This is a genomic window from Colwellia piezophila ATCC BAA-637 (assembly GCF_000378625.1).
Taxonomy (GTDB): Bacteria; Pseudomonadota; Gammaproteobacteria; order Enterobacterales; family Alteromonadaceae; genus Colwellia; species Colwellia piezophila.
On the sequence record NZ_KB905162.1, the window covers coordinates 173,014 to 364,499 of the forward strand.

153 protein-coding genes and 2 pseudogenes (1 of these 155 running past the window's edge) are annotated in these 191,486 nt (G+C 39.4%); 112 read left to right on the forward strand and 43 right to left on the reverse strand.

Going from position 1 to position 191,486, the window contains the following annotated elements; all coding sequences use genetic code 11:
• A protein-coding gene (locus F580_RS25450; protein WP_019026911.1) for a hypothetical protein crosses the window boundary here: on the reverse strand, positions 1–510 show its 5' end (the start). Its footprint begins 1,584 nt before the window's first position; only the first 510 of its 2,094 coding nucleotides appear in the window; it begins with the start codon at positions 508–510; the stop codon falls past the left edge of the window.
• Between the two features lie 247 nt (positions 511–757).
• On the opposite strand from F580_RS25450, the gene F580_RS0106590 reads away from it, so the two are divergent.
• Both F580_RS0106590 and F580_RS0106600 read left to right on the forward strand, forming a co-directional pair.
• Positions 758–2,839 (forward strand): S9 family peptidase, encoded by a 2,082-nt coding sequence (locus tag F580_RS0106590; protein ID WP_019026912.1) that lies wholly within the window; start codon positions 758–760, stop codon positions 2,837–2,839.
• Positions 2,840–3,418: 579 nt separating this feature from the next.
• Positions 3,419–5,344, forward strand: a complete 1,926-nt coding sequence (locus tag F580_RS0106600) for a methyl-accepting chemotaxis protein (protein ID WP_019026914.1) — start codon at positions 3,419–3,421, stop codon at positions 5,342–5,344.
• A 150-nt stretch (positions 5,345–5,494) separates the two neighbouring features.
• Here the strand turns inward: F580_RS0106600 and F580_RS0106605 are convergent, their stop codons facing one another.
• Positions 5,495–7,558 (reverse strand): M13 family metallopeptidase, encoded by a 2,064-nt coding sequence (locus F580_RS0106605; RefSeq protein ID WP_019026915.1) that lies wholly within the window; start codon positions 7,556–7,558, stop codon positions 5,495–5,497.
• Positions 7,559–8,021: 463 nt separating this feature from the next.
• On the opposite strand from F580_RS0106605, the gene F580_RS0106615 reads away from it, so the two are divergent.
• Both F580_RS0106615 and F580_RS0106620 read left to right on the forward strand, forming a co-directional pair.
• Positions 8,022–8,546 carry a phosphatase PAP2 family protein gene (locus F580_RS0106615; protein WP_040357004.1) on the forward strand — a complete coding sequence of 175 codons (525 nt, stop codon included), beginning with the start codon at positions 8,022–8,024 and terminating at the stop codon, positions 8,544–8,546.
• A 101-nt stretch (positions 8,547–8,647) separates the two neighbouring features.
• Entirely contained in the window at positions 8,648–8,974 is a 327-nt protein-coding gene (locus F580_RS0106620) for a DUF2956 family protein (RefSeq protein WP_019026918.1), read from the forward strand.
• Between the two features lie 72 nt (positions 8,975–9,046).
• Here the strand turns inward: F580_RS0106620 and F580_RS0106625 are convergent, their stop codons facing one another.
• Both F580_RS0106625 and F580_RS0106630 read right to left on the reverse strand, forming a co-directional pair.
• On the reverse strand, positions 9,047–11,587 hold the full coding sequence (locus tag F580_RS0106625; RefSeq protein WP_019026919.1) for a choice-of-anchor D domain-containing protein: 2,541 nt from the start codon (positions 11,585–11,587) through the stop codon (positions 9,047–9,049).
• 451 nt (positions 11,588–12,038) lie between these two features.
• The gene (locus F580_RS0106630; protein ID WP_019026920.1) at positions 12,039–12,971 is read right to left on the reverse strand and encodes a LysR family transcriptional regulator; all 933 of its coding nucleotides are present in this window, start codon (positions 12,969–12,971) and stop codon (positions 12,039–12,041) included.
• A gap of 114 nt (positions 12,972–13,085) precedes the next feature.
• On the opposite strand from F580_RS0106630, the gene F580_RS0106635 reads away from it, so the two are divergent.
• The 16 genes from F580_RS0106635 (at position 13,086) to F580_RS0106720 (ending at position 36,324) form a co-directional block, all read left to right on the forward strand.
• Entirely contained in the window at positions 13,086–14,543 is a 1,458-nt protein-coding gene (locus tag F580_RS0106635; protein ID WP_019026921.1) for an NAD-dependent succinate-semialdehyde dehydrogenase, read from the forward strand.
• Positions 14,544–14,737: 194 nt separating this feature from the next.
• Complete coding sequence (gabT, locus tag F580_RS0106640) at positions 14,738–16,018, forward strand: 4-aminobutyrate--2-oxoglutarate transaminase (protein WP_019026922.1); 1,281 nt, start codon at positions 14,738–14,740, stop codon at positions 16,016–16,018.
• Between the two features lie 473 nt (positions 16,019–16,491).
• A complete protein-coding gene (pdxR, locus tag F580_RS0106645; RefSeq protein WP_019026923.1) occupies positions 16,492–18,324 on the forward strand; it encodes a MocR-like pyridoxine biosynthesis transcription factor PdxR in 1,833 nt (610 codons plus the stop codon).
• A 147-nt stretch (positions 18,325–18,471) separates the two neighbouring features.
• Positions 18,472–19,326: a carbon-nitrogen hydrolase family protein gene (locus tag F580_RS0106650; protein WP_019026924.1), complete on the forward strand. Its 855-nt coding sequence runs from the start codon at positions 18,472–18,474 to the stop codon at positions 19,324–19,326.
• 125 nt (positions 19,327–19,451) lie between these two features.
• Positions 19,452–21,875, forward strand: coding sequence for a TonB-dependent receptor (locus F580_RS0106655; RefSeq protein WP_019026925.1), 2,424 nt, complete (start codon positions 19,452–19,454; stop codon positions 21,873–21,875).
• Positions 21,876–22,046: 171 nt separating this feature from the next.
• Positions 22,047–23,858 carry a tetratricopeptide repeat-containing sulfotransferase family protein gene (locus F580_RS24120; protein ID WP_019026926.1) on the forward strand — a complete coding sequence of 604 codons (1,812 nt, stop codon included), beginning with the start codon at positions 22,047–22,049 and terminating at the stop codon, positions 23,856–23,858.
• Positions 23,859–23,905: 47 nt separating this feature from the next.
• Positions 23,906–25,090 carry an MFS transporter gene (locus tag F580_RS0106665; protein WP_245560594.1) on the forward strand — a complete coding sequence of 395 codons (1,185 nt, stop codon included), beginning with the start codon at positions 23,906–23,908 and terminating at the stop codon, positions 25,088–25,090.
• Between the two features lie 831 nt (positions 25,091–25,921).
• Complete coding sequence (locus F580_RS0106670) at positions 25,922–26,260, forward strand: STAS domain-containing protein (RefSeq protein ID WP_019026928.1); 339 nt, start codon at positions 25,922–25,924, stop codon at positions 26,258–26,260.
• Positions 26,261–26,271: 11 nt separating this feature from the next.
• Complete coding sequence (locus F580_RS0106675; protein WP_019026929.1) at positions 26,272–28,368, forward strand: chemotaxis protein CheA; 2,097 nt, start codon at positions 26,272–26,274, stop codon at positions 28,366–28,368.
• A 36-nt stretch (positions 28,369–28,404) separates the two neighbouring features.
• On the forward strand, positions 28,405–28,935 hold the full coding sequence (locus F580_RS0106680) for a chemotaxis protein CheW (RefSeq protein WP_019026930.1): 531 nt from the start codon (positions 28,405–28,407) through the stop codon (positions 28,933–28,935).
• A gap of 120 nt (positions 28,936–29,055) precedes the next feature.
• The gene (locus tag F580_RS24125; RefSeq protein WP_157443024.1) at positions 29,056–31,176 is read left to right on the forward strand and encodes a CHASE3 domain-containing protein; all 2,121 of its coding nucleotides are present in this window, start codon (positions 29,056–29,058) and stop codon (positions 31,174–31,176) included.
• A 17-nt stretch (positions 31,177–31,193) separates the two neighbouring features.
• Positions 31,194–31,724 carry a chemotaxis protein CheW gene (locus F580_RS0106690; RefSeq protein ID WP_019026932.1) on the forward strand — a complete coding sequence of 177 codons (531 nt, stop codon included), beginning with the start codon at positions 31,194–31,196 and terminating at the stop codon, positions 31,722–31,724.
• Between the two features lie 88 nt (positions 31,725–31,812).
• Positions 31,813–32,868 (forward strand): porin, encoded by a 1,056-nt coding sequence (locus F580_RS0106695; RefSeq protein WP_019026933.1) that lies wholly within the window; start codon positions 31,813–31,815, stop codon positions 32,866–32,868.
• 44 nt (positions 32,869–32,912) lie between these two features.
• Complete coding sequence (locus F580_RS0106700) at positions 32,913–33,767, forward strand: CheR family methyltransferase (RefSeq protein WP_019026934.1); 855 nt, start codon at positions 32,913–32,915, stop codon at positions 33,765–33,767.
• A 43-nt stretch (positions 33,768–33,810) separates the two neighbouring features.
• Positions 33,811–34,884: a protein-glutamate methylesterase/protein-glutamine glutaminase gene (locus F580_RS0106705; protein WP_019026935.1), complete on the forward strand. Its 1,074-nt coding sequence runs from the start codon at positions 33,811–33,813 to the stop codon at positions 34,882–34,884.
• A 690-nt stretch (positions 34,885–35,574) separates the two neighbouring features.
• On the forward strand, positions 35,575–36,324 hold the full coding sequence (locus F580_RS0106720; RefSeq protein ID WP_019026938.1) for a hypothetical protein: 750 nt from the start codon (positions 35,575–35,577) through the stop codon (positions 36,322–36,324).
• Positions 36,325–36,693: 369 nt separating this feature from the next.
• Here the strand turns inward: F580_RS0106720 and F580_RS0106725 are convergent, their stop codons facing one another.
• The 5 genes from F580_RS0106725 to F580_RS0106745 form a co-directional block, all read right to left on the reverse strand.
• Positions 36,694–38,004, reverse strand: a complete 1,311-nt coding sequence (locus tag F580_RS0106725; protein ID WP_019026939.1) for a CHASE3 domain-containing protein — start codon at positions 38,002–38,004, stop codon at positions 36,694–36,696.
• A 438-nt stretch (positions 38,005–38,442) separates the two neighbouring features.
• Complete coding sequence (locus F580_RS0106730) at positions 38,443–38,625, reverse strand: hypothetical protein (protein ID WP_019026940.1); 183 nt, start codon at positions 38,623–38,625, stop codon at positions 38,443–38,445.
• 491 nt (positions 38,626–39,116) lie between these two features.
• On the reverse strand, positions 39,117–40,163 hold the full coding sequence (locus tag F580_RS0106735; protein WP_019026941.1) for a HupE/UreJ family protein: 1,047 nt from the start codon (positions 40,161–40,163) through the stop codon (positions 39,117–39,119).
• Between the two features lie 4 nt (positions 40,164–40,167).
• Positions 40,168–40,998 carry a peptidyl-prolyl cis-trans isomerase gene (locus F580_RS0106740; RefSeq protein WP_019026942.1) on the reverse strand — a complete coding sequence of 277 codons (831 nt, stop codon included), beginning with the start codon at positions 40,996–40,998 and terminating at the stop codon, positions 40,168–40,170.
• Positions 40,999–41,147: 149 nt separating this feature from the next.
• Entirely contained in the window at positions 41,148–43,061 is a 1,914-nt protein-coding gene (locus F580_RS0106745) for a DUF3604 domain-containing protein (protein WP_019026943.1), read from the reverse strand.
• A 551-nt stretch (positions 43,062–43,612) separates the two neighbouring features.
• Between F580_RS0106745 and F580_RS0106750 the strand changes: the two genes are divergently transcribed.
• The 5 genes and pseudogenes from F580_RS0106750 to F580_RS27295 form a co-directional block, all read left to right on the forward strand.
• Complete coding sequence (locus F580_RS0106750; RefSeq protein ID WP_157443025.1) at positions 43,613–46,330, forward strand: TonB-dependent receptor; 2,718 nt, start codon at positions 43,613–43,615, stop codon at positions 46,328–46,330.
• Between the two features lie 99 nt (positions 46,331–46,429).
• Positions 46,430–47,497 carry a saccharopine dehydrogenase gene (locus F580_RS0106755; protein WP_019026945.1) on the forward strand — a complete coding sequence of 356 codons (1,068 nt, stop codon included), beginning with the start codon at positions 46,430–46,432 and terminating at the stop codon, positions 47,495–47,497.
• A gap of 184 nt (positions 47,498–47,681) precedes the next feature.
• A complete protein-coding gene (locus tag F580_RS0106760; RefSeq protein WP_019026946.1) occupies positions 47,682–48,842 on the forward strand; it encodes a saccharopine dehydrogenase family protein in 1,161 nt (386 codons plus the stop codon).
• A 73-nt stretch (positions 48,843–48,915) separates the two neighbouring features.
• The gene (gene nhaC / locus F580_RS0106765) at positions 48,916–50,406 is read left to right on the forward strand and encodes a Na+/H+ antiporter NhaC (protein ID WP_019026947.1); all 1,491 of its coding nucleotides are present in this window, start codon (positions 48,916–48,918) and stop codon (positions 50,404–50,406) included.
• A 55-nt stretch (positions 50,407–50,461) separates the two neighbouring features.
• Positions 50,462–50,590 (forward strand): annotated as a pseudogene (locus F580_RS27295) (tryptophan 7-halogenase); the annotation flags it as partial.
• Between the two features lie 434 nt (positions 50,591–51,024).
• Here F580_RS27295 and F580_RS0106770 read toward each other — a convergent pair.
• From F580_RS0106770 to F580_RS0106795, 6 genes are all read right to left on the reverse strand, one after another.
• On the reverse strand, positions 51,025–51,429 hold the full coding sequence (locus tag F580_RS0106770; RefSeq protein ID WP_019026948.1) for a GFA family protein: 405 nt from the start codon (positions 51,427–51,429) through the stop codon (positions 51,025–51,027).
• Positions 51,430–51,486: 57 nt separating this feature from the next.
• Positions 51,487–51,870, reverse strand: coding sequence for a hypothetical protein (locus F580_RS0106775; protein ID WP_019026949.1), 384 nt, complete (start codon positions 51,868–51,870; stop codon positions 51,487–51,489).
• Positions 51,871–52,010: 140 nt separating this feature from the next.
• Positions 52,011–52,562 carry a GNAT family N-acetyltransferase gene (locus F580_RS0106780; protein ID WP_019026950.1) on the reverse strand — a complete coding sequence of 184 codons (552 nt, stop codon included), beginning with the start codon at positions 52,560–52,562 and terminating at the stop codon, positions 52,011–52,013.
• Between the two features lie 104 nt (positions 52,563–52,666).
• Positions 52,667–53,170 (reverse strand): P-loop NTPase family protein, encoded by a 504-nt coding sequence (locus F580_RS0106785; RefSeq protein ID WP_157443026.1) that lies wholly within the window; start codon positions 53,168–53,170, stop codon positions 52,667–52,669.
• A gap of 764 nt (positions 53,171–53,934) precedes the next feature.
• Positions 53,935–54,678, reverse strand: coding sequence for a hypothetical protein (locus tag F580_RS0106790; protein WP_019026952.1), 744 nt, complete (start codon positions 54,676–54,678; stop codon positions 53,935–53,937).
• A 624-nt stretch (positions 54,679–55,302) separates the two neighbouring features.
• On the reverse strand, positions 55,303–57,444 hold the full coding sequence (locus F580_RS0106795) for a tetratricopeptide repeat protein (protein ID WP_019026953.1): 2,142 nt from the start codon (positions 57,442–57,444) through the stop codon (positions 55,303–55,305).
• 1,018 nt (positions 57,445–58,462) lie between these two features.
• On the opposite strand from F580_RS0106795, the gene F580_RS24130 reads away from it, so the two are divergent.
• A complete protein-coding gene (locus tag F580_RS24130) occupies positions 58,463–61,504 on the forward strand; it encodes a ligand-binding sensor domain-containing diguanylate cyclase (protein WP_245560595.1) in 3,042 nt (1,013 codons plus the stop codon).
• A gap of 504 nt (positions 61,505–62,008) precedes the next feature.
• Here the strand turns inward: F580_RS24130 and amaB are convergent.
• The 3 genes from amaB to lacZ form a co-directional block, all read right to left on the reverse strand.
• Complete coding sequence (gene amaB / locus F580_RS0106805) at positions 62,009–63,541, reverse strand: L-piperidine-6-carboxylate dehydrogenase (protein WP_019026955.1); 1,533 nt, start codon at positions 63,539–63,541, stop codon at positions 62,009–62,011.
• Between the two features lie 99 nt (positions 63,542–63,640).
• The gene (locus F580_RS0106810; protein WP_019026956.1) at positions 63,641–65,989 is read right to left on the reverse strand and encodes an aminotransferase class III-fold pyridoxal phosphate-dependent enzyme; all 2,349 of its coding nucleotides are present in this window, start codon (positions 65,987–65,989) and stop codon (positions 63,641–63,643) included.
• A 97-nt stretch (positions 65,990–66,086) separates the two neighbouring features.
• The gene (lacZ, locus tag F580_RS0106815) at positions 66,087–69,320 is read right to left on the reverse strand and encodes a beta-galactosidase, LacZ type (protein ID WP_019026957.1); all 3,234 of its coding nucleotides are present in this window, start codon (positions 69,318–69,320) and stop codon (positions 66,087–66,089) included.
• Between the two features lie 255 nt (positions 69,321–69,575).
• Between lacZ and F580_RS0106820 the strand changes: the two genes are divergently transcribed.
• Positions 69,576–70,295 (forward strand): FadR/GntR family transcriptional regulator, encoded by a 720-nt coding sequence (locus tag F580_RS0106820; RefSeq protein WP_019026958.1) that lies wholly within the window; start codon positions 69,576–69,578, stop codon positions 70,293–70,295.
• 301 nt (positions 70,296–70,596) lie between these two features.
• On the opposite strand, the gene F580_RS26290 is transcribed toward F580_RS0106820, so the two are convergent.
• The 3 genes from F580_RS26290 to F580_RS0106840 form a co-directional block, all read right to left on the reverse strand.
• The gene (locus F580_RS26290) at positions 70,597–70,743 is read right to left on the reverse strand and encodes a hypothetical protein (protein WP_019026959.1); all 147 of its coding nucleotides are present in this window, start codon (positions 70,741–70,743) and stop codon (positions 70,597–70,599) included.
• 228 nt (positions 70,744–70,971) lie between these two features.
• Positions 70,972–71,940 (reverse strand): dihydrodipicolinate synthase family protein, encoded by a 969-nt coding sequence (locus F580_RS0106830; protein WP_019026960.1) that lies wholly within the window; start codon positions 71,938–71,940, stop codon positions 70,972–70,974.
• A gap of 322 nt (positions 71,941–72,262) precedes the next feature.
• Complete coding sequence (locus F580_RS0106840; protein WP_019026962.1) at positions 72,263–73,558, reverse strand: NAD(P)/FAD-dependent oxidoreductase; 1,296 nt, start codon at positions 73,556–73,558, stop codon at positions 72,263–72,265.
• A 495-nt stretch (positions 73,559–74,053) separates the two neighbouring features.
• Between F580_RS0106840 and F580_RS0106845 the strand changes: the two genes are divergently transcribed.
• From F580_RS0106845 to F580_RS0106875, 7 genes are all read left to right on the forward strand, one after another.
• The gene (locus tag F580_RS0106845) at positions 74,054–75,067 is read left to right on the forward strand and encodes a 4-hydroxyproline epimerase (RefSeq protein ID WP_019026963.1); all 1,014 of its coding nucleotides are present in this window, start codon (positions 74,054–74,056) and stop codon (positions 75,065–75,067) included.
• Positions 75,068–75,220: 153 nt separating this feature from the next.
• Positions 75,221–76,753 (forward strand): aldehyde dehydrogenase (NADP(+)), encoded by a 1,533-nt coding sequence (locus tag F580_RS0106850; protein WP_019026964.1) that lies wholly within the window; start codon positions 75,221–75,223, stop codon positions 76,751–76,753.
• A 134-nt stretch (positions 76,754–76,887) separates the two neighbouring features.
• On the forward strand, positions 76,888–78,732 hold the full coding sequence (locus F580_RS0106855) for an MFS transporter (protein WP_019026965.1): 1,845 nt from the start codon (positions 76,888–76,890) through the stop codon (positions 78,730–78,732).
• A 110-nt stretch (positions 78,733–78,842) separates the two neighbouring features.
• Positions 78,843–79,922 carry a proline racemase family protein gene (locus F580_RS0106860; protein ID WP_019026966.1) on the forward strand — a complete coding sequence of 360 codons (1,080 nt, stop codon included), beginning with the start codon at positions 78,843–78,845 and terminating at the stop codon, positions 79,920–79,922.
• 73 nt (positions 79,923–79,995) lie between these two features.
• Positions 79,996–81,147: a M24 family metallopeptidase gene (locus tag F580_RS0106865; RefSeq protein ID WP_019026967.1), complete on the forward strand. Its 1,152-nt coding sequence runs from the start codon at positions 79,996–79,998 to the stop codon at positions 81,145–81,147.
• 92 nt (positions 81,148–81,239) lie between these two features.
• Positions 81,240–82,190 (forward strand): bifunctional Delta(1)-pyrroline-2-carboxylate/Delta(1)-piperideine-2-carboxylate reductase, encoded by a 951-nt coding sequence (gene lhpI / locus F580_RS0106870; RefSeq protein ID WP_019026968.1) that lies wholly within the window; start codon positions 81,240–81,242, stop codon positions 82,188–82,190.
• Between the two features lie 296 nt (positions 82,191–82,486).
• Complete coding sequence (locus F580_RS0106875) at positions 82,487–83,503, forward strand: GGDEF domain-containing protein (protein WP_019026969.1); 1,017 nt, start codon at positions 82,487–82,489, stop codon at positions 83,501–83,503.
• A gap of 641 nt (positions 83,504–84,144) precedes the next feature.
• On the opposite strand, the gene F580_RS0106880 is transcribed toward F580_RS0106875, so the two are convergent.
• The 4 genes from F580_RS0106880 to F580_RS0106895 all read right to left on the reverse strand — a co-directional run bounded on the left by F580_RS0106880 (position 84,145) and on the right by F580_RS0106895 (position 89,540).
• Entirely contained in the window at positions 84,145–85,110 is a 966-nt protein-coding gene (locus F580_RS0106880; RefSeq protein WP_019026970.1) for a collagenase, read from the reverse strand.
• A gap of 143 nt (positions 85,111–85,253) precedes the next feature.
• Positions 85,254–86,483, reverse strand: a complete 1,230-nt coding sequence (locus tag F580_RS0106885; protein WP_019026971.1) for a M24 family metallopeptidase — start codon at positions 86,481–86,483, stop codon at positions 85,254–85,256.
• A 186-nt stretch (positions 86,484–86,669) separates the two neighbouring features.
• Entirely contained in the window at positions 86,670–88,064 is a 1,395-nt protein-coding gene (locus tag F580_RS0106890) for an NAD(P)/FAD-dependent oxidoreductase (protein ID WP_019026972.1), read from the reverse strand.
• Between the two features lie 450 nt (positions 88,065–88,514).
• Positions 88,515–89,540: a lipid A deacylase LpxR family protein gene (locus tag F580_RS0106895; RefSeq protein WP_019026973.1), complete on the reverse strand. Its 1,026-nt coding sequence runs from the start codon at positions 89,538–89,540 to the stop codon at positions 88,515–88,517.
• A gap of 227 nt (positions 89,541–89,767) precedes the next feature.
• Here F580_RS0106895 and F580_RS26585 point away from each other — a divergent pair, with 227 nt between their 5' ends.
• The 3 genes from F580_RS26585 to F580_RS0106910 all read left to right on the forward strand — a co-directional run bounded on the left by F580_RS26585 (position 89,768) and on the right by F580_RS0106910 (position 91,842).
• Entirely contained in the window at positions 89,768–89,905 is a 138-nt protein-coding gene (locus tag F580_RS26585; RefSeq protein WP_019026974.1) for a hypothetical protein, read from the forward strand.
• A 296-nt stretch (positions 89,906–90,201) separates the two neighbouring features.
• Complete coding sequence (efpL, locus tag F580_RS0106905) at positions 90,202–90,777, forward strand: elongation factor P-like protein EfpL (protein WP_019026975.1); 576 nt, start codon at positions 90,202–90,204, stop codon at positions 90,775–90,777.
• 159 nt (positions 90,778–90,936) lie between these two features.
• Entirely contained in the window at positions 90,937–91,842 is a 906-nt protein-coding gene (locus tag F580_RS0106910; RefSeq protein WP_019026976.1) for a M14 family metallopeptidase, read from the forward strand.
• A 396-nt stretch (positions 91,843–92,238) separates the two neighbouring features.
• Here the strand turns inward: F580_RS0106910 and F580_RS0106915 are convergent, their stop codons facing one another.
• Positions 92,239–93,432 (reverse strand): flagella assembly protein FlgT, encoded by a 1,194-nt coding sequence (locus F580_RS0106915; protein ID WP_019026977.1) that lies wholly within the window; start codon positions 93,430–93,432, stop codon positions 92,239–92,241.
• A 209-nt stretch (positions 93,433–93,641) separates the two neighbouring features.
• Here F580_RS0106915 and F580_RS24140 point away from each other — a divergent pair, with 209 nt between their 5' ends.
• Positions 93,642–94,286, forward strand: coding sequence for a FlgO family outer membrane protein (locus tag F580_RS24140; protein ID WP_019026979.1), 645 nt, complete (start codon positions 93,642–93,644; stop codon positions 94,284–94,286).
• Positions 94,287–94,326: 40 nt separating this feature from the next.
• Positions 94,327–94,794 (forward strand): LPP20 family lipoprotein, encoded by a 468-nt coding sequence (locus F580_RS0106930; RefSeq protein WP_019026980.1) that lies wholly within the window; start codon positions 94,327–94,329, stop codon positions 94,792–94,794.
• A gap of 123 nt (positions 94,795–94,917) precedes the next feature.
• On the opposite strand, the gene flgN is transcribed toward F580_RS0106930, so the two are convergent.
• The 3 genes from flgN to flgA all read right to left on the reverse strand — a co-directional run bounded on the left by flgN (position 94,918) and on the right by flgA (position 96,578).
• Positions 94,918–95,364, reverse strand: coding sequence for a flagellar export chaperone FlgN (flgN, locus tag F580_RS0106935; protein ID WP_019026981.1), 447 nt, complete (start codon positions 95,362–95,364; stop codon positions 94,918–94,920).
• A 48-nt stretch (positions 95,365–95,412) separates the two neighbouring features.
• Positions 95,413–95,721 carry a flagellar biosynthesis anti-sigma factor FlgM gene (gene flgM, locus F580_RS0106940; RefSeq protein WP_019026982.1) on the reverse strand — a complete coding sequence of 103 codons (309 nt, stop codon included), beginning with the start codon at positions 95,719–95,721 and terminating at the stop codon, positions 95,413–95,415.
• Between the two features lie 164 nt (positions 95,722–95,885).
• A complete protein-coding gene (flgA, locus tag F580_RS0106945) occupies positions 95,886–96,578 on the reverse strand; it encodes a flagellar basal body P-ring formation chaperone FlgA (RefSeq protein ID WP_019026983.1) in 693 nt (230 codons plus the stop codon).
• A 203-nt stretch (positions 96,579–96,781) separates the two neighbouring features.
• Here flgA and F580_RS0106950 point away from each other — a divergent pair, with 203 nt between their 5' ends.
• The 20 genes from F580_RS0106950 to fliD all read left to right on the forward strand — a co-directional run bounded on the left by F580_RS0106950 (position 96,782) and on the right by fliD (position 119,592).
• Positions 96,782–97,711, forward strand: a complete 930-nt coding sequence (locus tag F580_RS0106950; protein ID WP_019026984.1) for a chemotaxis protein — start codon at positions 96,782–96,784, stop codon at positions 97,709–97,711.
• A gap of 95 nt (positions 97,712–97,806) precedes the next feature.
• The gene (locus tag F580_RS0106955) at positions 97,807–98,646 is read left to right on the forward strand and encodes a CheR family methyltransferase (protein WP_019026985.1); all 840 of its coding nucleotides are present in this window, start codon (positions 97,807–97,809) and stop codon (positions 98,644–98,646) included.
• A gap of 137 nt (positions 98,647–98,783) precedes the next feature.
• Entirely contained in the window at positions 98,784–99,182 is a 399-nt protein-coding gene (flgB, locus tag F580_RS0106960) for a flagellar basal body rod protein FlgB (RefSeq protein WP_019026986.1), read from the forward strand.
• A 2-nt stretch (positions 99,183–99,184) separates the two neighbouring features.
• Positions 99,185–99,616: a flagellar basal body rod protein FlgC gene (gene flgC / locus F580_RS0106965; RefSeq protein ID WP_019026987.1), complete on the forward strand. Its 432-nt coding sequence runs from the start codon at positions 99,185–99,187 to the stop codon at positions 99,614–99,616.
• A gap of 51 nt (positions 99,617–99,667) precedes the next feature.
• Positions 99,668–100,360 (forward strand): flagellar hook assembly protein FlgD, encoded by a 693-nt coding sequence (locus tag F580_RS0106970; RefSeq protein WP_019026988.1) that lies wholly within the window; start codon positions 99,668–99,670, stop codon positions 100,358–100,360.
• Positions 100,361–100,472: 112 nt separating this feature from the next.
• Entirely contained in the window at positions 100,473–101,855 is a 1,383-nt protein-coding gene (gene flgE / locus F580_RS0106975; RefSeq protein ID WP_019026989.1) for a flagellar hook protein FlgE, read from the forward strand.
• Between the two features lie 261 nt (positions 101,856–102,116).
• Entirely contained in the window at positions 102,117–102,860 is a 744-nt protein-coding gene (gene flgF / locus F580_RS0106980) for a flagellar basal-body rod protein FlgF (RefSeq protein ID WP_019026990.1), read from the forward strand.
• 66 nt (positions 102,861–102,926) lie between these two features.
• Positions 102,927–103,715 (forward strand): flagellar basal-body rod protein FlgG, encoded by a 789-nt coding sequence (gene flgG, locus F580_RS0106985; protein WP_019026991.1) that lies wholly within the window; start codon positions 102,927–102,929, stop codon positions 103,713–103,715.
• A 43-nt stretch (positions 103,716–103,758) separates the two neighbouring features.
• Complete coding sequence (gene flgH / locus F580_RS0106990; protein WP_019026992.1) at positions 103,759–104,499, forward strand: flagellar basal body L-ring protein FlgH; 741 nt, start codon at positions 103,759–103,761, stop codon at positions 104,497–104,499.
• A 103-nt stretch (positions 104,500–104,602) separates the two neighbouring features.
• Complete coding sequence (locus F580_RS0106995) at positions 104,603–105,694, forward strand: flagellar basal body P-ring protein FlgI (protein ID WP_019026993.1); 1,092 nt, start codon at positions 104,603–104,605, stop codon at positions 105,692–105,694.
• 200 nt (positions 105,695–105,894) lie between these two features.
• Positions 105,895–107,034: a flagellar assembly peptidoglycan hydrolase FlgJ gene (gene flgJ / locus F580_RS0107000; RefSeq protein ID WP_019026994.1), complete on the forward strand. Its 1,140-nt coding sequence runs from the start codon at positions 105,895–105,897 to the stop codon at positions 107,032–107,034.
• 182 nt (positions 107,035–107,216) lie between these two features.
• On the forward strand, positions 107,217–109,211 hold the full coding sequence (gene flgK / locus F580_RS0107005) for a flagellar hook-associated protein FlgK (protein ID WP_019026995.1): 1,995 nt from the start codon (positions 107,217–107,219) through the stop codon (positions 109,209–109,211).
• A 9-nt stretch (positions 109,212–109,220) separates the two neighbouring features.
• Entirely contained in the window at positions 109,221–110,456 is a 1,236-nt protein-coding gene (flgL, locus tag F580_RS0107010) for a flagellar hook-associated protein FlgL (protein WP_019026996.1), read from the forward strand.
• 208 nt (positions 110,457–110,664) lie between these two features.
• The gene (locus F580_RS0107015; RefSeq protein WP_019026997.1) at positions 110,665–112,074 is read left to right on the forward strand and encodes a flagellin; all 1,410 of its coding nucleotides are present in this window, start codon (positions 110,665–110,667) and stop codon (positions 112,072–112,074) included.
• Between the two features lie 80 nt (positions 112,075–112,154).
• Positions 112,155–113,531 (forward strand): tetratricopeptide repeat protein, encoded by a 1,377-nt coding sequence (locus F580_RS0107020; protein WP_019026998.1) that lies wholly within the window; start codon positions 112,155–112,157, stop codon positions 113,529–113,531.
• Between the two features lie 137 nt (positions 113,532–113,668).
• The gene (locus tag F580_RS0107025) at positions 113,669–115,051 is read left to right on the forward strand and encodes a flagellin (protein ID WP_019026999.1); all 1,383 of its coding nucleotides are present in this window, start codon (positions 113,669–113,671) and stop codon (positions 115,049–115,051) included.
• A gap of 525 nt (positions 115,052–115,576) precedes the next feature.
• Positions 115,577–115,663 carry a hypothetical protein gene (locus F580_RS26825; RefSeq protein ID WP_245560597.1) on the forward strand — a complete coding sequence of 29 codons (87 nt, stop codon included), beginning with the start codon at positions 115,577–115,579 and terminating at the stop codon, positions 115,661–115,663.
• 421 nt (positions 115,664–116,084) lie between these two features.
• Entirely contained in the window at positions 116,085–117,461 is a 1,377-nt protein-coding gene (locus F580_RS0107040; protein ID WP_019027001.1) for a flagellin, read from the forward strand.
• A 204-nt stretch (positions 117,462–117,665) separates the two neighbouring features.
• On the forward strand, positions 117,666–118,070 hold the full coding sequence (locus F580_RS0107045) for a flagellar protein FlaG (RefSeq protein ID WP_019027002.1): 405 nt from the start codon (positions 117,666–117,668) through the stop codon (positions 118,068–118,070).
• A gap of 94 nt (positions 118,071–118,164) precedes the next feature.
• A complete protein-coding gene (gene fliD / locus F580_RS0107050) occupies positions 118,165–119,592 on the forward strand; it encodes a flagellar filament capping protein FliD (protein WP_019027003.1) in 1,428 nt (475 codons plus the stop codon).
• A 45-nt stretch (positions 119,593–119,637) separates the two neighbouring features.
• On the opposite strand, the gene F580_RS0107055 is transcribed toward fliD, so the two are convergent.
• From F580_RS0107055 to F580_RS0107075, 5 genes are all read right to left on the reverse strand, one after another.
• On the reverse strand, positions 119,638–119,955 hold the full coding sequence (locus tag F580_RS0107055; protein ID WP_019027004.1) for a hypothetical protein: 318 nt from the start codon (positions 119,953–119,955) through the stop codon (positions 119,638–119,640).
• A 250-nt stretch (positions 119,956–120,205) separates the two neighbouring features.
• Positions 120,206–120,532 carry a flagellar protein FliT gene (gene fliT / locus F580_RS0107060; protein ID WP_019027005.1) on the reverse strand — a complete coding sequence of 109 codons (327 nt, stop codon included), beginning with the start codon at positions 120,530–120,532 and terminating at the stop codon, positions 120,206–120,208.
• Entirely contained in the window at positions 120,532–120,930 is a 399-nt protein-coding gene (gene fliS, locus F580_RS0107065) for a flagellar export chaperone FliS (RefSeq protein WP_019027006.1), read from the reverse strand. Before fliS ends, fliT begins: the two co-directional genes overlap by 1 nt.
• A gap of 64 nt (positions 120,931–120,994) precedes the next feature.
• On the reverse strand, positions 120,995–121,279 hold the full coding sequence (locus F580_RS0107070) for a hypothetical protein (protein ID WP_019027007.1): 285 nt from the start codon (positions 121,277–121,279) through the stop codon (positions 120,995–120,997).
• Positions 121,280–121,482: 203 nt separating this feature from the next.
• On the reverse strand, positions 121,483–123,210 hold the full coding sequence (locus tag F580_RS0107075) for a flagellinolysin (RefSeq protein ID WP_019027008.1): 1,728 nt from the start codon (positions 123,208–123,210) through the stop codon (positions 121,483–121,485).
• Between the two features lie 249 nt (positions 123,211–123,459).
• Here F580_RS0107075 and F580_RS24145 point away from each other — a divergent pair.
• The 40 genes and pseudogenes from F580_RS24145 to F580_RS0107280 all read left to right on the forward strand — a co-directional run bounded on the left by F580_RS24145 (position 123,460) and on the right by F580_RS0107280 (position 166,842).
• Positions 123,460–124,980, forward strand: a pseudogene (locus F580_RS24145) (sigma-54 interaction domain-containing protein).
• 138 nt (positions 124,981–125,118) lie between these two features.
• Complete coding sequence (locus F580_RS0107085; protein ID WP_019027011.1) at positions 125,119–126,381, forward strand: sensor histidine kinase; 1,263 nt, start codon at positions 125,119–125,121, stop codon at positions 126,379–126,381.
• Entirely contained in the window at positions 126,381–127,721 is a 1,341-nt protein-coding gene (locus F580_RS0107090) for a sigma-54-dependent transcriptional regulator (RefSeq protein ID WP_019027012.1), read from the forward strand. Before F580_RS0107085 ends, F580_RS0107090 begins: the two co-directional genes overlap by 1 nt.
• 477 nt (positions 127,722–128,198) lie before the next feature.
• The gene (gene fliE, locus F580_RS0107100) at positions 128,199–128,567 is read left to right on the forward strand and encodes a flagellar hook-basal body complex protein FliE (RefSeq protein ID WP_019027015.1); all 369 of its coding nucleotides are present in this window, start codon (positions 128,199–128,201) and stop codon (positions 128,565–128,567) included.
• Between the two features lie 198 nt (positions 128,568–128,765).
• Positions 128,766–130,484: a flagellar basal-body MS-ring/collar protein FliF gene (fliF, locus tag F580_RS0107105; protein ID WP_026301299.1), complete on the forward strand. Its 1,719-nt coding sequence runs from the start codon at positions 128,766–128,768 to the stop codon at positions 130,482–130,484.
• Complete coding sequence (gene fliG, locus F580_RS0107110; protein WP_019027017.1) at positions 130,477–131,535, forward strand: flagellar motor switch protein FliG; 1,059 nt, start codon at positions 130,477–130,479, stop codon at positions 131,533–131,535. Before fliF ends, fliG begins: the two co-directional genes overlap by 8 nt.
• A gap of 430 nt (positions 131,536–131,965) precedes the next feature.
• Positions 131,966–132,769, forward strand: a complete 804-nt coding sequence (fliH, locus tag F580_RS0107115; protein WP_019027018.1) for a flagellar assembly protein FliH — start codon at positions 131,966–131,968, stop codon at positions 132,767–132,769.
• Positions 132,770–132,927: 158 nt separating this feature from the next.
• Positions 132,928–134,289, forward strand: coding sequence for a flagellar protein export ATPase FliI (gene fliI, locus F580_RS0107120; protein WP_019027019.1), 1,362 nt, complete (start codon positions 132,928–132,930; stop codon positions 134,287–134,289).
• Positions 134,290–134,336: 47 nt separating this feature from the next.
• Positions 134,337–134,780 (forward strand): flagellar export protein FliJ, encoded by a 444-nt coding sequence (gene fliJ / locus F580_RS0107125; RefSeq protein WP_019027020.1) that lies wholly within the window; start codon positions 134,337–134,339, stop codon positions 134,778–134,780.
• A gap of 188 nt (positions 134,781–134,968) precedes the next feature.
• Entirely contained in the window at positions 134,969–137,206 is a 2,238-nt protein-coding gene (locus F580_RS0107130) for a flagellar hook-length control protein FliK (RefSeq protein ID WP_026301300.1), read from the forward strand.
• A 139-nt stretch (positions 137,207–137,345) separates the two neighbouring features.
• On the forward strand, positions 137,346–137,900 hold the full coding sequence (fliL, locus tag F580_RS0107135) for a flagellar basal body-associated protein FliL (RefSeq protein ID WP_019027022.1): 555 nt from the start codon (positions 137,346–137,348) through the stop codon (positions 137,898–137,900).
• A gap of 145 nt (positions 137,901–138,045) precedes the next feature.
• Positions 138,046–139,110, forward strand: a complete 1,065-nt coding sequence (gene fliM / locus F580_RS0107140; protein WP_019027023.1) for a flagellar motor switch protein FliM — start codon at positions 138,046–138,048, stop codon at positions 139,108–139,110.
• Positions 139,111–139,160: 50 nt separating this feature from the next.
• A complete protein-coding gene (gene fliN / locus F580_RS0107145; protein WP_019027024.1) occupies positions 139,161–139,562 on the forward strand; it encodes a flagellar motor switch protein FliN in 402 nt (133 codons plus the stop codon).
• Between the two features lie 46 nt (positions 139,563–139,608).
• Complete coding sequence (fliO, locus tag F580_RS25455) at positions 139,609–140,163, forward strand: flagellar biosynthetic protein FliO (RefSeq protein WP_157443028.1); 555 nt, start codon at positions 139,609–139,611, stop codon at positions 140,161–140,163.
• Between the two features lie 96 nt (positions 140,164–140,259).
• Positions 140,260–141,018: a flagellar type III secretion system pore protein FliP gene (fliP, locus tag F580_RS0107155; protein WP_019027026.1), complete on the forward strand. Its 759-nt coding sequence runs from the start codon at positions 140,260–140,262 to the stop codon at positions 141,016–141,018.
• Positions 141,019–141,110: 92 nt separating this feature from the next.
• Positions 141,111–141,380, forward strand: a complete 270-nt coding sequence (fliQ, locus tag F580_RS0107160; protein ID WP_019027027.1) for a flagellar biosynthesis protein FliQ — start codon at positions 141,111–141,113, stop codon at positions 141,378–141,380.
• Between the two features lie 72 nt (positions 141,381–141,452).
• Positions 141,453–142,235 carry a flagellar biosynthetic protein FliR gene (gene fliR / locus F580_RS0107165; RefSeq protein ID WP_019027028.1) on the forward strand — a complete coding sequence of 261 codons (783 nt, stop codon included), beginning with the start codon at positions 141,453–141,455 and terminating at the stop codon, positions 142,233–142,235.
• Positions 142,236–143,366 carry a flagellar biosynthesis protein FlhB gene (gene flhB, locus F580_RS0107170; RefSeq protein WP_019027029.1) on the forward strand — a complete coding sequence of 377 codons (1,131 nt, stop codon included), beginning with the start codon at positions 142,236–142,238 and terminating at the stop codon, positions 143,364–143,366. It abuts the gene before it with no gap.
• Positions 143,367–143,593: 227 nt separating this feature from the next.
• Positions 143,594–145,696 (forward strand): flagellar biosynthesis protein FlhA, encoded by a 2,103-nt coding sequence (flhA, locus tag F580_RS0107175; protein WP_019027030.1) that lies wholly within the window; start codon positions 143,594–143,596, stop codon positions 145,694–145,696.
• A gap of 59 nt (positions 145,697–145,755) precedes the next feature.
• Positions 145,756–147,291 (forward strand): flagellar biosynthesis GTPase FlhF, encoded by a 1,536-nt coding sequence (flhF, locus tag F580_RS0107180; protein WP_019027031.1) that lies wholly within the window; start codon positions 145,756–145,758, stop codon positions 147,289–147,291.
• A 46-nt stretch (positions 147,292–147,337) separates the two neighbouring features.
• Positions 147,338–148,180 (forward strand): MinD/ParA family protein, encoded by an 843-nt coding sequence (locus tag F580_RS0107185; protein ID WP_019027032.1) that lies wholly within the window; start codon positions 147,338–147,340, stop codon positions 148,178–148,180.
• Positions 148,181–148,220: 40 nt separating this feature from the next.
• Positions 148,221–148,940: an RNA polymerase sigma factor FliA gene (locus F580_RS0107190; protein ID WP_019027033.1), complete on the forward strand. Its 720-nt coding sequence runs from the start codon at positions 148,221–148,223 to the stop codon at positions 148,938–148,940.
• A gap of 99 nt (positions 148,941–149,039) precedes the next feature.
• Positions 149,040–149,423: a chemotaxis response regulator CheY gene (cheY, locus tag F580_RS0107195; RefSeq protein ID WP_026301303.1), complete on the forward strand. Its 384-nt coding sequence runs from the start codon at positions 149,040–149,042 to the stop codon at positions 149,421–149,423.
• A 72-nt stretch (positions 149,424–149,495) separates the two neighbouring features.
• Positions 149,496–150,239: a protein phosphatase CheZ gene (locus tag F580_RS0107200; protein WP_019027035.1), complete on the forward strand. Its 744-nt coding sequence runs from the start codon at positions 149,496–149,498 to the stop codon at positions 150,237–150,239.
• Positions 150,240–150,252: 13 nt separating this feature from the next.
• Positions 150,253–152,358 carry a chemotaxis protein CheA gene (locus F580_RS0107205; protein ID WP_019027036.1) on the forward strand — a complete coding sequence of 702 codons (2,106 nt, stop codon included), beginning with the start codon at positions 150,253–150,255 and terminating at the stop codon, positions 152,356–152,358.
• A gap of 79 nt (positions 152,359–152,437) precedes the next feature.
• Positions 152,438–153,565: a protein-glutamate methylesterase/protein-glutamine glutaminase gene (locus F580_RS0107210; RefSeq protein WP_019027037.1), complete on the forward strand. Its 1,128-nt coding sequence runs from the start codon at positions 152,438–152,440 to the stop codon at positions 153,563–153,565.
• The gene (locus F580_RS0107215) at positions 153,558–154,304 is read left to right on the forward strand and encodes a flagellar motor protein (RefSeq protein WP_019027038.1); all 747 of its coding nucleotides are present in this window, start codon (positions 153,558–153,560) and stop codon (positions 154,302–154,304) included. The genes F580_RS0107210 and F580_RS0107215 overlap by 8 nt, the downstream gene beginning before the upstream one ends.
• Entirely contained in the window at positions 154,301–155,311 is a 1,011-nt protein-coding gene (locus F580_RS0107220; protein ID WP_019027039.1) for a flagellar motor protein MotB, read from the forward strand. The genes F580_RS0107215 and F580_RS0107220 overlap by 4 nt, the downstream gene beginning before the upstream one ends.
• Before the next feature lie 44 nt (positions 155,312–155,355).
• Entirely contained in the window at positions 155,356–156,144 is a 789-nt protein-coding gene (locus tag F580_RS0107225; protein WP_026301304.1) for a ParA family protein, read from the forward strand.
• Positions 156,145–156,906 (forward strand): chemotaxis protein CheW, encoded by a 762-nt coding sequence (locus F580_RS0107230; protein ID WP_026301305.1) that lies wholly within the window; start codon positions 156,145–156,147, stop codon positions 156,904–156,906.
• Between the two features lie 56 nt (positions 156,907–156,962).
• The gene (locus F580_RS0107235) at positions 156,963–157,457 is read left to right on the forward strand and encodes a chemotaxis protein CheW (RefSeq protein ID WP_026301306.1); all 495 of its coding nucleotides are present in this window, start codon (positions 156,963–156,965) and stop codon (positions 157,455–157,457) included.
• Between the two features lie 107 nt (positions 157,458–157,564).
• Positions 157,565–158,035 carry a DUF2802 domain-containing protein gene (locus F580_RS0107240; protein WP_019027043.1) on the forward strand — a complete coding sequence of 157 codons (471 nt, stop codon included), beginning with the start codon at positions 157,565–157,567 and terminating at the stop codon, positions 158,033–158,035.
• 139 nt (positions 158,036–158,174) lie between these two features.
• Complete coding sequence (locus tag F580_RS0107245) at positions 158,175–158,981, forward strand: MlaA family lipoprotein (RefSeq protein ID WP_019027044.1); 807 nt, start codon at positions 158,175–158,177, stop codon at positions 158,979–158,981.
• A 103-nt stretch (positions 158,982–159,084) separates the two neighbouring features.
• Positions 159,085–159,549 carry a 6,7-dimethyl-8-ribityllumazine synthase gene (ribH, locus tag F580_RS0107250; protein ID WP_019027045.1) on the forward strand — a complete coding sequence of 155 codons (465 nt, stop codon included), beginning with the start codon at positions 159,085–159,087 and terminating at the stop codon, positions 159,547–159,549.
• A gap of 57 nt (positions 159,550–159,606) precedes the next feature.
• Positions 159,607–160,023: a transcription antitermination factor NusB gene (nusB, locus tag F580_RS0107255; RefSeq protein WP_019027046.1), complete on the forward strand. Its 417-nt coding sequence runs from the start codon at positions 159,607–159,609 to the stop codon at positions 160,021–160,023.
• Positions 160,024–160,075: 52 nt separating this feature from the next.
• On the forward strand, positions 160,076–161,038 hold the full coding sequence (gene thiL, locus F580_RS0107260; protein ID WP_019027047.1) for a thiamine-phosphate kinase: 963 nt from the start codon (positions 160,076–160,078) through the stop codon (positions 161,036–161,038).
• A 40-nt stretch (positions 161,039–161,078) separates the two neighbouring features.
• Positions 161,079–161,552: a phosphatidylglycerophosphatase A family protein gene (locus F580_RS0107265; protein WP_019027048.1), complete on the forward strand. Its 474-nt coding sequence runs from the start codon at positions 161,079–161,081 to the stop codon at positions 161,550–161,552.
• Positions 161,553–161,927: 375 nt separating this feature from the next.
• Entirely contained in the window at positions 161,928–162,284 is a 357-nt protein-coding gene (gene hpf / locus F580_RS0107270) for a ribosome hibernation-promoting factor, HPF/YfiA family (protein ID WP_019027049.1), read from the forward strand.
• A 179-nt stretch (positions 162,285–162,463) separates the two neighbouring features.
• Positions 162,464–163,714: an efflux RND transporter periplasmic adaptor subunit gene (locus tag F580_RS0107275; RefSeq protein WP_019027050.1), complete on the forward strand. Its 1,251-nt coding sequence runs from the start codon at positions 162,464–162,466 to the stop codon at positions 163,712–163,714.
• Between the two features lie 14 nt (positions 163,715–163,728).
• On the forward strand, positions 163,729–166,842 hold the full coding sequence (locus F580_RS0107280; RefSeq protein ID WP_019027051.1) for an efflux RND transporter permease subunit: 3,114 nt from the start codon (positions 163,729–163,731) through the stop codon (positions 166,840–166,842).
• Positions 166,843–166,979: 137 nt separating this feature from the next.
• On the opposite strand, the gene F580_RS25930 is transcribed toward F580_RS0107280, so the two are convergent.
• On the reverse strand, positions 166,980–167,141 hold the full coding sequence (locus tag F580_RS25930) for a DUF2986 domain-containing protein (protein ID WP_019027052.1): 162 nt from the start codon (positions 167,139–167,141) through the stop codon (positions 166,980–166,982).
• A 158-nt stretch (positions 167,142–167,299) separates the two neighbouring features.
• Positions 167,300–167,569 carry a hypothetical protein gene (locus F580_RS0107290; protein ID WP_019027053.1) on the reverse strand — a complete coding sequence of 90 codons (270 nt, stop codon included), beginning with the start codon at positions 167,567–167,569 and terminating at the stop codon, positions 167,300–167,302.
• Positions 167,570–167,776: 207 nt separating this feature from the next.
• On the opposite strand from F580_RS0107290, the gene dbpA reads away from it, so the two are divergent.
• The 5 genes from dbpA (at position 167,777) to F580_RS0107315 (ending at position 174,000) form a co-directional block, all read left to right on the forward strand.
• Positions 167,777–169,183 (forward strand): ATP-dependent RNA helicase DbpA, encoded by a 1,407-nt coding sequence (dbpA, locus tag F580_RS0107295; RefSeq protein ID WP_019027054.1) that lies wholly within the window; start codon positions 167,777–167,779, stop codon positions 169,181–169,183.
• A gap of 28 nt (positions 169,184–169,211) precedes the next feature.
• On the forward strand, positions 169,212–170,321 hold the full coding sequence (gene zapE / locus F580_RS0107300; protein WP_019027055.1) for a cell division protein ZapE: 1,110 nt from the start codon (positions 169,212–169,214) through the stop codon (positions 170,319–170,321).
• A 224-nt stretch (positions 170,322–170,545) separates the two neighbouring features.
• Positions 170,546–171,379, forward strand: a complete 834-nt coding sequence (locus F580_RS0107305) for a DUF2884 family protein (protein ID WP_019027056.1) — start codon at positions 170,546–170,548, stop codon at positions 171,377–171,379.
• A 124-nt stretch (positions 171,380–171,503) separates the two neighbouring features.
• Complete coding sequence (locus F580_RS0107310) at positions 171,504–172,307, forward strand: tRNA-uridine aminocarboxypropyltransferase (protein WP_019027057.1); 804 nt, start codon at positions 171,504–171,506, stop codon at positions 172,305–172,307.
• Positions 172,308–172,497: 190 nt separating this feature from the next.
• Positions 172,498–174,000, forward strand: a complete 1,503-nt coding sequence (locus tag F580_RS0107315; RefSeq protein ID WP_019027058.1) for a CoA-acylating methylmalonate-semialdehyde dehydrogenase — start codon at positions 172,498–172,500, stop codon at positions 173,998–174,000.
• A gap of 148 nt (positions 174,001–174,148) precedes the next feature.
• Here F580_RS0107315 and serA read toward each other — a convergent pair whose 3' ends face one another.
• The 7 genes from serA to F580_RS0107350 form a co-directional block, all read right to left on the reverse strand.
• Positions 174,149–175,402, reverse strand: a complete 1,254-nt coding sequence (gene serA, locus F580_RS0107320) for a phosphoglycerate dehydrogenase (RefSeq protein WP_019027059.1) — start codon at positions 175,400–175,402, stop codon at positions 174,149–174,151.
• 175 nt (positions 175,403–175,577) lie between these two features.
• Positions 175,578–176,234, reverse strand: a complete 657-nt coding sequence (gene rpiA / locus F580_RS0107325) for a ribose-5-phosphate isomerase RpiA (RefSeq protein ID WP_019027060.1) — start codon at positions 176,232–176,234, stop codon at positions 175,578–175,580.
• A gap of 694 nt (positions 176,235–176,928) precedes the next feature.
• Complete coding sequence (locus tag F580_RS0107330) at positions 176,929–177,333, reverse strand: hypothetical protein (RefSeq protein WP_019027061.1); 405 nt, start codon at positions 177,331–177,333, stop codon at positions 176,929–176,931.
• 258 nt (positions 177,334–177,591) lie between these two features.
• Entirely contained in the window at positions 177,592–178,434 is an 843-nt protein-coding gene (gene dapD, locus F580_RS0107335) for a 2,3,4,5-tetrahydropyridine-2,6-dicarboxylate N-succinyltransferase (RefSeq protein WP_019027062.1), read from the reverse strand.
• 100 nt (positions 178,435–178,534) lie between these two features.
• Entirely contained in the window at positions 178,535–181,171 is a 2,637-nt protein-coding gene (glnD, locus tag F580_RS0107340; RefSeq protein WP_026301307.1) for a [protein-PII] uridylyltransferase, read from the reverse strand.
• A gap of 108 nt (positions 181,172–181,279) precedes the next feature.
• Positions 181,280–182,068, reverse strand: a complete 789-nt coding sequence (map, locus tag F580_RS0107345) for a type I methionyl aminopeptidase (protein ID WP_019027064.1) — start codon at positions 182,066–182,068, stop codon at positions 181,280–181,282.
• Between the two features lie 111 nt (positions 182,069–182,179).
• The gene (locus F580_RS0107350) at positions 182,180–182,800 is read right to left on the reverse strand and encodes a hypothetical protein (RefSeq protein ID WP_019027065.1); all 621 of its coding nucleotides are present in this window, start codon (positions 182,798–182,800) and stop codon (positions 182,180–182,182) included.
• 452 nt (positions 182,801–183,252) lie between these two features.
• On the opposite strand from F580_RS0107350, the gene rpsB reads away from it, so the two are divergent.
• The 8 genes from rpsB (at position 183,253) to rseP (ending at position 191,441) form a co-directional block, all read left to right on the forward strand.
• Entirely contained in the window at positions 183,253–183,981 is a 729-nt protein-coding gene (gene rpsB / locus F580_RS0107355) for a 30S ribosomal protein S2 (protein WP_019027066.1), read from the forward strand.
• A 135-nt stretch (positions 183,982–184,116) separates the two neighbouring features.
• On the forward strand, positions 184,117–184,971 hold the full coding sequence (gene tsf, locus F580_RS0107360) for a translation elongation factor Ts (protein ID WP_019027067.1): 855 nt from the start codon (positions 184,117–184,119) through the stop codon (positions 184,969–184,971).
• Between the two features lie 262 nt (positions 184,972–185,233).
• Positions 185,234–185,962, forward strand: coding sequence for a UMP kinase (gene pyrH, locus F580_RS0107365; RefSeq protein ID WP_019027068.1), 729 nt, complete (start codon positions 185,234–185,236; stop codon positions 185,960–185,962).
• A 95-nt stretch (positions 185,963–186,057) separates the two neighbouring features.
• Positions 186,058–186,615: a ribosome recycling factor gene (frr, locus tag F580_RS0107370; protein ID WP_019027069.1), complete on the forward strand. Its 558-nt coding sequence runs from the start codon at positions 186,058–186,060 to the stop codon at positions 186,613–186,615.
• Between the two features lie 448 nt (positions 186,616–187,063).
• Entirely contained in the window at positions 187,064–187,843 is a 780-nt protein-coding gene (gene uppS / locus F580_RS0107375) for a polyprenyl diphosphate synthase (protein WP_019027070.1), read from the forward strand.
• Between the two features lie 89 nt (positions 187,844–187,932).
• Positions 187,933–188,796, forward strand: a complete 864-nt coding sequence (locus F580_RS0107380; RefSeq protein ID WP_019027071.1) for a phosphatidate cytidylyltransferase — start codon at positions 187,933–187,935, stop codon at positions 188,794–188,796.
• A gap of 48 nt (positions 188,797–188,844) precedes the next feature.
• A complete protein-coding gene (gene ispC / locus F580_RS0107385; protein WP_019027072.1) occupies positions 188,845–190,074 on the forward strand; it encodes a 1-deoxy-D-xylulose-5-phosphate reductoisomerase in 1,230 nt (409 codons plus the stop codon).
• Between the two features lie 8 nt (positions 190,075–190,082).
• Complete coding sequence (gene rseP, locus F580_RS0107390) at positions 190,083–191,441, forward strand: sigma E protease regulator RseP (RefSeq protein WP_019027073.1); 1,359 nt, start codon at positions 190,083–190,085, stop codon at positions 191,439–191,441.
• The last annotated feature ends 45 nt before the right edge of the window (positions 191,442–191,486 follow it).

Genomic DNA, 191,486 nt, shown 5'->3' on the forward strand with positions numbered 1-191,486 from the left:
AAAGCTAAACGATGAGGTTCTGGCGGTAACTTGCAGTGCTTTGATTTTAGCTAAACTGTTAAGTAATTCTTCAGCCATACCATCACCAAAGTATTCTTGGCTGTGATCAGGGCTCATATCTTCAAAAGGTAAAACTGCAATGGTGATATTGGTTTGCGTGGTGTGATTCATGCTCCATTGTTGATAGCTAATAAAAGCTAAGGAGACTATTAAGGCGAATACCAAAGAATTATTGATTTTCTTGCCGGTGATGTGTCGTATTGAGTCTTCTTCATCAACTTCATGGGTACGTTTGAGCCCATCAGGGGTTAATTCAAATGCCCACGCTAAAATACAGGCAAATGGAAAAAACACTAATAAAAGTACCGTGACTCCGGTGCCTAAAGCGTTTGGTAAATTAAGGTAGGGGGCAATAACAGAGAAAATTTGTAAAACTAACCAAGACGTAACGAGATAAACACTGGCGACTTTAAAGACATTACGTCGGTGAAGTTCTTTAAAAAAGGTCATAGCATCCAAGCATCAGTGATTATTACTGCTTAAGATTAGTTTATAAATGTCTAATGTTAAAGTATTGCTCGCCAGAAAATCGGCTCTGTAGCTTAACAGAGCCCCATTGCGATAAACGCACTGAGATATAGGATAAAGCCCCGTTTTTAACCATGCCAACGACTAATATTTTGTATACAATTACTCGTTATTAATTATTATTGTTGTGAGTTAATGTCAGACTCACTTTTTATTTTGGAGTAAACCAATGCGTTTTTTATCACGCTTTTCTAGTCGGTTATTTTTGGCTGTTAGTATGCTAAGTACACCCTTTATTGCTATAGCTAATAATTCTGTAGCGAATAGTACGGAGGACAATAGTCTTTTCGAAGCTAAAGATATTTTTTCACTGGAATATGCCAGTGATCCACAAATATCGCCAGATGGTAGTCAAATTGTTTATATCAGAAATTCAAATGACATCATGACTGATAATAAGAATAAAAACTTGTGGTTGATTGATGTTAAATCTAAAAAACAAATACCACTGTTCTCTGATAATAAACAGTACTCATCGCCGCGTTGGTCAGCTGATGGTGAAAAGATTGCCTTTATTAGTAACCTCACCGGTAGCTACCAAGTACATGTACATTATGTAAAGCAAAATCGCACCGCACTAGTAAGCCAATTACAAGGGGGTATTGGTAGTTTAACTTGGTCGCCTGATGGTAAATGGTTAGCATTTTCTCAACTTGTTGCTGACAAGGTTACCGTCATTGCTAAAATGCCTAAAAAACCGAAAGGGGCTATATGGTCTAAACCCGTAGTGGTAATAGATCAAGCTTATTATCAAGCGGATGGTCTTGGTTTAGTGAAACCAGGCTACAAACATATATTTGTTTTACCTAGTGAGGGTGGAACACCTCGCCAACTGACCCGTGGTGATTTCCATCACAAAGGAAAATTGGCTTGGAGTAACAATAGTAATGCTATTGTGTTCTCGGCTAATCGCATAAAAGATTGGGAATATAAATCTCTTGAAGGAAACTTGTTTCTAGTCAGCCTTAATGGCGGTGAACTTAAGCAATTAACGTCAAAGCCAGGTAAAGAGTTTAACCCGGTGTTTTCTGAAAATGGTAAGAAACTTGCCTTTTTATCTCGATCAAATGCCTTAGACCCCTACCGTAATAGCAAGTTATACATTATGGATTGGAAAACTAAGAAAGTGACTAAGGTTGCCAGTGACTTCGATCGTTCTATCAGTGATCCACAGTGGTTATCACGTTCAATGTTAGCAATGAGTTATGATGATTTTGGTAAACGTAAACTCGCTACCATTACTACCAGTGGCAAAATAAAAGACCTAACCGATACACTTGCCGGCACTAGTATTGGCCGTCCTTATATTAGTGGTAGCTTTACGGCTTCTCCTGAAGGTTATATGGCGTTCACTCAAGGTAGCTCAACACGCCCGGCAGATGTTGCTGTTATTAATACCCGTAAAAAACACTCAAGGTTAACCCAGTTAAATGAAGATTTATTTGGTCATAAAACCTTAGGTAAAGTACATGAAGTAAATTACAAGTCTTCATTTGACGGTGAGCCTATTCAAGGTTGGTATATTACCCCACCAAACTTTGATCCTAAAAAGAAGTACCCACTTATTTTAGAAATTCATGGTGGCCCACACTTAGCATACGGCCCGCATTTCTCTGCTGAATTACAACGTTTTGCTGCACAAGGTTATGTGGTTTTTTATGATAATCATCGTGGTAGTAGCTCATACGGCGAACGTTTTGCCATGTTATTAAAATATAAATACAGCTCTAAAGAAGACTTTGCCGATCACAATTCAGGTGTAGATGCCATGGTAGAGATGGGCTTTATCGATGCGCAGAACTTATTTATTGCCGGTGGTTCAGCCGGTGGTATTGCTACGGCTTACGCCATAGGTTTAACCGACCGTTTTGCTGCGGCAGTTGTGGTTAAACCGGTAATTAACTGGTTAAGTAAAGTACTAACGGCAGATAGTGGTTTAGGGCAGATACCTACTCAATTCCCTGGCATGCCATGGGAACACGTTGAACACTATTGGAAACGTTCACCGATGTCTTTAGTCGGTAATGTGACGACTCCGACCATGCTAATTACCGGTGAAAACGATTTACGTACACCAATGGCGCAAACGGAACAATTTTACCAAGCACTTAAGTTAAGAAAAATTGATACCGTGTTGATTAAAGTACCAGGCGCACCGCACGGTATTGCCGGTAAGCCCTCAAGAATGATAACGAAAATTGAGCATAGCCTTGCTTGGTTTGAAAAATATACTAGCACCACAGAAAAATAACCTAACGTTAGCGGCTCGATTTCGCCATCAATTATTAGGATGACGAAATGATAGATAATCTAAAAACCAAGCCTTATCGGCTTGGTTTTTTTTTATCATATTTTACTTTAGAAAAGAAATTAATGGCCGATAACTCTTTATAACTATATATAAGCGTTGGTTTTTCACATTATGAAAGCAACGCCCTATTTAGAGTGATCATTATTAAAGAATGATTCTAAGTGGTCTATAGTTAACCTGAGCTCTGGATAAGCAATATGACACAATAAAGCTATTTTAACCGCTATCAGCGTTGTTTCTCCTACCAATAGCCAGCTATTGGCTACGTAAAAATGCCTTGATAACGACTAAACTAACATCATTGTGTATAACATGTGATTTACTATATAAATTTCATAGTGTTATAACATTCATTAAGCAGAGTTCAGGTTAGTTAGAGTGACTTGGTGATTTAATTAGGTAAGCTGAACTTATCAATAGTCCTATATTTAGTCTGATACTTTTAATTTATGGTGAAACTTAAGTTCCTATTTCAGCCGCTTATCGTTCGTTATTTATCTCAAAGGAAAATATTTATCTATGTTGAATTTAACCATTCGCCGTAAAGTTGTACTGACTACCTTATCTGCAGTAGTGTTATCTATAGTGATAGTCAGTGCTTTTGCCTTGAACTCTAGTCGAGCCATTATCTTGGAGGCCGCTATTGAAAGAGAACTACCAGCAGCACTGGGCGAAGTGGCCAACAACCTAGATGCACATTTGTTGTTACCCATTACGGTATCGCGAACCATGTCGAGTAACCTTTATAGCCAAGAGTTTCTTAGGGGTGGTGAGCCGGCTAACGAACAGCAACAATTAATTAGTTACCTTAAACAAATTCAAAGTGAGTTTAATACTATCAGTGCCTTTTTAGTTTCTGCCAATTCCGGTCATTATTTCACCCCAAGCGGTCTTTTTAAGACCTTGTCGCCACAAGATAGTAAAGATCAGTGGTTTTATAATTTTATTAATAGCGGTAAAGAGTATGAGTTAACTTTAGATGTTGATGAAGAAACTAATGTGCCGACGCTATTTATTAACTATTTAATGCGCATTGATGGAGAGCCTAGCGCGGTGGTTGGTGTTGGCTTATCACTCGAAAATATGGCTGAAACTGTTAGCCAGTATAGAATTGCAAAAACAGGGAAAGTATTTTTAGTTGATCAACAGGGTATTATTAAACTTCACCCGAATACGCAACTTATTGGTAAGAGCCTAACAGGTTTAGGTGTTCAAGGTAGTCAAAGCTTGTTGTCAAAAGCACAGTTTACCTCAATGGAGTTTAGCCGAGATGGCACAAATACGCTTATTGCTAGTCGCTATTTAGACAATATTGGCTGGTATGTCGTTGCTGAAGTGCCTAAAAGCGAAGTGCTTGGCGGGCTGACAAGAGCAACCTGGGAATTAGTGATGATGGGAATTATTATTGCCATTATTTCTGCTTTGGTTAGCACTTGGTTAATATCACGTCTGATTGCACCTTTTAGTCAGTTAGCTGATATGTTGGCCGAAATCGGTAAAGGTGGCGGTGATTTAACCCGACGTTTAGATGACTCACGTCAAGACGAAGCGGGTACGATGGCCAGGGGATATAATCAATTTGTTAGCCACTTAAGTGAAATCATGCAAGAAGTCTCTAATACCGGTAATGAACTTTCTGTGGCGATTGACGAAATAGATTCTCAAGCAAAAATAATGGAAGCCGAAATTACCGAGCAAGTCAGTCGGGTTGAGCAAATAGCCACGGCTATGCATGAAATGGGCATGACAGCAGAAGAAATAGCCAGCAGCGCCAATAATGCGGCAGAAAGTGCACAGGCCGCAGATTCAACGGTGCAACAGGGTAACAATTCGGTAGTACAAACCATAACCAGTGTTTCTGATATGAGTGAACAATTAAGCTCGACCAGTATTATGATCAAGCAATTGGCTGAAGATGCCCGTTCTATTGATACCGTAGTAGAAGTTATTCGTAGTGTCTCTGAACAAACCAATTTATTGGCACTTAACGCCGCAATTGAAGCTGCCCGAGCGGGAGAGCAAGGCCGAGGTTTTGCTGTGGTAGCCGATGAAGTCAGAACTTTGGCATCACGTAGTCATGACTCGACAGAAGAAATTAAAAATATTATAGAAAAACTGCAAAGTAAAACCGAAGAAGTGGTTGCCGCTATTTCAAAAAGTACACAGTTAAGTATCAATAGTGAAACAGAGGCGACTCTTTCGGGCAAACATTTAGAAAGTATTTCTGAAAGCATCAGTATTATGAATGATATGAACTTGCAAATTGCCACGGCGACCGGGGAACAATCTAATGTAGTCGGTGAAATTAACCCGCATGTTACTGCTGTTGCCGATATCTCGCGTGCCAATAGCGATATTGTGCAACAAACCTCTATCGCCTGTAGTGAGCTTCGAAATAAAGCTAACCACTTGAATGAATTGGTGTCGCGCTTTAAGTTTAACTAGTCCCGCTTGGTAGTAATACTAAGCCTGTTATAAATTGAAGTAATAAAAATGCCACTCGGGTTAACCGAGTGGCATTTTTTGTATCTACTTTTTTGATAAAAGTTAAGTTCAATTAATAATGCTAATTCAACTTAATTCATGTTCTCGGTATTACCAGATACGAACACGTTCATCTTCAGGTAAATAAAGTGCATCACCTGGTTTTACGTCAAACGCTTTATACCAAGCATCATGATTACGTGGTGCTTGAGCACGGAAGCGTCCTGGTGCATGTGTACCGCCACGCAGTTGGTTTAACATACTTTTTTCAGTGCGCTTCTCTTTCCATACTTGTGCCCACGCTAAGAAGAAGCGTTGGTCACCGGTAACACCGTTTATAACCGGCGCTTCTTTGCCGTTTAAGCTCAGTTGATAAGCATGATATGCCATAGCTAAACCACCAACATCACCAATGTTTTCGCCTAAACTGTTACGGCCGTTAACAAAGTTATCAGGGATCGGTTCATACTTATTGTATTGCGCGACTAGCTGATCCGCTTTCGCATCAAATGCATCTCTGTCTTCATCAGTCCACCAATTACGTTGAATACCATTAGCATCTGACTTTGAACCTTGATCATCAAAGCCATGGCCCATCTCATGACCAATTACCGCACCAATAGCACCGTAGTTTACGGCGGCATCGGCATTTGGATCGAAAAATGGTGGTTGGAGAATAGCTGCAGGGAAAACAATTTCATTGAATGAACTGTTGTAGTAAGCATTCACACGTTGTGGCGTCATACCCCAGCGATTACGATCGGTTTTCTTCAATTCATTCGCAACGCTATCGGCTTGGAAAAATTGACGAAGGTTTTTAATATTACCCACTAAATCAGTTTTAGAAATAGTTACGCCATCAAATTCCTGCCATACATCCGGGTAGCCAATTTTAGGGGTAAATGCAGCAAGTTTAGCGTGGGCGTTAACTTTCGTTTCAGCGCCCATCCAATCAAGGCCGTCGATACGTTGACCAAGTGCGGTACGTAAATTTTCCACTAATAGCGCCATTTGTGTTTTAGAGCTTTCTGGGAAGTATCGAGCTACATACACTTTACCAATAGCAAAGCCTAACGATTCGGTATTTGACATTTCACCAATAGCGCGCTTCCAACGTGGACGAGGCTCTTGTTGACCGTTTAATTCTTTACCGTAAAATGCAAAGTTAGCCGCATATACTTCTTCGGACAATAGTCCAGCATTACCACTAATAGTATGGAAAGTTAAATAATCTTGCCAAACGTTTAAAGACTCTGAATTGATCAACGCGATCATTGCTTTGACTGGCTCAGGTTGAGAAATATTAAGCTGTGGTACTTTAAAGCCAGACGGGGCAAAGTAAGTATCCCAATCAAAGTCAGGGTATTGCTTAGCTAAATCAGCATGCTTAACTTGATTCAAGGTTAAATCACGGTTACGACGTTTTTCACGTGGCCACTGACCTTCGGCAATTTTTGTCTCTAGTGCCAAAATAGCTTCAGCACGTTTTTGGCCGTCTTCAATACCGGCAAAGGTAAGCATAGTCGCGATATGTGCGGCATAAGCATTACGGATTTTCTCAAAACGTTCACTTTCTTCTAGGTAATAAGAACGATCAGGAAGACCTAAACCTCCAGCACCAATAGACATTTCATATTGGTTTGGATCTAAACGGTTAAACCACATATAGCCACCGATAGGAGACTCAGTGCCCGTTAACCAAGCATTACCAAAGATTTTAGTTAAGTCTGTAGTATTCTTGACCTTATTAATTTGATCTAAAGTCGACTGAATAGGGCTGATGCCAAGCTTATTAACTGTTTCAGTGTCCATATAGGCTTGGTAAAAATCAGCGATTAATTGTTCCTCAGCATTTAAGTCAGTGCGGCTAGTAATATCATCAATTATTTCTTTTACTTGTGTTTCACTGCGTTCAGCTAAACCGGTAAAGGCGCCAAAGCGGGTTTTATCCGCAGGCATAACATAGTTGTCATACCAAGTACCACTGGCATACATAAAGAAGTCATCACCCGGTTTTACCGATTCATTACGAGCGCTTAAGTCAACACCAAAGCTACCTAATTCTGCTTGTGTGGCAACAACACTTTGATTGTTATTGTCATTACTAGCGTCAAACATGCCACAACCACCCAAAAAGGTAGCTGCCAAGGCAATGGCTATTAAAGATTTTTTCATGAAATAATTCTCTTTTTTAATAAATGAGTTATGGCAAGTGATTGGGTTTTTTGATAAAGCAGCCTTACTTATCTTTTAGGGGCTGCTTTGTTACCTGTTATACCAATAGGAGCAATTAATTAATTAATCCGTTTGGTATTAATCGATATCTATCGATTAATTATCACTTTGAACCCTGACATTCTCTAATATGTAAAAAAAATGTCAACCAGGAAACGATTAAAGGGTGTATTTATTCGACAGGTGAAATGTCACTTCTACTTTACAGGGTCATATGAACGGCGGTTTAAGCATGGCAATATCTATTTTTGCCAATTTGAGTGAACTCGCTGCGCTAAATCAAATGCAATGATACTCGCGTTAGCATAACCGATAAAATTCAACTTTAGCCAAATCACCTTTGCAATTTGGGGCTGTGCTAGGTATAAAGGCGGCCTTGATTGTTTTTTTATGAGTGAGTTAAGTGAATACATTTTTACTGCTATTTTTATTAGTGCTTACCGGGCCTGTATTAGCCAAGTCTACTCTCGAAAAGTCTGGCGATATTATCCATTTACTCTTACCGGCAACCGCTTTGGCTGCAACCTTAATTATTGAAGATGACTTTCAAGGGGGTTGGCAATTAGTTAAGACGGGCGTCGTTTCTCGTGTCGCCGTTGAAGCGCTAAAGTATGGCATAGAGAAAGATAGACCTGATGGCTCGGGTGATGACTCCTTTCCGTCAGGCCATACTGCAGATAGTTTTGCCGCCGCAACTTTTATGCAACAGCGTTACGGATGGCAGTGGGGGATTCCAGCCTATATAGGGGCTACTTTTGTCGCTTATAGCCGCGTTGAAAGTGATAAACATTATATTGAAGACGTATTAGCAGGCGCTGCTATTGGCATTATTTCAGCTTTATACTTTACCGATCCCTATTCAGGCATAACAATTACACCATCAGCGGGTGGTGGCCATTATGGCTTGAGTTTTAGTGGTGTTTTTTAGCGAATGTTAGGTTTAGCTAAAGTGTTAAAGCGCTAATTTTTTAAAGAGTTAAATAGTTAAGTATTTGAGTAGAAAAAACGGACATTAAAGGACAGCAAACAATGACAATTAAAGCATCAAAAGAAACTCAAGAGCAAGCGTTGAAAGTCGCCAAAGGCATTCAAAAAAAAGGCCAGAGTAAAGAACAAACTAAGCTCATTGCTCAAGGCATAGAAAAAGGCATTAGCGAATATAAAAAACAACAGGCTAAAAAGTCACGTGAGCGTGATAAAGACCGTAAACAGCAAGTAAAGCAAAAGCAACGCACCACTGAAGAACAAGCCGGTTTGGATGAATTAAGCGAAACTAAAAGCACTCCATATTTACCCTGGCTGTTATTAGGGCTAAGTTGGCTTGGTTTTGTTGGCTACCAGCTACTTGGCAAATAGGTTAGTAATAATGCCTCGAAGGGTATGGTTCAACGAGGCTTAATGAAATATTAGCTGAAACATTAGCAGTGATTAATTACCGCAAACATTACTAATTTTATGTAATTCGGCTTCAGCACCACCAAAAGCGTAACTAGCACTATCGCTGACGAAGTAATACACCGCATCGTTAGGGAACATCACCACACCAATACCACCGTATCCGGACATGTAACTAACCCATGAGCCGGTTGGACATAGTGGGCTAGCACGCTGTCCCATATCATAAGTCCAGACACCGTTTAAATAACGCGATTGTGCACCGTAAGTTTCTAAACCGATATCACCGCCTTTAACAAGCATGTCGTCCATGATTTCGCCATTAAGCACTTGCTGTCCATTAATAACACCACGGTCAATAATTAATTGAGCTAACTTAATCATATCATCGGTATGCCAAGTCATGCCGTGGCTCCAATATGGATCTGCAAGGGAGTCTTCAGTGCGCACCGTTGTGTAAGTCGCAGGGCTAAGGGTAAGTGGTTTGTATACTTCATTTACTAACTTATCGAATAGATCACCACTGCTGAAGTTATCCATTGCCACCCCTGCTATGTAAGTATCTGAAGAATGGTAAGAAAAATGTGAATTCGGCGTTGCTTTGCGGATATAACGCTGACATGAATGGGCGATTTTCTCATCATGGCTAAAGGTTAAGAAAAATTCATTAACCGTTGCCGTACCGCCTTCATCACCCTCATAAGAAGATAAACGATAATTACCGGTTGCCATGTCTAAGGCATTTTCTATTGAAACATCACTCCAGACAGCAGCCGTACCATTAATACCATCTTGGCACTCACCTACATTGGTTGAGATCATAGTATTGCGAGTCAGACTGTTTTGTTCAACTAACAAAGCAAAGGCCATATTTGCGACGGCTGTTTTTGCGGTCGAATAAGAAGGTAAACTCATCACTTCACAAAAAGGGTAATCGCCGTGACGGGTACTACAAGTAGCAGCATAATGAACCCCTTGGTACAATACACCATGCGTGGTCGGGGCTGAAGCTTGCTCTGTGGCAATATTGGCAACATTAATACCACTTGCCGGGTAATCAATTGCTAATTCAGCAATCGCTTTTATCGGTAAACGGTTAAGCACTTCTGCTTGATAATCTGTAATCAATGTTGCTGCGCCCGATATATTCGTCGCAATATATTGTGCGGGCACTAAGCCGGTCAAATCATATTGGAAATATAAGCAAGTTTCACCGCCTATTTGAACCGCCACATTGGTAATAGAGCCGTCGTCTTTAAAGGCAAACGTTAACACGCCGTTATGAGTACAGTTGGCTTGGTTTTCTTGTAACGAAAAAGGAATGGCCACACGGCTATAACCATTGTCATTATTTTCATTCCATACTCGGCCTGGCTCGATAATGTAATTCCAATCTTGGTAGTCTGGCGCGCCAATATTACCGCTGACGATTAAACCACGAATTTTAGGAATAATATGTGAGCCCACTTGGATAAACTCAAAATCAAAGACCGGTAAAGTACCTGGGCTATTATAATTGCCCGCTTGTCCTCTGCCAGATGTCACTTCATTGAAATTCATTGCGGTAGGGCTACCGCCATTGAGTACTAAACGCCCTTCAAAGGTGTTAGTCGGCTCGGATGCTTTGGAGTTATCGGCATCAATTTCTGCAACACCATGACTGAAATGTGAAAAATCCATCACGTTTAAGCTCGTTCCATTTAACTCGCTAAGGGTTAATGAGCTACGAGTTACATTACCGTCACCAGTAAATACATGAAGATCACCTGGTGGCGTAGGCGGCTCAGGGGCAGTAACCGTGCCGCTGCCACTTAGCGAAACTGATTGATTGGTATCATTGTTAGTTATAGTCAAAGTAGCAGTCGAACTCAGCTCTGTGGTGGGGGTGAATACCACATCAAATGAACAGTCACTGTCACCAACAACGGCGGTATTACTACAGTAATCATTGGCAAGCATGAAGGGGGCGCTAACACCGCTAATAGTTGTTACCTCTAAATTGGCATTGCCACTGTTAGTTATGGTGATGGTTTTACTGGCACTATCACCGATTAATACATTACTAAATAGGCCACTGCCTGAAACATTGATACTCGGGGTTGGTACACCAGTACCAATAATACTAATACCATCGGCGTAACAGTAATCTGCTGCCGAGCCAGTTTGCTGATAGCGAATATAGGTGGTGCCACCATTAGTCGTAGTCGTAGCGGAGGTAAACGAGCCATCATCCTGGTTTTTGTTTAAATTAATTAACGAGTTGCCCCAGTTAACACCATCTTCTGAAACGAATACATCACAGAAATTATTGCTTTCTAAACTGGTTGCCGCTAAAGCCACGGTTACATTTCCGTCTGCAGCAAAACTGCGTTCAGCCGATGCGCCGCCTTTAAGGCGCATGGAATAAGCGCCAATTGTTTTATTGGTATTAATCGCTACAGTGCCCGAAGTTGTCCAACCGGATATATCGCCATCTTCGAAATCTTCGATGGCATCAGCCACGGCACTGTCAGATAGCATGAATAACGACAATGAGAAAACCAAAGCTAATGAATTAATTTTTGCATTAATCATATGTGATCCTTATGTAACCTGATAATCTTGTAAATTTTCGTCTTAAATACTTAAGCTGTTGTTTTTACTTATACATCAAGGCTCATTATCAAGAGTTCAGGTTATTTAGTTTTTTTATTATTAAATCAATAACGTTCATCAGGCTAATGAAAAAGTTATCTTGGCCAATATGATTAAAGCGCTTACCTCGACATACGCAAAGAAGTGCTCGTTGTCCTTATAGGGACTAAAAAAACAAGGCTAAACTGATAGTAAGCTGTTTTATTTTTAACCATAGCGCCAGTTATCGGGCATTTATGGTGCCAGAAGTAAATTTAACTGAATGACAATAAAGAGATGATCAATTAAAAACTGATGAAATTAGAGGGTTTGGGAGTGGGGGAGGAGAAATAATGTTAACAATAGTAGTGGCTTCAACTCTACCCTTGCATAGGTTTTAGTTGTTATAAGATCATTTATCTAGCAAGTTAAATGCACTAATAAAGGCATTACGCAGTAAGTTCACTTTACTGGCTTCTCTTGGTGATTTTTTGTTTACCAAGGATAAATTAAATTGATAAGTAAGGACGCTTGGCTGAATAATACGAATTTCGCCGGCATTTAATTCTTGTTGAATGTAGCTTTGAGGCATATAACCAATATATTTCCCAGACAATATCATCGCCTTACGTGTATCGAATTGATAGGCTTTGGCACTTAAATTGAGTTTTTGCAGCTGTTCTCGGCCAGCAAAATCAATATCAATACCCGGGTGAATAGCGGCAACACCAGAAAAATCATCGCTAGTGATTTTAGCATCGACTATATTGAAGAAAGGGTGTTTTTTACCACAACACAAGTAGATAGGTTGGCTTGATAATGGCAGATAATGTAAACCTTCAATTTGTTGATAACCCGGGAATATTCCCATATGCGCCTTGTCTTTGAGCAATGATTTTTCAATATTTGATATTGAATCTCCATCTAAAACAATATGTAGATTTGGCGCAGTGTCATGTACTATTTCAATAACCTGGGCAAGTTTTTGCTGTTTGTTAGTGTCTAATTGATCAGCACACAGTATAACCAATTCGCCACTAAGCTCTTTACCTAGTGTACCAACGAGTAAAGAAAAATCATTGAGCGAATCAAATAAATCGAGAACGGCTCGATAGACAGATTGGCCGTCTTCAGTAAGAGAAAACCCCCCTCGGCCACGCAAACAAAGCTTTAGCTGCATTCTTGTTTCTAAATTAGACATATGCACACTGATGGTTGAGCGAGTGATGCCTAAGCCCTTTTCAGCTGCAGCAAAACCGCCATGTTCAACCACAGAGATAAAAATTTTCAATAAGCGTAGATCATACTCAGTAATAGGTTTTGGAATGATTGATGTTTTACTCAATGTTTGGCCTACATAAAACTAAAGGTTTAATGTTTTGTATTTAACCAGAGCTGATTTTAAGTTTCAATAGAATTATCAATAGAATTATCAATAGAATTAACATCGGAGATAAACATGCAAGGTATTAAAGACATTCAATTACTGAAGAAATTTTCTTATATCAATGGCAGTTGGCATACCAGTGAAACCACCTTTGATGTTACTAACCCGGCAACGGGGGAGCTTGTAGTAACTGTGAGCAACGCGGGTATTGCGGAAACAGAGCTTGCGGTGAAATCGGCAAAAGCTGCGTTAAAAATGTGGTCAGCAAAATCAGCCAATGAACGTGCCACTCTTTTGCGTAATTGGTTTAACTTGATGATGGAAAACCAAGAAGATCTAGGTCGCATATTAACACTTGAGCAAGGTAAGCCCTTAGCAGAAGCCAAAGGTGAAATTGCTTATGGCGCCTCTTTCATTGAATGGTTTGCCGAAGAAGGCAAGCGCGTTTACGGTGATGTGATACCTGGTCCCTCTAGTGATAAAAGGATTATTGTTGTTAAACAACCTGTTGGCGTGGTTGCTTCGATAACGCCATGGAACTTTCCTAATGCGATGATCGCGCGTAAAGCGGCGGCGGCATTAGCGGCAGGTTGTACCTTTGTGGTTCGCCCGGCAACACAAACACCCTTGTCAGCGTTAGCAATGGCTGAATTGGCAGAGCGTGCCGGCATTCCTGCTGGTGTTTTTAATGTCGTTGTTGGCAACGATGCAAGGGGCATGGGACAAGTATTAACCCAACATCCTGACGTAGCAAAATTTACCTTTACCGGCTCAACTGCCGTGGGTAAAACCTTAATCCAACAATGTGCAACCACGGTGAAAAAGGTGTCGATGGAATTAGGCGGTAATGCACCCTTTATCGTCTTTGACGATGCTGATATTGATGCCGCAGTACAAGGCGCTATGGTATCGAAATACCGAAATGCCGGTCAAACCTGTGTCTGTACTAACCGTATTTTTGTTCAAAAAGGCGTGTTAGCTGAATTTACTGAAAAGTTTTCTGCCGCAGTGAACGCCTTATCAGTGGGCAATGGTTTAACTGATGGCGTCGTACTTGGCCCTATGATTTCTGCAGCAGCCGTCAAGGATGTTGAAAAATTAGTGGCTGATTCAGTCGCCGCTGGCGCAATTGTTCATCTTGGAGGTGACAAACACAGCGCAGGGGGGAGTTTCTACCAACCGACTATTTTAACCAATGTCACCAATGATATGCCTATTGCGGTTAATGAAATTTTTGGACCCGTTGCACCGATTATTGCTTTTGATAGCGAAGAAGAAGTGATCGACATGGCTAATAATACTGAATACGGTTTGGCCGCCTACTTTTACTCTCGTGATATCGGCACTGTTTGGCGCGTAGCCGAAGGTTTAGAGTTTGGTATGGTGGGTATTAACGAAGGCATAATTTCTAATACGGCAGCACCTTTTGGTGGCGTTAAGCAATCAGGTAATGGTCGTGAAGGTTCTAAATACGGCTTAGATGATTACTTGGAAATTAAGTACTTATGCATGGGCGGTTTAACTAAGTAGTTGATAAGTAGTTAACCGTTAATATTTTTTCTGTTTCAGCCAAGTTTTTGGTCACCAGTACTCATTGATGCAGATGAACAATGTGTTTTTTGCTCAAATTTAACTGAAACAGCTTTAATCTAAATCGTTAAGATATTTTAACTATTTAGCGCTTTTTTGAACGTTATAGCATTATAAAGAATTAGGAAAAAATTATGAATAACCAACAATTGCAGGCCAGAAAAAACCAAGTTATTGCTCGTGGACAAGGTAACGTATACCCCGTTTATGTTGACCATGCTAAAAATTCTGAAGTTTGGGATGTTGAGGGTAGACGTTATATAGATTTTGGTACCGGTATCGCCGTGTGTAATACCGGCCATTGTCACCCTAAAGTGGTTGAGGCAGCAAAAGCACAAATTGATAAGTTTAGCCATACCTGTGTGATGGTTAACCCTTATGAAGTCGCGGTAGAACTGGCTGAAAAGTTAACCGCCATTGCGCCTGGTGATTCAGCAAAAAAAGCTATTTTTGTCTCTACCGGTGCTGAAGCCGTAGAAAATTGCGTTAAAATTGCCCGTGCGCACACTGGGCGTCGTGGCGTTATTGCCTTTAACGGTGGTTTTCACGGACGCACTAATTTAACCATGGCTTTAACCGGTAAAATCACCCCGTATAAAAACTTATTTGGTCCTTTCCCAGGTGATATTTTCCATGCCCCTTTCCCTATCGAATGTCACGATATTACCATTAAAGAATCTATCAAAGCGGTAGAAAACTTATTTAAAGTCGATATTGCGCCTACTGATGTTGCGGCAATCATTGTTGAGCCTGTTCAAGGGGAAGGTGGCTTTTATCAAGCACCGGCTGAATTTTTACAAGCATTACGCAAAATTTGTGATCAGCATGGCATTGTTTTAATTGCTGATGAAATTCAAACGGGTTTTGGCCGTACCGGTAAAATGTTCAACTTTGAATATTCAGGGGTTGAACCAGACTTAATTACTATGGCTAAAGGTATCGCTGGCGGATTCCCTATTGCTGCGGTTGTTGGGAAAAGTGAAATTATGGATGCACCGTTACCCGGTGGATTAGGTGGAACCTACGGTGGCTCTCCCGTTGCTTGTGCTGCAGCACTCGCTGTTTTAGATATTATCGAAGAAGAGCACCTTATCCAGCGTTCAAATGAAATTGGGACTCTATTTAATAAGCGATTATCAGCGCTTAAAGTTCAACACCCTGATTTGATTTTAGAGGTCAGGAATTCAGGTGCAATGATCGCAATGGAGCTCATTCAACAGGGCGATGCTGAGCAGCCGAACACCGCGTTAACGCAAGCCATTATTGCTAACGCCGCTAAATATGGCTTAATTCTATTAGCATGTGGTTTTTATGGCAATGTAATTCGATTTTTACCGGCGTTAACCGCCAGTAATGACATTATCGAAGAAGGTTTAGCTAAATTCACTGAACTGTTTAATGACTTAGCCCAGTAAAAATGAGCTTAAACCGGTAATGTTTTGCGCTTTAACAATAAATACATGCCGTTATTACCGGTTTTTCTTCTACACATTATCTATCCTACGACAAACTTAGCACATGCAGAAAGACTGAGAATTGAAAGGGGAAATGGTGCCTATGTTCATAATAAGTCCTCAATGTGTAAACACATTTCAGGACGAGACATCCCTCGTCATTCTAGAATGGTAGCTTTGTTAATGTAGATAATTAAAGTAAAGCGTTATTGCCAATGCCCATTAATATGGTTTAGTGTTATTTATGCCCCTGAGCAAATTATAACGAACACTTACCCTAGGTGATAAATGAGTCACTACCGTGTTAAAACAAAAATAAAAAGTAGAAGAAGTGTTAAATGAACAATTAAATAAAGGCTTATCGATTGTTATCAGGGGTAATCTTTGATAAAAATAACTTAGCCAAAAATTAAGCTAACAATAAAGATAATAATATGATCAGTCGCTTAATACATATTGATGCAAACTCAGATGACAGTTTACAAAGTCAGATACGCCATAAACTGGTAGAAGGCATTCTTGTTGGTTCTTTTGCGGCCGGCTCTAAGTTACCCTCTTCACGAAAACTGGCAACACAGTTAGGTGTATCTCGAAACACCGTGGTATTAGTGTATCAATCATTACTTGATGAGGGTTATATTGAAAGTCGTGAACGAAGCGGAATTTATGTAAGTGAGAAAGTTTCACAAGGTAAAGTTGAGCTTGTACAAAACTCGCCACTACAACCCAGCTTTGATGACTCTTCAACCAATAATCATCATCGCTTTAAAGGTGCACTCGCCACCACTACGGCGACTTCATGCCCGCAAAATTGGCATAAATATAACTTCCCTTTTATCGATGGAAAATTTGATTCTTCCCTTTATCCAGTAAAAGAATGGCGAGAAGCGAACACTAAAGCCAATACTCCCCGAGAAATTTATCAATGGTCAGAATTGCAAGGTGCAGAAGATGATCCGATGTTACTTGATGAGATCCGTACTAAAATTTTACCGAGACGAGGTATACAAGCCAACAGAGATGAAATTCTGATCACTGTGGGTAGCCAACAAGCATTATATTTAATTTGTCAGTTATTTGTTGATAGTACGGTTACGGTTGGTGTTGAAGAGCCGGGTTATCCAGAAATGCGGGAATTATTAGTCAATCAAGGGGCTAAGTTACACTATCAGCCCATTGATGATAAAGGCTTAGTGGTCGATGAACAGCTCAACCACTGCGATATTATTTATACTACCCCCAGTCATCAAACCCCAACCAGTATCACTATGTCTATGGACAGACGTGATGAAGTATTGAAAAAAGCCCACGAGCAAGATCTATTGATCATCGAAGATGACTTTGAATTTGAGAGTAATTTTCTTGGTCAACCCCATCCGGCCTTACGCAGCTTAGATAGAGATAATCGTGTGGTGTATATCTCTTGTTTATCAAAAGTATTGGCCTCAGGCATTCAAATTGGCTTTATAGTTGCCGATTCAGGCGTTATTGCCGAACTTAAAAAACTCAGAAAAATGGTGATGCGTAATCCGCCGCTCAATAACCAACGTGCTGTAGCTTATTTTCTATCGCTTGGCTATTACGATGCTTTTATGATGCATTTACATAAAGTGTTTTTTGAACGTTGGTTAACCCTAAGAGAGGCATTAAATACCTATTTACCTAATTGTATTGATACTGGACCCATTCAGGGAGGCACGGCTTATTGGATCACTGGCCCTAAACAATTAGACGGCGAGCATTTACGAGAAGAAGCCGCCAAAGTCGGTATCTTAATTGAACCGGTTAAACGCTATTTTGCGAGCACTGCCCATCCGGAAAACTGCTTTCGTATGGGGGTAACCAGTATTCCTAATGAGAAAATTAGACCAGGTGTGCAAAAACTTGCGGCATTAGTGCACCAACTGACCGCAGATTATGAAGAAAAGTTAACGAACGCTAAAGGTAAGTTACTTAGTGAAGCCGCTTTAAAGCAGGCGCTTCCGGGCGCACTGTTGGAATGCCAAATGGTTTATGGCGTGCCTTGCTCTATTGAATTATTAGCAGATGGACGAATGAAAGGAAGAACTGGCGGAACGGATAGCGAAGTTGATATGGGTCGATGGTGGATAGAAGGTGGTATGTATTATCGTCAATGGAAGTTATGGGCATATGGCGAAGTGAAAGGTTTTTATGTCATTATGGACGGTGACGAAATGAAGTGGTTTGATCAAAATTATTGCTTTGTTAGACAGCTGGAATTGAAAGGATATAAAGACCAAAGTTAAGTTTTAATTTACCGGTAGCAAACAAACTGGCACCACAGACCTACCTAAACTGGTACTAACCATGCCAGCCTATCCTAGTTACATTAAATTACACCTAAGCGTTATAAAAAAATAATCACATTAATAAAGTGTTCTTGAGGGAATCATATGAGCCATTTTTCAATTGCGGGTCTACAGCTTGCTTTACCTTGCGGTGATAACTTAGCGACAATTGGACTTGAGATTGCCAAGACAAAAAAACGCTTTCCTTGGTTAAATATGATCGTGCTTAGTGAACTCGCAACTTATGGTCCAGAAAAAAAATATGCCAGTGCATTGCCCAACGACGCCGAAAAATTTTATTGCCAATTAGCCAAAGAACATAATGTTTGGTTAATCCCAGGTTCGCTTTATGAACAAGTGGGCGATGACATTTTTAATACCACAACTGTCATTAATAACCAAGGGCAAGTCGTTGATCGCTACCGTAAAATATATGCATTCACCCCTTATGAACAAGGGGTAAGCGCCGGTAAAGACTTTGTTGTCTTTGATGTTCCGCAGGGGCGTATTGGTGTCGCTATTTGTTATGACCTTTGGTTTCCCGAAGTGGCCAGACAAATGGTTAGTATGGGCGCCGAAGTACTTATTTACCCGACATTAACTGGCACTATTGATCGTTCGTTAGAAATAATTCTTGCGCAATCAACCGCCATTACCAATCAAAGTTATGTACTCACCGTTAATGCCGCCGGCGACTTAGGTTATGGTCAATCGGTTGTCGTGGGGCCCGCGGGAAATATTATCTACCAAGCGGGTAGTGGTGCTGAAATCATTCCAGTAGAAGTGGACTTTGCTTTAGTACAACGAAATCGAGAACGTGGTCTACATGGTTTAGGGCAACCGTTAAAAAGTTTTGCAAATACCCCGGTTAACTTCCCTTGTTACCAAGCAGAAAAGCACAGAATATCAAATAAAAGTAATGAGTTAAAAAAACTAGGTCCATTAGTGATACCAGAATAAAGCACGGTAAAAACAATAAGAAACTGGACCAACAGTATCATTGAAACTGGTACTAGGATAATAAAAATGACGGGTCTATCCTGAAAGCAGTTCAATAAAACAACAATAAAACTTGGAGCCATAACATGAAGCAGGTCATCTTTAACAAATCAATAATATCGACGGCAGTGAGTACCGCCTTAATGATGTCATTAAGCACTTTTTCTGCCAATGCTGCTGACGCGGTAACCGTTGATAAAGGTAAAGTCGAACATATTCAAGTTACGGCAACTCGCCGTAGTCAAAGCATTCAGGAAGTTCCTTATAATATCTCTGCCGTATCTGGCGATGAATTAACAAGTGCTAATATTATTGATTCTTCAGATATGATGCGCGGTATTGCCGGTATTACTGTTGTTGATCGAGGCTATCGTAACTCGGGTAATGTTAATGGCGTTATTATTCGCGGTGTAAACGTAGATAATGGCACTAATGGCGACGTAGCATTGTCAGCGGTTCCCACCGTGGCGACTTATATCAATGATACGCCGCTTTATGCCAACTTTATCTTGAAAGATATTGAGATGGTCGAAGTTTTACGAGGCCCGCAAGGTACTTTATATGGCTCGGGCTCATTGGCAGGTGCGGTTCGTTATAGAATGAACAAACCAGATACCGATGACTTTTATGGCAGCGTCTCGGTTAATTTCAGTCAAACGGATGGCTCTGAAGGATTTAATCTAAATAGCGATGTCATGCTTAATTTACCCTTGTCTGATAATTTTGCCATCAGAGCAAATGTTGGCAAAATTGATAATGATGGTTTAGTTGATTACAGCAATGTTTATGTTTTAGATAGTAATAATTATGCACCAGCAGCAAACGGTGGCGATTTAGCCACAGGTGGACCTTCATTTGAATCAGTTGAAGATGCCGATACCGTTGATATTACCTACGGAAGAATTTCTGCGTTTTGGCAAGCTTCTGATAATTTAACTTTTTTAGTTTCTTATCAATCTCAGTCAGATGAAACCGGTGGTCGACGCCAAGTTACTCGCGGAACCCATTGGACAACGGGCACCGAAGAAAGTTATGACGAGTATCAAAACGGCGCGGTAATATTAGAGCCGTCTGAACGTGATGTCTCGTTAACTGCGTTAGAAATTGAATGGGATTTAGGTTTTGCCACGTTAACATCAAGCACATCAATGTCTAACAATGAAGGTATGGCAATCAGTGATAATTCTGGTTTCTATGCGCAACAAGAGTGGTTTACAGGATTATATAACGGCACCCCGCGTCCATTGGCAAAAGCGGTTCGTGGTTACGATGATGAAGCAATAGCACAAGAACTTCGTTTAGTATCAAATGAAACAAAAAATAATATCGATTGGGTGGTTGGCCTTTATTATATGGACCAGGATATGACTGCCTTTCAAGAAAGTTATATGCCAGGTTGGGTAGAGCAGGTTGAAGCGGAGGGAAGTTTGCCATTGTGGGAAAGTTGGGGCGCTAATATGGTAGATAATGACTTTCATTATTTAAGAAAACAAAACTTTACTGATATGGCGTTATTTGGCGAGCTTACCTATCATTTTTCTGACCGATTTAGAGCAACTGTCGGCATGCGAACTTTCAAAAATGAATTTACTAATAACACCGAATTAGATTTTCCTATATGGCCAACTTCACAACCTAATTCTAGTTTTGATACCAAAGAAGACGACACCTTATTTAAAGTCAATCTATCCTATGACTTAGACGAAGAGACTATGGTATATGGTACTGTTTCTGAGGGATATCGCCGTGGAGGCGCTAATGCGGTGCCAAGTGAGGGCTATTTAGCTGAACGACCTGAATGGAATAAATATGACTCTGATAGTGTCATTAACTATGAGTTAGGTTTAAAAGGTTATTTAGATGGTGGCAGCCATAGTTATACGGCATCGGTATTTTATATCGATTGGTCAAATCCACAGTTGAACACCACCACCTATTGGGGGTTTTTCGTGGCCGCCAATGGCGAAGCTGCCGAAACTAAGGGCCTTGAATTAGAGCTACAAGGTTACTTAACGGATGATTTACATTACTCCGTAGGTTATGCCTACATTCAGGGCGAGATAACCGAAAATTTTTACACCCCTGATGCAGTATGGTCAGAAGAACCCTATAAGCTGCAAGCAAGCAAAGGAGATGCCTTGCCTTTAGCTCCTGAACATACCTTAAGTGTGGCACTAGATTATACCCATTCCATGGAAAATGAGATGTACTGGATAACAGAGGTAAATGCCTATTATCAATCTGAATCACAGAATTATCTTGGTGATAACCCAACGTACAGTGCCGATATTGATGGTTTTGCTATCTTAAATGCCAGCACACGTTTTAGTGCTGAAAATTGGGATATCACCCTCTACATTAAAAACATTACTAATGAAGAGGGCATAACGGGTCGCATTAAAGAAGAACATATGGGCACTAATCCGGCAGAGAACTTTTATGGAAATTCATCGAAAGACTATATAAGTTTACCAAGAACCATCGGTTTATCAGCAGCGTATAGATTCTAAGCTCGATGTTCATTTCTTGTTGGCCGTTAACTAACCTAGTAGCAACTCCCACTAGTCGGTTAGTTAACGGCCTCTTTTATTTAATCAATAACATGCTACGGGCAACAAATATTGTTCGTCGCCACATAAAACGTTATGGTGAAAAAATCCATATTGTTAACGGTTTTTTTTATGAGCAGTAACTTTTCCAATACCCCGCAAAGTAAAGACAAAACCGCATCATTAAATTTGTCGACGATAACCTCTTCTTCACTCGATAAGTCTTCACTAGGTATGTCCTCATTAGATATTTCTTCATCAGCTATTGAACAAGCACTCGATCACGTTTGGTCATTAATCAATAAACAAGCAATATCACAGGCAAATACCGCTTGTGCCCAGCTCAATCGATCATTTCCCGACAGCGCCGATGCTTGGTACGCTTCAAGTTTTCTTGCTTTGCAACTAAAAAACTTTAGCCAGGCAATAGTGCTTATCGACAATGCAATAACGTTAGCGGCACAAAATGCCCAATGGCAACTGCATAAAGCACAATGCTTTTTAATTGCTGGCAAGGTAAAGCCGGCGCAAGTCATTACTGAGCAGCTGATCAACAATCAACAATTTAATAACAGTCTTAGCTTTGATGAGCAAAGCACTGATGATCAGAACATTGATAACTTTGCCGAATTAGCCCTTATTCTTAATAAGTTAGAAAACTTCGCAATGGCCGCTTTTTACTATCAAAAAGCCATTGATTTAATAGCCGATACAAGCAAACAGCGTAAAGCGCAACTCTATTTTAACCTTGCCGCTATGCAACGCTATTTAGGACAAATTGATGAAGCAGAAGCTAGTTTAACGGCGGCGATAACACTTAACCCTGATGATTATGAAGCGTATTTATTACGTTCAAGTTTAAAAAATCAAACCACTCAAGCTAATCACATTACCGAGCTTGAAACGTTATTAACTAAACCAATAAAACATCCTATGGCGAAAGCACAAGTTTATTATGCCTTGGCAAAAGAGCATGAAGATCTTGGCGATAAAGAACTAAGCCAAAAGAGTATTAGCCACTATCAAAAAAGTTTTGACTATTTAACCAAAGGCGCACAGAGCAGGCGCAGTAATATTCGTTACCATGTCGCCCATGATATTGAAACCATGGATGAAATTATCAGAACTTTTACCGCCTCATTCTTTGAGCAACAAGCAGATAAAAAGGCTCCTGTTTTTAATAATGATGAAGCAATATTCGTGTTAGGTTTACCGCGAACCGGCTCTACTTTAGTTGACAGAATTCTTAGTAACCATAGTGATGTGTTTAGTGCCGGTGAATTAAATGATTTTGCCCTGCAAATGATGGCACAAGTAAAAAAATATTGTTTTGAAAAAATTAGAAATGCACCTAAAAGTAAAGCTGACTTAGTGTCGATAACCACAGACATTAATTTTGCAACGTTAGGGCGTTCGTATATTGAAAGTACCCGTATTAGTACGGGAAAAACAAAACATTTCATTGATAAATCACCGTTAAACTCTTTATATGTCGGGCTGATACATTTAGCTTTACCCCAAGCTAAAATCATCCATGTCACACGTCACCCTTTAGATACTTGTTATGCAATTTATAAACAATTGTTTACTCAAGGTTATCCGTTTTCTTATGATTTACAGGAGTTAGGGCAATATTATATTGCTCATCATAAGATGATGTTGCATTGGCAAGAAGTAATGCCCGGTGTTATTTATCACATTGCCTATGAAGAGGTAGTCAATAATATCGAAGAGCAAGCCAAAGCTTTAATTCAACACTGTGATCTTAGCTGGCAGCGGGCGTGTTTTGATTTTCAAAAAAACCAATCACCGTCAACAACAGCAAGTGCCACGCAAGTACGCCAAGGTCTTTATAAAAGTTCACAAGGTAAATGGCAGCATTTTTCTGCACAACTTGCGCCATTAAAACGCCAATTAGAACAGGCAGGGATTTGCTGCGATTAATTAAGCCGTGCTGAAACAAACAGCAAACCACTTAGATGAGAAATATAATGACAGAAATAACAATAAACAGTGAATTAAATTCGCTTAATAAAGTCGACCCGAACGGGATTTTTGCCCGCATTATGTTGGCGTTTTTAACGACAGCTGGCATATTTTATATCAACATCATGCCAGCAGTTGTGAGTGGCTTAAAAGAGGGCTTAGCCTTCACTACTCAACAAGCTGGCTTTGTAAGCTCGGCAAATTTGTATGGTGCGGCGCTGGGGGCATTAACTGCGGTCTTTTTAATTAAACGCATTAACTGGCGCACTTGGTCTTATGTTTTACTAGTTACCTTAATTCTTATAGACAGCGCTTGTATTTTTATTGAAAGTCCAAGCATGATGATTGCTATTCGTTTTATCCATGGCTTAACTGGCGGGTTATTAGTGGGTATTGGCTTTGGTATTATTTCAAGAACCAGTGAAGCAGATAAAACCTTTGGTTATTTACTCTTTATACAATGGGGATTAGGTGGTTTAGGCTTAATGTATTTACCTGAGCTTGTGCCTGTTTATGGTACCAAGGCACTTTTTATTGCCTTAATCACTTTTACCGCGGTCACCTTAGTGATGATGCCGTTTATACCACAGTATAAAATAGCAAAGAGCTCATCTGATAAAGACCCCGCCCCGGCAATACAAAAAAAGCCATTATACTTTAACTTGATAGCCATCTTCTTATTCCAGGCAGCCAATATGGGCTTATTCGCTTATATGATAGGACTTGGCAAGGCTAGAGGTTTAACCATTGATTTTATGAGCCCGGCACTGGCCTATGCAAGCTGGATTGCCTTAATAGGCGCTTTTCTAGTGATTATTATTGGCACCAAATATGGACGAACTATACCCTTAGTTTCCTCAATATTGATTACTGCATTATGCAGTTGGTTATTACATTTTAGCGACAGTGAACAAGTGTACTTAGTGGCCAATATAATTATTGGTGTCACATGGGCATTTTCTTTACCTTACATGTTTGGTATCTGTTCAGAATTAGATAAAGCAGGGCAATTTGCCGCTTTAGGTGGTTTTGCTTCTAAACTAGGACTTGCCTCTGGACCTATGGTTGGCGCACTTGTTTTGACCAACGAGCAATATAATACCGTTATCAATGTTGCGGTGTTTGGTTTAATTCTTTCCGCTATTTTTATACTAAAACCGGCGAAGTTATTAGACAAAAAAAGTGCATAAAAAACCTTTCAAACTTATATTCCTCAGCACTAAAACAGCTGTTCGTACTGATAGTTGTTTTAATGCTGAGGAATAAGTCTATTGTGATCTTGTTGATCATTCTCAAATAGTTGAATGTTGCGTTCATAACCATAACTACTGTTACTTATCGTTTTGTAGCTTGAGTTCAATTAGATAATGCACTATTCGATTTTTAAGTTATGACGTTAAAATTATGACCGCTAAAGAGCGTAGTGAATATTAGTGCTATAGGGTATATGTTCTAATTTTGTGTGGACCTAGGTTATTTTAATGTCGGTAATATTGAAGGTTTGAGCAATGATGATAACTCAGTGAGCATTTTTAACTATCCAATAATAGCGTTATTTTCAATCCAAATCTCCCTATTTTTCTCAATAAAACTCCTGATATTCAAAATTTACACTCATCAATTCAGTATTCTTAATTAATGGAATTACTATGACTACTGAAATATTAACAAGTTAAATTGGTGATCGTTAATTTACTGAAAGGGTCGGGCTAGTTATATCAATAAATTATAATAAGTATCTGAATATTAAATTTATTACCTTAGTTTGATGATTTCTGCTATGCATCTTTGATATTTTTGATTAGTCCAACCAACCAACCAACCAAGCAAAATGCGACATCAGTCAAATAATTTAACCATAATTGAAAATAATTTCTTGATCATGTTGAATTTTATCTATTATTTACTAGGCTGATGTTGTTATCTAATGAAATGTTGAGCAGTGATGATATGAAGTGTTTATTAGTTAGTTAATCGCAATAAATTCAGTAAATTTAATAATAATAACTTAGGATTGTTACATGTCTAAATCAGATAGCCCCTGCCATTTAAAGAAGTGTAAAGACCTGTCGCTTATAACATTAACAAATTCAGTAATAATTCAACACGCAACAGAATTCAAAACTATATTGATTGAAGCAATCAATGAAAAAAAAAATATTCGTATTGATATGTCCGCATTAAATAAATTAGATGTGACCACCATTCAACTGTTATTTGCCGCAAAAAATGAGGCCTTAGCAAATAATGTTGGTATTGATATTTTTCCCATCTCAGAATCGGTAAAAGAAATTTTGCGTTCTTCAGGTGTTTTTCATGAAATGTTTAGTTCAACCAGTACACAATCAAACTTAAAGTAAGGTGGCTGAAAGTGTATCAAAATATGCAAACTATCTTTATCGAGGAAGCAACTGATTTATTGGAAGAGTTGGAGGAAGCTTTTCTAGAGTTAGAAAATGACACCAAAAATATGGATATTATCAATCGCATTTTTAGAGCTATGCATACCATCAAAGGCTCGGGCAGTATGTGCGGTTTTACTAATTTATCTAAATTTACCCATGAATTTGAAACCGCTTTTGATCGGGTCAGAAATGGTGAGATCATTGTCACTAAAGAGTTGATCGAAATAGGTTTAGATTCTCATAGCTTTATTGAGAAAGTGATTAAATCTCTTGATCATATTAACCCTACTCTTAGGGAAGAGAGCAAAGAAATACTGCAAATGTTGCATAAATATTCTCCTCAAAAGGAAGAGGATATACCTCAAGGCATAAACATAGATTTAAGCACGCCCGATGAAGATGTTGCTCTTGATTGGGCACACTATCGCATTCGTTTTATTCCTGACAAAAATGTTCTAACTATGGCGATGAACCCCTTGGCACTGATTGACTGTTTAATGGATCTAGGTGAAGTGCGCAGTGTTGCTTATGTGAATGAGATTCCAGATCTAGATGAAATAGATGAAACCGCTTGTTATCTCAGTTGGGAAATAATTATTTCTACACAGCAGGGAAAAGACGATATTATTGAAATTTTTGAATTTATTGAAGATGATTGTGAGCTTAAGGTTGATGTCATTAATCAAGAAAGTGACTTTGAAAATGATTATAAACGTTTGGGTGATATTTTAATTGAACGTGGAGACCTCACCGAAGAACAACTAGCCGCCTTGTTTGAAGAGAAACCATTAGCGGGGGAGCTTATTAAAGAAAGTGGTTTAGTGCCACAAGAAAAAATTGATTCAGCGCTACTTGAGCAAGAAGTAGTCCGCAGTGAACGTGATCAGAAAAAACAAGCCGTTGCCAGTGATAATATTCGTGTTTCTTCAGCTCGGCTTGATATGCAAATGGATTTAATTGGCGAATTAGTGATTTCATTAGCCAGTCTTAATCAATTAGCATTAGAACAAAATGACAGTAAATTAAATGCTATTTCTGAAGAACTCGACAGCTTAGTCACGAACATTCGCGATAATGTGCTCGGTATTCGAATGTTGCCTATTGGTAGCACCTTTAGTAAGTTCCGTCGTTTAGTTCGAGATCTTTCTTCAGAGCAAGGTAAAAAAATTGAAATGCTCACCTTTGGTGCTGATACCGAGTTAGATAAAATGGTTATTGATCAGCTTAGTGATCCCTTGGTGCATTTGATCAGAAATAGTTTAGATCATGGCATTGAATTACCCGCAGTTCGGCAAGCTAGTGGTAAAGACGAATCGGGTACCATCACCTTGACGGCTAAACATGCCCATGGCCATGTTTTAATCGAAATTAAAGATGATGGTAAAGGCATTGACCCAGAAATTATCTGGAATAAAGCCCTGGAAAAAAACTTTGCTAAAGCCGGTGAAAAACCCAGTGACCGAGAAATCCTGCAATATATTTTCGAGCCCGGTTTTTCCACCGCTGATACTGTCAGCAATATTTCCGGCCGAGGTGTTGGTATGGATGTTGTCAAAAGAAGCATTGAAAGTTTAAGAGGCTCAATCTTAATGGAGAGCATCTTAGGTAAAGGTACCACCATAACACTACAATTACCGCTAACGTTAGCCATAATAGAAGGTTTATTGGTAAGTGTAGGTAGTGAATCTTTGGTTATTCCGCTATCTATGGTGGTTGAATGTGTGGAAACGAAAAAATCAAAACTACAGTCCTCAAAACGAGGTCAACTTATTCGCGTCAGAGACACATTGATCCCCTGTTTACCCCTACAAAATTGGGTTGGTGAGCAATCGACTATGCCAGAAGACATTCAAGTGATTATTGTTAATATCGATGATGAACGTTATGGCTTAATTATTAATGATGTCATTGGCCAACAACAAATTGTTATTAAAAGTCTCGGTGATATATATAAAACCATTGCCGGTGTTAGTGGTGCCACTATTTTGGGAGATGGCTCAGTCGCCCTTATTTTAGATTTACCGCAAATAGTACAATTGTTTGAAGTGGCAGAAAGGATTTAATCATAATATTTAAGCTAATTTGGTAGGAGTTTTTGCATGAGTGATATTGACGAAGTTGAGGAAAGGGTGACAGCAGTCGAGGAGATTGTTACTCAGTATCTGACCTTTTGTTTACACACACATGTTGTTGGAGTGCCTTTAACAGCGGTCAAAGAAGTGATGGGGATAAAAGCTATTACTTTACTGCCAAGGACACCAGAATTTGTGCGCGGTGTTATTAATCTTCGTGGTCAAATTATTCCTTTAATCGATTTGAAATTGAAATTCGGCATGGGGAAATGTGAGTTCACAGTTGATAGCTGTATCATCATTATTGAAGTACATATTAATGAGCAAGCGATACTTATTGGCGCTTTAGCTGATTCAGTGCGCGATGTTGTGACATCCCAAGGTCTAAATGTCGATCCCGCACCTAAAATGGGTGCGGCGATGGACTCAAAATTCATCTTAGGTATGCAAAAAAATGAAGATGAATTTTTTACTATTTTGGATATATCGGTACTTTTTTCGATTGAGGAATTACTGGTCGGCGCTGATACCAATGTTGTATCAGCTTCGATATTGTAACTGAGAAACTAGGTAAGCATTTAAAAAAATAAAAGAGTTTTATAACGGCTAGCTGACAGAACCATCAGGCAGAGACTTATGGTGCTGAGCTTACTTGTAGATTTAAACTGGAGAACTATAGTGTTTGATAATTTAACTTTTAAAGGAAAATTGTTTGTAGGCAACGGCTTGATTCTTAGCTTGATGGTATTAATAGCAATTGTAGTATATACAAGTATTAATTCCCTCTTAGCTACTTTTGAACGAGTCGATCATACCTATAAGGTGTTGGCAAGAGCGTCTGAAATAGAAGCTGCTGCGGTTGATATGGAAACCGGCATGCGTGGCTTTTTATTAGCCGGTCAGGAGCAGTTTCTCGACCCATACAAGGGAGGAGATGAGCGTTTTCGTAACTTAATCGATGCATTGGCCATCACAGTGAATGATAATCCCGCACAAGTAAAATTATTATCTGAAACAGAAAAAACAATTAGTGATTGGAAAACTATGGTTACTGAACCTGTTATCGCTCTACGCAAAGAAATAGGTAATTCTAAAACCATGAATGATATGGCTGCTTTGGTACAACAAGCCAAAGGTAAGCAATATTTTGATAAGTTTCGCACTCAGGTCCAAACCTTTATTGATCGTGAAGAAGTTTTGTTAAAGAAAAGGGAAGCAGAAGCGGAAAGAACCAGTTCATTAACTCGAATGAAAGAATTAACCGAGAGGGTTATTCATACCTATAAAGTCATTGATGTCGCTAAGTCGATACTGGCATCAGCAGCCGATATGGAAACCGGTATGCGTGGCTTTTTATTAGCAGGGCAAGATCAATTTTTAGAGCCCTATAACAATGGTAAAACTAACTTCGAAGAACAGATTGAGTCGTTATCACTAACAGTTAACGATAACCCCGCTCAGGTACGCTTACTCAGAGAAATGAAAACTACTATCAAAAATTGGCGCGAGAAAGTAGTGGAAGTGCAAATTACTTTGCGTCGAGAAATAGGTAATGCAAAAACCATGGACGATATGGCTGATGAAGTAGGTCAGGCAAAAGGCAAAGTCTATTTTGATAAATTTCGTGAGCAGATAAACACCTTTAAAGAAAGAGAAAGTAGCTTGATGATAGAGCGTTTTAATAGCTTGGAAGGCACATCAAGTTTTGCTACCAATACCTCTATATTTGGTACCTTAATAGCGATTATCATTGGTATATTTATAGTTACCTTTTTAGCTAACCATATAATGAAACTGTTAGGTGGTGAGCCAGCGTATTTGAATAAAGTTGCTAGCGATATTTCCAAAGGTGATTTAACCAATACGCTGACAGTGAAAGACAATGATAGTGGTAGTTTATTTGCTTCTATGGCGCTGATGAGTTCGAAACTGATAGATGTGGTCTCCGATGTGCAATCCTCCGCTATGACGGTGAATTCCGGCGCTGCTGCCATGAGTGATACCTCGATGACGTTGTCAAATAATGCCTCTGAGCAAGCGGCTTCACTGGAAGAAGTTTCGGCGTCTATGGAAGAAATGGCAGCCAACATTCGCCAAAGCGCCGATAATGCCAAGCAAACCGAAACAATAGCTCAGCAAGTTGCCAAAGATGCTGCTGAAGGTGGCAAGGCCGTAAATGATGCCGTTGCCGCGATGAAAGAAATAGCCAATACCATTTCAGTGATTGAAGAAATCGCTCGTCAAACCAACTTATTAGCACTTAATGCCGCTATTGAAGCCGCGCGTGCCGGTGAGCATGGTAAAGGTTTTGCGGTAGTTGCTTCTGAAGTACGACAACTGGCGCAAGAAAGTAAAACAGCGGCGGGTGAAATTAGCCAATTATCGGAAACGTCGATGAAAGTAGCCGAAAAAGCTGGCTCCTTGCTGGATTCTATCGTGCCTGATATCAATAAAACCGCTGAGTTGGTCAAAGAAATTAGTGTTTCTGCACAAGAGCAAGATATTGGTGCCAATCAAATCAATCAAGCTATACAGCAACTAGATCAAGTTGTTCAGCAAGGCGCTGCTGTCTCAGAAGAAATTGCTTCAACCGCGCAGGATCTAACGATTCAAGCTGAAACATCGCAAAGTGCCATTGGCTTCTTTACCCTGAGCACAAGTATGCAGAAAACGGTGAGTCGTGGTAACAGCGGCCCAACGGCTAGCCCACGCGAACATAAAAATGTTAAACCGATTACTAAAAAATCAGCAGGAGTGAAGATCGATTTAGAATCTGATGATGGTTTTGTTGAATATTAATTCGAGGAGTGCTGCTCATGTCTGAAGAGAGTAAAAATATTTGTCAATATTTAACTTTTCAACAAAACAAAGAAGTCTTTGGCATTGATATACGCTATATAAAAGAGGTTTTAGAGATCAGAGAAATCACTTCCATACCGCGTAGCAGTGAGTTTATGCGTGGGGTGATTAATTTACGTGGTCAAGTGGTGCCCGTTATCGACTTAAAATTAAAGTTTGGTTTAGAGAAAACTGATTTTACTGTTGATACTTGCATCATTATTTTAGAGCTTAAAATTGCAGAGGAACTCTGTTTATTTGGTGCTTTAGCGGATTCTGTTAGAGAGGTTATTGATCTTGACGAAGATAGCATAGCGCCACCACCTAAAATTGGCAGTAATGTCGATACTGCTTTTATTTATGGTGTCGGTAAATTTGAAGATAATTTTGTCGTTATTTTAGATGCCTTAAAACTATGCACTTATGAAGAAATGGATGTCATTCATGACATAGCCGAAAGTGAACTGGTCGGTGAACAACTGCCAATAGAGCAATCAACAATTGAATAAGCTGCCACTAAGTGAATCGATAGCTACACCTTTAGATATACGGTTATTAGTTGCTTTAATACCATCAGAGTAAAAATAGGACTAACACATGAACAAACAGAAAATTCTTGTTATCTTGCTATTAACTTTTTTACCGACAATGAGTTATGCAGAAGAATCCTTTGCATTAAATATGTATGGTGTTGGCCATTTATCGCTGGATAATGTTGATGATGGTATTGATTCGAGTATGTATGTTGCCAGTAATTCTTCACGTTTTGGCATTAGCGGCAACTATCAATTGATGAATGAACTCAAAGTTATTTTTCAATATGAAAGTGGTATTGATCTCACTGGACAGGGCGGTAACGATGGCAATGGCGGCGCGGACTATGAAGGGCAATTTTTTACCAAAACACGGCCTAGCTTTGTCGGTCTTAGTGGTAGTTTCGGTACAACATTGATTGGTCATATGCCCGCTTTAGATCAATGGGCCAACGATTATAATTTATTTGCTGATCAAGTCGGTGACTTGGGCAACTTATGGGAAGGTTCAGGAATACCGGGACGTATGGACAATGTCGTGTACTACGCAACACCTGATATGAAGGGTTTTGATTTTGCGGTAACCTATACACCCGAAGAAGGTCAAAAAGGATCAGCTAATGTTATTTTAAAAGCCAATTATGCTCGTGGTGATTTAAAACTCGGTTTTGCTTATGGCAGCATTGGTCAACCTGATGCTAATAAAGATCAAACAGTGGCTGCATTCACCTTAGGATATAACTTTGAGCGTTACAGTATTGGTGGTGGTTATCAAATGGAATTCGATATTGCCGGTTTGGCAGGTAATGATAGGGGCAGTTTCTCCCTCGGTGGCAGTATGAAATTATCTGACAAAGGTACACTTAAAGCACAGTTTGCTGTTAGTGATGGCGAATTTAGTCAGAGTGAAGCCACGCAAATCGCTGTCGGTTATGATTATGCACTTAATGATAACGCCACAATATATCTCGCTTATGCGCGAATGGAAAACGATGATATGGTTAACTTTAGTGTCAATGGTAAAGGACACGGAGATAAAGTAATACCAATGTTGGGTAATGATCCCAGTGCTATTTCGTTAGGCATTGTGGCAAAATTTGATGTCAATTTTTTCAAATAAGCTGGCAATTAATTTCCTACAATCCATAAGGTGATCTAACCTTTATGTTAACAATCGCTGAACAAAAAATATCATCGACAGATCTTAGTAAAATTGTCCGTTTTGTCGATGATTATTCTGGCATTCAGTTGTCTGACAAAAAACAAAGCATGGTGGAAGGACGATTAAGAAAAAGACTACGGCATTTAAATATGGCAAACTTTAAAGTATATACTCAGTTTGTTTTAAGTGCTAGTGGTAAAGACGAAGTGATTCATCTAATTGATGCTTTAACCACTAATAAAACCAATTTTTTTCGTGAAAAAGATCACTTTGATTATATTGTCAAAACTCTGCTGCCTAAGTTAGTGAGCCAAGGCATAGGTCGAACTCGACCACTGCGGATATGGAGTGCTGGTTGCTCTAGTGGCGAAGAACCTTATACCCTTGCTATGTTGCTTAGCGAGTGGAATGAAACACATGCCCCTCTCGACTTTGAAATTATTGCTACTGATATTTCAATTTCAGTATTAAAAAAAGCTAAACAAGCACTTTATACTGAAAAAGATATTGAACCAGTGCCGATTGATATGCGCAGGAAATACTTCAGGCGTAGTATTCAAGATCCAAATGTTTTGCAAGTTTCTGGTGTAGTAAAAAACCAAGTTTCTTTTGGAATATTGAACTTTAAAAATAAAATTTATCGATTACCCGATAAGATGGATATTATTTTTTGTCGCAATGTGTTGATTTATTTTGATAAAACAAACCAACAAGATATTATTAACAAGTTTTGTCAGTTATTGGTACCGCAGGGTAATTTATTTTTAGGGCACTCAGAATCGATTCACGGTCTAAAATTGCCGTTAGATTTAATTGGTCAAACCATCTATCAGAAGCACGATAGAGTTCAAATTTAACTCATATTGATTACCGATAAATAATTTTTAAGCAAAAAATATTATGATGATAAAAAATAAAAAAATTAAAGTTTTGATTGTTGATGATTCAGCAGTAGTCAGGCAAACACTGAGTGAAATATTTTCCAGCGATAAAGATATTGAGGTCATTGGCACGGCTCAAGATCCTATTGTCGCTGCACAAAAAATGAGTGTGCAAGCGCCCGATGTTATCACCTTAGATATTGAAATGCCCCGTATGGACGGTCTGACTTTTTTACGAAAAATTATGCATCAACATCCATTACCTGTGGTGATTTGTTCAAGTTTAGTGGGTAATGGCACTGAAACCTTAGCCAAAGCGATTGAATACGGAGCCATTGAAATTGTCGCTAAACCTCAACAAGGCACAGCCGTGTTTTTACAAGAAGCTCGCATTATTCTCTGTGATGCTATCAAAGCGGCATTTTTAGCTAAACCGGTAAAACTGAGGAAATCTAACCAAATACGGCCTAAATTAAACGCCGATGCTATGCTGAAGAAAAACAGTTCTTATGCGATGGCTAAAACCACTGAAACAATTGTGGTGGTGGGTGCATCAACGGGTGGCACTGAAGCTTTGGCGGTATTTTTATCAGCCTTACCGATCAATTCTCCTGGTATGGTCATAGTGCAACATATGCCTGAGGGTTTTACTAAAACCTTTGCCGAACGACTTAATGGCCTTAGTGCTGTTACTGTTAAAGAAGCGTGCAATGGTGATTCTATCTTACGAGGACACGTATTACTTGCACCTGGTAATAAGCATATCATCTGTAAAAGAAGCGGCTCTCGATATTATGTCGAAGTGCAATCCGGGCCGTTAGTCTCAAGACACCGTCCTTCTGTGGATGTTTTATTTAGATCTGCCGCCAATTATATTGGTAAAAATGCTGTGGGTATTATCATGACAGGCATGGGGGATGACGGTGCTAAAGGCATGAAAGAAATGAGCGATGCTGGCGCCTATACTATTGCGCAAGATGAAGCCAGTTGCGTGGTTTTTGGCATGTCGAATGAGGCGATAAAAACAGGTGGTGTCAATAAAGTATTACCTCTTGAAAAAATAGCACAAGAAATTTTCACTAGGACAAAATAATTAAAAAAATGTACTTTTATAAGTTATTTCAATTTGTTAATGTGATTTTGTAGTTTTTACCTCATGAAGCATTAGCCGTTTGGTCTTGTCTCGAAGGGATACTTGTGATGTTTGCTGTCGGTGTGACTCGTCGTTTATTAAGGCGGTTTTAATACCCGCTTGCTTATCTGTAGGTATTTTAACTATTTGGGCTAAGCGTGTTTCATTTCTGTTCATCGGATGAGATATACATTCTTTTTGTCGATTGACACAGTCGTTTCAGTATTCAATTCTTTAGTGTGATTTAGGACCTGTTTGTTGTGTAGTCGAACTTTGAGAGGCAATGGCACTTTGGGGGCGAACCCCCCTTAGAGGTAATACTCTAATTCATCTTAACTTTTAAGAAGGTCAATGTCCGCTATGGTGGCGTTGTTGCCAGTCAGGATGAGGAACATTAGGGTTGATACATCTATGCCACCTGCAAGCTCATTACTGCCGTTGGTATTCCAATATATAACGTTAACTTTTGACCTAAAGTGGTAATTAACTGAGTTTGACTTTAAAATTTCTTTGCCAATATCAAGCATTCGTTATATCTGAAAATTACTTATTCTCCAGTATAACCACAACTTCAGCTCATTTTTACATTTATCTAAAAGTATTATCCTCCCCTTATATTGTCGACAATGTGTCGATGTAAGTCAACGGTACTTGTTTTTTGGTGTTGTTTATCTTATTATTGTCGACAATAATGGTAAGGGAGAGATTGTCGGAATGTGGTATGACTTATTTGGTACGATAAATACAATATTTATTTTTGTCAGTTTATATGGCGTATTTTTACAGCTTAATAAAGTCTGGTTGAGAAAGAGGAACCGTGAAACTAAAGTTACTCAAATGTTGTCACAAAACCAGTTCACAATGAGCTTTCTCGCTTATTTTTCTTTCTTTATATATGGATATAGCATTGACCCTTTTAATCATTATATGGTTTGGCCAAGGCTTTTTGCTTCAGTATTGGTTACGCTAATATTGTTCGAAATGTGGCAAGATAGAAAGTCAAAACCCTCATTGTTTTGTATTTTATTTGTTGGCTTGAGCTTTGTTGTCGGCGTTGTCGGACTTGTTTTTAATGATACCTTGTCAGGTCAAAGTCAGGATTTTCAGACAATTTTAATTGTGACGGTCTCTGCTTTATTAGCTCAAGGGTACGCACATCAAATAAAGTTAATTATTGAATCGGGAAAGACTGGTGCTATAGATATAAGGATGAGTCAGTTTATTCTTATGATGGATATTTCCACCATCGCTTTTGCTATTTCTATGGGAGTTAGAGACGGTTGGCCTCTGATCGTTCTTGCCTTCGTTAGTGGCATGACTAAACTCGTTATTATGTATCTATTCCGTTGGGTTCGCATTAGTCCTAAAGCCGAATATCGTCGATTAAATTCAAAGAGCTGAGCGACCGAAAATCGCTCTAAGCAGCGAAATACCAATAGATATTAGTGACCGCTGTGGTGGCGCATGAGCCAGTCAGGATGAGGGACAATTAAGTTTTTTATTTTTAAATTGGAAGCTTTACTTAACTTTGAGCCTGGATTGAAGTACCAAGCGCTCAAAAGCGGTCATTATAATTCGGCTTTACTTTTATATTGATAATACCCAAACAAGGGGTAAATAATTTATGAAGAAGGGTAACGAAGATAGAGCCAAGCGATGACTGTGGCGGCAACTAAACAACAAGATTCTTATAACCAATAATAAGTTTAATCAGCAAAAAAATATGTGAGGTGAAGGGCTATAGCTATACTATCAGAATTAAGACATAGCTCATTGTTTTGGATCGGAAAGGCGTTTCAGCATACTGCTATCATAGAATTTAAAATGAGTATCTTTATTCCTTTTAGCCTCGTACATTGCAATGTCTGCGAACTTAACAATATCAAAACTGTTTATTGAATCATCAGGTGAAACAGCTACCCCAAGACTAAGACTGATTTTCATTTGTTGTCCCTGAATCATCACCGGTGATTCGGTAGTTTTTAACACTTTGGCGACAATATATTGAATTTCTGTGATAGCTTTAACGTCTTTTATCAGTACAACAAACTCATCTCCACCAACACGAAATATACTATCATCAGAACGCAAAGCGGCTTTAAGACGAACGGCAACTTCTTTTAATATCATATCTCCTGATTCATGGCCAAAGGTATCATTTAGAACTTTAAAGTCATTCAAGTCAATGAAAAATATCGCTAATTTTGTATTTGATTCTTTTGAGTGATTAATCGCATGTTCAATTTCTTCATTCATTTTTGAGCGATTTTTCAATCCAGTTAAGTCATCGTGAAAGGCTTTATGGCCTAATACTTTTGTTCTTTCATATACTTTTTCACTCATTGTATAAAAACTGGAGAGTAAATATCCCATTTCATCATTTGGAACTACATCAACAATACTCAGCGCTTTTCCTTCTTCTGTTTTCTTTGTGCTGTCAAGCAGGATTTTTAGTGGCTGAAACAAGTTTTTATTTAAAAAGAGCAGCACGAAAACTGCCAAAAAACAAAAGAAGAGCAACTGAACTAGTATCAAGGTTTCTATCTTCGCTCGACTTGCTTTATAGTCTCCCTTTCTTTGTTCTAACAAAAGCCGCTCTTCATTATTAAAGTTAGTCAAGAGTCTTCTTAGACTGTCCATATACTGTTTACCCTTGTTAGCTTTTACCAAGGCTAGGGCTTCAATGTTATTATTTACTTTAACAAATTCAATTGTTTGACGTAATTCAGAGAATTTACTTTCTGCCATTTTATGGATAAGGTCTAGTCGTTCTTGCTGTTGAGGGTTGTCTTTAGTAAGAAGTTTTAATTTTTTGAAATGCGTTATAGAATCAGTAATCCCTGCATAGTAGGGTTGCAAATAACTAGCATCATTTGTCAGTAAATAACCTCTTTGTCCAGTTTCAGTGTCTTTGAGGCTACTTAGGAAGCGATCACTGTGATGAAGAACGTTATGAGTATGATTAACCCAAAATAACTTACCTTCTTCAAAAGATGTTAACTGAAAAAAGAAAAGTGAATTGCCAATGGCTGTTATAAACAAAAAAGAAATTAGCAATTTTAACTTTAAACGCATACTCATAAGAAGTTACTTTAATTGTGGTTGTTTTGTGGACACAATAAATGCCCGTACCAGCATATATTTAAGACGTTGCAAAGCATTTAGTTCCTTGAATGTGATCCGCTAGATATTCTGCTTCGGTACGAATATCCAGCAAGATAAAATCGTCATTGACTAAGAGATATTCTGCTAGCTGTTGTGAAGAGATATGAGATGCTTTCGATTTAGCTTATCTCTTATCTCTTATCTCTTATCTCTTATCTGTTATTGCTTGTTTAGTTTTTATCTCGTTCCAAGCATGTATACAGTTTAGCGTCATTAAAATAATAAGATGCTTTAGAAATTTAGACATAGCAGATATCCTTATAAAAATAATAATCAAACTAGGTCATAATTGACTGGAGCAGAGAGCTGAAGTACTTTTTGTCCACTTTATAGCGCAAGTACTTATTAATTTGGCTAGATGTCTGTTGCAGGTGCTACTGTCACATATTCATAACTAAATGCTCTGACTTTTTTACCTGAATCGGCAACAAACTCTACCGTTGTTGAGCGAGGTAATATCAATACAGCCTCGTACTCTTCACCAGTTAAAAAAGTGTCATTGCCACATTTGAGGTCTTGGGTTAATTTAATCCGCATTACTACTTTTCTCTATCTATGTTGAATAATTGAACTGACTATACCATTTTCTCGGTACAAATGAGTGCAAACAATGTTCTGACTGATTTCAATCAGATTTCTGTAAAATTATATCCTATCTTAGCATTAAATTACACTTTGGCCGAGCCAGTACAAAAGATAGTTCGATAAGAACGCTGATGCTTCATATTTTTATTCTATAGATTGCTCTGCGGTATTAGTGAACGTGTAGTTGTATCTCACAATGGGGGGCTATTTCGCTTTAGAATATATGTGCTAAAAATTATTTTTATGGCGCTGTGGAGGCATTATCAACTTAGAGTATCATGCTAAGATTAGCTACTTTGACGTGAGAAAATATAAGAGTGAGGGGTATTAGGCTCGCTCTTGAAAGAAAAATTTAGCCGTTAAAATTAGTGCATTTATGTCATTTTTTGCGATAAGCGCAGGGGTATTATTTCTACTTACCTCCGCTCTTAGGCTGTTAATTATCAAAATGCAGTTAAGCGCTCAATAAACCATAATGTTGCTGTGATACCACAGAAGTAACTAATGGGTAAGCGCAGCATGGTTAAGGTTAATGGTTTTTTTCGTCGCCACTGATAAAGGCTCGATGCCAATTTAACTAATAAAAATAGCGCTATAACAAACAACAATTGACCTATTTCTACGCCAATATTAAAACTTAATAGTGCTAATGATTTTTCACTTTCAGGCAAACCAATATCACTGAGTACGGCCGCAAAACCAAAGCCATGTAGTAAGCCAAAACTTGATGACACCAATACCGGGTAGCGCAAGCTTAAACTGTGTTGTCGGTTTTTCGCTATCTCCCAAGCAAGAAAAATAATACTCAAGGCGATAACCGCTTCTACCGGTTCAATCGGGATAACCATAACATTCGTGGCAGCAAGAAAGAGGGTTACTGAGTGGGCGAGGGTAAAGCCGGTGATGGTATAGAATAACTTCTTTCGACTACCAGATATATACACTAGGCAAGCGACAAATAATAAATGGTCTAACCCGATAAGGATGTGTTTAATGCCTATTTCTGTATAGGTGATTGCGGTATCAAAAGTACTTAAAGAAACCATCTTTTTAATTAAGTAGTTGGGTTTTTCAACATTAAGCACCGTGGTGAATGTTTCTTGATTTGTCCCAATAATACGAACCAGTACATCACCCGTTGAGCGTTCAATGCCATCAATGGTGATCATAACGCCAGTTAAGCCATCCTCACGCTGAAAACTTGAATATTCGATATAAGCATTATTAAAAATGTGCTTTCTGGTTAAACCCACTTGTTGGCTTTTATCAGGTAAAGCAAACTGTATCGGCTCTTTTTTACCGTTGCGTAGCGGCACTTTCCAAACGACATCGAAATTTGTGTTACTCGTTGCGGTAATGGTTAGTGAGGCAGGGCGCATATCATCAGCAAGTGCCTGGCTAGCAAACAAAGCAAAGAGTGGGAAAAGCAGTACCAGTCGACATAACAGGTTGATCTTATGCCTTATCTTGCTATTTATATTAACTATCATTGGCTTACTCACTTTCTACCGTTGGCGTTTTTTCAATGGTATAACGTTGTAGTAATTGCTCTTCAAAGCTTGCTTTAGCAACTTGTAAATTTTGATATTGCCAATCGACTAATACTTTCCTTCTCACTGAATCAAAGTCTTTATTACCCGCAGGTATTTGTTGTTCAACTAAAACAAAGTGAATACCGTGGGAAGACTCAACCGGGCCAAACCATGAATAAAGTGGAGCGGCTAGTAATTTTTCGCTAAAACCAGTGCCAAATACTCTATCGATTTGCACTGAGTTTTGCCCGGTAACTTGATAAGGCAATAATTTCAATTCGCCTTGTGGTGTTTTACCTTGAGTTATTAACTGTCGCTGCTGGACTATTTTCTGTTGTAACGCTGCTTTAGTCACATCAACAGACAATTGAACCTGGGTAAAACTTAGTAATGGTTGGGTTTGATATTTATCAATATGCTGCTGATAAAATCCCCTTAGTTCTGTGGTAGTAGGCTCTTTGGTAGTAACAAGATCTTCAATCAAAAACTCAATTTTTTGACGTAAGCGTCTATCAATGACGGTATCGCCCTTATCCATATTCAAGGCGCGCGCTTCACGTAGGTACATTTCATTGATAGCGTAATGGCGGGTGGCGTTTTCTAACTCTTTAGCTAAAGGCGCTCGATTCCAGCGTGTTAAAAAGCTTTGTTTAATTTGTTCTACACGCCCTTGACTGACCGTAATAGTGTTGGGATTAGACTCTTGGGCATTCAATTGCTCAAAGAGTATAAATAATAAAATAGCAACGACGAGAAAGTGAAGCAAAGGCTCGGTAATAATTTTTTTAAGCATGATAAATACAACGACTTATAAATGAGAGTTAAGTGTTAAGAGTTAAGTGTTAAGAGTTAAGTGTTAAGAGGTGAAGCGGCGGGGCTAACGACTAAAATAACTCAGCCTTACCCGTGTATATGAGTAAGGCTGATAAATTTTCACTGCGATTATTTAGCTGAATACCAAATCGGTGAAGAATAAGCACGCTCTTGACCAACAAGCCTGGCTTCTTTTGGCAATACAGCACCCAATCTTACTTTATCGTACAATACCCAACGCGGTGTTGGGATTTCAATAACACGGGTGTAATAAAACGATGACTCATTCTTATCAAAATCAGGATCTGTCCAAACCGTAGATAGTTGTGCATCACCAATACTGTTACTCCATGTAGCCGTATTAAGGTCAACGGTATTACCTACAGGCTGCCTAGCACGACCAGACTTATCAATTTTACGGCCATCAGAAACGGCAACATCATAAACGCGTTCATGTAATTTACCCGACTTATCTAACCAGCCTTTGATCACTTGTATGCGGTCAAGGTAAGCACTTTTTGGATCGCGCATCGCATAAATCATAAATGATGGAGCTTTGTTTGATTTTTGCTTAACCAGGTCGCCACCCATAGGTACACCTTTGGCATAACCCACTTTAGCAGGATCGTTGGCTAATAAATCTTTTTGCTGATAATTCCAACCACCAAAGAATCGCACTGTCATGCGCGGGCCAGTAGTACCGTAAGTTTCCTTACGCTGCATGGCATCAAATAAGGCGCCACGGGTATTTTCATGGGCCCAAATACCGGTATAACCAGAAGCGACTAAGTTATAGCCTTCGATTCTACCTAATTTAGAGGCAATAAAGGGGTGATTAATACGGTCTTGAGAAGGTTCAACGCTAGTTGATTTACCAAAAAAATTATCTTCATCAGCAGTTGCTAGTGAAGTATGGCTATCCGTAGCGCCACCAAAACCGAACTTGTACGGGTTATAACCGAGTTTTTTCTCTAATAGCAAACCTTGTTTAAGGGCTTCACGAGCATATTCACCTTTTAACATTTCAGGTCTTTTCAATTCAGTGATATCTAAGTTACCGACATCCCAGTTTTCAAAATCAGAAAACTCATCCTCAGGAGATAAATAAGGGTGGGCTTCACCGTCACCTTTTATCTGGGTTATTTCGTAATGCGGTTCCCACTTGGCGCGAAGTTTTACGTAGTTTTTATCAACCGTGCCACCAGCGTAAGTGCCTTCGGTAGGGAACATCCAACCATTTGATAAGTTGCCATTATGAGCGAAAGCAAAGGCTTGACCGCCAGTGTTTTTTTCATAATCTTCTAGCCATTGATAAAGCGCTAGCGGGTCGGTACTGCCTAAGGGCGGTTGTGTAGTTAATGGTTCAATTTTCAAGGCAATATCGGCATTGTCACGCAAGATAACATTACGGTGTAAGTTGAACCCTTTTGGCACTGAGGTCCATTCAAAACCGATAAAGGCGGTAAATAAACCCGGCTCATTATGCTCTTCAGCTGCATTGACGATTTTTTTCCAAACACGGTTAAATACTTCTGAACCAGGACTGTAATCTTTAACGAGTTGTTTAGGTAGGGTCATTTGTGCAAAATTAGTGATTAAATCAAAGGCGGCTTCTCCTGCGGCTTTACCACCTTTTTTAAACCCTTCATGCCACTCTTTACCTTTAGGAATGGCTAAAATATTATCAGTACCTGATTGTATATCGGTAGCTATACCCATTAAATCGGTATGGTCAGTAACAATGAGCCAATCTAAAGGTCGGGCTAATTTTACCGGAATGCCTTTAGCTGAATTAATTTGCTCACCGCGTGCTAATCGATAGGCATCATCAATACTGACGGTATTGCCAAATAAGCCGGCATCAAGTGATAAGCCAGTATGAAGATGAGAGTCACCCCAATAAACATTATTCGGTTGGGTATTATTAGCGTGAGGCGAGTATTTCATATCCGCCTTAGTTGCTGTTGGTGAAGCTAACGCAATTTGCGAAGAGGCAAGCACGCAAGCGAGGCTAATAGCGGTAACTAGCTTATTTTTTAGCATAACAATTCCTTGTAAGTATCTTAATAATAACAATTTATAGAAGGAAGCAACTATTTAGAATAGCTTGGTAATCGTTTTGTGTAAAGTTGCTTGCACGTAAGTGTTGGCTGTAGCGCTACAGTTTATAGAAAGGCTACAGACTTTAGATAGGTTATTAAAGCAGGGTAATCAAAGCTATCAATTGAAACGAAAAAATCGCTGACGTCTATTGCGGTGCTTTGCTGACTCCTAACTGGCCGATAAGCGTGCCTGTTATTGCACCTTGCGTTAATCATAGCTGTTAATGGCCAATAATATTTCATCATAATTTGGTGCTTTTTAACTAAGAAGTACGCTTTAACTGCTAATAGTAGGGCACTTTTTTGATATTTCACACTAATATTATTTATAATACAAATAATTTGTTATTATTTGTATGATAAATGTTGTAATTAATATTTTTATGATTATAGTGTGAATGGAGCTGTTTAAAAAAACGGCCAAAAAACATAAAACATAAAACATATATTGACGAGTTAGCAGCAGGTAACATCGTCATGGGAGAGTCTGAAATGCAGAATAAAAAGCCAAAGCTTAGTTATTTGTCAATGCTTGTTATGCTAAACCTAGGAGTAAGCTCAGCCGTTAGTGCGGAGGAAGTGGTAAAGAAAGATGTACAGGAAGATGCGGTTGAAGTGATCACTATTAGCGGTATACGTGGCAGCTTGATCAAATCCAAAGATATAAAAATGGATGCCAACACCATAGTTGATGTGATTACTTCAGAAGATATTGGTAAATTTCCCGATCAGAACGTGGCAGAATCTCTACAGCGAATTACGGGTGTTTCAATAGATCGTAAAGGTGGTGAAGGTCAACTTATTACCGTACGTGGCATGGGACCTGAGTTTACCTCGGTATTGCTAAATCGTCGTACGTTAGCAACAACCAGTGGCGGCCGAGCATTCAGTTTTGATATCCTAGCATCAGAACTTATCAGCGGTGCCGAAGTATATAAAACCCAATCATCCAATCTACAAGAGGGAGCTATTGGCGCAACCGTTAATATAACAACCTTTAGACCTTTTGATATTCCTGGCTTTAAAGCTACAGGCACAGTAAAAGCACAGTATGATGAAATGACAGGTGAAACAGCACCGCAATTTTCAGGGTTAATTAGTAATACCTTTGATGACGATAAGTTTGGCGTGTTGTTTTCTTTTGCTCATAATGAGCGTAAAAGCCGTTATGATAGTGCCAATACTGCCTATTATTGGCATACCGACTTAACAATGGATGACGGTACTTATTATGATGATATCTATTTCCCACAAAACTACGATCAAATAGCTCAAACGGAAGAAAGAACACGTGATAATGCTAACGTGGTGTTGCAGTATAAACCGACAGACAATCTCGCGTTTACGGTTGATGCACTTTATTCGAAGTATGAGGTTGATTATCGCCAAGATATTTTAGCCCATTGGTTCTCTAAAGGTCAGTTAACTGATGTCCAATTAGACGAAAATGGCACTTTGGTAAAACTCTCTATGGGCAAAGGCAGTAACAGTGATGTTATGGTACGCCAATCTCAAACTAGTAACGAATTAATTGCGCTTGGCTTCAATGCTGACTGGAATGCAACTGATGTTTTAAATTTAAATTTTGATGTCAGCTATTCTGAAGCCGAGTCTGATCCTAAAGCAGGTTCAACAGATACGGTTGCCTCAAGACCAGGTGATTATACCTATGATCGTAGTTCAGGTGACCAGTTACCGGAATTAACTTTTGATCGTGATAGCTCAGCAAGTGGTTTAAAAGCTGGTTGGGGAGAGCGTTTTGGTTCGGTTCGAAAAGATGAAGTACTAGAAATTAAAATTGATGCTGAATGGATTATAGATGCAGGGCCGTTATCAAAAATTGGCTTCGGCATTATGTCATCAGACCGAACATTATCAAATAAATCAGAGCGTACTACTCGTCCAATGCCATGGTTATGGGGCGATAACAGTACCGCAATAATTTTACCAGAAGACATGTTTACAACTTATGATGCCGATGGCTTTTTATCTGGCGGTAGTGGTAACCCCGAGCAATCTTGGCTTTCATTTGATTCAGAAGACTTCTTTGATTATCTAACGTCAGCGGGTGTTGTCGCACAAATGGATGACCCGGCTTATACTCAAGAATTAATTGATGAAAATGATGGTTTTACCATGCATCAAGTACCATGGACTTATGAAGTTAATGAAGCGTTATTGGCTTTTTATACTGATGCCTATTTTGATGGTGACATCGCAAATATGCCCTGGTCAATTACCGCAGGTATGCGTTATGTTGAAACGAGCAGTACCTCAAATGGTTTTGCTATTCCGTTATTAGATTTAGAGCCGTCTGTCGGGAAACCGGGTTTTGTTAATGCTATTGAAGGTGATGATTATACGCCTATCACCATTAAACATAAGTATGACAATTGGTTACCTAGCGTTAATGCTAAAATTGAGATTGTTGATGATTTAATTGCACGTTTTGCCTATTCGAAAAGTATCACTCGTCCAGAACTTGATGCGATGTCACCTGAATCAGGTTACAACGGTGGTGATGTTAACCATTTAACTGGCTGGGGTTCTAACCCTAAATTAATGCCATTTGAATCGAACAATTTAGATTTAGGTCTAGAGTGGTACTATGGCGAAGGAAGTTATGCCGCCATTGCTATGTTCACTAAAGACGTTGATGGTTACTTAGATTACGATGAAGTTGATGAAGTTGTTGTTGTGCCAAGCGGCACTTATGACTATAAAATCTCTCGTCCGGTCAATTCAAATCAAGCAGATATTGAAGGTTATGAAATTGCAGTTCAGCATATGTTCACAAGCTTACCTGCACCTTTTGATGGTCTAGGTATTATCGCCAATAAAACCTTTGTCGATAGTAAATCAACGGCTGATGATGGTGAAACATCTTTACCATTAATTGGTTTAAGCGATTCAGCTAACTTGATATTGTTCTATGAAAAAGATGCGGTGCAACTACGTGTAGCGTGGAACCAACGTGATCGCTTTATGCAATCTAAACCGCAATCTTGGCGCGATGGTCACTATGTTGAGGATTATGCTCAAGTGGATATTAGTGGTAGTTATGACGTAAACGAACACTTAACGGTTTTCTTTGAAGGCATAAATATTACCAATGAACTTTATATCACTACTGCAAAATATGATAATCAGTATTTAGACATAACTGAGACAGGTCCTCGTTACTCGGTTGGTATTCGAGGTTCATTCTAACTAACAGATAAAATTAATTTCACCAAAATATTGAGCGTTAATTCGGCCGTTACCGATTAGCGCTCCTTTTTTCATTATGACGAACAGAAAATTTATATTATGAGCAAGGTACATATTTGGCTTAGAGCTGAAACAAAACCCCACGAGCAACGTACAGCACTTTCTCCCCAAGGCGCTAAAGCATTAATTGATGCTGGCTTTAAAGTGACGGTTGAGTGTTCAACTCAAAATATCTTTCATCAAGATTTATACCAAGCAGTTAATGCTGAATTAGTTGCCCAAGGTAGTTGGGTTGATGCGCCGACAGACGCAATTATTTTGGGATTAAAAGAATTACCTGAAGATAATTTCCCACTAATCCATCAACATATTTACTTCGCTCATGCCTATAAAGAGCAAGCTGGATGGCAGGCTCTATTGTCACGGTTTAAAACCGGAGGCGGAGAACTATTTGATTTAGAATACTTAGTTGATGCACAGCAACGAAGAGTTGCTGCCTTTGGTTATTGGGCCGGTTTTGCTGGCGCAGCATTATCGGTGTTGGCGTGGGTCAATCAGCAACAAAAAATCACGCCTCCATTAGCCGATATTTCATCTTATAAAGATAAACAGCAACTGCTTGATGATATTGAACAAGCGCTTAATCAATTAGCCAGTAAGCCGCAATTATTAGTGATTGGTGCTAAAGGACGTAGTGGTAAAGGTGCGGTTGATTTAGCTAAAGCACTTTCACTGGCAGTACTGGAATGGGACTTAGAGGAAACTAAAAAAGGTGGTCCTTTTGAGGAAGTTATCCACGCAGATATCTTTATTAATTGTGTGTTAATTAATAAAGACCTACCGCCTTTTATTACCAAAAAACTGCTGAGCAAAAAAGAGCGCGAATTATCGGTTATAGTTGATGTAAGTTGTGATCCTTACGGTAGTTACAATCCATTACCCATTTATCAGCAATGTACTACCTTTAAAGCACCTTGTTTACGTATTGAGCATACTAAGGTGCTCGATCTCATCGCTATTGATCACCTGCCTTCACTTTTACCTAAAGAAAGCAGTGAAGACTATGGCGAACAGTTATTAACACATTTATTAACCCTTGATGATAAATCTCAAGGCGTTTGGCCTACAGCACTCGCTCTATTTAAAAGCAAAACTAATACCATTTGAATTAATTAAGGTTACAGCTGTCATTTTGAAATAAGCAATGAGAATAAATGTTCAAGAACAAGGCGCTTTCAATCCCAATAGCTGGCTATTGGGATTGAAAGCAACGAAGTTATTGGGTATTTAGACCATTTAAAAATGATCGCTTACTTAGTTTAATTGGTATATGAATCTATAAAGGAAGAACATGACAAATACAATACATTGGCTAGGAGCAGGGCTATCGTCTGCACCTGGTATTATCGCATTAGCAAACAAAACAACACCACTTATTGTCTGGAATCGTAGCTTGTCGAAAGCTGAACAAGCATTGAAAAATGATAAGGTTCAGATTGATGTACGTGAACTAGATTGGGAGGTATTAACTGAAATCGTAAAACCCGGTGATGTACTGGTTTCTATGTTGCCAGCCACTCTGCATTTAACCGTGGCGCAGTTTTGCTTGAAACATAAAGCTCACTTTGTTTCTAGCAGCTATATAGCAGCAGAAATGGCTGAATTAAATTCACCAGCAAAAGACTTGAACCTATGTTTCGTCAATGAAGTGGGGTTAGATCCAGGCATTGATCATTTATTAGCGCATTTACTGGTTGATAGTTACCAAAATAGTGCGCAATTTTCACCTAAAAACCAACATTACTTCCGCTCTTACTGTGGTGGTTTCCCTAAGGTAGCCAATGATTTTAAATATAAATTTAGCTGGTCACCTTTAGGTGTTTTGAAAGCATTGCGTTCAAAAGCTAAATGGCAAGCAGATGGTATGGTTAAAACGTCAAGTGCGCCATGGGAAGCATTAAGCGAGTATAAAGCACAGTTATCGAATCATTGTGAAACGTTTCAAGCATATCCCAACAGAGACTCATTGCCTTTTATTAAACAATATAATTTTCAAGATGATTGGGATGTGCAAGAGTTTGTCCGTGGCACGTTACGCCTCAATGGTTGGTCGACAGCATGGCAACCATTATTTGACGAAATAGCCACCTTAGAAGGCAGTAGTGGCGAAGAGCGTTTAGTAGAAATTAGTCGCGAGCTTGAGAAAAAATACCTTTATGACAAAGGTGAAGTCGATCGTGTAGTGATGTGTGTCGAGCTAGAAGTTCGCCAAGCAGGCAAAGTGGTTTGGCATCAAAGTTATCATCTTGATAGCCAAGGAAACGCGCAAGGACAAGCAATGGCTCGTTTAGTGTCGTTGCCAGTGAGTTTAGCTATTGAGTCAGTGCTCAATAATGAAATACCTACTGGTGTAAGTGCCGCGCCAGAAGAGCCTGAACGCATTAACCAATGGCTTTCAGCGCTAAGGGCTAATGGCGATTCGATAGGGCATCATAATCATTTAGAGAAATAAACAAAAACGGCGATTAAATTTTATTTAATCGCCGTTTTTATTTCCAGCGACTCAAAATAAACCAAGGATAAACATGATAGAAAAAAAACAAAAACCAACGTTATTTGATGCCTTGCTCCCTATTATACTATTACTTTTTTTACTATTCCTTGCCGTTTACTTTTTTGGCGATGACTCATCATCTGGACCTAACCAAATAGCACTACTGTTGTGCGCTGGTGTGGCAAGCCTTATAGGTTTGAAAAATGGTTATAAACGTCAAGAGATAGAAGAAGGCATCATCAAAGGTATCAGTTTAACCCTAGGAGCCATATTAATTTTATTGGCCGTGGGCTCACTTATCGGTACCTGGTTATTAGCGGGAACTGTGCCAACCATGATTTATTTCGGTTTGCAGATTTTAGACCCACAGTATTTTTATGTCAGTTGTTGTGTGATTTGTGCAGTAGTCGCGCTTTGCATTGGTAGCAGTTGGACAGTGGCAGCTACCATAGGCGTGGCCTTAATGGGGATTTCTTCCGGCATAGGTGCCTCGGGTGCTATTACCGCGGGAGCGATTATTAGTGGCGCCTACTTTGGTGATAAGTTATCGCCGCTCTCTGATACCACCAACCTTGCTCCCGCCATTGCTGGCACGGAATTGTTTGTTCATATTAAAAACATGTTGTGGAGTACAGTACCCAGTTTTGTTATTGCTTTAATCTTATTCTTTTTCTTAGGCCTTAATCCGACTGAACAAACCACTAACAGCCAAGTTGAGCAACTGTTGCTGAGTTTAGAAGCCGAGTTTTTTATTGCTTGGTATTTGCTTTTGCCACTGGCCATTACCTTATTTTTAGCGGTTAAAAAAATCCCTGCTTTTCCTGCGATTGGTATTGGTGCTATTGCCGGCGCTATTATGGCCGTGCTATTTCAACAAGATTTGATTCTCTCATACGCTAATGAAGGGTTGTCGGCAATTGAAGCAAACATCATGGTGGTTTGGCAAGTGATGTACGCTGGCGTTTCACTTAATACCGGCAATAAAGTGATAGATGATTTATTAAGTGGTGGCGGTATGGGCTCAATGCTTAATACTATTTGGTTAATCATTTCTGCCATGACCTTTGGCTCTATCATGGAAAGAGTAGGTCTATTAAAGCGTGTGGTTGAAAGTTTAATGGGGGTCACTAAAAGTGTTGGTTCACTGATAACTACCACTATTGTTACCGCGTTTGGCACCAACTGCATTGCCGCAGACCAATATATTGCGATTGTTATGCCAGGCAGAATGTTTAAAGATGAGTACAAACGTCGAAATTTAGCGCCAGAAAATTTATCTCGTGCTTTAGAAGATGGTGGTACCGTGACCTCGCCACTGATCCCTTGGAATACTTGTGGTGCCTATATGCATTCAGTATTACTGATCAACCCGTTAGAATATGCGGTGTTTTGTTTCTTTAACTGGTTGTCGCCTATTATCGGTATTATTTGTGCTTTTGCGGGCTTTAAAGTGAAATTATTGTTGGTAAAAACTAAAGATAACTTGGTAGATTTACCCGCTTCGGTAAAACAAGTCAGCTAGTCAACACCTTGCAATGTCATAATAGTTTATGACAAGAACATTAAAATAGCTCGTTATTGTCGGTGGTGGTAGTGCAGGGTGGATAACGGCTAGTAGTTTTGCTGCGAGGCATAATAGTCAATCGGAAAATGGCATCAAAGTCACCTTAATTGAATCTCCTGATGTCAATGTCATTGGAGTGGGCCACAACTTTCACTCCGTTTATTGGAGGCCTTTGACAGTAATAGATAAGGTTATAATGATGCCTCTTAACTGAAAAAACACGCTGCTATTGCACCCGTGATGGAACGTAGTGGCAAGAAAATGTGGCCACATTAGCCGGTACAGTTGTCAAAAGTTTTTGAGGCAAACCTTTGTTGAATGGGTTGGTTTTTCGAGAGGTCATTCATGTTGGGAAAAAGCTTATTATGAGTAGCAGAAAAGCAAAGGAAAACCGCATAATAGCATCATTAGCACACTAGCTTTCAAGTGGCTTCGAATTGTATTTAGCTGCCGGAAAAACCATACGCCATATGACCAATCAAAGTATTTAGGTGCACTGAAACGAAGAGGATCGCCACTAATGCAATTGGCATTAAATCGCTAGTTTTTACTTGTTGTCCATCTCAGAGCGTGTTGTTAGGCCTTTTCTGGAGGAGCTTTATCATATTGCGGAACACCTTCAGCTATTACTTCCCAAGATGCTTTTGAACCAACATATATATGTCGACCAAGTTTAATATCTGGATCTCCATTAACGCATCCAAGAGTAATTCCGTGAACTACCCCTTTATAAACACCACTGAGAGTTGAACCGCACTTGTTACAAAATTGGAGACCGAATCCATGATCACCTACATACGATGTAAGTAAGTTTTCTCCTGATACCCAGTGAAAATCTTTAGCCTCAACTACGGCGTAAGCCGATGCTTGTGAGCTAAATGCTTTGCGACAACGAGAACAATGGCATGACCTAGCATCATGAAGTTTACCGTCAATCCGGTATTTTACTTCTCCACAGAAACATTCACCTGTAATTGCCATATTTACTCCTTAGCTATAACGCTGTTTTTTGTCCGAGTTGAAAAACCTTATAGTTGGTTAACTACAAACAGCACCAATATAAAGTATTTCTATGGTTAATTCTTGTTGCATGTTGGCAGCAATATAAAATTCGCTTTGTCCACTAAATACCTCGAAACAAAATTCATCATTTTCAAATATAACTGAGTTACTTCCTGAAATAAATATAGCACCTTCAATGTCTTGGGGGAATTGCCACGTATGACATAAGTCCGTATCGCACACCAAGTTATACAGTACATCAGGGGTTGATTCATACCACCAAACAACTTCTAAAATAGGGTAAGCATCGCCATTAATGTCGACGGTCGAGATAATTAAATCCTGTTCGGTGGGCACAGATTTAGAATCATTATCACAACTAGATAGTAGTAGCACTAAAATAAATATTAACGTCTTCAACTTTATCTCCTTGAAACCACATAAGCCCTTCCAAAGCGGCACGAAATTGTTGGCTAAAATTTCTGAGGAACGAAACACAGTCGATTGTGTTTTATCCTTATTTAACTGCTTGTTATGAAGTACGTAGCAGAGGTGTCACTTCATATTTTTATGACTTTAGGCCTTAGTAAGAAGCCAATAATGCTACCAAAGAGATTCTTGTACATTGCTTCAATCTCTTCTTTACTGATACTGCCGCCAAATATAAGCATCTCAAGTTTTTCTCCAGGTTCTTTCACCATATAACCTGATGGAATAAAACCATTTTTCACATAAAAAGCTTTACGCTTGACCCTTTGCGGGTAGTTTTTTTCTTGCTCATCAAGTTTTTCAATATTCAGTACAATTCTTTTTCCGGAGTGCGTAACTTTCATTGAATCCATTACTTTACTTCCATATCCACCTGATCGTATAGATTCCGATATAGCTAAAAAGTGCACCAATACTATGTCTTTAAACTCAGTGGTATAAATAAGGCCAATCCAAGTATCATCTGCATAAAGAACGTTAAAGCCTACCTTACCTTTTCTTAGTTTAAATCTAAGGACCCACGTGGGAATACGTTGAACGGTGGTAAACGCTTTCTGATACAGATCAATAACCTTCGAGTAGTTATCGTCATTTTTATTTAGCGGACGGAGATTAATAGTCAAATTTAGTACTCATAACGTCACGTTAAGCGGCAAATTGTAGTTGGCTAAAATGTGAAGCGAAGCGGAACTAGCCAACTGTTATTTGTCCACCTCAGGGCGTGTAATTAGGCATTGATTTTATGCCATAGTTCATTGTGATTTTTGCAAAAAATAATTTTGTTATTGTATTCGGTTAAAAAATCTAATATACGAACCATATTATCGTTATCGAATTTTTGATTCCACCAATACATTTCCATAAAAGAGCTTAGTGACTCTTTACGGAATTGACCTAAAATGAATTTTCGCTTAAGGAAACGTTTAAATATTCGCCATTGCCTAAGTAAAACAGGTGGATTAAGAATAACGATAAGGTCAGCATCACGAAAAGAATCTGCCAACCATTTGTAATAAACCCCCTCAATGATCCAGTTTTCTTGAGACAGAACTTGATTTAACTTTTCAGTTCTAGATTCCTCACTAGATCGAACATAAGCATTTTCATTTTGTTCCCAAAATACTTTATCAAGATCATAAGCATTCAAAGTTGTTAATGTTTGAAGTTTGGTAGCACTAAAAGTTTTACCACTACCTGGGCCACCAATGATGTGAATTTTACGATACTGCACGAGTGACTCCATTGATGCCTAATCCTTATTATGGAGGATTCTCAGTACAATCCGCCCCATAATACATATTTAATTCACATTAATATCCCATAGTTTCAACGCTTTATAAACTAAAAACAGTTGTTTTTGTTATAACTTGGATATTACTGATAAGTCGCAGTAATATCCAACAGAGAATTTAATATAATTACTCATAATATCAATGAATTATAAGTACAGTAGATGGGGGTCGGATTGTTAGAACTTATCAGTAACATGACATGACTTATTCATGAGAAAATTTATAGAAAATAATTTATGGTTAATGTTTCCTTTGGCACAGAGAAATCCTAACGGTGACCTGTATTTCATTGGTCATTTGATTACTAGCTAAGACTCACTGTCACCACATTACGGACATTCGCTTTAAGTTACTAACGGCGGCTTAGAGCGGACATAAAGCATCTAAGACTCTGTTTCCCCACTTAAAAACTAAATAAAACTTGATAGTTTACAGCTAAATATGGAGGTGAAATATCTCAAAGATATTGCTAATTTTCGTGGAAAAGTTACCAGAACTTAACTAAACGATAAAGCATCAATTAAACACAATGTTAATTAAAAAAATGTAATAACGTATTAATATTAATACACTTATTATTTTATATTGATAGTACTAATATTGTTAGATGGTTATCTACGATCATATTGATGGTTCATGCACAATAGGAAAAAAAACCGTACCGTTTTACCGGTATACAATTTAGTCAAAATGAAAACATAGTTTAATCTACATGATACTGAACAAGTAAATTCTGCCAATTAGAATTTACTTTTAAAGAACTAATGAATTTATTTATTTTATGTTCTGAATGCTGTGAAATATTCCCCATCAAAACAAATCTATCTTGTGTGTACAAAGAGTTTTTACTCGTATAAAACTTATTAGTATCCAGTGCTAACGACGTTATATAATTCTCATAAATAGGCTTAGCCATCACGGTGAAATCGCCTCTATGAGCTTCAAGCATCTGCAAGCAAAGATTTTTATTATCGCAGGAATATCTTAATATTTTATTTTCTTTAACTAATTTATCGATTACAAAATACTTGTAACCTATTTTACCTAAGAAGGTTAATTTCCCATCTAGCAACTCCGGTCGAAGATCTTCCGCATCAAGTTTTATTTTTTGATGCGAAATAATGTAGGCTTTCTCTTGTAACAATTTTTTTGAGCTAATTAATTTTGAATTTTTATCAAACCAATAAGGATTAGCGAATGGAATAATTATTGGTACTCCTTGAGCAATTAATATTTTAAGGCGCGCTTTTGTTACCTTTATATACTCAATATCTATGTCTAGATCAGCTTTTACCAATAACTCAATGAAGTCTTTGGTTAACCCTCCTGTTTCTATTTGATAAGGGGGGTAAACTAAATAATCTACGGCTAATATTTTCTCTGCACTAGATTGAAAAGAATATAAAATATAATAGATAATAAGAAGAAATTTAATTGAGAAAGACATTAATAAGCAAGTTTAAAAATAAAAAGTATATTTTTTATTATAATCAGAAGTTATTAATTAGCTAGAGGCTAATTTCCATGAAAGTATTCATAAGAGCAAAGTAATCATAATAAGCACCTGTGAATTCCTCATAAAATCATGTTAAGCAGAGGTTACCAGAATGCCCTTTGATTTTTATAAATGCTCAGTGATTATCTTAAACCATATTAATGGTCTGTTCACTTTAGGACAAAACCTTCTATTTCAGCGGTTAGCGAGAAGTTGTCATTACAGTTCACTAAAACCTAACGATTGCTTTGTCGGATGAGTTGCTGTTAGTGAGACTAAGGCTAATATCAGCAATGCGCGGTGATTTCAAATGGTCAGTGCAACACGCTCTATTCTTAGTTAAAAAGAAAGCCGTATTAAACCATTATAATATTTAAGGCATATTACCTTAATATTTTTCTCGTTTGTGTGGCAGGGGTAAGACAACATTGCTGCCATTGGCAGCCTATCTCAGTACGCTAACTTTTACCTCCATTGCCGAAGCTAACATCATCAAATATTTTGGATGGTTACGGTGCTATTTTTGAGTAACTCCAGACATAAATAAAATCACATTAACACCGTTAAATTACATATTTAGTGGGCAGTTTTATTTTCTTCAGCAACTAGTTTTAAATAAATTTCTCGTTGTACTGACGCTCGTCTATTCGATTCTGTAATGATGGTTGGCCAATCAGGATGTTCTCTAAGTTTTTGGTATATTATTCTTTTTTGATAATCATAATGAACAATATAATTTTTTTTCATTGCTTTCATTAGTTCAGAGATAGCTAAGTCAATATCTCCTTCGAGAACCGCAATTTCCATTACTCTTAATCCTATAGGTTGGATAAGATTTTTGTTGTTATAATATTTTGCATCTGCCTCAATCGATAATTTCAAGTTTGCTTTAACTTGCTCCAATAACGCTTTAGCCTTCTTTGTATCGCCGGTTTGTTGGTAGCTATATATTCGTAAGTTACTGGTGTTACTCATATCGGATAATTCAAAATACTTGTTCGCTGCCCTATAGTTTTCAGCATTAACTTCTGCCCTAGCCCTAACCCAATTTCCTCTAGCGTCATCGCCACTAAGAGGAAATACTGCTCTAACCTCTTGTATATATAGCTCATCATTACCTCTATACCAGTATTTAATTGGGTCGGCGATTGTGCCATCAATATAACTTGCCGCTTGCTCACCTAGCCCAATTGTTGCTAAAGAATTTACCGCATTAAACCTTGCGGAAATGTTACCCGTTGAATTTTTTATTTGTCTTTCAAAGGCAATAATTGCTTCTGCATATTTACCTTCGATAAGCCTGAACATTCCTAATACAGAGTAAGGAAAACTATGAGAATCGTTGACGGTTAACATGTATTGGTAAATAGCTTTAGCTTCATCAATTCGTCCGTAAAACATAAGCTCTTCGGCATAGGTTTTATTGACAACCATAGACATAGGACTGAGCTGCACCGCTTTTTTGTATAATGCCAACCGCCGTATGGGTTGGTCCTCTAATAGTTGCCCATACCAAGTATAAACATCTGCATAATTGGGATTTAATTCGATGGCTTTCTTGTAATGAATAATAGCCTTATCCCAATTAAAGCTACCAGTTTCAATCAACCCCATGATGGCATGTACTTCAGGTAACTTAGCGTTAAGCTGTAAAGCCATTTCAATAGCAGACCTTGCTCTATTTGCGGATTCTTGCCTTGGAAGATTTCCGTAAGTATCTTCACCGAGAAAATGAATAGCCCAAGCTTTTCCCATCCAACCTTGTGCGTATTCAGGAGCAAGCTCTACCGATTTCTCAAAGTGTGCAAGCGCTTTTTCAATGTCAGCCTTATTGCGATTTTCGATATAAAACCGGCCTTTTAAATATTCATTATGAGCGTTAAGATTAATATTACTCATGTCTCTTACGGCGACTTTTGTATCTAGGCCCAGTTTAGCTTTTAGGGCAGTGACAATGGCAGCCGATATTTCATCTTGAATGGCAAAAATGTCGGTTAACTCTCTATCATACGTTTCAGACCATAGGTGTTTGTCACTGCTTGCTTCAATTAATTGTGCCGTGATACGTATTCGGTTTCCAGATTTTCTAACACTACCTTCAAGAATGTTTTTCACACCCAATTTAGCAGCAACTTCAGCAATATTTATCTTAGTATTCTTATAGAAAAAGGCTGATGAACGTGAAGTAACATGTAGGTTAGGTACCTTTGCCAAAACATTGAGTATTTCTTCAGATATACCATCTGAGAAGTATTCCTGTTCTTTGTCGGAGGACATATTCACAAAAGGTAATACGGCAATAGATGAACCTTGGGGTTTATTAGTGATACTTTGAGGGATATCAGTGATAACTACATTTTCTGAAGATGAGGTAAAGCGACTTTCATAGATAAAATAACCAGCAACAAGTACAAGTAAGCCTATGATAATGAAATCCAGTTTACGACCGGTATGAGCAGTTACCGAATCTTCAGGGAGAATTTCAGACTCTCGTTTAACACCATTGGGAGTCAATTCAAATTGCCAAGAAAAAAATAATGCGAACGGAAAACCAAAAGCACCAAATAAAAATACTGCGGTATTAATCCATTCAGGTAAATGAAGTGCAGGAACTGCTACAGATGAAACTTGTATTACCACCCAAGCTAGCACAAGGTATGCAACTCCCACTTTGTAGACGTTACGCCGTTTGAGTTCTTTGAATAGCGAGCTAGACAAGAATAATCCTTCTTGTTGGTTGTTATTTATCCTATATAACCAACCTAGTACTTTACTGTTTAAATATCAAATGAAAAAGGCGTTGATGCCGCAAGCGATTAAACTGTAAAACAACGATTCAACCACTGATGGTAATCAGGGCTAAAGCTGACCTTATAAAAAGTAAGTCACTTATTTCCCCTTAACGCACTTTGAAGTCATCCCAATGTAAGCTCCTGATGGGCGGCAAGGGTAGCTGACATCTCAGGTTATTGACTTTCAGACTGCTAGAGCTGGGTCAGTTTGCTTTTCTAACGGCAACTGATCCGAAAAAAATTGCCGTTAGTAACACAAAAGTTAATATATCTTATGGTAAGGATAGAGGTGATTTTCACATCTAAGCCTATTTATATGTGATTACTCAGCTTTTTAGATTAACTTTATATTCTTGAATTATCTTTATTTTTAATTAAAAATCAGCCATTTGCAAAGCCTAATCATTCTAGAAAAAATGTCGAAATAAATAGGATCTCACACATGTGAATTTTCTGATAAAGAACTAGAAAAGACAAGCGAGATTGAAATACCAGCATAAAAAATAAAGTAATGAGCACTTTGAATTATAAATACTACTGACGGCTTTGCAGCAAAACAGATTAAAGCCTACATAATGTAATCTTAAATTTATGAGGGTATTAGTTGGCTTAAGTCGCTTGGTATACTACCTTTTACCTTATCAAATCAATATATTGATATTTAAGTGACTGAGTAGCGTAAAAATAATTATTGTAGATTTTCTTTGTGGTTTACTTATTGGTTACACCGCTGATAAAAGAACCATCAACCTATATTTCTCACCTCTGATAATGTATATGATATGAAAGATGGTTATTTTGATTACGAATTGAAGTTAATTAGCATAGAGATAACCTGTTAAATAAACTATTGTTATTAATGTTTTACCTTTATTTATGACACTCCCACAGTTGCAACCGCTTTAATATTTATGAGATATAGTTCATTGTTTTTTAATCGTTTTATGTATTTTGTTCTTTTGTTTGTTGGAATGATCATTCCCGCTGAAAGTAATGAACGCCCTTCAGAACTTATTAATGAATACTCTGTAGAGTTGCTAACAGCGGAAGATGGTTTTGTTTCATCTGAGATTTATTCAATTATTCAGGATAATCAAGGCTTACTTTGGTTTGGCACCGGTGAAAATGGCCTTATGCGTTATGATGGCCGAAAAGTAACTCTCTTTGAATTTGATAGTAGCAGTCCAAAGGGTTTATCACATAACGATGCCGGAAACCTCATGTTAGATCGTAATGGAAGGATTTGGATTGGCACTTGGGGCGGAGGTGTTAATCTTTATCAGCCAAAAACAGGGAACTTTCAACATTTCATTAATGAGCCTCTGCGCAGTGATTCTATCGCCTCTAACCGAATACAATCTTTATTTCATGACCAAGAAGGCTCTATTTGGTTAGGCTCATATGACCAGGGTTTAAGCCGGTATCTTGGCAATAATAGCTTTGAGCGTATCAAGAAAACTGATGATGGTGAACCTAGTTTATCTCATAATAGAATATGGGACATTGAAGACAACGATGGCGATAGTCTTTGGCTTGCAACTAGCTTTGGTTTAAATTTATATGATAAGAATAAACAAAGCTTTACTCATTTTTTTCCTGATCCAAGCAATCCCACTCCTACGGGAGCAAACGAAATCAGAAGTATTTTAAAAACTTCCAAAGATAAACTTTATGTCGGTACACAAAAAGGTCCATTTAGTTTTAATAAGGAAAATGGTCTTTTTACACCATTGAAAACCCTTGATGATGAATTTTTAGGCCAAGTGAACTCTATGATTGAGGATCAAGAAGGCTACGTTTGGTTTGTCTCCAGCAAAGGTTTGTTTAGACAATCCAACTCAGATGATCACATTGAAAAGTTTATACTTGAGCATAACCACGGCTTGAGAATAATTTTTGAAGATAGCTCAAGAACAATATGGGTTACCAGTGAAACTCACGGTATATATAAGATAGTGCCGAATCGTAAATTTAAGTCTATTAATAGTGCTGAATTGATGGCTCCAAATGCTATAACAGCTGATGCTAATGGTGATTTGTTAATTATATCTGCATCGTCGAAATTGTATAAGTGGCACGTATCATCACACCAGCTAGAAACATTATCTGGCCCCATTTTTAGCAAAGAAAATGGTTATGAGGGAAATCGTTTTATCGAAAGGCCTATTATATTTCTTGATGGAAATGATAGTTTATGGATTGCACAAGATGATGGCTTAGCCCAATTTAACTTGAAATCTAAGCAAATTGATTTTTTTAAATATCCTAAATCAGATCCAAATCATCGTGAGTTTAGAGAATTACGAGCGCTTAATATTGATCAATATGGAAACCTTTGGATTGGTACTTATAAGAATGGAATATACCGTTATGACCCTTTGGTTAAAACTTTTAGTCACTTAGATGATTCTTTGGGTTTATCTCACCCAGAAGTCATGGAAATATTTAAAGATAGTCAGCAAAACATTTGGGTTGGTACCGGAAATGGTTTGAATCTTTGGGATGATATCAATCAACGATTTATTTCATTTAAAAGCGATAATAAAGCTGATCGCTTATTGGGAAAAATAATTCAGGATGTGCATCAATCTCGAGATGGAAAGATTTGGGTTGCCACTCAAAAAGGACTCAATTTATATCTTCCAGAAACTAAAAGTTTTAAACATTTTGGCAGAAAAAATGGCTTACCTACTTCTTTGATACGTGGGATTGAAGACGATAAGTTGGGTAATTTATGGCTGACGACAAATAAGGGTATTTCAAAATTAAACCCATTATCAGGAGAGGTTACTAATTTTGACAGCTATGATGGCTTGTTAGGCTTAAATTATTATAGCAATGCCCTGGTAAGAGCTGGCAATGAAACTATCTTCACCAGTAGTCAAAGAGGCGTTGAGTATTTTAATACCTCAAATATAGAAACAAATAATAGCGTGTTCAATGTGATTTTATCGGGATTTAATAAGATGGGGCAGCCAGTAAAGCTTGAAAAGCCTTATTCTTATGTAACGGATATCCAGTTATCTTATCTCGACTACTTTTTTTCTTTTGAATTCTCTGCCTTAGATTTTATTTCTCCTCGTAAGAATCAATATGCTTATAAGTTAGAAGGGTATGATGATAATTGGATTTATATCGGTAATCAAAATATAGTTTCTTTTACTAACCTCGATGGTGGCTCATATAAATTCTTGGTGAAGGCGACTAACAGTAATGGAGAGTGGGGAAAGCAATTACTGTCAATTAATTTGACTGTATCACCGCCACCGTGGCAAACATGGTGGGCATATAGCCTATATATGCTCGTAACGGCAGTTATCATATTCGCCTTTATTCTATTTAGAACACGTTTACAACAAACAGAAATAGTTAGGCAAAAACAATTTGTTTTGACACTTGAAGAACAAGTTGCGGAAAAAACAGCTTCATTAAATACCCAAGCGAGGGACTTACTTGATGCAAATAAGCAATTGGAAGTGCTTACCTATCAAGATGGATTGACGGGGTTATATAACCGTCGTTATTTTGATAAAAACCTATCAATAGAACTCGACAGACACTATCGTCACAAGCAACCATTGTCGCTAATTCTCAGTGATATTGACCACTTTAAATTATTTAACGATTTTTATGGTCATCAGCCAGGTGATAAATGTCTTAAGCGAGTCGCTCAATGTCTGTGTACCAGTGCCGGTAGAATTACCGATGCAAACTGTCGTTATGGTGGCGAGGAGTTCGCTATTATCTTACCAAATACAACAATAGAACAATCGACTCTTGTTGCTGAGCGCTTATGTTTGGCCATCGAAAATTTAAAAATCCCTCATGAAAAATCGGTGACTAGCGCATTTGTAACCTTGACTCTAGGGGTTGTGACTATTCCACCAGGGCAAAAAGCATCCGTTGATTCAATTGTATTGAGTGCAGATAAGGCATTATATCTTGGTAAATCAAATGGCAGAAATAGGGTCACACGTGCTGATTAGCTGATATATCACTTAAGTCACTAGTCGTTCCTGCCTAGCGGAGAGCACCTTACATTCAAAAAAAAACATCGATTAAAATTTCAGGGTTTCAGGATTCAGCTTTTCGGAATTTCAGCAGTACACATTGACATCGAACGTTGACAGAAAATCTACATTCAAGGTACAAGAACAGGCTCTACTGATTATAAATCAGATGCTCTATTGCATAAATCCTTCAACGAGCGCTAACTTGAGCTTGCCAATGTTGATGCTAGTGTGGCCATTACCAATTAGTTCTGCAGGTTTTAGAGTCAAATAAAAAAGCCTCTACATTTCTGCTGAGGCTTATTGTCTTTCAACGAAGGAATGGCAACGACTGCCGGAGTCGAAATGACTACCAAGTAATTACAAGGTAACAACTTGGTATAGCTCAAACCATTATTTATGCGGCTTAACTATGGGAGTAATATTAAAATATAATAATACTCCGCTGAGCTTTTAACCTCTTAATAAAGACAGTGTAATTTAAATATCGAATTTGATACCTTGAGCTAACGGTAACTCAGTAGAGTAGTTGATGGTATTGGTTTGACGGCGCATATAAGATTTCCATGCGTCTGAGCCTGATTCACGTCCGCCACCTGTTTCTTTCTCGCCACCAAATGCGCCACCGATTTCAGCGCCTGAAGTACCAATGTTGACGTTGGCAATGCCACAATCTGAGCCCCAGTGAGATAAGAAGTTTTCAGCTTCACGTAAGCTGTCGGTAAAGATAGCTGAGGATAAACCTTGCACTACCTCATTTTGCACCGCAATAGCGTCATGGACATCACCAGAGTACTTGATTAAATATAAAATTGGCGCAAATGTTTCGTGTTGTACCATATCGAAATCATTTTCCGCTTCAACAATGGCCGGTGACACATAACAACCCGACTCATAACCTTCGCCTGATAAGACCTCACCACCACAAAGCAAGTTACCCCCTTCAGCTTGTACTTTAGTTAAGGCTTCACTAAACATTTCTACCGCTTGTTTATCAATTAACGGTCCTACATGGTTATTCTCATCCATTGGAGTACCAATTTTCAAACCTTGATAAGCTTTTACCAAAATGTCTTTGACTTGCTCATAAATACTTTCATGAATTATAACGCGGCGAGTTGAAGTACAACGCTGACCGGCGGTACCAACGGCGCCAAAAACGGTACCAGGAATGGCAATTTTAAAGTCAGCTTGTGGCGTTAAGATGATGGCATTGTTGCCACCTAATTCAAGAATTGATTTACCAAATCTTGCTGCCACACTCGTACCGGCATGACGGCCAACACGCGTTGAACCGGTAACCGACATTAATGGAATGCGTTTATCATGCAACATGCCTTCACCTAGCACATTGCCTTCACCAATCACTAAAGAGAAAATACCTTCAGGTAAGTCATTTTCTGCTAACACGTCTTTGATAATATTTTGACAGGCGATAGCGGTTAAGGGGGTTTTTTCTGAGGGTTTCCAAACCGTAACATTGCCACAAATTGCAGCAATCATGGCATTCCAAGCCCAAACAGCAACAGGGAAGTTAAAAGCTGAAATAACACCGACGATACCTAATGGATGATATTGGTCGTACATTCTGTGTAAAGGGCGCTCAGAATGCAGCGTTGAGCCATCTAATTGACGAGATAAGCCCACAGCAAAGTCACAGATGTCGATCATCTCTTGTACTTCACCCAAACCTTCTTGCAATGACTTCCCCATTTCATAAGCAACCAACTCACCTAGTGGTTGTTTAAAGTCGCGTAATTTATTACCTATTTGACGGACAATATCGCCACGGTTAGGCGCAGGGACGGTACGCCAGGATTTAAAGGCGGTTTGTGCCGTAGTAATAACGTGTTCATAATCTTCATTTGAACACTGATATACGCTAGCGATAGCTTTGCCATCGGCAGGGGAGTAGATATCAAACTGACCGTTGTTGTCAGTATTCATCCATTTTAGGCCTGTTGATGCGCCGTAGTTTTGGGCATTAATGCCTAATGTTTTTAAAAAATTCATAGTAACCTTGTGATATCTGATATGTTCATTATTAATATTTAATGGCTAGCGCATGTTCAGCTAGCCATTTGTTAGTTTGATTTTTATTCTGCTTCTGTACTAGCTCTGCGCTAGCTCAGTTAATCCTAAAGCAAGCACCTTAATAAAGGTATCAGCGTCGGCTTGGCTAAAGGCCAATGGCGGTTTGATTTTTAAGATGTTGTAAAAAGCGCCTTCGGTACTAAGCAAGATATGATGTTGTTTGAAAAACTCTACTAACCAAGCGGTTTTATCCGTGGCTGGTTGTTTTGTTTGTCGGTCTTCTACCAACTCAACGCCAATAAATAAACCTTTGCCGCGTACATCACCAATAAGAGTAAATTGTTGTTGCAGCTCTGTTAATTTTTCTTGGAAGTATTGCCCTGTGGTTAAGGCATGTTTTTGTAATTGTTCTTCTTCAATAACATCGAGTACTGCCATACCAATGGCACAAGAAACCGGGTTACCACCAAAGGTATTGAAGTATTCCATGCCAGTAACAAAGGCATCGGCAATCGCTTGGGTGGTAATCACGGCGGCCATGGGGTGACCATTACCAATAGGTTTGCCTAAGGTGACAATATCAGGCACCACGCCTTGAGTTTCAAAGGCCCACATATGAGAGCCAACACGACCAAAGCCGACTTGTACTTCATCGGCAATACAGACACCGCCAGCAGCGCGCACGTGCTGATAAACGTTGGTTAAGTAACCATCGGGCATGATGATCTGGCCAGCAACGCCTTGGAGCGATTCACAAATAAAGGCACTGGGTTTTTTACCAATACTGTCTAGCTGTGCCAGGGTTTCTTTAACACTATTGGCATACGCATTAGCCGTTTCAGGGCTATTACCTAAGAACTCACCGCGATAAGGATCAGGTAGCGTTACCTTATGCACATAAGGTTGTGCACCTTCACCACCAGGGCCATCAAATTTATAAGGGCTGGCTTCTATGCAGGCATTGGTATTGCCGTGATAAGCACCATCAACGACTAATAATTCGGTGCCTTTGGTGTAACAACGCGCTAAGCGAAAAGCTAATTCATTGGCTTCACTGCCTGAATTTACCAGCATACATACTGATAATTCTTCGGGCATGGTAGCAAGCAGTTTATCGGCATAATTAATGATGTTGTCATGCAAATAACGAGTGTTGGTATTGAGCTTAGCCATTTGCGCTTGAGCGGCAGCAACAACTTTAGGATGACAATGGCCAACATGACAAACATTGTTAACCATATCTAGATACGGTGTGCCTTGCTCGTTGAACAAATAGGCACCTTGGCCACGGACCATCTTTAAGGGCTCTTGGTAGCTTAAACTTAATGTTTTACCTAAGTGTTTCTTACGATAATTGATAATGTCTGCAGGTAGTTTTCCGCTATCAATAGGCAGTTGACACGCTTGTCGTAATTGACACAATACCGCATAAGGATTTAACGCGCTGAACTGCTCCAGTAATTGCCAAGCAGGTTTTACTGATACCAATAAATAATCATTATCGGGTTGTTGTTTTATTGCTAAAGCCGAATTACAAACAGTGGTACACAAACGTAAGGCAACTAAAGAATAGAGTACTTCTAATTCAATATCTTGTAATGGCTTAACCTGGTGGTAACCCGCAACTATGGCGGTGAATGCGCTAAGCGTATTTTGTTGAACACTTTTTTCGCCCATCAAGGCATAAGCACAAGCAATGGCCAGTTCGTTAATGATATGACTATGTACCATATCGCCAAAATCAATCAGCCCGGTTATTTTTTGCGGTGCACTGATATTATCGACTAACAAATTATAATCATTGGCATCGTTGTGAATAATGCCTTGTGGTAATTGGGACAAAACTGGCATGGTTTGAGTCTGATAAATCGACAAGAAATTATCAACAATACTGACCTGTTGTTTGTTGAGTAAATGCTTTTTACTCATACAATTACGATAACCTTGGGCTAAATCCCAATCAAGATAACGATAGGCGCCGGGGTGTTTAAAATCAGCTAAGGCAAGATCGAGATTGCCAATAAATTGCCCTAAGTCAGACCAAAGGGCAGGGTTATGACTCAGACTATCTGCATCGGCATAAAACGGTCCTGGCAGGAAGGTTAAAACACGTAAACAAAAAGCTTCTTGCTGTGCATTAGTAATCGTGGTGATAGCTTCGCCCTGTTGATTACTAACTGCATGAGGCACCGCACACTCTTTCTCCGTTAAATGTCTCATGGCGGAATTTTGCATTGCCAGTTCAAGTTTTGACTCCGCTGAATTAGCAATTTTTACAATGTATTGCTCATCATCAGCCGTAGTCAGTAATAAATTTTGATCGCAATAACCAGGAAGACTTTTTAACTGCCCTGACAGCTGGTATTGCTGAGTGAGTAATTGAATAATTTCAATATCAGAAAACTTAGGTGTTACATCTTTAGTCATTGTTGCCTCTTTAAAGTTTAACCTGTGCTGTTCCCACAGGTTATGCCTAATTTACTTTGCTAATTAATTAATGCTTACTTTGCTATTTAATCAATGCTTACTTGGCTTTTACACTGCGCGCCAGTTCAGCGGTACTTACTGCTTTACTCGAAGCTTTATCGCTAGAAGGAACAGCACTAAAAGGCACTAAGGTAAAACCGTACTGGTAACTTTTTGCTGGGATAGTATATTGGGCATGTACTAAACGACCCCATGATGTATCGCCACCAACACCCATTTGTTTGTGATCGATATTAACGGTCACTAAATCTCTCATTGGCACTTCCGCACCACGTTTAGTGGTAACAGGAACTAGGCCTGACGCTGAGGCTGAGCCATCTTTACCGACGATAAAATCTATATCGCTTTGCTTGTAAGGCCAAGCGCTAGCATTAAGTACTTGGTCACCTACCGCTAATAATCCGGCGCCTTGGCTATTTTTCAAGGCAAGCCAACGCACATCGGTTTTGTTGGCATTTTCTTGTGGACGCACATAATGGTGAATTTGATCTTTAACTAAACTTTTGTATAAAGATATTTGGGCCGAAGTCTTTCTATCCGCATAGTTTTCGTGTGGTCCTCGACCAAACCAAGACATTTGTTGGAATTCACCGGGCATGGTTAATTGCATGCCTAAGCGTGGCAAGTTAGGCAAAGTCTGACCCGAATCAATGGTTAAATTACTTTGCACATGAATTTGACCATTATCATTAATGATATATTCAACGTGATAATTACCTTTAAAATCGGCACTGGTATAGTGAGTGATGACTTCAAAACCACTTACTACTTTTTTACTTTTGAAAGAAGTTAACACCAGATTGTCACTGGCGTTCTGCCAAATCGCCGCCCAGTTTTGCATGCCATTACCTAAATCATTATCCGTTGGCGCTCGCCAGAAGTTAGCTTTTAATGGTGCGTTAAGTAAGTGATTACCATTATGGCTGTATTGAGTTAACCAACCGGTATTTTTATCGAAGGTGACCTGGGTGTTCTCACTGTTAATTTTCAAGCTGCTGTTATTATCTTGCTTAACAATCATCTTAGCGTCATTTGCTACTGCTTTTTTACTAACAAGTTTTACCGGTAATTTAAACTGCTCAAAGGCTAATTCGTGTCCAGTTGCTAATAGTGCTTGAGGCTCACGTACTACCGCAGTTAAGGTAATAAAATATTCTTTATTATCACTGCTTGGTAATGTGGGTATTGATACGTTAATGGCCGCTTTTTTACCAGGTTTTACTGGCGGCATAGATTGATGACCTTGCGCGAATAACTCGCCATCAGCTTCCACTTTCCACTGTAAATCGTATTGCGCTAAATCGATAAAATCATAGCGGTTTTCAATACTGTAGCTGCCTTTATTAATATCTAACGCAGCAAAACGAATGGCTTGATACACTTTTTTTACTTCAAAAGCATGCGGATTTGGTTTGCGATCAGGGCTCATTAAACCGTTGTTTAAAAAGTTACCATCGCTGGCTAAATTTGGATGAAAATCTTTACCATAGGCCCAGTACTTAACACCGTTTTCATTGGTGTATTCCAGTGATTGATCAACCCAATCCCAAATAAAGCCACCTTGCAGTACATCGTACTTTTCAATTACTTGCCAATAATCTTTTAAATTACCAACAGAGTTACCCATGGCGTGGGCGTATTCAATCATGATTGCTGGGCGGCTAGGATCAGACTCGGCATATTTGATCAAACGCTCAATTGACGGATACATAGGAGCAAACACATCGGTATAATGCTCTTCTCCTGCAGGCTCATACTGCACTAGTCGACTGTTATCATTTTCTTTTAACCACTTATATGTGGCTTCAAAAATTTTACCCTCGCCAGCTTCATTACCTAATGACCAGATAATAATAGAAGGATGATTTTTATCTCGCTCAAACATACGTTGGGTACGATCTAAATGAGCAGCTAACCAGCTCATTTCATTACCTAATTGCGTTTTTTTATCAATGGCTAACGGGTGAGACTCAATATTTGCTTCATCGATGACATATAAACCGTATTTATCAGTTAACTCATACCAGTAAGGATCATTAGGATAATGGCTAGAACGTACCGCGTTGATATTAAATTCTTTCATCAATTTAATATCTTTTTCCATCGACGCTTTGCTGACCACATGACCGTGCTGTGGGTCTGTTTCGTGGCGGTCGACACCGCGAATAGTAATTGTTTTGCCGTTAATAGTCAGTTGACTGTTCACTACGGCTAAATGTCTAAAACCAATATCATCACGCACTGATTCAATGATCTTACCTTTGGCATCTTTTAAATTAACCAGTAAGGTGTATAAGTTGGGAGTTTCGGCAGACCATAACGCCGGTTGGTTGATGTTACCACCGAGTGATATTTCAACGGTACCTTTGGCTGATAGCTTAATATTACTGTGCTTGCTTAGTAGCACCTTCATATTGCTACGAGGGTCTAACAATTGTACTTCTATTTGTTGATTAGCATTTTTGTGATCATAGTTCTTCAAGCTAATATCAACGGTTAAGGTCCCTTGAGTAAAGTTTTTATTTAACGTTGGCTTAGCATGAAAATCGAAAATATGTTGTTTAGGGGTAGCATAAAGGTAAACATCACGCTCGATCCCTGATATACGCAACATATCTTGGCTTTCTAGATAACTGGCATCAGTCCAGCGACGAATTTGAAAGGCCAGTAAATTTTCATCATCTTGTAGATATTTGCTTATATCAAACTCTGCCGGCGTTTTAGAACCTTGGCTAAAGCCTACTTTTTCGCCATTTAACCAAACATCTAACGATGATTTAGCGGCGCCGACATGCAGGAAAACTTGTTTGTCTTGCCATGATTTAGGCAGGCTAAAGGGTTTTCGGTAAGATCCTATCGGATTGTAATCTTTTGGGACATCAGGCCATGTGGTGGTAAAAGGGAAACGCTCATCTAAATAAATAGGGTAACCAAAACCTTCTATTTCCCAGTTACCGGGAACGGGGATTTGTGACCATTTTTCATCATCGAAATTTACTGTTTGAAAATCTTTTGGTTTGTTTTTAGGCGAACGTTGCCAGTCAAATTTCCACAAACCATTAAGTAGCAAAAAGTTATCATTTTGTTCTTTGTCATTAATAAGTGCTGCATCACGAGATAGAAATGGAAAAAGCGTCGCATGTGGCGCTTCTTTATTAATGGCAAATACTTGATTGTCTTCCCAAGGCGCCCTTTTTTGCGTTTTGGCATCGGTATAAGGAGATAACAGTAGCGCTATGGCAATATTAAGTGGCAGTAATAACTTTATCATAAAGCAAATATCTAAATCGTGGATACAATAGTATTTATAATACAAATAAAGTTGGCAGAAGCAAGTTTTTTTTACTTAAACGCGCAAAGTTTAGATTTTTAACTATTAAGTACTAGAAAAAAGTATATGAATAATGGCAATGTTATGTGCTCATTAAAATTAACTTATCATAGTAAATTCAAGTCATTTGTCATACAAATGTAAATGAATTATAATCGGTTATTAGCGTTAAAAAAAACAGGGTAAAACAGTCATATGGAATCATCACATCGTAATTTGGCCCATCAGGTAGTACATGAGCTGGGCAAAAAAATCCTGCAAGGAACGTATAAAGTTGGTGATAGCCTGCCTTCTGAGGCTGATTTATGTACTGAATTTAACATTAGTCGAACGGCAACCAGAGAAGCGGTTAAAATGTTATCGGCAAAAGGTTTGATTAGCTCTAGACCAAGACAGGGCATCAAAGTCGTTGAGTCAAAACATTGGAACTTATTTGATGTCGATGTACTTAACTGGATCCTTATAGGAAAGCCTGACTTATATCTATTAAGACATTTTTTACAACTGCGTTTGGCCATTGAGCCTGAAGCTGCATTTTTAGCGGCACAATATAAGCAGGATAGTGATTTAGTGGCTATTGAGAATGCTTTAGTGCGGATGAAAGATGCAACTAATGGTCAGGATGATACTCATGAAGCTGATATTGAATTTCATCAAAGTATCTTGTCAGCGAGTAATAATCCTTTCTTTATTCAGTTAACAAACTTTATCACTACGGCATTAAAAGTGAATATTCGTTTTACTAATCGCATGATTCCAGTGACCTTAGCTGAGTATCAAGCTCACGTTGATATATTTGAGCACATTAAAAATAGTGAACCACAAGCAGCCTTCGATTCAGCCATGGTAACCCAAAAAGCAACCTTGGAAATAGTGAACAAACAAATTGAGGCGTTAGAGAATAAGAAGGTTTAATATTTTCAAAGTAACATTTAATATTAATAGATTGAATTTCTAACCCATAATCATAGTCTATTTATAGTACTCAACATTGATAGTTCGGTGTATTTTAAAGCAGAGCCGTGTACTGGTAGCTGGCAATTGGTAGCAGAGCCAATGCAGATAGGCGAGATAATAGCTTGTTGAGTAATTTTCTTACCCTGAGCTGAGGTTAACTAACTAAAGATTTAATTTCTAAAACCAGTTGGCGCTCGTTTAACCAGCCGAGCAATGTGTTTATAGTTATTATCTTGTTTTTTTTCTAATTTTTTGGCTGTTAATTTAAGTCTTTCAGTAGTTCTTTTGACCAAGCACCACAAGCAATAACACAATGATCAAAAGTTAAGTTTTCTTGCTGCGTTTTCACAGAAACGCCAGAATCACTCTGAGCTACTTGTGTGACTGCGCTTTGCTGGAAAGTCATACTTTTGCTTAGGCTTCCCTAAAGGCGTTTATAATTCCAGCTGAATCCTGCATCTTCAAGTGGAACGGGTATAACGCTACCTGGTCAAATGTTTAGAAGAACTCAGTCAACCCGAGCCTGAGATAGAACCATTGCTACCTTGGGATCTAAAAACTCGGTGCCAATCCGAAGACGGACACAAAAAGCTCCGTAAAAACGGAGCTTTCTCTTTTTGAATATTTGAAAGGATCAGTCTATTAAATCCAGAAGTTCAAGTCTTTCTTTTGCTAGACTATATCTTGCGCGGACATCATCAATTTGCTGTTGAGTTAATTTCTTACCAAAGGTACGAAGCCCTCCAGCAGCATCATTATGATGAATTCCCATAGCAAACTTAAGATATTCCATAAGCAGCGGCTGAGCATCAAGATATGATATGGAATTCATAGCCTGAGAGATTTTGTTTGCCTCAGCCCATTCTCCTTTTAAAACATACTCCTGCATAGTAACACTAGCTTTTGGGAAGATAGTACCTACACCGGTAATCCCACCGCATGCTCCAGCAAGTCCTGCATGTACAGTTACAGTGTCAACACCTGCCAAAATTTTTAAATCTTTGTTCTCTAACATCAACGTTTCAATAGTTGAAACATCTGTAGTCGATATTTTAAGAGCAGTTACTTCAGGTAGAGCAGCAAGTCTTCTAAGAATATCAGTTGAGAGCGCATGATAGCCAGCTGCATCAGGGTTGTTATAAGGCATAATTGTTACGCCTGCCTCTTTTGCTGTTGCTACAGCAAGCTCATAGTACGCATACATTTCTTCATCAGAGGGAACCGCCTTAGTTTTTGGCGGCATGACCATAACGGTATCCACTCCAACCGTTGCGAGTCCTTCAATGATTTTGGCAAGCTCTTCCTTAGTTTCTGCCGCAGCTCCACTGATCAACGGGACATTGTATTCTTTAGCAACCTCAGAAAGGCATTTAAGTAAAGAAAGACGCTGTTCGGTGCTCAGGTAGCTATTCTCACCCAGAGTACCAGAAGCGACAAGTCCGCCCATTCTGCTTCCGCCCTTTCCCTGAGCTTTTAAAACAGATGCGGCCTGTTTTTGTGTTGCTTCAAAGTCAATTTCAAGGGCACCGGATTCTGACTCTTTTAGCCATGTAAACACGGCCGGCATAACTGTATATCGCCAATCTGTACTATTTGTTTCCATCATATTTCCTGTTGTTCAAAAATTACACCAAATAATTGTATCACACACTACATATGGTATACAATATACAATACGGATCAGGTAAATTATATCAGTTAAATTACCTTCGGCAAAGCCGGAGGCTTATTGGGTTACGCCCTCAAAGGGCTTAAGTTAACGCTCAAAGCGTATTACATGCCAAATTTCAGTTGATACCCCTCTTCGATAATGACACCTTTACGTTTAGCTAATTCATGAAAAGTTTCACCTAAATTTTTTCTTATCGCACCATAAATCAATTTTTGCTGTTCAATTTTTACTGTCGCAGTTGCCTGAGTTAATGCTAGTTAAAGCGACTAATACAAAAAGGACTAACGTCAATTTCTGTCGTTTTCTTCGTGACTAATTGACCAATTAATTTGCCGGTAATCGCTCCTTGGGTTAGACCTAAGTGCTGATGGCCAAGAGCAAAAAATATTTTATCGTGATTTGGCGCTTGGCAAATAACAGGTAAAGAGTCAGGTAATGACGGGCGACAACCCATCCAAGCTTCTTGCTCAGATTTTTGTTCGGCTTCCTGTTCAGGAAGCGTTTTTAGAATAAAAGCGGCATTAGCTTTTAACATTTCTGCGCGCTTATAATTGGGTCGTGCTTTAAGACCAGCATACTCCACTGTGCCCGCAAGTCTTAAGGTGTTAGCCATTGGGGTAATGATAAAGCGACGTTCAGCAGAAGCTACAGGGCGAGATAATAGGGCAGACTCTTGTTCATTTATAGGTAAACTCAAGCTATAACCGCGTTCGGCTTCAATAGGTAAATGATAGCTTAAGCCTTTTAACAATTCTTTTGACCAAGCACCACAAGCAACTACACAATGATCAACGGTTAACCTACCCAGATCTGTCAGCACGGTAACTCCAGTCTCTGCTTGAGTTATTTCAGTAACGGCACTTTGCTGGAAAGTCATGCCTTTACTTTTGGCAAATTCGCTTAGGGCAACACTCAATGCTAGCGGGTCAATAGTGTGGGCTACATCGGTAAAGAATAACGAGTAATTAATATTGTCGTGTAAGTTTGGCTCAAGCTTAATCGTTTCAGCTCTATCTAATAGTTTTACCGCCACACCTTCATTTTTATAATGCTGATACATGGCATCAACTTTATTGTAATTGGTTGTCTCAAAAACTAGCAATGAACCTTGCAAGGTGATGAGGTGCTCCATATTTGCTTCTTTTAGTAGCGCCGTATAATGACTGATAGCATTTTCATTTAATGCCTTGATCGCGATGGTATTCTTGTTACGTAAACTCGGGCGCATATTATTGAAAAATTGCATAAACCATGGGATAGCTTTGACAAAGTGTTTTGCTGACAAAGAAACAGGGCCAAGCGGGTCGAGTAAAAGCTTAGGCATTTGCCATAATAATGACGACTCTGCCAGCGGGAAAACTTGTTCGGTAGCAAAGTGACCGGCATTACCTTTAGAACAACCTAAACCAATACCTTCTTTGTCAATTAACGTCACTTGGTAGCCCAAACTCTGTAATTCGAGCGCACAGTTTATACCTATAATTCCTGCGCCAATGACCGCAACTGTTTGTTGTTTATTACCTGTTTTTTCGTTTGGAGCATTATTCATTAACTAACACCTTATGAGGATGGACTAAAAATTGGATCTAAATATTTCCAGAATAGGTATTGGCTTTTAGGTAAAAATAATTTTCACTTGCCATTGTAATTGGATTGTATACAATATACCTAAATTTGACTAGCAATAGTTTTCACAAGATCAATTGTGATATTAAAGGTTGCGGGAATTGTAACCAACTGATAAATACCAACGGATAGACAACAATTGGTATTTAATCACGAAAAACATAAGAGAATATTATGAATGTAAACTGGCAAGGTGTTTACCCAGCGGTAACTACGCATCTACAACGAAGCCGTTGCTACCCGCATCGACTTAAGTAAATTCAACTTAGATTAATTTGATTAATCGTTAAGTTTACCAGAATAAACAGGTGCTTAGGGTTCGTTTGAGTACTTGTGTATCAGCTATTAAATAGTTTTAACAGAATAGATTTACTAAATAAGATTACGTCAAGTAACGAAGATCAATATTGGGGATTTTATGATAAAAGGAACATTTTTTTGTATCGACGCACACACTTGCGGAAACCCTGTAAGGTTGGTTACAAGTGGTCATCCAAACTTAGTGGGTGAAACCATGAGTGAAAAACGTTTAGATTTTCTTGAGCGTTTTGATTGGATTCGTCAAGGATTAATGTTTGAACCTCGTGGCCACGACATGATGTCGGGTGCGTTCCTTTACCCACCGTGTAGTGATAATGCGGATGCTTCCATTTTATTTATTGAAACATCCGGCTGCTTGCCTATGTGTGGTCACGGTACTATCGGCACGATTACCGCTGGTCTTGAAAGTGGCCTCATTACCCCAAGAACACCAGGTAGCCTGATTATTGATGTACCTGCCGGTCAGGTAACTATTGAGTATCAAGAAAAGGATGGCAAGGTTGCCAGCGTTAAAATATTTAATGTTGCCGCTTACCTAGTACATCAAAATGTAACTTTAAATATCCCTGGCTTAGGTGAATTAACCGTCGATGTTTCTTACGGCGGTAATTTCTATGTCATCGTTGAACCGCAAGCCAACTTCCCCGGTATCGACCAATGGAGCGCTGCAGAAATTCTCCAATGGAGCCCTATCGTACGGGAAATTGCCAATGAAAATCTCGATTGTGTTCATCCAGAAGATGCCAGTGTTAAGGGCATTAGCCATGTTTTATGGACAGGGAAAACCCAGACACAAGGCTCTGATGCGGCCAATGCCGTGTTTTACGGTGATAAAGCCATCGACAGATCGCCATGTGGAACGGGTACTAGCGCGAGAATGGCGCAACTATTTGCCAAGGGTGAATTAGCGCTCGGCGATACCTTTGTCCATGAAAGTTATATCGGTAGTCAATTTACCGGCAAGATCGAAGGTGTAGTGCAGATTGATGCCAAGGGTAAAAATATCACCGCTATTCTGCCAAGCATCCAAGGGTGGGCGAAAGTATTTGCCAAAAATAGCATCACTATTGATGACGACGATCCCTATGCTTATGGTTTTAGTGTTAAGTAGAATAACTAAAAAATAAATAAGATAGAAATAACAACTAGATAACAAACAAATAAGAGGGTTTATTCTTATCTGCTTTGTTTAAATACAGATTATATCCAGTGTCTTTATTTGATGAAGGCGCTGAGCAACATATGCAACATAAGTGAGTAAAAAATGACAATAACAGGACAAAATTTAATTGCCGGCGAATGGTCAGGCAATACTCAAGGTGGTTTTAAAGCCTTTAATGCGCAAACACATCGTGCTATTGATATTGAGTTTGCTGATGCAACAGAGCTTGAAGTAAACACGGCCATTGCACGTGCTAATGATGCTTTCACTTCTTATAGCCAGTTAAGTGCGACAAAACGTGCTGCTTTCCTTCGCGCTATTGGCGCTGAAATCCTTGCTTTAGGTGATGAACTTGTTGAAACAGCGTGTGGTGAAACCGGTTTACCCGCTATGCGTATTCAAGGCGAGCGCGGCAGAACAATAGGCCAACTTGGTTTATTTGCTGACTTATTAGAGTCAGGTGAATATCAAGGTGTTATAGAGCAAGCTAATAATGATCGCCAACCATTACCAAAACCAGATACCCGTTTAGGTTACTTACCTCTAGGTGTTGTTGGTGTATTTGCAGCAAGTAACTTCCCACTAGCATTCTCTACTGCCGGTGGCGACACCGCCTCTGCTTTAGCGGCAGGTTGCCCGGTAGTAATGAAAGCACACGCGGCACATCCTGCCACTGCTGAATTAGTTGCCAGAGCAATACTAAAAGCCATTGAAAGTTGTGACTTAGATCGCGGTGTTTTTTCACTTATCCAAGGTAAAAACTACGCCATAGCCACGCAAATTGTCACTCATCCTGCTGTTAAAGCGGTTGGTTTTACCGGCTCTGAACGTGTTGGTATGATTTTACAAGCGCAAATACATCAACGTGCAGAGCCGATTCCTTTTTATGGTGAGCTTGGTAGCATTAATCCACAATTTATTATGCCTGAAAAATTAGCTCGAGACGGTGCTGAAATAGCACAAGGCTTAGTGGCTTCATTAATGATGGGCCAAGGCCAATTTTGTACCAGCCCTGGCGTTTGGGTAGTCGTTGGCAGTGAAGACAGTGCTGATTATCAAACATTTATTAGTTCGGCAAGCGAAGCCTTAGCGCAGCAAGCTGCAGGCGTTATGTTAACGCCGGCAATGTGTGCTGGCTACAATAAGGCTGTCGAAGAGCGCAAGACACTTAACTGTGTGAGCTTATTAGCAACAGGTCAAATGGGAAATGAGCAAGAGTGTTCAGCCACGTTATTTGTTACCGACTTAGCTACCTTTGCTACTACGCCATTGCTACAAGAAGAAGTATTTGGTTTTAGTGCTTTAGTTGTTCGCTGTGCAGACTTAACTGAAATGATGCAGTTGGTGAGCTTACTTAAAGGTAATTTAACCGCAAGCATTCATGGCTTAGAAAATGACTTAAGCGCATCAAAAACGTTAAGTCTTAGCCTTGCCCATAAAGTGGGTCGTTTGATTTATAATCAAATGCCTACCGGTGTTGAAGTGTGCACCTCAATGAACCACGGTGGACCATTTCCAGCTTCCACTAACATCAGAACAACGTCAGTGGGCAGTGAAGCTATTACTCGCTTTAGACGACCTATCTGTTATCAAAATATGCCGACAGAGTTATTACCAAGCTTGTTAAAAAGCTAGGAAAATTAAATGAAGCCAAATGCACGTCGTGTATTTGGCTTTTTTTTTACGCATAGATTGATGACATTAAGCGAAAGATATTTTCTAAAAAATACAGCCTAAAAATAATAATAAAACCACCGGTGGATAAGATCATGAGCCTAACCAAACGAAGTCCTTTTCAACAAGCCTTTTATGTTGCCAATACCATGGAAATTTTTGAGCGACTTGCTTGGTATGGCATGTACACCTTGCTTGCCAGTTATATTATGACGCCTACCACACAAGGTGGTTTAGGTTTAGGTAATACGGAACGTGGTTTAATTATGGGGGTGGTACCGTTTTTCCTTTATCTTTTCCCTGTTGTTTCTGGCGCACTGGCCGACCGGTTTGGTTATCGAAAAATGTTTCTACTGTCTTTTACTTTGATGGCGCCCAGTTATTACTTTTTAGGCTATGCCAAAGACTTAGGCAGCTTTATGAGTATATTTATGCTGATAGCGCTAGGTGCTGGCATATTTAAACCGGTAGTCACGGCAACCATTAGCCGAACAACCGATGATACTAACCGTGGTTTAGGTTTTGGCATCTTTTATATGATGGTCAATATAGGCGGCTTTTTAGGTCCGCTATTAGCACCTATTATCCAAAAGCATTATGGCTGGGAGTGGGTTTTCATTTTTGCAGCTCTTTGGATATCGGTGAATTTTATTCCAGCGTTGTTTTTTTATAAAGAGCCCGAGCGCCATGGGGAAAATAAAACCCTCAGACAAGTCTTCCACGAAATGCAGCAAGTGTTGGGTAATTTTCGCCTGGCCTTATTAGTTGTACCCTTGTTAGTTTTACTCGTCGCTTTCTATGCCGGTTTTATTGGTGCGCAAAGTACCTTGATAAGTCTTGGGGTACTGGTGAGTAGTGCTGTTATTTGGGATATTGCTGTGGCGAAACACAGCGGTAGAATAAGCAGCGGTACTCCTGGTAATGACGTGCTAGCACCAGGACTATCGACACCAATTACCTTGCCATGGTATTTACAAAAAATGCGTATTGGTAATAAACCTTTCATGATTTATTTACTGATATTGACAGGTTTCTGGACCGTTTATATGCAAATTTTCGTTACCTTACCGGTATACATTAGAGATTTTGTTGATAGTTCAGATCTAGTTTCACTACTACATACGGTAAGTCCTTGGTTACATGATATTTTAACCTCAGTTAATATTGATACCCTTTCAGGTGAAATATTACGATTAGCTGATCTTTATCGAGATGTCGATATTGGTCAAGCACCTGCGGCATTAAAAGAAGTAATGCGCACCTTATCGGCACTTGATGTACGTATTCCTGCACAAGATATTATCCATAGTTTCTCTCAGCTAAATCAGCTAACAGGCACCAGTGCACAAGTATTGACTAAAGACATTGCTGAGCAATGGTCGGCTCAATATCGTCAAATGAATCCGGCAACTATTTTAAGTATTGATTTTTTAATGATCATTATCTTTCAAATTAGTATCAGCCACCTGGTCGATAAGTTTAAAGCCTTACCTGCCTTGATTGTCGGTACCGCTATTTTATCGCTATCTATGCTAATGCAAGGCTTCGCTCATGGCGTGATTTTTGGCGGTTTGTTTGTAAGTTGCGCTGTGGTGGTTTTCGCTGTGGGTGAAATGATTTCAGCACCGAAAAGCCAAGAATATGTGGCAAGTTTTGCTCCGAAAGATAAAGCCGCCATGTTTATGGGTTATTACTTTGTTTCTATGGCGTTAGGCAATTTATTTGCCGGTTTACTGTCGGGTTGGTTATATGGCTACTTTGCCACACACCTTGCACGCCCTGAAATCATGTGGGCGATTATTGCGGGTTTAGGTTTCGCAACCTGTATCGGCTTTTATTTATTTAATAAACACTTTATCGGCGATATTAAGAAACAGCAGTTAGCACTAAAGCAAGCCTCAGCAGCGCAATCAGCAGAGCCACCAATAACGGCAGGTTAGGGTATTAGCGACAAGGCGCTGTGAATTTCGATAGGTTAACAGCTGCCAGTAAAAGTAGGGTAGTTATTGTTAACTGTTAATTGTTCAGTAGTAAGTAAAAGAGAAATAAAATGACGATGAATATAGATAAAGCCGCTGAAAAATTTGAGCAGTGGCAACCTAAAGAAGCGCAAGAAAGCTTTTTAACCATTAACACTATTGAGTGCCATACCGGCGGTGAGCCGCTACGCATTATCACCAGTGGTTTTCCCGCCCTTAAAGGCGAAACAATTTTAGCTAAAGTAGCCGAGTGCAAAAAAAATCATGATGACCTTCGCCGCGCATTAATGTTTGAACCACGTGGTCATGCCGATATGTATGGTGCAATTATTACTGACGCTGAACGTACAGACAGCCATTTTGGCGCAATATTTATTCATAACGAAGGGTATAGCACCATGTGTGGTCATGCGGTTATTGCCTTAACAAAATGTGCGGTTGAGTCAGGTGTGGTTGCCCGAACAGGTGATCTAACTAAAGTTGTGATAGATGTGCCGTGTGGCCAAATTCACGCGTTGGCATACAGCGAAGCCGATGTAGTAAAGCAGGTTAGCTTTAAATGTGTGCCTTCATTTGTTTATGCTAAAGAGCAACAAATTCAAGTGGATGGTATAGGCACTGTTGAGTTTGATATCGCTTATGGAGGCGCTTTTTATGCTTACGTACAAGCATCATCGCTGGGTTTGTCATTAGTGCCCGAGCAGCACGACAAATTGATTGATTATGGCCGTAAAATTAAACAAGCCATCATCGATTCGACCAGGCCAGAGCTGACTATTACCCATCCCACCACCTCAGATTTGAGCTTTTTATATGGGGTGGTTTTTATTGATGATTCGCCCAATAAAGCGGTTCATTCGCGTAATGTTTGTATCTTTGCTGATGGCGAACTAGACCGAAGCCCTACGGGAAGTGGTGTTAGTGGCCGTATTGCCTTACATCATGCAAAAGGGCAAATAGCCTTGAATGAAGCGATCACTATTGAGAGTATTTTAGCCAGTCCATTTAGTGTTAGCGCCGTAGATACGCTCAATTTTTTCGGCTTTGATGCGGTTATTCCACAAGTTACTGGCGATGCTTATATTTGCGGTAAAGGTGAGTGGCTGATTAACAGCGATGACCCATTAAAGTATGGTTTTTTATTAAGATAACAGCACGTTAACAAGCGATTATTCAACTGAGCATAAATAATAAAATTTATATTCTAAATTTTTGAGGAGTATTATGAATTTAACTAAGTCAATAGGTACGTCAATAGGTACGTCAATAGGTACATCATTAGGAAAATTACGCGATAAAGTACTGAACAAACCTTTCAGTGCCATGCTGATCTTCAGTGATATTAACATTAGCTACCTATCCACTTTTACCGGTCATGCAGCAACAATAATATTAACCAGTAAAGCGAATTATCTCTTAACAGATTACCGTTATTTCGAGCAAGCTAAAGTACAAGCAAGTCATTTTACGGTAATTTGTCGAGATAGAGCCAATCAAAGTTTAGCTTCGCTCATTGAAGATCTGTTATTCCAAGATGATTGTCAGGAGCTCTTTTTTGAGAGTGAACATATTAGCGTAATGTTATGGCAACAAATTCATCAGCAGGTTAGCCAACTAACTAAGCTGAGAAAAATAGAGCCGGTAAGTGGTGCGGTTGAAGCACTGCGTTTTATTAAGTCAACTACTGAAATTGCTTTCATGGAACAAGCCGCCAAAATTGCGGATACGGCGTTAGCGACCATGCTTAACTCTGTTAAAGCGGGCGTTACTGAACGAGAGTTAGCGATTGAACTCGATTACCAAATGGCGCTACTGGGCTCAGAAGAAGTGTCTTTTGCCACTATTTTATTGTTTGGTGAACGTAGTGCTTTACCCCATGGTATTCCAGGAGACCGGCAATTAACACTGGGCGATATTATCTTAATTGATTTTGGCGCCGTGGTTAATGGCTACCACTCGGATATGACGCGTACTTTTGTATTTGGTCAAGCAAGTGCTGAACAAAAACATGTTTATCAACTGGTGCAATCCGCTCAACAAGCGGCCATTGATGAAGTTAAAGAAGGGGTGTTAGCGAGTCATTTATATCAACAATCTGCCAATATATTACTTAACAGCGAGTATAAAAAATATGCCGGTGAGGGCTTAGGTCATGGTGTTGGGCTAGTTTTACATGAACAACCGTTTATTGGACCAGATTGCCATATCCGCCTTGAAAAGGGGTGTGTTTTCACTATCGAGCCAGGTATTTACATTCCAGGTTGGGGTGGCGTGCGCATTGAAGATGATGTGGTACTAACGGATGACGGTTTAAAAATCCTCACTAAATCACCCAAAGGTTTAATTGAACTGTCAGCGGCTAAGTCATATACCTAGCCTTATTCCGAACTTACCTCGCTAAGTTATAGAGTTATGTTACAGCGCTAAGTTAAATAGCCAAGTGAACCCGTTATAAATAAGAGAATAACATGAAGATTATTAGTGCAGAGCAAGTTCATCAACACCTTAATTTTGAAGCGTTAATCCCGTTACTAAAGCAGAGTTTTAGTCGTGCCTTTAGTATGCCACAGCGCCAAGTGCTTGCACTTGCGCCAGAGCAAAGGGATAATCATGATGCCTTTGCTTTATTACCCTCATGGAATGAAGACGTGATTGGTAATAAAATGTTCACCTATTTTCCAAATAATGCTGAGCAATATGAATTACCCGGTTTGTTTTCTAAAATCATGTTATTCAAACGCCAAACAGGTGAGCCGCTAGCGCTTGTTGATGGCACGAGTGTGACTTATTGGCGCACCGCGGCAATTTCTGCCTTAGCAAGTCAATTGCTCTCAAGAGAGAACAGTCGTCATTTAATGTTATTTGGTACTGGCAATTTAGCGAGTTATTTAATCAAAGCGCATTTGAGTGTTCGTGAACTTAAAAAGGTAACCTTATGGGGACGCAATAGTGCCAAAGTGAATGACTTACTTGGCGAATTTAGTTCGCTCTATCCCAACGTTACTTTTAACGCCAGTGTTGATGTTAATGCTGAAGTTGCTAATGCCGATATTATTTGCTGTGCAACAGGCGCTAAAATACCATTATTTGACGGTAACATTGTTAGTGCCGGCACGCATATTGATTGTTTAGGTAATCACATGAAAGATGCCAGGGAGTGCGACACGACTACCGTAACCCGTGCACGCGTATTTGTTGATAGCTTAACCAATACCTTAAACGAAGCGGGTGAGTTATTGATACCTATAGCCGAAGGCGCTTTTAGTAAAGAAGATATTATCGGCGAGTTAGCGGATATGTGTAAAAGACCAGCATTGCTACGTCAATCAGCTGATGAAATAACATTATTTAAATCGGTAGGCACCGCGATAAGTGACTTAGTAGCTGCTTATCAAGTAGTGCAAAAAGTAACTGAATAAATCAACTATTTCATTATGAAAAAGGCGCTACCTTGATTCGAGGTAGCGCCTTTTTTTCATCAGTGATTTATGCTGCTTTCATCCAATACTTTGTGTATTTATTATAGTTACCATGCAGGCAATTGTAGCATTCATAGTATTTGATTATAATTATCAAACAATGTAATTAAAACATAATATTAACAATAATTTTACATTGATGATTGAGTAAGCTTGTTGTTAGAATAGAATCTTATAAAAACAATAAATTGATCCCCTGCGCTGTTTTAATTGTTTCCAAAGGATGAGAAGTATATATGGTTAATCAACATGACGTACAATATGCGACTGAATTAAGTGAGCGCGTTTTAGCTTTTCTTACCAACCATAATATTGCACCATCACCAATAAATTATTCTGTTATATATATCTATTATAGCAATCAAAATAAAGCGTTAAAGGCAGAAATCGCTAAGCAAATGAGTGATAAAAAGTCGGTTGATGGCGTTTTTCTTGAACACTTATTTAATCGCTATATTTCAAATAACGAAAAGGTTGAGCAAGCCATACTCATTCCTTTTGAAAGTACTTTGAAAAAAACGCTTTATCAGATTAATGCTCAAGTGGTTAACGAAAAAGAAACCGCTAAAAATTTAGACTTAGCTGATAAAGCATTAGCAAAAATGGACGACCATAAGTCACTTCATAAAGTCGTTAACTTTTTGTTGAGCTCAATCCATACATCTAAGAGTCAACGTAAATCGTTAACAGATGAGTTAACAAAAACCTCAGAAGAAGTGAGTTTGCTTAGAACGCAATTAGCAACATCAAAACAAGAAGCCATAATTGATGCTTTAACAGGTTTATTCAATCGAAGGGGGTGTGAAAACATGTTAAAAGATTTCGATACCACACAGTTACACTCTTCAATCATTATTGATATTGATCACTTTAAAGCAGTTAATGATAATTTTGGTCATTCGATTGGTGATAAAGTCATTCAAAAAATTGCGTCTATTATTAAAAAGCATATTGGATTAGAAGATATCCCGGTAAGGTATGGCGGTGAAGAGTTTGTCGTAGTGATCAAGAACAAATCACAGGAAAATGCACATTTTATTGCAGAAAAAATTCGCACTTCTGTAGAAGAACTAAAACTCATTCAACGACAATCTAATACCCATTTACCACCTATGTCAGTTTCAATAGGCATTGCTGAACTGGAAGAAAGTGACGATTGGCCATCATTATTTGAACGAGCCGATAAAGCATTATATCAAGCAAAAAATTCTGGCCGTAATCGTTGTGTTATAGCTGAGCCAGTCGCAGCCTGAATTTAGCTAAGGTGGCCCCTGCTATTAAATATAAAATCACTATTTGGTGTTAAAATAAGCTCAGATTTTTCTTATAAAAAAACGTCACTCTCTCAAATATTTATCTCTGCTTAGGTTTCCACAGTGTCCTTAATTTTGTCTAATTTTAGCTAATATTTTTAGTTGGCTTTGTGGTATTAGTGAGCATTGAATAAACGGGGCTAGGGCCTATTTAAAATGATTTGTCGCGGTGGCGACGACACACAAACAAGAGAAGGGGCTAAACGCACTGCACCTAAGTTAAGCCCTTTGGAATCCCTGGCGCTGCTACATAAAACGTAATCCTACATTCAGCATAATACTTTCGACGTAACAGCAATGAAGACACATTAGGACACTATGCTCAGGAGCTTATTGTATTGATGGCGAGGACTGCCGTTGTTCAGGGATGACTTATACCACGAACTTAGTGGCAGCAGTTGCGGTTTACGCTAGTTGAAATTGAAAGTTAAATGTTGTGCTGAGTAGGGCGTCGCAGGGGTTCCAAGGGGAGGCTCGGCGGTACGTCGTCACTGGGTGTATGTGTGTGGTCGCCACCCCGACGCCAAGCAGGAAAAACAAACTCCAAGCCTAGCGGTTTCAGATATGAAAAAAGTAAAGTATTATGGCGCTGTTTTAACTGACTTTTCAGCCTGTACTGCAATACTTTCTAACCAAGTAAACCATTCTTTATCCATTGATGTAGACCAAGTACGCATTAAGTCTTGATACCCCAACCAGTCACCTTGACGAGATAATACTAAGCTCTTTTCTACTTCATCTCGGTGGTTTTCCATCATAAAACGTACCGCTAAATAACCCCAACGATAAACCCTGTCGCTACCACCATTGGTGTTAGCGCTAGTATTAAATAACTCACTCAACGGGTATGATTTACTCGCCGCTATTTCTGCTGCTTTAGGATTGTTTTTACCCCAAGCAATATACTCAGCAACGCCTTCTGACCACCAAACACCGTGTGGGTAGGATAAGTTAGGTGACGGACAAAACTCTGGGCCGGCATGGTCATCATGTAAGCCATTGCAGTAATCGCCATAACGGTTAAAGCGCCCATCAAGGTAATGGATGTATTCATGAGATAAGTTCCATAAACCGCCATCGCGCTCATAAGCAACAAATTCGGCATGGTTACCTTTTCTTTCTGGATAACCTTCAAGGTACATACCACCATTATCGGTTGGCATATTAAAGTGCGCAGTGGCATATTTCACGTACTCGGCTCTTGAGCTGTAAAAGTTGGCGCGCAGGCTGTGGTTATTATCATCAGCAACTGGCTTGTTTAGGGTATTAAAGGTTTGATGAAATTTATCTTCTTGGGCAATAAGTTCCTGACAAGCACTCGCCACTTTCTCAGGTGTTAGCCCTTGTGAACGGAGGGTTATAGACTTATTGCAATGATGAACTTGGCTCAGAATTTGCTCTATGTTGGCAAGCTCGGCGTTATCAGTCGCTTTTGGGGGCACTGCGTCGGGTACCTGACCGGCAATCGCCGAATCGGCAATAAGGTAAGCAACTAGGGCAAAGGCGAAACTTAGGGCAGTGACTAAAGGTTTCTTAGTATTTTTCATCGCTAATTATTTTCTTCTATTATTGTTATTATTGTGCTGTTATTCATTGTTATACCAAGCTTATTAAGTGACTTCCTGCTTAGAGGGCGTAGCTTAATCGACTTGGTATTATCAGCCTTGTCGCTATTCTACAGCTAAAACCGTTATGCTTCATAGCCAAATGGGTCATCAATAGTGTGAGCTGGCTCACTAAACCATTTTGGACCTGCTGCCGTCATATAGAAATGATCTTCTAAACGCACGCCAAATTCACCGTAAAGGCACAGCATTGGCTCGTTGGAGAAACACATACCCGCAGCTAATGGCGTTTTATCGCCTCTGACTAAATATGGCCACTCATGAATGTCTAAGCCAACGCCATGACCGGTACGATGTGGTAGTCCAGGTACTTGATAATCAGGGCCGTAGCCTTGAGTTTCTAAGTAGTGACGAACCGCAATATCTACCGCTTCACAAGGCGAAGAAATTTTAGCTGCCTCGAAGCCTTGTCTTTGTGCTGTTTTTTCATGTAACCAAACGGCGCGTTGTTTCTCACTCGCTTCACCAAACACATAACTGCGAGTAATATCTGAATTATATCCTTGCACTAAACAACCGGTATCAATTAACACCATGTCGTTTGTTTCGAGAGTTTTGGGCTCTTTTACACCATGTGGATAAGCGGTATCTTGACCAAATAAAACAATACAAAATGAAGAGCCTTTCGGTGCGCCAAGCTTGATATGAGCTTTATTGATAAAATCAGTCACTTGTGAGGTGGTGATGCCTACCATTAATATTTTAGCAACGGCGCGATGCACGACCATAGTCATGTCTTTGGCTCGTTGTAATAAAGCAATTTCACTTGCTGTTTTGAGCATTCTACAACCAGCGGTAATGCCCTTGCTACTGGTGAAATTTAACGAAAGGTTTTGTGACTTGGCCGCATTCATCATACCGTCAACAGCGAAAAAGGCGGTAGATTCATCTACTGCAATAGTGCCTTGCTCGATATTCATTTTTTGAAGGGTATCAATTACCAACTCATAAGGTGATTCATGTTCATGCCAGCTAGCCACTTCAGCTTTAATTTGCATAAAGCCAGATAGCGTACTTACTTCGAACCAAGGTGCGATATAAACTAAATCACCTTCTGCGGGTAATATTGCGCCAACTAATCGTTCTGAGGCATACCAAGCAGTACCCGTGAAATAGGTTAAATTAGTGCCCGCATTCAGGTATAACGCGCTAATGTTTTGTTCGCGCATTAATTGTTGTGCTTTAGCAATACGTTGTTGGTATTCAGCTAAGGCAATAGGGGCGATATCAGTGGTCATATCGGTTAATTTATTTAATTCTATTTCGGCTGTTGAGCCGCCAATACCAATGGACATATTAAGTTTCCTTGAAAACACTTTACTTGATGTGGGCTTTATATTTACTGAATGTTTAAAATTATCAAGACAGTCAGTAAAATTTAAGGGTATATTGTATACAATTTAACGGGTGAAACAAGTATTAATACCCGAGTCGTCTCTACTAACGGTTACTGTGTGAAACACTAGGGCTCACAGCCCGCACTAAAACCAACGATCTTTGACTTTCCCGTATTGAAAATAGCCCCATTGACCTACTCGTCTTAATGGCGCAAAAGGAAACGTTGTTAAGGGCGTTTGATAAATGGGCAAGTTGGGCACAGCGACACCGGCAACCTTTTGTGCTAATCGTTTGCCTGCTTGTACAGAAAAAGACACGCCACTGCCACAATAACCCATGGCATAAAAAACACTTTGTTGTTCATTTTGATAAATATGCGGCATGTCATCTAATGACATACATAACCAACCAGACCACGCATAATCATACTTCAGTGAAAAGAGGGCAGGAAAGTTAGATTTTAATACACAGAGTAATCGATTGGCATAATAAGGGTCGGTGGCATTTTTTCCAGTTATTGCCCCTCGACCACCAAATAAAATGCGATTGTCCGGTAATTTTCGGTAGTAATATTTTAAGGCACGCGTATCCATGATGACATTGCTGGTTAAAAAATTACACGCGGCTAATTGCTCTGGTGTTAGCGGCTCGGTAACAATAATTTGTGATAGAACGGGTAAGGTTTTACTCTTAATTAAGGGGTGGAAGTTTTTAGCGGTATAGCCATTAGTGGCGATAACTACCTTTTTAGCGCTGACAATACCATTGGGCGTGTGCAATTTATGTATGGTTTGGCTTTGTTGGCCAGATTTTTGAACTAACTGCTGCTCGAATTTATCCACAGGACTATCACAATGAATGGTGACACCGGCTTTTCTAGCGATTTCTTGATATCCCCAAGCAAGTTTTAGTGGATTAATACCAAAACCATCTTGATAGCGTATCGCGCCATAAGCATTTTGATCTGCCATATAATCTTGGTGTAATTGTTCACGTGATAACTCTTGAACGTCATAACCAAACATTTCTTTTTGCAGGGCTGCAGCCTTGAGTAAGCTTTTTAACATGCTTGGTTTATGGGCCACACGAATATAGCCATTGTCTTGTGGATCACAATCAATGCCTTCGCTAATCAAACTTTTGACCGTGTCGACACCGGCGCACATCTCTTGGTAAATGCCGCGCATAACTTCTTCTCCCCATTGAGATTGCATGCTGGCGTAAGACTTTCGACCTGATGATTTTAGAATAAAACCCGCGTTTCTACCGCTTGCTCCCCAAGCGGTGCGGTTAGCTTCGAGTACGGTCGCTTTGATACCATGCTCGCGGGCTAAATGCAGCGCGGTCGATAAGCCGGTATAACCTGCGCCGATAATCGCGACATCGACACTGATATCTTTATTGAGTTGGCCATCATCTACAGGTGCTTTTCCAGGAGTGTTAGCCCCAGTAGTATGAGCGCCCGAGACAGCAGCCCAATAGCTACTAGGGTAGGGCGCATTCGCGCCAAGTGTTCTATCGATAAGAGGATCGTACATATTTTCCTTTCGAAGCTAATAAATGGGTGAGCCTTATACTTTAAACAACCCGAGGCTTTAAATCAGCATAAAGTTGTATAATACCAAGTTGATTAAGTTCTTTCCCACTCAGCGAGAGTTAAAGGGGTTATAGGCAAGGCATTGATTGAAGAGAATGGTTATTCAGGAGAATATGCTCCTGCATTCTCTAAGAGGCTACATCCGTGTAGCGTCCTTGTTAAAATCAATAACGCCGTATATTACCCCTTTAAACTCGCCCTATGGGAGCTTACTCAATGCCCACTAACATCGTTAAATTTATTTGGTTTAGACTAACTAGACCTAAAAAAAACGCCTTGTTATTGAACATTAAGTACAGCTCTGAGCTGGGAAGAAATTTAATTAAATTGGTATAAGTAGGTTGTTTAGCGCTGTGAAGGGGGAATTTCATTGCTCTTTTGGCAATAGGGCTTAGATGGCGCAACTTAAGGTCAATGAGCCATAGCTGTGCCAAGCGTTATTGTCGCTACTATAAGTGCGAGTATAACGATTTAAACTCCAGCTAATTGCGTAGTTATTTATGGTCCAATTAATACCTATCGCTGCTTTGGCTTGTTCGTGTTGAATATTAACGGCTGAGTCATAGGGTAGGTTACCTTCAATAGTTAAGTCATTAAATCGATAACCCAACTGTACACGTGCGTAAAGACTGAAGTTATTGGTGTGAATAATATCGGTGGTATTACCCGTATGGCCAAAGTGGCTACTTAAACGGCCGAAGGTTTTATTAAGTTGCGTACCCCATTTAACTAATAGTCCCAATGAAGCCTGGCTATTCAAATTACCTAAGGCGATATGACTATAACTACTTAACTCAAATTGGCTATCGGTAAATAAATTACCGCGAAATTTTTGTGTTCTAAATAGTAGAGCATCAAGCTCATAGGCGAGTTGGAAAGTGACTTGCTCTTCTATTTGGTGTTGCCAACCCTGAGGTGGCGTAGAGTCGGTAAATTCATGGACTTTTTTCTGCACTTGCTCTGCTTTTGATTTCGGACCAATAATACCTAACGTTAGCCAGCTTTTTTGAGCAAAATTAGGACTGTAGTCCGCGGTGTGAGTTTCTATTTCAAGCAACCCTGCATAAGGTCTGTCATAAGGTTGTGGTACATCCAAGGTTATCGTATTGGGCGTCCACATACGTTGAGATAACTTCACTCCCCAAGCACTATGTGTTTGCGCTATCGGCAATCTAATATGATGTTGTAGTTGGAAGAACAACGGTATGCTCGCAGGTAGATAGTGCTTGAGGCTGATGAGCGGCTTACTTTCCCAAGCGAGGGCAAAGCCATTAGTGTAATTACCGTCGTTGGCTAATATGCCGTCATTTTCAAACAGAATAGTTAACTGACCAGCGTGGCTTGGTGGCAAGATTGCTAGCCAGGAAGAAAAGAGAATGAAGACAATTGTTTTGTTTTTATTAAGCGCTTTCAACATATTTGGTCCTGCAGCTATAACACTACTAACTATAGTGCGGAAAAAACTATAGTGTGAAAAAAACAACTTGCCATGAAGGGGGGGGATAACGCTTATCTTTACACTCGCGCGCTAGTTTATTGAACTTTCTTTAGTGAAAATGATCACTAAAGAAAGTTAGTGTGTAATAATACAAGTGTGGTAACAATTTTTTGGAGGCTATCATGGCCCATGAGGAAAGACGTAATATGTCAAAAAATAATGATGCTAGTGTAGACAGCTGTAGTGGCGAACAAAAATCAGCAACTGAGCAATTAGTCGATGCAAACCATGAAATTGAAGAGTTAAAGTTACAAATCGCTTGGCTTGAGCGCTCTTACGAGTAATTTTTTAGTGGTTACTTTGTTAGTTGTGTCGCTGTTATTTCGGAGATTTAGCTAGGAAATGTACCCGTAATACTAATCAATACCGCCTGAAAATTTAAAAGACAAATATAGTTTATATATTTGTCTTTTTTGTTTTATCTGGTTTTTTTCATGAAAGTAATCATGATACTGTTCAAACCACCTCGTTTTAAATGAAAAATATCGATTTTCATCTCATTTGTTATTTTCATATCTATGGGTTCATGCTATTTTCCCTGCATTGTGTTTAATCAATAAAATTCAAAGGAAGTCATCTTATGCCAAAGGCAAGTGATATAAAGAAAAATGCTGCCATAGAGCACAACGGTAAAGTGTTAATTGTTAGAGATATTACCCGTTCAGTACCCCAAGGTAGAGCCGGCGGCAGTTTATATAGAATGCGCTTATACGATGTAGTCACTGGCGGTAAGGTAGATGAAACCTTTAAAGCAGATGATATGTTGAATTTTGCTGACTTAAGCCGTCGCCCATCGATGTTCTCTTATATTGATGGCGATGAGTATGTCTTTATGGACAATGAAGATTACACACCCTATAACTTAAATAAAGACTCTATCGCTGATGAAGTACTTTTTATTGATGAAGAGACTCAGGGGATATCGGTCATCATAGTGGACGATTCACCGGTGGGCATTGCCCTTCCTACCAGTGTTGAATTAACGATTACTGAAACTGACCCGTCTATTAAAGGTGCCTCGGCAAGTGCTCGTACTAAGCCGGCGATCCTTTCTACAGGGTTAACTATTCAAGTACCTGAGCATATTTCAACGGGTGATAAAGTTAAAGTAAATACCGAAGAGCGTAAGTTTATGGGTCGAGCAGACTCGAAATAATAGCTTCGCTGAGTCTATATTTAGAAACTCGTTATCAGTAAGTCGATAGCAATAAAAAAGTGCCCGAATATTCGGGCATTTTTATGGCGATAAGTAAAGTTAACACTAACACTAACACTAAGGGTGATTTGTTAGCTAATTGAGTAATAAGGGTAAAGTATGAGTGATTCAGTCTATTCTATCGGTAAGCAAGGCCAACCATGGACAGAAAAAGACAAAGGTTTATGGTTTGCTAAACAAGACATTAAACGCTCTTATCAAGATGAAGTATTGGCGAAGCTTGAGTTGTTAAGCGCTTCATTTGAAATGGTTCAATACGGCAGCTTATCTGTCGATGCAAGCCGCTATCCTTTATATGCGCTGCAAAGTAAAGATTGGCAAATGAATAATAAAACCGTGTTAGTGACTGGTGGCGTACATGGCTATGAAACCAGTGGCGTACAAGGGGCTATTCGTTTCCTCGCAACGAGTGCTAAGGATTTTAGCGAGCAGTTCAATATTATTGTGGTGCCTTGTGTTAGTCCTTGGGGTTATGAAACCATTAATCGCTGGAATAATAACGCCATTGACCCTAACCGTTCTTTTTATGCTGATAGCCCTGCTGAAGAGTCTGCCGCATTGATGACTTTTATCAATGAGCTTGATGTTGACATTGCCATGCACATTGATTTACATGAAACCACTGATACCGATAATAGTGAGTTCAGACCAGCTCTTGCTGCACGTGATGCTATCGAACAGAAAAGTTGGAATATTCCCGATGGTTTTTACTTGGTTGCTGATTCAACTAAGCCAGTAGCCGACTTTCAAGGGGCCATCAATCAAGCGGTAGCAAAGATTACTCATATTGCCCCTGCTGATGATAGTGGTAAATTGATAGGTGTTGATATTGAGCAGCTTGGCGTCATTAACTATGCCGGGCGAGAGCTCGGTTTATGTATGGGCCTCACTGAAGCGCCATATGTCACTACCACCGAAGTTTATCCTGATAGCCCATTAGTCGATGCTGAAAATTGTATCAAAGCACAAGTAGCGGCAATTTCTGCTGCTATTGCCTTTATCTAAACAGCGCTTCATCGCTAAAAAAGGTCTACTCAATAAATTGAAGTAGACCTTTTTTGTGGCTAATACCATTTTGATTAAATTTCTTCCCTACTCAGAGCTACATTGGTGAGCTTAGAACAAACAAAATTTGTTAAACATAGTTATTCTATATTTCATTAATTTTGTGACGTTATCAGTTTATCAATGAGCTCCCAAGGGCGAGTTTAAAAGGCTTAAATGCGGCGTTATTAATTTTGACAAGGACGCTACATGGATGTAGCTTCTTAGAGAATGCAGGAGCTTATTCTCCTGAATAACCATTCTCATCAATCAATGCCTTGCCTCTAAGCCTTTTAATTCTCGCTGAGTGGGAAAGAACTTAATCAAATTGGTATAAACCTCACGAAGCATCAATCATTAATTTTCATAGCGAACTGCTAAGTCATCTATTTGAATATTGCCAAATAAACGTCCGTCAGGCGTTACTGCTATGGCTGTTTGTCTGGTTAATTTAGTGATCTTTACTTTATAAGGGCTCAGATTAAAACCTGTGTATGATTTTCCTGAGTTGTTAGTAAAATTAGTAAGGTGTAATAAACTAAAGGCATCGCCAATTTTTAAGCCATGATCTCTACCCAGGTTGATAGTCACTTGGTTACCTTGTACTTGAATAATTTTACCTCGACTGAGTTCACACATGATATTTTCATCAATATCTTTAGTGACTCTATCAATCATATCATTAAGCATTACGCCATAATCACTTTGCCAAAAAGCACTACCATCGACATCAACCTTTTTCCGCTTGTTGAAGGTCCAAGGGGCCGAATCTTGATAATTTTCTTGCCAAACTAACTCGCCATTTAAACCATTATATAAATAGAAACTCATGGCAAAATTTCGAGGGTAAATACCTTGTTGCCAAAACAGCCAACTATTAGTGGCTTGGGTATCAAAAGAAGTGTTGGTGATTTCACTGAACATTACATATTGGCTATCGGTACGTTCACTTAAAGACTGAGTTAACTGGGCTATTTCGTCGCTAGCTAAGCTATTGTTCAGCCGTGAAAATTCAGTTTTATTATTCAGTATACTTGTGGTCTTAGTAAAAGTACTGTGCTGAGTAAGTTGCTCACTCAACTTACTCATTATGGCCTTATCAATACCGTAAATTTCACCAATGTTTGCTTGCTCTCTATGAATAAGGTGACTGCGGGTAAGCACTAAAGACTTTTTAAAGTTAACCGCAAAGCATTTTTCTTCTTGCGGAAATATGTCTACCCGAATGGTGACAGTTATCAGGTTATTACTGTGCACTTCATCGACTAATTCAATAGAGTTGACACTTCCACTGGCCCTAATGCTGATTTCGTCCTGGGTTAGTAAGCCATTAACGACTTGCTGAACACTTGAAACACTCGCGCCAGAAACTAACAATGCTTTTTTTAGCGCATTCTCCATCGCTTGGCTGCGGGCAACCTCGACACTAATACCGTTAGTTCTGGCATGACCTTGGGTTTCATACCATTGGCTATTGGCAGAGAAACTGCATAAAAAGCTGATGATCACTAACAGTTTGATTGGTGTGTGCATAGTTGTTTTCATAGTCATAATTTAGCTTTAGTGCTATCCGTTAAATGGCGGATTTAGGAGTGATTTATCGATTACTAGTGGATATGCATATTCCATGCCTGTCATTTTTATGGTCATTCTATTAGAAAACTATTGTTGGCTTAAAATGTGCATTGTTATCAACATAAAAGTTAATGCTGAAGTACTAGTTGCCATAACAATAGTGCTTAGTTTTGAAGGGGAATAACATGAGAAAATGGCTTTTACCATTAGTTTTACCGGCTTTACTGTCCTGTGAAGTAACAAATAATGATGGCTTTTATCAAGCTACTCACATTGAAAAGGGTGAAATTGACAGCTATGAATTACCTCGTCACGCGATAAATGATGTGGTTAAAGGCTTGGCTTATCAAATGCTAACCAATAGTAGCTTTGTTAATGCAAAAACCCCTGTGGCAGTCGCTTCTTTTGTTGATTTGAATAATCTGGAAAAAACCAATTGGTTGGGTAATCAGCTAGCTGAAAGCTTTATTCATGAACTGCAAAGACACGGCTTAGTGGTGATAGATTATAAAACAACGGGTCACATCCGAGTGACAAAAGAGGGCGATTTTGTTTTCAGTAGAGACTGGCAAGAGCTTCCAGAACGTCAGATAATTGACTACATTGTTTCTGGAACAATGGTTGAGCAAGAGAATGGCATTTTAGTTAACGCCCGGATGATCGGTATTCAATCTAAAGTGGTGGTAGCAACAGCACAATCATTTATTCCTCGGTGGGTCTTAGGGGATGTAATGAGTCATAGTGAAAATGTGAAAATGAGAGACGGTATGATTATTCGAGATAATGCCATGTTATATAATGATGATCGCGCAGTGGTTATACAAAATTAATGTTAACCTTTTTATTCGACACCTTACCAAAGGGGTATCTATGAGTAATTCATTGACTCGAGTCATTCTAATATCGACAGCATTGTTTTTTACCAGTGCCTGCTCCCTTATTTACGATAAACATGTGCAATGGCAAACGGTGAAGCCAGAAACTTTCCCGGTACTATATGCAACTGGTTTTGCGCCTATTAGTTTGCAAAAATCAGCCCATGAAACGCAGCGGATGCTAATGGCCATTAAAGCGTCCAAAATTGCCGCTTATGCTGAACTTGCCGAGCAAGTTTATGGCCAACAAGTGACTGGCAAGGTGACCATGGCAGATTTGCTTATTGAAGATCAACAACTAAGTGCTTCAATTCAAGGTGTGATCCGTGGTGCTAAAGTGATAAAGAGTTACCCTGTTGGTGATGTTTATACCACGGAATTACAGCTTAACTTTGAAGATGTTTATCATATTTACCAAGCAAACCAGAACCGAAAAGAAATTAAAAGCGTGACACACTTTTAAAAAAGTAGTGGTATAACATGAGTTATACCAATTGAAATAATTGCAATAGTAGTCATTAAAAAGGCGTTAATCTTAAAGATTAACGCCTTTTTAATTTGTGTAAGGGGCTTATGTGGCAGTTTCCTAGGCCTTTAGGCCTAAACTTGAGAGTCCTGCGCTTTTCTTGCCTTTGCTATTATAAGTAATGGCATTTTTATTATGCTGCTCTAATAGACTGGTTTTCATACGCTCTACTGCTAACTGAGACTGCTGAATTATTTGACCATTCACTAGATTTTTCTGTTGGCAGTTACTGAGTAAAAGCGTGATTTCTTTAAGCTGAACCGTTAACTTTCCTGCCGCCTTATCTTGAGCAAAAGCTTGGTTTTGACTGATTTCTTGGTCAAGCTGTTGAATCGCTAATAATAAGGTGTTTTTCTCTTGGCTTATATCAAGCAAGGCCTGAGGATTGTGTTGCTGTAATATTTGCTTTTCATTAGCAATGATTTGGGCAAGGGACGTTAACTGTTGATGTTGCTTTGCTAACAATTCTGTAGAGGTTAATCCCTGAGAAGTTGAGCCTGATAACATAAGGTTTGCCTTTGATTTTACTATAATTGATGTACTTACAGTTTATCGCTAAACAAGCTTAAATTCAAAGTTAGCAATATTAGCCGCTAATTTTTCTGGGTTAATCTTATAATCACCAGCGCTAATCGCTTTTTTTAATTCATCAATCTTCTTTTGATTAACTACAGGAGCATCCATCGCTTTTTTTTGTAGTTCATTGAGTTCTTTTGCTTGTGGGGTAATGGACACTGAATCTTGCCCGGTATTTTTTACTTGGCTATTAGTCGACGCTGTTTGAGCCGATTGCTGCTGTACTTGCTTTTGCTGAAGTTGCTGAACTTGATTGTTATTATTCAAGTTATTGATATTTATGGCCATAATTTCATCCTTTAGCAATGAAATGATATTTTAAAATGAGTATATTAACTTGTTATCGGCCATTATCTAAATAACTTTAACAAAAAAATGCTTTAAAACATAAATAATATTGCAGTTAGGTTAACCGTAAAATTATTAGTTAACCTTAATTGTTTATATTTTGATTATAGATGAATAATTACTTGGTTAATAGCTTTGACTCGAGGGGTAATTATTTTATTAGAGCGGGAGTTTTTTACTCTGATTTGCTCATTGATGTTACCAGAACTTAAAGCAATACCTCGGGTTTTGATGCTGAAGTTTTTTGATGATGCAATAATAGTCACTATATCTCCCTTACATATTAAGCATATTAGGTTTTTACGGATGGTTTTACCTTGGCCAATTCGTCTTTTTGCTTTCGCGCCAAAAACAAATTTTGTATCGGTTAGTTTATCGCCACGAATATGGTTAATGGGGATATATGCTAGCTCAATATTACTTTCATCAAGCCTATCTCCTTGACTAATTGTCCTTTTTGCGATTAAAACCGCTTTAGTTATTTCAATTTTGGCCGATAAATATATTTTCCAGGGTACTGAGTCGCTACAACTAATTTTTACATTTATAGTGCGCGCGTTATTTTTTTTTGGTGTTTTTGCTATTAAGGGCGTATTACAGGGTTTAATAACAATTCTAGGGTCTAATCGGGCTACAGAAATACGAATTTTTTCGTCGCCAGTAGAAGGGAACTGTCGGGTTAAGTAATCTTTTGCAAAGTGTTCAATAAAAGCACTGTCTAGCTCTGATGCAAGTACAGTTTGCTGCTTAATAAACAACAAGAATATAAAAAATAATAAAAGTTTGGTATAGCGCATATATTTTGATATCTATCTTTAAGTTAATTCAAATAGTCGTCTATGCTTAATCTAAGTTAGCAGTTAAAATAAGGTAAATCATGCGTCAACTATCAGACGCTTAGTGTGGTGATCATCCCTATACTTTAAAACAATTCAAGAATTGTGCCTCATGTGTTATTTATTTGAACATTATCAAAGGTACGGTATTACAAGAGGTTTATATGGCAGGCATACTAGATTCAGTAAATCAGCGCACACAACTTGTTGGTGAGAACAGGTTAGAGCTGTTACTTTTTAAACTGATTGGCCGACAACGATTTGGTATTAATGTTTTTAAAGTGCGTGAGGTAATGCCATGTCCTAGATTAACCATATTACCCAAACAAGACTCCTACATAAAAGGTGTGGCTCATATCCGAGGTCAAACAATCTCTGTTATTGATTTGAGTAAAGCAACGGGTGGCCGACCAATAGAACAAACGGCGGAAAGCTTTATTATTATTGCCGAATATAATCGTACTGTTCAAGGTTTCCTTGTTGCGGGTGTTGAAAGGATAGTAACTTTAAGTTGGACCGATGTTATGCCGCCACCAGAAGGAACAGGCAAGTCAAGTTACTTAACCGCAGTCACTGAAATTGATGGCGATATGGTTTCTATTTTAGATGTTGAAAAAATCCTAAATGAAATTAGTCCTGTTTCAACCGATCTCAGTGAAGATGTTATTGATCCTAGCGTTGGCATAAGTCTAGGTGATAAATTGGTGATGATTGCAGACGACTCAACTGTGGCACGAAATCAAGTGAAAAGAGCATTAGAGCCTTTGGGTATCAATATGATTTTAGCTAAAAATGGTCGTGATGCTCTTGATCAATTGAAAGCAATAGATGCTACCTGCGAGCATAGTATCACGGAAAAAGTTGCTTTAATGATCTCTGATATTGAAATGCCAGAAATGGATGGTTATACCTTAACCGCAGAAGTTAAAGGCAATGAAAGAATGGCCAAAATGCCCATTATTTTGCATACATCATTAAGCGGAGTGTTTAATAATGCTATGGTAGAAAAAGTGGGTGCTGAAGATTTCATTCCTAAATTTCATCCTGACGAATTAGCAACAGCGGTCAAAAAGTGGTTAAAATTAGACAATTAGCTTTTCGCCCAACGAAACAGTCGTTATCGTGAGACAGTGGCTGCCTTTATTTTATTGGCGGCCAAATCAATACTTAAAATAAACAGGACGGTAATGTGTCAGCAAGACATCTAGATGAGAAAAGCTATAATCAATTTAGAATATTTTTAGAGCAACAATGCGGCATTGTGCTTGGAGAAAGTAAGCAGTATTTAGTTAAAAGTCGTCTCGCGCCATTAATGGCCAAATTTGATCTTGATTCATTGAGTGAACTCGTTACCCGTACACTCGCTCCCGTTGAGCGGCAATTACGTGCCGCAGTCATTGATGCAATGACTACTAATGAAACCTTATGGTTTCGTGATGATTACCCCTATAAATTACTGCAAAATAAGTTATTACCAGAATTTAAAGCTCAAAAAACCCCGATAAAAATATGGTCAGCGGCTAGTTCTTCGGGGCAAGAGCCTTATTCTATTGCCATGTCAGTACTTGAATATCAACAGAAGAACCCAGGGTCATTTCCACGTGGTGTTCAAGTTATTGGTACTGATATTTCAACCACGATGTTAGAGCATTGTAAATACGGTCATTATGACAGCCTAGCCCTTGCGCGTGGATTATCTGCCGAACGTAAACAACGATTTTTTGAAACGGGGGATAACGGTATGTTAAAGATAAAAGATCAGGTCAAAAAAATGGTCAGTTTCCGGCCGCTAAATTTACTGAACAGTTATAGTTTGATGGGTAAGTTCGACATTGTTTTCTGTCGTAATGTTTTAATTTACTTCTCTCCTGAAATAAAGGCCAAAATTATTAGTCAAATTCATGGCGTATTGAACAAGCAAGGCTATTTATTCCTAGGCGCCTCTGAATCATTGTCGGGTATAAATCAAGATTTCTCTATGTTGCGTTGCAATCCTGGTATTGTTTATCAGAAAAAACAACCAAATTAATAGCCAATAACAGCTATTGCTACTGGCTGTTATTAACCTTTATTGTTTTATCCCTCCCTTCATTCTTACCTCCGTTAAATCAACTGGCACAAATATTGAATATCATTTAGTCATAACGTAACAATCGTGAGGCTATTATGGCTATCGGATTTGATCAAGGTTTTCAACTTCACACACAGGGCATGCTTCTTCGCTCTAAACGTGCAGAAGTCATTGCCAGCAATATTGCCAATGCAGATACTCCAGGCTACAAAGCCAGAGGAATGGATTTCAAACAAGCACTAGCGCAAGCGGCAACCAAACAGCATATGGGCATGTCTCGCACTCATGAGAAACACTTTGATATTCGCACCGAATTAAATAATTCAGTCGATTATCGTGTGCCTAATCAACCTGATACCGGAGACGGCAATACCGTAGATGTACAAGTGGAACGAAACTTGTATCTAAAAAACTCATTAGAGTATCAAGCAAGTGTTCAATTTCTAAATGGCAAAATTAAAGCGATGAAGAAAGTGATCAGCGGAGGTCAATAATTATGAGTCTTTTTAACGTATTTGATATCACTGGTAGTGGCATGAGCGCGCAGTCTGTGCGCTTAAATACTACCGCAAGTAATATCGCCAATGCAGATAGTGTCAGTAGCAGCGCCGATAAAACCTACCGGGCAAGGCACCCAGTTTTTGCCGCAGCCATGCAAGAAGCTGCCGCAGGTCAAGGCGCTATGGACGGTAGTGGTGTTGGCGTTAAAGTATTAGGCATTGTTGAAAGTGATAAGCCTTTGAATGTTGAGTATTCACCCAGTCATCCTATGGCAGACAAAGATGGTTTTATTTATAAGCCTAATGTCAATATCATCGAAGAAATGACGAATATGATCTCAGCTTCACGGTCGTATCAAACCAATGTCCAATTAGCTGAATCAGCCAAAAACATGCTGAATAAAACATTGATGCTAGGGCAAAGGTAATGAGAATTTTGGATAGGTCACTTAATTTACTACATATAGTAGGAGTGGATAATGGAAACAGTTAAGGGTAGTAGCCCGTTAGATGCGATCCGGTGGCAAAGAGAAGAATATAAAGAAGCAGACCAAAGTAAAGGTATGCTTACTCAAGCTGACTTTTTCGCCTTATTGACTAAAGAGTTATCGAATCAGGATCCAACCAAGCCGGTTGATAATAATGAAATGATTTCTCAAATGACTGCCTTTTCAACGACTGATGGCGTGAATCAATTAAATAAATCATTTGATATTTTTGCCCGTTCTATGACATCTAGCCAAGCACTGCAAGCTTCATCACTTGTAGGTCGAAGTGTCTTAGTTGAAGACAATGTCTTTGGCATGGAAGAAGGTGAAGCGGTTAAAGGTAAGTTAGTTTCAGAGCAAGCAGCCAGTAACGTTAATATTTATGTTGAAAATATTGCCGGTGAAATTATTCAAACTGTGCCGGTAGGTAATGTTGCTGCCGGCGGAATTACCTTTACTTGGGATGGTCAAACAGCGAAAGGTGAACCGGCTCCCGAAGGTGCTTATCGTTTCCGTATTGTTGGCTTAGTTGACGGTCAAGCCTCTGAATTAGAGGCAATGACCTACCGCAAAGTTGACAGTGTTACTTTAGCAGGCGCTGGCGGCAATATATTGCTTAACCTTAACGGTGGTAGCTCCATGGCATTGGCCGATGTGGTTGAAATATCTAGTGGCGATACCTAACGTTTTATCATAATCATTAAATAGAAAATATAGGCTTTACCTGAAGAGCGAACATAAGCATTAAGCAGTACAGGTATTAAGCAAAGTAGCGAATTATTAAGAGGGTTAAATTATGTCATTTAATATTGCATTAAGCGGGTTGAACGCGGCACAAAAAGATTTAGATGTTTCATCAAACAACATTGCCAATGTAAACACGGTTGGCTTTAAAGAATCTCGAGCTGAGTTTGTCGATGTTTATGCGGCATCTTTACTGGCTTCAGGTAAAACTAAAGTGGGTGATGGTGTTTTAACCGCAGATGTTGCTCAGCAGTTTTCTCAAGGTAGTATTCAATTTACCAATAACGCTCTTGATTTAGCGATTACGGGTAATGGTTTCTTTGCCACTGTGCCTGAATTAGGTTCATTGGAAACCTCTTATACCCGCGCAGGGCAATTTAAGCTCAATTCAGATAACTTTGTCGTTAACTCACAAGGGGGGCATTTATTGGGTTTCCCTGTTAACACTGACGGTTCATCGGCCTCGGTCAGTTTAAGTACCGCAGAGCCCATTCGTATACCAACGGCATCGGGTGCACCGACAAAAACAAGTTCAGTTGATATCCGCATGAATTTACCCGCAGGTGACAGCTACATTGCTGGCGCACCAGGAAATTTTGACCCAGATGATCCACTAACCTTTAATAACTCAACTTCGGTGACCATTTTTGACTCACTGGGTGATAGTCATGTGATGACTTACTTTTTTGTTAAAGATGACCCTATAGCAAATCCAAATCAGTGGATGATGTTTGCAGCAGTGGATGGTAAAGTCATTGACTTAGAAGATCCTCTCGGTACCGCAGTAGCTGATGGGCGAGTTGGTGGTGGCGTTTCAGGACCTCTACAACCTACTGGTGGTGTGGTCGGGGCAAGATTAGAATTTAATGCTTCTGGTGATTTTATTGCACAGTTTCCTCCTTTACCCAGTGGCGGTATAGTTACTGTGCCATTTACTAATCATTTACCCAATGGTGCTGATAGTACACAAACGGTGCTAATTGATTTTAATTTAGACCCAACCGGACCAAACCCTAATGAGCCTACCCAGTTTGCTTCAAATTTTGAAGTTACCGCGTTAAACCAAGATGGTTTAGCCGTAGGGCGGTTAACTGGTATTGATATCGGTGTTGATGGTCTAGTTCGTGCGACATACAGTAACGGCACTTCACAACCATTATCACGTATAGCGATGGTGAATTTTGCCAATGAACAAGGCCTGACGCAAACAGGTAGTACTAATTGGAAAGAGAGTATTGTTTCAGGTGAGGCACTTGCCGGTGAAGCAGGTTCAGGTACTTTTGGTACGATTAACTCTTCAGCTTTAGAGCAATCAAATGTTAACTTAACTACTGAGTTAATTGATTTAATTTCAGCGCAGCGTAACTTCCAAGCAAACTCTAGAGCATTAGAGGTTGATAATCAGCTGAATCAAACCATCTTACAAATTAGATAACCCGTAGGCGGGATTTTAATCGCGCTTTTTAATTTTTTTGTTCATTAAGCTAGGCGTAAATAAATTCCCGCCTACAATAAAGCCACAAATACGAAAAGTACTTGTGGCTTTTCTTTTGCTATATCTCACTATAAAGCTTTTTTGTTTTTAGCTCGTACCTAAACCTAAACTCATACTCCACTCCATTTAATTAGTACTTTCTTATAGATGGCACCCTCCTTGCATTTAAGTTATATAACCTTTGTTTATTGGAATATCATTATGGATAAGTTGCTTTATATCGCCATGAGCGGTGCTAAACAAAACATGCAAGCCTTATCAATAAATGCCAACAACTTGGCAAATGCTAAAACCACCGGCTTTAAGGCTGATTTAGCACAAGCGCGTAGCATGCAAGTTTACGGCGAAGGCCATGCCTCACGTGTTTTTTCCATGACAGAACGATCTAGCCAAAATTTTGACTCAGGCTCGGTGTTACACACGGGGCGTTCATTAGATATTGCCATTGAAGGCGCTGGTTTTTTTACTGTGCAAGCCGAAGATGGTCAAGAAGCCTACACCCGCGGAGGTCATTTTCGTTTAACTGAGACCGGAGCCTTAGAAACTAGCGATGGTGAATTGGTTATCGGTGAAGACGGTCCTATTACGCTACCGTTACCGGTAAATAATATTCAAATTTCACGTGACGGTACCATTATGGTACAGCCAGCAGGTGCGCCTAGTACGGTCCAAGAAGAAGTTGGCCGTCTCAAAATGGTCAATCCAGATACCCGGCTTATTGAAAAAGGCAATGATGGCTTATTTCGCGCTAAAAATGGTGGGCAATTAATTGCCGACATTAATGTCAATGTTCTTGGCGGCGCACTCGAGTCAAGCAATGTTAACCCCATTAGTGAGATGACCGATATGATTGCTTTACAGCGTCAATTTGAAATGCAATTAAAAATGATGAAAACCGCAGAAGAAATAGATGCCAGCGCTTCATCGTTATTACGTGCTTTCTAAGCACAGTCAAATTTAAGCAATAACTGATTTTTTAATCAGTAGCTACTAGACAATTAGAGGTGATGTATGAACCCAGCATTATGGATAAGTAAAACCGGCTTAGATGCGCAAAATAAAGATATTGCGGTAATTTCTAATAACCTTGCCAATGCCAGCACCATAGGTTTTAAAAAAAGCCGTGCGGTTTTTGAAGACTTACTTTATCAAAACATCAATCAGCCGGGCGGACGAACGGCACAAGATACTGAGGCGCCGTCAGGCTTGATGATAGGTGCGGGAACCAAAGTGGTAGCTACGCAAAAAATTCATACTCAAGGTGACATGATTACCACAGATAACGCCCTTGACTTGATGATTCAAGGTGAAGGTTTTTTTGAAATATTAATGCCTGATGGTAGTTCAGCTTACGGTCGAAATGGTCAATTCACCATGGATGATGAAGGTAATATGGTTACCCCTGGCGCGGGTTACCTTCTGCAACCACAAGTGACTATTCCTGAAGATGCCTTAAGTATTATTATTTCTCAAGATGGCGAAGTTTCAGTAACCCTACAAGGGCAGGCTGAACCTGCCGTAGTTGGTCAAATCAACTTAATCAACTTTGTTAATCCTACCGGCCTTCAGCCAGTAGGACAGAATTTATATATAGAAACTGCGGTTAGTGGTGCGCCGCAAGAAGGCGTTCCAGGCCTTGAAGGCTACGGCATGTTAGTACAAGGCGCGTTAGAAACTTCAAACGTAAATACCACGGAAGAATTAGTGAACTTAATTGAAAGTCAGCGGATATATGAAATGAATTCAAAAGTAATTTCAGCCGTTGATCAGATGCTGAGTTATATCAATCAGCAGCTTTAGTCCAATATTTGAATTGAATTTAGTGATTGAACAAGAGGCAGTGATGAAAAGTAAAACCCTATTAAGAAAAATTACTTTAAACAAAGAGTATTTAGCCATGGTTAAGCTCATTTTAGCAAGCTTATTAATTACTGTTACTAGCGCTTGTAGTAATACCGTCGAATTAAGTAAAGCACTGCCAAATGATCCTAATTTTGCGCCCATCATGCCAGAAGAAGAAGCAGAGCATATTATACCGACGGGGTCATTATTTAAGCCCTATTACGTGAATAATATTTATTCAGACTCTAAAGCGCACCGAGTTGGCGATATTATATCCGTGATCTTAAGTGAAAAAACTCAAGCGAAGAAAAATGCTAAAACGGAGTTGAAAAAAGAAAATGAAAGTACGCTAGATGCCGTTACGGGTTTAGGTGGTTTCCCCGTGACAGTTAATGGTGAATCATTACAGTTTGGTATTAATCAGAACTCTTCATTTAAAGGTGATTCCAAAGCCGACCAAGGTAATAGCTTAACCGGCAATATTTCAGTGCATGTGCTTAGGGTGCTAGCCAATGGCAATTTAATGATTAGAGGTGAAAAGTGGTTAACCTTAAATAATGGCGATGAGTATATTCGTTTAACGGGTGTTATTCGCTCGAAAGATATTAGCTCCAATAATACTATTTTATCAACTAAAGTCGCTAATGCGCGTATTCAATATGCTGGGACAGGTAGTTTTGCTGATACCAATGAGCAAGGTTGGATGGTTAAGTTTTTTAACAGTTCTTGGTGGCCATTTTAGTATTCTGTAAAGGTAATTTCAGACATTACATCGAATTCAGAGTCTTAGCTAAAGGTCTAGCCCAAGGTATTAGTTTAAGGTGTTAATTTAAGGTACAAATCTAATGAAAGTAGTAATAAATACCATTGTCATTCTTACATTACTGGCATCCTTGTCAGTAAATGCACAGCGTATTAAAGACTTAGCCGATGTTGCTGGTGTGCGCTCAAACCAGTTGATTGGCTATGGTTTAGTGGTTGGTTTACCCGGCACCGGTGAGCAAAGTCCGTTCACCGAGCAAAGTTTTAAAACCATGCTAAGTAATTTTGGCATTAATATGCCGGACAATTTAAAGCCTAAAATTAAAAATGTTGCCGCTGTTGCGGTACATGCTGAATTAAGAGCTTTTACCAAAGCAGGGCAAACCATTGATGTAACGGTTTCTAGTATGGGCAGTGCTAGCAGCTTACGTGGTGGTACCTTATTGCAAACCATTTTAATGGGCCTAGATGGCAATGCATATGCGGTAGCACAAGGCTCGTTAATCGTGAGTGGTTTAGGCGCGCAAGGTCTAGATGGCTCTCAGGTATTAGTCAATATTCCAACGGTTGGCCGTATCGCCAATGGCGCTATTGTTGAACGAGAAGTAAAGTCCCCTTTTTCCTCCGGTGATCACATTACCTTTAATTTACGTCATTCAGATTTCACTACTGCTAAACGCTTATCGGACACAATTAATGCCTTGATTGAGGGCTCAGCGAAAGCGCTTGACGCTACTTCAGTGCAAGTTAGAGCGCCGCGGGATATTAGTGCCAGAGTAAGTTTTTTGTCGGTACTGGAAAACCTCGAATTTGAACCAGCATCACCGGCGGCCAAAATTATTGTTAACTCGCGTACCGGTACCATTGTTATTGGCTCGCAAGTGACGTTACTTGCCGCTGCTATAACGCATGGCGGCATTACGGTCACCATCAATGAAGTTCAAGATGTTTCTCAGCCTAACGCTTTTGCTGAGGGAGAAACCGTAGTAACCAATCAATCTGCAATTAATGTCAGTAACTCTGATGCCCGTATGTTTGTTTTTAAACCAGGTGTTTCTTTAGAAACACTCGTTCGTGCTATCAACGAAGTTGGCGCAGGACCAGGTGATGTTATGGCAATTTTAGAAGCACTTGATCAAGCGGGAGCGATTCGAGGCGAGCTGATCATTATATAGCTGAACTTGTCGCTGTAGGGCTCAATTTAGGCGTCAAAAGTACTCACTGACATTCGTCAGCTCCGTGCTTTATGCTTTAACTTGAACCATACAGCTTAAAGTTAACACGCTAATAACTGAGAAAAAAATAACGTTTAGTTAATAGTTAAACACTACGTTTTAATAAACAACAATTAATTATATTTTTAGGTAAGTAAATTATGGATATCAACTTAAGCCAAGTCCACAACTTTGATCAAGCGCGTAATGCGCTTGAAATCAATGGCTTAAATGCTATCCGTGAACAATCGCGCTCAACGGATGATGAATCAAAAAAAGCGGCGCTAACAGAAGCGGCACAACAGTTTGAAGCCATCTTTATGAGAATGCTGCTCTCAAGTATGCGTAAAGCACAAGACGTACTTGAATCAGACAGCCCGTTTAATTCTGAGTCAAGTAAGTTCTATCGCGACATGCATGATCAACAAATGGCAATTGAACTTTCTTCCAATGGTTCTTTAGGGTTAACTGACTTAATTGTTCGGCAACTTGGCGGTGACAGTGGCAACTTTAAGCCTAGCTCTGTGTTACGTAATGATGGCAATTTACCGATAAATAACAAGGTAAACTCTGCTGAGAACACCAGTAAAGACAAACAGCATAATTCTTTAGTCGAGAAGATGTTAGGTAGTCAACGTCAGATTAAGCCGGATGTTGATATCCCGTTTGCGGGGAGTTATCAAACCGCTAGCCATGTTAACAGCCAAATGAATAATGCGTTGAATCAATTTTCGAATATAACAGCGACTAATGCTGCAAATAAAAGCAACAGTAAAGAAAGTATTAAAACAGAAAGCGTCAATATTTCAGCGCAAGTTTCACCACCTAGCTTTAATGAACCAAAAGACTTTGTCAGCGCCTTACTTGAGCCGGCACAAAGAGTTGAGCAGCAGTTAGGTGTGCCTTTCGCGGTAGTTATCGCCCAAGCGGCACTCGAAACGGGTTGGGGACAAAAAATTATTAAAGGCCAAGATGGCGGCAGCTCTAATAATTTATTTAATATTAAAGCCGATTCTCGTTGGGCTGGCGATAAGGTTACTAAAGATACCTTAGAGTTTGAACAAGGCGCTATGGTGAAAAAATCAGCACCGTTTAGAATGTACGAATCTATCAGTGATAGTGTCGATGATTATATAAACTTCCTTTCTTCTAGCGATCGTTATCAAGACGCATTGCAACAGCCAAACAATGTGGAACACTTCCTGCAAGGTTTACAGAAAGCCGGTTATGCAACAGATCCCCAATATGCCGATAAAATACTTGGCACCTTGAAAACTGTTACCAACCTTTTAGCTAAATAAACTGTGTTGTAGGAATGACTTATCCTATTTGTTGCGTGAAATTTCATAGCGCGCTAGATAAATATCCTACGATAAAATCGTTAATTAAATTATCACGATAATGCCAAACAGTCATTGAGCTGGTAAACAGCGACTGTATGTTAATAGCAATAGCGGCAAGGTATTACCTAGGAGAATAAATTATGACAGTAAGTTTGTACCAAACTGGTGTCAGTGGCTTATTGGCAGCCCAACAGCAACTGGCAACAACAGGTCATAACATAGCCAACGTAAATACTGAGGGCTATACTCGGCAACGAGCCGAACAAAATTCTTCCCTAGGCCTTAATAATGGCAGTAACTACATTGGCTCAGGCACCTATATCCAAGATATCACCCGTCTTTATGATCAATTCTCTCATAAAGAACAGCTATTAACACAAAGTAGCTTAGGCAACGCTGATTCACTGCATGCGAGGTTGACACAACTCGACCAAGTCATGGCTTCTTCAGGTAATGCGGTTGTTGTTTCCTTAGATAACTTTTATCAAGCACTTAACGGTATCGCCGATAATCCTAACGATTCAGGCTTACGTAGCATAGTGCTCAATCAAGCCGGAAATTTAAGTAATGACCTCAATGAACTAACGAACAATTTCGATAGAATGAGCACGGCGGTGAATGGTGAAATAGAGCAAGTTGCCAATAGAATTTCCGAAATATCAGTAGAGATAGCCAAGATAAATGAAACCATTTTGCATTCGCAAAATTTAACGCAAGGTGGTCAACCTAATGACTTACTTGATAAACGCGATCAACTGATTGGTCAATTAAGTGAGTTTACCCGAGTTACCACGGTCGAAGATGGCAATGGCGTACTGACGGTAATGATCGGCCAGGGAACCACTTTAGTTGCCGGCATTACGCCGATGACCCTGCGAGTAAAGGCGGGTGATCCTGATGCACAAAAAACAGAATTAACGTTAGTCAGTGGTAGCAGTAGTGTTGCTATAAACGGTACGAGATTAGGTGGCTCATTAGCGGCTAGTTTTGAATTTAGAGATGAACACCTCGCGAAAACTCGTACTGAAATAGACCGCTTAGCGATGGCAATATCGGCAACCTTAAATGATAGCCAAGCAAGTGGTTTAGATTTAAATGGCGTCCAAGGCGCTAATATCTTCACTGATATAAACTCGACGCAATTACAACAAGGTCGAGTATTAGTACCTTCAAGCAATACGGGGACAACGCAAGCACAAATTACCATTAATGATGTTTCCAAGTTACCTACCTATGAATTTGAAGTCCGTTTTGATGGTGCTAACTTTACGCTTTATAACTTAACGACTGGCGGCAGTGAAAACTTAGGCGCGCCAGGATCCGGTGTGCCAGCGGGTACTCACACGCCAATATTACCTGATTATGGTTTTTCATTTGTTGAAACCGGGGTGCCTATTTCCGGTGATACTTTTACCATTATTCCGAGTAGAAATAGCGCCGCGTTAATGCAAACCACGATAACCAATGGCAATGCAATTGCTGCAAGTACGGCTATTGCGGTAACGCCATCCAGTCATAATGTTAGTGATGGTAAGGTGGAAATTATCAATGTGAGCAATCCGGTAGCCGCTCGTGGTTATGATATTACTGTTGATGTCTATGAAAGTGCGCCAGGTACCTTTAGTTACCGTGTTTATAACACGGCAACACCGCCACCAGCACCAACCCTTGCCGCCGGCACCTATGCCCCAGGAGGCAGTGTTTTAGTTGATATCCCCGCAGGTACGCCTGACTTTCAACTTGAAATTAGTGGTGACCTTGTTGGCTCAGGTGTGAATGCCCGTGAAACCTTTACCTTAGGTGACGCCTTTGGTGTCGGTAACGGTAATAATGCCGTTGTAATGGCGAAAACCCAAGAGGTAGGTGTTACTAACGGCGGTAAAGAGACTTTTAATCAAAGCCTAGCAGTGACGACTTCTGTTGTTGGTGCAAAAGCCAGTAATGCTAATTTATCTGCCGATACGGCTCTGGCGTTATACACCCAAGCTTACAATCGTAATCAAGCAACCTCAGGAGTTAATCTTGATGAGGAAGCCGCCAACCTGATGAAGTATCAGCAAGCCTACCAAGCAGCATCGCAAATTATTGCTACGGCAAATACACTTTTTGACACTATTCTAGCCGCGGTAAGGTAAGGAGTTTCTATGCGAGTTTCTACTGCTCAATTTTACTTACAAAGTTCTCAATTAATGAGTCAAAAGAGCTCTGAAGTTAATGAACAAATGGCCTACTTGTCCAGCGGTAAAAGGGTATTGACAGCTAAAGACGATGCCATCTCTTATGGTACGTTAGCAGGCTATAAAAATGACTTGGCTAACATTGAAAAGTATAAACGTAATATTAATCAGGCCGAAAGTCATAATAGTTTACAAGAAGTTGTTTTTGCGGATGCAGAGCTTATTTTAAATACTATTAAAGAGGTCATGTTACAAGCAAATAATGGTGCTATGTCTGATGAAGACCGACAAACCTTAGCTAAACAGGCCCGTAATAGTTTTGAACAATTGTTTGATCTTGCCAACAGTAAAAACGAAAACGGCGCTTATATTTTCTCAGGTTATCAAACTGAGCAGCAACCATTTAGTCAACAAGTTGACGGCACTGTTACCTACAATGGCGACTCAGGTGTTCGAGAATTACAAATTGCTAAAAATATAAACATCCCAACCAATCAAACCGGCGATGCTGTTTTTATGACAGTAGCCAACGCTATCGGTGATTTTACTGCCAATTATCCCACTACCCCAGTTAATACCTCGGGTGTTGCTGTTGAAAGTGCCAATGTAACCGATAGAAACGCCTACAACCTTGGTACAGGGCCTTATACATTTGCTACAGATCCAATAACTAACGATTTAACAGTTACCGATAGCACTCTTCCCATTCCTGCGGTTGTCTTTCCAATATTTCCGGCAATTCCTGTGCCTTATGTTGCTGGGCAAACAATTACCTTCGACGGCATTGACGTTACCCTAAGCGGCAATCCATTGCCGGGTGAAAGTTTTACTATCAATGAGCAAGAGGAGATAAGCCTCTTTGCCACTATTAATGAGGCTATTTCTTGGATGGAGCAAGGCTCGGTTTCAAGTAATCAAGAGCAAAGTCAAGTCGATTACAATGCGCTGCTCAGTCAACTGAACTCGTCCATGAGTCATATAACGTCAAGGCGGGTAGATTCAGGTATTCGTTTGCAAGTTCTTGATAGTCAAGAGAATCGGCATCTGGATGCTGAGATAAACCTTACTTCGGGTAGAGCTAATATTGAAGATTTAGACTTTGCTAAAGCTATTTCAGAATTTGAACAAGCTAAATTAGCACTGCAAGCTTCTCAGCAAACGTTTAGTAAGGTACAGGGCTTGAGTTTATTTAATTATATTTAATTTTTTAGAGCGGTTAACCAAAGTGGCATTGTTTATGCCTGTTTAATACACAAGAGAAAAAAGTAACCCAAAATAACAAATAACTGGCGGTAAATATAAAAACAGCCAACGGTTTTTTATTAAGAAAAGAGAAGAAAAGAAAAAGAGCAGAGGCTTGCTATACAAGCTTCTAATAACACAAGTAAATGTACACATTAGGAGCTAACTTATGGCCTTATCAGTCAATACCAATATATCATCGTTGAATGCTCAACGTAATTTAACTAAATCAGGCAGTGATTTAGCCACCTCTATGCAACGTTTGTCATCGGGTATGCGCATAAATAGCGCTAAAGATGATGCCGCAGGACTTCAAATATCTAACCGTTTAACTTCGCAAATAAATGGTTTGGCGGTAGCGCAACGAAATGCCAATGACGGTATTTCTATGGCGCAAACTGCTGAAGGCGCGATGCAAGAGTCAACCAATATTTTACAGCGAATGCGTGAATTAGCATTGCAAGCGGCTAACGGCTCTAACTCAGTATCTGATCGCGATGCACTACAAAAAGAAGTGGCGGCTTTACAAGAGGAGTTAACACGTATAGCGGATACCACCAGCTTTGGTGGGGTAAACTTATTAAACGGTAACTTTGGTGGCAAACAATTTCAAGTAGGCTCTGATGCGAATCAAACTATCTCAGTGAGCTTAACGAGTGTCGCTGCAGAAGATATTGGTAATTATGTCGTTAAGTCGTCGGGCACTGAATACGGTGTTGGCGCTGCAAACGCAGCATTGAGTACTTTACAAGAAGGTACCACTAACGATTTTACCATCACCAATGCTGACGGAGATACGGGTGTTTATACTTCTGTCGCAACAGATAGTGCAGTTGATACCGCTATTGGTTTTAATGCATTAAAAATTGGTGTTGACGCTAAAGCAGTCTTGGATATTGAGTTAACAATTAATGCTCCAGCGACCGCTGGTGTTATGGCTATTGGTGGTAATACCTATGATTTAAGTGCTTTTGCTGGTGACCTTGAAAAGCTAGTATCAGAACTAAGTACCGATGGCTATGAAGCTAGCGTGACCGGTGGTGTTATTTCTATTCGAGCAGAAGGTGTTGCTGGCGTTGAAATTACCGGTGCAACAGCTGCTGATACGTCTCTAGGCCCTGCTGGCGGAACTTTAGTGCCTAGTGGCGGAGCTACCTCTAGTTTTTCTTCCGCACTGGTAATGGAATCTAAGGAGTCATTTTCTATTGCGGGTACTACAGCAACAATTACTAACCTTGGTACTGCGGCTAGTTCATTATCTGCGGTGTCTAGTATCGATGTATCAGGCCTTGCCTCTAATGCACAAAATGCTATAGCGACTATTGATGCAGCGTTAGCGACCATTGATGGCTCAAGAGCTGACTTAGGTGCGGTGCAAAATCGATTTAGCCATACCATTGCTAATTTAGCCAACATTCAAGAGAATGTTTCGGCATCACGTAGCCGAATTCAAGATACTGATTTTGCGGTAGAAACTGCACAGATGACTAAGAATCAAATACTGCAACAAGCAGGTACCTCGATCTTAGCGCAAGCAAACCAAATACCTCAAGCGGCAATAAGTTTACTTGGCGGTTAGATTAAAAAACGACAATAGGTTATAAAATAAGAAGACAGATTAATCATCTGGTCTTCTTTTTTTTTATAAAGAAAGTGATAGTGAGTATTATTATGAATGTTAAAAAAAACCTTCATCAAGCTAAAGTTCTATACCAATTACAAGATTATGATGCCGCAATTAAAATAGTTAAAAAAATAGTAGAAAATATACCTAATTGCTTTGCTGCGCACAATTTATTGGCGTTCATTTTACAAGCGAAAGGGCAATTACCCCTAGCAGAGTCTACTTTTATAACAGCATTAGCGATTGATGACTCTGCTGCTGATACTTTTCATCAGTTAGCGAGTCTACAAAAAAGGCTGAGGAAGCCAGTCGAGGCTGAAAAAAACTATCAACGCGCGATTGCAATTGACAACTCAAGGGCTGGGTTTTTTTTTGATTATGGACTATTCCTAGGTGAACAAGGTAAATTCGAACAGGCGTTGGCTGCTCATTTACAAGTATTAGAAATAGATAATAGCCAGTCTGAAGTATATCTGCATATTTTTAAACACTTTATGCACATGCATAGATATCAAGATGCACTAGAAATAGCTGATATCGGCTTGCTTTGCCAGAATTTAACTGATTTTCAATTATACGAATTATTAATTGGTAAGGCTATTTTGTTTTGGCTGTTTGATAATGTCGATGAAGCTGTGCAAGCTATTGTGTTGAGTGACGCTATTCATGCCATTGAAGATAATAATATCAATTTAAATAACAGAAGGGTTTTTCATACTTATATCAAAAGTTTGTTGTTATATCGTCAAAACAATAGCTCCGCATATCAAGATGTACAGCAGAGCGATTTGCCGCTTATTTATTTTATATCTGAAAGTCATGGTTTTTCTACGAACGGCATGACGGTGACTTATCAGCAACAAAACCATCTGGTAAAATCGTTATTTATATGGGGGACGAAAATAGTTCACCTTATTCAGGAAGATATGAACCAATACCAAGCCAGTTTAACAATATTGCTAAAGGGCCTGCCGACTGGTAGTAACGTGGTATTAGCCTTTGGGGAAATTGATTGTCGAACCAATGAAGGGATTTTCAAATACTGTAATGAACAAGGGCTTGATTTTCATGCAGTAGTGGATGGCATGGTAGAAAAATACTTTAACAAGATAATAGTACAGGCAAAGAGTAATAATCTTAATATCATACTTTATGGTGTGCCAGCGCCGCATGCTATGTTGGTAGAGTTGCTTACTAAAGATCAGCAAAATACATTTAAGCAAATGATAGCCTATTTAAACCAGCAACTGGCCGATTACAGTGACAAAGAGAATATAGAGTTTCTAGATGTTTACCAATTGACCAACCTAGATGGTCTGAGTAACCTTGAATACCATATCGATAGTACTCATGTTAATCCAGGCGCAGTGCCTAGGTTATTTGAACTATTAACCCCGAAAGTAATTAATTGAAGAATTAATTTATAAATCAATTAAAGTTATTTTTATCGCTGCCGTTAAGGTGTGTAGACGGGGACTTGAAGCATTACTGATAGTTCTAATTTTAAAAACTATTTTACGCATTACCTTTTGTAAGCAGGAGTTTTATCATGGCTATCTCAGTAATTACCAATGTATCATCATTAAACGCACAACGTAACTTATCTAAGTCCGGTAGTGACTTAGCAACTTCAATGCAACGTTTATCATCAGGTATGCGTATTAACAGCGCTAAAGATGATGCGGCTGGTCTACAAATTTCAAATCGCTTGACCTCACAAATTAATGGCTTGGGTGTAGCACAACGTAATGCTAACGACGGTATTTCAATGGCGCAAACCGCTGAAGGCGCGATGCAAGAATCAACCAGTATTTTACAACGTATGCGTGAGTTAGCATTGCAATCGGCTAACGGCTCTAACTCATCTTCAGACCGTGGAGCCTTACAAAAAGAAGTCACCGCTTTACAGAGTGAATTAACCCGTATTGCCGAAACTACCAGTTTTGGTGGTGTGAATTTGTTGGACGGTAACTTCGGCGGTAAACAATTCCAAGTTGGCTCAGATGCAAATCAAACCATCCAGGTGACTTTGGCGAGTGTCTCAGCGGCTGATATTGGTAATTACAGTGCTAATGGTGCTGGCTCTAGAATTGGTATAGCTGATGCTGGTGCAGTACTTCTTGCAGTAGCTACGACGCAAGATATCACGGTAACTAATTCAGATGGCGATGCTGGCATTTATCAAACAGTTGTTGGTGATACCGCGGTTGATGTTGCTGCGGGTATTTCAAACCTTAAACTGGGTGTTGAAGCTGAAGCCGTATTAGAAGTAGATATTCAAATAAATACACTCGCTAACGTAGGCACGTTCGATCTGGATGGCGTCACTTATGATTTAGCCGATGGCGATCTTGACCGTGTGGCGGCAGAAATTTCAACCAATGGCCATGAGGCTAGTGTTGCAGGTGGTAAGTTATCAATCAGAGCAACGGGTGTTACCGGTATAGATATGACCGATGGTACTTTAGGTGCAACATCTATGGGGCCTGTAGGTGGTACTATGGTTACAAGTACCAATGCATCATCTAGTTTTGGCGCTGTCGTGAAGATGACCGCAGATGATGCATTTACTGCCACAGGTGGTGCAGAAGCTATCGGCGGTGCAGCGGGTGCTTTACAATCAATAAGTAACTTGGATATCACTAGTGCCTTTGATTCTCAAACAGCAATAGCGACTATCGATGCTGCATTAGCCTCAATTGATAGCCAACGAGCAGATTTAGGTGCGGTGCAAAATCGCTTTAGCCATACCATCAGTAACTTGGCAAACATCCAAGAGAATGTGTCTGCATCACGTAGCCGTATTCAAGATACTGACTTTGCCGTAGAAACCGCGCAAATGACTAAAAACCAAATCTTGCAACAAGCAGGTACGTCAATATTAGCGCAGGCTAACCAATTGCCACAAGCAGCACTTAGCTTAATTGGTTAATTGAAAAAAGGCTTTAAGCCACAGTATCTAAAGTACCGTGGCTAAGGCCTAAGCGATAAAGTAAAAAGGAAGGGGCCAACATGCTCCTTCCTTTTTTGCTTTTAAGTGTCTATTGAAATGCGCCTTTGAAGTTTAGTTTTTGACGTGTGCTTTTTGAAGTGACACTTTTAAAAGAGCATTTTAAAAAGCTAAGCAGTCTATAAAGAGTGTAGTGCAAAGTGGTACAGACTTAGTTTTGGCTAGCTTAACTCCTGAGCTCAAACAACCTACTGAACCAACCAGTGCGGTAGGTCATCTTAAGGTAACGAACTCGATGCAAGAAAGAGCAAGCCGTTAGTGTCATTACCAGGGCTAATGAATAAGCTAAAGAAGTTGTTCAAGCTCCCCTAACGCTAAAGCAGTTCGAGAAATTGGCACAACAATTACAGGATTTTGTCGGTGAAATGAATCGCGGTTTAGAGTTTTGTCGATAAAAATTCTGCACAAGGTGTCATTAAGGTTATAGATAAAAATAGCGATAAACGGGTGAAAAAGTTTCCTTCTGAAGAATTACTTACCTTAGTCGCTATATTGTCAGAAGTGGTTGGCGGCTTTATTGATGTGAAAGTCTAGTGATATTTCTTTGTCGCTAAAAGGTTAAATGAATATAAGATCTACCTCTACCCTCTGTAACGCTAGTTATTCAAAAGAGAAATTATGTTTTATTTAAGATTTACTGACATTGGCTTGGTTTGGATCTACCGGTTAGCGAATTGTTAGTGTTTAAAGTATGTTTTTTGTGCTTCGTAGCAATAAATAACAAGCTAACATAACCACGGATATGTCTACCATGGCTACAGTAATTTATGCTTACAGTATTTCTCGGTTTCTATTAAATAATAAATTAAAAAAACGGTTAAATAACTTAAAAAGATTAAAGTTATTTTTTAAGCTGCCGTTAAGGTGAGTAGAAAGAGAATTTGAAGTATTACTGATAGTTCTCATTTTAAAAACTAATTAACGCATTACGCTTTATGTAATCAGGAGTTTTAACATGGCTATTTCAGTAATCACCAATGTATCATCACTAAATGCTCAACGTAACTTATCTAAATCAGGTAGTGACTTAGCGACCTCTATGCAACGTTTATCATCAGGTATGCGTATTAACAGTGCTAAAGATGATGCGGCTGGTCTACAAATTTCAAATCGATTGACCTCACAAATTAATGGTTTAGGCGTTGCACAACGTAATGCTAATGACGGTATTTCAATGGCGCAAACCGCTGAAGGCGCGATGCAAGAGTCAACCAGTATTTTACAACGTATGCGTGAATTAGCATTACAATCGGCTAACGGCTCTAACTCATCTTCAGACCGTGACGCCTTACAAAAAGAAGTCACCGCTTTACAAAGTGAATTAACCCGTATTGCCGAAACTACCAGTTTTGGTGGAGTTAATTTACTTGATGGCAATTTTGGTGGTAAACAATTCCAAGTCGGCTCTGATGCTAATCAAACCATCCAGGTGACTTTGGCGAGTGTTTCCGCAGCTGATATTGGTAATTACAAGGAAGATACTGCAGGTAGCGTGATTGGTCTTGCATCAGCAACAGCAGCCTTAGGTACGGCTACGGCAGCTGAAAACCTTCTGGTAACCAATGCTAATGGTGATGCTGGTACTTATGTTACCCTGGGTACAGATACTGCTGTTGAGATTGCTGCTGGTATTTCAAACCTTAAACTGGGTGTTACAGCTGAAGCCGTATTGGAAGTTGATATTCAGATATTAGTAGCCGGAGCGCACACCTTTGATATGGACGGTGTTACTTACGACTTAACTGATGGTGATCTTGACCGAGTGGCCGCAGAAATTTCAACCAATGGCCATGAAGCTAGTGTTGCTGGTGGTAAGTTATCAATCAGAGCAACCGGCGTTGATGGCATAGATATGACAAATATTGCCAATGGTGTAGCGATGGGGCCGGTAGGTGGTACTATGGTTACCAGTACCGGTGCAACTTCGAGTTTTGGTGCTGTCGTGACTCTGACTTCAGATGATACCTTTTCTGTAGCAGGTGGTACAACCGCTTTAGGCAATGGAACGGGCGCTTTACAATCTATCTCTAATTTGGATATCACCAGTGCTTTTGATTCTCAAACGGCAATCGCTACTATTGATGCTGCATTAGCTTCAATTGATAGCCAACGAGCAGATTTAGGTGCGGTGCAAAATCGTTTCAGTCATACCATCAGTAACTTAGCGAACATCCAAGAGAATGTATCAGCTTCACGTAGCCGTATTCAAGATACTGATTTTGCCGTAGAAACTGCGCAAATGACTAAAAACCAAATCTTACAACAAGCGGGTACGTCAATATTAGCGCAGGCTAACCAATTACCACAAGCAGCACTTAGCTTGATTGGTTAATTGAAAGGGATTTAACCACGGTACCTAGAGTGCTATGGTTATGACCTAGCCCATAAAAGTAGATAAAAAGGAAGGGGCTAATATACTCTTCCTTTTCTGCTTTTAGGTTTTTGATTAAATAGGCTCTTTGATGTGTATTTTTACCAAGACACGTTTGTAGTCAAATTTTTATAATAATGTTTTAAATAAGGTAAGGAGTCTATAATGAGTGTAGTACAAGGCGGTACAGACATTGGTTTGGCTAACTTAACTTCTGAGTTTAAAAAGCTAACTGAAGGAAATGATTCAGTAAGTAATATTAAGGAAAATGAACTTGTTGCAAGTGATAAAGAGCAAGTAGCTATTACCACTAAAACAGCTGAAGAGGTTAACCAACAACCCTTAACAGTACAGCAACTTGAGAAAGTGGCACAACAATTGCAGGACTTTGTTGGTGACATGAATCGCGGTTTAGTGTTTTCTGTCGATAAAGATTCAGGACGAGATGTGATTAAGGTTATTGATAAAAACAGTGGTGAACTGATTAAGCAATTTCCTTCAGAAGAAGTGTTAACTTTAGTGGCTAAATTATCAGAAATGGTAGGTGGCTTTATTGACGCTAAGGTATAGCGGCGTTGATAGTCGGCGATAATTGTTTGCAGGGTAATTTAGCAAATAACTTCGACTCTATTTAGTGTGAAATTAATATTTGAAAGGGGGACTTATGCCTAATTTAACGTTTACGGGGATAGGCTCAGGTTTACAGGTTAGCGATATTGTTAACGCTATTGTTGGCGCTGAAAAAGCTCCTTTTGTTTCTCGTACCAACGCACAGCAAGGTAAAATTACCACCGATATATCAGCCATCGGCGCATTAAAATCGGCACTAGAAAGTGTTACTGATTCCATAGAAGCACTAGCTGATACCGATAAATATCAATTACGGTCCGCGAAAGGTACCGACAGCTTTATAACCCTTTCCGCCAGTAAAGATACTCAAATTGGTCATTATTCGGTTGAAGTTGATGCTTTAGCACAAAGTCATAAACTGATGTCTAGTGCTATTGATGGTGAAGAAGCCGTAGGTGAAGGCACCTTAAATATTGCCGTAGCGAGTGGGAATTTTGATATTGTTGTTTCTGCCACCGATACCTTAAGCGATATTCGCGACGCTATTAATGACAGTACAGATAATGATTCGATTATAGCCACTATAATCACCGATAACGACGGCCAGCATCTTATTATGACAAGTAGGGAAACTGGTGTTGCTAATACTATTACCACCACGGTAACGGATAGTGATGGTAACAATAGTGATAATTTAGGCTTGTCACGTCTTGCCTATGATGTCTCAGACCCTGATCCTCTGCTGCATATTACCAATTTATCTGAAGTTACCGCGGCGCTTGATGCACAGATCACTATTGATGGTACCCTTGTTGTCTCTAGTAGCACCAACGAATTTAAAAATGTTATTGATGGTGTAGATATAACCGTCAAAAAAATTCATGACGTTGATGACGATATTAGTCAAATTAGTTTTACTGAAAATAATTCCAACATCAGATCGGGTATAGAAAAATTTATCGAAAGTTATAACGAACTTCTAAAACTCAGTAATATCTTAGGTCAAGCCGGAGAGTCTGGTGCGGGGCCTTTAGCGGGAGATTCCTTGCTACGAGGGGTGATGGGGAAATTACGTCAAGAACTGAGTAAAGGTTTTGATATAGGTAATGGCAAAACCTTATCTTTATCTGAATTAGGAGTACATAGTGATCGCTACGGTGTACTTACTTTAGATACTGACGATTTAAATGATTTTATTGATAGTGATATTGACGGTGTGCAGTTGTTTTTTGTCGGTACGGACTCAACCAATGGTTTTGCCAATTCGCTTAAAAGCTTGACTGAGTTTTATACTGACAAAGAGGGTATTATTCAAAATCGTATTGACAGTGGCAAGAATCGATTAGACCGGTTAGATGATGATAGCTTGGCTTTTGCCCGTAAAATGGACTCTTTAGAGGCGCGTTTATTTGCTCAATACAATGCCATGGATTTAATTGTCGCAGGCTTAAACGCCACTAGCAGCTATTTAATGGCTCAGTTAGATAATATGCCAGGTGTGGTTAGACAGTATAAAAAATAAGTTTAACGGATAATAGAATAAGCTTAAAGAACTAGCGATAACAGGCTAAAGCAAAGCTGCTATTTTATTGTAAAGTGACGTTGCTTGGCTTGAAGTTAAATTACCTGACGAGCGTGCTTTGCCAATGGAAGAGTTTACTCTGACAACATCATTAGCGATTTGCTGTATTTCTTTACTTTGCTCCAGTTGTGCTTCTGTTTGCAGCTTTTCTCGTCCCAAGTCTGAAATTTTAAGTACATCATCGGCAAACTCGCCCAAATAGGGCCCGAAGACAGATATCAGCTTAGTATTATCTTGCCTAGGGCTGTATTTAATCGCCCGTTGGATATCACTCGCTGCAGTTAGCGGATTTGATCTGATCATACTGCGCTCCCACTGCAGATGTACACTTACCTTGATTATAGTAATTTTATAAAAAAGTGCACCTTTGCTGAGCCATGCCTAATTATTTTTATAAGGTCTAGCATCTTTATAAGGGTCAGCACCTTTATAAAGTTCAGCACTTAGGCATAAAGTGAATGAGGTTAGTCTTAGGGAAAATAAAGGCTGGGGTCTTGAACTGGCAGAGGACTTTTATATTTGCAAGCTGGTGCAGCCAGTATGACATGGGACGTTAAAACCGCTGGTAGGCTTTTGCTGATTTTTTCCCTTGTTTCAATTTGATTAGTTGGCTAGCAAAAGCTTGCTTAAATTGTTGGCTTTTATCAATGAGGGCGACATCTAATTGCACTACTTGGTTGACTAGCTCAATATAAGCTTGGATTTGTTCAATAGGATAGCGTTTAAAACATTCCCTTAATAACTGTTCTCGCTCGGATTGTAGACTTGCTAAACCTTCCGCGTTTGCCTCTTCATCAGTAGAAAACTCGTCAAGTTTCGACAGTAATTGTTTTGACTTGACGATTATTTCATTAAGCGCAAGCTCTACAGAGCCGGCCATTAGAAACTAACCTGGCTTTGAGTTTCTAAGGGGATGGAATCCCAGCCTGACTTAATTGGCAACAGCACTTGAATGACTTCTTCTAATTTTTCAATGTCATTGCTTGAGCTTGCTACAAGTATTTGTTCACTGCAATATTTATAAAGTAAGGCTAGGTTTTCAGAAACTTCACCGCCTTGCTTAAAATCAAGAGAACCTTCTAGTACCCCTATAATGGCTATAGCATTAGATAACTCTGAGCCTTTTTTTGCAAAATTCTCTTGAACAATAGCACCTTTAGCGGTGGCGATATTGTCGAGTAATTTTTGAAAGAGCATAGCAACAAGTCTATAAGGTGATGCTTCTTGTGCAGAGCTTTTATGGGTCTGTTGATATTTTTTTAGTGATGCATGTGTCATAGACACCTCCAAGTCGCTTACTTTTTAATATGAGTATAATCAAATTAAAAAATTAAAGTAATGGTTAGGTTAAAGCTAGGTTATTAATAGTTACCGCAAAGCCTTCGGATTTAGCTTTTTCATAGGCTTGCAGCAAAACACTGTGGCTAATACCCTCTGAGTCTTCAATAACACCATTAGTCAAAACTTCGATATTATCCCATCCTCGTTTTACCAAGTAATTTTCAATTTGTTTAACTTGGTCTTCAAAAGGCATATGAAGGGAGAACATATTAAATTCATGTCGAGTTCCTTTGGTTAACTCTTCGCTGTCATTCATTAATTCAGCGGTACCATTTATTATTAGCATCTACTCTTCCTGTTATTATTTAATCATAATGATGTTCGCATAATATTATTAGCTATGCTTTTTTTATGCCACCTTGTCTTGGCGTTATAAAATTGACCGCGTTAGTGATTTAGTTAGTTGAAAATAGTAGTGTTTTTTATTTTTGTTTGTCAGCATATGTATGTGTGTGGAATGCAGGTGATGATTTTTTGACTAGAGAGAGATTAGCCTAAAAGCTTTAAGATAGATTCTGCGGCGATGTTACTCTGAGCAAGTAAAGCTGTTGTGGCCTGCTGTTTAATTTGCAAAAAGGTTGATTTAGCTGTTTCTACAGCAAAATCAGTATCTTGTATACGTGATCGACTCGCAGAAACGTTTTCACTAATATTACTTAAATTGGTAATAGAGTGTTCTAATCTATTCATAAAGGCACCTAAACTGGTGCGTTGATTATCAATATATTTCAAAGCATCATCAATCATTACCGTCGCTAGCTGTGAATTGTCAATTAAATCCACATTACCAAGGCCAATGTTTACGCTAGAAAAGGCTGCAACCTGTAAAGCAATTGTTTGGTTGGCATCCGCACCTATTTGAAATTTTGTTTTTGGTCCGGCCAAGGTAAAGGAAGTATCGTATTTATCCAGTTCAATTTCGTTAAAAGCATGTGTATCCCATGCGGTACCTGCACCAAAATCCCCAGAATTATTATCATCATCACCGCTAACAAAAAAAGCGTCAAAATTTGCGGTAGTAAGCGCACCATTAGCACCAACAATCGTTTCTTCTCTAATGATGCCTCCCGAAGCATCAAAGCCACCGAAAGCTCCATTATCAGTATTGCTGGTAATTATATTGTTGGTAATAAAATCCTCAAAAACTGTGCCTGCCATCATCTCTGTTTGCAATGCGGCTTCATTGGCATAACCCGTTGTTGAATTTAAAGCGGCATCGAAAGATTGACCTCCGGCAAGTGCCCCCATAAAGGACTGTATACCAGCACCGCCTATTTGATTTTCTAAGTAGCGCATGGCTATGTAACCGCCCGAATAGACACCTGCAATTTTAATTCCTGTTCCGGTAGGAGCGCTGTTATTACCAAAAATCCCGTTTAATTCTGATTTAATTGCCGCAACACCAAAGCTTGTTATATCTGCCGCTACTCTATCATCAGCGCCACTGACCGCCTCAGCGGTACCCTCAGCAAACCAAGTTGGTGTGGATGCTAAGTCCATTTGGTTCGCCATTACCGCATGGGTCATTTCATGCAGTAGGGTAGACTTTAATAAGTCAATATTACTGGCGTCTAGTGTTGAAAAATCGGCTAAATCAATAGTCATGGTTAGCTCTGTTCCTGCGGGTGCAAGATAAGATACCGAAGCCAGGACTCCTCCTACCGCGTCATATTCTAAATCAATTTTGAATTTAGCACCGTCACCAGTGAGTCCTAAAACATCTTTAATAATATCTTCTGACTCAGCTAATACGCCACTTTGCAATATTTGCATTATATTTCGTTCTGCTTCCGTGCCAGCAGACGTCGCCACATTATCGGTTTGTTGAAAAACTTTTTTGCCGCCAAAGGATGTCGAGCTATTGATGGTGTCTATTTCAAGCATCAATTGCACCGACTCTTTATTCAGTGCTTCGCGATCCGCTTTAGAAAGAGCGCCATTACTGGCTTGTAGTGATAAATCACGCATTCTAAACAAAATACTAGTGGATTCGTTTAAAGCACCTTCAGTGATTTGAGCAAAGGAAATACCATCATTGGCGTTACGTTGGGCAATGGCTAAACCATTGATTTGAGAGGTTAGTCTGGTAGATATTTGTAAACCTGCGGCATCATCTGCGGCTGAGTTAATGCGCATACCTGATGACAAGCGAGCAAAAGTCACCGCTAAGTTATTTGAATTAGCTGCGAGTTGGCGCTGTAGAAACATGCTTGTCATGTTGGTTCTAATACTAATCACGCAAATATGGTCTTAATAGTTAGTGTCATAGCTGTTTATCGGCAGTAGTTATTATTTCTTGAAGGAAATTTGTATAATTATTATGTTTTGACACTGCTCGTTATGACAAAAAAATGACTACTATGCGTCAACTTTTTGTTGCTTTAAAAAAAATAATGGCTAAAATTACATTTGTCACGACAAAGTGACATTAAAATAACAAGTTAGCATCGGTAGTGAAGATTAGTTATGAATGTAACGGAAACATTAATAGGTCAAAAACAAATTTTGGTTGTCGATAACGACGAGGCTAGAAGTCACCATTTAAGTACGGTGCTCGCTTTTGTCGGTGAGCACTTTATGCATTGTTCACAAGAGTAAGCGATTGCAAAATTGGCTGATAACAGCCATATTCTCACGGTTATACTAACCGGCAATGTCAGCAGTGATTGTGCTAGCTTAATTAAAACTAATCCCAGTGTGCCTTTTATTCTTCATGATGTACTTGATAGCAATGCCTTAGCCATTAATGTCAATGTTATCGGGACGCTTTGTGCACCGCTTAATTATGCCCAGCTGACAGAGCTTATTCACCATTGTCATCAATATCACAATAAACTACCCCGTACTGGCCGGAAATTGGGCTCGAGTGCTTTGTTTCGTTCACTCGTTGGTACGAGTGAAGTGATGGCGCAAGTACGATTTTTAATCGAGCAAGTTGCCAAATCGCCTGCTAGTGTACTCGTGTTAGGTGAATCGGGTACCGGTAAAGAAGTTGTTGCCCGTAATATTCATAACTTATCTGACCGTGGCAAAGAGGCTTTTGTGCCGATTAACTGCGGGGCTATTCCGGCAGAATTGCTTGAAAGTGAACTGTTTGGCCATGAAAAGGGGGCTTTTACTGGCGCAATTTCAACACGTAAAGGCCGCTTTGAATTAGCCGAAGGCGGCACGCTGTTTTTAGATGAAATTGGTGATATGCCACAGCCGATGCAGGTAAAGCTATTACGTGTTTTACAAGAGCGTACTTTTGAGCGTGTCGGTGGCAGCAAAAGTATCAAAGCCAATGTCCGTATTATTGCGGCCACTCATCAAGATCTAGAGGAAATGATCAAAGCAGGCAGTTTTAGAGAGGATTTATATTATCGTTTGAATGTATTTCCGATAGATACGCCTTCATTGCGTGAACGTAAAGAAGATATCCCACTACTAATGAAAGAGTTACTGACTCGCTTTGAGCATGATCAAGGTAAAACCGTACGCTTTACCGAAAAAGCTATTGAGTCATTAATGGAGCATCCGTGGCATGGTAATGTGCGAGAGCTATCAAACCTAATAGAGCGTATGTTGATTATGTATGCAGAGCAAATTGTTGATGTTGCCGAACTGCCTTATAAATACCAACATATTGATGTCGAAGTTTATAATCCGGAATACCCAGAAGAATTACAAGAGCAAGATGTTATCAATGCGCTTTTCTCTGGCTTTGAATACGATGATGAGGAAAGTAGCGAAGAAAATTTAGTCGACAATGATAGCAAGAGTGAGCCGGGAAGCAGCACTAACTCAGGTTTATTACCCAACGATGGCCTAAATTTAAAAGAGCATTTAGCTGACCTTGAAGTTTCTCTCATCATACAATCTTTAAGTAAGCATGACTATGTTGTCGCTAGAGCTGCTGAAACCTTAGGTATGCGTAGAACAACTCTGGTTGAAAAAATGCGTAAATATGATTTACAAAAGCCAAGTGATAAAGCGAGCTTGGGTTAATAGCTTAGTCAATTGATTGACAGTGTTCTTTAGCAATAATTAGCTTGTTATGTTTCTACTCTGTTGAATATAAAGGAAAAAATAATGGCATAGTAAATGCTATGTAAGTACTAGATAGTTTTTTTAGAGTACTTATGTATGGCACAAGTTATGGCACAAGCAACACAGTCAACAATACCTTCAGTTATGCCTTTAGCAACACCTTTAACAAGGGAGGCAACCGGCAACACCGCATTTGCTTCGCTAAAATTCATTGATGCAGGTTTAGCCAAAGAAAATCAATCTTCGCTGCTTGAGCAAGAAGCCTTTCCTGGTGAGCTAGCGGCATTGAGAGCACAAGCAACTCAAAGTACCCAACCTAACTTTTCATCTCGTTATAACCAATTAGCGGATCAATTAATTGACGTAATGCCAACGGGCTTAGTTATGCTTGATGGCAATGGCATTGTTGTTAAAATAAACAAAGTTGCGAGAAACTTACTTGATGAGCCAATACTTGGCCAACCTTGGTTTAATGTTATTGCACGATCGTTTAATCCTCGTGAAGATGATTGGCATGAAATATCACTGAAAGATGGTCGTCGCGTTAAATTAGAAATTACTAGTTTAGGCTCACAACCGGGTCAGTTGATCATGATCACAGACCTAACCGAAAACCGCTTATTGCAAGACAAGTTGGCGCAAATGCAACGTCTTTCTTCTTTAGGTAAAATGGTGTCAACACTTGCCCATCAAATTCGCACACCTTTATCTGCAGCCATTCTTTACGGTGAAAACTTATCAAGCAATAAACTTGCTGAAAGTGCGCGTATTAAGTTTCAAAATAAATTGAATGCCCGCTTACATGATTTAGAGCAGCAGGTTAATGACATGCTGCTGTTCTCTAAAAGTGGTAAAGAGCAAGTCGTCACCCGACTATCAGTCAATGAATTGATTGATGATGCAGTTGCTTCGATGGATGCACTGTTAAGTAAAGCGAAGGCCGAAGTTAAAATCCAATCACCAGATAACGATCTTTTTATCCTCGCCAATAAAAATGCCCTAACAGGGGCGATTCAAAATTTGTTACATAACTCATTACAAGCGATTAGTGGCGAACAGACAGCAGTACCGGTGATAAATATTCAAGTGTACAGCCAAGCTAATGACCTTTATTTGAGTTTCAAAGACAATGGTCCTGGTATCGATGATAAAATTAGCGATAAAATATTTAAGCCATTTTATACCTCAAGTTGTAAAGGCACAGGGCTAGGTTTAGCGGTTGTTAAGTCGGTGGTAAACGCTCATCAAGGTGAAGTGAGCCTACTTAACCAAACCGGCACAGGAGCACATTTTGTTATTAAATTACCTTTGCTCGAGCAAGGTAAGGTGATGAACAGTAAATCGATGGGAGAGTGCTAATGACTGAACATAAAATACTTGTTGTTGAAGACGATGCCGGTTTACGTGAAGCTCTGGTAGATACGTTGTCATTAGCAGGTTATCGCTGTATTGAAGCGGACTCTGGTGAAACAGCCTTATTACAGCTGAAAAATAATCGCGTAGATATTGTGGTCAGCGATGTCCAAATGGGTGGCATGTCAGGTCTATCCTTATTGAAAAGCATTAAAAACCAACATACCAACTTACCTGTCCTGCTGATGACCGCTTATGGCACTATAGATGATGCCGTGCAAGCCATGCGAGATGGCGCTTGTAACTATATTGCTAAGCCATTTGCGCCAGAGGTTTTACTTAATATGGTCAGTCAATATATTGCCCCAATAAGAGTGAATCAAAAAGATCCCATTGTCGCCGATAAGCGTTCGTTAGAACTGCTGACTTTAGCTAAAAAGGTCGCTAGTACTGACGCCTCGGTGATGATTCTTGGCCCCAGTGGCTCAGGTAAAGAAGTATTAGCACAATATGTGCACAACCATTCTAAACGTAGTACCAAAGCCTTTATCGCGATAAATTGTGCGGCAATTCCAGAAAACATGTTAGAAGCAACGTTATTTGGCTATGAAAAAGGCGCTTTTACTGGCGCCATTCAAGCATGCCCAGGAAAATTTGAACAAGCCCAAGGCGGTACTATTTTACTTGATGAAATTACTGAAATGGACTTAGCGCTGCAAGCGAAAATATTGCGGGTATTACAAGAACGTGAAGTCGAACGTTTAGGCAGTAGGAAAATGATAAAACTTGATGTTCGAGTTATTGCCACCAGTAATCGAGATTTAAAAGCCGCGGTAAATAGCGGTATATTTCGAGAAGATCTTTATTATCGACTTAATGTCTTTCCACTTTCTTGGCTACCTTTGGCTGAGCGTGTTGACGATATATTTGTACTCGCCCAACACTTAGTCTCCGGCCACTGTCAAAAAAGTGGCGACCCCATTCCTGAATTCACCGGCTCGGCGCGCAGTAAGCTTAATGCCTATCATTGGCCAGGAAATGTGCGTGAATTAGATAATGTTATTCAAAGAGCACTAATATTACATAACGACAACCTAATTGATGCTAGTGATTTATTGATTGAAAATTTTGATACTGTCTTGGTACCCGAGCCAAAAGAAGTTAGCTGTAGCGAAGACAAGCTCGGCAGTGAATTGAAGCTGCAAGAGCATCAAATTATTCTCGACACTTTACACGCATGTCATGGCAGTCGTAAAGCCGTGGCCGAGCGCTTAGGAATAAGCCCTCGAACTTTACGCTATAAAATTGCCAAAATGCGTGACTCTGGCATAGAGATCCCAGCATAGCTTATACCAAGTTGATTAAGTTCTTTCCCACTCAGCGAGAGTTAAAGGGTTTAGAGGCAAGGCATTGATTGAAGAGAATGGTTATTCCCTTGTCAAAATCAATAACGCCGCATATGAACCCTTTAAACTCGCCCTATGGGAGCTTACTCAATGACCACTAACATCGTTAAATTTATGTGGTTTAGAATGACTAGACCTAAACAAATTCGCCTTGTTATTGAACATTGAGTACAGCTCTGAGTTGGGAAGAAATTTAATCAAATTGGTATTACCTATTTCGATCATTATAAGTAACACTCCTCGGGCATGCATACCTTGTTCATTGTCCTATTAACTAACGCAAAAGCTATTGCTAATTACGATAGCTTTTTTTTAGTTACGCCCCATTATGATCATAAGCAACGTTTTGGCACTATGCTTGCAACCTCACTGATAATCCTTGTATAACGTAAAAAAATTGACAAAAGTGAGCGCACCATGGATATCAAAAGTAACTCTCTATATAGCCAAATGCAACAGATGTCGCTACAAGCTATGGGTAATAAATTACCCCCAGTTAACGGTGATGCCATGGGTATTAATGGTATTGCAGGTAACAGCGTCGGCAAGATAAACGACTCAAGCAGTAGTTTTGGTAGCATGCTCACCAACGCTTTAAACAGTGTTAACGAATTACAAACAGAAGCAGGTGATAAAAAAAGAGCCTTTGAGATGGGCGATTCAAACGTCACACTTGCTGAGGTTATGATTGCTTCATCTAAATCAGGTATCGCCTTGGATGCCACCGTACAAATACGAAATAAATTTGTTGAAGCCTATAAAGAGATAATGAGCATGCCAGTATAATTTAACTGGCTTAAATCTGTTATAACGTCGTTGTCTTCATTCCGAATAGACTAGCTATTCATCAATCAAACGCCTTGTTATAAATGATTTGTTCTCAGTTAAAGCTGAGTGTCTAAATTAAGTTTCAGCTAAGTTATTTAATAAATTTTATCGTAAAAAACAGTACAACGGAGAAGTGAAGTGGCAGATACAAACGCAATGGTAGCAGCTGATGGCGGTGGTGATATGATTGCTAGTGATGCTGATAGTGCGGGTATGGAAGAGCAAAAATCAGGCTTCTCTGCCTCATTAGGTAATGTCGATATTTTAAGACAAATCACCATAGTGGTGGCGTTAGCCATTTGTTTGGCTATTGCAGTGTTTGTTATTATGTTAGCAAACGAGCCGGAGTATCGGTTTTTATCGAAATTACCCACCAAACAGCTAATCACCACTATGGACTTTCTTGATGCCAATCAAGTGGACTATCGTCAAGAAAACAACACCATCTCAGTACCTACCGATGAATATCAAAATATCAAGTTATTACTTGCCCGCGAAGGTTTAACTGATGAGTCTTCACATGGTGAAGATATATTAATGCAGGACATGGGCTTTGGTGTTAGTCAAAGGCTAGAGCGGGAAAGGTTAAAATATGGTCGTGAGCAACGAATTTCTAGAACGGTAGAGCAACTTAAAAGTATCAGCCGCGCACATATATTGCTCGCTATTCCACGTGAAAATGTTTTTGCTCGCCGTGAAAAAAATCCATCCGCTACTGCGGTATTAACCATGCGTCGCGGCAAAATTTTATCCGCTGAAGAAGTTGATGCTGTTGTCGATATCATTGCTTCAGCGGTACAAGGGTTGAGCCCAAATCGTGTTACGGTTACCGATCAAAATGGTCGCCTACTTAACTCAGGCTCACAAGATTCTATTTCTTCGCGAGCCCGTAAAGAATTTGAAATTGAACAAAAGCGTGAGCAAGAGTACTTGGCGAAAATTGATAGTATTCTTATCCCTGTTGTGGGTCTGGGTAATTATACCGCCCAAGTTGATGTTACAATGGATTTCACTAATGTAGAAGAGACCCAGCGTCGTTATAATGCTGATTTACCCGCATTGCGTAGTGAAATGAGCGTTGAAACCAGTAATATAGGTGGCTTACTCGGGGGGATCCCCGGGGCGTTGACTAACCAACCCCCCATTGAGTCAGTTATCCCTGAAAATGCGGTTGGTGGACAAAAGAAAAGTATGCCCAGTCGTAAGCACTCAGAATGGACTAAAAACTATGAGCTAGATGAAGCGATTAGCTACACTAAAAAGCAAACAGGTATTATCAGGCGTGTCAGTGTTTCTGTCGCACTTGATTATGTTACTGGTGCGATGCCCCCTCCAACTGAAGGAGCTGTGGATACACCTAACCCTGTAATAGCACCCCGTTCTGCTGCTGAGGTCGCTAGTATTCGCCGGCTACTACAAGGTAGTATTGGCTTTGATTTACAACGTGGTGGTGTTTTGGAAGTGGTGACTATTCCATTTAATCGTCCCGACTTTGGCGTAGTGGCCGAAATACCTATGTGGCAACAGCCTTGGTTTCTAAAAGTACTGAAATTAGTCTTAGGGGCTTTAGTTATTATCGTCTTAATCTTAGCGGTAGTTCGACCTATGTTGAAACGCTTAATCTACCCAGACCAAACACCAGACGATTATGGTGATAAGTCACTAGATAGTCACATAGATTTAGGCGATGAGACTATGGATATGCTGACCTCAGAGTTTGATGCGGGCGCAGTTGGTTTTGCCGCAGATGGGAGTTTACAGTTACCGGATCTTCATCGAGATGAAGATATTTTAAAAGCGGTTCGTGCACTAGTTGCCAATGAACCGGAATTATCGTCGCAAGTAGTCAAAAGTTGGTTGAACGAAGATGAGTGATGAAACACAAGAAATCGGCGAGTTAGCCGCACCCTCACCAGGGTTTGATGTAGAAAAATTAGAAGGCGCTGAAAAAGCGGCAATATTATTACTTAGTTTGTCCGAGGAAGATGCGGCGCAAATTTTAAAACACCTTGAACCAAAGCAAGTACAGCAGGTGGGTACTGTGATGGCGGCAATGGAAGATTTTACCCAAGAAAAAATTACCGCGGTGCATAAACTTTTTATTCATGAGATACAGAACTTCTCAACGATTGGTTTCCAAAGTGAAGAGTTTGTTCGTAAAGCGTTAACCGCAGCATTGGGTGAAGATAAGGCCGGTAATTTAATTGATCAAATTGTCATGGGTGGCGGTGCTAAAGGCTTAGATTCATTGAAATGGATGGACTCTAAACAAGTAGCCAATATCATTCGTAATGAACATCCTCAAATTCAAACCATTGTTTTATCCTATTTGGAACCCGAGCAGTCAGCTGAGATCATGAGTCAATTCACTGATAAAGTTCGTTTAGACTTAATGATGCGTATTGCTAATTTAGAAGAAGTTCAGCCGGCAGCCTTGCAAGAATTAAATGAGATTATGGAGAAACAGTTTGCTGGTCAAGCGGGAGCACAAGCCGCGAAAATGGGCGGTCTAAAAGTGGCAGCCGATATCATGAACTACCTAGATACTAATGTTGAAGGGATGTTGATGGACTCAATCCGTGATAACGATGAAGAAATGAGCCAGCAAATTCAGGACTTAATGTTTGTCTTTGAAAACTTGGCGGATGTTGATGACCGCGGTATGCAGGCTATCTTACGTGAAGTACAGCAAGAAGCCTTAATGAAAGCGATTAAAGGTACCGATGAAGCGTTAAAAGATAAGATAATGAGTAATATGTCTAAACGTGCTGCGGAAATGATGGCCGATGATTTGGAAGCTATGGGTCCGGTACGCATAAGTGAAGTGGAAGCGGCGCAAAAAGAAATTCTGTCAGTTGCTCGACGTTTATCTGACGCAGGCGAAATTATGCTTGGCGGCGGTGGCGGTGGCGATGAGTTCTTATAATACCAAGTTGATTAAGTTAGTTGCCACTCAGAGCTTGCTAGCATTTTGAGAACAAATATAATTTTTTGCCTATAGTCACTCTATATGAAAGAAATTTTGTACGGTTATCCAATCACTGGAAAGCTCCGCAAGGGCCTGTACCTAATAAAAGCTAAAGGCTTTCATGCTGCGTTATTTCTTTTGATAAGGATGCTGCATAGATGCAGAAATTTGAGAATGCAGACGGTACAGGAAGTACCTTATTAGATAATGCAGGAGCATATTATCCAGAGCATATTATCCAGAGCATATTATCCTGAGAATATTCTCCTGAATAACCATTACCTGCAATCAATGCCTTGCCTCTAAGACTTTTAACTCTCGCTGAGTGAGAAGAAAGTTATTGGAATTGGTATAATATCAAACAGCATAAAAGTAAGAAGGTACTGCAATGTCAAAATCACCCATTCGTATTATAAAAGCCGCACAAGTTGCCTCACAGGAAGTTAAGCCTGAGGTTTGGGGTTTACCTAATGTGCAAGGACAAGCTAACGTACAAGATCAAAATAAAACCAATGCCTTCGGTCAAAAAAGTCATTGGGTTTATGAACCACCTGAAAGTGAAATTGCCGAGCCGCAACCACTAACGGCCCAAGAAATAGAAGACATTCGATTAGCCGCCAGTGAAGAGGGCTTTAATCAAGGTAAAGAAGACGGCTACTCACAAGGTTACCAAGAAGGTAAAGATAAAGGGCTAGAAGAAGGAAAGCAGCAAGGTATTGAAGAAGGTACTGAACAAGGGTTAGCCCAGGGCAAAGATCAAATTGAGCAACAAGCAAAACACTGGCAAGTATTAATTGAACAATTGCATAAGCCATTAGCAAGTGTTGAAAAAAATGTTGAAGAGCAATTACTTAATTTAGTTTTACAGCTCACTGAAGCCGTTGTTTTACATGAAGCTAAAACCAACCCTGACATTTTAATGACGGCTATTGCAACCGGTATGAAAAATTTACCAAGTAGTGAAACACAAACACAAATATGTTTACACCCAAGTGATATTCAATTGGTGGAAGAAATGTTTGGCGCGGAGCACATCACTAACCAAGGTTGGCGTTTAGTGCCTGCACCCCAGTTAACCCAAGGAAGTTGTCAAATAGAAAACAGTACTTCTAATATTGACCTGCAAATGAAAACACGATTAAAACAAGTGCTAGAGCCTTTCATGCTAGATGCGCTACATCAAAAAAATTAATCTCAGGATACTAATTCCCAGAGCAATGATTTCGAAACAGTTAACTTAGCAATGATTAACTGCGAAACGATTAGGTAGAGATGATTAACTTGCTAGATTCGAGTGGGTTAATTCATTATTTTTAGGCTGATATTTTTATCTTAAGGGTTACAAATTCGATGGTAGACAGCATACGCTTAACTGAGCGCTTACAAAAAAGCCAAGCATTCATACATGATTTTAAAGCGCCTGTTGCTGGTCGCTTAGTTCGCGTTGTAGGTTTAACGCTTGAAGCCGTTGGCGTAAAAGCACCTGTCGGTAGCCAATGCCTCGTTGAGACTGCCCATGGTGATTTACTCGCTGAAATTGTTGGCTTTGCTCAAGATATTACCTATTTAATGCCGGAAGAAAGCTTACGTGGTGTTATGCCAGGCGCACGGGTACTACCCATTTCCAGTAAAGCTAAAATACCTTTATCGATGGAGTTACTTGGCCGGGTAATAAATGGCGTTGGTAAGCCCATTGATGGCAAAGGGCCTATAAAATCTGATGATGATTATCACCATGATAGTAAACCGATTAACCCCTTGTCACGACGAGCTATTACTGAAGTACTCGATGTTGGCGTTCGCTCTATTAATAGTTTTATTAGTGTCGGCAAAGGTCAACGTATGGGGCTTTTTGCAGGCTCTGGTGTGGGTAAAAGTGTACTGATGGGCATGATGACTCGCGGTACAAGCGCTGATGTAATCGTTGTTGGCTTAGTGGGCGAGCGTGGCCGAGAGGTCAAAGAATTTATTGAAGAAATTTTAGGTGACGAAGGGCGTAAGCGCGCCGTTGTTGTTGCAGCGCCTGCAGATAACTCACCATTAATGCGCCTTAAAGGCTGTGAGACAGCGGTACAAATTAGCGAATATTTTCGTGATCAAGGATTAGATGTTTTGCTTTTACTTGACTCGTTAACACGTTATGCACAAGCACAGCGTGAGATTGCCCTAGCCGTGGGTGAGCCACCTGCTACCAAAGGTTACCCGCCATCGGTTTTTTCTAAATTACCGCAATTAGTTGAACGTGCCGGTAATGGGGGGGAAGGGCAAGGTTCAATTACCGCATTCTATACGGTATTAACGGAAGGCGATGATTTACAGGATCCTATTGCTGATGCTGCGCGCGCTATTTTAGATGGTCATGTGGTGTTATCTCGAGAGTTAGCTGATGCAGGACATTACCCCGCGGTTAATATTGAAGGCTCTATCTCAAGAGTTATGCCGATGATAACGAGTGAAGAACATCAAGAATTGGCCAAGCAGTTAAAACAAATGTACTCACTGTATCAACAAAACAAAGATCTTATTGCCATTGGCGCATATACCAAAGGTAATGATCCTCGTATTGATCAGGCAATCAATGTATTGCCGGTCATTAACTTTTTTTTACAGCAAAAAATTAATGAAGTGATCCCTTATGAGCAAAGTATCTCTCAGTTAAAAGAAATAATTGCCGCCGCTCACGCGAATAACCAGCAGCAAGTACAAGGCTAGTGGTTTAAACCTATTTAAATGCACCGCATGTCCTAACGAGAACTCATATGGCAACAAAGCAACTTGATACCCTACTAAAATATGAAAAAGACAACGAGCAGCGCTGTGCCACTCAATTAAAAATTGCTGAAAATGAATATCAACAAAATATTAGTCGCTTACAAGGCGTGGCAGATTACCGCTTAGAATATATGAAGCGATTAACTCAACGAGCAGAGGTCGGCATTGATAGTTCTACTTACAGTCATTATCATGCCTTTATTGCCAAGCTTGATGGCGCTTCAAAACAAGTTGAAATCGCGATGCGACAAGCGAAAGCATTAGTAGAACAAAGTAAAAGTATTTGGCTAAAGCAAAGGCAAAAAGTAAAAGCGGTAGAGCTATTACGAGATAAGCGCTTACAAAAAATGGCCATAGCAGCAGACAGGGTTGAGCAAAAGATGTTTGATGAAATAGCGACTCAACAATATCTTCGTCGACAAGCGCGCTAGGTATTTAGGTCAAAGAGCGGGGGGACTTGTTAATTGGAATGATTATTGCTGTGTATACTTTATTGAGCGTTAATAAATAGCAAGAAAAGCGCTAAATATAGCTTAACGAAAGATACTCAGACAAAAATATATCAATATTTCTCGGTGTCTATTTATGATTTTAGCTAATTTAAATGATTGGGATAACTATGCAACCAGTAAATGTATTACCTAGCTTTTTGTCGCAAGAGGCTGATTTAAAGCCCAAAGAACCATCGTCACCAGCCGAGGCAAGAAATAAAGCTAATAATTTTTCTAGCTTAGTTGACCAATACGCCAGTGATGAAGTTATAGCGACAACGGACAAAGAGTCCCAACAACAAGCTGCAGACACGGTAACAGAAAATACGGCAAGAAATAGTCATACCATGACCAAAAACGAAAAGCATGACAATGCTGAAGTTAGTGGTAGCCAAAAAAGTGACTATCCGCTTCAAGAAAGTGGTGAGTTTTTATCTGCCGATAACGACTTGATCAAAGCCAGTGACGCAAGTAAAGAAAATGCAAGTAATTCAAATAATTCAAATAATACCAAGGCATTAGATGAGTCTGAGCAGTTTATTGCTTTACTTTATAATAGTGATAAAACCTTAACCTTTTCCGAAGAAAAATCTAGCCTAACAGGGCAATCAACGCGGGCTGAGCAAGTGAATAACCAACAAATAAAGCCTGTTACCTATAACGAAGTCAAAAGTGACCTTTCACATCAAAAAGTGACAGCGGTTAATGAAAATAGCACCTCAAGTGAAGAAAACACTGAAGTACTCAAGGTTGAACCGCAGCTCAAAGACTTTTCAACAGGGACGTTACTCGCTAGGACAGAGTTAAAAGTGCCTGCCTTATCGCAACAGTTTAGCGAGCAAGTACTAAAGGGGGACGAACAACCGTTGCAAGCAAAAAAAGAGGTAATTAAAAGCCAGAGTATCACCAGTGAGCCGTTATTGAATACTCAACTAGCAAATGAGCAGCTGAAAAACAATCAAATAACCGATTTGACTGCTAGCGTTGCGTTAGTTAATAAAAGCACGCTCAGTGAGCAAAAAGATTTGAGTATTTCTCAATTACCCGCTGAGTCGGTAGGGAAAAATAGACCGGTCATTGAAGATAAAACGCTATTAGCTAAGCAGCCACTTGATGAAGAATCTAAAGCAGTTAATGAAAATAACGTAAAGCAAGCAGTTAATGAAAATAACGTAAAGCAAGCAGTTAATGAAAATAATGTAAAGCAATCAGTTAATGAAAATAATGTAAAGCAATCAGTTCGGTCATTGGCAACAGTCAAAGAGCAATTGGCCGTTGAGGTTAGTGAGCCAACTGAAAAGTTAACCGACACTCGCGCTAAAATAGCGATAGAGACACCAACGAGTAAAAATAATAACTCGAGTAGAAATGATCATACAACGGTATTGCCAGACAATAAGCTTGCTGCGCAGTTTGCTAACTTGAGCTCACAGAAGGCATACCTAGAAAATATCAATCTAGATAAGACCAACTTTGATCAGGTGAGCAAAGCTCAGCTAAACACCGAGCTAAGCCCTACCGTGACATCAATAAATGAAAATATCATCAAAGAGCAAGCCACCGTTACTCAAATAAAGCCGTCAGGGAAAACCATAAGTGAATCGCAACTATTGCCACCAGCACTGGCCGCGCAAAATAGTCAATCATCAAGTGGTGAAGTAGACGTTATGGTACCGAGTAGTGATGAGTACGTTGATGCAATGCTCTTAGCCGAGGGGAAATCATCAGATCAGAACATAAAAGCCACCAGTAAGCTTAATGATAATGTTGCTGCGCGATCACTCTCTGAGTTACAGATACAAACCATGCAATCAACGCAAGTTAAACAAACTAATGATGCCTACAATGAACATCAAGCTACTGAGGTGATCAATCATAGTGTTGCTAGCGATATGGCACAAATACAAAAAAATAATGTCCAGCTTCAGCAAGAAAGCATTGCCATCTATAGAAAAGACTTTGCCGATGCGGTTAAAGATAAAGTGATGATTAGCATCAATCAAAAGCTTCAACGCTTTGATATCACTTTAGACCCGCCTGAGTTTGGTAATATGCAGGTGCGCGTTAACTTACAAGGCGATCAAGCGACTGTTAGTTTTGTTGTCCAAAATCAACAAGCCAAAGAAGTATTAGAGCAAAATATGCATAAATTAAGAGATATGCTTGCGGAACAAGGCGTAGATGTTGGCGGGGCGAGTGTTGAGCAGCAAAACCAACAACAAAAACATGATGAAAGTGAACTAAAACAAGGCGCTAACAGCAGCGCATTAGTAACGAGTCAAGGTAAAGATGAGCAGAGTGGGGAGCAAGTCTTCTCGGCTACCGTGTTCGACTCTTCTGCCACAGGCGTAGATTATTATGCTTAATTAGCTAAAATGACGTTAAGTTAATGAAAACATATTGGCTCAAAGACTTTTCAAGGATATTATATTACCAATAAAGACTATGTCATTCATTAGTCACCATTATTTTGATTATTATTTGTGTTAAATTTAAAGGATTCCCATGGCAGACGAAAAAGAAAATGGTAAGGAAGATGAGTTAGAGCTAGATAACTCAGGTAAAAAGAAAAAAATTATAATTATTATCATTGCCGTGGTCGTATTACTCGGCGGTGGCGTTGGAGCATATTTATTCTTTATGGGTGGCAGTGGTGCTAGTCAAGCGGAACTTGATGCCGCCTTAGATAGTGGCTCAGGTGAAGCACACGTGGTAGAAGCTGACTCAGGCGCTCAAGTCGGAAGTGCTTTATATGTGCCAATGCCTAGACCCTTTCGTTTCAATGTACCTGGTGCTGCTCGTGATCGTTTTGTTGAAATACGTGTGCAATTACTGGTTCGTGGTAGCGATAATGAAGAAAATGCCAAAATGCATATACCTTTAATAGAAAGTACTTTATTAGGGGTATTCTCACGAGCTAATGCTGACGATTTGGCCACCAGTGCCGGAAAAACCTCTTTGAAACAGAAATCACTAGCGGCGGTACAAAAAATCATGACAGAAGTAGAAGGTAATAAAACCGTTGAGAAAGTACTTTTCACTGGTTTTGTTATGCAATAGCGAGTTGGGTTTTTTGGTCATAAGAGAAGATTTACTGTAACGGTTAATTAGAGATTTAAATATCTCACTAAAGTTCTAACAAAAGTTCTAACAAAAGTTCTAACAAAAGTTCTAATTAAATAGATAAAAAAGAAGAGACTATCGAGTGAGTGATTTATTATCCCAAGACGAGATTGATGCGCTTTTACATGGTGTTGATGATGTTGAAGACGAAGACGAAGTTGAGGATGTCGTTCAATCCCGAGACGGCACCTCTGAATATGACTTCTCTTCGCAAGATCGTATTGTCCGTGGCCGTATGCCAACGTTGGAAATGGTCAACGAACGTTTTGCTCGTCATATGCGTATCAGCCTATTTAATATGATGCGCCGTACTGCTGAAGTGTCTATTAATGGCATTCAGATGATTAAGTTCGGTGAGTACATACATACTCTATTTGTACCTACCAGCTTGAATATGGTGCGTTTTCGCCCGTTAAAAGGCACCGCATTAATCACTATGGAAGCTCGCCTAGTTTTTATCCTAGTTGATAATTTTTTTGGCGGCGATGGTCGATATCATGCAAAAATTGAAGGTCGTGAATTCACCCCGACTGAGCGCCGCATCATTCAAATGTTGTTAAAGCTGATTTTTGAGGATTATAAAGAAGCATGGTCACCGGTGATGGATGTTTCTTTTGAATATTTGGACTCTGAAGTTAATCCTTCAATGGCTAATATTGTTAGCCCCACCGAAGTAGTGGTTATCAGCTCTTTCCATATAGAATTAGATGGTGGCGGTGGCGACTTCCATATTGCTTTGCCTTACTCCATGCTTGAGCCTATTCGTGAGCTGTTGGACGCCGGTGTACAAAGTGATAAAGAAGACACGGATATGCGTTGGTCAAAAGCGTTACGTGATGAAATTATGGACGTTCCCGTAACCATTAACACTAAGTTTATTGAGGTTGTTATCCCTTTAAGTCAAGTGATGGAGTTACAGGCCGGTGATATTATTCCCATTGAAATGCCTGAGCACGTTACCGTGCTCATTGAAGATTTACCAACATTTAGAGCTAAGTTAGGGCGCAGTCGCGATAATATAGCTTTGAAAATAGAATCGAAAATTAAACGACCAGAATCAGTTAAGTCAGAGTTAACTATTTTAACTAAAGGTGGCAAACGCTTAGATAATGATGCTGATCTTCACCTGCTAGAAGATGACTTATAAAGCATATTAGTTTACCTATTTGAACAAAATTATAAATTGAGGCCAGTGGTATGAGTAAAGATAAAGATGAAGATTTAAGTATGTGGGATGAGGCGCTAGACGAGCAAGCAGAAGCCAAGTCTGCCGGCAGTGCTGAAACTGTTGAACTTGAAGAGTTAACTGCAGATGAAAGCCCCATTACCGGGGATGAAAAACGCAAACTGGATGCTATATTAGATATTCCCGTCACTATTTCGATGGAAGTCGGCCGTAGTAATATTAGTATTCGAAATTTACTGCAGTTAAACCAAGGTTCAGTGGTTGAGTTAGACCGAGTCGCCGGTGAGTCTCTTGATGTTTTAGTTAATGGTACCTTAATTGCCCATGGAGAAGTTGTGGTAGTTAATGACAAATTCGGCATTCGTTTAACTGATGTAGTCAGCCAAGTTGAACGTATTAAAAAATTAAAGTAGCTTAGCTATTCAATATCCCTTGAGCACAAGCGAAAAAACCTAAGTTATGATAATAAAAATTATACCCATCTTTCTAGCCATGAGTTGTTTTTTTCTGTCTTCAATGGCGCTAGCGCAAGAGGGAGCATCTGTCAGTCTTGCCACGGACGCTATACAAGAAAGCGTCATCGTGATTGAGGAAACGGTCAGCAAAAATAACGCTATCAAGGACGATTTAAACCCTCAAACCATAACCGGTGAGAGTAGCTCGACTAATACGCCAGAGGTGGGTAAACATGTGATGGCTAACATGAATGCAGGCAGTATGCTGCTTTCTTTATTAATGGTTTTAGCCCTAATCATCATCTGTGCCTTGCTACTCAAACGGTTTAATTTTGCCCAGAAAAGTATTAGTCAACTTAAAGTGGTGACTAGTTTATCATTAGGTGCTAAAGAGCGGATAATGGTGGTACAAGTGGGTGAACAGCAATTATTACTAGGCGTAACGACACAGAAAATCACCTTATTGGAAAAACTATCAGAGCCATTAAGTAGTCAAAGTATGAATACGTCAGAGTTACCAAAAAACATATTATCTTTTCTGTCGGCAAAAAAATCGTAGTGGTTTTTATTTTAAATCACTTGAGTTAACTGTCAGCATAATTATTTACATAAGGCTTATAAAAATGGCCTATACACATGGGAAGTTCAGGGGATCATGAAAAGAATTTCGTTATTCATCTTATTAGCGTTAATTTTACTCGGTGCGAGTTTTGGCGCCTGTGCCAAAGATTTATCATTAACAGCATTAACCCTGACTACTAACCCTGATGGCTCGCAGGAATACTCAGTAAATTTACAAATATTAATTTTTATGACCGCACTAAGTTTTATTCCTGCCGCTGTCATAATGATGACCTCATTTACCCGTATTGTTGTGGTATTGGCTATTTTACGACAAGCCTTTGGTCTACAACAAACCCCGTCTAACCAAGTTATTATCGGCCTGACACTCTTTATGACCTTGTTTATTATGACGCCAGTCTATAATCAAATCGATAAGAGCGCTATTCAGCCCTATATTTCAGAGCAGTTAACCTCGAGTGAGGCCATTGAAATTGGCATAGTACCATTGCGCGCATTTATGTTAGAGCAAACTCGTATTAAAGACCTCGATACTTTAGCGGGTATGGCTGGTATTGAAGCGGTAGATAAGCCGACAGATTTACCGATGACGGTCATTATTCCTGCTTTTATCATCAGCGAACTAAAAACGGCTTTTCAAATTGGATTTATATTATTTATTCCTTTTTTAATTATTGATTTAGTTGTTGCTAGTATTTTGATGGCCATGGGCATGATGATGCTATCGCCGATGATTGTTTCGCTACCTTTTAAGTTGATGTTGTTTGTGTTGGTCGATGGCTGGAATTTAGTGATTGGTACAATTGCTACCAGTTATGGTATGGGCAGTTAATAAAAGTGCTAATTTGTTCCGCAACCCATGTTTTTTTTATTTTCTGTTTGAAAATAAAGTATTTAAATAAATAGGGCAAAAGAGAGTGTTTTATGGGACCTGAAATCTATATAGATATGCTAGGTGATGCTTTATTACTCGTTATCATATTAGTCTGCGCTATTATTTTGCCGAGCCTTGCTGTGGGCTTAATGGTTGCTGTTTTTCAAGCGGCTACCTCCATAAATGAGCAAACCTTAAGTTTTTTACCCCGGTTAATCGTCACTTTACTCGCGCTTATTTTAGGTGGCCATTGGTTAGTTCAAAAATTGATGGACTATACTATCCGGCTCATTAGTAGCATCCCTAGTGTTATTATCTAATGGTTAGTTTTAAATGACTTTTGGTCTCTATTTAGTCATGGCGGTTAATATACTCGCTATCGGTATAAGGTAATGGAATTTACCGAGACCGTTATTAATCAATTTATAGCGGATTTTATGTTGCCATTTAGTCGAGTATCGGCTTTGGTGATGACCATGATAGGCTTTAGTGCTAGAACTATTCCAGGGCGAGTGAAGCTGTTTTTATCCATCACCATTACCTTTGCTATTATGCCTGCGATCCCGCCTGTTACCGTGATTGATTTAATGTCTCTTAATACCGCGATATTGTTAGGGCAGCAGATGATTATCGGGGTCATGCTTGGTTTTGTTACCATTATGGTCGTTAATACGTTTACCTTGGCCGGACAAATTATTGCTATGCAATCAGGTCTGGGGTTCGCTTCGTTAGTTGATCCCGCCAGTGGTATGAATGTACCCGCTGTTGGACAATTCTTTCTGATTTTATCATCACTACTATTTTGGGTGATGGATGGACATTTAGCTTATTTGCAGTTTGTCGTCGCCAGTTTTGAAACGCTGCCTATTCCCACCGAACACTTATCGAGTATTAAATACCGAGAAATTGCTGAATGGGGTAGCTGGATGTTTACCACCGCGTTATCTCTTGCATTAGCTCCGGTAACTGCGATGTTATTGATAAATTTTTCTTTTGGTATTATGACAAGGGCTGCGCCTCAGCTAAATATTTTTGCCATTGGTTTTCCTATCACCATGATGGCCGGTTTAATTATTATGTGGTTAACCTTTGGTAATTTCTTTACCCATTTTGAGCTGCAGTGGCAACGCGCACTCGATTTCAGCTGCTACCTTATTGATTGTAAGGTGGCCTAAATGGCTGATTCTGATAGCGGTGAAAAAACTGAAGAGCCGACGGCGAAAAAGCTTACTGATGCCCGTAAAAAAGGTCAAATCGCACGTTCGAAAGATTTAGGCACCTTCTTTGTCTTAGTCGGCAGCGCTTGTGCGATGTTATTAATGGGCAAGTCGTTAGCGACATCAATGGCAGCCATGATGAGCCAGCTATTTTCTTTAAGCCGCGCAGAAGCGATGGATATCAATGCCCTTTTCAAAGTGATAAATGATGGTGTTTCTCAAGTTGTAGCACCACTTTTATGGATATTTTTCATTATAATGTTGGCGGCTTTTGTTGGCAATACTTTACTGGGGGGCATGAGTTTTTCATGGGAAGCGACGATGCCAAAAGCAAGTAAACTATCCCCCGCAGCAGGTTTTAAACGGATGTTCGGCGTACAAGCCGCGGTTGAGTTGGTCAAGTCTATATTGAAGTTTTTCGTGGTTTTTATTGTGGCTTTTTTATTGTTAACCGGCTTGTTTGAGGAAATTTTAGGATTAAGCCGAGAAACAGTACCTGCTAATTTTGAGCATGCTACCACAATGCTCTTGTGGATGTTTTTGGTGCTAGCCTTATCTATAGGGCTTATTGTCATTATTGATGCGCCGTATCAAGTTTGGAATCATAACCGACAGTTAAAAATGACTAAGCAAGAAATTAAAGATGAGCATAAAAGTACTGAGGGTAGCCCCGAGATAAAGGGGCGTATCAGACGCACACAATATGAAATGTCGCAGCGGCGTATGATGGCGGATGTTCCAAACTCTGATGTGGTGATAACTAACCCCAGCCACTTTTCTATCGCCTTAAAATATGATTCCGTGTTGGGTGGTGCTCCGGTTTTATCTGCGAAAGGGGTGGATGAAATGGCACTGCACATCCGTACTATCGCTAAAGAACATCACATAGAAATAATTCAGTCACCGGCTTTAGCGCGTTCACTTTATTATACCGCTGAAGTCGGAGACGATATACCTGAAGAATTATTTGCTGCTGTCGCGCAAGTGTTAGCCTTTATTTTTCAGCTTAATGAACATAAAAAAGGTAACGCTAAAAAACCCATCCCTGTTGCCAAAGAGTTACCTATTCCAGATGAGTTTAGATATTAGTACCGTCTTGTTTGAAGGGGATTTCGTAGGTAATAACATCAATCACTCGCTCGTATGTCTGAAATAAACCACTTAAGCGTTTGATCTAAATAACCAAATACTCAGCACTAAAAATCCCAATTGATAGTCAGAGTACTCTACAGCGCTTTTTAAATAGGGTAAGTGCTTATATTGGTATAAGAATTGCTAATTCATAGTTACTGTCAAAAAAACATCATGAAGTAGTAATGCAATTAGTCGCTTATTTTAATCAGTTCGATAAATCCAAGTTACGCCACCTCTCCGGTTTAGGTACACCTTTATTGGTGATGGCTGCGCTAGGTATGATTATTTTGCCTATGCCAACTTGGTTATTGGATATTTTGTTTACTTTTAATATCGCGCTTTCCCTCGTTGTCTTACTCATTACCATCTATACCCTAAAACCTCTTGATTTTGGTTCTTTCCCTGCGGTTTTATTAGTGGCAACTATCTTGCGATTAGCCCTGAATGTCGCTAGTACACGGATAGTACTGTTAGAAGGGCATGAAGGACCTCAGGCAGCAGGTAAGGTCATTGAGGCTTTTGGAACTGTAGTTATTGGTGGCAACTATGCTGTAGGTTTAGTGGTTTTTCTTATTCTAATCATCATTAATTTTGTCGTTGTCACTAAAGGTGCCGGGCGAATTGCCGAAGTCACGGCGCGTTTTACCTTAGATGCAATGCCGGGCAAGCAAATGGCCATTGATGCAGATTTAAATGCCGGTTTTATTAACCAAGAGCAAGCGAAAGAACGCCGTACCGAAGTCACCAATGAAGCTGATTTTTATGGCTCTATGGATGGTGCGAGTAAATTTGTTAAAGGCGATGCCATCGCTGGTATTCTTATTTTATTTATTAATATTGTTGGCGGCTTAATCATTGGTATGGTGCAGCATGACTTAACATTCAATAGTGCAGTTGAAATTTATACCCTACTTACTATTGGTGACGGTCTTGTTGCCCAAATACCCGGTTTATTATTATCCGTCGGTACGGCTATTGTTGTTACCCGTCAAAATACTGCTCAAGACATGGGTGAGCAAGTTAGTAGTCAATTAGGCCAAGAAAAATCGCTTTATATAGCCGCGGGTGTGATGTTTGTTATGGGGGTTATCCCAGGCATGCCACATTTGGTGTTTATATCATGTTCTCTTGTTATTGCGGCAACGGCCTTTATGGGCGCAAGAAAAAAAGTAAACATAGCCATTGAACAAGAAAAAACAGCTCAAGAAGAGCAAGTACAACATCAACAACAAGAAGAAGAGGTAAAAGAACTTGGTTGGGATGACGTTAATCATGTTGACATTATTGGTCTAGAAATTGGCTATCGTTTAATTCCATTGGTAGATAAAGCGCAAGGCGGCGAGCTACTTAGTAGAATTAAAGGTGTGCGTAAGAAGCTGTCACAGGAGTTTGGTTTTTTAGTTCCACCGGTTCATATTCGCGATAATTTGGATTTAGATCCAAATAGTTATCAAATATCTTTAATGGGTGTTGTTGTCGGTACTGCGCAAATTCGTCATGATCAAGAGCTCGCCATAAACCCTGGACAAGTTTTTGGCACCCTTGAAGGCGTAGCCACTAAAGACCCTGCGTTTGGTCTTGATGCTACTTGGATTAATCAGAACCAACGAGATCAGGCGCAAACTTTAGGTTATACCGTGGTTGACTCCTCCACCGTGTTAGCGACTCACTTAAGCCAAATTTTAACTAATAATGCTGCACAGCTATTAGGGCATGAAGAAGTACAAAATTTATTAGATTTACTTGCTAAAAGCTATCCTAAATTAGTCGAGGGCTTCATTCCAGATACGTTGTCTTTAGGAACCGTGGTAAAAGTGCTACAAAGCTTAATGAACGAAGGTGTCGCGGTACGTGATATGCGCTCTATCGTGCAAACATTGGTGGAATATGGGCCGAAAAGCCAAGATGCTGAAGTACTGACCGCTGCCGTGCGAATAAGCATAAGGAAATTTATAATTCAAGATCTTGTTGGTGCTGCAAAAGAAGTCCCCGTCATAACTTTGGCTCCCGAACTGGAACAGATGTTGCATCAGTCAATGCAAATGGCTGGAGATGATGGTGCTGGTATTGAACCGGGGTTAGCGGAGCGCTTACAAAAATCATTAACTGAAGGCGCCAATAAGCAAGAAATGGCTGGGGATACACCAATATTATTAACCTCAGGTATTTTACGTCACGTATTAGCTAAGTTTGTTAAATATTCTATTCCGAGTTTACGTGTTATTTCTTATCAAGAAATACCGGATGATAAACAAATTAAAATTGTTAGTGCTATTGGGCAATAAATTGTAGTTATAAGCATGTGGTGTCTTGTTGTAATTTAGAGTGAAAATAGAGGCTGGATATGAAAATTAGACGTTTTGTTGCCAAAGATATGCGTACTGCATTAGCACAGATAAAAGACGAACTTGGCGTTGATGCGGTTATTATGTCCAACAAAAAAATTCCAGAAGGGGTGGAATTAATGGCTGCGGTTGATTACAACCAAGCCGTGCCACCGGCAAAATTTATTGACAAGACCAGACAAGAAAGCAACGAAGAGCTAAACCCATTAAAGCCAAGAGAGGTCAGTAATGATGTCGTTCGTTTAGGTCAGCAAGTGGTAAGACAAAATCAGCTTTCTTCAGTTGACGTTAATGAAAAAATAAGCACACATACACCCTCGGATAGTTTATCTGCACTGCTTAATCGAAAAGTGCAAAAATCAGTTGGGCAAGCAGATGCGCAAATTTCTGATGAGGTCAATACGGGATCTATCGAGCAGCAACTCAAGAGCTTTACCGATCGGCTCAATCACCCTACTGTTGATAACTCATCGCCTAGACAGCAGCCATTAACTAATTCAGCTACCGTTGAAAGTGATGATGACGATATCACCACTCATACATCGGCAAATATAGCTGCGAGCCCTTTTGCGGAAGAGGTGAATCATGATGTTCACGTACCTTCACAAGATTTAGCTAAAATGCAACAAGAAATGGCCTCTATTCGGTCTTTACTTGAACATCAAGTTTCAGGTTTAATGTGGCAGGATATGGCGCAAAAAGACCCTCAACGAGCCGTGTTAGTAAATCGTTTACTAGCTTTAGGTTTAAATGAACAAATTGCCGATCAAATCGCTGGTTATGTTCCCGAACAGTCCCATGAAAAACAAGCATGGGAACAAGCCAAACAACTCATAGCCCAACAAATTAATACCACCCAAAATGATATTATTAATCGGGGTGGTGTCGTTGCTTTAGTTGGTCCAACCGGAGTAGGTAAAACCACAACCATAGCAAAACTTGCTGCCGGCTTTTCTCAAGTACATGGTAGTGACCAAGTTGCACTTATTTCTACTGATACTTTCCGTATTGCAGGTTTTGAGCAATTAGCAACCTACGGCAAGATAATTGGTTGCCAGGTGAGCCTTGCTAAAGATAGTCAAGAGTTAGACGCTTTATTACAACAATACGCTAAGAAGAAATTAATTTTAATTGATACTGCTGGTATGGGGCAACGTGATTTGCGTCTTGCTGAACAATTGACCGCATTAGTGTCAAACGCTCGGGTTCGAATTCGTAATTATTTGGTGTTAGCGGCAAATACTCAACAAGGGGTTATGCAAGAAAACGTAGATCGCTTTAAAAAAGTACCATTATCGGGTTGTATCTATACTAAACTTGATGAAAGTATCAGTATTGGTGAAATAATTACAACTTCGATACAAAATGGTTTACCAATAGGTTATCTTACTGACGGGCAAAGAGTTCCTGAGGACATTAAAGTTGCAAATGCTGAGAAACTAGTTAATCTGGCAGATAAGATGGCGACTAAATCAAGAAATAATAATGTCAGCGTATTACGGCCAATGCCAGTTGCGCCTGCTGCAACCGGATAAGACTTTAACAATAGCTAAAATAGATATACTTAGAAGTAATAATTAAATGATAGATCAAGCGAGTGGCTTAAGAAAGATGCAAGACCGACAGCAAGTCAAAGTGATAGCAGTTTCAGGCGGCAAAGGAGGTGTTGGAAAAACCAATACTTCCCTTAATACTGCTATTGCCCTAGGACAGCTAGGTAAAAGAGTATTGGTACTTGATGCCGATTTAGGCCTTGCCAATGTAGATGTGATGTTAGGTTTAAGAGTAAAACGTAATTTATCGCATGTGTTGTCGGGTGAATGCGAACTCGATGATATTATTATCGAAGGCCCTGCAGGTATTAAGATTATTCCTGCGACGTCAGGAGCACAGTCGATGGTGGACTTAACTCCATCTGAACATGCTGGGCTTATTCGAGCTTTTAGTGAGATGCAAACGCAGTTTGATGTATTGATCGTTGATACTGCAGCAGGCATTTCAGATATGGTGTTAAGTTTTACGCGGGCTGCGCAGGATGTCATGTTAGTGGTTTGTGATGAACCAACGTCAATTACCGATTGCTATGCTCTAATGAAGTTACTCAGCCGTGATCACGGTGTATTCAAATTCAAAGTCGTTGCTAATATGGTTCGTAGTTCTAAAGAAGGACATCAACTTTTTGCAAAATTAACCAAAGTAACCGATAGATTTCTTGATGTGGCAATAGAGTTGGTTGCTGTCATCCCCTTTGATGAAAACGTTAGAAAATCTGTTCGTAAACAGAAGGTTATCGTGGAGGCTTATCCGCAATCCCCAGCTTCGTTGGCTTATATTGATTTAGCTCATAAAGTTAGTCAATGGCCCGTTCCTAAACAGGCTTCAGGGCACCTAGAGTTCTTCATTGAGCAGTTATTAGCTAATTAATAACTAAGTTTAGGTTTATCTTCACTAAGAGCGATAATACGTGGTAAAAGAAAATAGCTACAATAAACAAATTGATAAAACAGCTTTACTTGTGCAGCACACAGTTTTAGTAAAGCGGATTGCTTATCATTTGTTAGCAAGGCTACCCGCGAGTGTTTTAGTCGATGATTTGATCCAATCGGGTATGATTGGTTTATTTGAAGCCGCTAATAACTTCGATAATAATAAAGGTGCTAGTTTCGAAACTTTTGCCGGGATTAGAATCCGTGGAGCTATGTTAGACGAAATACGTCGAGGCGATTGGACGCCTCGCTCAGTGCATAAAAATAGTAGAATGGTAAGCCAAGCAATTAAAGAACTTGAGGCGCAATTTGGCCGGGATGTAACGGATATTGAAGTCGCTGAAAAACTTGATATTTCATTAAATGACTACCATCATATATTAAGTGAAGTCAGTACGGGTAAAATCCTAGGTATTGATGATTTAGGGGTTAATGAAGACGCGATTAAACTCGTAGATGACTACCTAGGAGATGATCCATATCAAAGTATTGAACACAGTGCATTTAAAAAAGGTTTAACTCAATGTATTAGTGCTTTACCCGAAAGAGAGGCTTTAGTATTGTCCTTATATTACGATGAAGAGTTAAATTTACGAGAAATTGGCCAAGTGATTGATGTAAGTGAGTCACGGGTGAGCCAAATACATAGCCAAGCAATGCATCGACTCAAAGCGCGCATGCAATCTTGGCAAAGTTAACTAGACTGGATAAAGGCTAGCTAACTGCGCTAAAATGAATAAATAACTTGTTAGATAAAAATAACTAATTAACTTTTGAATGTTTCGCCGGAGGGTGCCTTGGATAAAAATATGAAAGTGCTTGTTGTTGATGATTTTTCAACCATGAGACGTATAGTGAAGAATTTGTTACGAGATTTAGGGTTTACCAATATTCAAGAAGCAGATGATGGTAGTACCGCTTTACCTATGCTTCAAGGTGGTGATTTTGATTTTGTAGTAACGGATTGGAACATGCCAGGTATGCAGGGAATAGATTTACTCAAAGCTATTCGTGCAGATGCGAGTTTATCACATATACCGGTATTACTTATTACCGCCGAAGCTAAAAAAGAACAAATTGTAATGGCAGCACAAGCGGGTGTTAATGGCTATATTGTTAAACCTTTTACTGCCGCGACATTAAAAAATAAGTTAGATAAGATTTTTGAACGCTTAGCTTAATGTGCGGATTTTAGCGAGTAATAAATACTCGCTAAAATTGGGTGTTAATCAATATTGTATTAAGGACTTTGCATGAGTATAGCTATGATAGGGCGGGTCTCATTAGAGCAAGCAAAATCTTTGGTTGAACTTTTAGAATCGGGTCAACAAGATGCGGCCGATGCCGTTATTGCTGAGATTCAAAACCCAATCAACTCAGAGCTTTTTGCTGAAATTGGTAAATTAACACGCCAACTTCATGATTCATTGACAAATTTCCAACTAGACTCTAGATTGACGGATCTTGCAACGGCAGAAATTCCGGATGCCAAAGAGCGCCTGAATTATGTTATTACCAGGACAGAAGAAGCGGCTAATAAAACCATGGATGCGGTTGAGGCTATATTCCCCGTTGTTGGTACAATTGCTGAACAAGTGGCTACAGTGAACCCTTCATGGACTAAGTTGATGAACAACAATTTAGACGTAAAGGAATTTAAAGTACTTTGCCTTGATATAGATACTTTGTTAAAAAATACTGGTAAAGAAACACAGCATATCCATAGTTTAATGACTGACGTATTAATGGCACAAGATTTCCAAGATCTTACTGGCCAAGTAATCAGGAAAGTAATTGAATTAGTGATAGAAGTTGAAGAAAGCTTAATAAATATGCTGACGGCTTTTGGTCTATCTTCAGAAGCTATACAAGGAAAATCGGCCCCAAAACTAGGTGATAATCTTGTTGAAGGGCCAATTGTAAATAAAATAAATAGAGATGATGTAGTAGAAGATCAAGATGAAGTTGATGATCTTTTATCAAGTTTAGGATTTTAATGGGAGTTACTGCATGTCTTTTGAAGCAGATGAAGAAATTTTACAGGACTTTTTAGTTGAAGCGGGTGAAATCTTAGAGTCGCTCTCAGAAGAATTAGTTGAGCTCGAAAATGATGTAGATAATGCTGATTTATTGAATTCTATTTTCCGTGGTTTTCATACAGTGAAAGGTGGTGCCGGCTTTCTAAGTTTGGGTGACTTAGTTGATGTCTGTCATGGCGCAGAGAATATATTCGACTTATTACGCACCGGAAAACTCTCTGTTAACGCCGAGTTAATGGACACCATTTTAGCCGCTTTAGATACAGTCAACGATATGTTTGTATTAGTAAAAAACAATGAACCCCTCGTACCTGCGGATGCCAATCTATTAGCTGAGCTTGAAAGGTTAAGTAAGCCAGAAATCGCAAGTGCACCTATAGATGCAAGTGCGGTTGACACAGGCGTTATTGATAGCTCATCAGATGAGATGAGTGAAGATGAATTTGAACGCTTACTGGACGAATTACACGGCTCTGGTAGTGTCACTTCAACGCCAACTCCTACAGAGAATAAACCCGCTAAGCCCTCATCCCCAATGCCTACAGGTTCGAGTGATGAAATTTCAGATGATGAATTTGAATCGTTATTAGATGAATTACATGGTCAAGGTGCTTTTTCTGCTGATGTAGGTGATACAACAAGCAGTGTATTAAATAGTACTGGTAATGATATTGATGACATAGAGTTTGAAAAACTATTAGATGAACTTCACGGTAAAGGTAACGCCCCTAAAGCAGTAGATACCCCGCCTAAAGTAACAGCAAAAAAACCATCAGTTAGTACCGTGGCAACTAAAGCGGTTACTCAACAAACGACGGCTAAAAAATCGACTGCTGTAACTCCAAAAGCTAAGACTAAGAAAGCTTCCGCGACACCTGTTGCTCAAGGAGAGACAACAGTTCGGGTTGATACTAAGCGACTTGATCAAATCATGAATATGGTTGGTGAGTTGGTGCTAGTTAGAAATCGGTTAACAAGTTTGGGTTTACTCTCAGATGATGAAGATTTAAATAAAGCCGTTACTAATCTTGATGCGGTAACGACAGATCTTCAAGGTGCGGTGATGAAAACTCGCATGCAGCCTATTAAAAAAGTGTTTGGTAGATTTCCTCGAGTTGTCCGCGACTTAGCGCGTAGTATGAATAAAGAGATTTCGTTGATTTTAGAGGGCGAAGAGACTGATTTAGATAAAAACTTAGTAGAAGCCCTTGCCGATCCACTGGTGCATTTAGTTAGAAACTCAGTAGATCATGGTATAGAAGCGCCTGATGTACGAGAAGCTATGGGCAAGCCAAGAGAGGGCACAGTATTACTTTCAGCCTCACAAGAGGGCGATCATATTTTATTAACCATTAAAGATGATGGTGCAGGAATGGATGCTGAAAAATTAAAGAACATCGCTATTGAACGTGGTGTGCTTGATACTGAATCAGCAGCTAGAATGACCGATAAAGAAGCATTTAGCCTTATCTTTGCTCCAGGTTTTTCCACTAAAACTGAGATATCAGAAGTATCAGGTCGCGGTGTTGGTATGGATGTGGTTAAAACTAAGATCACTCAGCTTAATGGTACGGTAAATATCGATTCTGAACTTGGCGTTGGCACCGTACTTGAAATTAAAGTGCCGTTAACGTTAGCAATACTGCCAACGCTAATGGTCATTGTCGGGAAACAAACATTTGCCTTGCCATTAGCTTCAGTAAATGAAATTTTTCATCTTAATTTATCAAACACCAATAGTGTCGATGGACAATTAACCATCATTGTTCGAGAAAAAGCAATACCATTATTTTATCTAGATCGGTGGTTGGTACGTAATTTTGTCGAGAAACCTCGCGATACCGGTCATGTTGTCATCGTACAACTGGGTAATCAACAGATTGGCTTTGTCGTTGATAGCTTAATTGGCCAAGAAGAGGTAGTCATCAAGCCACTAGACCGGTTATTACATGGTACACCAGGAATGGCAGGAGCTACTATTACCAGTGATGGTGGTATCGCACTCATTTTAGATATTGGTAACCTGTTAAAATTCTACGCAAAAAAATTACCGGTTAATAAAAAATTACGTAATTAGTGTTTTAAACCAAGCAGCTTAGCTTTTAGCAAAGCGGTATTTATAGTTTAATTTTACCGAGCATCATCAGAGAGGTTAAATGGCCTACAAGGTACTTGTCGTAGACGACTCAAGCTTCTTTAGGCGCAGAGTCACAGACATTTTAAATAAAGATCCAAAACTAAACGTTATTGACGTGGCAGTAAATGGACGAGATGCGGTTGAAAAAGCTATATTGCTGAAACCTGATGTCATCACCATGGACATTGAAATGCCGGTACTTAATGGTATTGATGCTGTTAAACAAATTATGGCAAAAGCACCAACGGCAATATTAATGTTTTCATCGTTAACTCATCAAGGTGCAAAAGCAACACTTGAGGCCCTTGAAGCAGGGGCTTTAGACTTTTTACCAAAAAAATTTAGTGAAATAGCAAAAAGTAGTGATGAAGCTGGGAGTTTATTGCGTCAACGTGTTGTAGGAATTGCTCGAAAACCCGCGCCATTTAAACCAAAAATAGCTCTTCGAACAGGACTTTCAAGCCCACGCCTACAAAAAGAAAGACTACCATCAAGTGCTAATAAACAACTGACACCATCTACCACAGTAACCAGAGATAAAAAAACGCTGACCCGCAGTTCTGGTAAAGAATATAAACTTTTGGCCATTGGTACTTCTACGGGAGGGCCAGTAGCATTACAAAAAATATTAGTGGAATTAGAGTCTAACTTTCCATTACCCATCATTATTGTGCAACATATGCCTGCGGCATTTACTGCAGCATTTGCAAGTCGCTTAAATACCCTGTGTAAAATAAACGTCAAAGAAGCTGCTGATGGCGATGTATTAAAGCCAGGTCATGCTTATTTAGCTCCAGGTGGGCGACAAATGATTATTGCTGGCAGTGAGAGTAGTGCAAAAATAAAAATACTTGATGATGACTCGCCCAAGATAACCTTTAAACCAAGTGTTGATATAAGCTTTGGCTCTGCAGCTAAAACTTTTTCAGGTAAAGTGTTAGGCGTAATATTAACGGGTATGGGCTCTGATGGTAAAGACGGCTCTAGAATGTTGAAAGCTAAAGGTTCGACTATTTGGTCGCAGGACGAACAATCATGTGTTGTTTATGGGATGCCACAAGCTATTGATAAAGCGGGGTTATCTCATCTTTCCTTGCCGTTAGATGTTATAGCTAGCTCTATTGTTAAGGAAGTATCTCGTGGATAAGTTAAGTGTCGCGGGGCTCATCGTTGCAATATTAGCTGTCTATATTGGCTTTACACTTGATGGTGGCCACGTGTCCGCCTTATTTGAATTACCAGCTTTTATTATTGTCTTTGGCGGCACATTAGGGGCTGTAATGATTCAGTCTTCGTTAAAGCAGTTTACTCATGCTCTATCTCTACTTAAGTGGGTTTTTTACCCACCTAAATATGATATTGACCGCGGTATTGAAGAAATAGTGATCTGGGCAACAAAGGCGAGGGAGTCTGGTTACCTTGCATTAGAAGATACCGCACTAGAGATTGAGGACAGCTATACTCAAAAAGGTTTAAATTTATTAGTAGATGGCGCAGAGCTAGACAACTTTCGGGTTGCCTTAGAGCTTGATTTGGATATCTATCGTGAACATAACCTACGCTCTGCTAATGTTTATGAAGCCATGGGAGGCTACAGTCCTACCATCGGAATACTCGGTGCTGTGCTAGGTTTGATTCATGCTATGAGCAATTTAGCCGAGCCTGAATTACTAGGACAAGGTATTGCTACAGCCTTTATTGCCACTATTTACGGTGTTGGTTTTGCCAATTTATTTTACTTACCGGTAGCAAACAAGATTCGCGCTATCGTACATCAACAAACCATGTATAGAGAAATGGTTTGTGAAGGGTTAGTCTCCATTGCCAATGGTGAAAACCCCCATGCGATTGAAAATAAACTATCTGCATTTAGGCTAGATCAATGAATCGTTTGCGTAAAAGAAGACACACAATAGAGCATGATAATGTTCACCGTTGGTTAGTCTCTTACGCTGATTATATGACCTTAATGTTTGCTTTATTTGTGGTCTTATATGCAATGGCCATGGTGAACGAAAAACCTTTTGAGACCATTACTGAGTCTTTTGGCCGTGTATTTCAAGCTTATGAAGATAAGACAAAAAATAGAGGTCATGGTGATGGTGTTTTGATGGTGAATACTAGCAAGACTAATAAAAAACTTTATGGTAATGGTGTCTTAGATATAGCGGGCCCGGAAATACTTGATAATGAAAAAGTGTTATCTAATATTTCTGATGCGCAAGTCGGTAACAACCTGACTTCACTCGAAGAAGAGTTACATACAGCATTATACGAATTAGTTGAATCAGGTTTTGCACAACTACAAATAGATGGTGACTGGTTAGAGATAGAGTTAAACAGTGCTTTGTTGTTCCCCAGTGGCTCATCTTCAGCGACTCTCTCCGCTGAAGCCATTTTATCGGCCATTTATGATGTCATTGGTCAAGCGAGTAACTTTATTCGTGTACGAGGCTATACCGATAATCAAGCGATAAATAATGAAGTTTTCTCATCTAATTGGGAACTGTCTGTTTTTAGAGCTACTGCTATTTTGAGGGTGTTAGAGACGTTAGGTTTAAACCCTGCCCGAATGGCTATCGAAGGTTATGGTCAATACTATCCTAGTGCGGACAATTTAACCGCACAAGGTAGAGCTCAAAATCGCAAGGTGGTTGTTGCTATCTCTAAGTACGGTCTAGAAAAAAAGAACTTACTGAAAACACCAACCATTGACTTAAAAAGTGTTGAAGATATTAGCCGAAGTGGCGCTTTAAATGAAGAAGCTAAAATCAAAGTGATTCGCTTAGAAAATGGTGGTATTAGAATTACCACAAGGGATGATAATGAAAAAACTCCCCTACCTGAGACTGAAAAGTCAACAAATACAAAAAACAAAGATGGTTTAGAATAATAACTTTCAAAAAATAGATTTATTAACGTAAGTGAGTAGTGCCCTTGATTGTGTGGACCGTAGCAAATCAGAAAGGTGGTGTTGGTAAAACCACTACAACTATCGCTCTTGCTGGTATTTTAGCTGAGCAAGGACACAAAGTTTTATTAGTCGATACTGACCCCCATGCTTCATTAAGTTATTATTTCGGCATTGAATCAGAAGATTTAGAGCTGAGCGTTTATGACTTATTTACTCAAGTCTCATCAAGAGAACAAATCCTGCAAACTTTATGTCCAACACATTATTCTAATATTGATATTTTGCCGGCAACAATGAGCTTAGCGACATTAGACCGATCATTAGGGGCTAAAGGGGGCATGGGTTTAGTCCTTAAAAAGGCGGTACAAAAAGTTGCGGATAGCTATGATTATGTTTTGATGGATTGCCCGCCTGTGCTTGGTGTATTAATGGTAAATGCTCTGGCCGCAGCGGATCGTATCGTGATACCGGTTCAAACTGAATTTTTAGCACTTAAAGGCTTAGATCGTATGGTCAAAACCCTGGAAATAATGCAAGGTGAGCAAACAGCCCCTTTCAAATACACAATAGTACCTACTATGTTTGATAAACGGACAAAAGCCTCCATTTTAGCCTTTAAAAAACTGCAAGAAGTCTATACTAATAAGATGTGGCCAGGGGTTGTGCCCATCGATACCAACCTAAGAAATGCTAGTCTTGCACGAAAAGTCCCTTCAGATTATGCAGCAAACTCACGTGGGACTATAGCGTATAAGAGCCTATTGAATTACTTAGTAAAACAAAATGTAAAAAGCAGCGAGGTTGAGTCTTAAATGAGTAAATCGTTGACCGCGAGTAAGAAAATAATGAAAAACTACCTGTCTGAATTGCTGACAGAGTCGGATCTCGAACAAGAGTTATCACCACAACGTACTGAAAAGAAAACGACAAGTAAACCTTTAGCGCATAAAGATAATAAATCGTTAGAAAAATTATTAGAAACAGTGAGTGTAGCTAAAGTCCCCCTTGTAAAAAACCGAGTAGTTAGTGAAGAGGAAGAGCCTCTTTCAGCGATTAAAGTATTACCCTCATCCGTTGAAGAAATCCGAACTGACGATGTTGCTCTAGAGGCGAAAAGCTATCGTCAAGGTGACTTCCAAGCCATGTTTTTTAATGTTGCCGGCTTAACCATTGCCGTTCCTTTGATAGAGCTTGGGGGAATTCACAAAATGGATAAAACGACTAGTTTAATGGGTAAACCTGATTGGTTTAAAGGGGTAATGCTTTATCGAAATGAAAAAATTAATGTTGTCGATACGGCTTTGTGGGTAATGCCAGAAAAATGTGATGAAAAATTGAGGAATTCGCTAAACTATCAATATATTATCATGTTAAAGGATAGTCCTTGGGGACTGATGGCGGAAAATTTAGTTGATACAGTAATATTGCGTCAAGATGAAGTGAAATGGCTAGACACCACCAATAAAAGGCCGTGGTTAGCAGGGCTAGTCAAAGAGAAAATGTGTGCCTTACTTGATGTAAGTGCTTTAATTCAATTACTTGATAAAGGCAGTGACTTTAATCAAGAGCAATAATGTTATTTCTGTCTAATGATAGGCAGTTAAAGTATGTAATTTTAGAGGCGAGTAATATGTCAAATAATAGACGAAGTTCAAATAATAAAGTTGAAGCTAATGATGAAGTGTTGCAATGGGTGACATTTAAATTAGAAAATGAAACTTACGGCATCAATGTAATGCAGGTACAAGAGGTGTTACGTTATAGTGAAATAGCACCGGTACCAGGAGCCCCTCTGTATGTACTGGGTATTATCAACCTACGCGGCAATGTTGTCACTGTTATTGATACCCGTTCTCGGTTTGGTCTAGAGCCATGTGATATTACTGATAATACCCGTGTTGTTGTTATCGAGTCGGAAAAGCAAGTCATTGGTATTTTAGTCGACAGCGTTGCCGAGGTTGTCTATTTAAAATCTTCAGAAATTGATGTAGCACCCAATGTTGGTAATGAAGAAAGTGCTCAATTTATTCAAGGGGTTTCGAACCGTGATGGTGAACTACTCATCTTGGTCGACTTAGACAAATTATTATCAGATGATGAGTGGGATGAGCTTAAGGAATTTTAACCTCTAACTCGCACTATCTAAAATTACTTACCTAAATAAAGTCTGTATTCACAGACTTTTTTATTATGCAATTAATCATGAGTTTTTATTTGAGGCAATAGTCATTAATGTCATTACTAGCCGTCCCTATTATCGCAGTATTAGCACTGTTCTTTGTCGTGTTAACGAGTACAATTTTTTTTATATATTTAACCAAGCTAAAAAATAAAGTACTTCTACTTGATATCCAAATGCAAAGCACTTCTTTACTGGTTGATGAAATACAGTCCTCTACCAGTAAATTACAGCAGGAACTGAAGTCTTTGGCTGCTAACCATGAAGGGGCGGCAATGGAAAACAATCAAGTGACCAAACAATTAGAGCTACGAATAAAGAACTTACAAAGTCAGGCATATGAGCAACAACAACTTGTAATACAATGGCAAGAAAATCAAGGACAAGATAAATTTTATAATAGAGCCTTTAAATTAGCTGAAAAAGGAGCTGATATTGATGAAATCATTAGAGAATGTGAGTTACCTCGTGCAGAAGTTGAAATGTTACTTTCAGTCTACCGGCAGCGCGTTCGAACAAAATAGGGCAGGTCACTATTCTATTACCTTTAGTAACAAAATAGAGTAAAGGTTAGTTAAAACGTTATTCACGAAATTATGAGTTTCATGTTAGACTGCTGTCGTTTTTTAATACATCTCTATGTAACGGCAAGGAATAGGCCCTGTGAGCTCAGCCATAACACTATACATTCGATTATTCATACTTACATTAATTCTATTTCTATCGGGTTGCTCCACAACTCCTGAAAATCACGATAAAAATCAAAGTGAAGCTACTGAGTTTGCTTATGTTGGTGATCCAAGAGACCCTTTTGAAGCTATCAATAGGCCCTTTTGGACTTTCACTTGGGATTATGTTGATAAGTATCTAGCTAAACCCGCATCAGAGGTTTATACCACTTATACGCCACCTTTCTTACGGACGGGTCTATACAATATGGCTTTAAACTTGAATGAGCCTTCAAGTATCATAAATAATATTCTTCAACTAAAATTGACATCAGCTGCAAAAAATACCGGTCGCTTTGTTCTTAACTCGACCATTGGTCTTTTGGGTTTCTATGATCCAGCCAGTGATTTTGATTGGTCAGGGGAGCAAGAGGAGTTTGGTGAGGTACTGGGCAGTTATGGTGTTGGCGACGGGCCCTATCTTGTCATTCCAGGTTTAGGCCCAAGCTCAGTACGAGAAGAAGTGGGGGATTACGTTGATGGACTCTATTGGCCTCTTGTTGTTATTGACTTTTGGCCTAACCTTGCCCGTTTAGGTATCTTAGCCTTAGAGAAAAGATCGGCGATTCGAGATCAAGAGCAGCTCGTGGTCGAGTCAGAAGATCCCTATGAGTTCATTAAGAATGCCTATTTCCAAAATATGAACTATAAACTTTTTGACGGAAACCCCCCGATTATAATTAATGAGGCAGAAGAGGATGCATTGGACGCTTTACTCGAAGAGTTTGATGATTTTGATTAACCAATACCTTTTAGGTAATAAATAGAATAAACGAGTACCTATGCGGATAACAATTTGTTAGAATTGCGATAATTTTTTAGACACACCATATTGGAATCATTAAATGAATATTATTGAAGGTTCGTTTGAAGCAAAGGGCAAGAAATTTGCTATTGTTGTCTCACGTTTTAATCACTTTATTGTTGATAGCTTACTAGAAGGAGCAATTGATGCTCTTAAACGTCATGGTAATGTTAATGATGATGATATTACCGTCGTTCGTGTTCCTGGCGCTTATGAATTACCTTTAGCGGCTAAAAAAGTTGCTGAAAAAGGTGAAACTGATGCCATTATTGCTATTGGCGCTGTAATTCGTGGTGGAACACCGCATTTTGATTTTGTTGCCGGTGAGTGCAACAAAGGTTTAGCGCAAGTGTGTTTAGACAGTGGAATTCCGGTTTCCTTTGGTGTTATTACTACCGATTCAATCGAACAAGCAATTGAGCGAGCTGGAACTAAGGCGGGTAATAAAGGTGCTGAAGCCGCACTTGGCGCCTTGGAAATGGTTAATGTATTAGCTAAGATTTAATTTAATAAATTAACTCCTAAACATTACCTTTAAACTTAAGAAAAATGGACATATATTGTGAAACCTTCTCCGAGAAGAAAAGCCCGTGAGTTAGCCGTACAAGCTACTTACTCATGGCAAATCAGCAAAAACTCTGTAAATGATATTGAAGTTAACTTTATTGCAGAAAATAGTAAACGTCGCTTTGATATTGAATATTTTCAATTGTTATTACGTGGTGTTACCGCAAATGTCAGTGATATTGATGCAGCGATTTCTCCCTTTGTCGATCGCCCTCTTAATGATATTGATCATGTAGAAAAGGCAATTCTACGTGTAGCCGTTTTTGAACTAAAAGATTGTTTAGACGTGCCTTATCGTGTAGTCATTAATGAAGCGATAGAACTAGCAAAATTATTTGCTGCTGATGACAGTCACAAGTTTGTTAACGGTGTTTTAGATAAAACCGTAAAGTTAATTCGTCCTGAAGAATAACCTATTAGTAGCAACTTATTAGTACCAATTTATTAGCAACTAAAGGCCTAGCATGAAAGAGTTCGAGTTAATTAAGCATTTTTTCACCAAACAAAAAGTTAAACGTAAAGACGTTGAACTTGGTATTGGTGATGATTGCGCTGTTTTAGCGCCTATTGTTAATCAAAATATCGTGGTAACCACAGATACATTGGTTGCAGGAGTGCACTTTCCGTTTGATACCAGCCCAAGGGCTATTGGTCATAAAGCCGTCGCGGTTAATTTATCTGATATCGCCGCAATGGGGGCAAAGCCTAGTTGGTTATCTTTAGCGTTAACTTTACCGGAAGTAGATGAAGCTTGGTTAAGTGAGTTCTGTGAAGGTGTTTTTGAGTTGTGTGAGTTTTATAATGTCGAGCTTATTGGTGGAGATACCACCCAAGGTCCTTTAAGTATCACTCTTACCGCACAAGGGCTAACACCAGAGGGAAGTTACTTAACACGAGCAGGTGCTAAAGCAGGCGACTGGCTTTATGTTACTGGTGACCTCGGTGATGCAGCGTTAGCTTTACAACAGATTACCGGTAAAGTGGATATTGAACCACAGTTTATCAGTACCATAAAAGCTAAACTTGACTACCCAAAGCCAAGGATATTAGCCGGGCAAACTCTTCGAGAATACGCCTCTGCAGCGATAGATCTTTCTGATGGGTTAATCGCTGATTTAGGACATATATGTCAAGCATCCAATGTGGGGGCTAACGTAGTACTTGATGCATTACCGCTGTCTACCATAATGCGTGATAGCGTGCTTGCAGATGATGCAATCAAACTGGCCTTATCGGGAGGAGATGACTATGAGTTATTATTTACTGTCTCTGAAGATAACAAAGTTGGCATGGAAACCGCTATGTCACACGTCGGTACTCCGGTCACTTGTATAGGACAATTAAATACATCACAGACCATCTCTACCACGTTGAACAATAAACCTACGCCAATCAATATCGCAGGTTTTGAGCATTTCACTGAATAGCTTCCTTGAGTCGTTTACTAATAATTAAGCGTTTAATTTTATGTCGAGTAAAAATACCCAGGTCAAATTTAATCTTGCTGATCCAATTCAATTCTTAGCATTAGGCTTTGGTAGTGGTTTAGCCCCGAAAGCGCCAGGTACATTTGGTACCCTTGCCGCTGTACCACTTTTTTTACTAATGAGCAGTTTAACGCCGTTAATCTACGCATTATTGGTGCTAGTTGTTTGCATCTCGGGTATATATATCTGTGGAAAAGCAGCAAGTGATGTCGGTGTTCACGATCATGGTGCTATTGTTTGGGATGAATTCGCCGGATTTTTTATCACTATGTTTATGATACCCGTCAGTTGGCAGAGTGTGTTAGTTGGCTTCATTTTATTTCGACTCTTTGATATTGCAAAGCCTTGGCCAATATCACTTGCGGATAAAAAGTTAACCGGCGGCTTTGGTATCATGTTTGACGATGTTCTAGCAGGTCTTTTTGCCCTTGCTATTATGCACCTAATTTTCTGATACTTACTTGCAGTTTCTCGTGCCTTTGTCCTATCAGGACGAAATCCCCGCGGCCAAACCATTATCTTATGATCCGCTCTTTATTTTAGAAAAATAGTATTTTCGCCTCTTATACGCTATTTTTATAACGAGGTGACAAGTGCTGTTTTTTTATGAGTTAGCGGTTATTTTAAAAATATTTAATTCGATTCCTTGTTTTTAGCAAAACTTGCCCTCAGGTCTATTATTAAGTGACACACTTTCATTTAAATTTAATTGTCGTTTAATTTAAATAGTCATTATACCAAAGGGAATAATTCTCGTTAAGTGAGTAAGAAATTACTCTGATTGGTATTAGATCAAATGTCTTTAAGTAACAGTAAAAAAGGAATACCTATGAAAATAAATCTTTCTGGTCATCACGTAGAAGTTAATGATTCAATCAAAGAGCATATCGAAGAAAAATTCTCTAAAATTGCCAACCACTTTCCAACATTAATATCTCTAGACGTAATTGTTTCTAAAGAGCATCATAAATATCAAGTCGAGCTAACGACAAACTATGAAGGTGGACGAATCTCAGCTACCGGTTTAGATGGTGTTATGTACCCGGCTATTGCCAATGCCGCAAAAAAACTCGATGCAGCCCTTAAACATAGAAAAGGGCAATTAAAAGCCAATATACACACCAAACCAGGTGCAACGACTCCTGAAATTGCCCATGAAAAGGTGCAAGAGATGAACCTATCATAATTCTCCTATAATTCTATAATCTTCAAACTAGAAAAGCTGTTGAACCTTGTTCGCAGCTTTTTTTTATTAAATTCCTAAGTTTTTGCTAATTGGTACAAATAATTACTGCATTGTAGACTCGCTGTGTAATAATCAAAACCATTAATATATAAAGCATTAACCTCACAAGGAATTTTTTGATGCTAAAACGCTTTTTAAGACAATCTGATACCTTTCAAACCTCAACGAATAAACTCGCAATTTTTGGACTTTTGACGCTAACCCTTACGGCTTGTAGTAAAGAAGAGGTGAAAATTAAACCACCTGCGCCAGCTGTTTCTGTCTACACCATTAAAGCACAAGCCATTGGCGGCTACCGTGAGTTTGTCGCACGCACTGAAGCTTTTAAAGAAGCTGACTTAAGGGCACGTGTTGAAGGCGAGTTGATTGAACGTCATTTCAAAGAAGGCAGTAATGTTGAAAAGGGTCAAGTCTTATTAAAAATAGACCCCGCAGCATATCAAGCCGCCTTATCAGCAGCCAAAGCTGACTTAAGTTCAAGGGTGTCAGGAGAAGAAAATGCCAAGCGTAACTTAAAACGTGCTAATGACCTTATTGATGACGGTTATATTTCTCAATCTGATTATGATCGTTTAACGACGGAAGAGTCGCAAGCTAAATCAGCGGTTAAAGCTGCACAAGCTTCAGTTGAAAAAGCGGAACTTGATTTAAGCTACACTACAATCACGGCGCCTTTTAGCGGTCGAATTGGTAAAGTAAATTATAATGTCGGTAATATTGTTGGTCCAACAAGTAGTCCCTTGGCGACTCTAATTATAAGCGACCCTATTTTTGTAAGTTTCCAAGTTGAAGAAAGTTTCTACATTTCTTATTTACAACAACTTCAGGGCGCAAGAACGGCCAAAAAACCTGAATTTGAGCTTTCTCTACGGCTGCCAAACAATTCAGAGTATCCAGAAAAAGGTAAGTTAGACTTTGCTGATACTAAAATTGCCCAAGGTATGGGCACTGTTGAACTGAGGACCGTTTTTCCAAACCCTAGAAATATTATTTTACCTGGCCTATTTGTTACCTTGATTGTTGAAACGTTAGATAAGGAAGAGATGGCGCTAATTCCTCAAGCGGCAGTACAAGAAAACCAACAAGGAAAATTTGTATTAATTGTCGGCCAAGATAACAAAGTAAAACAACGCCATGTTGTACTCGGTAGACGAATCAATGCTATGTGGGTAGTAGAGAAGGGTGTTGCTATTGGCGAACATGTGATTGTCGAAGGTTTACAAAAAGTGCGCTCAGGTGTTGAAGTCAATGGCGTTAAAAAATATGTCGATGCACTCACGGGCACCATCTCTGATATGGATAACAAAGCGGCAGATTCTTCAAAAGCTATTGAACCAAACATCAGCCCTAGTGCTACCGTCGATAAATAAACAAGGACGATTTTATGATCAGTAAAACTTTTATCAATCGCCCTAAATTTGCGTTTGTTATCTCTATTGTTATCACCCTTGCCGGCTTAATTGCCATGAGCGTGTTACCGGTAAATATGTACCCAGAAATAACACCTCCTCAAGTGCAAATTTCTGCGGTCTATCCAGGAGCAAGTGCTCAAATTGTTGAAGAGTCAGTTATCAGGCCTATTGAAGAACAGGTCAATGGCGTAGAAGATATGATGTATATCGAATCTTCCGCCTCAAATAATGGTACTGCAGTTATTACGGTATTTTTTAAAGTCGGAACAGATGGCGATATTGCGCAAGTCAATGTGCAGAACAGGGTTGCACTTGCTACTAGCTCACTACCTTCTGAGGTAACTCGTCAAGGGGTTGACGTTAAGAAAAAGTCTAGTTCAATGTTGTTAGGTATTAACTTGTTTTCGGAACAAGAAGGTATCGATCAACTCTTTTTAAGTAATTATGCCTCTAACTATTTAACTGAGCCTTTAGGGCGTATTGAAGGTGTTGCTTCAGCAGAAATAATGGGTGAAATGACCTACAGTATGCGTGTTTGGTTAAACCCTGAACGTATGGCATCTTTAAGTATTACCGTCACCGAAGTACAGCAAGCATTACAAGAACAGAATATGATTGTTGCCGCAGGTAAGTTTGGCGCTAGTCCATCGTTACCTAACCAACAATTTGAGTACTCTATTCAAGCCAAAGGGCGCTTACAAACACCGGAAGAATTCGGTCAAACGATAATTCGCGCTCAGCTCAACGGTAACTTTATCCGCTTAAGTGATATTGCTCGTATAGAGTTAGGTGCAGAAGATTATTCAACCCAAGCAAGGTTAAATGGTAAAGAAACTGCCTTTCTTGTTATCTACCAGCTACCTGATGCTAATGCCACTGAAGTTGCTTCGTTAGTAAAAGCTGAAATGGAAATACTTTCTCAGCGTTTTCCTGATGGTTTAGAGTATGTTATCCCATACGATACCACTAAATTTATTGACCGCTCCATTGAAGAAGTTATGGTTACCCTTTTTCAAGCGATAGCTTTAGTAATATTAGTGGTGTTTTTATTCCTGCAAAATTGGCGTGCCACCATCATCCCAACCCTAGCTATCCCGGTGTCACTCATCGGTACTTTTGCGTTTATGATTTTGATGGGTTATTCAATCAACACCATTACCTTATTTGGTTTAGTACTTGCCATCGGTATCGTCGTTGATGATGCCATTATCGTGATAGAAAATGTTGAGCGTATCTTAAAAGAAGAACAGTTACCCATTAAAGAAGCGGTCACAAAAGCGATGGAGCAAGTCTCTGGACCTATTATCGCTACCACCTTGGTACTGTTAGCTGTATTTGTTCCCGTGGCCTTTATGCCAGGTATTACCGGGGAATTATATAAACAATTCTCAGTGACTATCTCATTTGCTGTGCTAATTTCTTCACTTAATGCTCTAACCCTAAGTCCTGCACTTTGTGTTGTGTTATTAAGCGCTGAAAAAATGAAACCCATTTCCTGGTTAGTGCCATTTGAACGCCTTATTACTAAGGTCACTGGCAGCTATACCAAAGCTGTTGCCTTCTTGCTTAAACGACTTGCTCGGGTCGGCCTTTTTGTCGGCTTAATGTTTATTGGTGCCGGTTGGTTAACAACTTCAGTACCAACAGCATTTTTACCTGCTGAAGACCAAGGTTACCTATTTGTCGATGTTCAGCTACCCGATGCCGCGTCAAGTAATCGTACACAAGCGGTAATGGATAAGATCACACCACTGATATTAAACGACGCCGCCGTTGATGATATTATTACCGTGTCAGGTTACTCACTTCTTGGTGGTGCCGGCTCAAATAATGGTCTGGCGATTATCCTGCTTAAAGATTGGGAAGAGCGTACCGCGCCTGAATTGGGGTTAAAGCAGTTAATCCCACGATTAATGGGGCAATTATGGACTATGCCTGATGCCCAAATCATGGTGTTTAACCCGCCGCCTATCCCTGGTCTTGGCAATAGCTCAGGTTTTGAATTTAAGTTGCAAGACAGTGAAGGTCGAGATCCCGCCGCGTTAGCGCAAGTGATGAACGGTCTCATTTATGAGGCGAATCAACGACCTGAATTAACACGGGTATTTAGTACCTTTAGAGCCAACGTGCCGCAATACTTTTTAGAAGTCGATCGGAATAAAGCCAAAGCACAAGGTGTCTCTTTGTCTGATATATTCTCTACTTTGCAAGCGCAATTAGGCTCTTTATATATTAACGACTTTAGTCAATTTGGACGAACCTATCGCGTCACTATACAAGCTGAAAGTCAGTATCGAAAAGACCCATCAGACTTGCGTTATTACTTTGTCCGTAATAAAGATAATGAAATGGTGCCGCTAACGACCTTAGCAACTATGAAGCCTATTTTAGGGCCAACAACCATTAGTCATTTTAACTTGTATCGTAGTGCGAGTATCACCGGTAATGCCGCTCCGGGCTTTTCTTCAGGACAGTCAATTGATGTTATGGAAGAGCTAGCGAGTAAATTACCTCAAGGTTATATTTACGAATGGTCTGGACAGTCTAAACAAGAATTAGAAGCAGGCAACTTAGCACCTATCTTATTTGGTTTAGCTATTCTCTTTGTTTACCTATTCTTAGTAGCACAATATGAAAGTTGGACTATTCCATTTTCAGTGTTAGCGGCAGTGCCGTTAGCGTTGTTTGGCTCTATGTTGGCACTTTATACAGTTGGCATGGCAAATAATATCTATGCGCAAGTTGGCTTGGTATTATTGATAGGCCTGTCCACTAAAACTGCTATTTTGATTGTCGAGTTTGCCATGGAGCAAAGGGCGGCGGGAGAAACGATTATGAATGCCGCGCTTAATGCCGCTAGAATGCGTTTTCGTGCGGTATTGATGACTGCTTTTTCTTTTATTCTCGGTGTATTACCGTTGGTCTTTGCAACGGGTGCCGGTGCGGGTAGTCGGGTCTCTCTCGGTATCACGGTACTTTCGGGTATGATCGCCGCGACACTATTTGGTACCTTACTTGTGCCTTATTTCTACCTAGTGATACAACGTATGCGAGAAAAATTTAAAGGACATTCAGATGTTAGCTAACGATTTTACCACCGGCTAGCATCAAAAAAGGGCACATACTATATATAAATAGTATGTGCCCTTTTTATTTGTTTGCTAAAAGCTAAGTAACTAGCCAGCGTGTTATTAACCACGAAGCTAGCGCTACTATTTATTCGTTAATCTTGCGCTTGAACTGACTCTTGCGCAGTCTCTGCTTCATCAAGTTTAGCTCTATCCGCTTTTGATACATACTTAGGTTTATTCGTAGTATGAAACTTTGAATTCATTTTTTTAACCTTTTTTTTCAAAATATTGTTCATCTTCTTTTTTCTATTCATCTTATAATCTCTACATATAAACTTAAAATTATTTTGGCTATTTTTTATAGAAAAACAACTACTACAAACATCAATGCCAAGTATGGGTACAACGCCGTCGGCTTTAATGAATTAGCCACATACTCGCTAATAAGTGCCTTGCTCGTTGGACGATTCATTTACCAGTGTTTATACAGCAAATACGGTTTAGTCGACTCACTTATTTGCTCTGCTTCATTTAGCGCTAATTTATCTTCTATCGCTATTATCGCATTTGCTGTTCGACACTGAAAGGTTTTCCAAATACCATCTTGTAGCCAAAGCACAGCGAGTAGTAGTAAGGCAACCAGCACCGTCAATGAAAAAGTGAAGCACAACAAAGTGATAGCGGTGGCAACCAGCTTGATAATTAAGGCATAATTTTCATAACTTTCATGATTGTTATGCAAAGTTTGCCATTGCTGGAGTCATAACGGTTTTGAAACTGTGGTCATAGGGCTGAATACCATTGTTCTAATGTACTGGGGTTGAGCAAAAATTACTGTTATTATGCGCGCATTATCTTTCTCTTGAAAGTTTTCTTATTTATATAATGAAAGCTTTCTTATCTTTTGGCTTAGCGCTTAGCTAGGCAATATAAACCAGAGGCGTTTATTTTGAGTACTAATTCAACTACATCATCGTTAGCTTTTTCTTCATTAAGCTTAAAACAGGATCTAGTTAAAAACTTATCGTCCCTTGGCTATGAGAAAATGACACCCATTCAAGCGAAAACCTTACCTGAATTGCTTAAGGGAAAAGATGTTATTGGCGAAGCAAAAACGGGCTCAGGCAAAACCGCGGCCTTTGGTTTAGCATTACTTAACAAACTAGAAGTTAAAAAGTTTCGCATTCAATCCATGGTGATTTGTCCAACCCGTGAACTGGCTGACCAAGTAGCGAAAGAGTTGAGAAAACTAGCACGTGGTATTCATAATATTAAAATATTGACACTTTGTGGCGGCACACCCTTTGGTCCACAAATTGGTTCTTTAGAGCATGGTGCACATGTTATTGTTGGTACCCCAGGTCGCCTTGAAGAACACGTTATAAAAGGCACATTACAATTAGATAACTTAAACTTATTAGTGCTTGATGAAGCTGACCGTATGCTAGAAATGGGCTTTCAAGCGGCACTTGATAATATTGTTGGACGTACACCACTTGACCGTCAAACGTTACTTTTTAGTGCAACGTTTCCAGACCAAATCAAGTCTATTAGCAAAAGTATCATGACCGATCCTGTGATGGTGAAAATCGCTTCTAGTGAAGACCAATCAACAATCAGTCAAAAATTCTTTAAAGTAAGTGACGATGACAGTCGCCTAGACGCGTTACGTTTATTGTTACTGGACAAGCAAGTTGAATCGACCGCTATTTTTTGTAATACCAAAAAAGAAACCAAGCAAGTGGCCGATGCCTTACATTACGATGGTTTTAGCGTTTTAGCTTTACATGGCGATTTAGAACAACGTGATAGGGATCAAACCTTATTACGCTTTGCCAACAAAAGTGCTTCCATCCTTGTCGCTACTGATGTTGCTGCCCGTGGCTTGGATATTGATAGTTTAGATTTAGTTATTAATTATCATATTGCCCGCGATAGTGAAGTACACATACATAGAATTGGCCGAACAGGGCGTGCAGGTAGCAAAGGTTTAGCGTATTCACTATTTAGTGATAAAGAAAGTTATAAAGTTGGTTTACTTGAAGATTACCTTGAAGCTGTTATCACACCTGAGCCGTTGCCTTCATCAGCTGTACTTAGTTATGAACGTCCACAAGCTAAAATGGCAACCATTCAAATTGATGGCGGTAAAAAGCAAAAAGTTAGAGCTGGAGATATTTTAGGTGCACTTACTGGTGATAATGGCATTAAAGGCTCAGAAGTTGGTAAAATTTCGGTACTTGATAACAAAGCCTATGTAGCTGTTACTAAAGGCGCGTTAAATTTAGCGTTGCGAAAGATAACTAAAGGCAAGATGAAAGGGCGTACCTTCAATGCACGTCACTTAACTTTTTAATAAGCTAACGTCTACATTAAAAAACTCAATGAAAAAAGCCTACCAAGAGCTGCTTGCTAACAAGCAGCTCGATTTTGATGCCGCTCAAACTCAAGCTATTGATGCTTTAGTATTATTATCAGAGCAACTGATTGAGCAGCAAAATTTACCAAAAAAACTAAAAAAAACCGTTCCAGGTTTATATTTTCATGGCCGAGTCGGTCGAGGTAAAACCATGCTGATGGATTTATTTTACCAGCACTTGCCGATAAAAAATAAGAAACGTATTCATTTCCACCACTTTATGGAAAGTGTGCATCAGCAACTGGCCAAGCTAACCGGAAAATCAGAGCCACTTACCCATATAGCCAAAGCGTGGGCAAAAAATATTGATCTATTATGCTTTGATGAATTTTTTGTCAGTGACATTGGCGATGCCATGTTATTGAGTGGTCTTTTTTCAGCTTTATTCGCCCAAGGTGTAACCCTTGTTGCTACCTCTAATTGCCAACCTGAACAGCTTTATCGTAACGGCTTGCAACGAGATCGCTTCTTACCAACCATTGCTTTGATTAATCAATATTGTCAGATTGTCTCTATTGATGGTGATGTCGATCATAGGCGCAGTAAGCTGTCTAAAAACGCTAATTATAATAATTATTTTTTATTAGCTGACCAAGGCCAAGATAAATTATTTACCCGCTTTAAAAGTCAGACCAAGGAAAAGTCTTTAGTTGCCGGTATTATAGAAATTAATCACCGACCAATGAGTTATCTAGCGAAAACTGATAAAGTCATTTTTTTTGATTTTTTTGCACTTTGCTCTGGCCCTCGTAGTCAACGAGATTATATGGCACTCGCCCAAGACTTTAGTACGGTTTTTATTGCTAATGTACCCCAATTCTCAGGTAAGTTAATCCCGGCAGTTTTTTCAGGTGTTGAAGATAGTTATCAACGTAGTGGTGTGTTAATGGGTGATTTGCAGCAACTTGATGATGAAGCTAGGCGATTTATTGCCCTTGTTGATGAGTTTTACGATCAGAGCATTAAGTTAGTCGTTAGTGCTCAAGTTGATATATTTGAGCTATATCAGGGCCAACAACTGGCTTTTGAATTTGAACGTTGTCAATCACGGTTAATTGAAATGCAAAATAATTAACCATCACCCTAAAAAACTAAAAAACTAATAACTAGTCAATTTGACTAATTTGCTTACTTTTTATTAATGAATTAATATTGATTTTTAGCCATCTGTTTGATATCTATATAAAAATAAACTTGGCATTATGCTTGTAACATAATTCCTGTAATTATTTTAATTTTATAATAATGGATAGCTAAACTAATCAGATCCATTAAATCTACTTCTTAAGGAAAGACACCATGACTTATTTTCACGCGACATTAGTTGCTAGTGCCATTACGCTATCACTTGCATCATCAGCGGCAACTGCTTTTGAGTCCTGTAATGTAGAGTTATCAGCAGGCTTTACCATAGATGCCAACTCGATTGAGTTCTTGCAAGAGAAAAGTAAGCATGATGAGCAACAGGTTAGCTTGTATAAAATCATTGAGGGTAAAAAACTTTTTATCGACAATAAAAGTATTAAGTTATCTAGCCAACAACAAGCGTTAGTACAGCAATATGATGAAAAAATTCGTCACTTAGTACCGCAAGTAAAAAGTGTTGCTATCGAAGGTGTTGACCTAGCCGTTGATGGTATAAATCTCGCCTTTAATGGCCTGTTAGGCGAAGGAAATAGTGTTGCCGCAAGTTTGACTAAAGAACTTGAACTGATTCGAACACAAATTGAAAGCAGCCTAACCATCGAAAATGGTATCTCAATCGGCGTTGATGGTTTAGAAAACGAAGCGCTATTAGGTAAAGATTTCGAGCAACGTATGGACTCGGTCATTGAGAAAGCAGTTATCAACTCTATAGGCAGTATTATGATTGCCATGGGCCAACAAATGATGGCTGATGATGACGGGCAGAGTTTTCAGCAGCGTATGGAAAGCTTTGGTGAAACAATGGAGCAAGAAATGACAACCCGATCGGCTCAAATTGAAAAGAAAGCACAGGCACTATGTGTCGATATTGCCGAGCTTGATGCCTTAGAAGAACAACTTAAAGCTGAAGTTGAACCACTTGCCCATACAAATGTGTTTACTGTTACTGTAGAGAATACGGAGAAATTAGATCCTAATGTGAAGTAGCCATAACCCTATTGGATAAATAACGATATTCCGTTTAAGTAAATATCCTACGAATATTGCTCAACACTAAGACTCTGCGCTGATATAATCGCAAAGTCTTTTTTTATGTCCCAATTAGTGAAACATGCACGCTGTCCATCAATTACATCAATACCGTAAAAGTATCAGTACTACCACCTATAAAGCCAGAGGACAGCGTGTTATTCGCTGTGAACTGTGCCAGCTAGCCCAACAGTTCTGTATATGTGAGTTATCTCCAAGTAAAGAGAAAATAGAGACCACAGTTGGCTTTTTATTACTAATGTATGACACTGAAGTGTTAAAACCGAGCAATACCGGTAAACTCATTGCCGATCTTATTCCCGATACCTTTGCTTTTTTATGGTCAAGAACCCAAGAAAACCCTGAGTTATTAGCGGTGCTTAATGATGAAAAGTGGTTTCCTCTACTGGTGTTTCCACAAGAGTATGCGGGCGAGGAACGTCAAGTATTCACCAATAAGGTCATTTGTCCACAAGGTAAAAGGCCTCTTTTTATCATGCTCGATGGCAGTTGGCGAGAAGCTAAAAAAATGTTTCGTAAAAGTCCCTATTTAGATGGATTTCCCATGGTGTCGTTTGATGCTAAAACTGCGCTGCAAGCCGTCAGCGGCAATTGCCAAAACGAGAACAACAGTCACTTATCTCCTGTCGGACAAGACTCACGTTACACGGTCAGAAAAACTGCACTTGAACATCAATTTTCAACTGCAGAAGTAGCGGCAAGAGTATTAGCGATGCATGGCGAAGCTAATAATGCCCATGTACTCGACTTATGGTTTGATGTGTTCAACTTTCAATATCAAAAAAGTGTCTGTCAGCGTAATAAGGGCAACGTAAATGCCATTGAGAACTATCAAAACTTTATTGCTAAGATCTATGGTAAATAACTAACGTTAACCCAGTTGCAGTTAACGTTAAGGTAAACATATACTTAGGCGAACCTTGTAAATATTAGTTTGCAAGTGATTGCTTGCTCTGCATTTTTTCATTTCTTTAAAGCTAGTACTTAGCTAATTAAAGTCTTAAGTTAAGATTATTCTACGCACTGTTAGCAAATAATAATTACAAAGGCTTGTTATGACAATTAAAGAAATCCCCCTCATTATTAATGGTGAAAAAATTCGCTCTAAAACGGACACTTGGTTAGATGTTCTTAACCCAGCTACGCAGGAAGTAGTTGCTCGTGTGCCAGTGGCAACCAGAGAAGAAGTTGCCGCTGCGGTTGACAGCGCCGAGCAAGCATTTAAGAGTTGGTCAAAAGTCTCATTAACAAATCGTATGCGTATTATGCTTAAGTTTCAGCACCTGGTACGTGAACATAGCCAAGAACTAGCGGAATTAGTCACCTTAGAGCATGGTAAAACCTTGCCCGATGCGGAAGGCGAAGTAGGTCGCGCGCTAGAAGCCATTGAAAATGCTTGCTCTATCACGCGTTTACAATTGGGTGAAATGGCTAACAACGCCGCTACAGGTATTGATACCTATACCCTAAATAAACCGCTTGGTGTTGGTGTTGGCATTACCGCCTTTAACTTCCCGTTAATGTTGCCAGCTTTTATGTTTCCACCAGCCATTGCTTGCGGTAATACCTTTGTATTAAAACCGTCTGAGCAAGCGCCGTCATCAACCATACGCTTTGTCGAACTTGCGTTAGAAGCGGGTATACCACCAGGCGTACTTAATGTTATCCATGGCGGCCCTGATGCGGTTAACCAGTTAATTGAGAGCGATGCGGTTAAAGCCGTATCTTTCATTGGCTCTACCGCGGTAGGTACCCATATTTATAACCACGCAAGTAAGCACGGTAAACGTGCACAAGCGATGATGGGCGCTAAAAACCATATGGTGATCATGCCTGATGCTAACAAAGACCGAGCGATTAATGATTTATTAGGCTCTGCATTTGGCGCAGCCGGGCAACGCTGTATGGCTAACCCAGTAACAATTCTTGTTGGTGAAGCTCGTAATTGGTTACCTGAAATTGTTGCACGCGCCAAGTTAATGAAAGTTGGTCCAGGTACGCAACGAGATGCAGATTTAGGTCCAGTGGTTTCACCACAAGCTAAAGCGCGCATAATTAGCCTGCTTGATTCCGGCGTAGCTCAAGGCGCTGAATTACTGGTAGATGGTAGAGACTGTAAAGTAGAAGGTTATCCGAATGGTAACTTTGTTGGGCCAACGCTATTCAGTAAAGTGACTACCGATATGGACATTTATACTCAAGAGATATTTGGTCCTGCTTTGTGTGTATTAGAAGCGGATAGTCTTGATGAAGCAATAGAAATAATTAATGCTAACCCTAATGGTAATGGTACTTCGTTATTTACTTCGTCTGGTTGGGCAGCTCGTAAATTTGAAAACGATGTTGATGTTGGCCAAGTAGGTATTAATGTACCTATTCCAGTGCCGGTTGCTTACTTTAGCTTTACTGGCTCTCGTGGCTCAAAATTAGGTGATTTAGGACCAAATGGTAAACAGGTTGTTAGTTTTTGGACCTTTACTAAATCTATAACCGCTCGTTGGTTTGAGCCTGATCATCAAGATGGCTCAACGGTACATACAACAATCAGTATGAAGTAAGAAGTGGTTATATCTATTTAAGTTAACTTCTTTATCAGTAAAAATAAAAAGGGTCACTATTTATATAGTGACCCTTTTTTATTGAATGTCGTTTACTAACCTATCTGCTAGCGTGATAGGTTAATGCAGTGCTCTTAATACCGTACTATTAATGTAGTATTCTGGCACGAATAGTACCATCAATTAGTTTTAACGCTTTTAGCGCTAAAACACTATCTTGAGAGTCTATATCGATAACCACGTAACCAATTTTGTCGTCAGTTTGTAAGTATTGCGCGGCAATATTAATATTGTGCTCTGCAAATGCTTGGTTAATTTTAGTTAACACACCGGGTTGGTTATGGTGAATATGCAATAAGCGACTAGTGCCGGTTTGACCAGGAATAGCGTGGTCAGGTAGCGATACTTCAGGGAAGTTAACCGCCGACAAACTTGAGCCATTATCTGAATACTTCGCAAGCTTAGTAGCCACTTCTAAACCGATATTTGCTTGTGCTTCTTTAGTACTACCGCCAATGTGTGGTGTTAAAATAACATTGTCAAAGCCGCGTAAAGGCGAAATAAACTCATCATTATTACTCTTGGGCTCAACAGGGAATACATCAATCGCAGCACCCGCTATTTTTTTGCTTTCTAGTGCTTGTGCCAAGGCATCAATATCAACCACAGTACCACGAGAAGCATTGATAAATATCGCTCCATCTTTCATCGCCTCAAATTGTGCTTGCGCTATCATATTTTGAGTTTGTACTGTTTCAGGGACATGTAAGCTGATAACGTCCGCTTCTGCAAGTAAATTGTTTAGAGTCGGTGCTTGACTGGCATTACCGAGCGGTAATTTAGTTTCTACGTCATAAAAGCGTACTCTCATGCCTAAGGTTTCGGCTAAAATACCTAATTGCATACCTATATGACCGTAACCAATAATACCCAAGACTTTACCACGTGCTTCGACTGAGCCGACCGCTGACTTAAACCATTCTCCCCGATGTGCTTTAGCACTTTTCTCCGGGATACCCCGTAATAATAATAAGGTTTCACCTAAGACTAATTCAGCTACTGAGCGAGTATTCGAAAAAGGGGCGTTAAAGACTGGAACGCCACGCTGTTGTGCCGCTTTTAAATCGACTTGATTGGTGCCAATACAAAAACAACCAATAGCAACCAACTTGTTAGCGTGACTAAGCACCTTTTCAGTTAACTGTGTGCGTGAACGAATGCCAATAAAGTGAACATCAGCAATTTTTTCAATTAACTCGCTTTCAGAAAGCGAGGTTTTTAGCGATTCAATATTTGAATAGCCTTTTAACTTTAATTCTTCAATAGAGCTTGGATGCAAGCCTTCAAGTAATAATATTTTAATTTTGTCTTTTGCTAATGAGTTCTGCTTGGCAATGGTCATAACTGGCTTCACTTATCCTAAGTTAAACGGTAAATAGACTTTTGTTTAGATGGCTAGATATCTAAAGTAGAGGATTAACATATCATATAGTGTATAAACTCTAAAGGGGTTTAAGCATATTTTGGAATAAATATGCTTAAAACTGAATATTCCGCTTTAAAGGCCGGATGGTCAGTTATTGGATAACTTTAATACCATCGCTACAGCCCAGTACTAAAATGTCTGCACCACGTAGCGCGAATAAACCATTGGTGACCACACCGACAATGGCATTAATTTGGGCTTCAAGTACTTTTGGATCAAGAATTTGGAGGTTATGAACATCAAGAATAACATTGCCGTTATCCGTGGTAACGCCTTGGCGGTAAACGGGGTCGCCGCCTAACTTAACAAGTTCGCGGGCAACATAACTACGTGCCATAGGGATAACTTCAACAGGAAGTGGAAAGCTGCCAAGTACAGCAACTTGTTTTGAGTCATCGGCAATACAAATAAATTTTTTGGCGACGGCCGCAACTATCTTTTCACGTGTTAAAGCCGCGCCACCGCCTTTAATCATGGCCATGTGACGAGTGATTTCATCAGCGCCATCAACATATACATCTAAGACATCAACACTGTTTAAATCAAAGACTTCAATACCGTGTGCTTTTAAGCGTTTAGTCGACTCTTCTGAGCTTGAAACTGCACCGCAAATTTTGTTTTTTATTGAGGCAAGCGCATCGATGAAAAAATTAACCGTTGAGCCCGTACCAACGCCAACGATAGTATCGTTTTCAATGAATTCTAATGCCTTGATGGCTGCTGCTTTTTTCATTTCATTTTGAGTCATATTACGTGCCTTGAGATTGTAGTGTTACTTAGCTAGCGATAACTAAGTTATGTGTGGCGTAAAAAGACGATTATAACACTAAACGATTCTGTTGGTGTTAGGTAAGTGGGCACATATACCCGTTACCATTCAAAGTGCGGGATTTCAGTGGGAATTATAATAACTTTAGGCAAGGCAAATAATTTAATCATAGTCACTCTATGGTTTGATTATTTAACGCAGTATAAAGTCATTTTAAACCCATCGTTGAAGTGCTTGAGCAACATCACTTCATCGTTGCTGTAACTTATAATGACGCTACATGGATGTAGCCTATTAGAGAATGCAGACGTCACATGGATGTGATTTATTAGATAATGCAGGAGCACATTATCCTGAGCACATTCTCCTGAACAACCATTATTTCATCACAGCGCCTTGGATTGAAGTCGCTCAAGTACTCTGAAACCTGCATATTGAATGATAATGGGTATTTAACGAGTTATCTTGTTAAAATTAGCGCAATTAAAATCATCATAGCGAATGAGTAAGAAATGAATGGGAAAAGGCTTATTGGAATGGGAATAACTATCGAGTAACAGGCAGATACTGGCTTGGACAGTAACGAGGTTAATTAATGGATGGAGCACTATATTTTTATTAGCTATATAGTGTTGCTCAGGTCTTGTAGTGGGCTACTGAGCTATTACTCGTATCACTTTGGCATTGCGCTAATGGATACTGAGTTGTTATCTTGATTGATCATATCGGCATACATTGAAGCGTTTTGACTTGGGAATTTATCGCTACGTTTATCACCTTTTATTTGAATACCTACCATTGTACTATCAGGAAAGTAATTTTCTTGGCGTTTGGCAAAAGTCAGCATCATACGTTGATCTTCAGGAATAGGTCGGTTGAGTAAAGAAAGCATAAGCTGTCTATCTGAAGAGGCGGCTGTTTTTACTGAGTATTGATGATACGCAGTAAACTGAGTGTGGCTGAAATTGTTAGCATAGTAGTGATTACTCTTAGGTTTTAAATTTAGTTGAGCGGTATTACTACAAGCCGAAATGGCAAAATAGAGTAAAAAATAGCTGCATATTTTAAATACTTTCATAACAAACCTGACGATAACTAATAACAATGACTGAGTTACTATCAATAGGGCAAGTGTTATGCCAGAAAGTTTTTTTGCCTGCAGTGATTAATGACTATCACGCTAATTACCTGAAAATATTCGTTAATCTAATTCGTATTACTTTAATATTGTCGATAAAAAAAGCTTGCTGTGGATTTATTGTTAACAATAAATCCACAGCAAGCTTAAAAAGTGCTATCAGTGTCAATTTATTAACACTGTAGCCATTATGAGTGATTACTTCTCTTCTGACACCGAGCGAAGTAGTTCATTAATGCCTACTTTTGCCAAAGTTTTCGCGTCTACTTTTTTCACTATAATAGCAGCATATAAGCTGTAAGTACCACAAGCTGATGGTAAGTTACCCGGTACAACCACAGAGCCAGCAGGTACACGGCCATAGTGCACTTCGCCGGTTTCACGGTCGAAAATACGAGTGCTTTGACCGATATATACGCCCATTGAAATTACCGCTCCTTCTTCAACGATTACACCCTCAACTATTTCAGAACGTGCGCCGATAAAGCAGTTATCTTCAATAATAGTAGGGCCTGCTTGTAACGGCTCTAATACACCACCAATACCAACACCACCTGATAAATGTACATTCTTACCGATTTGTGCACATGAGCCAACCGTAGCCCAAGCGTCAATCATACAACCTTCATCGACAAAAGCGCCGATATTGACAAAGCTCGGCATCACCACAACGTTTTTACCAATAAAGCTACCGGTACGAACACTTGCGCCAGGCACTACACGAACACCGTCGGCTTCAAACATCGCTTGAGTATAACCGTCATATTTCATCGGTACCTTGTCAAAAAAAGTACTTTCTGCACCATCAATTACTTTGTTATCCCAGATACGAAACGAAAGTAATACCGCTTTTTTGAGCCATTGATTTACCTGCCAGCTACCCGCTACTTTTTCTGCAACGCGGGCACTGCCGTTGTTTAATGCCGCTAAAGCATCAAGCACTGCGGTCTTTATTTCACTGGAAACGTTTGCTGGAGTTATGTTGGCTCGTTCTTCAAAAGCACGTTCAATTACGCTAGCTAAGTGTTTTAATTCTGTCATTAGGCTTTCCTATTTGAAAATTTAAATATATTTTAAAGGTTATATACCCGTCACCAATCAAACACTCTGAAACCTGCATCTTGAATGGTGACGGGTATAGTTAATCAATTTCTTGCGTTAATCGCGAAGCTAAAGCTTCTTGTTCTTGACTTGTTAGTGCATGATTTCCCACGGTAGAAATAGTAAATACATCATCAGCTTTTTCACCAAAAGTTGTTATTTTAGCGGAATGAATATTGATCTGTTCTTGTTGAAAGACCTGACCAATATTTGATAATAAACCCGGCCTATCCAAGGCGATTATTTCTATCATGGTACGATTTTTTGAATGTATCTTAATAAAGTTAACACGCAGCGGAACTTTAAATTTCTTCATGTGTCTTGCTAACTTAGGCTCGGGCAGTTCACAGACCGTGTCTTGATCCAACCGGTCCACTAAACTTTGGCTAATTTCTTTGGTGTAAAAGCGTTCTCGCAAAGGTTTATTACGGCTATCAAGTACGACAAAGGTGTTAACGGTAAAGCCTGTTTTGGTGGTAATAATTTTTGCATCATGGATAGAGAGTTTTTTAGAGTCTAAAAACGAAACGGTATTAGCGAAGGTATTATTTTTTTCTTTGGTGAAAATAAAGACTTCAGTGCCGCCTCTATAAGGGATAGGACTAATTAGCACCAAAGACGTTTCTCTATCATGCTTGAGAATATGGCTACATTGTCGGGCTATTTGCTCAGGGGAATAACGTAAAAAATAGTCAATTTTAAATTCATGCCATAATACTTTAACGTCTTGTTCATCGATATTTTGTTCGCTTAACAGTGCTAATGCTTGTTGCTGGTTTTCACGAATTTTAGAGCGAACTTCTACGGGTTTCTCTAAGCCATGACGAAAAGCACTGAGCGTATTGAAGTAAAGCTCTTCAAGTAGGTTTGCTTTCCAGTTATTCCAGAGGCTTTCGTTGGTACCTCGCATATCGGCAACGGTTAAGCAATAAAGGTAGTTTAGGTGCGCTTCATCACGAACAATTTCACCAAAAGTTCGAATGACATTTTCGTCATTGATATCGCGACGTTGAGCGGTAACTGACATTAATAAATGGTACTCTACAAGCCACGCCACCATATTACTATCGTGTTTACTCATTTGATGCGACAAGCAAAAATTTAATGCATCTACAGCCCCAAGTTTAGCATGATCTCCGCCACGGCCTTTACCGATATCATGAAAAAAACCGGCTAAATAAAGCACTTCTGGTTTACGAATTTTTTGCACTATTTTACTACAAAGTGGGAATTTATGATTGTGCTCTTTTTGGCTGAACTGATGTAGGTTTTTAATCACTCGGTAGGTATGTTCATCGACGGAGTAAGCATGGAAAAGGTCAAATTGCATTTGCCCAGCGATATTGCGCCATAGTGGTAAATATGAACTGAGAATACTGTGTTTGTGCATTAACGTTAACGCTAAGCCTAAACCACGTGGATGACGAATAATCGCCATAAATATACGACGACATTCAGCATAATCAATGAGTCCCGAAATCAAGCGCCTACGCGCATTACGCATTAATCGTAATGTATGTGAATGAATACCTTTGATACCGGGCTCTTGAGCAATAATCAAGAACATTTCTATTAACTTTGATGACCGCATGAATATACGGTCGTTGCGGGTATTAATTAAGGTATCAACCAATTCAAAGTCTTTGTTGATAATACTAATGTTACTCGGCTCAGATTTTTTAATAATCGCTTGTTCAAAATGCTGTAACAGCATGGTATTTAATTCAGTGACTCGGGAGATAATGCGAAAGAAACGCTTCATCATTCGTTCAACGGGGGCTTTACCTTCATCGCCAAAACCCATCATTTTGGCAACATCAGCTTGATAGTCAAATAAAAGTCGGTTTTCACTGCGACCCGCGACAAAGTGTAGCGCAAAACGCATGCGCCACAGGTAATCTTGTGACTCTAACAATTCAAATAATTCATTAGGGTAGAGGTAACCATGCTCAACAAGCTCTTCCAAAGAGCCGGCAGAGAAATGCCGCTTAGCGACCCAAGCAATGGTTTGGATATCTCGCAAACCACCAGGGTTAGCTTTTAAATTGGGTTCAAGGGTATAAGCTGTGCCGCGATATTGTTGGTGTCTATCAGCTTGCTCTTTACATTTTGCGATAAAGAACTTTTTAGACGTCCAGAAAACATCTTCATGTAATAAAGGTAATAAATGTTGTGTCAGGATTTCATTACCCGCTATTTGTCGCATTTCCATTAAGTTGGTGGCAACAGTCACTTCTTTTACCGCTTGCTTTAAACATTCCTTAATAGAGCGGACGCTATGGCCAATATCAAGTTTTATATCCCATAACTGGGTAATAAAACTCGATATTTTTTCCTCCAAGTCCAGGTCAATTTCTTCTTGGGTTAATATAAGAATATCGACATCAGATTGCGGATGTAATTCAGCTCGACCATAACCACCCACAGCAACTAAGCTTATTTGAAATTCATCAAGGTGATGTTGACACCATAATTTTTTTAAAATGGCATCAACAAAAACAGCACGTGCTGTTAATAAGTCATTTACATCGTTATCGATAAAAACGTCTTTTAACCATTCTTTAAAAGCTTGGCTTAATAGGCAGATCTCGCGGGTAGATAAAAAGTCAGCGCTGACGGCTAAGCTTTCAATTAAATGTGGTGGAACTATATGCATTGATGCTAGTTGATTAGTCAAGAGCTTACCTTTACCTATTGTGGGGAACCTATTGCGATTAAGCTGTTGCAATTACCCTATGGAATGTAACCGCAAGGGATTAACCCGGAGGTACTAATCCCTTCGGCATTAATTATGTAAGAGTCGAGGAATTGATTCTTCTTTACGTAGGGTTAAAATCTCACAACCGGTTTGAGTAACCACAATAGTGTGTTCCCATTGGGCAGACCTTTTACCGTCAGTGGTGTAAACAGTCCAATTGTCAGTCTTATCTAGCAAGGTGTTAGCACGTCCTAAATTTACCATGGGCTCAATGGTGAAACACATGCCAACTTCCATCTTGGTTTTATCATTATTTTTATAGTGCACTATTTGCGGTTCTTCATGGAACTCTTTACCGATACCATGACCACAATAGTCTTTAACAATAGAATAACGACCAGACTTCTTGATGAATTTTTGGATAGTTGCGCCAATTTCACCAAAAGTAGCCCCCGGTTTGATTCTTTTAAGCGCTAAATACAGCGATTCTTGGGTAATGCGGCATAAACGATTATCTTCAGGGCTGCCTTCTCCAATAATAAACATTTTGCTAGTATCACCATGATAACCATCTTTTATTACCGTGATATCAATATTAATAATATCGCCATCACTTAATACTGTGCCATCAGGAATACCGTGACAAACCACGTGGTTTACTGAAGTACAAATTGATTTAGGAAAATCATGGTAATTAAGGGGGGCAGAAATAGCGTTTTGAACTTTGTCAGTATACTCGGCACATAAGGTATTAAGTTCATCAGTACTAATACCTGCTTTTACATGCTCAGCTATCATTTCTAAAACGTCAGCGGCTAATTGACCGGCAATACGCATTTTGGCTATTTCTTCTTGGCTTTTTATGGTGATGGCCATCTTGTGCTATCTCTTTAAGTTTACGCTAGTGGCAATACTCGTTGCGACTATGCTGTTAATTAATTGTAATTTCATCTTTGATGATGAGTAACTTGCTAATAAGATAGCAAGTTAACTGTGTTTTTTTAACTCTAATTTTACCGCATCAACAAATGCATCAGGGTCTTGTAAATATAAATTGTGATTAAGTAAGATTAATTCTTCATTGATTGCCAGTAACAGTGCCGGTATTGCTTGGGTTTTGATGATTTCTTGTAAAGCATAAATTTCATGCACTTGTGCTTCGGCATCATTAGTCAACTTTGCTTTATTAAAAACTTTTGTTGGCACAGATAATTTGAATTGTGCCACTATATCATTCAAATCGTCTTGGTCACTTAAGTCACTTCCTTGACTGAAATGCTCTACTTGTAGCGCATTTAATAAAGTAAGCGCTTGTTGTGGCGTTTTATTAGAGGCCCAAGTCATTAGGTTAGCGCATAAGGTCGAGTCTTTACCTTCCGATAATTTATTCATATAGGCAGGGGAGAATTTAGCAGCTGAAAGCTCTTTGACTTTAGTAATCTGCTGCTTGCTGATAATGTTTTCACCGTCGGCATCAGAAAAATAGGCGCAATGCCATAAGTTAAGCGTTACTTCAGGTAACGCTTTATTGACGGCATTAACTAATGGCGTTGTTGCGTAACTCCACGGGCAGTGACTGTCATATATAAAAAATAATTCTGCGGCCATAACTTCCTCTACTATAATTGAATGGTTTCTTTTCAACTCCAAGTAATAATTTACACATGATTAGTTGGAGTGTTACCTGTATCCGCGGATTTTAACTCGCCTTGCCTTATTATCCCACCACAAATCACTTTAAATCACTTTTTGAGGCTAATTCATTTTAATATGGTAAAATAAGTCTATATATGATATAAAGTGCTCCGCTAAATTTTTAGTTGCGCTGTGTTCTCTTTTGCTTAAGAAAAGTAGGGCGGTTCAGCTTGGTTTAGTGAAAATTTAAATCGACTATTGGCATAAGCAACATTATTAACTTGCCTATCCGATAAGTCATTATTATAAACTCACATACATCTATTAAAGGTATACCGGGGTGCCCAGTTTTTGACTATAAAGTCAAAACGAAGAGGTCGTGTATATTGGGTGTATGAACGCTTAACCCCATAAAGGAAAATACAATGTCAAACGTTTCAATGCGCGATATGCTTAAAGCTGGTGTTCACTTCGGTCACAAAACTCGTTACTGGAATCCAAAAATGAAGCCATTCATTTTCGGTTCACGCGATAAAGTTCATATCATCAACCTTGAAAAAACTGTTCCTATGTTCAATGACGCACTTGCTTATATCAGCAATGTATCATCGAAAAAAGGTAAAGTATTATTTGTTGGTACTAAACGTGCTGCAAGTGATGCTATCAGAGATGCAGCAGTTAAATCTGACCAATTCTTCGTTAATCACCGTTGGTTAGGTGGTATGTTGACTAACTGGAAAACAGTTCGTCAATCAATCAAACGTTTAAAAGATTTAGAAGCTCAAAGCACTGACGGTACTTTTGAAGCTTTAACTAAAAAAGAAGCGTTAATGCGTACCCGTGAAATGGAAAAGCTTGATAAAAGTTTAGGTGGCATTAAAAACATGGGTGGTTTACCTGACGTTTTATTTATCATTGATGCTGATCACGAGCACATTGCTATTAAAGAAGCAAACAACCTTGGTATCAAAATAATTTCTGTTGTTGATACTAACTCTAACCCAGATGGTATTGATTACATCGTACCGGGTAACGATGATGCTATTCGTGCAGTAAGTTTATACTGTAACGCTGTTGCTGACGCTGTAATAAGCGGTCGCGAGCAAAACATCGTTGTACAAGCTGAAAAAGACGGTTTTGTTGAAGCTGAATAATTTCAGTTAATAACACGTTTTATTTTGCTATTGCCACAAAAGCTTGCTTTTGTGGCAACTTATTTAATATTTATTCCCAAGGCTAGCTTATTATTAGCGTCGCTACGGGGATAACTGAAAATCGAGGAATTACCTATGACAGTTACAGCTGCTATGGTTAAAGAATTACGTCAACGCACAGCTGCGGGCATGATGGATTGTAAAAAAGCGTTAGTAGAAGCTGAAGGCGACATGGAACTTGCGATTGAAAATATGCGTAAGAACGGTCAAGCAAAAGCCGCTAAAAAAGCCGGTAATATTGCTGCTGAAGGCGCAATTATCATTAAAGTATCAGGAAACACTGCGGTATTAGTTGAAGTTAACTGTCAAACTGATTTCGTTGCAATGGATGATAACTTTTTAGGTTTTGCCAATACTGTTGCTGATGCTGCACTTGCTGCTAAAGTAACGATTGAAGAGCTACAAGCACAATTCGAAGAAAAACGCGTTGCGTTAGTGACAAAAATTGGTGAAAACATCAATGTACGTCGTGTTGAATATGTAGAAGGTGTTAACTTAGCTTCTTATTCTCACGGTGCTAAAATTGGTGTAGTTGTTGCGGGTGAAGGCGATACAGAAGCACTTAAGCATATTGCTATGCACGTTGCGGCAAGTAAGCCTGAATTCTTAACGCCTGATGATGTTCCTGCAGATGTTGTTGCAAAAGAGAAATCGATTCAAATCGAAATTGCGATGAACGAAGGTAAACCTAAAGAAATCGCTGAAAAAATGGTTACCGGCCGTATGCGCAAGTTCACTGGTGAAGTATCTTTATCAGGTCAAGCATTTATCATGGAACCTAAGAAAACTGTTGGCGAAGTGTTAAAAGAAAAAGGCATTACTGTTTCTTCATTCGTTCGTTTGGAAGTTGGCGAAGGTATTGAGAAAAAATCAGAAGATTTTGCTGCCGAAGTTGAAGCACAACTAGCTGCTGCTGCTGCTAAAGCTTAATTTCATTTGTTTGAAGTGTTAGCTTTATAGCTAGCGGGTCAAATAGAATGAATTATCAAAAAACGTCTACCTAGGTAGGCGTTTTTTTTTGAGTCGATAACTACTATTTACGCCAAAATAGGCATATTTACATAAAATAAAAGAGTTTTTTCAGTTTAGACTTTCGTGTCTGCGCTAAACGTATTAAAATAGGCGCGGTCTTTTGACCTCGGCTTTTATCGGCTTAAATTTTATTACCTAACTGCTACAGGAATCTTTCCCTATGACAACCAATCCGAAGCCTGCTTATCGAAGAATATTATTAAAACTCAGTGGTGAAGCACTGATGGGGGATGAGGGTTTTGGTATTGATCCTAAAGTACTTGACCGTATGGCTCTAGAGATCAAAGAATTAGTCGAGATGGGTATCCAAGTAGGTCTAGTTATTGGTGGTGGTAATTTATTCCGTGGTGCTGGGTTAGCCGAAGCGGGCATGAACCGCGTTGTAGGTGACCAAATGGGTATGCTTGCTACGGTAATGAATGGTTTGGCAATGCGTGATGCACTGCATCGTGCCTTTGTAAATACCCGTTTAATGTCTGCCATAGATTTAGCCGGAGTGTGTGAGCGTTACAACTGGGCAAATGCCATAAGTTTGTTGAAGTCTGGTCGTGTGGTTATCTTTTCTGCTGGTACGGGCAATCCATTCTTCACCACAGATTCAGCTGCTTGTTTACGTGGTATTGAAATTGAAGCGGATGTAGTATTAAAAGCGACTAAAGTTGATGGTATTTATTCTGCCGATCCAGTGACAAACCCAAATGCTGAACTTTATAGTGAGCTTAGTTATGATGAAGTACTGGATAAAGAATTAAAAGTAATGGACTTAGCAGCCTTTACTTTAGCGCGAGATCACAATATGCCGATTCGCGTATTTAACATGAATAAACCGGGTGCGTTGAAATCTGTCATCATGGGCGGTAGTGAAGGCACTATAATTACACACAAGTAAATTTTTAAGACTTAAGTCAACACTAGATGTTCAAAAAGGCAAGCTAAAATAAATTGTCGCCTTAAGTTAACTTGATAATATTAGGAATAATAATCGTGATAGATGAAATAATTGAAGATGCTCAAGAACGTATGGGCAAAAGTATTGATGCTTTAAAAAGTAGTTTAAATAAAATAAGAACAGGCCGTGCGCATGCTTCCTTATTAGATAATATTGTCGTTGAATACTATGGTATGGACACGCCGTTGAATCAGGTCGGTAATATAACTGTACCCGATGCACGTAACCTTTCTATTACCGTTTTCGATAAAGGTATGATTAGTGCTGTTGAAAAAGCCATTATGAAATCTGATTTAGGTTTAAACCCACAATCAAATGGCACTTTAATACGCATTCCTTTACCGCCGCTGACTGAAGAACGTCGTAAAGACCTCGTTAAAGTTGTTCGTGGTGAAGTTGAAGGTGGTAAAGTTGCCATTCGTAATATTCGTCGTGATGCAAACTCCGACTTTAAAAGCTTGCTAAAAGAAAAAGAAATCAGTGAAGATGAGCATCATCAAGCTGAAGATTCAGTTCAAAAAATTACCGATACTTTTGTTAAGCAAGTAGATGAAGTTCTTGTGAAAAAAGAAGCGGAATTAATGGAAATATAAATTAGTTTATTAATAAACGCCATGTTGCTACTACTTAGCCAACTGGCGTTTTTTCTTTAAAGTAACTTGTAATGCCAATTACACAAATATATTGATCAACTTAGAGTTATATTAGCGAGCTTAGAACAAGCAAAATTACTTAAACATAGTTATTCTATATTTCTTTAATTCTGTGCTGTTATCAGATTGCGAATAAACTCCCAAAGGGCGAGTACCTAATAAAAGGCAAAGGCTTACATGCATCGTTATTGATTTTGAGAAGGACGCTGCAGGGATGCAGCTTATTAGAGAATGCAGGAGCTTATTCTCCTGAATAACCATTCTCTTCAATCAATGCCTTGCCTCTATGCCTTTTAATTCTCGCTAAGTGGTCAATAAATTAATGTACTTGGTATAAGTAAACGGACTTAAATAAGCATGGGCTTAAATAGTTAAGGGAAATTGTTCAGTGGATAATTGTTCGGTAGATAATGGCGAAGACTTAGCTGTACACGCAGGTAACAAAAAAATCCCTCAACATGTTGCTATCATCATGGATGGCAACGGACGTTGGGCGCAGTTGCAGGGGAAAGGCCGAGTTAGTGGGCATAAAGCGGGAGTCGAGTCAGTACGGGCTGTGGTCGCTAGTGCACGTAAGTCTAATGTGAAAGCGCTGACTTTGTTTGCTTTTAGTAGTGAAAATTGGCAGCGACCAGTCAAAGAAGTTGGCGTGCTGATGGATTTGTTTATGTATGTGCTGACTAAAGAAGTTAAACGCTTACATAAACATAATATCCGCTTTCAAGTCATTGGTGATTTGAGTCGTTTTTCTGAGAAATTACAAAAAAACATTACTAAATCAGAGCAACTGACTGCAGAGAATACCGGGTTAGTCTTATCCATAGCGGCAAATTACGGCGGCCGTTGGGATATAGCTCAAGCCGCAAAGAAATTAGCCTTTAAAGTTCAGCAAGGCAGTATGAAACTTGATGATATCGATGAGTTAACACTGAATGAACAAACGTGTTTAGCGGACCTGCCAACACTTGATTTACTTATCCGCACGGGTGGGGATTTTAGAATTAGCAACTTTCTCATGTGGCAAGCTGCGTATGCAGAGCTTTATTTCACTGATATATTATGGCCAGACTTTAAAGAAGCGCAATTTGAACAAGCACTAAACTGTTTTGACCAACGAGAGCGTCGTTTTGGGAAAACAGGTGAACAAGCAAGAAACGAAGAAGTATAAATAATAACAGTAAGCCTAGCTCTTTTGGTAGAGCTTACCGGACTTCACTAAGTCAATTACTACTATCGATAATAATAAAAGGGTAGCCCTTGTTAAAACAACGTATTATAACGGCTTTAATATTAGCACCAGCAGCCATATCAGCTATTTTCTATTTACCAATAACCTATTTTGCTGGGCTTTTAATGGCCATTATCGCTATAGGGGCGTGGGAGTGGGCCCGTTTCATGGGCTTGAAGAAAACCAACCATCGTGCAGCCTACGCGGCTGTGACCACAGGGATTGTTGGACTTTTATGGTACCTATTACCCGTAGTTAAAACCTGGTTGCTAACTTCAGGGGTACACCATGAAATAACTGCCGTATTGTGGTTGAGTGTGGTTTGGTGGTTGATTGCTGCTTTTTTAATGGTTTCCTATCCCAAGACAAATGCATTTTGGGCTAAAAATAAATTTATTATTGCACTCTTTGGTTGGTTGACCTTGGTCCCTACGTGGCTTGCTTTTGTCATGTTAAGAACGAACAATTATGCTGTTGATGAATTTCAAGGTGCACAGCTCTTGATGTATTTGTTTATGCTGGTATGGAGCGCCGATGTTGGCGCTTACTTTTTCGGTAAATCAATGGGTAAACATAAGCTTATGCCTAACGTTAGCCCAGGTAAAACTGTCGAGGGCTTCCTTGGTGGCGTACTTTGCGCAACGGTGTTAACGGTTGTGGTGGGGGTATTGTTACATTGGTCTACAGAGGAGTTCATTAGTGCTTTATTAGTAACCTTGTTGATAACCACAATCTCTGTTTTAGGTGACTTAACAGAGAGTATGTTTAAACGCCAAGCGGGTGTTAAGGATAGTGGCACTATATTACCGGGTCACGGTGGTATCTTAGATAGAATCGATAGTTTAACGGCAACGGCACCGGTTTTTGCGCTTTGTTACTTATTTCTTGCTTGATAATTTTTTAACTATCTCGCAATTTGTTTAATCAATTGAGGAAAGTTCGTGTCTAAACGCCAGCTATGTATTTTAGGTTCTACGGGATCTATCGGTTGTAGTACGCTCGATGTAATACGACTCCACCCAGATAAATTTCAAGTAGCAAGTTTAGCTGCATTTGCCAGTGTTGATATTATTTTTGGGCAGTGCCTTGAATTTAAACCGCAAAAAGTAGTGTTAGTTTCAACTAAGCACGCCGAACAGCTAACTGAAAAACTGAATGATGCCGGTGTCAATAACGTTACTGTCTTATCCGGTGAACAAGCCCTTATTGAAATAGCCCAGTGTGACACGGTTGATACTGTGATGGCTGCAATTGTTGGCGCTTCTGGTTTATTGCCAACGCTTGCCGCAGTTAATGCCGGTAAACGGGTGTTACTGGCGAACAAAGAAGCTTTAGTAACCTCTGGTGCCATATTTATGGCAGCGGTCAAAGCTTCAGGAGCAGAGTTACTGCCAATTGATAGTGAACATAATGCTATTTTTCAATGTTTACCCTCACTGGAGCAAAATAATATTGGTGAGTGCAAGTTACGTGAGAACGGTATCAGTAAAATACTGTTAACTGGCTCCGGCGGGCCCTTTAGAACAAGACCTGTCGAAACTCTTGCGACGGTAACCCCACAAGAAGCTTGCAACCACCCTAACTGGGATATGGGGCGAAAAATTTCAGTTGACTCTGCTACGATGATGAACAAGGGGCTTGAGTTTATTGAAGCTAAATGGCTTTTTAATGTTGAAGCCGATGATATCCAGGTGGTACTACATCCACAAAGTACCATACATTCCATGGTGCAATATAAAGATGGCTCAGTTATCGCGCAAATGGGCAACCCCGATATGCGTACACCTATTGCTCATGCGTTAAGTTATCCTGAGCGGATAGAGTCAGGTGTCGCGCCTCTTGATTTCTTCAAAACTGCTTCTTTTGATTTTCAAGAAGTCGATTTTTCCAGATACCCCAATTTAAAACTAGCGATTGATGCTTGCAAGCAGGGGCAAGCGGCTTGTACGGCTCTAAATGCCGCCAACGAGATCGCTGTTGATGCCTTTTTGAACGAAAAAATAAAATTTACCGATATATTTAAAATAAATGAAACTTCTGTGAAAAAATTTGTCTCACAACAGGTAGGAAATATTAATGAGGTTATCGCCCTAGATAAGCAGGTGCGGATATTTGCACAAGCATTGTTAGTAGACTTTAACGAAAGTTCAGGCTGTAATGCTACAGGGTAATAAGTAATATGATTGATTTTTTATGGAACCTTGCCTCTTTTGTCGTGGCTTTAGGTATTCTAGTTACAGTACATGAATATGGTCACTTTTGGGTCGCCAGAAAAAACGGTGTCAAAGTTGAGCGTTTTTCTATCGGCTTTGGACGCGCTATTTGGCGTAAAGTGGGTAAAGATGGCACTGAGTATGTTTTGGCACTGATACCCCTAGGTGGCTATGTCAAAATGTTAGATGAGCGCGTTGACGACGTGCAACCTGAAGATAAAGATAAAACTTTTAATAGCAAATCAGTTTACCAACGAATCGCCATAGTTGCAGCGGGTCCTCTGGCGAATTTTGCTTTTGCCTTATTTGCTTTGTATTTAATGTTTTTAATTGGCGTACCTAGTGTTAAACCTGTTATTGGCCAAATCGCATCTAACTCTATTGCATCTAAAGCTCAGCTGACAGGGAATAGTGAAATTATTAGCGTCGGTGGCAACAATACTCGTGATTGGCAAGAAGTTAACCTGGCTCTTATCGCGGCTATTGGAGACAATCAAATTGAAATTAAAACCCAGCAAAGTGATAGTCAATATGTCTCTACTTTTGTCTTAGATACTAGCCAATGGAAATTCTCACCAGATAAAACCTCAGCACTGACGAGTTTAGGTATTACGCCTTTTAGGCCTAAAGTCCATAATGAACTCGCTGTTGTCGCAGAGGATAGCCCTGCCGCATTAGGTGGGTTTTTAGTCGGTGATAAGCTTATAGCCGTCAATAAGGTAGTAACTACTGATTGGTTAGCCTTTGCTAAAGAAATAAAGCGTTTCCCACAAAAAGAAGTACTGATAACTATTAATCGCCAAGGTGAAACCATGACTTTGTCGGTATTCCCTAATGCGATAGAGCAATCTGGGGTTTTAGTTGGTTATATAGGTGTGGCACCAAAAGTTGATGCTTGGCCACAATCACTGTTAATTGAATTAAGATATGGACCAATTGAAGCAATAAAAGAAAGTGCTCAACGGACTTGGAACCTAACAAGTTTGACCTTCAGTATGATAGGTAAGCTAATTACCGGTGATGTATCATTAAAGAATTTAAGCGGTCCTATCGGAATTGCCCAAGGTGCGGGTAATAGTGCGGGTCATGGATTTGTCTATTTTCTAGGCTTTTTAGCCTTAATTAGTATTAATTTAGGGATAATTAACCTTTTACCCCTTCCAGTACTTGATGGCGGACACTTACTCTATTATGTTATAGAGCTTTTCACGGGAAAAGAAGTTCCTGAGAAAGTGCAAGAGGTTGGTTTTAAGTTTGGAGCCTTAGCTCTATTGATGTTGATGGCCATAGGCTTGTTTAATGATTTCAGCCGCGTTTTAGGCTAAAGAATAGAACAACACTTACTCAACATCGATGGTTATAGCGCTTTT

Excerpts from the sequence above, each read along its gene's own strand:
- F580_RS0106930 (WP_019026980.1), top strand. The coding sequence starts at position 94,327 with ATGAGTAATTCATTGACTCGAGTCATTCTAATATCGACAGCATTGTTT.
- F580_RS0106620 (WP_019026918.1), top strand. The coding sequence starts at position 8,648 with ATGACAATTAAAGCATCAAAAGAAACTCAAGAGCAAGCGTTGAAAGTC.
- flhB (WP_019027029.1), top strand. The coding sequence starts at position 142,236 with ATGGCTGATTCTGATAGCGGTGAAAAAACTGAAGAGCCGACGGCGAAA.
- zapE (WP_019027055.1), top strand. The coding sequence starts at position 169,212 with ATGAAAAAAGCCTACCAAGAGCTGCTTGCTAACAAGCAGCTCGATTTT.
- flgK (WP_019026995.1), top strand. The coding sequence starts at position 107,217 with ATGACAGTAAGTTTGTACCAAACTGGTGTCAGTGGCTTATTGGCAGCC.
- fliJ (WP_019027020.1), top strand. The coding sequence starts at position 134,337 with ATGGCAACAAAGCAACTTGATACCCTACTAAAATATGAAAAAGACAAC.
- flgL (WP_019026996.1), top strand. The coding sequence starts at position 109,221 with ATGCGAGTTTCTACTGCTCAATTTTACTTACAAAGTTCTCAATTAATG.
- F580_RS24120 (WP_019026926.1), top strand. The coding sequence starts at position 22,047 with ATGAGCAGTAACTTTTCCAATACCCCGCAAAGTAAAGACAAAACCGCA.
- fliQ (WP_019027027.1), top strand. The coding sequence starts at position 141,111 with ATGGGACCTGAAATCTATATAGATATGCTAGGTGATGCTTTATTACTC.
- fliO (WP_157443028.1), top strand. The coding sequence starts at position 139,609 with ATGATAATAAAAATTATACCCATCTTTCTAGCCATGAGTTGTTTTTTT.
- F580_RS0106600 (WP_019026914.1), top strand. The coding sequence starts at position 3,419 with ATGTTGAATTTAACCATTCGCCGTAAAGTTGTACTGACTACCTTATCT.
- fliS (WP_019027006.1), bottom strand. The coding sequence starts at position 120,930 with ATGACACATGCATCACTAAAAAAATATCAACAGACCCATAAAAGCTCT.
- rpsB (WP_019027066.1), top strand. The coding sequence starts at position 183,253 with ATGTCAAACGTTTCAATGCGCGATATGCTTAAAGCTGGTGTTCACTTC.
- flgJ (WP_019026994.1), top strand. The coding sequence starts at position 105,895 with ATGGATATCAACTTAAGCCAAGTCCACAACTTTGATCAAGCGCGTAAT.
- flgC (WP_019026987.1), top strand. The coding sequence starts at position 99,185 with ATGAGTCTTTTTAACGTATTTGATATCACTGGTAGTGGCATGAGCGCG.
- F580_RS0106885 (WP_019026971.1), bottom strand. The coding sequence starts at position 86,483 with ATGTCCATTGGTATTGGCGGCTCAACAGCCGAAATAGAATTAAATAAA.
- F580_RS0106605 (WP_019026915.1), bottom strand. The coding sequence starts at position 7,558 with ATGAAAAAATCTTTAATAGCCATTGCCTTGGCAGCTACCTTTTTGGGT.
- fliG (WP_019027017.1), top strand. The coding sequence starts at position 130,477 with ATGAGTGATGAAACACAAGAAATCGGCGAGTTAGCCGCACCCTCACCA.
- F580_RS0107025 (WP_019026999.1), top strand. The coding sequence starts at position 113,669 with ATGGCTATCTCAGTAATTACCAATGTATCATCATTAAACGCACAACGT.
- ribH (WP_019027045.1), top strand. The coding sequence starts at position 159,085 with ATGAATATTATTGAAGGTTCGTTTGAAGCAAAGGGCAAGAAATTTGCT.
- flhA (WP_019027030.1), top strand. The coding sequence starts at position 143,594 with ATGCAATTAGTCGCTTATTTTAATCAGTTCGATAAATCCAAGTTACGC.
- F580_RS0106865 (WP_019026967.1), top strand. The coding sequence starts at position 79,996 with ATGAATTTAACTAAGTCAATAGGTACGTCAATAGGTACGTCAATAGGT.
- flgH (WP_019026992.1), top strand. The coding sequence starts at position 103,759 with ATGAAAAGTAAAACCCTATTAAGAAAAATTACTTTAAACAAAGAGTAT.
- F580_RS0106770 (WP_019026948.1), bottom strand. The coding sequence starts at position 51,429 with ATGGCAATTACAGGTGAATGTTTCTGTGGAGAAGTAAAATACCGGATT.
- F580_RS0106635 (WP_019026921.1), top strand. The coding sequence starts at position 13,086 with ATGCAAGGTATTAAAGACATTCAATTACTGAAGAAATTTTCTTATATC.
- map (WP_019027064.1), bottom strand. The coding sequence starts at position 182,068 with ATGGCCATCACCATAAAAAGCCAAGAAGAAATAGCCAAAATGCGTATT.
- F580_RS0107310 (WP_019027057.1), top strand. The coding sequence starts at position 171,504 with ATGCACGCTGTCCATCAATTACATCAATACCGTAAAAGTATCAGTACT.
- fliE (WP_019027015.1), top strand. The coding sequence starts at position 128,199 with ATGGATATCAAAAGTAACTCTCTATATAGCCAAATGCAACAGATGTCG.
- fliP (WP_019027026.1), top strand. The coding sequence starts at position 140,260 with ATGAAAAGAATTTCGTTATTCATCTTATTAGCGTTAATTTTACTCGGT.
- amaB (WP_019026955.1), bottom strand. The coding sequence starts at position 63,541 with ATGAATTTTTTAAAAACATTAGGCATTAATGCCCAAAACTACGGCGCA.
- F580_RS0107200 (WP_019027035.1), top strand. The coding sequence starts at position 149,496 with ATGAGTATAGCTATGATAGGGCGGGTCTCATTAGAGCAAGCAAAATCT.
- F580_RS0106725 (WP_019026939.1), bottom strand. The coding sequence starts at position 38,004 with ATGAGTATGCGTTTAAAGTTAAAATTGCTAATTTCTTTTTTGTTTATA.
- F580_RS25930 (WP_019027052.1), bottom strand. The coding sequence starts at position 167,141 with ATGAATAGAAAAAAGAAGATGAACAATATTTTGAAAAAAAAGGTTAAA.
- fliR (WP_019027028.1), top strand. The coding sequence starts at position 141,453 with ATGGAATTTACCGAGACCGTTATTAATCAATTTATAGCGGATTTTATG.
- F580_RS0106705 (WP_019026935.1), top strand. The coding sequence starts at position 33,811 with ATGATGATAAAAAATAAAAAAATTAAAGTTTTGATTGTTGATGATTCA.
- F580_RS0107315 (WP_019027058.1), top strand. The coding sequence starts at position 172,498 with ATGACAATTAAAGAAATCCCCCTCATTATTAATGGTGAAAAAATTCGC.
- F580_RS0106665 (WP_245560594.1), top strand. The coding sequence starts at position 23,906 with ATGACAGAAATAACAATAAACAGTGAATTAAATTCGCTTAATAAAGTC.
- F580_RS0106650 (WP_019026924.1), top strand. The coding sequence starts at position 18,472 with ATGAGCCATTTTTCAATTGCGGGTCTACAGCTTGCTTTACCTTGCGGT.
- F580_RS0106875 (WP_019026969.1), top strand. The coding sequence starts at position 82,487 with ATGGTTAATCAACATGACGTACAATATGCGACTGAATTAAGTGAGCGC.
- F580_RS0106850 (WP_019026964.1), top strand. The coding sequence starts at position 75,221 with ATGACAATAACAGGACAAAATTTAATTGCCGGCGAATGGTCAGGCAAT.
- pdxR (WP_019026923.1), top strand. The coding sequence starts at position 16,492 with ATGATCAGTCGCTTAATACATATTGATGCAAACTCAGATGACAGTTTA.
- flgF (WP_019026990.1), top strand. The coding sequence starts at position 102,117 with ATGGATAAGTTGCTTTATATCGCCATGAGCGGTGCTAAACAAAACATG.
- F580_RS0107235 (WP_026301306.1), top strand. The coding sequence starts at position 156,963 with ATGTCAAATAATAGACGAAGTTCAAATAATAAAGTTGAAGCTAATGAT.
- F580_RS0107040 (WP_019027001.1), top strand. The coding sequence starts at position 116,085 with ATGGCTATTTCAGTAATCACCAATGTATCATCACTAAATGCTCAACGT.
- F580_RS0106755 (WP_019026945.1), top strand. The coding sequence starts at position 46,430 with ATGAGCAAGGTACATATTTGGCTTAGAGCTGAAACAAAACCCCACGAG.
- F580_RS24130 (WP_245560595.1), top strand. The coding sequence starts at position 58,463 with ATGTATTTTGTTCTTTTGTTTGTTGGAATGATCATTCCCGCTGAAAGT.
- fliF (WP_026301299.1), top strand. The coding sequence starts at position 128,766 with ATGGTAGCAGCTGATGGCGGTGGTGATATGATTGCTAGTGATGCTGAT.
- F580_RS0106860 (WP_019026966.1), top strand. The coding sequence starts at position 78,843 with ATGACGATGAATATAGATAAAGCCGCTGAAAAATTTGAGCAGTGGCAA.
- F580_RS0106695 (WP_019026933.1), top strand. The coding sequence starts at position 31,813 with ATGAACAAACAGAAAATTCTTGTTATCTTGCTATTAACTTTTTTACCG.
- F580_RS0106830 (WP_019026960.1), bottom strand. The coding sequence starts at position 71,940 with ATGGAAACAAATAGTACAGATTGGCGATATACAGTTATGCCGGCCGTG.
- F580_RS0106750 (WP_157443025.1), top strand. The coding sequence starts at position 43,613 with ATGCAGAATAAAAAGCCAAAGCTTAGTTATTTGTCAATGCTTGTTATG.
- F580_RS0106670 (WP_019026928.1), top strand. The coding sequence starts at position 25,922 with ATGTCTAAATCAGATAGCCCCTGCCATTTAAAGAAGTGTAAAGACCTG.
- rpiA (WP_019027060.1), bottom strand. The coding sequence starts at position 176,234 with ATGACTCAAAATGAAATGAAAAAAGCAGCAGCCATCAAGGCATTAGAA.
- fliT (WP_019027005.1), bottom strand. The coding sequence starts at position 120,532 with ATGGCCGGCTCTGTAGAGCTTGCGCTTAATGAAATAATCGTCAAGTCA.
- nhaC (WP_019026947.1), top strand. The coding sequence starts at position 48,916 with ATGATAGAAAAAAAACAAAAACCAACGTTATTTGATGCCTTGCTCCCT.
- F580_RS0106735 (WP_019026941.1), bottom strand. The coding sequence starts at position 40,163 with ATGATAGTTAATATAAATAGCAAGATAAGGCATAAGATCAACCTGTTA.
- efpL (WP_019026975.1), top strand. The coding sequence starts at position 90,202 with ATGCCAAAGGCAAGTGATATAAAGAAAAATGCTGCCATAGAGCACAAC.
- F580_RS0106910 (WP_019026976.1), top strand. The coding sequence starts at position 90,937 with ATGAGTGATTCAGTCTATTCTATCGGTAAGCAAGGCCAACCATGGACA.
- F580_RS0106730 (WP_019026940.1), bottom strand. The coding sequence starts at position 38,625 with ATGCGGATTAAATTAACCCAAGACCTCAAATGTGGCAATGACACTTTT.
- gabT (WP_019026922.1), top strand. The coding sequence starts at position 14,738 with ATGAATAACCAACAATTGCAGGCCAGAAAAAACCAAGTTATTGCTCGT.
- F580_RS0107015 (WP_019026997.1), top strand. The coding sequence starts at position 110,665 with ATGGCCTTATCAGTCAATACCAATATATCATCGTTGAATGCTCAACGT.
- fliL (WP_019027022.1), top strand. The coding sequence starts at position 137,346 with ATGGCAGACGAAAAAGAAAATGGTAAGGAAGATGAGTTAGAGCTAGAT.
- F580_RS0107280 (WP_019027051.1), top strand. The coding sequence starts at position 163,729 with ATGATCAGTAAAACTTTTATCAATCGCCCTAAATTTGCGTTTGTTATC.
- flgM (WP_019026982.1), bottom strand. The coding sequence starts at position 95,721 with ATGGCCATAAATATCAATAACTTGAATAATAACAATCAAGTTCAGCAA.
- F580_RS0106855 (WP_019026965.1), top strand. The coding sequence starts at position 76,888 with ATGAGCCTAACCAAACGAAGTCCTTTTCAACAAGCCTTTTATGTTGCC.
- tsf (WP_019027067.1), top strand. The coding sequence starts at position 184,117 with ATGACAGTTACAGCTGCTATGGTTAAAGAATTACGTCAACGCACAGCT.
- F580_RS0107205 (WP_019027036.1), top strand. The coding sequence starts at position 150,253 with ATGTCTTTTGAAGCAGATGAAGAAATTTTACAGGACTTTTTAGTTGAA.
- F580_RS0106760 (WP_019026946.1), top strand. The coding sequence starts at position 47,682 with ATGACAAATACAATACATTGGCTAGGAGCAGGGCTATCGTCTGCACCT.
- F580_RS0107275 (WP_019027050.1), top strand. The coding sequence starts at position 162,464 with ATGCTAAAACGCTTTTTAAGACAATCTGATACCTTTCAAACCTCAACG.
- lacZ (WP_019026957.1), bottom strand. The coding sequence starts at position 69,320 with ATGATAAAGTTATTACTGCCACTTAATATTGCCATAGCGCTACTGTTA.
- F580_RS26290 (WP_019026959.1), bottom strand. The coding sequence starts at position 70,743 with ATGACTTTCCAGCAAAGCGCAGTCACACAAGTAGCTCAGAGTGATTCT.
- F580_RS0106880 (WP_019026970.1), bottom strand. The coding sequence starts at position 85,110 with ATGAAAAATACTAAGAAACCTTTAGTCACTGCCCTAAGTTTCGCCTTT.
- fliH (WP_019027018.1), top strand. The coding sequence starts at position 131,966 with ATGTCAAAATCACCCATTCGTATTATAAAAGCCGCACAAGTTGCCTCA.
- F580_RS0107070 (WP_019027007.1), bottom strand. The coding sequence starts at position 121,279 with ATGCTAATAATAAATGGTACCGCTGAATTAATGAATGACAGCGAAGAG.
- F580_RS0107265 (WP_019027048.1), top strand. The coding sequence starts at position 161,079 with ATGTCGAGTAAAAATACCCAGGTCAAATTTAATCTTGCTGATCCAATT.
- F580_RS24140 (WP_019026979.1), top strand. The coding sequence starts at position 93,642 with ATGAGAAAATGGCTTTTACCATTAGTTTTACCGGCTTTACTGTCCTGT.
- flgB (WP_019026986.1), top strand. The coding sequence starts at position 98,784 with ATGGCTATCGGATTTGATCAAGGTTTTCAACTTCACACACAGGGCATG.
- serA (WP_019027059.1), bottom strand. The coding sequence starts at position 175,402 with ATGACCATTGCCAAGCAGAACTCATTAGCAAAAGACAAAATTAAAATA.
- flgG (WP_019026991.1), top strand. The coding sequence starts at position 102,927 with ATGAACCCAGCATTATGGATAAGTAAAACCGGCTTAGATGCGCAAAAT.
- F580_RS0106845 (WP_019026963.1), top strand. The coding sequence starts at position 74,054 with ATGATAAAAGGAACATTTTTTTGTATCGACGCACACACTTGCGGAAAC.
- F580_RS0107350 (WP_019027065.1), bottom strand. The coding sequence starts at position 182,800 with ATGGCCGCAGAATTATTTTTTATATATGACAGTCACTGCCCGTGGAGT.
- pyrH (WP_019027068.1), top strand. The coding sequence starts at position 185,234 with ATGACAACCAATCCGAAGCCTGCTTATCGAAGAATATTATTAAAACTC.
- F580_RS0107090 (WP_019027012.1), top strand. The coding sequence starts at position 126,381 with ATGACTGAACATAAAATACTTGTTGTTGAAGACGATGCCGGTTTACGT.
- fliN (WP_019027024.1), top strand. The coding sequence starts at position 139,161 with ATGAGTAAAGATAAAGATGAAGATTTAAGTATGTGGGATGAGGCGCTA.
- F580_RS0106810 (WP_019026956.1), bottom strand. The coding sequence starts at position 65,989 with ATGACTAAAGATGTAACACCTAAGTTTTCTGATATTGAAATTATTCAA.
- F580_RS0107240 (WP_019027043.1), top strand. The coding sequence starts at position 157,565 with ATGTCATTACTAGCCGTCCCTATTATCGCAGTATTAGCACTGTTCTTT.
- F580_RS0106790 (WP_019026952.1), bottom strand. The coding sequence starts at position 54,678 with ATGTCTTTCTCAATTAAATTTCTTCTTATTATCTATTATATTTTATAT.
- F580_RS0106590 (WP_019026912.1), top strand. The coding sequence starts at position 758 with ATGCGTTTTTTATCACGCTTTTCTAGTCGGTTATTTTTGGCTGTTAGT.
- F580_RS0106915 (WP_019026977.1), bottom strand. The coding sequence starts at position 93,432 with ATGACTATGAAAACAACTATGCACACACCAATCAAACTGTTAGTGATC.
- F580_RS0106950 (WP_019026984.1), top strand. The coding sequence starts at position 96,782 with ATGGCAGGCATACTAGATTCAGTAAATCAGCGCACACAACTTGTTGGT.
- F580_RS0107075 (WP_019027008.1), bottom strand. The coding sequence starts at position 123,210 with ATGACAAGCATGTTTCTACAGCGCCAACTCGCAGCTAATTCAAATAAC.
- F580_RS0106820 (WP_019026958.1), top strand. The coding sequence starts at position 69,576 with ATGGAATCATCACATCGTAATTTGGCCCATCAGGTAGTACATGAGCTG.
- F580_RS0106680 (WP_019026930.1), top strand. The coding sequence starts at position 28,405 with ATGAGTGATATTGACGAAGTTGAGGAAAGGGTGACAGCAGTCGAGGAG.
- F580_RS0106890 (WP_019026972.1), bottom strand. The coding sequence starts at position 88,064 with ATGTACGATCCTCTTATCGATAGAACACTTGGCGCGAATGCGCCCTAC.
- F580_RS0106995 (WP_019026993.1), top strand. The coding sequence starts at position 104,603 with ATGAAAGTAGTAATAAATACCATTGTCATTCTTACATTACTGGCATCC.
- flgE (WP_019026989.1), top strand. The coding sequence starts at position 100,473 with ATGTCATTTAATATTGCATTAAGCGGGTTGAACGCGGCACAAAAAGAT.
- dapD (WP_019027062.1), bottom strand. The coding sequence starts at position 178,434 with ATGACAGAATTAAAACACTTAGCTAGCGTAATTGAACGTGCTTTTGAA.
- F580_RS0107305 (WP_019027056.1), top strand. The coding sequence starts at position 170,546 with ATGACTTATTTTCACGCGACATTAGTTGCTAGTGCCATTACGCTATCA.
- F580_RS0107185 (WP_019027032.1), top strand. The coding sequence starts at position 147,338 with ATGATAGATCAAGCGAGTGGCTTAAGAAAGATGCAAGACCGACAGCAA.
- flgA (WP_019026983.1), bottom strand. The coding sequence starts at position 96,578 with ATGCGCTATACCAAACTTTTATTATTTTTTATATTCTTGTTGTTTATT.
- F580_RS0106740 (WP_019026942.1), bottom strand. The coding sequence starts at position 40,998 with ATGCTTAAAAAAATTATTACCGAGCCTTTGCTTCACTTTCTCGTCGTT.
- fliD (WP_019027003.1), top strand. The coding sequence starts at position 118,165 with ATGCCTAATTTAACGTTTACGGGGATAGGCTCAGGTTTACAGGTTAGC.
- F580_RS0107210 (WP_019027037.1), top strand. The coding sequence starts at position 152,438 with ATGGCCTACAAGGTACTTGTCGTAGACGACTCAAGCTTCTTTAGGCGC.
- flhF (WP_019027031.1), top strand. The coding sequence starts at position 145,756 with ATGAAAATTAGACGTTTTGTTGCCAAAGATATGCGTACTGCATTAGCA.
- F580_RS0106700 (WP_019026934.1), top strand. The coding sequence starts at position 32,913 with ATGTTAACAATCGCTGAACAAAAAATATCATCGACAGATCTTAGTAAA.
- F580_RS0106745 (WP_019026943.1), bottom strand. The coding sequence starts at position 43,061 with ATGCTAAAAAATAAGCTAGTTACCGCTATTAGCCTCGCTTGCGTGCTT.
- F580_RS0107055 (WP_019027004.1), bottom strand. The coding sequence starts at position 119,955 with ATGATCAGATCAAATCCGCTAACTGCAGCGAGTGATATCCAACGGGCG.
- F580_RS0107045 (WP_019027002.1), top strand. The coding sequence starts at position 117,666 with ATGAGTGTAGTACAAGGCGGTACAGACATTGGTTTGGCTAACTTAACT.
- F580_RS0106625 (WP_019026919.1), bottom strand. The coding sequence starts at position 11,587 with ATGATTAATGCAAAAATTAATTCATTAGCTTTGGTTTTCTCATTGTCG.
- flgN (WP_019026981.1), bottom strand. The coding sequence starts at position 95,364 with ATGTTATCAGGCTCAACTTCTCAGGGATTAACCTCTACAGAATTGTTA.
- F580_RS0106655 (WP_019026925.1), top strand. The coding sequence starts at position 19,452 with ATGAAGCAGGTCATCTTTAACAAATCAATAATATCGACGGCAGTGAGT.
- F580_RS0107085 (WP_019027011.1), top strand. The coding sequence starts at position 125,119 with ATGGCACAAGTTATGGCACAAGCAACACAGTCAACAATACCTTCAGTT.
- F580_RS0106970 (WP_019026988.1), top strand. The coding sequence starts at position 99,668 with ATGGAAACAGTTAAGGGTAGTAGCCCGTTAGATGCGATCCGGTGGCAA.
- F580_RS0106690 (WP_019026932.1), top strand. The coding sequence starts at position 31,194 with ATGTCTGAAGAGAGTAAAAATATTTGTCAATATTTAACTTTTCAACAA.
- F580_RS0106895 (WP_019026973.1), bottom strand. The coding sequence starts at position 89,540 with ATGTTGAAAGCGCTTAATAAAAACAAAACAATTGTCTTCATTCTCTTT.
- thiL (WP_019027047.1), top strand. The coding sequence starts at position 160,076 with ATGAAAGAGTTCGAGTTAATTAAGCATTTTTTCACCAAACAAAAAGTT.
- F580_RS0107330 (WP_019027061.1), bottom strand. The coding sequence starts at position 177,333 with ATGAAAGTATTTAAAATATGCAGCTATTTTTTACTCTATTTTGCCATT.
- hpf (WP_019027049.1), top strand. The coding sequence starts at position 161,928 with ATGAAAATAAATCTTTCTGGTCATCACGTAGAAGTTAATGATTCAATC.
- F580_RS0107220 (WP_019027039.1), top strand. The coding sequence starts at position 154,301 with ATGAATCGTTTGCGTAAAAGAAGACACACAATAGAGCATGATAATGTT.
- F580_RS0107130 (WP_026301300.1), top strand. The coding sequence starts at position 134,969 with ATGCAACCAGTAAATGTATTACCTAGCTTTTTGTCGCAAGAGGCTGAT.
- F580_RS0106840 (WP_019026962.1), bottom strand. The coding sequence starts at position 73,558 with ATGAATAATGCTCCAAACGAAAAAACAGGTAATAAACAACAAACAGTT.
- rseP (WP_019027073.1), top strand. The coding sequence starts at position 190,083 with ATGATTGATTTTTTATGGAACCTTGCCTCTTTTGTCGTGGCTTTAGGT.
- lhpI (WP_019026968.1), top strand. The coding sequence starts at position 81,240 with ATGAAGATTATTAGTGCAGAGCAAGTTCATCAACACCTTAATTTTGAA.
- F580_RS26585 (WP_019026974.1), top strand. The coding sequence starts at position 89,768 with ATGTCAAAAAATAATGATGCTAGTGTAGACAGCTGTAGTGGCGAACAA.
- fliI (WP_019027019.1), top strand. The coding sequence starts at position 132,928 with ATGGTAGACAGCATACGCTTAACTGAGCGCTTACAAAAAAGCCAAGCA.
- F580_RS0107230 (WP_026301305.1), top strand. The coding sequence starts at position 156,145 with ATGAGTAAATCGTTGACCGCGAGTAAGAAAATAATGAAAAACTACCTG.